The 185,798-nt window shown below is 63.8% G+C and carries 184 protein-coding genes, 1 tRNA gene and 1 riboswitch; of the genes, 84 read left to right on the forward strand and 101 right to left on the reverse strand.

What is annotated here, in order from left to right; translation table 11 throughout:
• Positions 1-7 precede the first annotated feature (7 nt).
• The 13 genes from QX071_RS22015 to QX071_RS22075 form a co-directional block, all read right to left on the reverse strand.
• On the reverse strand, positions 8-3,175 hold the full coding sequence (locus tag QX071_RS22015) for an efflux RND transporter permease subunit (RefSeq protein WP_315704770.1): 3,168 nt from the start codon (positions 3,173-3,175) through the stop codon (positions 8-10).
• Positions 3,172-4,617 carry an efflux RND transporter periplasmic adaptor subunit gene (locus tag QX071_RS22020; protein WP_315704771.1) on the reverse strand — a complete coding sequence of 482 codons (1,446 nt, stop codon included), beginning with the start codon at positions 4,615-4,617 and terminating at the stop codon, positions 3,172-3,174. The genes QX071_RS22015 and QX071_RS22020 overlap by 4 nt, the downstream gene beginning before the upstream one ends.
• A 75-nt stretch (positions 4,618-4,692) precedes the next feature.
• On the reverse strand, positions 4,693-5,088 hold the full coding sequence (locus tag QX071_RS22025; protein ID WP_315704772.1) for a FixH family protein: 396 nt from the start codon (positions 5,086-5,088) through the stop codon (positions 4,693-4,695).
• Positions 5,089-5,196: 108 nt separating this feature from the next.
• Positions 5,197-5,547: a hypothetical protein gene (locus tag QX071_RS22030; RefSeq protein ID WP_315704773.1), complete on the reverse strand. Its 351-nt coding sequence runs from the start codon at positions 5,545-5,547 to the stop codon at positions 5,197-5,199.
• Positions 5,548-5,788: 241 nt separating this feature from the next.
• A complete protein-coding gene (locus QX071_RS22035; RefSeq protein ID WP_315704774.1) occupies positions 5,789-6,187 on the reverse strand; it encodes a CopD family protein in 399 nt (132 codons plus the stop codon).
• 524 nt (positions 6,188-6,711) lie between these two features.
• Entirely contained in the window at positions 6,712-7,623 is a 912-nt protein-coding gene (locus tag QX071_RS22040; RefSeq protein WP_315704775.1) for an NAD-dependent epimerase/dehydratase family protein, read from the reverse strand.
• A gap of 4 nt (positions 7,624-7,627) precedes the next feature.
• The gene (locus tag QX071_RS22045; RefSeq protein ID WP_315704776.1) at positions 7,628-8,626 is read right to left on the reverse strand and encodes a fumarylacetoacetate hydrolase family protein; all 999 of its coding nucleotides are present in this window, start codon (positions 8,624-8,626) and stop codon (positions 7,628-7,630) included.
• Positions 8,626-9,201: a cupin domain-containing protein gene (locus QX071_RS22050; protein WP_315704777.1), complete on the reverse strand. Its 576-nt coding sequence runs from the start codon at positions 9,199-9,201 to the stop codon at positions 8,626-8,628. The genes QX071_RS22045 and QX071_RS22050 overlap by 1 nt, the downstream gene beginning before the upstream one ends.
• A gap of 16 nt (positions 9,202-9,217) precedes the next feature.
• Entirely contained in the window at positions 9,218-10,375 is a 1,158-nt protein-coding gene (locus QX071_RS22055) for an MFS transporter (protein ID WP_315704970.1), read from the reverse strand.
• A gap of 38 nt (positions 10,376-10,413) precedes the next feature.
• Positions 10,414-11,544, reverse strand: a complete 1,131-nt coding sequence (locus QX071_RS22060; RefSeq protein ID WP_315704778.1) for an FAD-dependent oxidoreductase — start codon at positions 11,542-11,544, stop codon at positions 10,414-10,416.
• A gap of 40 nt (positions 11,545-11,584) precedes the next feature.
• Positions 11,585-11,950 carry a Rieske (2Fe-2S) protein gene (locus tag QX071_RS22065; protein WP_315704779.1) on the reverse strand — a complete coding sequence of 122 codons (366 nt, stop codon included), beginning with the start codon at positions 11,948-11,950 and terminating at the stop codon, positions 11,585-11,587.
• Positions 11,934-12,887, reverse strand: a complete 954-nt coding sequence (locus tag QX071_RS22070; RefSeq protein WP_315704780.1) for a VOC family protein — start codon at positions 12,885-12,887, stop codon at positions 11,934-11,936. The genes QX071_RS22065 and QX071_RS22070 overlap by 17 nt, the downstream gene beginning before the upstream one ends.
• A gap of 21 nt (positions 12,888-12,908) precedes the next feature.
• Positions 12,909-14,066, reverse strand: a complete 1,158-nt coding sequence (locus QX071_RS22075; RefSeq protein WP_315704781.1) for an alpha/beta hydrolase family protein — start codon at positions 14,064-14,066, stop codon at positions 12,909-12,911.
• Positions 14,067-14,207: 141 nt separating this feature from the next.
• On the opposite strand from QX071_RS22075, the gene QX071_RS22080 reads away from it, so the two are divergent.
• Positions 14,208-15,116: a LysR family transcriptional regulator gene (locus QX071_RS22080; RefSeq protein WP_315704782.1), complete on the forward strand. Its 909-nt coding sequence runs from the start codon at positions 14,208-14,210 to the stop codon at positions 15,114-15,116.
• Between the two features lie 87 nt (positions 15,117-15,203).
• Here QX071_RS22080 and QX071_RS22085 read toward each other — a convergent pair whose 3' ends face one another.
• From QX071_RS22085 to QX071_RS22115, 7 genes are all read right to left on the reverse strand, one after another.
• On the reverse strand, positions 15,204-16,184 hold the full coding sequence (locus tag QX071_RS22085) for a transporter (protein ID WP_409997625.1): 981 nt from the start codon (positions 16,182-16,184) through the stop codon (positions 15,204-15,206).
• A gap of 1,059 nt (positions 16,185-17,243) precedes the next feature.
• Positions 17,244-18,434 carry a M24 family metallopeptidase gene (locus tag QX071_RS22090; protein WP_315704783.1) on the reverse strand — a complete coding sequence of 397 codons (1,191 nt, stop codon included), beginning with the start codon at positions 18,432-18,434 and terminating at the stop codon, positions 17,244-17,246.
• Complete coding sequence (locus tag QX071_RS22095; RefSeq protein WP_315704784.1) at positions 18,431-19,402, reverse strand: D-2-hydroxyacid dehydrogenase; 972 nt, start codon at positions 19,400-19,402, stop codon at positions 18,431-18,433. The genes QX071_RS22090 and QX071_RS22095 overlap by 4 nt, the downstream gene beginning before the upstream one ends.
• Positions 19,395-20,699: a TRAP transporter large permease gene (locus QX071_RS22100; protein WP_315704785.1), complete on the reverse strand. Its 1,305-nt coding sequence runs from the start codon at positions 20,697-20,699 to the stop codon at positions 19,395-19,397. Before QX071_RS22100 ends, QX071_RS22095 begins: the two co-directional genes overlap by 8 nt.
• Positions 20,696-21,217 (reverse strand): TRAP transporter small permease, encoded by a 522-nt coding sequence (locus QX071_RS22105; RefSeq protein ID WP_315704786.1) that lies wholly within the window; start codon positions 21,215-21,217, stop codon positions 20,696-20,698. Before QX071_RS22105 ends, QX071_RS22100 begins: the two co-directional genes overlap by 4 nt.
• A 59-nt stretch (positions 21,218-21,276) precedes the next feature.
• Positions 21,277-22,290 (reverse strand): TRAP transporter substrate-binding protein, encoded by a 1,014-nt coding sequence (locus QX071_RS22110; protein ID WP_315704787.1) that lies wholly within the window; start codon positions 22,288-22,290, stop codon positions 21,277-21,279.
• Positions 22,291-22,439: 149 nt separating this feature from the next.
• The gene (locus QX071_RS22115; RefSeq protein WP_315704788.1) at positions 22,440-23,243 is read right to left on the reverse strand and encodes an IclR family transcriptional regulator; all 804 of its coding nucleotides are present in this window, start codon (positions 23,241-23,243) and stop codon (positions 22,440-22,442) included.
• Between the two features lie 262 nt (positions 23,244-23,505).
• On the opposite strand from QX071_RS22115, the gene QX071_RS22120 reads away from it, so the two are divergent.
• The 12 genes from QX071_RS22120 (at position 23,506) to QX071_RS22175 (ending at position 34,950) form a co-directional block, all read left to right on the forward strand.
• A complete protein-coding gene (locus QX071_RS22120) occupies positions 23,506-24,345 on the forward strand; it encodes a cyclase family protein (protein ID WP_315704789.1) in 840 nt (279 codons plus the stop codon).
• The gene (locus QX071_RS22125) at positions 24,345-24,695 is read left to right on the forward strand and encodes a cupin domain-containing protein (protein ID WP_315704790.1); all 351 of its coding nucleotides are present in this window, start codon (positions 24,345-24,347) and stop codon (positions 24,693-24,695) included. The genes QX071_RS22120 and QX071_RS22125 overlap by 1 nt, the downstream gene beginning before the upstream one ends.
• Positions 24,692-25,501, forward strand: a complete 810-nt coding sequence (locus tag QX071_RS22130) for an SDR family NAD(P)-dependent oxidoreductase (protein WP_315704791.1) — start codon at positions 24,692-24,694, stop codon at positions 25,499-25,501. Before QX071_RS22125 ends, QX071_RS22130 begins: the two co-directional genes overlap by 4 nt.
• A gap of 36 nt (positions 25,502-25,537) precedes the next feature.
• Positions 25,538-26,482: a 3-hydroxyacyl-CoA dehydrogenase family protein gene (locus QX071_RS22135; protein WP_315704792.1), complete on the forward strand. Its 945-nt coding sequence runs from the start codon at positions 25,538-25,540 to the stop codon at positions 26,480-26,482.
• Positions 26,483-26,542: 60 nt separating this feature from the next.
• Positions 26,543-27,382, forward strand: coding sequence for a 3-keto-5-aminohexanoate cleavage protein (locus QX071_RS22140; RefSeq protein WP_316172087.1), 840 nt, complete (start codon positions 26,543-26,545; stop codon positions 27,380-27,382).
• Between the two features lie 67 nt (positions 27,383-27,449).
• Positions 27,450-28,112 carry a DAPG hydrolase family protein gene (locus QX071_RS22145; RefSeq protein WP_315704794.1) on the forward strand — a complete coding sequence of 221 codons (663 nt, stop codon included), beginning with the start codon at positions 27,450-27,452 and terminating at the stop codon, positions 28,110-28,112.
• A gap of 83 nt (positions 28,113-28,195) precedes the next feature.
• Positions 28,196-29,425, forward strand: a complete 1,230-nt coding sequence (locus QX071_RS22150; RefSeq protein ID WP_315704795.1) for an amino acid ABC transporter substrate-binding protein — start codon at positions 28,196-28,198, stop codon at positions 29,423-29,425.
• A gap of 63 nt (positions 29,426-29,488) precedes the next feature.
• Complete coding sequence (locus tag QX071_RS22155; RefSeq protein ID WP_315704796.1) at positions 29,489-30,361, forward strand: branched-chain amino acid ABC transporter permease; 873 nt, start codon at positions 29,489-29,491, stop codon at positions 30,359-30,361.
• On the forward strand, positions 30,358-31,338 hold the full coding sequence (locus QX071_RS22160) for a branched-chain amino acid ABC transporter permease (RefSeq protein WP_315704797.1): 981 nt from the start codon (positions 30,358-30,360) through the stop codon (positions 31,336-31,338). Before QX071_RS22155 ends, QX071_RS22160 begins: the two co-directional genes overlap by 4 nt.
• Positions 31,335-32,858 (forward strand): ATP-binding cassette domain-containing protein, encoded by a 1,524-nt coding sequence (locus QX071_RS22165; protein WP_315704798.1) that lies wholly within the window; start codon positions 31,335-31,337, stop codon positions 32,856-32,858. The genes QX071_RS22160 and QX071_RS22165 overlap by 4 nt, the downstream gene beginning before the upstream one ends.
• Before the next feature lie 30 nt (positions 32,859-32,888).
• Entirely contained in the window at positions 32,889-33,893 is a 1,005-nt protein-coding gene (locus QX071_RS22170) for an amidohydrolase family protein (RefSeq protein ID WP_315704799.1), read from the forward strand.
• Positions 33,894-33,954: 61 nt separating this feature from the next.
• On the forward strand, positions 33,955-34,950 hold the full coding sequence (locus QX071_RS22175; protein ID WP_315704800.1) for a LysR family transcriptional regulator: 996 nt from the start codon (positions 33,955-33,957) through the stop codon (positions 34,948-34,950).
• A gap of 8 nt (positions 34,951-34,958) precedes the next feature.
• Here the strand turns inward: QX071_RS22175 and QX071_RS22180 are convergent, their stop codons facing one another.
• The 5 genes from QX071_RS22180 to QX071_RS22200 form a co-directional block, all read right to left on the reverse strand.
• The gene (locus tag QX071_RS22180) at positions 34,959-36,056 is read right to left on the reverse strand and encodes a hypothetical protein (protein WP_315704801.1); all 1,098 of its coding nucleotides are present in this window, start codon (positions 36,054-36,056) and stop codon (positions 34,959-34,961) included.
• 315 nt (positions 36,057-36,371) lie between these two features.
• Positions 36,372-36,797, reverse strand: coding sequence for a heme-binding protein (locus QX071_RS22185; protein WP_315704802.1), 426 nt, complete (start codon positions 36,795-36,797; stop codon positions 36,372-36,374).
• 61 nt (positions 36,798-36,858) lie between these two features.
• The gene (locus QX071_RS22190) at positions 36,859-38,043 is read right to left on the reverse strand and encodes an MFS transporter (protein ID WP_315704803.1); all 1,185 of its coding nucleotides are present in this window, start codon (positions 38,041-38,043) and stop codon (positions 36,859-36,861) included.
• A 185-nt stretch (positions 38,044-38,228) separates the two neighbouring features.
• A complete protein-coding gene (locus QX071_RS22195; RefSeq protein ID WP_315704804.1) occupies positions 38,229-38,891 on the reverse strand; it encodes a glutathione S-transferase family protein in 663 nt (220 codons plus the stop codon).
• A 36-nt stretch (positions 38,892-38,927) separates the two neighbouring features.
• Positions 38,928-40,409: a carotenoid oxygenase family protein gene (locus tag QX071_RS22200; RefSeq protein ID WP_315704805.1), complete on the reverse strand. Its 1,482-nt coding sequence runs from the start codon at positions 40,407-40,409 to the stop codon at positions 38,928-38,930.
• A gap of 542 nt (positions 40,410-40,951) precedes the next feature.
• Here QX071_RS22200 and QX071_RS22205 point away from each other — a divergent pair.
• The 5 genes from QX071_RS22205 to QX071_RS22225 are packed head-to-tail and all read left to right on the forward strand — an operon-like array spanning position 40,952 to position 46,065.
• Entirely contained in the window at positions 40,952-42,400 is a 1,449-nt protein-coding gene (locus QX071_RS22205; protein WP_315704972.1) for an aldehyde dehydrogenase family protein, read from the forward strand.
• Between the two features lie 29 nt (positions 42,401-42,429).
• The gene (locus QX071_RS22210) at positions 42,430-44,013 is read left to right on the forward strand and encodes an NAD(P)/FAD-dependent oxidoreductase (protein WP_315704806.1); all 1,584 of its coding nucleotides are present in this window, start codon (positions 42,430-42,432) and stop codon (positions 44,011-44,013) included.
• 4 nt (positions 44,014-44,017) lie between these two features.
• Entirely contained in the window at positions 44,018-44,224 is a 207-nt protein-coding gene (locus QX071_RS22215; RefSeq protein ID WP_315704807.1) for a hypothetical protein, read from the forward strand.
• Positions 44,225-44,238: 14 nt separating this feature from the next.
• Entirely contained in the window at positions 44,239-45,372 is a 1,134-nt protein-coding gene (locus QX071_RS22220; RefSeq protein WP_315704808.1) for an iron-containing alcohol dehydrogenase, read from the forward strand.
• A 30-nt stretch (positions 45,373-45,402) separates the two neighbouring features.
• Positions 45,403-46,065, forward strand: a complete 663-nt coding sequence (locus QX071_RS22225; RefSeq protein ID WP_315704809.1) for a helix-turn-helix domain-containing protein — start codon at positions 45,403-45,405, stop codon at positions 46,063-46,065.
• Positions 46,066-46,405: 340 nt separating this feature from the next.
• Here QX071_RS22225 and QX071_RS34115 read toward each other — a convergent pair whose 3' ends face one another.
• Positions 46,406-46,747, reverse strand: coding sequence for a hypothetical protein (locus tag QX071_RS34115; RefSeq protein ID WP_409997628.1), 342 nt, complete (start codon positions 46,745-46,747; stop codon positions 46,406-46,408).
• 989 nt (positions 46,748-47,736) lie between these two features.
• On the opposite strand from QX071_RS34115, the gene QX071_RS22230 reads away from it, so the two are divergent.
• From QX071_RS22230 to QX071_RS34120, 4 genes are all read left to right on the forward strand, one after another.
• Positions 47,737-47,955, forward strand: coding sequence for a type II toxin-antitoxin system RelE/ParE family toxin (locus tag QX071_RS22230; RefSeq protein WP_315704810.1), 219 nt, complete (start codon positions 47,737-47,739; stop codon positions 47,953-47,955).
• 11 nt (positions 47,956-47,966) lie between these two features.
• Positions 47,967-48,398: a helix-turn-helix transcriptional regulator gene (locus QX071_RS22235; protein ID WP_315704811.1), complete on the forward strand. Its 432-nt coding sequence runs from the start codon at positions 47,967-47,969 to the stop codon at positions 48,396-48,398.
• A 4-nt stretch (positions 48,399-48,402) separates the two neighbouring features.
• Positions 48,403-49,026, forward strand: coding sequence for a hypothetical protein (locus tag QX071_RS22240; protein ID WP_315704812.1), 624 nt, complete (start codon positions 48,403-48,405; stop codon positions 49,024-49,026).
• Between the two features lie 88 nt (positions 49,027-49,114).
• Positions 49,115-49,318 carry a helix-turn-helix domain-containing protein gene (locus QX071_RS34120; protein WP_409997629.1) on the forward strand — a complete coding sequence of 68 codons (204 nt, stop codon included), beginning with the start codon at positions 49,115-49,117 and terminating at the stop codon, positions 49,316-49,318.
• Here the strand turns inward: QX071_RS34120 and QX071_RS22245 are convergent.
• The 5 genes from QX071_RS22245 to mnmA form a co-directional block, all read right to left on the reverse strand.
• Positions 49,276-49,935, reverse strand: coding sequence for a hypothetical protein (locus QX071_RS22245; RefSeq protein WP_315704813.1), 660 nt, complete (start codon positions 49,933-49,935; stop codon positions 49,276-49,278). The genes QX071_RS34120 and QX071_RS22245 overlap by 43 nt on opposite strands.
• Before the next feature lie 763 nt (positions 49,936-50,698).
• Positions 50,699-50,775: transfer RNA gene (locus QX071_RS22250), tRNA-Met, on the reverse strand.
• A gap of 221 nt (positions 50,776-50,996) precedes the next feature.
• The gene (locus QX071_RS22255; protein ID WP_315704814.1) at positions 50,997-51,353 is read right to left on the reverse strand and encodes a hypothetical protein; all 357 of its coding nucleotides are present in this window, start codon (positions 51,351-51,353) and stop codon (positions 50,997-50,999) included.
• Between the two features lie 90 nt (positions 51,354-51,443).
• Positions 51,444-52,079 (reverse strand): class I SAM-dependent methyltransferase, encoded by a 636-nt coding sequence (locus QX071_RS22260; protein ID WP_315704815.1) that lies wholly within the window; start codon positions 52,077-52,079, stop codon positions 51,444-51,446.
• A gap of 24 nt (positions 52,080-52,103) precedes the next feature.
• Positions 52,104-53,309, reverse strand: a complete 1,206-nt coding sequence (gene mnmA / locus QX071_RS22265) for a tRNA 2-thiouridine(34) synthase MnmA (protein ID WP_315704973.1) — start codon at positions 53,307-53,309, stop codon at positions 52,104-52,106.
• Positions 53,310-53,663: 354 nt separating this feature from the next.
• On the opposite strand from mnmA, the gene QX071_RS22270 reads away from it, so the two are divergent.
• From QX071_RS22270 to QX071_RS22305, 8 genes are all read left to right on the forward strand, one after another.
• A complete protein-coding gene (locus tag QX071_RS22270; protein ID WP_409977590.1) occupies positions 53,664-55,253 on the forward strand; it encodes a flagellar hook-length control protein FliK in 1,590 nt (529 codons plus the stop codon).
• Between the two features lie 11 nt (positions 55,254-55,264).
• Entirely contained in the window at positions 55,265-55,963 is a 699-nt protein-coding gene (locus QX071_RS22275; protein ID WP_315704817.1) for a flagellar hook capping FlgD N-terminal domain-containing protein, read from the forward strand.
• A gap of 361 nt (positions 55,964-56,324) precedes the next feature.
• Positions 56,325-56,600 (forward strand): DUF1153 domain-containing protein, encoded by a 276-nt coding sequence (locus QX071_RS22280; RefSeq protein WP_002714638.1) that lies wholly within the window; start codon positions 56,325-56,327, stop codon positions 56,598-56,600.
• Positions 56,601-56,937: 337 nt separating this feature from the next.
• Positions 56,938-58,551 carry a flagellar basal-body MS-ring/collar protein FliF gene (fliF, locus tag QX071_RS22285; protein ID WP_315704974.1) on the forward strand — a complete coding sequence of 538 codons (1,614 nt, stop codon included), beginning with the start codon at positions 56,938-56,940 and terminating at the stop codon, positions 58,549-58,551.
• A gap of 46 nt (positions 58,552-58,597) precedes the next feature.
• Positions 58,598-59,686 (forward strand): flagellar motor switch protein FliG, encoded by a 1,089-nt coding sequence (gene fliG / locus QX071_RS22290; protein WP_315704818.1) that lies wholly within the window; start codon positions 58,598-58,600, stop codon positions 59,684-59,686.
• Positions 59,686-60,348 (forward strand): FliH/SctL family protein, encoded by a 663-nt coding sequence (locus QX071_RS22295; protein ID WP_315704819.1) that lies wholly within the window; start codon positions 59,686-59,688, stop codon positions 60,346-60,348. Before fliG ends, QX071_RS22295 begins: the two co-directional genes overlap by 1 nt.
• Positions 60,349-60,351: 3 nt before the next feature.
• Positions 60,352-60,702: a flagellar motor switch protein FliN gene (gene fliN, locus QX071_RS22300; RefSeq protein ID WP_315704820.1), complete on the forward strand. Its 351-nt coding sequence runs from the start codon at positions 60,352-60,354 to the stop codon at positions 60,700-60,702.
• A 60-nt stretch (positions 60,703-60,762) separates the two neighbouring features.
• Positions 60,763-62,142: a sigma-54 dependent transcriptional regulator gene (locus QX071_RS22305; RefSeq protein WP_315704821.1), complete on the forward strand. Its 1,380-nt coding sequence runs from the start codon at positions 60,763-60,765 to the stop codon at positions 62,140-62,142.
• A 222-nt stretch (positions 62,143-62,364) separates the two neighbouring features.
• Here the strand turns inward: QX071_RS22305 and QX071_RS22310 are convergent, their stop codons facing one another.
• From QX071_RS22310 to QX071_RS22335, 6 genes are all read right to left on the reverse strand, one after another.
• Complete coding sequence (locus QX071_RS22310; RefSeq protein WP_315704822.1) at positions 62,365-62,532, reverse strand: hypothetical protein; 168 nt, start codon at positions 62,530-62,532, stop codon at positions 62,365-62,367.
• A gap of 87 nt (positions 62,533-62,619) precedes the next feature.
• Positions 62,620-63,192: a flavin reductase family protein gene (locus QX071_RS22315; protein ID WP_315704823.1), complete on the reverse strand. Its 573-nt coding sequence runs from the start codon at positions 63,190-63,192 to the stop codon at positions 62,620-62,622.
• 9 nt (positions 63,193-63,201) lie between these two features.
• Positions 63,202-64,032: an ATP-binding cassette domain-containing protein gene (locus tag QX071_RS22320; protein ID WP_315704824.1), complete on the reverse strand. Its 831-nt coding sequence runs from the start codon at positions 64,030-64,032 to the stop codon at positions 63,202-63,204.
• Between the two features lie 7 nt (positions 64,033-64,039).
• The gene (ssuC, locus tag QX071_RS22325; RefSeq protein WP_315704825.1) at positions 64,040-64,846 is read right to left on the reverse strand and encodes an aliphatic sulfonate ABC transporter permease SsuC; all 807 of its coding nucleotides are present in this window, start codon (positions 64,844-64,846) and stop codon (positions 64,040-64,042) included.
• Positions 64,843-66,009, reverse strand: a complete 1,167-nt coding sequence (gene ssuD / locus QX071_RS22330) for an FMNH2-dependent alkanesulfonate monooxygenase (protein ID WP_315704826.1) — start codon at positions 66,007-66,009, stop codon at positions 64,843-64,845. The genes ssuC and ssuD overlap by 4 nt, the downstream gene beginning before the upstream one ends.
• Positions 66,010-66,064: 55 nt before the next feature.
• On the reverse strand, positions 66,065-67,021 hold the full coding sequence (locus QX071_RS22335) for an aliphatic sulfonate ABC transporter substrate-binding protein (protein WP_315704827.1): 957 nt from the start codon (positions 67,019-67,021) through the stop codon (positions 66,065-66,067).
• Positions 67,022-67,403: 382 nt separating this feature from the next.
• Here QX071_RS22335 and napE point away from each other — a divergent pair, with 382 nt between their 5' ends.
• From napE to QX071_RS22365, 6 genes are all read left to right on the forward strand, one after another.
• Positions 67,404-67,589 (forward strand): periplasmic nitrate reductase, NapE protein, encoded by a 186-nt coding sequence (gene napE / locus QX071_RS22340; RefSeq protein ID WP_315704828.1) that lies wholly within the window; start codon positions 67,404-67,406, stop codon positions 67,587-67,589.
• A gap of 30 nt (positions 67,590-67,619) precedes the next feature.
• On the forward strand, positions 67,620-67,940 hold the full coding sequence (locus QX071_RS22345) for a chaperone NapD (protein WP_315704829.1): 321 nt from the start codon (positions 67,620-67,622) through the stop codon (positions 67,938-67,940).
• Between the two features lie 15 nt (positions 67,941-67,955).
• Entirely contained in the window at positions 67,956-70,460 is a 2,505-nt protein-coding gene (napA, locus tag QX071_RS22350) for a nitrate reductase catalytic subunit NapA (protein ID WP_315727644.1), read from the forward strand.
• Between the two features lie 23 nt (positions 70,461-70,483).
• Complete coding sequence (locus QX071_RS22355) at positions 70,484-70,936, forward strand: nitrate reductase cytochrome c-type subunit (RefSeq protein WP_409977591.1); 453 nt, start codon at positions 70,484-70,486, stop codon at positions 70,934-70,936.
• Positions 70,933-71,583, forward strand: a complete 651-nt coding sequence (locus QX071_RS22360; protein ID WP_315727641.1) for a NapC/NirT family cytochrome c — start codon at positions 70,933-70,935, stop codon at positions 71,581-71,583. Before QX071_RS22355 ends, QX071_RS22360 begins: the two co-directional genes overlap by 4 nt.
• 299 nt (positions 71,584-71,882) lie before the next feature.
• Entirely contained in the window at positions 71,883-72,992 is a 1,110-nt protein-coding gene (locus QX071_RS22365) for an ATP-dependent RecD-like DNA helicase (RefSeq protein WP_315704833.1), read from the forward strand.
• Positions 72,993-73,018: 26 nt separating this feature from the next.
• On the opposite strand, the gene QX071_RS22370 is transcribed toward QX071_RS22365, so the two are convergent.
• The 4 genes from QX071_RS22370 to QX071_RS22385 all read right to left on the reverse strand — a co-directional run bounded on the left by QX071_RS22370 (position 73,019) and on the right by QX071_RS22385 (position 75,626).
• Positions 73,019-73,372, reverse strand: coding sequence for a hypothetical protein (locus QX071_RS22370; RefSeq protein ID WP_315704834.1), 354 nt, complete (start codon positions 73,370-73,372; stop codon positions 73,019-73,021).
• On the reverse strand, positions 73,341-73,613 hold the full coding sequence (locus tag QX071_RS22375) for a hypothetical protein (RefSeq protein WP_315704835.1): 273 nt from the start codon (positions 73,611-73,613) through the stop codon (positions 73,341-73,343). The genes QX071_RS22370 and QX071_RS22375 overlap by 32 nt, the downstream gene beginning before the upstream one ends.
• A 363-nt stretch (positions 73,614-73,976) precedes the next feature.
• Complete coding sequence (locus QX071_RS22380; RefSeq protein WP_315704975.1) at positions 73,977-74,621, reverse strand: glutathione S-transferase family protein; 645 nt, start codon at positions 74,619-74,621, stop codon at positions 73,977-73,979.
• Between the two features lie 114 nt (positions 74,622-74,735).
• Positions 74,736-75,626, reverse strand: a complete 891-nt coding sequence (locus QX071_RS22385; protein ID WP_315704836.1) for a LysR substrate-binding domain-containing protein — start codon at positions 75,624-75,626, stop codon at positions 74,736-74,738.
• Positions 75,627-76,385: 759 nt separating this feature from the next.
• Here QX071_RS22385 and msrA point away from each other — a divergent pair.
• From msrA to QX071_RS22400, 3 genes are all read left to right on the forward strand, one after another.
• Positions 76,386-77,120 (forward strand): peptide-methionine (S)-S-oxide reductase MsrA, encoded by a 735-nt coding sequence (gene msrA / locus QX071_RS22390; RefSeq protein WP_315704837.1) that lies wholly within the window; start codon positions 76,386-76,388, stop codon positions 77,118-77,120.
• A 59-nt stretch (positions 77,121-77,179) separates the two neighbouring features.
• Positions 77,180-77,590 carry a peptide-methionine (R)-S-oxide reductase MsrB gene (gene msrB, locus QX071_RS22395; protein ID WP_315704838.1) on the forward strand — a complete coding sequence of 137 codons (411 nt, stop codon included), beginning with the start codon at positions 77,180-77,182 and terminating at the stop codon, positions 77,588-77,590.
• 397 nt (positions 77,591-77,987) lie between these two features.
• The gene (locus QX071_RS22400) at positions 77,988-78,272 is read left to right on the forward strand and encodes a hypothetical protein (RefSeq protein WP_315704839.1); all 285 of its coding nucleotides are present in this window, start codon (positions 77,988-77,990) and stop codon (positions 78,270-78,272) included.
• A gap of 85 nt (positions 78,273-78,357) precedes the next feature.
• On the opposite strand, the gene QX071_RS22405 is transcribed toward QX071_RS22400, so the two are convergent.
• From QX071_RS22405 to QX071_RS22435, 7 genes are all read right to left on the reverse strand, one after another.
• The gene (locus QX071_RS22405; RefSeq protein ID WP_315704840.1) at positions 78,358-78,918 is read right to left on the reverse strand and encodes a DUF4112 domain-containing protein; all 561 of its coding nucleotides are present in this window, start codon (positions 78,916-78,918) and stop codon (positions 78,358-78,360) included.
• A 48-nt stretch (positions 78,919-78,966) separates the two neighbouring features.
• Positions 78,967-79,395, reverse strand: a complete 429-nt coding sequence (locus QX071_RS22410; protein ID WP_315704841.1) for a DUF5413 family protein — start codon at positions 79,393-79,395, stop codon at positions 78,967-78,969.
• A 46-nt stretch (positions 79,396-79,441) separates the two neighbouring features.
• Positions 79,442-81,106: a hypothetical protein gene (locus tag QX071_RS22415; protein ID WP_315704842.1), complete on the reverse strand. Its 1,665-nt coding sequence runs from the start codon at positions 81,104-81,106 to the stop codon at positions 79,442-79,444.
• Between the two features lie 36 nt (positions 81,107-81,142).
• A complete protein-coding gene (locus tag QX071_RS22420; protein WP_315704843.1) occupies positions 81,143-82,435 on the reverse strand; it encodes an adenylosuccinate synthase in 1,293 nt (430 codons plus the stop codon).
• A 396-nt stretch (positions 82,436-82,831) separates the two neighbouring features.
• Positions 82,832-83,515 (reverse strand): ABC transporter ATP-binding protein, encoded by a 684-nt coding sequence (locus QX071_RS22425; protein ID WP_315704844.1) that lies wholly within the window; start codon positions 83,513-83,515, stop codon positions 82,832-82,834.
• Entirely contained in the window at positions 83,508-84,734 is a 1,227-nt protein-coding gene (locus QX071_RS22430) for an ABC transporter permease (RefSeq protein WP_315704845.1), read from the reverse strand. The genes QX071_RS22425 and QX071_RS22430 overlap by 8 nt, the downstream gene beginning before the upstream one ends.
• Positions 84,731-85,996, reverse strand: a complete 1,266-nt coding sequence (locus tag QX071_RS22435) for an efflux RND transporter periplasmic adaptor subunit (RefSeq protein ID WP_315704846.1) — start codon at positions 85,994-85,996, stop codon at positions 84,731-84,733. Before QX071_RS22435 ends, QX071_RS22430 begins: the two co-directional genes overlap by 4 nt.
• 179 nt (positions 85,997-86,175) lie before the next feature.
• Here QX071_RS22435 and mgtA point away from each other — a divergent pair, with 179 nt between their 5' ends.
• The 4 genes from mgtA to QX071_RS22455 all read left to right on the forward strand — a co-directional run bounded on the left by mgtA (position 86,176) and on the right by QX071_RS22455 (position 91,943).
• On the forward strand, positions 86,176-88,746 hold the full coding sequence (gene mgtA, locus QX071_RS22440; protein ID WP_315704847.1) for a magnesium-translocating P-type ATPase: 2,571 nt from the start codon (positions 86,176-86,178) through the stop codon (positions 88,744-88,746).
• A gap of 230 nt (positions 88,747-88,976) precedes the next feature.
• On the forward strand, positions 88,977-89,906 hold the full coding sequence (locus QX071_RS22445; RefSeq protein WP_315704848.1) for a DMT family transporter: 930 nt from the start codon (positions 88,977-88,979) through the stop codon (positions 89,904-89,906).
• A 133-nt stretch (positions 89,907-90,039) separates the two neighbouring features.
• Positions 90,040-90,885, forward strand: coding sequence for a metal-dependent phosphohydrolase (locus QX071_RS22450; protein ID WP_315704849.1), 846 nt, complete (start codon positions 90,040-90,042; stop codon positions 90,883-90,885).
• Between the two features lie 137 nt (positions 90,886-91,022).
• A complete protein-coding gene (locus tag QX071_RS22455; RefSeq protein ID WP_315704850.1) occupies positions 91,023-91,943 on the forward strand; it encodes a DMT family transporter in 921 nt (306 codons plus the stop codon).
• Positions 91,944-91,987: 44 nt separating this feature from the next.
• Here the strand turns inward: QX071_RS22455 and QX071_RS22460 are convergent, their stop codons facing one another.
• The 3 genes from QX071_RS22460 to ftsH form a co-directional block, all read right to left on the reverse strand.
• Positions 91,988-93,673: a methyl-accepting chemotaxis protein gene (locus tag QX071_RS22460; RefSeq protein ID WP_315704851.1), complete on the reverse strand. Its 1,686-nt coding sequence runs from the start codon at positions 93,671-93,673 to the stop codon at positions 91,988-91,990.
• Between the two features lie 182 nt (positions 93,674-93,855).
• Positions 93,856-95,541 carry a methyl-accepting chemotaxis protein gene (locus QX071_RS22465; protein ID WP_315704852.1) on the reverse strand — a complete coding sequence of 562 codons (1,686 nt, stop codon included), beginning with the start codon at positions 95,539-95,541 and terminating at the stop codon, positions 93,856-93,858.
• Between the two features lie 328 nt (positions 95,542-95,869).
• Positions 95,870-97,708: an ATP-dependent zinc metalloprotease FtsH gene (ftsH, locus tag QX071_RS22470; RefSeq protein WP_315704853.1), complete on the reverse strand. Its 1,839-nt coding sequence runs from the start codon at positions 97,706-97,708 to the stop codon at positions 95,870-95,872.
• 97 nt (positions 97,709-97,805) lie between these two features.
• Here ftsH and QX071_RS22475 point away from each other — a divergent pair, with 97 nt between their 5' ends.
• On the forward strand, positions 97,806-98,096 hold the full coding sequence (locus tag QX071_RS22475; RefSeq protein WP_409977585.1) for a ChaB family protein: 291 nt from the start codon (positions 97,806-97,808) through the stop codon (positions 98,094-98,096).
• A gap of 107 nt (positions 98,097-98,203) precedes the next feature.
• Here QX071_RS22475 and serA read toward each other — a convergent pair whose 3' ends face one another.
• From serA to QX071_RS22490, 3 genes are all read right to left on the reverse strand, one after another.
• Entirely contained in the window at positions 98,204-99,793 is a 1,590-nt protein-coding gene (serA, locus tag QX071_RS22480; RefSeq protein WP_315704854.1) for a phosphoglycerate dehydrogenase, read from the reverse strand.
• A 228-nt stretch (positions 99,794-100,021) separates the two neighbouring features.
• Positions 100,022-101,194: a phosphoserine transaminase gene (locus QX071_RS22485; protein WP_315704855.1), complete on the reverse strand. Its 1,173-nt coding sequence runs from the start codon at positions 101,192-101,194 to the stop codon at positions 100,022-100,024.
• A gap of 134 nt (positions 101,195-101,328) precedes the next feature.
• Positions 101,329-101,619 (reverse strand): hypothetical protein, encoded by a 291-nt coding sequence (locus QX071_RS22490; protein WP_315704856.1) that lies wholly within the window; start codon positions 101,617-101,619, stop codon positions 101,329-101,331.
• A 125-nt stretch (positions 101,620-101,744) separates the two neighbouring features.
• Here QX071_RS22490 and QX071_RS22495 point away from each other — a divergent pair, with 125 nt between their 5' ends.
• Positions 101,745-102,728 (forward strand): aldo/keto reductase, encoded by a 984-nt coding sequence (locus tag QX071_RS22495; protein WP_315704857.1) that lies wholly within the window; start codon positions 101,745-101,747, stop codon positions 102,726-102,728.
• Positions 102,725-103,570 carry an amidohydrolase family protein gene (locus QX071_RS22500; protein ID WP_315704858.1) on the forward strand — a complete coding sequence of 282 codons (846 nt, stop codon included), beginning with the start codon at positions 102,725-102,727 and terminating at the stop codon, positions 103,568-103,570. The genes QX071_RS22495 and QX071_RS22500 overlap by 4 nt, the downstream gene beginning before the upstream one ends.
• Positions 103,571-103,578: 8 nt before the next feature.
• Here QX071_RS22500 and QX071_RS22505 read toward each other — a convergent pair whose 3' ends face one another.
• The 6 genes from QX071_RS22505 to QX071_RS22530 all read right to left on the reverse strand — a co-directional run bounded on the left by QX071_RS22505 (position 103,579) and on the right by QX071_RS22530 (position 108,727).
• The gene (locus tag QX071_RS22505; RefSeq protein WP_315704859.1) at positions 103,579-104,046 is read right to left on the reverse strand and encodes a GNAT family N-acetyltransferase; all 468 of its coding nucleotides are present in this window, start codon (positions 104,044-104,046) and stop codon (positions 103,579-103,581) included.
• Between the two features lie 13 nt (positions 104,047-104,059).
• On the reverse strand, positions 104,060-104,650 hold the full coding sequence (locus QX071_RS22510) for a glutathione S-transferase family protein (RefSeq protein WP_315704860.1): 591 nt from the start codon (positions 104,648-104,650) through the stop codon (positions 104,060-104,062).
• Between the two features lie 84 nt (positions 104,651-104,734).
• Positions 104,735-105,586, reverse strand: a complete 852-nt coding sequence (locus QX071_RS22515) for an outer membrane protein (protein ID WP_315704861.1) — start codon at positions 105,584-105,586, stop codon at positions 104,735-104,737.
• 187 nt (positions 105,587-105,773) lie between these two features.
• Entirely contained in the window at positions 105,774-106,613 is an 840-nt protein-coding gene (locus QX071_RS22520) for an outer membrane protein (RefSeq protein WP_315704862.1), read from the reverse strand.
• Positions 106,614-106,999: 386 nt separating this feature from the next.
• A complete protein-coding gene (gene glmM / locus QX071_RS22525) occupies positions 107,000-108,352 on the reverse strand; it encodes a phosphoglucosamine mutase (RefSeq protein ID WP_315704863.1) in 1,353 nt (450 codons plus the stop codon).
• 198 nt (positions 108,353-108,550) lie between these two features.
• Entirely contained in the window at positions 108,551-108,727 is a 177-nt protein-coding gene (locus QX071_RS22530) for a hypothetical protein (protein ID WP_315704864.1), read from the reverse strand.
• Between the two features lie 156 nt (positions 108,728-108,883).
• Between QX071_RS22530 and QX071_RS22535 the strand changes: the two genes are divergently transcribed.
• Positions 108,884-110,020, forward strand: coding sequence for an alpha-hydroxy acid oxidase (locus QX071_RS22535; RefSeq protein WP_315704865.1), 1,137 nt, complete (start codon positions 108,884-108,886; stop codon positions 110,018-110,020).
• A 297-nt stretch (positions 110,021-110,317) separates the two neighbouring features.
• Here QX071_RS22535 and QX071_RS22540 read toward each other — a convergent pair whose 3' ends face one another.
• From QX071_RS22540 to QX071_RS22600, 13 genes are all read right to left on the reverse strand, one after another.
• The gene (locus tag QX071_RS22540) at positions 110,318-111,952 is read right to left on the reverse strand and encodes a sensor histidine kinase (RefSeq protein WP_315704866.1); all 1,635 of its coding nucleotides are present in this window, start codon (positions 111,950-111,952) and stop codon (positions 110,318-110,320) included.
• Complete coding sequence (locus tag QX071_RS22545) at positions 111,953-112,567, reverse strand: response regulator transcription factor (RefSeq protein WP_315704867.1); 615 nt, start codon at positions 112,565-112,567, stop codon at positions 111,953-111,955.
• A gap of 595 nt (positions 112,568-113,162) precedes the next feature.
• Positions 113,163-113,762: a hypothetical protein gene (locus QX071_RS22550; protein ID WP_315704868.1), complete on the reverse strand. Its 600-nt coding sequence runs from the start codon at positions 113,760-113,762 to the stop codon at positions 113,163-113,165.
• A 131-nt stretch (positions 113,763-113,893) separates the two neighbouring features.
• Positions 113,894-114,472: a hypothetical protein gene (locus QX071_RS22555; RefSeq protein WP_315704977.1), complete on the reverse strand. Its 579-nt coding sequence runs from the start codon at positions 114,470-114,472 to the stop codon at positions 113,894-113,896.
• Positions 114,473-114,620: 148 nt separating this feature from the next.
• A complete protein-coding gene (locus QX071_RS22560) occupies positions 114,621-115,460 on the reverse strand; it encodes a shikimate dehydrogenase (protein WP_315704978.1) in 840 nt (279 codons plus the stop codon).
• Positions 115,461-115,515: 55 nt separating this feature from the next.
• Complete coding sequence (locus QX071_RS22565; protein ID WP_315704869.1) at positions 115,516-115,698, reverse strand: hypothetical protein; 183 nt, start codon at positions 115,696-115,698, stop codon at positions 115,516-115,518.
• Between the two features lie 2 nt (positions 115,699-115,700).
• Positions 115,701-116,156 (reverse strand): YoaK family protein, encoded by a 456-nt coding sequence (locus tag QX071_RS22570; protein WP_315704870.1) that lies wholly within the window; start codon positions 116,154-116,156, stop codon positions 115,701-115,703.
• Between the two features lie 201 nt (positions 116,157-116,357).
• On the reverse strand, positions 116,358-118,118 hold the full coding sequence (locus QX071_RS22575; protein WP_315704871.1) for a SulP family inorganic anion transporter: 1,761 nt from the start codon (positions 118,116-118,118) through the stop codon (positions 116,358-116,360).
• Between the two features lie 94 nt (positions 118,119-118,212).
• Positions 118,213-118,518, reverse strand: coding sequence for a helix-turn-helix domain-containing protein (locus tag QX071_RS22580; protein ID WP_315704872.1), 306 nt, complete (start codon positions 118,516-118,518; stop codon positions 118,213-118,215).
• Between the two features lie 142 nt (positions 118,519-118,660).
• Positions 118,661-120,709, reverse strand: coding sequence for an elongation factor G (locus QX071_RS22585; RefSeq protein ID WP_315704873.1), 2,049 nt, complete (start codon positions 120,707-120,709; stop codon positions 118,661-118,663).
• A gap of 179 nt (positions 120,710-120,888) precedes the next feature.
• On the reverse strand, positions 120,889-121,368 hold the full coding sequence (locus QX071_RS22590) for a DUF992 domain-containing protein (protein WP_315704874.1): 480 nt from the start codon (positions 121,366-121,368) through the stop codon (positions 120,889-120,891).
• Between the two features lie 299 nt (positions 121,369-121,667).
• Positions 121,668-122,195 (reverse strand): DUF992 domain-containing protein, encoded by a 528-nt coding sequence (locus tag QX071_RS22595; RefSeq protein WP_315704875.1) that lies wholly within the window; start codon positions 122,193-122,195, stop codon positions 121,668-121,670.
• Between the two features lie 121 nt (positions 122,196-122,316).
• Positions 122,317-123,519, reverse strand: a complete 1,203-nt coding sequence (locus QX071_RS22600; RefSeq protein WP_315704876.1) for a pyridoxal phosphate-dependent aminotransferase — start codon at positions 123,517-123,519, stop codon at positions 122,317-122,319.
• 190 nt (positions 123,520-123,709) lie between these two features.
• Here QX071_RS22600 and QX071_RS22605 point away from each other — a divergent pair, with 190 nt between their 5' ends.
• From QX071_RS22605 to QX071_RS22625, 5 genes are all read left to right on the forward strand, one after another.
• On the forward strand, positions 123,710-124,939 hold the full coding sequence (locus QX071_RS22605; protein ID WP_315704877.1) for a glycosyltransferase family 87 protein: 1,230 nt from the start codon (positions 123,710-123,712) through the stop codon (positions 124,937-124,939).
• Between the two features lie 207 nt (positions 124,940-125,146).
• Positions 125,147-125,800: a glutathione S-transferase family protein gene (locus QX071_RS22610; protein ID WP_315704878.1), complete on the forward strand. Its 654-nt coding sequence runs from the start codon at positions 125,147-125,149 to the stop codon at positions 125,798-125,800.
• Positions 125,801-125,983: 183 nt separating this feature from the next.
• A complete protein-coding gene (locus QX071_RS22615) occupies positions 125,984-126,238 on the forward strand; it encodes a hypothetical protein (RefSeq protein ID WP_315704879.1) in 255 nt (84 codons plus the stop codon).
• Between the two features lie 69 nt (positions 126,239-126,307).
• A complete protein-coding gene (locus tag QX071_RS22620; protein WP_315704880.1) occupies positions 126,308-126,493 on the forward strand; it encodes a hypothetical protein in 186 nt (61 codons plus the stop codon).
• 52 nt (positions 126,494-126,545) lie between these two features.
• Entirely contained in the window at positions 126,546-127,007 is a 462-nt protein-coding gene (locus QX071_RS22625) for a GNAT family N-acetyltransferase (RefSeq protein ID WP_315704881.1), read from the forward strand.
• A 198-nt stretch (positions 127,008-127,205) separates the two neighbouring features.
• On the opposite strand, the gene QX071_RS22630 is transcribed toward QX071_RS22625, so the two are convergent.
• The 3 genes from QX071_RS22630 to QX071_RS22640 all read right to left on the reverse strand — a co-directional run bounded on the left by QX071_RS22630 (position 127,206) and on the right by QX071_RS22640 (position 130,382).
• A complete protein-coding gene (locus QX071_RS22630) occupies positions 127,206-127,523 on the reverse strand; it encodes an antibiotic biosynthesis monooxygenase (RefSeq protein WP_315704882.1) in 318 nt (105 codons plus the stop codon).
• A gap of 61 nt (positions 127,524-127,584) precedes the next feature.
• Positions 127,585-128,808, reverse strand: coding sequence for a DUF1501 domain-containing protein (locus QX071_RS22635; RefSeq protein WP_315704883.1), 1,224 nt, complete (start codon positions 128,806-128,808; stop codon positions 127,585-127,587).
• Positions 128,805-130,382, reverse strand: a complete 1,578-nt coding sequence (locus QX071_RS22640) for a DUF1800 family protein (RefSeq protein WP_315704979.1) — start codon at positions 130,380-130,382, stop codon at positions 128,805-128,807. Before QX071_RS22640 ends, QX071_RS22635 begins: the two co-directional genes overlap by 4 nt.
• A 357-nt stretch (positions 130,383-130,739) precedes the next feature.
• Between QX071_RS22640 and QX071_RS22650 the strand changes: the two genes are divergently transcribed.
• From QX071_RS22650 to QX071_RS22665, 4 genes are all read left to right on the forward strand, one after another.
• A complete protein-coding gene (locus tag QX071_RS22650; RefSeq protein ID WP_315704885.1) occupies positions 130,740-131,450 on the forward strand; it encodes an HAD family phosphatase in 711 nt (236 codons plus the stop codon).
• A gap of 158 nt (positions 131,451-131,608) precedes the next feature.
• Positions 131,609-132,220 carry a hypothetical protein gene (locus tag QX071_RS22655; RefSeq protein WP_315704886.1) on the forward strand — a complete coding sequence of 204 codons (612 nt, stop codon included), beginning with the start codon at positions 131,609-131,611 and terminating at the stop codon, positions 132,218-132,220.
• Positions 132,217-132,702, forward strand: coding sequence for a hypothetical protein (locus QX071_RS22660; RefSeq protein WP_315704887.1), 486 nt, complete (start codon positions 132,217-132,219; stop codon positions 132,700-132,702). The genes QX071_RS22655 and QX071_RS22660 overlap by 4 nt, the downstream gene beginning before the upstream one ends.
• Before the next feature lie 219 nt (positions 132,703-132,921).
• A complete protein-coding gene (locus QX071_RS22665) occupies positions 132,922-133,557 on the forward strand; it encodes a SagB/ThcOx family dehydrogenase (protein ID WP_315704888.1) in 636 nt (211 codons plus the stop codon).
• 35 nt (positions 133,558-133,592) lie between these two features.
• Here the strand turns inward: QX071_RS22665 and QX071_RS22670 are convergent, their stop codons facing one another.
• On the reverse strand, positions 133,593-134,261 hold the full coding sequence (locus tag QX071_RS22670) for a TetR/AcrR family transcriptional regulator (protein ID WP_315704889.1): 669 nt from the start codon (positions 134,259-134,261) through the stop codon (positions 133,593-133,595).
• Between the two features lie 88 nt (positions 134,262-134,349).
• On the opposite strand from QX071_RS22670, the gene QX071_RS22675 reads away from it, so the two are divergent.
• Positions 134,350-135,132 carry a crotonase/enoyl-CoA hydratase family protein gene (locus QX071_RS22675; RefSeq protein WP_315704890.1) on the forward strand — a complete coding sequence of 261 codons (783 nt, stop codon included), beginning with the start codon at positions 134,350-134,352 and terminating at the stop codon, positions 135,130-135,132.
• Between the two features lie 3 nt (positions 135,133-135,135).
• Here the strand turns inward: QX071_RS22675 and QX071_RS22680 are convergent, their stop codons facing one another.
• From QX071_RS22680 to QX071_RS22695, 4 genes are all read right to left on the reverse strand, one after another.
• A complete protein-coding gene (locus QX071_RS22680; RefSeq protein WP_315704891.1) occupies positions 135,136-135,831 on the reverse strand; it encodes a glutathione S-transferase family protein in 696 nt (231 codons plus the stop codon).
• Between the two features lie 138 nt (positions 135,832-135,969).
• Positions 135,970-136,677 (reverse strand): glutathione S-transferase N-terminal domain-containing protein, encoded by a 708-nt coding sequence (locus QX071_RS22685; protein ID WP_315704892.1) that lies wholly within the window; start codon positions 136,675-136,677, stop codon positions 135,970-135,972.
• A 107-nt stretch (positions 136,678-136,784) separates the two neighbouring features.
• Entirely contained in the window at positions 136,785-137,021 is a 237-nt protein-coding gene (locus tag QX071_RS22690; protein ID WP_315704893.1) for a hypothetical protein, read from the reverse strand.
• Between the two features lie 12 nt (positions 137,022-137,033).
• Complete coding sequence (locus tag QX071_RS22695) at positions 137,034-137,798, reverse strand: sulfite exporter TauE/SafE family protein (protein WP_315704894.1); 765 nt, start codon at positions 137,796-137,798, stop codon at positions 137,034-137,036.
• A gap of 90 nt (positions 137,799-137,888) precedes the next feature.
• On the opposite strand from QX071_RS22695, the gene QX071_RS22700 reads away from it, so the two are divergent.
• From QX071_RS22700 to QX071_RS22710, 3 genes are all read left to right on the forward strand, one after another.
• Entirely contained in the window at positions 137,889-138,845 is a 957-nt protein-coding gene (locus tag QX071_RS22700) for a LysR substrate-binding domain-containing protein (protein ID WP_315704895.1), read from the forward strand.
• 15 nt (positions 138,846-138,860) lie between these two features.
• Positions 138,861-139,253 carry a hypothetical protein gene (locus QX071_RS22705; RefSeq protein ID WP_315704896.1) on the forward strand — a complete coding sequence of 131 codons (393 nt, stop codon included), beginning with the start codon at positions 138,861-138,863 and terminating at the stop codon, positions 139,251-139,253.
• 88 nt (positions 139,254-139,341) lie between these two features.
• The gene (locus QX071_RS22710) at positions 139,342-139,524 is read left to right on the forward strand and encodes a hypothetical protein (RefSeq protein WP_315704897.1); all 183 of its coding nucleotides are present in this window, start codon (positions 139,342-139,344) and stop codon (positions 139,522-139,524) included.
• Here QX071_RS22710 and QX071_RS22715 read toward each other — a convergent pair whose 3' ends face one another.
• The gene (locus QX071_RS22715; protein ID WP_315704898.1) at positions 139,525-141,510 is read right to left on the reverse strand and encodes an alkyl/aryl-sulfatase; all 1,986 of its coding nucleotides are present in this window, start codon (positions 141,508-141,510) and stop codon (positions 139,525-139,527) included. It abuts the gene before it with no gap.
• A gap of 86 nt (positions 141,511-141,596) precedes the next feature.
• On the opposite strand from QX071_RS22715, the gene uvrB reads away from it, so the two are divergent.
• From uvrB to QX071_RS22735, 4 genes are all read left to right on the forward strand, one after another.
• On the forward strand, positions 141,597-144,875 hold the full coding sequence (gene uvrB / locus QX071_RS22720; protein ID WP_315704899.1) for an excinuclease ABC subunit UvrB: 3,279 nt from the start codon (positions 141,597-141,599) through the stop codon (positions 144,873-144,875).
• A 250-nt stretch (positions 144,876-145,125) separates the two neighbouring features.
• A complete protein-coding gene (locus tag QX071_RS22725) occupies positions 145,126-145,689 on the forward strand; it encodes a DpnI domain-containing protein (protein ID WP_315704900.1) in 564 nt (187 codons plus the stop codon).
• A gap of 12 nt (positions 145,690-145,701) precedes the next feature.
• On the forward strand, positions 145,702-145,893 hold the full coding sequence (locus tag QX071_RS22730) for a hypothetical protein (protein ID WP_315704901.1): 192 nt from the start codon (positions 145,702-145,704) through the stop codon (positions 145,891-145,893).
• Positions 145,894-145,904: 11 nt separating this feature from the next.
• Positions 145,905-146,177: a hypothetical protein gene (locus tag QX071_RS22735; protein WP_315704902.1), complete on the forward strand. Its 273-nt coding sequence runs from the start codon at positions 145,905-145,907 to the stop codon at positions 146,175-146,177.
• Positions 146,178-147,009: 832 nt separating this feature from the next.
• Here QX071_RS22735 and QX071_RS22740 read toward each other — a convergent pair.
• Positions 147,010-148,110 (reverse strand): IS4 family transposase, encoded by a 1,101-nt coding sequence (locus QX071_RS22740; protein ID WP_315701243.1) that lies wholly within the window; start codon positions 148,108-148,110, stop codon positions 147,010-147,012.
• Between the two features lie 498 nt (positions 148,111-148,608).
• Positions 148,609-148,848, reverse strand: a complete 240-nt coding sequence (locus tag QX071_RS22745; RefSeq protein ID WP_315704903.1) for a hypothetical protein — start codon at positions 148,846-148,848, stop codon at positions 148,609-148,611.
• Between the two features lie 314 nt (positions 148,849-149,162).
• On the opposite strand from QX071_RS22745, the gene QX071_RS22750 reads away from it, so the two are divergent.
• From QX071_RS22750 to QX071_RS22770, 5 genes are all read left to right on the forward strand, one after another.
• Positions 149,163-149,612 carry a nuclear transport factor 2 family protein gene (locus tag QX071_RS22750; protein ID WP_315704904.1) on the forward strand — a complete coding sequence of 150 codons (450 nt, stop codon included), beginning with the start codon at positions 149,163-149,165 and terminating at the stop codon, positions 149,610-149,612.
• A 165-nt stretch (positions 149,613-149,777) separates the two neighbouring features.
• Complete coding sequence (locus tag QX071_RS22755) at positions 149,778-150,044, forward strand: hypothetical protein (protein ID WP_315704905.1); 267 nt, start codon at positions 149,778-149,780, stop codon at positions 150,042-150,044.
• 187 nt (positions 150,045-150,231) lie between these two features.
• Positions 150,232-150,675, forward strand: coding sequence for a nuclear transport factor 2 family protein (locus tag QX071_RS22760; RefSeq protein WP_315704906.1), 444 nt, complete (start codon positions 150,232-150,234; stop codon positions 150,673-150,675).
• A 147-nt stretch (positions 150,676-150,822) separates the two neighbouring features.
• Positions 150,823-151,764 carry a hypothetical protein gene (locus QX071_RS22765; RefSeq protein ID WP_315704907.1) on the forward strand — a complete coding sequence of 314 codons (942 nt, stop codon included), beginning with the start codon at positions 150,823-150,825 and terminating at the stop codon, positions 151,762-151,764.
• Positions 151,765-151,916: 152 nt separating this feature from the next.
• A complete protein-coding gene (locus QX071_RS22770; protein ID WP_315704908.1) occupies positions 151,917-152,339 on the forward strand; it encodes a hypothetical protein in 423 nt (140 codons plus the stop codon).
• A 266-nt stretch (positions 152,340-152,605) separates the two neighbouring features.
• Here the strand turns inward: QX071_RS22770 and QX071_RS22775 are convergent, their stop codons facing one another.
• The 3 genes from QX071_RS22775 to QX071_RS22785 all read right to left on the reverse strand — a co-directional run bounded on the left by QX071_RS22775 (position 152,606) and on the right by QX071_RS22785 (position 153,799).
• Complete coding sequence (locus tag QX071_RS22775; RefSeq protein WP_315704909.1) at positions 152,606-152,749, reverse strand: hypothetical protein; 144 nt, start codon at positions 152,747-152,749, stop codon at positions 152,606-152,608.
• A gap of 115 nt (positions 152,750-152,864) precedes the next feature.
• Positions 152,865-153,344 carry a MaoC family dehydratase gene (locus QX071_RS22780; protein ID WP_315704910.1) on the reverse strand — a complete coding sequence of 160 codons (480 nt, stop codon included), beginning with the start codon at positions 153,342-153,344 and terminating at the stop codon, positions 152,865-152,867.
• On the reverse strand, positions 153,344-153,799 hold the full coding sequence (locus QX071_RS22785; protein ID WP_315704911.1) for a MaoC family dehydratase: 456 nt from the start codon (positions 153,797-153,799) through the stop codon (positions 153,344-153,346). Before QX071_RS22785 ends, QX071_RS22780 begins: the two co-directional genes overlap by 1 nt.
• Before the next feature lie 297 nt (positions 153,800-154,096).
• Here QX071_RS22785 and QX071_RS22790 point away from each other — a divergent pair, with 297 nt between their 5' ends.
• Positions 154,097-154,390, forward strand: a complete 294-nt coding sequence (locus QX071_RS22790) for a DUF4282 domain-containing protein (RefSeq protein ID WP_315704912.1) — start codon at positions 154,097-154,099, stop codon at positions 154,388-154,390.
• Positions 154,391-154,396: 6 nt separating this feature from the next.
• Here QX071_RS22790 and ychF read toward each other — a convergent pair whose 3' ends face one another.
• The 4 genes from ychF to QX071_RS22810 form a co-directional block, all read right to left on the reverse strand.
• Positions 154,397-155,494: a redox-regulated ATPase YchF gene (gene ychF, locus QX071_RS22795; protein WP_315704913.1), complete on the reverse strand. Its 1,098-nt coding sequence runs from the start codon at positions 155,492-155,494 to the stop codon at positions 154,397-154,399.
• Positions 155,495-155,527: 33 nt separating this feature from the next.
• Entirely contained in the window at positions 155,528-156,133 is a 606-nt protein-coding gene (gene pth, locus QX071_RS22800; protein WP_315704914.1) for an aminoacyl-tRNA hydrolase, read from the reverse strand.
• Between the two features lie 73 nt (positions 156,134-156,206).
• Complete coding sequence (locus QX071_RS22805) at positions 156,207-156,902, reverse strand: 50S ribosomal protein L25/general stress protein Ctc (RefSeq protein ID WP_315704915.1); 696 nt, start codon at positions 156,900-156,902, stop codon at positions 156,207-156,209.
• 237 nt (positions 156,903-157,139) lie between these two features.
• The gene (locus tag QX071_RS22810; RefSeq protein ID WP_315704916.1) at positions 157,140-157,418 is read right to left on the reverse strand and encodes an accessory factor UbiK family protein; all 279 of its coding nucleotides are present in this window, start codon (positions 157,416-157,418) and stop codon (positions 157,140-157,142) included.
• 292 nt (positions 157,419-157,710) lie between these two features.
• On the opposite strand from QX071_RS22810, the gene lgt reads away from it, so the two are divergent.
• The 10 genes from lgt to QX071_RS22860 all read left to right on the forward strand — a co-directional run bounded on the left by lgt (position 157,711) and on the right by QX071_RS22860 (position 169,422).
• Positions 157,711-158,562, forward strand: coding sequence for a prolipoprotein diacylglyceryl transferase (lgt, locus tag QX071_RS22815; protein ID WP_315704917.1), 852 nt, complete (start codon positions 157,711-157,713; stop codon positions 158,560-158,562).
• Entirely contained in the window at positions 158,559-159,668 is a 1,110-nt protein-coding gene (locus QX071_RS22820) for a class I SAM-dependent methyltransferase (protein WP_315704918.1), read from the forward strand. Before lgt ends, QX071_RS22820 begins: the two co-directional genes overlap by 4 nt.
• A 15-nt stretch (positions 159,669-159,683) precedes the next feature.
• Positions 159,684-160,451, forward strand: a complete 768-nt coding sequence (gene pgeF, locus QX071_RS22825; protein WP_315704919.1) for a peptidoglycan editing factor PgeF — start codon at positions 159,684-159,686, stop codon at positions 160,449-160,451.
• Between the two features lie 126 nt (positions 160,452-160,577).
• Positions 160,578-161,228 carry a hypothetical protein gene (locus QX071_RS22830; protein WP_315704920.1) on the forward strand — a complete coding sequence of 217 codons (651 nt, stop codon included), beginning with the start codon at positions 160,578-160,580 and terminating at the stop codon, positions 161,226-161,228.
• Between the two features lie 165 nt (positions 161,229-161,393).
• Positions 161,394-162,347, forward strand: a complete 954-nt coding sequence (locus tag QX071_RS22835) for a ribose-phosphate pyrophosphokinase (RefSeq protein WP_315704921.1) — start codon at positions 161,394-161,396, stop codon at positions 162,345-162,347.
• A 1,249-nt stretch (positions 162,348-163,596) separates the two neighbouring features.
• Positions 163,597-164,829: a benzoate/H(+) symporter BenE family transporter gene (locus QX071_RS22840; RefSeq protein WP_315704922.1), complete on the forward strand. Its 1,233-nt coding sequence runs from the start codon at positions 163,597-163,599 to the stop codon at positions 164,827-164,829.
• A 142-nt stretch (positions 164,830-164,971) separates the two neighbouring features.
• On the forward strand, positions 164,972-166,291 hold the full coding sequence (locus tag QX071_RS22845) for a sugar ABC transporter substrate-binding protein (protein ID WP_315704923.1): 1,320 nt from the start codon (positions 164,972-164,974) through the stop codon (positions 166,289-166,291).
• The gene (locus tag QX071_RS22850; RefSeq protein WP_315704924.1) at positions 166,288-167,226 is read left to right on the forward strand and encodes a sugar ABC transporter permease; all 939 of its coding nucleotides are present in this window, start codon (positions 166,288-166,290) and stop codon (positions 167,224-167,226) included. The genes QX071_RS22845 and QX071_RS22850 overlap by 4 nt, the downstream gene beginning before the upstream one ends.
• Positions 167,223-168,047, forward strand: a complete 825-nt coding sequence (locus QX071_RS22855; protein WP_315704925.1) for a carbohydrate ABC transporter permease — start codon at positions 167,223-167,225, stop codon at positions 168,045-168,047. Before QX071_RS22850 ends, QX071_RS22855 begins: the two co-directional genes overlap by 4 nt.
• A 280-nt stretch (positions 168,048-168,327) precedes the next feature.
• Positions 168,328-169,422, forward strand: coding sequence for an HWE histidine kinase domain-containing protein (locus QX071_RS22860; protein ID WP_315704926.1), 1,095 nt, complete (start codon positions 168,328-168,330; stop codon positions 169,420-169,422).
• 113 nt (positions 169,423-169,535) lie between these two features.
• On the opposite strand, the gene QX071_RS22865 is transcribed toward QX071_RS22860, so the two are convergent.
• Positions 169,536-170,879 carry an MFS transporter gene (locus QX071_RS22865; RefSeq protein WP_315704927.1) on the reverse strand — a complete coding sequence of 448 codons (1,344 nt, stop codon included), beginning with the start codon at positions 170,877-170,879 and terminating at the stop codon, positions 169,536-169,538.
• A 146-nt stretch (positions 170,880-171,025) separates the two neighbouring features.
• Between QX071_RS22865 and QX071_RS22870 the strand changes: the two genes are divergently transcribed.
• Entirely contained in the window at positions 171,026-171,811 is a 786-nt protein-coding gene (locus QX071_RS22870; RefSeq protein ID WP_315704928.1) for an IclR family transcriptional regulator, read from the forward strand.
• 94 nt (positions 171,812-171,905) lie between these two features.
• On the forward strand, positions 171,906-173,507 hold the full coding sequence (locus QX071_RS22875; protein WP_315704929.1) for an FAD-dependent monooxygenase: 1,602 nt from the start codon (positions 171,906-171,908) through the stop codon (positions 173,505-173,507).
• A 54-nt stretch (positions 173,508-173,561) separates the two neighbouring features.
• On the opposite strand, the gene QX071_RS22880 is transcribed toward QX071_RS22875, so the two are convergent.
• The 8 genes from QX071_RS22880 to QX071_RS22915 all read right to left on the reverse strand — a co-directional run bounded on the left by QX071_RS22880 (position 173,562) and on the right by QX071_RS22915 (position 182,966).
• On the reverse strand, positions 173,562-174,398 hold the full coding sequence (locus tag QX071_RS22880; RefSeq protein WP_315704930.1) for an XdhC family protein: 837 nt from the start codon (positions 174,396-174,398) through the stop codon (positions 173,562-173,564).
• Between the two features lie 214 nt (positions 174,399-174,612).
• Positions 174,613-175,821: a VWA domain-containing protein gene (locus QX071_RS22885; RefSeq protein ID WP_315704931.1), complete on the reverse strand. Its 1,209-nt coding sequence runs from the start codon at positions 175,819-175,821 to the stop codon at positions 174,613-174,615.
• Complete coding sequence (locus QX071_RS22890) at positions 175,818-176,687, reverse strand: MoxR family ATPase (protein WP_315704932.1); 870 nt, start codon at positions 176,685-176,687, stop codon at positions 175,818-175,820. Before QX071_RS22890 ends, QX071_RS22885 begins: the two co-directional genes overlap by 4 nt.
• Before the next feature lie 104 nt (positions 176,688-176,791).
• Positions 176,792-179,212 (reverse strand): aerobic carbon-monoxide dehydrogenase large subunit, encoded by a 2,421-nt coding sequence (locus QX071_RS22895; RefSeq protein WP_315704933.1) that lies wholly within the window; start codon positions 179,210-179,212, stop codon positions 176,792-176,794.
• Complete coding sequence (locus tag QX071_RS22900; RefSeq protein ID WP_315704934.1) at positions 179,209-179,709, reverse strand: (2Fe-2S)-binding protein; 501 nt, start codon at positions 179,707-179,709, stop codon at positions 179,209-179,211. Before QX071_RS22900 ends, QX071_RS22895 begins: the two co-directional genes overlap by 4 nt.
• 218 nt (positions 179,710-179,927) lie before the next feature.
• Complete coding sequence (locus QX071_RS22905; RefSeq protein ID WP_315704935.1) at positions 179,928-180,791, reverse strand: xanthine dehydrogenase family protein subunit M; 864 nt, start codon at positions 180,789-180,791, stop codon at positions 179,928-179,930.
• Positions 180,792-181,010: 219 nt separating this feature from the next.
• Positions 181,011-182,234 (reverse strand): MHYT domain-containing protein, encoded by a 1,224-nt coding sequence (locus QX071_RS22910; RefSeq protein WP_315704936.1) that lies wholly within the window; start codon positions 182,232-182,234, stop codon positions 181,011-181,013.
• Positions 182,235-182,372: 138 nt separating this feature from the next.
• Positions 182,373-182,966: a 6,7-dimethyl-8-ribityllumazine synthase gene (locus QX071_RS22915; RefSeq protein WP_315704937.1), complete on the reverse strand. Its 594-nt coding sequence runs from the start codon at positions 182,964-182,966 to the stop codon at positions 182,373-182,375.
• A 75-nt stretch (positions 182,967-183,041) separates the two neighbouring features.
• Positions 183,042-183,204, reverse strand: a riboswitch (FMN riboswitch).
• Positions 183,205-183,608: 404 nt separating this feature from the next.
• Between QX071_RS22915 and QX071_RS22920 the strand changes: the two genes are divergently transcribed.
• Both QX071_RS22920 and proC read left to right on the forward strand, forming a co-directional pair.
• On the forward strand, positions 183,609-184,109 hold the full coding sequence (locus QX071_RS22920) for a YbjN domain-containing protein (protein ID WP_315704938.1): 501 nt from the start codon (positions 183,609-183,611) through the stop codon (positions 184,107-184,109).
• A gap of 176 nt (positions 184,110-184,285) precedes the next feature.
• The gene (gene proC / locus QX071_RS22925) at positions 184,286-185,113 is read left to right on the forward strand and encodes a pyrroline-5-carboxylate reductase (protein ID WP_315704939.1); all 828 of its coding nucleotides are present in this window, start codon (positions 184,286-184,288) and stop codon (positions 185,111-185,113) included.
• A 144-nt stretch (positions 185,114-185,257) separates the two neighbouring features.
• Here the strand turns inward: proC and QX071_RS22930 are convergent, their stop codons facing one another.
• Positions 185,258-185,653 carry a thioesterase family protein gene (locus QX071_RS22930; protein WP_315704940.1) on the reverse strand — a complete coding sequence of 132 codons (396 nt, stop codon included), beginning with the start codon at positions 185,651-185,653 and terminating at the stop codon, positions 185,258-185,260.
• Between the last annotated feature and the right edge of the window lie 145 nt (positions 185,654-185,798).

The following is a 185,798-nucleotide window of genomic DNA, read 5'->3' on the forward strand; positions in this document are numbered from 1 at the left end:
GCGCACCTTACTCGGCAGCCTCGGCAATGGGCTTTGCCATCGCTTGCTCGTTGACGTTGGTCGGATGCAACCGGAATCCTTTGACCAGCCCGAAGATCGCCGGGATCACGATCAGCGTCAGCAAGGTCGACGAGATCATGCCGCCGATCATCGGCACGGCGATGCGCTGCATGATCTCCGATCCCGTTCCTGTGCTCCACATGATCGGCAGAAGGCCGGCCATGATCGCGACGACTGTCATCATCTTCGGACGGACCCGCTCGACGGCGCCCTCCATGATGGCGTCGTAAAGGTCCTCACGCGTCAGGCGGCGGCCTTCTTCCGCACGCCGCTTCACCCTCATCTCGGCGAGGGCGTGATTGAGGTAAATCAGCATGATCACGCCAGTCTCGGCGGCGACGCCGGCGAGCGCGATGAACCCAACCGCCACCGCGACCGAGAGATTGAAGCCGAGCCACCACATCATCCAGATGCCGCCGACCAGCGCAAACGGCAGCGACAGCATCACGATCAAAGTCTCGGTCAGCGACCTGAAGTTCAGGTACAGCAGCAGGAAGATAATGGTCAGCGTCACCGGGACCACGATCTTCAGGCGGGCAGCGGCACGTTGCAGATATTCGTACTGGCCGCTCCAGATCACGTAATAGCCCGCTGGAAACTGGATGCTCTCGGTCACGGCGCGTTGCGCGTCGGCCACGTAGCTTCCGACGTCGCGATCGCGAATATCGACATAAACGTAGGTCGCGAGCTGTCCGTTCTCGGTGCGGATCGAGGTGGGGCCGCGGGCCGGCTCGACTTTTGCGACCTCGCCGAGCGGCACGGCGCCGCCGGTGGGCATCGGCACCAGGATGTCGCCGGCGATGGCCTTCGGATTGTCGCGGAGATCCCGCGGATAGCGCATGTTCACCGTGAACCGCTGCCGCCCCTCGACCGTCGTGGTGACCGTCTGGCCGCCGAGCGCCGCAGCGATCGTGTCCTGCACGTCCTGGATCAGGATGCCGTAGCGGGCGAGCGCCTCGCGATCCGGGGTGATCTCCAGGTAGTATCCGCCGATGCCGCGTTCGGCATAGGCCGAAGAGGTCCCAGGAACCGTCTTGATGACGCGCTCGATCTGCTTGGCCAGCCGATCGATTTCGACGAGGTCGGTGCCCATGACCTTGATGCCGACGGGCGTGCGGATACCGGTGGAGAGCATGTCGATGCGCGCCCTGATCGGCATGGTCCAGGCGTTCGACACGCCGGGAAACTGCAGCGCCTTGTCCATCTCGGCAATGAGGCCGTCGACGGTGACGCCAGGCCGCCACTGCTCTTTCGGCTTCAGGTTGACCACGGTCTCGAACATCTCGGTCGGCGCCGGATCGGTCGCGGTCGCCGCCCGGCCGGCCTTGCCGTAGACCGAGGCGACCTCCGGGACCGACTTGATGATGCGGTCCTGCATCTGCATCAGGTCGGCCGCCTTCGTGACGGAGATGCCGGGCAGCGTGGTCGGCATGTAGAGCAGCGTGCCTTCATTCAACGTCGGCATGAACTCGGTGCCGAGCTGGCGGGCCGGCCAGATCGTGACCGCGAGGAGCGCTACGGCAGCGAGAATGACCAAGGTCTTGGCCCGCAGCACGCCCTTGATCACGGGGCGGTAGATCCAGATCAGGAAGCGATTGATGAAGTTCTTGTGCTCGGGGACGATCCTTCCACGAACGAAGATCACCATCAGCGCCGGCACCAGCGTCACGGACAAGAGAGCCGCCGCGGCCATCGAGAAGGTCTTGGTGAAGGCGAGCGGGCTGAACAGCCGGCCCTCCTGCGCTTCCAAGGTGAAGATCGGCATGAAGGAGACGGTGATGATGAGCAGACTGAAGAACAGCGCCGGCCCGACCTCCGAGGCCGCATCGATCAGGATCTGGACTCGCGATTGCTCGGGCTTGGCCCGCTCGAGATGCTTGTGGGCGTTCTCGATCATGACGATCGCGGCGTCCACCATGGCGCCGATTGCGATCGCGATGCCGCCGAGACTCATGATGTTGGAGCCGAGCCCCAGCAGCTTCATGGCGCCGAACGCCATCAGCACGCCGACGGGAAGCATCAGGATCGCCACCAGCGCGCTGCGGACGTGCAGCAGGAACACCACGCAGACCAGCGCGACGACGAAGCTCTCCTCCACGAGCGTGTGCTTGAGCGTGTCGATGGCAGCATAGATCAGGTTGGAGCGATCGTAGACCGGGACGATCTCGACCGATTTCGGCAGGCTGCTCGCGATCTCCTTGAAGCGCTTCTTGACGTTCTCGATCACATCGAGCGCGTTCACGCCGAAGCGCTGCAGCACGATGCCGCTCGCGACCTCACCCTCGCCGTTCAGCTCGGCGATGCCGCGCCGCTCGTCGGGACCGAGCTCGACGCGCGCGACGTCGCGCAACAGCACCGGCGTGCCACCGGAGGTCTTCAGCACGATGTTGCCGAGATCGTTGATGCTCCTGAGGTAGCCCTTGCCGCGAATGACATATTCGAATTCCGAGAGCTCGACGGTGCGCCCGCCGACATCGGCGTTGCTGGCGCGAATGGCCTCCCGGATCTTCTGCATGCTGATGCCGCGATCGCGCATCCGCTGCGGATCGAGGACCACGTTGTATTGCTTGACGAAGCCACCGATGCTGGCGACCTCGGCGACGCCTTCGGCCTTGGCCAGCGCGAATTTCAAGTTCCAGTCCTGGATCGTGCGCGTGTCGGCCAGGTTCAACTCTTTCGAGATCACGGCATACTGGTAGACCCAGCCGACGCCGGTGGCATCGGGGCCGATCGTGGGCGTGACGCCAGCCGGCAATCTGGACGCCGCGCTGTTGAGAAATTCCATCACACGCGAACGCGCCCAATAGATGTCGGTGCCATCCTCAAAGATGACGTAGACGAAGGACACGCCGAAAAAGGAGAAGCCGCGCACGACCTTGGACTTCGGCACGGTCAACATCGCCGTCGTCAGCGGATACGTGACCTGATCTTCAATGACCTGCGGTGCCTGGCCCGGGTATTCGGTGTAGACAATGACCTGGGTGTCGGAGAGGTCCGGAATTGCATCCAATGGGAGGTGCACGAGCGCATAGAGGCCGGCAGCGGCCGCAAAGCCGGTGCCGAACAGCACCAGCAGCAGGTTGCGCGCGGACCAGGCGATGATGCGGGCGATCATTGCTGGTCTCCCTTGTTCTTCATGCCGTTCATGTCGCTCGACGGAACTGTTGCCCGCGGCGCGTCCGCTTCGGAAAAGCTCTTCAACGCCGCCTTCAAGTTGCTTTCGGCGTCGATCAGGAAGTTCGCCGAGGTGACCACCGCTTCACCTGCGGAAAGGCCGTCCCGCACCTCGATGTAGCCGCCGCCGCGGCGACCGAGCTTCACCTGCCGCGGCTCATACCGGCCTTCGCTCTTGTCGACGAGGACGACCTGGCGCGTACCGGTGTCGAGCACCGAACTGTCGGCTACGGCCAGGACGGGCGCGGCATCGGCGGTGTCGATATCGGCATCGACGTACATGTCCGGCAGCAGTGCGAAGTCCGGATTGGCCAGTTCGACCCGGACGCGAGCGGTCCGCGTATCGCGGTTCACTTGGGGATAGATGACCGAAATTTTTCCTGAGAAGGTCCGGCCGGGAAAACTGCGCGCCCGAATCGCAACCGGCTGTCCCACCGCGATGCTGCCCAAGTCCCGTTCGGCCACATCGATCAAAGCCCAGACGACTGATATGTCCGCGATCCGAAACAGCACATCGCCCGGATTGGCCCGCATGCCTTCGACCGCGTTGCGTTCGAGCACGATCCCGTCGCGGGGCGCCGACCACTGCACCGTGACGGGCGCAACGTGGGACTTCTCCATCGTTGCGATGACCGGTTCCGGAACATCCAGATTGGTCAAGCGCTGGCGGGAGCCGCGGCCGTAGGACTCGATGCCGCCCACGATCTTCGAGTTGATGGTGGAAAGATACTCCGCTGCCGCGGCGGCAATGGCCGAACTGTAGATTTCCATCAGCGGCTGGCCCGCCTTGACGCGGGTGCCGGTGGTCACGTCGGCCACCTTCTGGACGAAGCTTTCGGAGCGCATCGCGATCACCGACACACGCCGCTCATCCAGCTGGACGGTGCCCGGCGCCCTGATCGAGACGCTGATCGCGCGTCGCTCGACGGGCTCGGACTTCACACCGGTGCGCTGGATCTTGCCCGGCGAAAGCTTGACGGCACTGTCATCGGTGTCGTCACCTTCATAGACCGGGACGTAGTTCATCCCCATTGGGTCCTTCTTGGGGATGGGGGACGTGTCCGGCAGGCCCATAGGGTTGCGGTAGTAGAGAATTTTGCGCGACGAATCCGCCTGCTGCTTCGGCTTGGCGGGCTCGGAAGAGCCCTCGTCCTCATCATAGACCGGCAGATAGTCACGGCCATCGCTGTCCTTCTTCGGACCGGCTGACCAGAACGGCGCCCCGCTTGGATCACGGTAGTAGAGCGCGGGCCTCTCGGCGGCGACGGCCGGCGGTGCGAGATGCGAGCCTAACGGCCAAAGGGATTTTTGTGACGTCCAATATCCGCCTGCGGCCAGGCCGATGCCGAGCGCAAATGCCGTCAGGAGTCGAATCGTGGTCATGGCGTTTACCTGCTGATCGTGAATGAGGGCCGCAATCGAAGCGGGAGCTCTGTTGAAAAGCAGAGCTCCCGGACCTCACTTGTTTGCCTTGATCACGACCTTGCCGCTCACGGTCTCCACCTCGCCCTGCACTTTCGCAGAGAGGCTCAGCTGATAGCGTCCGGCCATCGGCAGATCCGTCTTGAACGCGTAGACACCAGGCTCATTCGCCGGCAGGGGCACGACGGGCGATTCCATTTCCGCCATTCCGTCCGGCGCCATGTCGACGCGCGTACGGATGATCACCGCATCCGATACCGGCTTTCCTGTCACCTTGTTGGTCAGGCGCACGGCAACCGTGACGTCATCGCCCTTTTTCGTTTCAGCATTGACCGGCTCGAAGGTGTAGTCGCTTGCCGCTGCGAAGGCTGCGGTGCCGGCAAGCGTCATCGTCGCAGCGAGCGCCGCGATTCGCGTGAACTTCGAAATCATAACTTTCTCCTCATGGATCTGATCTCCGTCGCGCCGCAAAGCGGTACGCACGGCAAGCGTCGTTACGCGCGAGCCCAAGGATCACGCGCAGCTTGTTTTGGGAGAGGATCAGACTCGAGGAGGTCGGAAGGGCGGACTGCTGCTGTGCAGAGCGAGAACCTGGTCCTCCGGAATCGGAAGCGGATGACCCGCACCCATTGGAGAATCAAAGTGGAAAGCAGCAGCAACGGCGAGGCTCACGGCTTGGATCGCGCAAAATGCCATCGGGCATTGACCGTTCGACTGGTCGCAGGGCTTGGCCTTGGCGTGATGCGGACAGCATTCATCCATTGCGCCGGACATGTCGGAGGCCATGACGGTATCCTTTGCCGTCGCCTCCGTGGTAGCTTGCGGCGTCGATTGGACGACCGGCGTAGCCCTCACCGCTGCCGGCAGCATTGCCACCGACAGGGCGATCATCAAGGCCATCATCGTTCGAACCAGACGCATTGCGGTCCACCTGCCCACTCATATCGTATGCGCGGAGCATAATCTCAAGCTTTTAGACTATGCATGCCTATGCGTAAAGCATCACTTGGGTCGTTGATCTGGCTCAACTTCCCAATGCACGCGCAAAGGCGGCGCCCTGCAAAAAACACCATTCGCTGAACGACAGATCGGACTGGCACTCGGTGAGTGCCGACAAGGTCAAGAGTCGCCGTTACTTGGAAAGACCCGGCGCCATTGTGCCGAGGAGACTCTCGATCGCGATGATCATTGCTCCCAACACCTGTTCGCCTAGCACGTGTTTGCACAACTTCCGGAGTGGCGCGTCGCCCCGCTCTGCCGAGGCGGCAGGCCCCAAGCCCCTGACAGCTGGAACCAGCGAAAACCGGTTCGCCATCGCAAGTGTGAGCATTCCGCCGAACAACAGAAGCTTCGCAAGCAGGACCTGGCCATAGGCGGTTGTCAGCAGGTTGGGGACCGAGCCAACCAAATACCAGCTATTGACGAGCCCAGTTCCGACAAGCGTCGTGACTGCGAGGTACCCCTTGTTCGAAAATCTGAGGAGCACACTGATCGTCGGCCATTCCTCGTCGGGCGTTTTGCTTCGGCGCATTTCTCGATGCCGTCCGCAAACCAATGCGCCAGATTCGCGACGCAATCGGGACGACCACAATTCATCCCAACCTGTTCACCGTGGCCGAGCGCCTGTATTGTGAAGATATACTAACCGCGAGGACACCAACGCGACCATCATGACCCATCGAAGAGCGGGATGACGATCGAGCAAATCCCGCGCGATACCGGCCATAGCAGTAGGATGGTTCGCGGACAGACCGAGGAGATCACCCGGCTCAAACTCCTAGAGCCAAAAAATATACAATCGTTGGAAAATCTAGCTGCTCCAAGCCAGACTAACTAATCGGCGCTGCACCAAGATTGCTCAAGAGCCAATATTGCAGGCGGAATGACAACCTGGTGTCCGTCGTCAGAATTCTGCTCAGCTCAGCTTCCAGGTCCAAATCGAGGAGGCGCAACCTCGATCAGCGTGCCCTGTTGGCCCGGCGGCCGGTTGTCCGTTCGAAAGCCCGCGAGGGGACCGGAGCGGTGAGGATGGCACTTGTGTTACCCGCTTCCGGCTCAAAGCGCATTCGGAATCATTTCCGCGACCGATCCATCGTGAACAAAGCCCAGGGCCGATTCGGCGCGCGTATCCAGCGCGGGATAGCGACCGAAAACCGCCTCGATGCGTGGGTCGGGATCGAACGTTACGCGTGCGGTACGCTCGGGGCCATACAGCTCAGCCAATCCGTTCACGACTTCGGCGATCGAGAGGCGAAGCGCCGGGAGTTGCAGAGTGCCGCAAGTGTCGATAGCGCCGGCGGTGATGAGATTGTCAACTGCGGTCTTGGTGGAGAGCCACCAGGCAGTGGCTGCCGGCGATACCGGACAGACATACTTTTCTGCCGCGGAGACCGCATGCAGCAGCTCGCTCATGAAGGCCGATCCAAAGCCGCTCACCGGTCTCGGGCGCGCGACGATGCCGGGCAGCCGCAGCGAAATCCCAGACATATCTCCGCGCCGGGTGTGATCGGCGAGTGCAATCTCTACCATCCGCTTGTGCGCGCCGTAAGTAATGGCCGGCCGCGCCTCCGTGTGCGAGGTCACCGGCTCCCCGGAGAGCGCGCCGTACACAGCGATGCTGCTCGCGTAGACGACGCGCGGGCGGTTTCGTACCTTCGCAAGCGATTGCAGGAGATCGAGCGACGCATCGAGATTGACGCAGCGACCGAGCGCCGGCTCCACCTCGGCGCGACCGCCGGGAATGCTGGCGAGATGAAACACCAGATCGAACGAGGTACGGCCAAGTTGATCCAGCACGGCGCGATCGTCAAGGCCACCCCTGATCCAGCGCAGGCGAGGGCCGGAGGCCCAGGACGGCTGCGCCGTGAGATCGAGCGCGGTGACCTCGGCTTCGTCCGAGTCCCTCAGCAAACGACCCAGCAAGGCGCCGCCCACAAAGCCCGCAGCGCCCGTGATGAGAATGCGCATCGGTTCAACCCGGCATCTCGCCAGATGCGCAAACAACCTGCTGATCGATGCGTCCAAATGGACCGGGCCTGCCGTCGCCGAGACAGGCCTCCATCGTCACGCGCTCACCGAAGCGCAGAAATGGCGTCCGTGCCTCGCCAAGATCGATCATTTCGATCGCCCTGCGTTCGGCAAGACAGCTCGACCCGGCAGCGCGGTCGGCATTCGAGACCGTTCCCGATCCGATGATCGTCCCCGCCGTCAGCCGACGGGTCCGCGCAGCATGGGCGATCAGTTGCGGAAAGGAGAACGCCATCTCGAGGCCCGACGCCGCACCGATCCGCTCGCCATTGCGCCAGACATGCAGAGCCATGTCGAGACGGCCGTCACGCCAGGCGTGGCCAACGTCGTCCGGCGTGACGGCGATCGGCGCAAAGCTGGTGGACGGCTTGGCCTGCAGGAAGCCGAAGCCGGTGCGAACCTCGCGCGCGCCGACCGCACGCAGGCTCCAATCGTTGATCTGAACCAGCAGCCGGATCCGTCGCGCGGCCTCTTCGGCGGAAACGGCCATGGGCACCTCGTCCACGACCACGCCGAACTCGCCTTCGAAATCGATGCCGTCGGCCTCAGCGACGAACGGGACGTCGGCCTGCGGCCCGAGGAAATCGTCGCTCGCCCCCTGGTACATCACCGGGATCGTCTCGAAGTCGGGGATCGGCGGCTTGTTGAAGGCTACGTCCATCAGCCGTCCATGATTCAGGAAGGCCGAGCCGTCGCACCATTGCGGCGCGCGCGGCAGCGGTGCCAGACATCGCGCAGGATCGAACGGGAAGACATTTCCAGCCGATCCATCCTCGAGCCGATCGGCGAGACGGCGGAGCGGTGCCTCTGCTTCCTGCCAATGGCGGAGCGCAGTCAAGAGGTCCGGCGCGATCCCACTCGCGTCGATCGCACGCGCTTGATCGTTGGAGATAATGACCAGGCCACCATCGATGCTGCCGTTCTGATATGTCGCGAGCTTCATCAGCCGGCCTTGGTCGGGTTGGCTTCGGGACCGAACTTGCCGTCGACCAGAATGAACAGCATGCGGCAGGGCTTGTCGCTGCGATTGGCCCAGGCGTGGTTGGTGCCGCGCTGAATCACGACGTCGCCCGCCTTCAGATCAGCGGTACCCTTGTCGAGCACCAGCGTGATCTCGCCGGAGATGACGATGCCGTAGTCGATGGTCTCGGTCCGATGCATCAGCGGGTGCGGCGACTCCGTCGTCACCGTCGAGGCATGCGGATCACCGATCTGACTGAAGGCGGCTTTCATCCGGGTCGCACCGTTGTGGAGAAAATCCTCAGTATCCGGCGGAATGTCGACAAAACGGATACGGCTGCCATGGGCCGGCGGCGGCAGCCGGAGCTGCCCGACGGTCGGATCCGGACCATTGTCGATGAGTGCCGGCGTCGCCTGTGTGCTCCAGACCTCGTGGAAGAACGTGCCGGGGATCGCGGCCAGCTCGGTGACGGTCGGCAATCCGCCGTCCGATGAGATCACGGCGGCGCCCTGCTCATCATGGCCGGTGACAACGCGGCGAATCTGCGGAAGGGTCATGCGGGGAGTCTCCTGATCAGGCGATTTCGAGGGAAGCGGCAGCAGCCGGGCCGCGCGCGGCAAACACACGTGAGAACATCACGACCGCGACTGATGAGATGATGACGGTGCCGAGGCCGAGCGCCGGATAGCCGAACAGTTGCACCAGTGTCCCGCCGAGAATGGGACCGATAGCGGCACCGGTCATCAGCATGGCGGGCGTACCGGCGAGTGCCCGCGCAGTGGGATCGAGGCGCGACAGCAGCCCGAACGCAAAGGTGTGGGTGAAGATCATCACCGCGGCGAAGATCGCCGTCGGAATGGCATACGCCAGGAAGCCGGAGCCGAAGGTGATCGTCACCGCGATCAGCGCCTGGAACACCGGCCCTGCCGGCAGAACGTATCGGGCCGGCAATCGCTTCTCCAGAACCGCGGCCAGCGGCGCCGGCAGCAGATTGACGAAACCGAGCGCAATGAGAACGCCGGTGACCGCCTCCGGGCCGAAGCCACGATCGCTGCCTATGCGCTCGATGAAGCTGAACAGCATCGCCTGCGTCAGGGCCATGCAGCTGATGCCGGCAATCCCGAACCACACCGCGCGAGGGAGATGGCTGACATCGGCCATGAGATCCTCGTCACTGCGCACCATGCCCTTTGGAAAGGACAGCGCTGCCGCCAGCGCGGCAACCGCCATGACGCCGGCGAACACAAGGAACAGCGCGGATCCCCCGAACGTCGCCACGAGATTGGGTGTCACGCCGAGGAAGAGAATTGCGAAGACCCCGAGCGCCATGCCGACGATGGCGAACACACGGTGAGGGTTGGCGCTGCGTGCGATCGTGCCGTGGGTGAAGCTCAGGCCGCAAGCCGCCGTCGCACCGGCGAGGGCATGCAGGATCGCGAGCAGCGAAAATTCCGACGTACGGCTCGCTGCGAGGAACACGAGCGCGGCAACGGCAAAGCCCCCGACCGTGGCCAGACGAGCGTTCAACCGGTTGAAACGAGGTGCAAAGAACAGGCTGCTGAGGACGGCGCCCAGCAGGAACAACGTTGCCAGCATGCCGGCCTGCTGCGGGCTGAACCTGTAGCGCTCGATCAGCGCGCCGACCCAGACCGGCAGCGCTACGAGGTCGACCATCCCGGCGCAATGCGCGATCATCAGGGCTGTTCGCCCCCGCCATGTTTCCGTCGTCACCGTCACTTGTTCCTCCCCTTTTCTGCTGTTCTTGTCGTTCAGATCGGCTGCACCAGAGCCATCACCGACTCCCGCATGATCCGCGTGTGTTCGGTCTTGTCGCCATTCTCCATCTCGATCCGGCAAAGCTGTGCGGAGTTCTCGATCACCATGCGGCAGCGATCCCAGCGGCGCAGATGGAAGCGGTCGAACGCCTCCTGCAAGGCCGCCGCACGCGCGAGCTCTTCGGCCAGGACGATTCCGCTCTCGATGCCGATGCCCGCCCCGGAGGCGAGATGCGGCGTAGTCGCAGCGACGGTGTCGCCGATCAGAATGACCCGTCCGCGATTCCACGGCGCGGGCACGAGCAGATTCGCCAGCGGCCGGTAGTCGATCGCAGCCTCCGCGGCGAGCAGATTGGCGCGTTGTGCTGCGAGCACGGGATCGCTGAAGGGGGCCAGCAGATCCGCGAGCATCTGTGGCCATACCGCACGATCGACCTGAAGCTTTTCGGGCCGCGCTTCGGTCACGAACAAATACATATGGCTTGGTGAGACCGGATTGACGCCGGCCTTGACTGCGCCACCCAGCCACATGCGCGGCCGCACGATATCGAACGGCCGCGGCAGCACCGCGCGCCAAACGCCCTGCCCGATATATTGCGGCGGCCTAACCTCCGGAAACAGTAGCGCCCTGGTCTTCGAGTGAACGCCGTCGGCGGCCACGACGAGATCGTAGCGTCCGGTCGTGCCATCGCTGAAGGTGACCTCGACATTACTCTCGTGCTGGGCGATGTGGGTATAGGTGCATCCGACCCTGACGTTGACGCCGCTGAGTAGCGTCGCATCGGCGAGGATGCGCCCGAGCTCCGGCCGCATGATCCCGCCGCCGCCGGGCACGTCGGATCCTGCCACCTTGGGCGTAGGAATCTCGCCGATCCGATGACCTGACGGCGTAAACAGATCGACGCCATCAGACGTGTAGCCGCGCTTGGTGAACTCCGCGAACACGCCGATCGCCTCCAACGCGCGCAAGGTCGGCCCGCTGACGGTGATGCCCGCCCCTTCCGGACGCCAGTTGCGATCGATCTCGACGAGATCGACATCGATGCCAGCCTTGCGCATCTGGATCGACGCGGCCATGCCGGAAAAGCCGCCGCCGATCGTCAGCACCCTGCTCACCACTGCCATGGCGCCTTCTTCCCCTCTGCAGTCCGCCCTTGCAGGCGTGTTATGACTTCGCCAACAGCTCGCCGTCGGCATCGACGATGAGCCCAACCCGGGTCAGCCGCTCACCGCGACAGGGCCCCTGCACGCACAGCCCGGTGTCGGGCATGAATTCGGCACCGTGCGCATGACAGACGATGCGCGTGCCGTCGGCATTGAGATACGCATCCCTGCGCCAAGCCATCGGTGCGCCGTCGACATGCGGACAGGCATTGCGCCAGCCGTGAAGCTGTCCGCGGCATCGCACGACGAACAGGCTGTCCTGTCCCTCATCGTCCGGATCGAAGCCGCGCGACTGAGCTTCGCCGATCTCGTCCGAACGGCACAACCGCACCCACTCTGCCGATCCGGCTTCACGCGTAATCGCCATTCTCGGAAATTCCAGGGCCGGGGTACCATTTCTTGCGCATCTTCATCAGGAAGGTCTGCGAATTGTCGGCAGACGCCGTCGCCTCGCGCGGCTGCCAGCTCGCATCATGCTGGTCCATGTCGGCATCCATCTCGACGTGGCAGCCGAACGGACTGTTGAAGTACCAGAACCAGTTCGACCCCAGGATATGCCGGCCAGGGCCCCAGAACGCCTGATAGCCCTTCTCGACGAAGCGATAACCGTTGGTGATCATTTCCGAGGGGCCGCCGAAATGGAAGGTGAAGTGCTCGACCCCGTGCATCTGCGGAGGCGCCCCGATGAGGAAATGGGTGTGGTGGTCGAGCGAGCCGCCGGGCTGCAGGAACGGCCCGGTGCCGGTGAATCGGTCGGTGCAGCGGAAGCCGAGCCGGTTGACGTAGAAGGCCTCGGCCTTCACCACATCTGGCACGAAGTAGACGACATGGGACAGCGTGCGCGGGCGGACCACGCTACCCGGCGGCGGGACGCCGAGGCTGTTGACTGGCCGGAAGACCACGCCGCCGGGAGCATTCGAGATCTCACCCGGGAGGATGAAGGGCCGGCGCACCGTCCGCTGAAAGCCGATCACGAATCCCGCATCGTCGATCGATTCGATCGATCCATCCGCAAAACGACGGACCTCGCGATCACGCCGCAACTCGGCGGCAATCGCACCGAGCGTCGCATCGTCGGCGACGCCCATCACGGTCTTGCGCAGACGGCAGCCGGGAACGGGGCCCGGCGGCAGAGCCGGATCATCATGCCGCGCGATCACCACCGCCGTCCCGTCGATCGCCTCGAAGCGCCCGCCGCGGTCAGACACATCGACGGGCGTCAGCCCGTAATCGACCAGGAAGCGTGCTGCGCCGGCCACGTCATCGACACCGAATATCAGGCTGTCCAGTCCGACAATTCTCATCACTCTCCTCCCGCCTGCAGCTCAGGCGACATGCCCGTTCAACGTCTCCGCGACCCAGTCCGCGATGTAGTGGCCGGCATTGATGCTGTTGTCGAAGCTCGCATGCTGGGAGCCACCTTCGCGGTCGGTGAAGATCTTCAGCTCACGCTTGGGCGAATTGATCAGCTGCTCATAGGTCCGTTCGGCCCAATGTAGCGGGATCTGCGAGTCCTTCTCGCCATGGGTCACCAGGAAAGGCACCCTGATGCGGTCGAGTATGCCATTGAGATGGACCTGTTCGGCGATCCGCAGGAAGTCGTCCTGATCCTTTGCGCCCCACACCCAGCGCACATGCGCCCAATAATGCGGGACCGGGAAATTACCTTCCTTCTGCAGGCGCATTTTCTGCACCTCGCGCCAATCATGATTGGCGCCCCACGCCACCCCGCAGGCGAAGCGCGGCTCGAAGGCCACGGCGCGGGGGCAGTAGTAGCCGCCGAGCGAGACTCCCTCGAGGCCGATCCGCTTCGGGTCGACATCGCTGCGGGTTTCCAGCCAGTCGACCACACGCGATGCCCAATGCTCGGTGTCGTAGCGTGCGGGAAGCCCCTGCAGCCGCAGCGCCTCACCCGATCCCGGCTGATCGATCACGAGAGACGACACGCCTCGGCGGGCAAGCCAGGCGGGGAGGCCGACGCGGTATTTCATCTCCTTGGTCGAATCCAGGCCGTTGACCTGCACCAGCAGCGGCACCGGTCCGTCGCGGCCTTCCGCGCGGACGAGAAGACCTGCAATGTGAGTACCCTCGTAGGGGATTTCGACGCGCTCGCAGTTCTCCCGCGCCAGCGCGATTCCCTTGGCAAAGACATCGAGGCACTTCTGGTAGAGCGCCAGCCGTCCCGGCGCATCGTGCGCCTGCAGACGCTCGCAGGTAATCAGATAGCTCGCCGCCCGCCCGTACTTCTCGCCAGCCGACAGTAGCCGGCCCCTCCCTTCGTCCTCGGCCGCCAGCTCGCAGAGCTTGTCCGCCATCCGCGCCCAGGTTTCGCGAAAAGCCTGCGTGCCGCTCGCGTCGGGCTGTCGTGCCGCCTCCTGCAGCGGCGCGCACATCTCCTCGATCTCGCCGATCCGGGCGCCCATCTCGATCGCGAGATCGACCGAGAGATTCCAGACATAATTGGTCGGAAAATATTTGAACATGGCTCCACTCGCGGCGCTGAGGCGTCACGCGCCTTTGGACGTTCTTCCCAAAATCTGGATTAGCCTCGTTTGACCATTTCGAAAAATTGATTATCAAGATCGTTCGCATTGATTGTCTGAATACATCCAGCGAGGCCGGCGATGCGCTTCAACAACAAGTTCGACCTCAATCTTCTGGTGGCGCTCGATCATCTCTTGCACCTACGCAGCGTCAGTGGCGCTGCCGCGCGGATGAACATGACGCAATCGGCAATGAGCAACGCCCTGCTGCGCCTGCGCACCTATTTCGACGACGAACTCCTGGTAAAGATCGGCCGCAAGATGGAGCTCACCCCCCGAGCCGAGGTGCTTAAGGACTCGATCAGAGACCTTCTGGTGCGGGTCGACTGGGCTATCGCCTCGTCCGCACAGTTCGATCCGGCTCAATCGGATCGCTGCTTCAAGATCCTGGCGTCGGACTACACGCTGGTTACGATGATCCCGCGCTTGATGGCACGCACCGAAGCGCTTGCGCCCGGAATCCGCTTCGATTTCATCCAGCAGGTCCAGCGTCCCGAGCGTGCGCTCGAGCGCGGCGATGTCGACCTTCTCATCATCCCGGAGGAATTCAGCTCGAAGCTGCATCCGTCGGAACTGATTTTCGAAGACGACTTCTGCGTCATCGCGTGGAGCAAGGGAAGGTATGGCAAGGGAAAGCTGTCACGCCAGGAGTTCGCCAGGGCGTCACACGTCGTGATGCGGCCGGCGGCTACGGCCCAATCGCTGGAGAGCTACTATCTGGAGCAGCGCAACATGAGCCGCAGCGAGGATGTTTCAGTCTATGCTTTCACCGCGATCCCGCATCTCGTCGCCGGCACAAACCGGATTGCGACCGTGCACCGGCGGCTTGCGGTCGCCGCGCAGCGGAGCCTCCCCATCCGCATCATCGAGCTGCCGGTCTCATTGCCTGCCCTGCGGCAGCGCGTGCAATGGCACCGCTACCGCTCCAACGACGCAGGTCTCTTATGGCTGCGCGATCTGATGCGCGAAGTCGTCGCCGAGTTACCCTGATGGCAGTCGATCAGCCGCGGTCAAGAAGGAACGGCCGTGCGTCGCGCGACCGTTTCCGCCCAGAGGCGATGGATCAAGGCTGGCGACTCAGTGTTTGACCGGCCCGGCTCCGGGCGGCGGCGCCGGCACCCAGATGGGGAAAGCCAGATTGGCCCAGACCGTATCGCCGCGGCTGCCGTTCTCGACGTAGAACGTATGCTGGTAGTTGATGTTGATCTGATAGGGCCCCGCATTGTAGGTCAGCGACGGGCCTGCATTGATGGACCGGAGGCGGTTTCCGTCCTGCACGCCGGCGAAGTTGAACGCCTTCATGCCGTTGACCTTGTCGTCCTGGTACTGATGCGTATAGCCGCCGACCACTCCGAATTTCCAGGCGCCGATATTGTAGCCCGCGGCGAAGTCGACGACGAGCGCATCGCCGCTCCGGTACTGCTGGGTCAGTTGCGTAAAGGCGTTGACTGAGTCTGTGTTGGTGTTGTTCAGCAGCAGACGCGGCGAAACGGCGACCTCTAATCCTTTCGGATCGGCATAGCGATAAGCCAGCACCGGCGAGATCGTGGTATAATTGGTACCGACATTCAGCGGCTGCCGCACCGAATAGGTGCCGATATTCGGCATGATGTCGAGGCCGAGGGTGAAGCTCTGCATAGGCGACACCCAGTTCAGGATGATCGGCGAAAAGGTCGGGTTGGCAAAGCCGTTGGCCTGGAACGATCCTCCCGGATTGGAGCTTTCGAGGTGAACATAGGGCACGACCAGCTGAGAATAGATGTGCGCGCCGAAGAAATCGCCGGGATAGCTGGCGAGAAACCGCATTGTCTCCGATACGGCAGAGAGCTTGAAGTTGATCGGCAGCTTGTTGCCCTGTCCGTCATACAAGCCGTTCGAACTGGTGTAGTTGGTCTGACTGATCGCAAACAGACCCGGAATCGGCGGAAATGCGGAGATGAACACCCCGGGCGAGCCCGCCGGGTAGTTCGTAGTCCCGTTCTCGGCGGCCCACGCGCCCCGGATCAGTCCGACCATTATCAATGCTACGGACACGGGCCGCATCAGTCCTGTTCTCATGGATCCCCCCTTTTTAGCGGCGCGTTCTTCTTCGAAACGAGCTTGCGCCCGTCGACCTTCGTCCTGGCGACGCGCCCGCGCCGTCCGATCGCGTCATTGATGAGCGATCGCGGAACATTCGTAAAATTGATCGTTTTGATCTTAGATATTGACCGCCTCGATGCCTCACTGAAGCGTACCGATCGGCGAAGGCACTGGAGCTAAGGCGAGACGTCAGCGATGAACGGCGAGGAGATCCGGCGCATCAGCACGATTGTGCTGTGGCCGCATGGGCCCATGAAGCCGGATGCTCTGCTGGACGCGTCGATCTTCAAAGCAAAGACACTCCCGCAGCATCGGCTTGGGGCAGTATCTATGTCTTGGTTGCGGGGACCTGCAACCATCTCAAATCGCTGCTCGAAGCAGCGGGTCGAACGGCTTTGCCGAGTGCCGTTCCGAGCGGAGCAGTCTCAGGGACGTCCCCTATTGATTGGAAGCCGGCTAGAAGGTTGGACCTCCCAACATAACGGAGATAACTCTTCCACATCAGTGAGGCCGCCAGCCTACTCCCCGGCAAACGCACCATCGATGCCAAATGGACAATCCTGCATTTGGCAATCTCTCATCGGCGGATGGCAGCAAGGGTCCTCTACGCGCTAAACTCAGCACTTTGAAAACGCTGTTTTCCTATTGAAGGGTAGCCTAGCCCAGGAGCGGGCGTCTGGATCCCATTGCGGTTTGTGGGGCATCGGGGATCGTCTGGAAATGGCTGAATGCGAGGGCCGATGGCGTTAGTCTCTCCCGAAGACCGCAGGCTGAACTTACAGGGTCCTCCCAAGGATTTGTACCAGCTTGCAGGGTCCGTAAGGAGGTAGGGCCCTGTGCCACAACAGATCAGGAGCCGGATTGGCGGACCCAACCCCGATCACAGACTATTTCGTGCCGAGATTACCAGTTGTCGATGCTTGGACAGCACGACAGGCCGGCGTGCGTACACGAATCCGTCTCTGGACGGCAACTTCCGCCTTCATCTCACCACTGCCTGGCCGGGGTACTGCCGCAGCAGCGAGCATGCGACCGCTATAGCTCGAATAACTTCTTCTCGGTGCGATGGAGGCACGCACCCGGCCCTCCCGGGCCAATGAGATAATTGTCGCAGATCACGGCGAAAATCGCGTCGGTCTCATATCCTGGATGCACGGCCAAATTCATGCCGGCGGCGATCGCCATGGTCTCGTCGCGACGGATCAGCGGCCGTTCCACCATATCGTAGCCCTGGCTGTGGGCATAGAGCCTCACCTCGGGCGGAAGGCCGCGGGTGGTCATGTAGTCGTCGTGGGCCGCGGCAATAGACCGGGCCGATGTTCCCGGCTTGAGCAGCGACAACGTATGGTCTTGAGCCGCCTTAACCGCCGCGAAGCCATCGCGCAGCTCCGCGCTGGCCTTGCCCAGCACCAAGGTGCGCGCAATCTCGCAAAAGAAGCCGCCGGGCCCGTTGACCTCGATCAGCAGCGACAGATGATCGCCCTCGGCCAAGGTGCGGCCCTGGAAGTGCCGGCCCATGAAGGGCGAGCGAATGCCGATCTTGGCGGAGGCGCCCAGAAAGATGCCCTGCTCGCTGCCGAGCTGCTGGGCCTTCATCTGCGCGGCCGAGGTGATGTCGATATCACGCAGTCCGGGACGAATGACGCGGCAGACATGCGCGAACACCTCATCCTGCTGCGCCGCGGTGCGTCGGATCAAGCCCTGCTCCTCCTCGCTCTTGATCGCCTTGATCGCATCGATCTCCTCCGTGACGTCGACGATCTCGATATTGGCAAGCCCAGCGCGCAGCGCCTCGCTGAACCCGGCGAGAACCCCCCCGGCATTGGCGAGCCCGACCCGCCGCACATTCCGCGCCTGCAGATCCGCCACGGCCAAATCGGCGTCATAGCGCACCGTATAATCGATCGACGGAAATGACGGTGTCGTCAGGATGGTACCGACACCGCGGTGGATCGGGTCTTCACCCTTGAGCGAACGCCGACCGTTGAAGACGCCCATTTCGATCACGGTCATGAGGTCGTCGGCATAGAACAAGACCGTCCGCGGATAGCCGTTGTTGGCCGGAATGTCGGTCAGCCACTTGACGTTTCCGCCGAGCCAATCATTGGTGGCCTGCACGATGACGACGTCGATGCCGTGCTGCTTCAACGCGGCCCGCATCGCGGCCCAGCGCCGAGAGAGTTCCGCATCGCTGATGCGGACCGGAATTCGTTCGTGCACGCTCATGCGGCAGCTCCAGCTCGACCTGATATGATCCGATTGCGCATCCGCGCATGATCGCCCGCCGCAAACGCCCTCACGTTCTCCATCACAAGCGGTAGCAGCTGCTCTTCATAGCAGTCGCTCATGCCGCCGAGATGCGGCGTGATCAGCACATTGTCCAGCTGCCAGAGGGCGCTGGTGGCAGGCAACGGCTCGACATCGAATACGTCAAGACCTGCCCCGGCGAATGTCCGCCGCTGCAGCCGGTCGATCAGCGCGGCCTCATCCACGACCGGCCCGCGCGCCAGATTGATCAGGAAGCCGTGGGATGGCAGCGCGTCCAGCACCGTCCCGTCGATCAGGTGCCGCGTCTCGGGCGTATAAGCTGCAAGCACGATCAGGAAATCGGCCTCCCGCGCGGTGCGCACCAGTTCGCCGCGGGGACGAACAGCGTCAAATCCACGTCCCTCGCCGCGCGCGTCGCTGATGCCGATCACGCGCACGCCGAATGCCTGGCAGCGCACCGCCAGATCCTCGCTGATCGCCCCGACCCCGACCAGCACGGCGGTCTTTCCGAGCAGGAGACGCTGCGGCCAACGCTCCCATGCTGCGCGATGCTGGTTGTCGACCATCCGCGGCAGTCCCCGCCCCAACGCGAGCATGTGCATGAACGCCATCTCCGACATCTGAGGCCCGTGGATGCCGCGCGCCGAGGTGACGAGGATGTGGTTCGGCAGGCCAAGCGCCAGCAATGGATCGACCCCGGTGGTGAAGGCTTGGATCCATTGCAGCCGCGGGGTGGCCGCAACGAGCCCAGGCGTGATCGACTGCGCGAGTCCCATCAGCACCCGGGCCGAGGCTGCGTGCGCGAGCACCGCCGATGCCGACCCTCCGGCATGGATGATGACCTCCGGACAAGTTTCGGCGAGGCGCGCCGCAAGCCGTGGCACGTCCTGCGTGATTACGACGATCTCGAGAGGACGATCAGCCATACAGGACCCTCGGCAGCCAGAGTGCGAGTTCGGGAAAGATCAGGAGCAGAGCAAGCAGCAGGAAAGGCGCAATCAGGAACGGCAGAATGCCGCGATAGATTGCGCCGAGGCCGATATCCGGCACCTGCGCCTGGATCACGAACAGGTTCATCCCAACCGGCGGATGGATCAGGCCGAGCTCGACCACGATCACCACGATGATCGAGAACCACACCGGGTCGTAGCCATATTGCGTGACCAGCGGCAGAAACACCGGCACCGTGATCAGAACCATGCCGATGCCTTCGAGGAAGCAGCCGATCACGACATAAGCGACTATGATGATGCCCATCACCGCAAGGCCGGGCAGATGCAGCGATTGGGCGGTCGTGGCGAGCAGCTGTGGCAATTGCGTCTGAACGACGAAGCTCGCGAAATAGGTCGCGCCGATGATGATGGCGAACAGCAAGGCCGAGGTCGATACCGCGCCCTCGACCGCCTGAAACAGCTGGGCTGCCGACAGCCTGCGGCCGATCACGCCGAGCACGATCGCGCCGAACGCACCGAGCGCAGCGGCTTCGGTCGGACTGAAAATGCCGCCATAAATGCCGCCAATGGTCAGCGTGAACAGCAGCAGGAATTGCCAGGGCTGGCGTAGCGCGCCGAGACGCTCGCGCCAGCCGACGGGCTTGCCGAGCGGGGCGAGCTTTGGGTTCAGCTTCGCCGCAAGCAGCGCCAGCGCGACATAGGACACGGTGAGGATAATCGCCGGAAACAGCGCAGCCGCGAACAGCTTTGGCACCGACTGCTCGGCGATGGCGCCGTAGATCACCAGGATGATCGATGGCGGCACCAGAATGCCGATCGATCCCCCCGCCGCGATCGCACCGGCGGCAAGACCGTCATCGTAGCTCGCCTCGCGCATTTCCGGCAACGCAATGCGCGACATGGTGGCCGCGGTCGCAATCGATGAGCCGCAGACCGCACCGAAGCAGGCGGAGGCCCCGATCGCCGCGACCGCGAGACCGCCGCGCACGCCCGACAGCAGCAGGCGCGCGGCATTGAATAGATCCGCCGATAGCCGCGTGCTCGAAGCGACATCGCCCATCAGGATGAACAGCGGAATCACCGACAGTGCATAGGAATTGGCGACGTCGAACGGCGTCGTGCCGAGCGTCGTGAAAGCTGCGGCCCAGCCATTGATGACGGTGTTGCCGGTGAGGCCGACGATGAGCAGTGCCGCCCAGACCGGAACGCGCAGGAACAAAAGCGCAAACAGCGCGAGAACGCCGATCGCACCGATCCACTGGACACTCATGCCCCCTCCCCGCCTTCGGCATGAGAGATCCTGCGCGAGGCCGGTACTGGCCGCACCAAGGGTCCGAGCGCGCACAGCAGCGTGCCGATCAGGCCGACGATCGCAAAGATCCAGAGCACCCAGAGCTGCAGACCCAGCTCCAGCTTGCGATCACCGTAATCATAGGCCTGCAGGGCGGGCGCGATCATCGCCGCGGTGACAACGATGAGAAGCGCGAGCGAGATCACGTCGGAGAGGCGGACCAGCACGCGCTCGACGCGTGAGCTGACCAGGGAATCGACGATATCGATCACGATGTTCTTGCGCGCAAAGAAACTCGCCGACATCCCATGAAAGACGAAAACGACGAGGCACGCCTCGACGATGTCGTAGGCCCCGCGGATCGAGCGGTTGAAGAGAAAGCGCAAAGTCACGTCGACGCATGTGCTGAGCATCATGATGACGAGCGCGATCATTGCGAGCCGGACTTGAGCTGTTTTCAGACGGGCGGTGAAGGTTTCAAGTGGCGCGGCGGCCATGTTGATATCCTATCGCAGCACACCGCCGGGTTTTCGGCAGGCGTCAGGTGGCTTCCGCTTTAGGCGGTGTAGGCGTCGAGAAACGCTTTGCCCGGCTTGCCTGCCTTCTCGAGCTCGCCGAGGGCCTTGTTGCGCAGCGGCGCAAGAATCTCCTTCACGCGGGAGAGCTCAGCATCGGCGAATTGCGAGATCTGCACGCCCTTGCCGGCCATGTACGCACGACCGGCCTTTTCGCTGGCGTCGAAGGCAGCTCCGAAGCGCTCGGCCATCGCGGGCCCCGTGGTCTTGTCGATCAGCTGTTGCAGTTCGGCCGGCAGTGATTTGAACTTGTTTGGATTCATGGCCACCGCGAAGGTCGCGGTGCTGACACCCGGCTCCAGTGAATATTTGATCACGGTACCCAGATCAAAGCTTTGGCACGCTTCGTAGGGAAATGTCGCGGCATCAATGATGCCCTTGGAGAGGCTGTCTGCGGTTTCGGCCGGAGGCACGGCGAGCGGCGTTGCACCGAGCAGCGGAATGATCTGCGCGAACTGCTCGCCGGCATAGCGGACCCGCAAGCCCTTGAAATCTTCGAGCTTGGCAACGGGACGCTTGCTGGTGTGGACCATGAGCGGATTGGTCACCGCCATCCACAACACCTTCATGCCCTGATGTTCCGGATAGAGGTAGGTCGGCGCCAATTCTGTGAGCCTACGCGAGGTGACGGCGCTGTTGTTGCCTGCCTTCGGCGCCGAGTAAGGCAACGCCACCAGATCTGCCGTTGGGAAACGGCCGGGCGTTGCGCCATGGAGACCGACCGCGATGTCCACGACGCCGTTGCGCACGAGATCGAATTGGCGGTTCACCGGACCGAGCTGGGAGGCCGGGAAGATGTTGAGCGTCAGCTGCCCTTGCGACTGCTCGGTGAGGCTCTCGCCCCATTTTGTCAGCTCGCGGTGAAACGTGTGATTGGGCGGCAGATAATGCGAGACTTTCAGACCGATCGGCTCGGCCCTGGCGGACCGTGAGCCGACCATCCCGACCGCAGCTCCCGAGATGGCCCCAAGCAGAGCCGACCGACGTGTGATCATGGCGTTTCCTCCTGCCCTCATGCGCCCGGAGCTTGTTCGCCCCCGGTCCTACAGCGTGGATGTCTCGAACGGACATCTTCTATCGCTGTACTGTTATTCGGTTCAGATGTACCGCATCATGGTTGCGCTCGCAAGAGCCCATTCGCCCCTCAGCGCGACAGAATGCCTTCAACCCTCCGCCGGAAGCCGAGCAGCTTTTCGGCAAAGGCGTCGCGGTTTTCCAGAAAGCGCTGCGTCGGCACTGGAATCGACACCGCGACCGGACGGCCGAAATGATCGATCACGGCCGTGCCGATCGCGCTGATGCCCGCACCATGCTCTTCGAGATCGTAGGCGAGATGAGTGCGGCGAATATCATTGAGCTCGTCGATCAGGCGCTTGCGGTTGGCGAGCGGGAAGTCGGGGTGCTCGGCCAGGCTCTTCTCGATTAGTTCCTCGCTTTCTTCCGGCGAGAAACAGGACAGCACGGCCTTGCCGTTCGCGGTGCAATGGAGCGGGAAACGCTCGCCGACTGCGGACAGCGCTGTTAGCCGGCGACGGCCAGGCACCTGATCGACGAACACCACCGACCCGCCCGACAGGACGGACAGATCGACGGTTTCGCCAACCTCTTCGCCCAAGGCGAGAAGGTGCGGACGAATAATTTCGCTGGAATTTGCACCGATTGAAGCCGCGATCCGCAACAGGCCCATGCCGATCCGAACCTGTCCGGGCCCGCTCGACGTGACGAAGTCCTCGGCCATCAGCGCCGCCACGATCCGCTGCACCGTCGAGCGGGCGAGCCCGACCGACTTCGCAATCTGGCCGAGGCTCAAGCCGTTCGGATGGCTCTCCAGCGTGCGCAGAATGCTGCCGGCGCGCGCCAGCACCTGGATGCCATTGCCGCCACGTTCATCAGACGGTGGCGGCGCGGAGGCTCTGGTTTTTAATGCCCGCGCTGCGGCTTTCGACATCAGTCTCTTATCCTCCGATTGGACCGATCATGCGATCGGAATCTGCTCGCTGACACTTTAGCGCAACGGCCAAAAACACGACGACGCCGCGCGCTCGGATCACACCGATGTCCCTGACTGGCCGACGCGCCGGTTGGCATGAGCCGTTGCGCGTCCGAATTTCGGTTGACCTTTTCCGTTATATGGTACATGTGTATCGCAATGTGGGGCAAGCAGGATTACTTGCTTCGAGGAAAAAGCAGTTCAAAGGGGAAGGATGCGCATGTCCATCAAGATTCGGGGCATCGATTTTCAGAGCAACACCGACAACGCCATGGGTCTGAGGTTCACCAACCTCTCCCATCGCTGGGGATTCCAGTGCCCGAACTGGCCCTATTTCGAAGACGTGAAGATCGAGCGCATCCACTACATGGCGAAGTCTGGCGTGCTGTCTCAGCGCATCACGACCTCGATGCATTCGACCACGCATATCGATGCACCGGCCCATGTGGTGCAGGGCACGCCCTTCATCGACGAAGTGCCGCTGCCGCATTTCTTCGGCTCGGGCCTCGTGGTGTCGCTGCCGAAGAAGAAGTGGGAATCCATCACCGCCGATGATCTGGAAAAGGCCTGCGGCCATGCGATCCGTCCGCACGACGTGCTGATCATCAACACCGGTTGGCATAAGGCTTACGAAGATGGCGATTACTTCGCCTACTGCCCGGGCTTGGTCCCGTCAGCGGCAGACTGGATGGTCGACAAGCAAGTGAAGGTGGTGGGCCACGACACCCAGGCCAACGACCATCCGCTCGCCACGGCCATCGGCCAGCATCGCAACGGCCCGCTGCTGCCGCATCTGCGGGAAGAATATCGCGCCTGGTCCGGCGGTCGCGACTGGACCGAGGACTTCCCGGAATGGGAGCCGGTCCATAACAAGCTCTTCAAGCACGGCATTCTCGGCATCGAGAATGTCGGCGGTGATCTCGACGAGGTCACCGGCAAGCGCTGCACCTTCGCGTTCTTCCCTTGGAATTGGGATCGCGGTGACGGCTGCATCATCCGCTTGGTTGCCATCACCGATCCAAACCAAGCTTACCGCATCGAGAAGGGCGAGGCGTTCTGATGCATGTGAAGCGCTTCCATGATGCCAAGCCCTATGACGCGCCCAACCACCGCGGCGTGGTTGGCCTGCGGCTGCAGGGGTTTGAGCCGGGCGGCCCGACCAACCAATGGGTCGGCCTCTCGCAATTCCTGCCAGGTGGCGGCGCCGGTCCGGATTCGACGCCGTTCGAGAAGGTCTATGTCGTCCTCGCCGGCGAGATGACGGTGATCGTAGACGGGAAGGAGACCGTGCTCAGTCCCTATGACAGCTGCACCATCGCGCCGAACGAGGTCCGCGAGATCGTCAATCGCCGCAATGATGTCTGCACCATGCTGGTCATCATCCCCTATCCGCCGGGTGTCACGCCATGAGCAAGAGCGCGAACTTCCTGAAAAATCCCCTGTCTCTGTTCGATATCGGCGGCAAGGTCGCGGTCGTGACCGGCGCCTCGGGTGCGTTTGGCGCGCTGGCTGTCCAGGTGCTGGCCGGAGCCGGTGCCAAGGTCGCTGCGGTCGCCGGCAATGCTGAAGCGCTGGACAAGACGGTCGCCGATGCGAGAGCGCTCGGCGCCGAGGCGCTGAGCATCCAAGCGCGCCCGCGCGATGAGAAGACCTGCGACGACATTGTTGCCAAGACGGTCGCTGCCTTCGGCGGCGTCGATATCCTCGTCGTCGCCTCCGGCAAGAACGACGTATCCAAAATCGTCGACATGGCGCCAGCGCGCTTCCTCGACGTGATGGATGCCAATGTGACGCAGTCCTGGCTGATGGCCAAGGCAGCCGGCAAGCAGATGCTGGCGCAGGGCCGCGGCGGCAAGATCGTGCTGATGTCCTCGGCGCGCGGCAAGCTCGGCCATCCCGCCGGCTATTCGGCCTATTGCGCCTCGAAATCCGCGATCGACGGCATCACTCGCGCACTCGGCTGCGAATGGGGCGATAGCGGCATCACCGTCAATGCGATCGCGCCAACGGTGTTCCGCTCGCCGCTGACGGCCTGGATGTTCGAGGACACCGAGCGGGCGCGCGACGTACGCAAAGGCTTTCTGGCCCGCGTTCCCAAGGGACGGCTCGGCGAGCCGCAGGATCTCGCAGGTCCCCTGCTGTTCCTGGTCTCGCGAGCCTCGGATTTCTACACCGGCCATACCCTCGACGCCGACGGCGGCTACACGGCGGGATAATCCCCGCCGCCGAACTCCTGACAGCTGGAGACAGGCATGTTGCAGCGGATTGCAGTGATCGGTGGCGGCACGATGGGGCGCGGCATCGCGGCCGCGTTCGCGCTGCGCGGCTTTCCGGTGAACTTGGCCGAACCCTCGGCCGCGCAGCGCGCCACCATCAGGTCTGAGGTCGAGGCCGGCTATGACCTCCTGGTGGACGAGGCATCTGTCGCAGCGGACGCGGCCACAGCCGCCATCGAGCGCATCACTCTATTCGAATCCTTGGCGCCAGCAGTCCAAGACCGCGACTTCATCGTCGAGGCCGCGCCCGAGAAGCTGGAGCTGAAGCAGGCGCTGTTGGCAGAGCTCGACAGTCTGGCGCCGGCTCACGCGATCTTCGCCACCAACACCTCGAGCCTGCCGCTCGCGCCAATGATTGCAGCTCTGCCGGGGGCGCGTCAGGCCCGCACGCTGGTGACGCATTGGTACAACCCGCCGCTGCTGATGCCGCTGGTCGAAATCTCCGCCTTCGGCAACATGCCGCCTGACCTGCTCGAAGAGGTCATAGCCCTGCATCGGCAGATCGACAAGCGCATCGCCAAGGTGGCGAAGGATGTGCCAGGCCTGATTGCCAATCGGATTCAGCAGGCGATCGCGCGCGAGGTGTTCTCCCTGATCGAGCAGGGCGTCGCCGACGCCGCCGACGTCGACACCGCGCTGAAATTCGGCCCGGCCTTCCGCTATGCCACCACCGGCCAGCTCGAGGTCGCCGATTTTGGCGGCCTCGATATCTGGCTCACCGTCGGCGACAATCTGCTCGCGGCGATGGACGCCTCGCGCCAGGCCAGCCCGTTGCTGCGGCAGAAGGTCGCCGAGGGCAAGCTCGGGATCAAGACGGGTGAAGGATTCTACGTCTACGACAAGGAGAACATCCCTGCGATCCGCCGCGCCTTTCTCGGGCGCCTGGTGAAACAGCTCAAGGCGTCAAGCGATTATTCGTGAGATTCTAGTCAACGATCAAGCCGTAACGCCGCTGGTGCACAAAGGAGAGGAAAAAGATTTATGGCCGACACCATCATCACCGTCGCTCCCACCGGCGCGTTTCCAACCAAGGAGCACAATCCAGCAATTCCACTCACGCCACGCGAAATTGCCGAGGACGTCTACGAATGCTGGCAGGCCGGCGCAGCAGTCGCGCATTTGCATATGCGCGACGATGCCGGCAAGGGTACCATGGACAAAGGTCGATTTATCGAGACCGTCGGACGCATCCGCCAACGCTGCGACGTCGTGCTGAACCTCACCACGTCAGGCGACCTGAACGCGACAGATGAGACCCGCATGGCGCATCTGATCGAGCTGAAACCCGAGCTCGCTTCCTTCGACGCTGGCTCGATGAATTGGATGCATTCGACGCTGTTCATCAATCATCCGGCCTTCCTTGAGAGGCTTGCCGGAGTCATGAACGAGAACGACGTTATGCCGGAGATCGAGGTATTCGATCCGGGCATGCTCTACAACGCCATCCACTACATGAAGAAAAGCGTGTTGCGAGGACCCGGCTATTTCCAGTTCGTACTGGGCGCAGCCGGAGGTATCGCCGCTACGGTCGAAAACCTCGTGTTCCTCAAGAGCCTCTTGCCACGTCATGCGGAGTGGTCGGCTTTCGGCATCGGCGCTGGCCATCTGCCAATCTTGTTCGCCACCCTTTCGCTAGGGGGGCATATCAGGGTCGGTATGGAGGACAACGTACTCTATGCCAAGGGCCGCCTTGCCAAGAACAATGCTGAGTTTGTTGCCCGCGCTGCACGTCTCGTTCGCGAAGCAAACGGGAGCGTTGCAACCGCACCCAGCGCGCGGGAGATACTCAACCTTTCGGGACGACCATCTCACGCCGCGTAGCATGGTGTCTCGCGCTTGAGACGAAGACAATAAGCAAGATCAACGATAACTACATCGGGAGGAAACGGTGGAATTCGAGGACTGCAATCATCTGCTTGATCCCGGCTATCTTCCGTTCGAGTCGGGCTACAAGGATCTCGCCGCCGGCAAGAAGCTGGTCGCCGCCTTGACGCGGATGCCGGGCTGCCGCGCCAAGATGGTGCACTGGTGGTTCGGCTGGCTCGGCGGCATCGAGCAATACAAGCTCTGGCATCCGCGGGATCATGTCGCCAGTGCCTGGCTCAACCGAGTCGACGGCAACTATATCGGCGCCTCTCACGTCGTCAGCGAATATATGGTAGGTCCTACAGGGCCGCTTTATGATCTCGTCATCGACTTCCACCATCCGCACGAGATCTTCGACGCCGCACGCTATGACGCCTCCGGCGCAGTCGCAGTCTGCGCGCGCATCGGCGATCAGGACGCGCCGGTCCATGTCGGCCGGATGTGTCATTTCGTGCGGGATACCGATTATGGCTGCGAGATGCGCTCCCGCTTCTGGCTCGGCATTCTCGCCGACAAGAAGACGCGCGAGCCGGTGCCCGAACATATCGCCGTCGAAGGGCGCAAGCGCCAGCTCAACGACGATTTCACCCGACGCCTGCACCAGCACGCCACCGAGGAAATGGGTTACCTCGCCGAGATCTTGCCCGTCCTGTACCGGCGCTATACCGGCGACAACACGTTCTAAGGCGGCGCGGGGCGCTCCGGCTCAAGGAGCGCCCCCAAATAAGAGATGGGCCAAAACGGCCTCGCGCAGCAATTGGAGGAAACATGGCCACCCGCACGTCGCAGGCGCCGTTATCAAGACGGCTTCCCGTCCTCAAACGAATTCTGCCCATCACGCTGCTTTCGCTGGCCGCAGCTTGGTCCGCAACGCCAGCCAACGCAGCCGACGACATCGTCATCGGCGCGTCGATTCCGCTGAGCGGACCGCTGGCCGGGTTCGGCAGCTTCCAGAAATGGGGCTACAGCCGTGCGGTCGACGAGGTCAACAAGGCTGGCGGCATCACCATCGATGGCAAGAAGATGCCGGTCCGGCTCGTGCTGCGTGACGACAAGACCGATCCCAACGTCACCGCCGCCAATACCGAGAGCCTGCTGTCGCGCGATCAGGCGCGCGCCCTGCTCGGCTCCTGCACCCCGGCACTGGTCAATGCCGGCGCGCTGGTCGCCGAACGCAAGAAGATCCCGCTGGTCACCGGCTGCAATCCGATCGAGGCATTCAAGTCGGTCCGTAAGTGGAATTACGTCTGGGACCTGTTCTTCCACGAGCCCGAACTCGCCGCGATCCCGTTCAAGGTGCTGGACGATCTCAAGCTCGAGACCAACAAGAAGGTCGCGATCTTCCATGACAACGGCCCGGACGGCCAGGTCGTTGGCGGCACGCTGTGGCCGCAGATCGCCAAGGACGCCGGCTATGACGTCGTGCAGAACGCGTCGTTCCCAGTCGATAACACCCAGTTCACTTCGGTTGTCGCCGAGGCGAAGGCGAAAGGCGCCGAGATCGTGCTGGTCGATGCCATCACCCCGCAAGCGGTCTCGATCCGCAAGCAGATTGCGTCCGCAGGCTTTGCACCCAAGCTGCTCGTCATCGAGAAGGGGGCCGAGCCGGTGCAGTTCGCCGAAGCGCTCGGCAAGCTTGCTGACGGTGTGCTGGTCGGCGGCTACTGGGATCCGAGCTTTCCCTATCCGGGCGCCAAGGATCTCGCGGCCGCGTTCGAAAGCGAGACCAAGCTGACCTTCAGCCAGCACATCGCCGACAGCTATGCTGCGGCGCAGATCCTGCTCGACGCGATCGCGGCGGCCGGCTCGCTCGATCCCGAGAAGATCAACGCTGCGGCCGCCAAGACCGACAAGACCTATGTGGTCGGGCCCATCAAGTTCGACGAGAACCACACCGCCAAGCTGCCGCTGGCGATGCTGCAATGGCAGGGCGGCAAGACGAGCATCGTCTGGCCGGCGGACCGCGCCACCGGCAAGATCCTGTTCCCGGTGCCTTGACCGCTGAGACAAGGCCGGCGCCGATCGCGCCGGCCGTCACCGATGTCATGCGGGCGAATGCGAATGCCTGGTCTCGATGTGATCGTCAATGCACTGATCTCGGGCCTGCTGCTCGGCGGCATGCTGGCGCTGACGGCGCTTGGCCTGTCGATCATCCTTGGCGTCATGCGTCTGGTGAACCTCGCGCATGGCGAATTTCTCGTGGCGGGCGCCTATGCCGGCCTCTTCCTGCTGCAGCGAACCGGCATCGATCCGCTGGCCGGATTAGCGCTGATCGGCCTCATTCTCGCGCTGATCGGCTATCCGATCTATCGCTTCCTGCTGGAGCCGCTGGCCGGCAAGGGATCGGAAGCGGCCATGATGACCATGTTCGGCCTCTCCATCATCCTGCAGAACCTGTTCGTGCTGCTGTTCAGCGCCGACACCCGCGCCATCGAGCGCGATTACGCCACGGTTCCGCTGACGCTCGGCCCGATCAGCGCGCCGCAGATCTACGTGATCGGCTTCGCCATCTCGGCCGCGCTGATCCTGGCGGTGCATCTGTTGATCGCACGCAGCCGGTTCGGCAGCGAGCTGCGCGCCAGCGCCGACCAGCCGCTTGCGGCTGCCATCATCGGCATCAATGTCAGCCGGGTCTATGCCTTGACCTTCTGCCTCGGCACCGCCTGCGCCGGAATCGGCGGCACGCTGATCGGGGTGGCGCTGTCTTTCACGCCGACCAGCGGCGCCACCTATCTGTTGACGGATTTCGCGGTGATCGTGCTCGGCGGACTCGGCAATGTGCTGGGAACGCTGGTCGGAGGCATCGTGCTCGGCGTGCTGCAGAGCGTCGGCGGGCTCACGCTCGGGGACGGCTATCGCGACCTGGTCGGCCTGGTGCTGTTCCTGGCGATGCTGCAGCTCAGGCCGCAGGGCTTCCTCGGGAGCCGCGCATGACCGTGCTGACCACACGCGCTCCCGAGCACAGCCTGCTGCTGCATCATCCGCTTGTCCGCCTCGCCCTCGCCGGCATCTTCTTCGCGGCGCTGATGGTCGCGCCTTCGATTCTGCCAACCTATTTTGTCGAGATCGGCTTCAAGCTGCTGCTCTATATCGTGCTGGCGGAAGCGTGGAATCTGCTTGCCGGCTATGGCGGGCTGGTGTCCTTGGGAAGCTCCTCCTTCTTCGGCCTTGGCGCCTATGTCACGGTCGGGCTGCTCAATTACGCCGATAGCGGCATCGCCTTGGCGCTGGCTGCCTCGGCGGTTGCGGCCATGGCACTCGCGCTTGTGATGTCGCGCGGTCTGTTTCGGCTGCGTGGACTCTATTTCACCGTCGGCACCTTGGCGCTTGCCGAAGCGCTGCGGCTGCTCGTCGTCAATGTGCCCTGGTTCGGCGGCGCTACCGGCCTGTTCGTCAGCGCCGATTTGCCCGATATCACAGCGTTGTTTCGCGACACCGCGCTGCTGCTTGTCCTCGCCTCGCTGGTTATGACCTTGGCAACCGGCTCTCGCTTCTCGGTACTGCTGCGGGCGGTGCGCGACGACGAGGACGCCGCAAGCCAGGTCGGCGTGCGTGCGTTCCGCGTCAAGCTCGCGGCGTTCACTGCGGCCAGCGCGCTCGTCGCAATTGCCGGGGGTCTTCAGGCGATCAAGCTCGGCGCCATCGAACCCTACGGCAGCTTCGGCCTGCAATGGTCGGTCGATCCGCTCGCGATCGTGATCATCGGCGGACTCGGCATGCGCTTCGGCGCCATCATCGGCGCAGTCTTCTTCGTCGCCATCGGCGAGCTGCTCGCCGACTACCCAGAGCTCCATGTCGCGATCACCGGAGTCATTCTCATCATTCTGATCCGCTTCGCGTCGCGCGGACTCTGCGGCCTCGTCGAAGCCGCGCTGCGGCGCGCCGGCCCCACCAGGGCTGCGAGCTCATGACCGTCGCCACCAATACGACTCCGCTGCTCGACGCCGTCGGTCTCGGCAAGCGCTATGGCGGCCTCGTCGCGATCGAAAGCCTGGATATCAGGCTCGAAAAGGGTCGCGTGCTCGGTGTGATCGGCCCGAATGGCGCCGGTAAGTCGACCCTGATCGGGCTGCTCGGCGGCGCCATTTCCGCGAGTGCAGGACGCATCGATTTCGAGGGCCGCGACATCACCGGTCTGCCCGCCTCCGAGCGAGCGCGGAGCGGCATCGGCCGCACCTACCAGATCCCCCGCCCCTTCCTCGACATGACCGTGGAGGAGAATCTCGCCGTCGGCCAATTCTCGCTGACCCCGTTCATCGCCACCTCGACGGCCGCGGCCGAACGGCGCGACATCCTCGACCGCTGTGGGCTCGGCGGTGCCGCCCACGTCAAGGCCCGCGATCTGCCGCTGCTCCGGCGCAAGCGCCTCGAAGTCGCCCGCGCGCTAGCGCTCAAACCAAAGCTGTTGCTGCTCGATGAGGTCGGTGCCGGCCTGATCGACAGCGAAGTCAGCGAGCTGATCGCCCTGATCCAGTCGCTGAACGACGGCGAGCGCTCGATCATCGTCATCGAACACGTGATCCGGATCGTGAAGGAGTGCTGCGACGATCTTATGGTCATCAACTTCGGCAAGCTCCTGGCGAGGGGGCCGACCACCGACGTGCTGGCGAGCGACGATGTCGCCGCGATCTATCTCGGCACCAGCCATGGCGCCGCCCCCAAGACCTCCTCTTCAGAGACGCCGCGCGCCAACGTCATTGCGTCGACGGCAGGCGCTGAGCCGCTGCTTGCACTCGATGGCGTGTACGCGGGCTATGGCCAGGCTCGGGTGATTCATGACCTCAGCCTGTCGGTGATGCCGGGTCAGGTCGTGGGCATTCTCGGCAGCAACGGCGCCGGCAAGACCACCCTCGCTCATGTGATCAGCCGCGCCTTGCCAATCACTGCCGGCCGGATCCGATTCGATGGCGAGGACATCACACGCTTGCCGCCGCATGCGGTGGCGGCGCGCGGCATCGCCCATTGCATGGAGGGGCGGCGCATCTTCGGCTCGTTGTCGGTCGAGGAAAATCTGCTGGTGGCTGCACGCCGCGCCGACACAGCAGAACGCAAGGCGCGTCTGGCGCGCGTCTACGCCCTGTTTCCGGTGCTCGCGGAGCGGCGTAACGCGCCGGGCACCTCGATGTCGGGCGGCCAGCAGCAGGCCTTGGCGATCGGTCGCGCGTTGATGGCCAAGCCGCGGCTCGTTATTCTCGACGAGATCAGCCTTGGTCTCGCGCCGGTCATGATGGACCGCCTGTATGCGGCGCTTGCCGAGCTCAAGCGCGAGGGGCTGTCCATGCTGGTCGTGGAGCAGGATATCGAGCGCGCGCTCGACCTTGCCGATGTCGCCCACATCATCAACAAGGGACGGATTACTCTGTCCGGCCCGCCGGCCGTCCTGCGTGCGGACGAGCGGCTGCGTCATCTTTATTTCGGGACCGAAGAATGAGCGGCCGGACAGCGTCGCAAGGAGCGTGACATGAAAAAGATTGCCGTCGAAGAAGCCTTCGTCACCGCCGAGATCGCCGCAGAATGGACGAAGGTGCTGGCGCGCTCAGACGTCGAACCAGGCTTTGCCAAGATGGGCGAAAGCATCCTGGCCGACACGCCCGGCAACGCGCTGCTGCATGGACGCCTGGTTGACATCGGCAAGGGCCGGATCGCGCATATGGACGAGGTCGGCGTCGACATGCAGGTGCTCTCCTTGACGTCCCCCGGCGTCCAGGTGTTCGCGCCCGATCTCGCCGTACGGCTCGCAGCCGACGCCAACGACGCGCTCGCCGAAGCAGTGCGCGCTGCACCGACGCGGCTGGCCGGACTGGGCGCCATCGCGCCGCAGGATCCCCCCGCGGCCGCGCGCGAGATCGAACGGATCAAGTCGCTCGGCCTGCGCGGCCTGATCGTCAACTCCCACACGTTCGGCGAATATCTTGACGCGCCCCGCTATGTCCCGATCTTCGAGGCGATGGAGGCGACCGGCCTGCCGATGTACTTGCATCCGCGCGAACCTGCACCCGGAATGGTTCAGCCGTTCCTCGATTACGGCCTTTATTTCGCCGGCTGGGGCTTTGCGGCGGAGACCGGCCTGCACGCCATGCGGCTGATCATGTCCGGCAGCTTCGCTCGCCATCCGAAGCTCAAGATCATTCTCGGCCATATGGGCGAAGGCATCCCGTTCTGGCTGCAGCGCATCGACAATCGCTATCTCCTGCAGGTGAAGATCGGCGCCGTCGAAAAGCTGCCCCGGCTGCCGAGCGAGTACTTCCTGGACAACTTCGTGATCACAACGGCCGGGGTCACCTCCATGCCCGCGCTTCGGCTGTCGATCGACGTGCTCGGAGCTGAACGCATCCTGTTCGCTGCCGACTTTCCTTACGAGGATGATGCTGAGGCGCTCCGCTTCCTCGAAGGAGCTGCGCTCACGCAGCGCGAGCGCGAGCTGATCGCATACCAGAACGCCGAGCGCCTGTTCGCGCTCTCCTGAGCGGACCGGCCGCACATCTCGGCGGGCGGCCGACCTACGAATCCTCGTCAGCGGAGGGCCCATGCGGTGCCATAGACTGGACCTGAACCTGCTGCTGGTCCTCGACCTGCTGCTCAAGCTGAGGAACGTCAGCCGGGTCGCCGAGACACTCAACCTGACTCAGTCCACGATCAGCAGCGCACTGGCGCGGTTACGCAGTCACTTCGATGACGACCTCCTGATTCAATCCGGCCGCGAGATGCTGGCGACCCCGTTCGCCGCGCAGATCGCGGACTCGGTCGATCAGTTCGTGGCGCGCGCCCGTACGATAGCGCTGGCGCGCGCCGAGTTTACGCCGGAAACCGCAGAGCACGACTTCGCGGTCGTCGCGTTGGATTACGTAGCCGGTATTCTCTTGTCCAATCTCATCAAGCGGGTCGCCCAGGCTGCGCCGGGTATTTCGATTTCCCAACTGCCGCTTCCGGACACGCGTGAGCGTGCGTCCGCCGCTGAATTCGATGTTTTCATCGGCTCCAACGTTCCCTTCCATGCCGCCGTCAACACCAGCGTGCTATGGGAGGAGCGGTTCGTTCCTGTTGTCTGGGCCGGCAATACGGCGGTGGTGGACCCCGTCTCGCTGAACGCGATTGCGGCCTTCACCCACGTTTCTGTTGCACTCGACGAGCGCTTGAGCGTCCGCATCGTCGATCAGTTCTTCCAGTCCGTGGGGATCCGGCGGACGAAAACGATCCGCCTGCAGAGTCTCCTGCTGGTGCCCGAGTTCATCGTCGGCACGCCGTATATGGCGATCCTGCCGTTGCGCCTGGTCCTGTCTCGCGCGCAAGGGCTGCCGCTTCGTATTCTGCAGACCGACTTCGAGCTCCCAACCATCACCGAAAGGCTGCAGTGGCCCGTGCATCTCGACAAGGATCCTGCCAATATGTGGCTGCGCGAGATGATCCAAACCTCGGCGGCCGACGTGGAGGCACGATGGCCCGTTTGCGCACCAGTCTGCCCACCCTTGTCCGGAGCGGCGCTGCGTGAATATCGCAGCGCCGCTTCGAAGCCAGCCACGTGAGCAATGAACTAGAACTTCACGGTGATACCGCTATAGACCGTCTTTTCCGTGCAGGAGTTCGTGCTTTGGCCGGTCGCGGCGACAGTGCACACGCCGGGCATGGCGTTGTGGTCGAGACCGAACTTGTTCTGCCAATACCGGTAGGCAACCCAGACATCCACCAGATGCGAATATTTGGGACCCATCATTGCCTTGCTGGCATCGAACGTCAGCCTGACAGGCTCGCTGTTGAACTCGACGGCGCTGGCCGTGCTGAACCGTCCAGCGCCTGAGAGTGCCGGCAGGCCATTCGAATCCCCTTTGGTCCCATACCAGCCGGCGCGTCCGCTGATCGAGAAGAATTGCAGGGACGGCGGCAGGAAACCCAGGTCCATGTAATAATTGGCTTCCACAGCCCATGTCGGGTGGTAGCTGACATTGCCGGTGGCGTTACAGCTGACGCCGGCAACCTGCCCGCCTGCAAAGGCGGTTCCGCACTGAGTAAACGCGTTGTGGTTGGAGAATTCCCAGGACACCAAGGGCGCGACGTTGAAATAGCCCTTATACGGCAAGTCAAACGCAAATTGGAGCCCGGCAACGGCCTCGCGCTTGGCCGGCGCGAGGAAGATGTTGTCAGTCTCGACGTCCGCGCCGATCTCGAAGGACACGTCGTGCAACGGTCCAACACTGAAGGCATTGGTGTTGAATATCTGATTCCAACCGAAGGTGCTTCGGAACAAGCCGTAGAACTCGGTCCCCCCCGCGCAATCTCCCGGCGTGAAATTGACCGTGACGCCAGCATTGATGCAGGGCGACGCCGGGTCATTGTGACCCGACTTGAGCATCATGATGTTCACGAAGTTGGTGCCGTAGGCCCATGCGTCGAAGTGCGTGAACGCGTAGACCTGCTTCGCGGTCGTGCCGTTGACCGTTCCGTTCGGGTTGACGCTGAACTGGCCGGGGGTTGTTCCGCTCGGCATCCATGAAAAGGTCGCTCGATTGTCGACGACGAAGAAGAACGGTTGATCCGGCGGCGGGTTTGCCATGACAGCCAAGTCCGCAGCATTGGCAACCACACCCAGCTGAACGATGATGACAGACGCAAGCAAGTGGCAACGAAATGCCATATATCCTCCCCCATTTTTTGTTTTCGGCGGCTGTGATCCTCTTCGGGATACTGGCCAACCGCGCTCTCTGAAGAGCTTGCATAAACATCGCGATCCTGGAGAGTTGGCGCTCTCCGAACAAACGAAATCGATCGATACGAGCTATTGTCGTTCTTGATAGCATCCCATCGATTGGCTCCCGCACGCGTTCCTTCAGCAGGTCACGCCGCGCAGAGACCACCGCTGCAACATCCCGTACGACCGATGGTCGCGACTGATAATTAGTCGGCGGAACGACGAATTATCGAGGATTTCTTTGATGATATATGGACCAGCCTAAGTCAGGCTTGCCACGGCACTGAGCGCAACGATCTCGTCCTGCTTACCGGTCCCGCCGCTGGTGCCGATCGCCTCGATGATCTTGCCGTCTTCTACGATCGGGACGCCGCCCGGCACTGCGACGAGTCCCGGCGTGAGCGTCGTGATATAGACACGCCCTGCTTCCACCAGATCGAAGAACGCCTTTGTCGGGCGTCGAAATCGAGCCGCCGTACGCGCTTTCTCGATCGCGATCATCCATGACGCAAGGTGCGTGTCGTCCATTCGCTCGAGATAGACGAGGTCGCCATTTGGGTCGGTGATTGCGATCGAGAATGTCCAGCCGCGTCTCGTCGCCTCGCTGACGGCTGTTCCTGCCAGCTCCTTGGCGCGCGAAAGTGTGATCGGGACGCCGTAAGCCAGCGGGCGCGTCTGTTCGGACATGAAAATCGACCTGCTTTGTTTTGAACTCTCGAGTGCGCGTCACATCTTCCTTGTGCGGACTTCAGGCGGAAAGACGTGCAGACAGATCCGCTGACCGCGTCTCGACGCCGCTGGTCCGCAAGTGCACGCCGACGAAGCATGCAGCCGCTCCCCATGCCAGCATCGCCGCGGTGATACCGAGCGCCGGATAGCCGAAGCCGGTCACAACGCTGCCTCCGAGAAACGGCCCGATCGCGGTGCCGATCATCATCATCGCCGGCGTCAGCGCCGCCATGTGACCGCTGCGATCGAGCTTGGCGATCAGGCCGAACATGAAGACATGGGAAAATACGACAAGGAAGACCGGTGTCGAGGCTGCTATCGCATAGACGGCGAACAACGTGGCGTGGGTGATGATCAGTGATGCGCAGCCGTGCAGGAACATGCCACAAGCGGCCACGTGGGTTGGCGACAGACGTCCTTGAAGGAGCCCGGCGAGAGCGGGAGCGGAAAGATTGATAAAGGCTGCTATTGCAAGCATCGTCGCGACCGACGCGGCAGGAAACCCATCATAGGAGCCGACACGCTCGATAAAGCTGAAAATGGCCGACTGCGCGGAGGTCAGCAGCACAACGCCCAGGAAGGCCATCACGCGAGTATCGAGCGGGCTCCGCTCGGCTTCCCCAACCACAGCCAATGTCACACTCTCCAGCTTGTGCGGAAAGGCGATCGCGCTGAGAACCGAAGCCGCCAGCATCAAGGAGCCCAAGACGATAAAGACAGCGGCAACGCCGCTCTGGGTCATCAAATGAGGAACGACAGCGAAGAACGGGATGCCGAATGCACCCACGCCGACGTTGACCAGCGCAAAGAGCCGATGCGGATTGCGGCTGCGGCCGATCGTGCCGTGCACGCAAGAGAGCCCTGCCCCAGCGCCAAGCCCGGCAAGGAGGTGCAGAGGCGTAAACACCAGGAGCCCATCGAGTTGCGCCATTGCCAGGAAGCACCCGGCCGCGACAGCAAAGCCGAGACCCGCCACCAGCCTGCCGTCGACCCGATCGAAGCGCGGTCCCAAGATCAGATTACTGGCGAGAATGCCCGCGATATAGAGGGTGACAAGTAACCCCGCTTGTTGTGACGTAAAGCCATGCGACTGGACTAGACCGCCGACCCATAGCGGCAAAGCGACAAGATCCGCGAGCCCCGCCACATGTGATACCAGGAGGACGGCGCGACCTGGCCATGTCTCGCTTGTGGTTTTAATCATTTTCCTTCCCCGATCGTTTTTGTTCGCTTGTATCGAGCTTTTTGTTTTTACCGGACAGATCTCCGAAGAGGCAGATCGTCCATCGTACCCAGTTGCACAGCCCCCCTGCGCAAAACCACCGCGACCCGTGACGACTGGAATTCCCTATCCGCGTCGCACGACCAAGTCTTGCTGGCTGCTCCGCGTCAAACAAACATCCGCAGCATCTCAAGCGCCGTTTCGGGACGTGGGATCTTGAAGCTGACGTCCTTCCAGTCCGCGACCGCGGGACGATCGAGACATTCGCGCAGCCAACGCTGCATGGACGGCCAGGCTTCGATATCAATGCCGGCGAGCGGGAGAAGCGTCATGACCGATGCGACGTTCAGGTCGGCAACGGTGAAGTGCTCATTCACAAGATAAGCCTGCCTCTGCAGATGCCTGTTGAGAACGCCCCAGGGTCGTGCAAGCTTGCCGAGAGCGATTTCGACCTCGGCCTCACGTCGCGCACTCGCAGGCTCGAACAAAACTCGGTTGGCCGCAGCCAGCAGCAGCGGCTTCTCGATTTCGGTGATGACCCAGAAGCTCCACTGCGTCGCGAGTGCCTCCTCCTCCATCGTGCGAGGTGCGAGCGGTCCGCCATACTTGCGTGCGAGATAGAGATTGATCGCAAGCGACTCGCACAGTCGAAGGCCGTCGTCGTCCAGCGCGGGGACACGGCCATTGGGATTGATGGCGAGAAACTCCGGGGTGCGCGTGCTGCCATCCTGAAAATTGGTCGGCACATTCTCCCATTCCAACCCGAGTTCCCTGAGCATCCACGCGTTCCGGAGGGCCCGCGAATGCAACGATCCATAGAGCGTGATCACCTTAAAACCTCGATGCTGCAGATATCGATGAGCGCGTCACAGGGACCGCTCAAGCGCCGTTTGGCTGACCCAGGTGCCGTGGAAACCTTCGTGCACGCGGCAGGGAAATTTCACGATGGCAACAGGTCCGCGGCTCAGATGCAGGGCGTCGAGGATCACAAGATCAGTCCGGTTCTCCGCTCTTCGGCCGACCATTGACAGCAACCAGCCGTCGCCCTCTTTGGCATCCGCGCTCCTGGGCACGAAGTAAGGCTCCTCGGGAGAGGCGTCGGGTCCTGCATAATAAAAATCCAGTTTCCCGCTCGCCTCGTCGAAGTGACCCAAACACGTGAAGGGCGGCCCCTTCGGGCCAAACGGCAGCATGGGTCCGAGCTTCGGATTGTTGGTTCCGAACCAGTAATGCCGGGCGCGGCTCATCGCGAAGCGGGGATCGATCACCGGCATCTCGCCAATGTGCTCGATGAACCGTGTAATCTCGACGCGGTCGGCTTCGCTCGCGAGATCGACGACCCAGCGCTCGCCAAATGGCGGCAACTCGTGAGCATTAGGGTTGTGCAGGTCCGGAAACTGGCTCAGCCAGCCGGACTCGGTCACGAAATGATCGAGAACCAGCCTGCTGCCATCTTCCCAGGCGTTGAAGCTGTGCGTCTGCATCGCCGGCTTCGGCGCGGTGAACCAGCGGATCGCGCTGACGCCCTGCTCACGCGGGATCACGCCGATATAGGTCTTTCGATGACTGTCCCAATGCCAATACGACTCGCCGCGCTGGACGCGCTCCCAATCGCACACCATCGGACAGATGACGAAAGCGATGTAGTTTCGCGAGACCAGGAAGTCATGCACCATCGAGCAGTATGGCGCCTTGAAGCGCTCGGTGCGAGTGAAGCAGCCTTCGCGATCAACCCTGTAGAGCTCGATTTCGTCGCTCGCCACACCTTCGCAATTGTAGGCGAACGCAATACATTCGCCAGTCAAGGGATCGAACTTCGGATGAGCCGTGAAAGTGCGGCTCTTCAGCTGGCCGGCGAAATCGCTCTCCCCGCGGGTTTCCAGGGTGAGCGGATCCAGCTCATACGGCCTGCCCGATTCCTTCAGGGCGTACAGCTTGCCGTGGTGCCACATCACGGATGTGTTCGCGGTGTTGGCGTTCTCGCCCGCAACTTCGGGGGAATCCGTGAACGGATTGCGGTAAGCCCCGAACAGCGCTCGCCTGGCCGCCCGCTCCAGCTCGAACTTGCGCGTGCGCACGTAGCGCGTGGTGAGATCGGCGTGCCCGCGCTCGAACCGCACCATGTGCACCATGCCATCGCCGTTGAGGAAAATGTCGCGGCCGTGCAGCGGCGGATAGGCATGATCCGCGCTATTGCGGTAATAGACGCCTTCGAGTTCGGGAGGAATGGCGCCGACGACTTCCAGATCGTGAACGCTGCCTTCGATCCGAACGGGCGCAGCATAACCCTGAAAGACAATATCATCCGGAAACTGCAGGCCCTCCGCCAGCCGCACATGTTCGTTCATTTCGAGTTCCTTTCACAACGAGATCGGGACAACGCGGGAGGGATCATCGAAGCCGGCGTCCGATCATTCCATGATCGGGCCGGTCATCGACGTCGCGCACAGCTGGGCCGCCGCCCTGCAAACACGCCAGGAACGCTCTGCTTGGTTTCCTGAAGTTTCATCCGCCTCACATGCGGGAGATAACCGCTGAAGACGGCAGCCGAGAGCCCATCCGAATTGTCAGTCGCGCGGGCCACGACGGCATCGACACCACCCAGGCGAAGCATCCCTCCATCGACCACTCTTATGTTTCTATTTTTCGAATACGTACTCTATGGATGGTCCCTCAAACCACAAAACGGATTGTATCGATGAGATGTATCGACATTCTCGATACTAACCCGTTCCGCAGAGTGGCGCCGGATCACAGATCCAGACCGTGTTCTTCGCTTTTCACGATCTTCAGTTTGACAGCCCGTCATTTTCGAGAGTACTCTCAAAAACAACAAGCGCGGACTTGGTTGACGGGACCAGATCCGACGCGGCGGTTTTGGGAGGAAAGCATGCTCAAGGCATCATTGATTATCGACGGCGCAGAGCGGCCCGGCGCGGCCGGGCAGTTCGAGAGGCGCAGCGCGATCAGCGGCGATCTGGTCACGGAAGCAGCCGCAGCGACGCCCGAGCAGGCCATTGAGGCCGTCGCGTCCTGCGCGGCGGCCTTCCCCGCCTGGGCTGCCACGGCACCAGCAGCAAAACGCGATATTCTCCTGAAGGCTGCAGCCCTGCTCGAAGCGCGCACTGACGAATTCAGGGACGTCATGATCGGCGAGACCGGAGCATCGAAGTCCTGGTACGTGTTCAACGCGAAACTTGCCGCCGGCATGTTGCGGGAAGCCGCCGGTCTCACCACCCATGTGAAGGGAGAGATCATTCCGAGCAACAAGCCGGGAATGTTCTCGATGGCAGTACGACGTCCGGCCGGTGTGGCGTTGGCGATTGCGCCGTGGAATGCGCCGGTGATCCTGGCGGTCCGTGCGTTTTGCACGGCCATTGCTTGCGGCAACACGGTCGTTCTCAAGGCCTCCGAGCTCAGTCCCGGGACCCAGTTCAAGCTCGCACAGGTGATGCACGATGCGGGACTGCCTCCAGGCGTGCTCAATTTCATCACGCACAAGCCGCAGGATGCGGGAGCCGTCGCGGAGGCGATGATCGCGCATCCGGCCGTGCGCCGCGTCAACTTCACCGGTTCGACGCGAACCGGCAGGATTGTCGCCGAAACCTGCGCCCGCTATCTGAAACCGGCACTGCTCGAACTCGGCGGCAAAGCTCCGATTCTTGTGCTGAAAGATGCGGATATCGACGCCGCGGTCGCAGCGACTGCGTTCGGCGCCTACATGCACCAGGGCCAGATCTGCATGTCGACGGAGCGCGTGGTTGTCGATCACACCGTCGCCGACGAATTCGGCGACAGACTGGCGGCCAAGGCCAAAACTCTGGTCGCGGGCAATCCGTTAACCAGCGATGTCCCGCTCGGCGGATTGATTTCCGTCCAGTCCGTCCATCGCGTGCAGGCGCTGATCGCGGACGCAGTCGGAAAGGGGGCGAAGCTGCTCGCCGGTGGCGACGCGGACGGCCCGCTGATGAATGCGGCGCTGCTCGATCACGTCAGGCCCGGCATGGACATTTACTACGAGGAGTCCTTCGGACCGGTAACGACGATCGTGCGCGTCAATGACGTCGAGGACGCCATCCGCGTCGCCAACGACACCGAATATGGCCTTTCCTCTGCGATCTTCACCCGAGATGTCGGCCTCGCAATGGCGATCGCGCAGCGGCTCGATTTCGGCTGCTGCCATATCAACGGACCGACCGTCAATGACGAAGCGCAGATGCCGCTCGGCGGCATGAAGGCCAGCGGCTATGGCCGGTTCGGCGGCGCGCCGGGCATCCACGAGTTCACCGACGTGCAGTGGATCTCGGTCGAGGATCCCAACCAGCACTATCCGATCTGACCCTTGGCCGCGATCGCGAGGAACATCAAATGTCGAAGAGCTATGACATCGTGGTAGTCGGATCCGGCCACAACGGCCTGACGACCGCAGCCTATCTGGCCAAGGCAGACCTCAGCGTGCTCGTGCTGGAAAAGAACGACTGGCTCGGTGGCGGCGTGGTGACCAAGGAAATCCTGGCTCCCGGCTTCAAGTTCGATCTGCATTCGTCGTTGCACGTCAACATCCAGGCCAATCCTCTGATCAGGAATGACGAGCTGAAGCTGCAGTCCAAATATGGCTTGAAATATCTCTACCCTGATGCCGTCTATTCGACGATGTTCGAAGACGGCTCTTCGCTGATCACCTACAAGGATGTCGAGCGGACCTGCGAGAGCATTGCCAGGATCTCGCCCAGGGACGCCGATGCCTACCGCCGCTTCGCGGCGATGAGCATGAAGATCGTGCCGATGGTGACGCAGAGCCTGTTCACGCCCGCGCCGCAGCAAGGGCCCTTCTACGCCCTGCTCGACCAGAGTCTCGAAGGACAGGAGATCTTCCGCGCCCTGCAGATGAGCAAGCTCGACATCTGCCGCGAATGGTTCGAGAGCGACAAGCTGATCATTCATCTGCTCAAATTCGCCGCGGAGACGCTGACGGCGCCGGAGGAGATGGGCACCGGGTCCATCCTCTACACCATGCCCGGCATGGTCCATACCTATCCGATCGGCGTGCCGGTAGGCGGCAGCGGCGCGCTGGTCGATGCATTGGTCGCCTGCCTCGCGGATCACGGCGCAGAGTTTCGCACGGAAGCGCCAGTTGAAAAGGTGCTGGTGCAAAACGGACGCGCCACCTGCGTCCGTTTGGCATCCGGCGAGGAGATCACAGCGCGCGTCGCCGTGATCGGTCAGATTCATCCCTGGCTGATCGGCGATATTATCGAGAAGGTGGCGCCGGACGTCGCCGCCCGCGCCAGGCGGGTCAAGACCGGCGCCTTCTCCATCATGCCCCAGCATCTCGCGCTCAACGAGCCGCCGAAATACAAGGCCGGCGCGGACGCAGGGCGCGTGATCTTGGCCAATTATGCGCCGCCCACGCTCGAGCGATTCCTGCGCGTCTTCGACAATTATCGTTACGGCGACATGTGGAACGAAGGATCGACCGACACCATCCTCGCCTCGCATATGCAGTGCCAGTTCGACGAAACCCAATGTCCCCCGGGCAAGGCCGCGATCACCGTCTATGGCTTCGGTCCGTTCGAGCTGCGGACCGGCGCGGCATCCTGGGATGAGCGCCAATGGGAAATCGGCGACTGGCTGCTTGAGCGTTACCGCGAATATGCGCCCAACGTCACCCGTGAGAACATCATCGGCCGCCGTTTCGATACACCATTGGAGGTGTCACGGCATTCGTCGATGTTCCAGAAAGGCGACGTGAGCGGGGCCGGCGAATATCTGCACCAGATCGGCGGCCACCGCCCCAATCCCGAGCTCGCGAAACTGAAGATACCGGGGATCGAGAACCTCTATCTCACGGGGACCGCGATCAATGTCTCGAGTGTCAGCGGTGCAGGCCGCGCGACCGCGATCAGGGCATGCCAGGATCTGAAGATCAACTTCGAGCGTCTGATCGGGTGAACTGATGCGGATCTTCACACCCGAAGGGACCGAGCTGATGACGATCACCAGCGTCGAAGCGACGAAGGATGGGATTGTCGTCGGCGGCACCATCATGGGTGCCATGCCGATGAAGGGCGTGCTTCGCGGCGACGAGCTGCGGGCCGGCTACAGGTTTCTGAGCTGGGCTCTTGTCATGAGAGGATTGCGTATGGTCTTCAGCGGAAAATGATCACCAGCCCGCACATGATCGCATCATTGCAGCTTCCGCGCACCGTGTTCGGTGCCGGCGCTCTATCCTGCCTTGACGAGGAGCTCGGTCGTTTCGGCATGCAGCGGCCGATGCTGGTGACCGACCAAGGGATCGTGACAGTCGGCGTGGTCGAACGCGTCAACGCCGTGCTCAAGCAGCGCACCGTCGCGGCAATCCTGAACGACGTCACCGAAAATCCGCTGTTCTCGGACGCCGACCGGGGTGCGGCGCTCTACCGGACAAGCAACTGCGACGGTGTGATTGCGCTCGGCGGCGGCTCGGTGATCGACACTGCAAAATATATCGCGCTGCTCGCCACCAACCCTGGCACCGTCAGCGCCTATGCCGGCAATCCCGCGGCGAAGCCTCGACGATGCGCCCCGCTTGCGGTCATTCCAACCACAGCCGGCACCGGAAGCGAGGCGTCGCCGGATGCTGGCATCCACCCGGATGCCGCGACCGCCTCGACGGGAATGAGCTCACCCGCCATCGTGCCGCATCTTGCAGTGCTCGATCCGGAGCTGACATTGACGTTGCCATCCCGGCTCACCGCGGCCACCGGTATCGACGCGATCTCGCACTGTGTGGAAGGCTATCTTTCCAGCCGAATGTCGCCCTTTGCCGACGCGCTCGCATTGGACGGCATCCAACGAGCAATGGCGGCCATCCGAGATGCGACCCAGCGCGGAGACGATGTTCGCGCGCGATCGGAGATGATGGCTGCTGCCTATGCGGGCGGCGTGGCCATCGGCATGGGCCTGGGGCCGGCCCATGCCATCGCGATCACCTGCGGCGACCAGGGCTTCCATCATGGCCTGTTGAGCGGCATCGGCCTGGTCTGCTCGTTGGATTTGGTCAGCCGTCACGCCCCCAATCGGGCCGCGGCCATTGCGCAGGCGCTGGGACTGTCCCCCGGCGCGTCGCTTTCCGCGGCAATCGCGGACTTGATGCGGGCGCTGAACCTGCCGGCGACCTTGGTCGAGCTTGGCTACAGGGCGGTCGACGTCTCAGCTCTGGGCTCGCGCGCACATGCGAGCCCGTTCAACCTGACCGCACGCTACCACCCGTCTGCGGCGGAATATACGGAGATGATTCAGCGCTCATTCGATGGGGTGATCGGTGTGTGACGTCCGCCTGATTATGCTATCGTACGCCGAATGAGCACGCATCCGACCCGCACGAAAAAAACCCGTCACTTCCAGGACGCAAGTCAGGACGACACCAAGCGCCTGCGGACGCGGGCGTTGATATTGGATACGGCGATTGCTGTCCTGGCCAAGAAGGGACTCGAGCGAACTTCGATTCTGGAAGTGGCAGAACAGGCTGGGCTTTCCAACGGAAGCTTCTATTACCATTTTCGCAACAAGGCGGAGCTGATCGAGGCAGTCGCCGGTGCTGTCGCCGCCGCACTGGTGCGCGAGGTCGACGAGGCCATTGCCGGGGTCGAACAGGGCACGGAACGTGTGGCGCTCGCAACGATGCTGTTCATCGAACGTGGCCTTCAGGATCCCACATGGGGGCGCCTGATCGTCAACGCGCTTGCGGAGCTCGGAGAGTTTCGCGAGCAGATCTTTTCCGGCATTCGCAAGGATGTCCGGATTGGAATCAAGCAGGGCTATTTCAAGACCGCCGACTCCCCTGCCCTCTACGCGATGTTGTTGGCGATCGTGGGCGCAGCCATGCGCGAAGGCCTGGGCCGGCCGGATAAATCGATTCCCGCTATGGCAGCCGAAGCAATCCTGCGTGTTCTGGGCGTCGAGGCAGCCAAGGCGGGGTTGATCGTCGCGCGCCTCCGGACCGGAAATGCAGGACGAGCGTAGTTTTGTAAGTGCAGATTGCTAGGCCGCCTCCAGCGACCTGCGCGCAGAGATCTGTCCCTCATCATTCATTCGCGCGAACCCGCGGGTCGCGCAGCGACTGCAGCAGCAGACTCATCCCTCACGACGCTCAATGGAGAGCGCGGTGTCTTCCCACCGCTGCGTACTGGGGGTGCCGGCAATACGCCTTAACAGTGAAACCGGACGCTTCGACTGCGCCGGAGAAATCGTCTGCTTATCCTCCGTTCTAGACTGAAGTGAGGGTCGGCCTCCCCGCAATTCAGTCCGTGGCCGAGTGTGTGATTTCGGGATTTCTGTCGCGAGGTCGATGAGGGCACCTACTCTACGCGCCATATGTTTGCTTGATGGAAACAAGCACCGATCCCCAGTAATGTGGACGACTATCTAAGCGAGCACGTTGGCGCCCCTTTCCGGACCGCTTTCTGGCCTGCTCCACTATCTCGGCTGGCCAGCGCCCATTCTTCACGTCCTGAAGCACAGCCGTCCTCACTATTTGTCTCACTTCAATAAGGGCCCTGGTCTGGGGCTGCTCGGACAGCGAAATCAGGCTGAGTTCCCGTATCAAGCTTGGCTCGACGATGCGCCGCGCATGAATGCCGCTTTTCAAGAGATCGCTGCCCACGGTTGACCTTGCTAGAATGGCGCATCCCAGGCCGGCCTCCAGTGCTGTGCATGATGTTCAGCGAATCGATCTCTAGCTTTGGGCTCGCCTTGATCTGGTTGCGAAGGATCTGTGTTTGAATGATTGCACGCGATGTCGGCGGCGTCAGCCCGAGCACCGCGCCTTGAGGTATGTCCGCGAAGGCGACAGGCGAACCGGATGACGCCGCTTCGTGTTCACGTGGGCGCTCATCTACACCGCAGCAACGATAGTGATGGCCTTTCAGACGAGCTCTGAGGGCCTGCTCTTTTGGCGTCTCATTGCGGGGATCGGATTGGGCGTCGAGGCGGTGCCCCTAAGCGCAAGCCGTCAGATGTCTAGGCGACGGCGTCGAAAGGATCTCTGCGGGGCCGGCGGGGTGCCGAAGCCGAAAGTGTGAAATGGTTCACGGCGGTGGGAAATCGCTCACGGCGAGCGCGTCGGATGTAAGATCGTTCATGGTGCGAAACAGATTGCGCCGTCTCCGACTACACAGCGCTACCCGAAACTTCCTCGATCAGAGGAGTTGTTTGCGACTACCAGGAATCGTGGATGTTTTGTACGGGTCGATTTTCTTGGGTCGATTTTCCTGGGCTTGAAATCGTGAAAATCTCAACGAATTCAAATGGTAGCGGGAGGCGCTACCTGCATCCCCCCGACCGCCCCCACTGATTTCCTACCCGAATTTATGGTTTCGGTGGCGTGACAGGCACCTTCATCCCGGCCGCAAACCCCAGCAAAAACAGACACGCGCCGGCGGCCGCCAAGGCCGCAAACGGGCCTGCGGAAAGTCCCGTGCCGAGGATAAACGCGCCCGCCCCCATTATGAGACAAAGCGCAAGGCCGGTCGCCGGCCTTTCAGCTTTCGTTTCCATGGTGCGACCTTACCATGCTCGCAGCCCCTATGAACTTTCCTGCGCACCTCGGCGCATATATCGCTATTAGCAATTGACAAAAATATTGCTATAAGCAATATTCACACCATAAAAACGATCGCTTACACCCTCACGGCAATGACCGCCCTTAAGCGCCATGCCAACAGAGCTAAGCTGATCCGGTCTAAGATCGAGCAGTATGCCGCAAACCCGGCAGCCCAAGCCCGCAACGTCAAGGCGCTGGTCGGAAGCGATCGTTTGCGGTTGCGCGTTCAAGACTTTCGCATCTTGTTTACTGAGACTGCCGACACCATCACCATTCACGATATCGGCCCGCGTGGCGGGATTTATGACTAAGGACAACCGACATGCCCGTGATGACCAAAACCCCGCAAGGCGATGACATCGTGATCTTGTCCCGCAAGGAATACGATCAACTGGTTGCCGCAGCCAATGAAGACGCCGCCGACGCGGAAACCCTGCGCCGCTCGATCGCCCGCGTTGAGAGCGGCGAGGAAGAAACCTTTAGCAGCGACGAGGTTGACGCGTTCCTTGCGGCGAAAACGCCGCTCGCATTCTTCCGCAAAAAGCGCGGCTTGAGCCAAGATGAACTGGCTAAATGCGCGGGCATCACGCAAGGCTATCTGTCCGAGATCGAGGTCGGGCGCAAGAGCGGCGACGTTCAAACGCTGCGCAAGCTGGCGAACGCGCTGAAAGTGACGCTCGATAGTTTGGTGCCCGACGAGCCGAGCGAGGAAGACGCACCGCGCCCGCGCGCGAAAAAGCGCAAGGCCTCCTGAGGCAATGAACTTTGACAGACTGGCAGGCCTCGCAAGCGCGGTCGGGATATTGTTAATCCTGACGATAGTCATTGCTGGGGCAGAGCCGGGTTTTAAGCTCAAGGACTGGCAACCGCTGATGGCGGCGATCATCGCGCTTGGCGCGGGAACGCTCGCCTACCGTGGTGCGATGGCAAAGGTCAATTTCGGCAGGGAAAAGGAACAGCGTGACACGGAACGAAAGAAGCTCGGCCTCTATTTGAGGCTTCGCCATGCCGCCGAAAAGCTCCGGGAGGAAGCCGATAATGTCGTCCAACGGCTCGGCTTCAATATGTGGTCCGCCCATCGCAAAGTGAGCACACCACAGATCCAAATGACCGATCGAGCCGACTTCGACGAGGCCTGGAACCATCTTGAGATGTTTCCAGCCACGTTGAGTTTTGACCTTGATTTGATTCGCTCTGAACTTCCGCGCGCTTTGAAATTGCTGAAGTCGATTCCAGAAACCGACACCGCGGAAGTCCCTATCACTGGTTTCGGGGATTTTCACCCCCTCGGCGAGTATCGCACAATTGCGGAAAAGATCGTTAAAGCCGCCGACCGAATCGTCCAAAAGCTGGACAGTGAAATTGTGACGTTCAGGACTTAGGTTTTGATCGACCTCTGAATCTCATGGTCCAACCACTTGCAGTTAATGTCTAAGCAAGCGGGGGACGGCCGATTTCGCAAAAGCACTGCTGCGAAAACGCCGCTCGCATTCTTCCGTAAAAAAACGCGGCTTGAGTCAAGATGATCTCGCCAAACGCGCGGGCATCACGCAAGGCAATCTGTCCGAGATCGAGGTCGGGCGCAAAAGCGGCGACGACGGCGACCTTTGCGCGATCGGGCTCGCAGTGTCTCAGTTCACCCAATTCGTAAGAGCAGTTTTGACGATGTCGTAGAGGAGCGCGGCCGCCAGCGAACCCATTATTGCCAACCACCAGCCCCGTTGACGGATTCGAGGTGTGCCCCGGACACTTTCAATCTCAACTTTCGGGAAAACCCATCTGGCGTAGGAAAACAACACCCGAAAGATCTGCAATGAGAGAAAGAAAGCGTACACATAGACCGCCGCGCTCACCATGGACGGCATAGTCATAGGGAGTGACTTGCTCAAGCGATAGTCCAACCAAATCGCGATTGGCAGACCCAAACAAAACAGAAGCAAGTCATAAACTCCCGCGCGGTGTAACCAATCATGTCCAGCCTTTCGCTCTTTGAAAAACGACTCTAGCTTCGCGTTCGATGCGACAAACCAAGAGTAATTGTCCGCTGAAACTTCATAGTTGCTTTCGTTCGGCGTCGGCAACGTTGGAAGCCTCTGAAAGTCGAGCAGCGGCGATGCTGTAAAATCCAAGAACAGAATAATCTTGCAGATCGGATCTAGGCCTAAAACAGCCAGCGGAACCGTAGCGGTCGAAAAAAATATTGACCGGATATCGTGCGGAAGATTTCCCTCTTCGAGGAACGCCTCATTATTTTCGTAAAGAGATTCGTCCTCGACTCTCGCAATTGTCATCGACGTAACAAAGGACCCGAACACCTTTTCTTTCGAGCCTCAAACTCAGTCTGCCCCTCGTTTGGCAGCAATGCGAGATGGCCGATAACTTTGTCTCGGTATTCGATCTGCTGATCGTTTATCAGTCGGTAGAGGCGCCTTAAATCACCTCGCTGCAAACGAGTAGCTGCGATCGAACGCTTTGCTCCGTGATTGCGCCAAGCCTCCGGTACCTTAAAGGCGTTATCTGTCGCCCGAAGCTCCTCCCCCAAATGCAAAGTTGCTGGGAATGCAGAACGCAAGCCAGTCACTTGTCAATGGTTCCCGCTAACAATAGGAAGGGCCAAAGCGCCCGAAATCTGCCCAGACACATCAAGGGACTCCCAAAACAACAATGAAAACAAACCACTAGTACAGGGTCTCACCTACCTTCACACGGGACAGGTCCAAGGTTCGATCCCTTGTGCGCCCACCATTTAAGTCCGCTGATTTCAAACGGATTTCTCTTACTTGCACCCAAGAGCGCTCACCCGCTACAAAGCCGCAATCGCCACCTTGGCCGAGGAGTTGGCCCAGGGCGACGCCGAGCTCACCGCCGGCGCATTCGCTGTGATCCGCGAGCTCGTGACTGCGATCGTTGTGCATGCTGCGCCGAGCGACGCCGGCGGGGACGGCAAGGAAAAGGCCGAGGGACGGCGGGTCAGACTCGACATCAAGGGGCGCTTGGCCGCGATCTGCGGCAATCCAGAGATGTTCCCTAATATATCGGTGTCGGGGGGATTGTTGGTAGCGGGGGAGGGACTCGAACCCCCGACCCCAGGATTATGATTCCCGTGCTCTAACCAGCTGAGCTACCCCGCCACGGCGTTCGGCAGAGGTCCGTAAAGGGGTCAGAAGACCGCGGACCGCATTGCGAACGCGCGGCATATAAGGAGCCGGTCCGGCCCCTGTCAAGCAAACGTCGCAGGTGCAGCAAGAAGCTTCCGTTCGGCGCGTCGCGTCATAACCTGAGACGGGTTGGGTCGACTGCGGCGACACCCGCCGCCTGCTGCGCTCGCCGGCGCACGCGACAGCCATCCAGTTCACTTCGGCTGCACGTTGGGATTGCCGCCGGGGCTGCCGGGCGGCGGGATCACCGGCGTCGTGCCGCCTTCCGGGGTGGGCGCATGCATCTGCGGATCGACGCCCGATGGCGGACACAGCACGCCATTGGTCTTGGCAAGCTTCTCACCCAGAGGTTCCCCGGATTGACCGGTGGTGATGCCGTCTGGCGTCGGCATCGCCCGCGCGTTCGGCGCGCAAGCGGCGTTCTGATCCGGGGCCGGCGCAGGCGCTGTGGCCTGCGGCGGCGTAGCCGGGGTTGGCGGCGCTTGGGCGTGAGCCGCGGCGGCGGCCGTCGCAAGCACGAAGGAAACCACGAATGACTGCCTGATGCTCATGGCTCGGCAACGCCGGCCCTGCCATGTCGTTCCGCCGATGGCGTCATCTTGGCAGACGGAACCGCCCGTCCCTGCGCTACGTGGGGCCCGTCAGCCCTTGCGGTAACGGATCAGCGAGAAATGTCCGAGCGGCGGCATCGGCCGGCGCTCGGATAACGCTACGCCGCCATGCTTCGCGGCCCAATTGGCGAGCCGCGCCCAGGGGAATTCTGGCCGCCAGCCGAGCCGCCGCGCGATCGGCGCAAACGCCAGTTCGAACAGACGCCGCGGCCCCTTCTCGGCCCCGATGTGATTGACCAGGATCAGTTCGCCACCGGGCTTGAGCACACGGATGAAATCGTCGAGCGTGGCTTCGGGATCCGGCACCGCGGTGATGACATACTGCGCCACCACCGCATCGAAGAAATTGTCGGGGAAGGCGAGGTGCTTCGCATCCATCACCGCAAGCACTTCGACATTGCCGAGCTTCAGCTCGCGCACGCGCTGCTGCGCCCGCCGCAGCATCGGCTCGGAAATATCGACGCCGCAGATCCTGGTCGTGCGCGCGTAATCCGACAGCGACAGCCCGGTGCCAACGCCGACGTCGAGAATGCGGCCACCGATCCGATCGGCCTCCGCAATGGTCGACTGCCGTCCCTGCGCAAACACCTTGCCGAACACCAGATCATAGATCGGCGCCCAGCGCTCATAGGCCTTTTCGACCCCGGCGCGGTCGATGTCCCCCATGCCCCTCTTACCCTGACTTGATGATCAGCCGCGAACCGCCTCGGCGATGCGCTGCGGCCCCGTATGGCGGCCTGCCGCCTGTGACGATACCTTTGACTTGGCGTCGGCACTCTGGATGAAGCCGCCGCCGAGCACGCGCGCACGGCCGGACGGCGCATCGTAGAACACGCACGCCTGGCCCGGCGAGACGCCTTCTTCACCCGCGACCAGTTCGACCTCGTAGTGGCCGTCGGCGCCGCGCAGCCAGGCCGGCTGCGGCGGACGGGTCGAGCGCACCCGCACGAACAGTTCGAGCCCGTCGCGCACGGCGGCATCGAGCGCACCGTCGCCGATCCAGTTGACCTCGCGCAGCACGATGCGGTGGGTACGCAGCGCCTCGCGCGGACCGACCACCACGCGCCGGGTCTGCGCATCGAGGCGCACGACGTAAAGCGGCGCTCCCTTGGCGATGCCGAGTCCCTTGCGCTGGCCGACGGTGAAATTGGCAATCCCAAGATGAGTGCCGAGCACGCGCCCTTCGAGATCGACGATCTCGCCCGGCTCCATCGCGTTCGGCCGCAGCCGCCCGATGATGTCGGTGTAGCGGCCGGTCGGGACGAAGCAGATGTCCTGGCTGTCGTGCTTGTCGGCGACCTCGAGCCCGAACCGCCGCGCCAATTCGCGCACCTCCGGCTTCGTCATGTCGCCGAGCGGAAAGCGCAGGTAATCGAGCTGCTCCTGGGTGGTCGCGAACAGGAAGTAGCTCTGGTCGCGATCGGCATCGGCGGCGCAAATCAGCGCACGCGATCCATCGGCCAATCGACGCGAGGCGACGTAATGGCCGGTTGCCAGCACGGAGGCGCCGAGTTCGCGAGCAGTGGTCAGGAGATCGCCGAACTTGATGGCGCGGTTGCATTCGATGCACGGCACCGGCGTTTCGCCCGAGGCGTAGCTGGCGGCAAAATTGTCGATCACCTGCTCGCGGAAGCGATCCTCATAATCCAGCACGTAATGCGGAATGCCGAGCCTTGCCGCGACATTGCGCGCGTCGTGAATGTCCTGGCCGGCGCAGCAGGCGCCCTTGCGGTGGGTCGCCGCGCCATGGTCATAAAGCTGCAGGGTGATGCCGACCACGTCGTAGCCTTCGGACTTCAACAGCGCGGCCGTCACCGACGAGTCGACGCCGCCGGACATGGCGACGACCACCCTGGTGTCCTGCGGACGGCCTTCGAGATCGAGACTGTTGAGCATGGTCAGGTCACTGCGATGGACCACGTCGGAATTCCCGACGATCGGGAACTCTCTGCTGGCCCGTTATGCGGTCAAGCCCTTTGCGCGATGTCCGGGCGGAACGAGACCGCATCGGAACCCGCTGAAAAAGCACCCCTTTAATATAGGTGCCTATCCTGTGAAGCAATCATCCTGGGCGCAGGACCGCGCGGCAAATCTTGCCGGCCGGGCAGAAAAAGCGCGGGCGCTGCCGCATAGGGGACAGGTCCCCCCTCTGGCAATCCATTGATATCACGATAAAATTCTCCCTGCCCCGCTCTGGCCCGCTCCTTGCTGAAACGCCCTTTGATCGAGTCGCTCGTGAGAGGTTCTAAGGTGGTCAGCGTCACGTCAGAGATTCCGGCCAGCACGGCCTTCCAGGCAACGGCAGCGCGATCGACGCGGCCCGACCCTGCGCAGCTCAGAGACGGCTTTGCGGCGCTGGTCGATGCGGCGACCCCACCCACCGATTCGTCATCCTCCGCGCCGGCCTTGCCTACGCCCCCGAGCCCGCCACAGCGCAGCAGCGCCAATTCATCCAGCGCGAGCCGCGACTCCTCGCGCAGCAGCACCGACCCCTCCGGACCGCAATCCGCCAGCGATACGAACACGAATTCGGCGCGTACCGACCGGGCCGACGACAGCGGCCAGAGCGACAAGGCCACCAAGACCGGCAGCAAATCCGGCGCGACCGGGAAGAGCGGGACGGATAGCAGCAAGTCGGCCGACACCTCCGACACCAACAAGAGCGCCAAGGACGATGGCGCAGCCGCCGCCCCCGTGGACCCGACGGCGGCATCAGCCGCTCCAGTTGCCGTCGCGGTGCAGCCGAATGTCTCCGCGGCCGATGCGCCGGCAGCCCCTGCGGCCACTGACGGCACCGGTGCCACGGCCGGAGTGGCGGCTGCGGCCGCCGCCCAGGCGGCCGGCTCCGCAGCCGGCGCAGCGGATGCGAAGACGGGCCTGATCGCCGCGGCAGCGAAGGCTGGCACTGGCGCAGCCGCCAATTCCGCTGGCGAAACCGCAGCCGGCGGCACATCCGGGACACCGTCGACCACCGATCCGACTACGCCGAGCGAAACGGGTACATTCACGGCCGCGCTGGACGCTGCCGTGCCGTCGACCGGGAAGGCGCCGGGCAAGGCTGCGCCCGCGCAGGGCAAGGTCGCCACCGGACTCACCGGTGACGGCGCGAAGACATCCGATCCGACCGCTCCGACAACTCAGGCCGTTCAGCCCAATCACGCCGAGCCCGGGCAACAGCAGACCGTCGTCGACAAGGCCGCCGTGCCGGTCGCCGATGCAGCCAAAGCCGAAGGCAATGCGGCTTCGCCGGCGGCGCATGATCGGGCTGGCGCGCAGGCCAATGCCCAAACCGCAGTGACCTCCGACCCCGGCGCCCAAGTTGCCAACACGCTGCAGCAGCAGCTCTCTCCGCCCACCGCGACAGCCGCGCCGATCACATCGGCAAATCTGACCGCGACCGCAGCGACGTCGGCCACCGTCCCCCTGCACGGGCTCGCGGTGGAGATCGCAGCCTCCGCACTGAACGGCAAGAGCCGCTTCGAGATTCGACTGGATCCAGCCGAACTTGGCCGTATCGACGTCCGCATCGATGTCGACAAGAACGGCCAGGTCACGTCGCATCTGCGGGTCGAGAAGCCGGAAACCCTGTCGATGCTGCAGCAGACCGCGCCGCAGTTGCAGCAGGCGCTCGCCGATGCCGGCCTCAAGACCAGCAATAGCGGGCTGCAATTTTCGCTCCGCGACCAGAATTCGTCCGGCCAGAACGGCAATGACAACCAATCCAACGGCAATGCGCAGCGCCTGATCGTGACCGAGGACGAAACCATTCCGGCCCAGGTGGCCGGACGCTCCTATGGTCGCATGTTCGGGCCGCAGGGCGGCGTCGATATCAGAGTCTAAGGGAGAGCATCATGGCCATTGGCGACGCAATCACGGGAAGCCCGGTGGTTTCAGGAACCACGCCCACCTCCTCCAATTCGGGCTCCAATTCGGGCGTCTCCTCGACGGCGAACAGCTCGATCGCGGGCAACTTCCAGACCTTCCTGACGCTGTTGACGACGCAGCTGAAGAACCAGAACCCGCTCGACCCGCTGGACACCAACCAGTTCACGCAGCAGCTGGTGCAATTTGCCGGCGTCGAGCAGCAGCTCAAGACCAACGATCAGCTCTCCTCATTGGTCTCGCTGCAGCAGACGACCCAGGCCACCCAGGCGCTCAACTTTGTCGGCAAGACCGCCGTGGTCAACGGCTCGACGACCAGCTTGGCCAATTCGAAGGCGGCTTGGAATCTCAACATCCCGTCGAACTGCAATCTGACCGTGAACATCACCAACAGCGTCGGCCAGACCGTCTTTACCGGGAAATATTCCGCCCCTGCCGGCAACAACCAGCCATTCCAATGGAATGGCCAGGGCAATGACGGCACGCAATGGCCGGACGGACAATACAAGCTGACGACAACGGCGACCGACAGCTCCGGCAAGCCGGTGGCGGTCAACACCCAGATCGCGGGCCTGGTGTCCTCCGTCGACCTGACCCAGCAGCCACCGATGCTGTCGATCGGCGGACAGACCTATGCGGTCAACCAGATCCAGCAAATCATCAACTGACTTCGGATCGAATCGCGGCTTCGTTGCCCATGTCGGAACCGAGGCTTCTCGTGCGGCTTTGAATTTGTAGTTCCGACGAGGGAGTGCGCGGGGGATCTGACCGGAGCTTCAAATTCGCCGCACGAACCGATTCAGACTCGTGCAGGGCAGCAAGACGCCCAACACACCCGAGACACCGGACCGACATCCGGGCCAGCTTAACCAAATATTTACCATGACTCGCGGTCTGGCGCTTTTCGGCGCCGGACCCTCCGTCATTTCCAATGAGCCCTTTATTGCAGCTCTCTGCTTAGGCAATTTTTAAGCCGGGCGGCGTAGGTTGGTACCGTGAGTTCAGTGGTTAAGAGTTTGTGAGTAAGCCATGACAGAACCCCATCGCCCGAGGGTGAAATACGTCATCGGGCCCGACGGCAGTCCGCTCACTATCGCCGATCTGCCTGCCCCCGGCACCAAACGGTGGGTGATCCGCCGCAAGGCCGAAGTTGTCGCTGCCGTCCGCGGTGGATTGCTGTCCCTCGAAGAGGCCTGCAGCCGCTACACCCTGACTGTCGACGAATTCCTGTCTTGGCAGTTTTCGATCGACCAGCACGGCCTCGCCGGTCTGCGTACGACCCGAATTCAGCAATATCGGCAATAAATCCCTCACCGATAGCGTTTCGCCCTACAAAAAATCGGCTTGACCCCGTCAAGCCGATTTTTGTCATGTCCGCAGTTTGTTAGCAGCCCTTAACTATCGTTAACCATATCGAAACCTTCCCATAGGCAATAATTGCCCAGTGGTCCGATTCAGATTTTCGTCCACCGCCCGCGAGGCGCGGCGCACGGAGTCGGGATCGAGAGACCACCTGGAATGCAGGTGTCGGGTGAAGGTTGGGATCAAATCTCGCGTTCGTTGCAATCGGCCGTAAAGGCCCGCGAAGTTCAAATCCCGCCCCAGCAGCCATCTGTTGAATACCGAACTGTGGGGCAGTTGCTTGCAAGGCCTGGTGGATTTCCTGAAGGGTTTGGGTGCGGCGCGGTTGATGGCGATGATCGCGGTCACCGCAGCGCTGATCGGCTTCTTCGCCTTCGTCATCATGCGCGTCACCACGCCGCAGATGACCACACTCTTTACCGATCTCAGCATGGAGGACTCCTCCAGCATCATCAAGGACCTGGAACGCCAAGGCATTCAGTTCGAGCTGCGCAACGAGGGCAGCGTGATCCTGGTGCCGAAGGACAAGGTCACCCGCCTGCGCATGAAGCTCGCCGAGGGCGGCCTGCCCAAGGGCGGCGGCGTCGGCTATGAGATCTTCGACAAGTCCGATGCGCTCGGCACCACGAGCTTCGTCCAGAACATCAACCATCTGCGCGCGCTGGAAGGCGAACTCGCCCGCACCATCCGCTCCATCGACCGCGTGCAGGCGGCGCGGGTTCACCTGGTGCTGCCGGAGCGGCCCCTGTTCTCGCGCGAGACGCCGGAACCGTCGGCCTCGATCGTCGTGCGCGTGCGCGGCGCACTCGAACCGGCGCAGATCCGCGCCATCCGCCATCTGGTGGCCTCCGCGGTCAACGGATTGAAGCCGCAACGGGTCTCGATCGTCGATGAAGCCGGCCAACTGCTCGCCGACGGCTCAGTCTCCGATGTCGAGCAGGCGGTCGGCGACGAGCGGCGCACCGCCTTCGAAAAGCGGCTGCGCAAGCAGGTCGAGGACATCGTCTCCTCCGTGGTCGGCCAGGGCCGCGCCCGGGTCCAGCTCTCGGCCGATTTCGACTTCAACCGCGTCACCCAGACTTCCGACAAGTTCGATCCCGAAGGCCGGGTGCTGCGCTCGAGCCAGACCCGGGAAGAATCCTCGGCGACCACCGAGAGCAATGGCCAGGTCACGGTCGCCAACGAGCTGCCGGCCGCGCCGGGCAACAACAACGGCAGTCCGCCTCCTCCCCGCGACCAGAGCAAGAAGACCGAGGAGACCAACAATTACGAGATCTCGCGGACGACCACGACCGAGGTGACCGAGGCCGGCCGCGTCAACCGCATCTCGGTCGCGGTGCTCGTCGACGGCGCGTACGCCAAAAACGAGAAGGGCGAGTTGGTCTACCAGGAGCGCAACAAGGAAGAACTCGACCGCATCGCAGCCTTGGTGCGCTCGGCGATCGGCTTCGACCAGAAGCGCGGTGACCAGGTGGAAGTGGTCAATCTGAAATTCGCCGACGCCCCCGCAGTGCCGCAGATCAACGAGCCGAGCGGCATCCTCGGAATGCTGCAGTTCACCAAGGACGACGTCATGTACGTCATCGAGCTCGCCGTGATGATGCTGCTCGGTCTGGTCGTGATGTTCATGGTGATCCGACCGCTGGTGAAGAAGATTCTTGCATCCGACGAGGCCGCCGCGCTGACCGGGCTACCGGCGCTGACCGACGAGACGGTGCAAGCCGTCGCCCAGGCCGCGAACTCCCAGCAGACCGCGCATCTGATCGACGTCGCCCAGGTTCAGGGCCAGGTTCACGCCCAATCCGTTCATCGCGTCGGCGAGCTCGCCGAACGCAACCCGGGCGAAGCCGCCTCCATCATCCGGCAGTGGCTCGCCGAGCCGCAGCAGGGCTGATCCGCCAACGCCAAGCGCAGAACTGAAACGCAGACCATAGATTGCCATGTCGCTCCCGCAGACGCAGAACGCAAACACGAACGACATCTCAACCGTCATCGCGACGCTCGCGAGCCGCCAGGCCCAGCGTCCGAAGAGCCAGCCTCTGAGCGGACCGAAGCGTGCGGCCGTCATGATGCTGGCGCTCGGCGAACAATATGGCGGCAAGATCTGGCAGCAGCTCGATGACGACGAGGTGCGCGAGCTGTCGCTCGCCATGTCGACGCTCGGCACGGTCGAGGCCGACGTGGTCGAAGACCTGATGCTGGAATTCGTCTCCCGGATGTCGGCTTCCGGCGCGCTGATGGGCAATTTCGACGCCACCGAGCGGCTGCTGCAGCAATATCTGCCGGCGGAGCGCGTCAACGGCATCATGGACGAAATCCGCGGTCCCGCCGGCCGCAACATGTGGGAGAAGCTCTCCAACGTCCAGGAAGAGGTGCTCGCCAACTACCTGAAGAACGAATATCCGCAGACGATTGCGGTGGTGCTGTCGAAGCTGAAGCCGGAGCATGCCGCGCGCGTGCTCGCCATTCTGCCCGAGGACATGGCGCTGGACGTGATCGGCCGCATGCTGCGGATGGAAGCGGTGCAGAAGGAAGTGATCGAGCGCGTCGAACAGACCCTGCGCACCGAATTCATGTCGAACCTGTCGCAGACCCGCCGGCGCGATGCCCACGAGGTGATGGCGGAGATCTTCAACAATTTCGACCGCCAGACCGAGACCCGCTTCATCACCTCGCTGGAAGAAGAAAACCGGGAATCCGCCGAGCGCATCAAGGCGCTGATGTTCACCTTCGACGACCTGATCAAGCTCGATTCCGCCTCGGCGCAGACCTTGATGCGCAACGTCGACAAGGAGAAGCTCGGGATTGCGCTGAAGAGCGCCAACGAGGAGGTTCGCAACTTCTTCTTCAGCAACATGTCCTCGCGCGCCGCCAAGATGCTGCAGGACGACATGGCCGCGATGGGACCGGTGCGCCTGCGCGACGTCGACGAGGCGCAAGCGCTGCTGGTCAATCTCGCCAAGGACCTCGCCGCCAAGGGTGAGATCATGCTCACCAAGAATCGCGCCGACGACGAACTGGTGTACTGATGGCCCAGCCCGCGAAATTCCTGTTCGATACGGATTTCTCCGCCCCCGACAAGAGCCGGGAACGGGCGGCGACCGCGGCGGAGATCGCCCAGAAGGTCGCGGCGGCCGAGGCCATCGCCTATCGCAACGGCTACGAGGCCGCGCAGCGCGAAGCGAAGGTGGAGGCCGACCGGCGCATGGCCGCGGCTTTGGAACAGATCAATATCCATCTGCAGGGCATCGCCGCGCGTTTCTCCAGCGTCGAGGGACGGATGGAGACCGAGGCAGTCGATGTTGCCATCGCGGTCGCCCGCAAACTGTGCAGCGCGCTGGTTGCCGCCGAACCGCTCGGCGAGATCACCGCACTGATCACCGACTGCTTCGCGCATCTGGTCGCGACGCCGCATCTCGTCGTTCGCATCAATGAGCAGCTCTACGAAGCCGCGCGCGAACGGATCGAGAAGCTCGCCAAACAGAGCGGCTTCGAGGGCCGCCTCGTGATCCTGGCCGAGCCGGAGATCGTGACCGGCGACTGCCGCATCGAATGGGCCGATGGCGGCGTGGTGCTGGAGCGCGCGGCGATCGACGCCAAGATCAACGAACTCGTCGGACGTTATATCGCGTCCAGGAATCAGGATATCGCGTCCAGGAATCAGGCCACCGCTGCGGCCAAGGGAGTTTAAGTCATGAGCGACACCGATTCTCAGGTCCCGCTTCCCGATCTGAATGGCGCCGACGCGCCGCCGCTCGGCGACGTCACCTATACCGAGGATGAACAGGCGGCCCGCGTTGCCGCAGACCTCGAAGCCGTGTTCGACGTGCCGGTGCAGGTCTCGGCCGTGCTCGGCCGCTCCAAGATGGACGTCGGCGAGCTATTGAAGCTCGGGCCGGGCACCGTGCTCGAACTCGACCGCAAGGTCGGCGAGGCTATCGACATCTACGTCAACAACCGTCTCGTGGCACGCGGCGAGGTGGTGCTGGTGGAAGACAAGCTCGGCGTGACGATGACAGAAATCATCAAATCCGATCGCAACTGAGATGGATGATCCCTGCGCGCCTGCTGCAGTGCTGCGCGGAATGACAAATAGGAGATCGACATGCGGCTTCTCATCGTCGGAACGCTGAAGGGCCAGCTGACCGCCGCCACCAAGATCGCCATGGACAATGGCGCGACCGTCACCCACGCCGAGGACAACGAGCAGGCGATGCGCGTCCTGCGCGGCGGCAAGGGCGCGGACCTGTTGCTGGTCGACGTCGGCCTCGATATCCGCGACCTCGTGATGCGGCTCGATGCCGAGCACATCCATGTGCCGATCGTCGCCTGCGGCATCACCAGCGACGCCCGCGCCGCGGTCGCCGCGATCCATGCCGGCGCCAAGGAATATATCCCGCTGCCGCCGGACCCGGAGCTGATCGCAGCGGTGCTGGCTGCGGTCGCCAACGATTCCCGCGACCTCGTCTATCGCGACGACGCGATGGCCAGGGTGATCAGGCTGGCCCAGCAGATCGCGGGCTCGGATGCCTCGGTGATGATCACCGGCGAGTCGGGGACCGGCAAGGAAGTGCTGGCACGCTATGTCCACAGCCGCTCCGCCCGCGCCAAACGTCCCTTCATCTCCATCAACTGCGCGGCGATCCCCGAGCATCTCCTGGAGTCCGAACTGTTCGGCCATGAGAAGGGCGCCTTCACCGGCGCGATCGCGCGCCGGATCGGCAAGTTCGAGGAAGCCTCCGGCGGCACGCTGCTGCTCGACGAAATCTCCGAGATGGACGTGCGGCTGCAGTCGAAGCTGCTCCGCGCCATCCAGGAACGCGTGATCGACCGCGTCGGCGGCACGCGGCCGGTCCCGGTCGACATCCGGATCATCGCGACCTCGAACCGCAACCTTGCCGACGCCGTGCGCGAGGGCACCTTCCGCGAGGACCTGCTGTTCCGACTCAATGTCGTGAACCTGAAAATCCCGCCGCTGCGCGAGCGGCCGGCCGACATCCTCGAACTCGCCCATCACTTCGCCCGCAAATATTCCGACGCCAATGGCGTGCCGCTTCGCCCCATTTCGGCCGAGGCCAAGCGCGTGCTGAGCAGCAATCGTTGGCCGGGCAACGTGCGCGAGCTCGAAAACACCATGCATCGCGCGGTGCTGATGGCGGTTGGCGACGAGATCGGGCCCGAGGCGATCCTGACCCCCGATGGCAGCCGTCTCGATATCGTCAAGACCCAGCCCGCGGTGGCGCACGCCACCATGGCCGCCGAACAGGTGACGCGGGCGCTGGTCGGCCGCACCGTAGCCGATGTCGAGCGCGACCTGATCCTGGAGACCTTGAAGCACTGCCTCGGCAACCGCACCCACGCCGCGAACATCCTCGGCATCTCGATCCGGACGCTGCGCAACAAGCTCAACGAATATGCCGATGGCGGCATCCCGATCCCGCCGCCGGGCGCGGGCGAGGCGCGGATGCCGACCACGATCGGCTAAATTCGACGACGCCATTCCAGACATCGCGAAACGATGCCCCCAATCGGGGCATCTTTCCGCGATCAGACTGCTTCAGCCCTGCCGTTCATTGCGAGCCTCCCGGTCCGCGCAAAGCGCGGCCGGATGACAGGCGCCGCGACGCGATCCGCAAGCACGGAAAAGTCTGGATTGCTTCGGAACTGACGCTCCGCGCCATGACGATAATCATGACGGCGCAGCCATTCACGAATAGCTCGGCGCGTCCGGACTGCGGAAGATGTGGATGGGGTCGCCGGGCGTGAACTCGCGTCTGGTGAAGACGGCATAGGCGTACAGCGCGAGATAAAGGATCGCGGCCGTGCCGACGACATACAGGACCCAAGTGCCGATACGCTTGCCGATACGCTTCATTGGCTCCGCCGATAGGAGAATGAAGCGGTTCTAAGTCGTCTTCGCGGCGAATGCCACCCCGATGCGATGGGGGAGTTCCCGTGCAGCTTAGCCCTTCAGCCGCGACGGCGGATTGGGCACGCTGAGCGCGGCAAGGCGCGCCATGTCCTCGTCGCGATCGATCGCGACATAGCCGCCCTGCCAATAGGCCAGCGCGGCGGCCGGCGGGGCGACATCGAGATGCACGACCCGGCCGATCACGATCGCATGCGAGTGCCGCTCGATCAGGTCCTCGACTTCGCAGTCGATCGCCGCCAGAGCGCCAACCAGCAGCGGCACGCCCGTCACCCGCCGGCGCCAGTCGGCACCGGCGAAACGCTCGGCTCCCTTGAAGCCGCCCTTGCCGGCGAAGCGCTCGGCGATCTCGAGCTGATCGGCCGCCAGGATGTTGACTCCGAAGGCGCGCTCGCTCTGCAACAGCGGCCAGGACGAAGCGCCACGGTTGACGCTGACGATCAGGGACGGCGGATCGACCGCAAGCGAGGACACCGACGTCACCGTCATGCCGGTGATTTCGCTGCCGCGCCCGACCGTGATGACGCTGACGCCGCCGACGAGGTGGCGCATCGCGGCACGGAAATCCGCATCCGCCTCGGGCTTGATGCGTACGATCGAGTTCATGAGGTACCCCTATTCCGTCAAGCCCGGCCCGAGCAGCTCGCGCAGGATAGCGCCTTCGAGTGCCGCGAGCTCCGCGGAGCCGCGTTCGCGCGGCCGCGCAAATCCGACCTTAATGTCCTCCGCAATGCGGCCATCTTCGATCACCAGCACCCGATCCGCCAGGGCGACCGCCTCGGAGACATCGTGGGTCACGAGAATAGCCGTGAACGCCTGATCCGCCCAGACCCGCTCGAGCAGCCGCTGCATCGCGATCCGGGTCAAGGCATCGAGCGCACCGAGCGGCTCGTCGAAGGCCAGCAGCCGCGGTCCGCTGACCAGCGCGCGCGCCAAGGCCACGCGCTGCTTCTGGCCGCCGGACAGGATGGACGGCCATTGATCGCGCTTGTCGGCCAGTCCGACCTCGGCCAGCGCATGCTCGGCGCGCTGGCGTGCGCCTTGCGCCTTGCGGTCGCGCCCCAGGCCGACCTCGACATTGGACAGCACCCGCGCCCACGGCAGCAGACGCGGCTCCTGGAACATCACCCGGACGTCCTCCGGCCGCGCGGCCGCACCGAAGCTGATCGCGCCGGCCGTCGGCTTGTCGAGCCCTGCGATCAAACGCAACAGCGTGCTCTTGCCGCAGCCCGAACGGCCGACGATGGCGACGAACTGGCCTGCGGGAATGTGCAGGTCGATGCCGCGCAGCACCTCATGGTCGCCGAAGGATTTGCGCAGGTCGCGGATGGTGAGCGGCAGGCCGCGCACATCCGCCGTGTCCCGCAAGGCTTCCGCCTGCGGCAGGAAGTCCGACTGATCGATCGCCTCGGTGCCGGAGAGCGGAACGCGAAGAAGTTGCTGCATGGAAACCTCAAGCTTTGCTGAATGCCGGATGCCAGGCCAGCGTCAGCCGCTCCAGCACGCGCGCGGCGCTGTCGGCGAGCTTGCCCAGCAGGGCGTAGATCAGGATCGACAACACGACGACGTCGATCTGCATGAACTCGCGTGCCTGCATCGCCATGTAGCCGAGCCCGGACGATGCGGCGATGGTCTCGGCGACGATCAAGGTCAGCCACATGATGCCGAGCGCGAAGCGCAGACCGACGAAGATCGACGGCAGCGCGCCCGGGAAGATCACCCGGCGGAACAATTCGCCGTCGCTCATGCCATAGACGCGGCCCATCTCGATCAGCTGCGGATCGACGGTGCGGATGCCGTGCAGCGTGTTCAGATAGACCGGAAAGAACACGCCGAGCGCGACCAGGAACAGCTTGGCGCTCTCGTCGATGCCGAACCACAAGATCACCAGCGGAATCAGCGCCAGATGCGGCACGTTGCGCACCATCTGCAAGGTGGTGTCGGTGAGCTTGGCCGAGAGCTGCGACAATCCGTTGGCGAGGCCGAAGGCGAAGCCGATGCCGCCGCCGATCACGAAGCCGATGCTGGCACGCCAGAAACTGACCCAGATGTTCTGCGCCAGCTCGCCGGAAAGGAGCAGCTTCCAGCCGGCGCGGGCCACATCGCTCGGGGCCGGCAACACCCGCACCGGCACCAGGCCGGCGACGCAGGCGGCTTGCCAGATCAGGATGATGGCGAGCGGCACGAGCCAGGGGATCAACCCGTCGGCGCGCGGCAGAGTAAGCTTGCGCGCCCGGGGAAGACTGTCGATCAGGCTCATGATTGCGAGGCCCTCCGCAGCGGCAACTGCTCGTTGGCGATGGTCTCGCCGAACGGGCCGGTGTTCGCCCGCAGCCTGGAGATATTGCTTGGCCGATCCAAGGCAAGCCGCGGAAACACCAGTTCGGCGAAACGATAGGCTTCTTCCAGATGAGGGTAGCCGGACAGGATGAAAGTGTCGATGCCGAGATCTTGATACTCGCGGATGCGCGCAGCGACCGTGTCGGGATCGCCGACCAGCGCGGTGCCGGCGCCGCCGCGCACGAGGCCGACGCCGGCCCACAGATTCGGGCTGATCTCGAGCTTGTCGCGGCGGCCGCCATGCAGCTGCAGCATCCGCTGCTGTCCGACCGAATCCATCCGCGCGAAGATCTTCTGCGCGGACGCGATCGTATCATCGGTGACGTATCTGATCAGGTCGTCGGCCGCGGCCCAGGCTTCGGCATTGGTCTCGCGCACGATCACGTGCAAGCGAATGCCGAACGACAATTTGCGGCCGCGCGCATCGGCAACGGCCCGCACCTTCGCGATCTTCTCGGCGACCTGGGCCGGCGGCTCGCCCCAAGTGAGATATTTGTCGACGGTATCGACCGCGACGTCGATCCCGGCATCCGACGAACCGCCGAAGAACAAGGGCGGCCGCGGCGCCTGCACCGGCGCAAACAGCAGCCGGCCATCCTCGATCCGGATGTGCTTGCCGGAGAAATTCACCGCCTTGCCTTCGAGCAGATCGTTGTAGACGGTGAGGAATTCGCGCGTCACCTCATAGCGCTCGGCATGGCTGAGATAGATGCCGTCGCCCTTGTTCTCGATCGGGTCGCCGCCGGTGACGACGTTGACGAGCAGCCGCCCGTTGGTGACGCGGTCCAGCGTCGCGGTCATGCGCGCCGCCACGCTCGGCGATTGCAGGCCGGGGCGCACCGCGACCAAGTAGCGCAGCCGCTCGGTGAACGGCGCCACCGCCGAGGCCACGATCCAAGAATCCTCGCAGCTGCGCCCTGTCGGGATCAGCACGCCATAATAGCCGAGCTGATCGGCGGCTTGTGCGATCTGGCGCAAATAGTTGAAATTGACCTCACGCCCGCCTTCCGACGTGCCGAGATAGCGGCCATCGCCGTGGGTGGGCAGGAACCAGAGAATATTGGCGTTGGAAACGTTACTCATACGTTGCTCTCATCGTTGATGTGGCTGCGGCATGGCTGCCGCTGATGTCGCGGGTTCAGGTGGACGGCGTCCACTTCCAGACGATGTCGGCGACGTTGACGGGCTTTGGAATGAGACCGACCCGCGCGAAGCGATCGGCGACCGCCTGCTGGCTCTTGATGATGTCGTCATCGAGCGGAACGACGCTGTAGATCGAGCGATCGACGAAGCGCCTCACCGCGGCGAGATCGACGCCGGTCGCCTCGGCCTGCGCTTTTGCGACCTCCTCGTGATGGCTGTTTGCCCATACGCCTTCGGCGGCGAAGGCCGCGTTCAGCTTGGCGACCAGGCCCGGATACTTCTCCACGAAGTCGCTGCCGACGATGTAGAACGAATTCGGCTTGTGCACGTCCTTGTCGAAGACGATGGCCCGCGCATTCTCCTTCAGTTCGGCCAGCGCGAGATAGGGATCCCAGATCGACCAGGCATCGACCGAGCCTTTGACGAAAGCTGCCGTCGCATCGGCCGGCGCAAGCGGCGCCGGAATGATGTCGCTCCAGGACAGGCCGGCTTTCTCCAACGCGGCAACCAGAAGATTATGCGCGCTGGAGCCCCTGCCGAAAGCGACGCGCTTGCCCTTCAGGTCCGCGAGCGTCCTGATCGGCGAATCCTTCGGGACGATGATGGCCTGGCTGCTGCCATTCTGCTTGACAGCCGCGGCATAACGGACCTTGGCGCCCGCGGCCTGCGCGAAGATCGGCGGCGCGTCGCCGACATAGCCGAAATCCACGCTGCCGACGTTGATGGCCTCCAGCAACGGCGGACCGAATTGGAAATCCACCCAGACGATGTCGATGCCATCGGCCTTGAATGCGTCCTCCAGCGTATGGCGCGCCTTCACGGCCGGGAAGAAGCCGCCCTTCTGCGTGCCGATGCGGATCTCCTTCGGCCTGTCCTCGGCGAAGGCCGGCGCAGCCAAGGCTGCGATCGCCGCCGCGCCGAGCGATAGTTTCAAGAAGTCCCGCCGTTTCATTGCCATCTCCAGATCCCCACACCCGCATCCGCGTTGATGCGATGCGAAAGATGATGGGGATTGCCGAAATGGCTGTCGAGCACCCGGAAAAAATAGCGATATCAGTCCTGTCGGCAGGCTCCCGGCGCGATGTTTGTTTCAACAAGCAAAGCCGATGCAGGGAGAATTTCTAGCGGCCGAACGCGCACTCACGGTCCTTCACGGTTCATCAACCGTATTGGCGATCGGCTGCATCGCCTCCGTCCTCATCTCTGCGCAACCTTCGATGCGGTCCTGTGTCGATTGATCCAGGTCAACGTCGGCAACACGGCCGTTGATTAGCGTACAAACAGGCCGCGGCCCGGATGCCGCCAATCCCCCCTCCTCAGAAGAGAATTCTCTCATGTCGCCCGTGGGCAGCGATGCGAACGCGCATGCGCGTCGCAGACGCATGGAAATTTTCGCCTTCCTGTTTCTAACGGCTGTGCTGATGCCCGCGCTCGCAGTGGCGAGCGTCGGCTCCTATGGGCTTGCGGTGTGGTGCTACCAGATGCTCGCCGGGCCGCCGGGACCGCCTGCCTCGCACTGAACCGCTCTCCTCGACCATCAGGATTCCCCCGTGTCCCGCCTCCAATCTTCCATTAATCGCCGCGCGCTCATCACCGGCCGCGCACTGACCACCGAGCGCGTGATCGCGCCGCCCTCAGGCGAGATCGCCTCGATCATCGTGCAGGCCCGTCCCGATCAGCTCACCACGGTCGAAGCCGGCATCCTCGCGCTCCCTGGCTGCGAAATCCACGGCCGCGACATCAGGGGCAAGCTGATCGTCGTCGTCGATGCCCCCAACGCCGGCGCGCTCGGTTCGACCATGAACACGATCGCCTCGCTCCCCCATGTCCATTCCGCCTGCCTCGTCTTCCACGCCATCGACGCCGGCTAATCACAAGAGACCACAATGACCGACATGAAGATCGATCGCCGCCAGATGCTGAAGCTCGAGGCCGCCGCGATTGCCGCGGCCGCAGCCGGCATGCCGAGGTCGAGCCTGGCGGCAAACCTCATCACCGAGCGCGAAGCCAGCGCGCTGAAATGGGACAAGGCGGCCTGCCGCTTCTGCGGCACCGGCTGCAGCGTGATGGTCGCGACCAAGGACAATCGCGTGGTCGCCACCCACGGCGACATCAAGGCCGAGGTCAACCGCGGGCTGAACTGCGTCAAGGGCTATTTCCTGTCCAAGATCATGTATGGCCACGACCGGCTGACGCAGCCGATGCTGCGTAAGACCAACGGCAGATACGACAAGAACGGCGAGTTCACGCCGGTGTCGTGGGACGAAGCGTTCGACATCATGGCCGTGAAGTTCAAGGATGCGCTGAAAAAGCGCGGCCCTTCCGGCGTCGGCATGTTCGGCTCGGGCCAGTGGACGATCTGGGAGGGCTATGCCGCTTCGAAACTGTTCAAGGCCGGCTTCCGCTCCAACAATATCGATCCCAATGCGCGCCACTGCATGGCCTCCGCGGTCGCTGGCATGATGCGCACCTTCGGCATCGACGAGCCGGCCGGCTGCTATGACGATATCGAGGCCACCGACGCCTTCGTGCTGTGGGGCTCCAACATGGCGGAGATGCATCCGATCCTGTGGACACGGGTGACCGACCGCAGGCTGTCGGCGCCGCATGTCCGGGTCGCCGTGCTCTCGACCTTCGAGCACCGCTCCTTCGATCTCGCCGACATCGGCATGGTGTTCAAGCCGCAGACCGATCTCTACATCCTCAACGCCATCGCCAACCACATCATCAAGACCGGCCGCGTCAACAAGGAGTTCGTCTCCGCACATACCGTGTTTAGGCGCGGCCAGACCGACATCGGCTACGGGCTGCGGCCGGAGCATCCGCTGGAGCAGAAGGCGACCGGGCGCACCAAGGCCAATGACGCGACCGACATCAGCTTCGATGAGTACGTGAAATTCGTCTCGGACTACACGCTGGAGAAGGCCGCCGAGATGTCCGGCGTGCCGCTCAACCGGCTCGAGGCGTTGGCAGAGCTCTATGCCGATCCGAAGACCAAGGTGGTCTCGTTCTGGACCATGGGCTTCAACCAGCACACCCGCGGCGTCTGGTGCAACAACCTCGTCTACAACATCCACCTGTTGACCGGAAAGATCGCAGAAGCCGGCAACAGCCCGTTCTCGCTCACCGGCCAGCCCTCGGCCTGCGGCACCGCGCGCGAGGTCGGCACCTTCTCGCATCGCCTGCCGGCCGACATGGTGGTGACCAACAAGGAGCATCGCGCCAAGGCCGAGCACATCTGGAAGCTGCCGGAAGGCACCATTCCCGACAAGCCCGGCTATCACGCCGTTCAGCAGAGCCGCATGCTGAAGGACGGCCTGCTCAATGCCTATTGGGTTCAGGTCAACAACAATTTGCAGGCCGGCCCCAACGCCAACCAGGAGACCTATCCCGGCTTCCGGAACGCCGACAACTTCATCGTGGTCTCGGATGCCTATCCGTCGGTGACCGCGCTCGCCGCCGATCTCGTTCTGCCGACCGCCATGTGGGTGGAGAAGGAAGGCGCTTACGGCAATGCCGAGCGGCGCACCCAATTCTGGCATCAGCTCGTGACAGCGCCCGGCGAGGCGCGCTCCGACCTCTGGCAGCTGATGGAGTTCTCCAAGCGCTTCAAGGTCGAGGAGGTCTGGCCGGAGGAGCTGATCGTCAAGATGCCGGAGGTTCGCGGCAAGACGCTGTTCGACGTGCTCTATCGCAACGGCCAAGTCGACCAGTTTCCGGTCAGTGAGATCGAGGCCGGCTACGCCAACGACGAATCCAGGGCGTTCGGCTTCTACGTCCAGAAGGGGCTGTTCGAAGAATATGCCTCGTTCGGCCGCGGCCACGGCCATGACCTCGCGCCGTTCGAATCCTATCACCGCGAGCGCGGCCTGCGCTGGCCGGTGGTCAACGGCCAGGAGACGCGCTGGCGCTTCCGCGAGGGCAGCGATCCTTACGTGAAGCAAGGCGCGGGCATTCAGTTCTATGGCTTTCCCGACGGCAAGGCCCGCATCTTCGCCCTTCCCTACGAGCCGCCGGCGGAATCGCCCGACAAGGATTATCCGTTCTGGCTCTCGACCGGCCGCGTCATCGAGCACTGGCATTCCGGCACCATGACGCGCCGGGTGCCCGAGCTCTACAAGGCTTTCCCCGAAGCGGTCTGCTTCATGCACCCTGACGATGCGCAGGACGCGAACCTGCGGCGCGGCGACGAGGTGAAGGTGGCGTCCCGCCGCGGCTTCATCCGCGCCCGGATCGAGACGCGCGGCCGCGACAAGCCACCGCGCGGGCTCGTCTTCGTGCCCTGGTTCGACGAATCCAAGCTGATCAACAAGGTGACGCTCGACGCCACCGATCCGATCTCGCTGCAGGCCGATTTCAAGAAATGCGCCGTGCGCATCGAGCGGGTGTAAGCGCCATGTTCAAGAAACTCACGATGATGCTGCTCGCCGCGACCCTCGCGGCCGGATCAAGCGCGCTGCTGGCGCAAAGCGTGTCGTCCTCTCTGCGCGGGCCGGCGCCGCTCAACGAGGAAGGCCCGGCGCCGCCGATGACGGCGATGAAGAACACCGCCGAGAAGGAGGTGCGCAACTATCCGGAGCAGCCACCGGTGATCCCGCATTCGATCGAAGGCTATCAGGTCGACATGCAGGGCAACAAATGCCTGTCCTGTCATGCCCGCGCCCGTACCGCGGAGTCGCAGGCGCCGATGATTTCGGTGACGCATTTCATGGACCGCGACGGCCAGTTCCTGGCCTCGGTGTCGCCGCGCCGCTTCTTCTGCACCGAATGCCACGTGCCGCAGAGCGTTGCGACGCCGCCGGTCAGCAACGACTTCGTTGATATCGACACGATGCTGAGCCGCGAACGTCCCGGTGGCCGCCGATGAGTACCCGCGAAACCGAAGGCGGCGCGCCGGCCAAGCGCCGCGGATTGCTCGAGCGCGCCTGGACCTTCGTCCTCGACCTGATCGATGTGCTGCTCAAGCCGAGCTCGGTGTTCGCGCTCGGCGCGCTGGTGCTCGCCGGCTTCGTCGCCGGCGTCGTTTTCTGGGGCGGCTTCAACACCGCGTTGGAGCTGACCAACACCGAGAAATTCTGCACCGGCTGCCACGAGATGCGCGACAACGTGTTCGCCGAGCTGAAATCGACGATCCACTTCTCGAACCGCTCCGGCGTGCGCGCGAGCTGCCCGGATTGCCACGTGCCGCACAATTGGACCGACAAGATCGCACGCAAGATGCAGGCATCGAAGGAAGTCTGGGGCCATCTGTTCGGCTCGATCGACACCCGCGAGAAGTTCACCGATCGCAGGATCGAACTCGCCGCCCATGAATGGGCGCGCTTCAAGGCCAATGATTCGCTCGAATGCCGCAACTGCCACAGCGCGCAATCGATGGACATCACCAAGCAATCGCCGCGCGCGGCGGTGGCACATCAGCGTTTCCTGTTCACCGGCGAAAAGACCTGCATCGACTGCCACAAGGGCATCGCGCACCACCTGCCCGACATGCGCGGCGTGCCGGGGTGGCAGTAGAAGACCGTGTAGTCCTTACGCGTCGATATGTCGTAAGCCCTAGCCAAGAGCTCGGTGGTCTCCCCTCCCCCTTGCGGGGAGGGGTTGGGGGTTGGGGTCCACACGGGCAGTCTTTGCTGAGCCCCCCTCCCCGACCCTCCTCCGCAAGGGGGGAGGGAGCGCACCGCCCGCGTTGCGAGAGCGCAGCTCCCGACCTCGACACGTCAGGATCGTCTCTGCCCGAACCCGCTTGATCTCCCAGAAACAGCCCTTAGGTTCACCGGGTCCCGAGTCGCCCCCGCGGCTTCACCCGTTGAGCAATGCCCACCTTCACCCCGCACCAGGATTCCGCACTGAAAGCCGTCGGCGACTGGCTGAAGGCCAAGCCCGGCCGCAACGGCACGCCGCCGGTATTTCGCCTGTTCGGCTATGCCGGAACCGGCAAGACCACGCTGGCCCGTCACATCGCCGAAGGCGTCGACGGCGAGGTCAAGTTCGCCGCCTTCACCGGCAAGGCCGCGCTCGTCATGCGCAACAAGGGCTGCGACAACGCCTCCACCATCCATTCGCTGATCTACCGGGCGCAGGAGAGCGGCGAGGAGCAGCCGAATTTCGAGTTGTGGGACGATGCGCCGGCCTCCAAGGCCAAGCTGATCATCATCGACGAATGCTCGATGGTGGATGCCGATCTCGGCCGCGACTTGCTCTCCTTCGATTGCCCCCTGCTCGTGCTCGGCGATCCCGCGCAGTTGCCGCCGATCAAGGGCGGCGGCTTCTTCACGGAGTCGGAGCCGGATGCGATGCTGACCGAGGTGCATCGCCAGGCGCAGGACGATCCGATCGTGCGGATGTCGATGGATGTCCGCGAAGGCAACACGCTCGATGTCGGCCGCTACGGCGAGAGCGAAGTGGTGGAGCGCCACGAGCTCGACCCCACCCGCGTGATGGGCGCCGATCAGGTCCTGGTCGGGCGCAACAACACCCGCCGCGCCTACAACATGCGGGTGCGGCAGCGCCTCGACATCGAGGACACATTGCCGGTCGCCGGCGACAAGCTGGTCTGCCTGCGTAACAATCGCAAGAAGGGCCTATTCAATGGCGGGCTGTGGCGGGTGAAATCGCGCACCGCTTCGAAATCGAAGATCATCGGCATGCGGCTCGCGCCGGACGAGGATCTCGGTCGCAAGGTGACCAAGGTCTCGGTCCGCGGCGAGTGCTTCGCCGGCGGCATCGAGGACATTCCCTGGGAACAGCGCAAGCCCTATGATGAGTTCGACTACGGCTATGTGCTGACCGTGCACAAGTCGCAGGGCTCGCAATGGGACGACGTCGTGCTGTTCGACGAGAGCTTTGCTTTCGGCGAGAGCCGCGCCCGTTGGCTCTATACCGGCATCACCCGCGCCGCGAAGCGGCTCTCGATCGTGGTGTGATCGACGTCATCGCCACATCGCGCGCGTCAATGCCGGCGACGATACGGCCTGCGAGGAACCACCGGCGTCGGCCCGGCCGTGGCATCCAAGGGCGCCATCTGGTGCGCCCGCCGCATCAGGGCCTCGGGCGTCAGCGCGCCGCCATTGAGCACGTCGCGATCGGGGTGCATCGCCTGAAAGGCGGCAGGCTCCGAGAACGACTGTGCCGATCCGGCGGACATGGCCGCCATGGACAGCACCAGCGATGCGGCAAGTGTCTTCGCAACGGTCCTCGTCATGAATTCAACCTCCAGCTGCTGGAAAAGATCATAGCACGCCAACGGTTCCTGCAACATCAGGCCGCCATCATCAGCGGCGATACGGCCGCTGATGATGCACATAGACCCGGCCCGGCACCGGAGTAGCATACGGATAAACCGGCGCCGCGCCGCCGGCGCGCTCCAGGCCCATGCGGCCCGCGGGCGTCAGCGCCCCGCCATTGAGCACGTCGCGATTGGGGTACATGGCCTGAAATGCAGACGGCTCCTGCTCGCCCCAGAACCAGCCCTGGGCCGATGCCGGCGCAGCGCCAGCAACTGCCGACAGCGCAAGCGTCACTGCAAATACCTTCCAAATAGTCATGGTTGTCCTCCGTCTCTCTTACGTGCGGAGAAACGCGTTCGTCTGCTGCTCTGATCGGAGACGTTTCCAGCGGAAATTCTTGTCGGTGATGCCGATGTAGGAAGCACGCCGGCAGACGCCCAATCACCGTGCATCACGACCATGCGAATGATACGAACTATCGTTCTCGATGCGCGCTCCTCCGCTCCCGAAAGCGCGTTGTTTGTTGCTCTCGCTTCCGAGACGGTGCGCAAGACGGTTTTATTCCCCGGCAGACGCGTGCTGACAAAGAACTAATGGCTGGCGATCACGGCTCCGCGACCGCTGACTGACGATGGTCTCACAGCGTTTCGCGATGCTTCCACGATGATTCTCGCGGGAGCGTCAGAAGTACCGCGCCAGCCGCTTCCCTGGCAGCAGGTCATATGGCGCCTTCCAGCCGGGCAGCGCGGCGATGCGCCGCAGCCAAGCGTGAACATCAGGAAAGTTTGCGGCGAGATCGTAGCCGCTCTCCTCCACCGGAAACATGAGGTAGCCGCACATCGAGATGTCGGCCACCGTCGGCCGCTCGCCGATGATGAACGGCCGCTGCGCCACTTCGCTCGCGACAATCGAGAGGAAATCATCGATGCGCTTGCGGAAGAATTTCTGCACGCCCTCGTTCGGCGACGGTGTGAAGGCACGGCGATAGCGGTAGCTCGCCATGTAGCCCGATAGCTTGTGATTGTCCCAGAACAGCCAGCGCAGGATCTCGAACCGCTCGCGCTCGTCGGTCGCGCCGAACTGTCCATAGCGCTCGGCGAGCCGTAGCAGAATCGGCGCGGTCTGGGTCAGGCGGACACCATCCTCCTCCAGCACCGGAATCTCGCCCATGGGATTGACGCTCCCGCGCCACTCCGGCGTGAGGGTGACGCCGCCACCGAAATCGGTCCACACCGGTTCGAAGCTTTGGCCGCAAAGCGTGAGCATGAGCGCCAGCTTGTAGCTGTTGCCGGATTCCGGGAAATAGTGCAGCCGATAGGTCGCCATCTCAGCGGTCGCCTCCATGTGCGGACGGAAGCCTAAACGAGCGCGGCGGACCTGACCATTCAGTTTTCGGCTGCAAGCCTTCAGCGGCATGCAAGGCGTCGTCACGCCTCCCATCTATGCCGCGAAGGCCGCGGCCTCCGCAAACAGCCAGTCGCGGAATTGCGCGAAGCCGCGCGCCTGCTCCGCACGACCGCCGCGATGCACCAGATGAAACTGGCGCGGCAGCCGCACAGGCTCGGTGAACAACGGCGTCAGCCGGCCGCTCGCAACGAATGGCCGAACCACCGGATCGAGCCCGAGCGCGATGCCCATGCCCGCAGAGGCGGCCTCGTAGACGACCTGCAGATTGTCGAAGGCAAGACAGTGTTGCGGGATAGCGTTGACCCCGACGCCGGCGAACCACTCCTGCCAGAACGCGATCTGATGGCTGGTGCCGATCAGCCTCTGCTCCAACAGCGCGCGCGGCTCGTGGCATTCGGTCTTGCCGAGAAACTGCGGGCTGGCCACCGGCACTGCGTCGACGGCCAGCAGCGGTTCGCAGACGAGACCCGGCCACGGTCCCCGCCCGAGCCGGATCGCGCAGTCGATCTCCCGACGGGACTCCAGGTCTTCGATCTCCGGCGAGGTGTGCAGCTGGAGTTCGATCCCATCGTGCTGCGTCTGAAAACGCTGCAAACGTGGAATCAGCCAATTTGCGGCGAATGTCGGCATCACGCTGACGGTCAGGCCCTTGCGCTGCCCACGCCTCCTCACCGCCTCCGTCGCCCGCGCCATCCGCTCCCAGGCCGGATCGAGTGCCGCGAAGTAGTCACGACCGGCATCTGTCAGCGAGAGTCCGCGCGGCTGCCGTTCGAACAGCCGTGCGTCAAGCTCGGCCTCCAACAGCTGGATGCGCCGGCTCAATGCAGGCACCGTGAGGTTCAACCGAAGCGCGGCTTGCGCCAGGCTGCCGACGCGCGCCACCGCCACAAAGGCTTCGATGTTTTTCAGAGGAATTCGCCGCATGAGGGAAGTTTAGAGCAGCATCTCGACCGGTGCGAGGATGCTGCATGCAAGATCGAGACATAGCCTCATGCAGAAATTGCCCGTCGTGCCAATCTGCCGCATGTGTGTCGCCTTGCCGTGTCGGGCAAATCACCGGCACACTCTCCCGCGTCTCAGCCCACAAGAGGGGCGCTTCGCGATCGTCACGAGTGTCGGGCCTGGGATGCGACGGACGCAAGGGTATCGCAGCGTGGTTGCACGCCGACGAACGATATCAGCGCGTACGGTGAAATCGTGTGGTCCTGATACTCCGACGCTAGTATCAAGCTCGCGATGAGGTTTCGCCTCGCGCAGGTGACGGTGGCCAAAAAGCCCGGCGCACCGGGGAGACCACGTATAAGCCGTAAGACCGTCGTGCAGGGAAGGCCGGTTGTTCGGCTCGTACCTGTGGTGACTGCCGCCTGCATTTTCTTCTGCAGGCGGGCCATGGGTGCGGCCAGCATCCGGCCTTCCCTGTGCCCTCTTCGCGGAGAGGGACGCGAAACCATCATCACTCGGACGCAAAACGCGCCGCGAGGTCGGCAGTCATGTTCGCTTTCAGCTTCGGCTTTCATCGGCCCAGAGCGGTCCGGTCGCAACCCTTATCCTATCACGCAGTCGTGTCCCGGAGGCCGTAACGGGCACGGACGATGCGCGTATCTTGCGAGGATGCCGGCGGGACAGCCTCGCCCCGTCCGGACTTGACGACGAATAGCCAGAGACTGACTGAGAGGACACCCCATGCGCCGCAATCCGCTCCACCGCCTGCTCCCGAAAGCCACGATCCTCGGCGTCTTGACAGGCGTCTTGGCCGGAGCCGCCCTGCTCGCCGTCGCGCCTTTGCGTGCGGCCGAGGATGCCGTGGTGATCCCGCCGCCAGCCCAGGATGAGCCGGCCGCCAGCGGGCTGGAGACGGCCGTCCTGGCCGGCGGCTGCTTCTGGGGGGTACAGGGCGTCTATCAGCACACCGCGGGCGTCGTGAATGCGGTGTCGGGCTACGCCGGCGGCAGCAAGGCGACCGCCGACTACCACACCGTCTCGACCGGCAGTACCGGCCACGCGGAATCCGTCGAGATCAAATTCGACCCGAAGAAGATCAGCTACGGCAAGATCCTGCAGATCTTCTTCTCGGTCGTGCACGATCCGACCCAGCTCAACCGGCAGGGGCCGGATACCGGAACGCAATATCGCTCGGCGATCTTCGTAACCTCAGACGCGCAGAAGAAGGTGGCGGAGGCCTATATCGCCCAGCTCGACCAGGCCAAGGTGTTCAAGAAGCCGATCGTGACCAAGATCGGCAAGCTCGATGGCTTCTATCCGGCGGAAGGTTATCATCAGGACTATCTGACGCTGCACCCGAGCCAGCCCTATATTGCCTATAACGACCTGCCGAAGATCGAGAACCTGAAGAAGATCTTCGCCGAGAACTACCTGGAAAAGCCGACCTTGGTGAGCGACGCCAAAGCGACCAACTAAGGCGAACCAACTGACGGCATAACAAGAATGCGGCTGATCAAGCCGCTGGAGAGCGAGACATGACCGACACCAAGACGAGCGAGAAGATCGTCAAGAGCGAGACAGAGTGGCGCAAGGAGCTGACACCGATGCAATATGCGGTGCTGCGCGAGAAGGCGACCGAGCGCCCCTTCACCGGCGAGTACGAGCATGATCACCGCGCCGGCACTTACGTCTGCGCCGGATGCGGCCAGACCCTGTTCGAGTCCGATGCGAAGTTCGAGTCCGGCTGCGGCTGGCCGAGCTTCACCCGGCCGGCGGCCGAGAGCCATATCGACGAAGAGAGCGATACCAGCCACGGCATGGTCCGCACCGAGGTCCTGTGCTCGCGCTGCAGCGGCCATCTCGGTCACGTTTTTCCGGATGGCCCCGGCCCGACGGGGCTGCGTTATTGCATCAATTCGGCGGCGCTGAAGCTGAAGCCGCGGTGAACTGGTGAGGGCGGCGCTGGGGTCCGCCCTTGGCCCGTCATCCGGCGGAGGTAGGCGGGCGCCGTCCCGCTCCTGCCAAAGCAATCAAACCAGCACACGACATCGCCAGGAGGGTGATCAGGAAATGATTATTCACCCACTGGTTGAAAATAACATAAGTTACTGAAATACATTTATTTTCCGGGCTCGAGGGGAGCGCTCCTGGATTTACGATGTGCTCCTGGGGGATTCGCAATTTTGTCAAAAAGGCTTATATTAGCGCTGTAACTGACATGCAGGGCCGGGCCGCCTGGGCGGCTTTAACCGCCCTCGACACCCGCAATCGCTGGCGCCAGCCGCCACGCTGCAACAGAAAGCTCGCGTCAGCGCTCCATCCGACAAGAAGAGGTCTCAGACCATGCGTCCTATGCGTCCGTTCAACTTCAACACATCGGCCGAACTGTTCCCCGCCGCCATCCGCAAGAAGAAGCGGGCAGGCTTTGCCTATCGGCGGTTTGGCACCGCGGCGGAAGCCGTGCGTTTTGCCATGGAGGAACTGCCGGCGGATTCGCTGAACGGCGCCTATCTGCAGGTCGAGGAGGCCCGCTTCGACCAGAACGGCATTCGCTCGCTGTACGAGAGCGAGGCGTTCCCGCTGCCGCGCCGCGCGGCGCCGAAGACGCCGGATGCCAATGCGGCGTAAGCCTCCGATACATTCGACTTTAAACCCTGCCCCGCCTTGTGCGGGGCAGTTTTTTTCTGAAGCCTCTTTTGCTGCTTTTGCCGGTTTACCGCGGCTGGGTGTCCAGCCAGCGCCGCAAGATCCGGGCGTTGCGCATATTGGCGCGGAACAACACGTCGAATGCGTCACCCGCCACGGGCACCATGCCGACCACGCCTTCGACGGCGACATTGGCGAGCATGCGGGTGATGACATGCCAGGGCGCGCCGAGCGCGCGGGCCTCGCGCACCAGCCACAGCGACAATGCCGTCGCGATCAGGTCGCCAACGACCGGGATCAGGCCGATGATGCCATCGATGCCGTAACGGATATTGGTGCCGGGCAGCACGAAGGCGACGTCGAGCAGCTTCGCGATCGCTTCCAGGCGGATCATCCGCTGCTCGCGGGTCAGGTTGCCGAATGGATTGGCCGTCTGGAAATCGAAACGGTAACCGCCCGCATTCTGGAACGAACCCGTAAACGCCCCATGGGGCATTTCGTACGGGACTTCGCGCCCCTCCTGGTCGATCACCGGCCCGCGCGCCTCGGCGCCCGTGAAGCGCGCATGCGAGGTCCGTCCGGTGGGGCGGCGCGACCGGCTCGTGATGTTGTCTTGTGGCATGCCCATGAGATGGAAACGCGAGAGCGCAACACAAGTTGCGTCACGCCGTCGCGCTCAGGCGGCCGAAGGGGCAGCCGGCTGCGGTTCCTCAACGAATTTGTGCACCAGCCAGGACGAGACCGTCGCCGGGATGAAACCGACCAGGCCGTACAGGATGAACTGCGCCACGCCGGAATCCGCCCCGTGCGACGAATAGTTGAAAGCAGCCAGCAGGAACGCGATCGCGCCGACCAGCAGCATGCGCACGACCGGCCCGATGCGCCTGACATGGCAGAGGATGTCGTCGATGGCGCACATCATGAGCGCAGGCAGGAAGCCGAACAGGTAGCTGTATTGCAGCGAAACCGCGAAGACCTTGAACACCTTTGCGATCTCGGCCGCATTGGTGCCGGTCCAGTAGCCGGACTGATAGGTGGTGACGAGCAGGAGGCAGAATCCGCCGAGCGCAGGTCCTACGGCGACGAAGATCAGATAGCGTTTCATGCCTCACTCCCTCCGCCCTGCCGGTCGATCGCAGCCGGGCGCCCGCTTACTCACCCCATTGAGCGAACGCATCGTTGAAGGCGCGCTCGCCAGGCTCACCCTTCTCGATCGCGATGATCGCGCGGCGCTGGTTGGTGTAGACCAGCGGCACGTCGAACCAGGAGCGCTCCTTCAGGAGCTGGGTGTTGCGGGCGCGGTCGGAGTCCACATTGGACAATCCGACCAGGAAGAAGCCGTCGGTGACCTTGACCGCGAGGCCTGCGAGGGGCGTACCGCGCGCCTGCTCGTTGGACTTCATCAGCAGGCCCGGCACGTTCCCCACGCCGCCGCCGGAGAAGTCAGGCGGCAGGATGAAGGTCAGCTCGACCGTATGGCTGGCCGGCAGCGACGAATCCATGTTGCGCCGGAACGACATCGTCATCTTGAACTTGCGATCCGGGATCTCGATGTCGCCGCGTACCGCGATGTCCGGCTTCTGCTGGCCGGAGCCCTTGATCTGCTCGGTGCGCCAGACCACCGTCCCGATATACTGCTTGCCCTTGGGATCGGACGGATCCTCATCGTAGAGCACCACGCGCTGGGCGACCGGCGCGATCTGGTCGGACTGCGACTGACCGACCCGATCCGGAATCTTTGGTTTGGTCAACGGCGCCGTGGTGTCCTTCGGTGTCTCGACGGCGGGCGACGACCTGAGCATGTTGCCGACGGCCGAAACAATCGGCCTGCCCCACAACAGGCCCGCGCCGATCAGAATCAGGACGACGCCGACCGCGATCGCGCTCTTGAACGGGAATGTGGCGCGCCCGCCCAGCTTCTTGTTGGCCTCGCGGTCCCGCTCGGCGCCAGCGCGCGACCGGCCGGATTGCGCCGGCAACGCGTAGCGTTCGGCTTCCTCCACCGCTTCATCGTAGGAATAAGGTCCGTCGGACGCCGCCCCATGGTCATCGGGCCCCGGCTCCAGCCGGTCCAGGTCGGTCGGCGGCACGTTGGCGTAGGTCTTGCGCGCGGCCCGGTTGGCCTGGGCCGTCGCCTTGCCGAGGTCGTCGACGTCGGCCGTGATATCGCGGAAGCCGCGCATGGCCGGCGGCTGCCCGTCCCCATTATTGTTGTCGGGACCGCGCCGCGGTCCCGCGGCACGCTCGCGCAGGGGCGGCATCCGCGCCTCCGGGATCGCCCCTTGCGGCTGGCCCTGTGGCGGCTGCGGCCGAGGCGGCATCGCCGCTTGCCCGGCGTCGGGCCGTGGATTGCGCGGCAGCCGCGTCTGGTCGGGGGACGCAGGCTCACCGCCCGGCGGCCGCTCGCTGCGCCCTTGAGAAGGAGCGGCCGGCCGCGGCCGTGGTCCTGGCGCACTGGCACCCTGCTCGGACCCGGCCGGCGGTGGCGCTCCCGGCTGCCCCGCGGGGGCGGATGGAGCGTCTGCACTGCGCCCACCGGCACGGCGCAGGGCATCGCCCGGCCGGGGGCTGCCGCCCGCCGCCCGCGCTGCATCGCGCGCACGCTGCGCGGCTTCCGCTTCGACCTTGCGGACCGCCTCTTCCAGCGCCAGCCGCTCGCGGGTGATTTCCGATTCGGACAGCGGCGGCTGCACGCCGCGCAACTGCGCGATCAGCGCCGCTCGTGCCCGCTCATAGAGCGCACGACGACTTTCGCCGCTGGCATTGGGGTCCAGTCCGGCGATGGCACGGGCGATCAGCGGGTAGTAGTCGGCCATGTCAACTCAACTTGCGCGCTTGCCTGCCATATCCAGTCAAGCCTCGAACGGGTTCTGGACCAGAATAGTATCCTCGCGTTCGGGGCTCGTGGAAAGCAGAGCAATCGGACAACCCACCAGTTCCTCGACCCGCCGCACATATTTGATCGCCTGCGCCGGCAGATCCGCCCAGGACCGCGCATTCGCCGTGGGCTGCTTCCAGCCTTCGATGGTCTCGTAGATCGGCTCGACCCGCGCCTGCGCACCTTCGCCGGCGGGCAGATGATCGATTTCCTTGCCGTCCAGCCTGTAGCCGACACAGACATCGATCGAATCGAAGCCATCGAGAATGTCGAGCTTGGTCAGCGCCAGCCCGCTGATGCCGCAGGTCCGCACCGTCTGGCGCACCAGCACGGCGTCGAACCAGCCGCAACGGCGCTTGCGCCCGGTGTTGACGCCGAATTCCTTGCCCCTGCGACCGATCTCTTCCCCGATCTCATTGGTGAGTTCGGTCGGGAAGGGCCCCTGGCCAACGCGCGTGGTGTAGGCTTTGCAGATGCCGAGCACATAGCCGACACTGCCGGGCCCCATGCCGGTCCCGGTCGCCGCCTGCGCCGCCACCGTGTTCGACGAGGTGACATACGGATAGGTGCCGTGATCGACGTCGAGCAGCGCGCCCTGCGCGCCCTCGAACAGGATGCGCTTGCCCTCGCGCCGCTTGGCATCGAGCAGGCGCCAGACCGTCTCGGCGTAAGGCAGAAGCTGCGGCGCCATCTCCGCCAGCCCGCGCAGGATTTCGTTGCCGTCGATCTGTTCGAGGCCGAGGCCCCGGCGCAGCGCATTGTGATGGGCAAGCAGCCGATCGATCTTGTGCGGCAAGGTGCCGAGATCGGCGAGGTCCATCAGGCGGATCGCACGGCGGCCGACCTTGTCCTCATAGGCCGGGCCAATGCCGCGGCGCGTGGTGCCGATCGCAGTCGCCGTGTTCGACGACTCCCGGAGCGCATCGAGCTCACGGTGCAGCGGCAGGATCAGCGTGACGTTTTCGGCGATGCGCAGATTGTCCGGCCCGATCGCGACGCCCTGGCCCTGGAGCTTTGCGACCTCCTCAAGAAAGGCCTGCGGGTCGAACACGACGCCGTTGCCGATCACCGACAGCTTGCCCGGCCGCAGCACGCCCGAGGGCAGCAGCGCGAGCTTGTAGGTCGCGCCATTGATGACAAGGGTATGGCCGGCATTATGGCCGCCCTGGAAGCGCACGACGATGTCGGCTTGCTCCGACAGCCAGTCGACGATCTTGCCCTTCCCCTCGTCGCCCCATTGGGCGCCGACGACGACCACATTAGCCATTCCCAGCTCTTTCCTCTGCCATTATCCAAAACAGCACGATCTGCGCGGAAATTAACGGTTCCCATTTCCAAGGGCCGTCGTGCCCAATCATGCGCCCAGCCAGAATCGCGGCCGGGACCGCTCGCACGCGAGGCGCCCCACCGGATAAAGGAAGCGGCCCGGCTAGGCAAGCAAGAACGGGGCTTTTGGACCCGCCAGGGCGCGTCCAAGCCTTTGATAAGCCCCAAAATTTCATGCCGCCCCACCCGTCGGGTCGGATTGCGCCCGGTCATCCCGCTTCTTGGCGGCGGAGTCTCCCGGAGCTTGCCTCAATCACCACAGGACGACGGCAAATGTAGGTCATCGGTGCGTGTGGCCGTCGAGAGCGTGCTGCAGCCCACGGTCACATCGGCGGCGTCAGGATTGGATCCGGCCATCGACCACCTCGATGATGCGGTCGCAGCGGCGCGCCAGGTCGAGATTGTGCGTCACCAGAAGGAAGCTGGTGCCGCTCTCGCGATTGACCTGCCGCATCAACTCGAAGACGGCGTCGGCGGATTTGGTATCGAGATTGCCGGTGGGCTCGTCCGCAAGCACCAGGTCGGGATTCATGGCCAGCGCGCGGGCCACCGCGACCCGCTGCTGCTGACCGCCGGACATGTTGGTGGCGAGATTGTTGGCGAACTTCTCCAGGCCGACCTGCTGCAACAGCTTCAGCGCGCGCTGCTCGATGTCTGTGCTCGGGAAGCCGCGATCGACCAGCATCGGCATCATGACGTTCTCCTTGGCCGTGAATGCCGAAATCAGCAAATGATATTGGAACACGAATCCGATGGTGTGGCCGCGCAGGCGAGTAATCTCGGTGTCGCCGAGTGCCGCCGTATCCTCGCCCTTGATGGTGAGCTGGCCGGAGGTCGGCCTGTCGAGCAGACCGACGATGTTGAGCAGCGTGCTCTTGCCGGAGCCGGATGGGCCAATCAGCGCGACGAACTCGCCACGGTCAACCTCGAGGTCGATGTCGTGCAGCACCTCGGTCTCGGTCGGCTGGCCGATATTATAGGCTTTGCAAACGTTCTGAAGACGCAGGATTTCCTCAGCCACGGATCGCCACCACCGGATCGAGCTTGGCCGCGCGCAGCGCCGGCGCCATCGCCGCCAGCAGCCCGGTTATCGTGGCGAGCAGCGCAGTCATCACGAAGAGCTGGCGTTCGAGGATCAGCGGAAACAGCTCCGAGCCATCGGCCTGCCGCGCAACCGAGTGCCAATAGATCAGGGCGCCTGCCCCTAATGCCGCTCCGAACAACGAGCCGACAAAGCCGAGCAGCCCTCCCTGCAACAGGAACACGCGCAAAATCTGGCCGCGCGAGGTGCCCATCGCGCGCAGGATGCCGATCTCCTTGGAACGCTGAATTACCGAGACGATCAGCACGGCCGCGATGCCGAATGCGACCGAAAGCCCGACGAATAGCCGGATCAGCGTATTGGAGGTCTCTTGCGCGCGCACGGCCGTGAAGAACTGCGCGTTGGTCTTGATCCAGCTGTCGGCCTTGACGACGTTGGATGCCTGGATGCGCTGCGCGATTGTCTCGGCGGCGTAGATGTCCTGCACGGTGATGTCGATGGTGGTGACGCCGCCGATCATTCCGAGCAGCGACTGCGCCGTACGCAAGGCGGCATAGGCCGCGCGCTGGTTGACACCTTTGCTGCCGAGATCGACCAGTCCGGTCACCGTCAGCACGCGATTGGCGCCCGAAGCCGCCTGGATGTTGAGCTTGTCGCCGACGGAGGCGCCGAGATCCTTGGCGAGTTCGGTGCCGATGATGATGTCGTCGCTGGTCAAACGCGGCTCGCCGGCGGCGATATAGTCTGGGATCTTGACGATCTTGAAATAGGTCTCTGGCTCGATGCCCGACAGCGTGACCGCGCGGCTGGCATCGCCGCGAATCGCGAGCACGGAGCCCGCAATGGTCGGCGACACCGCCGTCACCTCGGGCATCGCCTGCATCTGGTCGCGGATCTTCGGCCACTGGTCGATCGAGATCACCCGCTGGCTCGGGCGCTGCACGACCGCGTCCTCGATCACGCCCTTGTCATTGCGCAACGGCCGCGCGACCTGATCGGGCGTCAGCAGCTGGATCTGCGGCTGCGAGGTCAGCACACGTTTGATGAAATTCGCTTCCAGCCCGGCCAGCATCGCCGACATGAACACGATGACGCCGACACCGATGGAGATGCCGCCGATGATGAACAGCGTTTGCAGGCGCCCTTCGCGCAGGAAGCGCACCGCGGCGATCCACTCGAACGGCAGCCAGCGGTTCACGACAACACCGGACGCAGCCGCTGGCCGGTCAGGATGCCTGAATTGGCGGGAATTGCGACATCACCGGCCGAGAGGCCGCCGACGATCTCGACGTGGCTGTTGCCGCGGATGCCGACCTGCACCGGACGTTTGACGGCCCGGCCATCCTTCACGCCGAGCACCCAGGGCTGCCCCGAGGTGAGATCATGAACGGAGCGAACCGGAAGGACCAGCGCATCGTTCTTCGAGGCCACGTTGATGTCGACCGACACCGTCATGTCCTGCCGCAGATAATCCGGCGGATCCTGCACCGTAAGTTTGACCTGGACCGATGCCCGGGAAATGTCGATGCCGGGATTGATGTAGCTGACGATGGCGGCGAAGCGCCGGTCCGGATAGGCATCCGCCGACGCCAGCGCCTTCTGTCCCAGCGCGAGCTTGCCGAGGTTGCGCTCATCGATCTGCAACACGAGCTGGACCTCACCGGCGGGCGCGAGCACCAGCAGCGCCTTACCCGGCTGGGCCACCGTGCCCCGCTCGACATTGCGCGTGATCAGAACGCCATCGCGCGGCGCCACAATCGTGGCATACCCCAGGCGCGACTGCGCAGTGTCGAGATTCGCGCGCGACTGGTTCAACAGCGTCTCCGCCATCACATAATCGCTGCCACCCGGACTTGCGGTAAAGACCTGGAATTCGGCCGCACGCTTCTGTGCGAGCGCGACGTCGAGCGTCTTCTGCACGTCGTCGAGCGCCTGGCGCGTGGCATAGCCGCCCTCCGCCAGGTGCGAGGTGCGATTATAGGTCTGCTGCGCATTCAGCAGCGTGGCCTGCGCCTGGGTCAGGGCCTCCTTCGCCGAAGGCAGCGTCAATTCGGCGAGCTGGCGCATCCGCGCCTCGGCCTGCGCCACCGAGCCCTGCGCCTGCACGACGGCTGCCTTCAGCTCACGCGATTCCAGCGAGATCAGAGGCTGTCCTTTGGTGACGCGCTCGCCCTCCCGCACCAGCACCTCCTCGACCGTACCGGTGACCTGGCTGCCGATCTCGACCCGATAGGGTGTCTCCACATGACCACTGGCGACGACCGTTTCGACCAAATTGCCGCGCCTGACCTGGTCCACCACCACAGCGGGGCCAAAGATGACACGAGCGCCTTGCCAGGCTCCAATGCCGGCCAGCAGCAGAACGGCGAGAATAAGCCAGCGATGAGCGGAAATCGCGGACCACACCGCATGCACTTCGATGGTGCGCTTGGGCGGAAGGACGGCAGAGTGTTGAACCATCACATTCATGACAGAACCGGCCAAAGCGCGGTCTTCTCTGTTGGACCATGTCGGTCGAGATTACAGCAACTAATACACCAAGCTGTTCCCGTGTTGCGCTGGGTCAATCGCCTGACAAATCTTCATGCAAATCAGAGAGGAACATGGACAGTCATCCATGAAGATGAATGGAGCCGCCGGTGGTCAACGACCTGAAGCAGACTGAGCACCAGTTCTGGCGGCTGTCGCCGGCACAGGCCGGCGACATGCTCGGTTGCGGCCTCGATGGCCTCAGCAGCGCCGAAGCCGGCGAGCGGCTGGAACGTTACGGTCCGAACAGCGACGCGCCGCCCCACGCCGTGGGCCCCTTGCGCGCCGTGCTGCGCCGCCTGCTCGAACCGCTCTCACTCATCCTGCTCGTCGCCGGGGTGATCTCGATGTTGACCGGCGACGGTATCGGCGGAACCATCATCGTGCTGATCCTGGTCCTTTCGATCGGACTCGACACGGTGCAGGAAGGGCACGCCGTCAGAGCCGCCGAGATGCTCCGCCGCTCCGTCGCATTGAAGGCGGAGGCCAAGCGCGATGGCGTGTTCCGCGAAATCGAGGTCGACGCCGTCGTGCCCGGCGACGTCTTGCGCATCCGCGCCGGAGATATCGTGCCGGCTGACGCGCTCATCCTCGAGAGCATCGCCTTCACGGCCGGTGAAGCAGCGCTGACCGGAGAACCCTATCCCGTCACCAAGCGTCCGGGTGTTCCAAGCGATCCGGACGAGAGATCGAATGTCGTATTCCGCGGATCGGTGGCACAGACCGGTGAAGCGATCGCGATTGCTGTCATGACCGGGCCGAACACGGTGTTCGGCGCCGCAGCCTCGGCGCTGGCCGAAGCCCATGGCCGGACTCCGTTCGAGCGCGACCTGCATGAATTCGGCCTGGTCACGGCGCGCCTCACGCTCGCGCTCGCCTTCATCGTGCTGTCGATCCGTGTCGTGGCCGGCCGGCCGGTGCTGGACTCTCTCTTGTTTGCTGTCGCACTCGCGGTGGGGCTGACGCCGGAACTGCTGCCGATGATCACGACCGTGACGCTGTCGCGCGGTGCGCTGCGCATGGCCGGTCGCAAGGTCATCGTGAAGCGGCTCGCGTCCATTCACGATCTCGGTGCAATGTCGATGCTGTGCACCGACAAGACGGGAACGCTGACCTCGGCGGAGATCACCCTGGCACGCAGCGTCGCGCCCGATGGCAGCGACAGCAAGCGCCCGGCCGAACTCGGCGCGATCGCTGCGGCGCTTGGCGGCGACCGTGGCTCGCTCGATGCTGCGCTGGTGGCCGGAGCCGGTCATGCCGCCGAGGGCTGGAGCCTCGGCGGTCGCCAGGCTTTCGACTTCTCCCGCAGGCTGGGATCGGCACTCGCGGTCAGCTCGCTGGAACGGGTGCTGATCGTCAAGGGGGCGCCCGAAGCCGTGCTCGAACTCTGCACGACGCAACGACATGGGACAAACACGGACAGCATGGACAAGGCCGGCCGCGCGGCTGCACTCGCGCAGGTTCATGCGCTGGCCCAGGAGGGATTGCGGACCGTTGCCATTGCCTCCCGCCCCTGGCCCGGCGCGCCCCGCGAGATAGAGACTGAGGACGAACTGGACCTCGTCTTCGAGGGTCTCTGTGCCTTCGCCGATCCACCCAAGCCGACCGCAGCGGCGGCGATCACGCGGCTTGCACATGCAGGCATCGGGCTGAAGATCCTGTCGGGCGACGATCCCGTGGTGGTCAAGCGGCTCGCCGGGCTGGTGGGGCTGAAAGCCGAGCGCGTGCTATCGGGCAGCGACATTGCCGAACTCAGCGACGAGGCACTCGCCGTTCAAGTCCACTCCGCCGATGCCTTCGGCCGGCTCGCGCCCGACCAGAAGTCGCGTATCGTCAAGGCGCTGCAGGCCTCCGGCGAGGTGGTCGGCTTTCTCGGCGACGGCATCAATGATGCTCCGGCTCTGAAGGCCGCCGATATCGGATTATCAGTTGATTCCGCGACGGGCGTCGCGCAGGCAGCGGCCGACATGATCCTGCTCGCCTCCGATCTCGAAGTGGTCGCCGACGGCGTGGAGGAAGGACGACGCACCTTCGCCAACATCCTGAAATACATCCGGATGGGCGCAAGCTCCAATTTCGGCAACATGCTGTCGATGGCCCTGGCTTCGGTCGTGTTGCCGTTCCTGCCGATGCTGCCCACTCAGATCCTGCTCAACAACCTGCTCTACGACTTATCTGAGCTTGGCATTCCCTTCGACTGCGTCAGCCCGCGGGCGACAGCGCGGCCGCAGCTCTGGAGCATGAGGCGTCTGGTCCGCTTTGCGGCGATCATGGGTCCCCTGTCGTCGGTGTTCGATATCCTGACCTTCGCGGCGCTGATCTACCTGTTCAAGGCTTCGCCGGACGAATTCCGCACTGCCTGGTTCATCGAATCCATGGCGACGCAGATTCTCGTCATCTTCATCATCCGGACCAACGGGCCGCCCTGGAGCGATCGTCCCGACCCCGCGCTGACGGCCTCCTCGCTGATCGCGCTTCTGGTCGCAATGATCATTCCGTTCACGCCGGTCGGGACATGGTTCGGCTTCGTCCCGTTGCCAGCAGCGCTGCTTGGCACCATCGCGCTGCTGGTTGTCCTCTATCTCGTCTGTGCCGAGCGCCTGAAGTCACTCGCGGTGCGCCCGATGGTGCGACACGTGAGCCGAAGATACAGGCGACACCGACACGAAGCGGGCGCGTGAGGAAGCGGGCATGTGGCAAGGCATCACGGTTACAGAGATTCGGTTTGCTGCGGGCTCGATCCGTCGCGCCCCGTCGAAGCAGGCGGGCGCCCGCTGCATAGTTGCGATGCATCTGCCCCCTTGATAGGCACTCGCAATTGATGTCTTTGGATTGAGCCGAGGCAAATGCCGGCTCGATCGCAGTCGGGCTCGAACGTCGCGGCGCATCGAACCGGGCCTTAGACCTGATCATGTCCGCCGCAGACCCCGCCGCGCCTGCTTCACCTGCGCGCGCCTGGATCGCCAACCAGCCCTATCTGCTGCTCAGCATCACCGCGCTGTGCTGGGCGGGCAATGCCATCGTCGGCCGGCTTGCGGCCGGTCACATTCCACCGGTGACCCTGTCGTTCCTGCGCTGGTCACTGGCCTTCCTGATCATTCTGCCGTTCACCTGGAAGCAGCTGCGGCAGGATTGGCCCGCGATCCGCTCCCGGCTCGGTCTCATGATCACGCTGTCGATCGCCGGTATCGGTGCCTTCAACACGCTGCAATACTGGTCGCTCGAATACACCCAGGCGCTCAACATCCTGCTTCTGCAGTCCGCAGGTCCGCTGATCGTGGCGGTGTGGTCGATCCTGCTGCTGCGCGTCCATCTCACCGTCGCGCAAGGCCTCGGCATCCTGCTCTCCATGGCGGGCGTGCTCACCATCCTGACACGTGGCGATCTCACGGCACTTACGCAGATCAGCTTCAATCGGGGCGACCTGATCTTCCTGGTCGCGATGGCGATCTTCGGCTTCTATTCCGTGCTCTCGCTGAAACGGCCGCCGATCCACGGCCTGTCGTTCGTCACCTTCACCTTTGGCTGCGGCGCCGCCAGCCTGATCCCGTTGTTGGCTTGGGAGCTCTATGCCCGCCCCGTGATGGCATTCGACGCCAAGAACCTGCTGTCACTGCTTTACGTGGCCATTTTCCCCTCGACGATCGCCTATCTCTGCTTCAACCGCGGCGTGCTCCTGATCGGCGCCAACAGGGCAGCGCCGTTCTTCCACGTCGTGCCGGTATTCGGCTCGATCATGGCCATCGCGTTCCTCGGCGAACGGCCGCAGGCGTTCCATTTTCTCGGCTTTGCTCTCGTACTCGCGGGCGTGTTCGTCGCCTCGCGCAAGCAGGCGAGCTGACCCCGACCTGAGGCAAATCGACCCGGGACGGGGTTTTCCGGTCCCCATAGATGCTGTCGCACAGCCGCGCTATGCTGAGCGTGGCGGTCTCGTCCACCCGACGGCGGGCTCGCGATCTTTCGGGGTAACCGAGATGACGACCGTTCCGGAACTGGTAGCCGACGCGCTGGGCAAATTCCTGGCCAACTATATGCGCCGCCGATTTGGGTCGCAGCAGGCTGAACTGGTCGAGATGGTGCCCTCGATCGCCCGGATCGCCATCGAATGCATCGGCAACAGCGATGCGCTGTATCACAATGTCGAGCACACGATGCTGGTGACCTTGGCCGGCCACGAGATCCTGCGCGGCCGGGCACTGCACAGCCACATGCCGGCGGAAGACTACGCCCACATCATCATCGCCTGTCTGACCCATGATATCGGCTATGTGCGCGGCCTGTTCATGGCCGACGACGAGGACGGCTACGTGGTCGACGACTCCGGCCGTAAGATCACCTTGCCGCGCGGCTCCTCCGATGCGGCGCTGATGGCCTATCACGTCGATCGCTCCAAGATGTTCGTGAGGGAGCGGATGGAAGGGATTGCGGCGCTCGACAAGGGGCGGATCGCCGCGGCCATCGAGGGCACGCGATTTCCCTGCAGCCTCCCGGACGGCACCGAATCCAGCGACGACGAAGCGGCGATCCTGCGCGCGGCCGACCTGATCGGCCAACTCGGCGATCCCAACTATATCCGCAAGGCCAATGCGCTCTATTACGAATTCGAGGAGACCGGCATGAACCGCCAGCTCGGCTATTCCTCGCCCGCCGACCTCGTCAATCTCTATCCTCAGTTCTATTGGAACAGCGTCGCGCCACACGTGCAGACCGCGATCCGCTATCTCAACGTCACTTCGGTCGGACGGCAATGGATCGCCAACCTCTACAGCAACGTCTTCCGCGCCGAGCGCGAGATCTCGCTGTCCGGTCCGCAGACTTGAGCCGATCGCGTCGCGAGCGCAAGCGCATCGCCGACCAAGCTTGCCGCCCGATGCATGGCACCAATACGCCAGCCCCGCTTGCCGCCGGAGACGATTAGGCCCAACTTGCCGTTGCCCTGCACATCTGCATTTTTTCCTTGCTGACAAAACCCGCATCTCCGTTGCGCTGGCTCAACAACCAGCCCTATCTGTTGCTCGCTCTCGCCTCGCTGTTCTGGGCCGGCAACATCGTGTTGGCGCGCTATGTCGCGGGCCATGTGCCACCTTTGACGCTATCCTGCATCCGCTGGATCGGCACGTTCCTGATGCTCTGGCCGTTTGCCCGCCCCCATGTGAAGCGGGACTGGCCTGTGATGCGGGCGCATTGGCCATTGCTGCTGCTGTTCGCGCTGACGGGATTCGCGCTCAACAACGCGTTGTCCTATTGGGCGATGCAGTATACGCAGGCGCTGAACGGGCTGCTGATCCAGTCGTCCACCCCGCTGTTCGTCGCCCTGTGGTCGCTCGCGCTGTTCGGCGTCCGCCTCACCGCGCCGCAATTGACGGGCATCGCGGTCTCGTTAGCCGGCGTCCTGGTGATCCTGTTGCGCGGCGACCTTGCTGCTCTGGCCAACATTCAGTTCAATCGCGGCGACCTGATGTTCGCTGGCGCGCTCTTCACGTTCGGGCTCTATTCGGCGCTGATGTCACGACGGCCGACCATGCATCAGCTGTCCCTGATCTCGTTCTGCACCGCAGCCGGAGCCTTGCTGCTGCTGCCGCTCGCGGCGTGGGAATATTCATCCGGTGCCGTGCTCAAGCCCGATCTGCTGTCGCTGTCAACATTGGCTTATGTGATCGTCTTTGCATCGACGCTCGCCTATCTGTTCTTCAATCGCGGCATCAGCCTGATCGGTCCGAACCGCGCCGCGCCGTTCCTGCATCTGGTCCCGGTGTTCGGTTCGGCGCTCGCGATCCTGTTGCTCGGCGAGCAGCCGCAGCTATTCCATCTGATCGGCTATGCGCTGGTGCTCGCCGGCGTGATCACCGCGTCCCGCTCGGGTAGCGCAAAAAAATAGGGCAGCCGCGGCCGCCCTACCTGTTCTTCCTGATAAGAGCGAATTCAGGCCGCCCGGACCTTGGCGAGGAAGCCGTCGACCGCCTGGCGCAGCAGGCCGGATTGGTTGTCGAGCTCGCGGGCATTGGTCAGCACATCCGAAGCCGCGGCCCCGGTGGCCGCAGCGGCCTGGGTCACGCCGCCGATATGGGCACTGATCTCGTTGGAGCCCGCGGCCACCGACTGGATGTTGCGCGCGATCTCGCGCGTCGCATCGCCCTGCTGCGCGATCGAGGTCGAGATCGAGCCGGTGATCTCGCTCATCTGCGCGATGGTCTGGGTGATGCCGTTGATCGCCGCGACCGCGTCGTTGGTAGAGGTCTGCATCGCCGCGACCTGCGCCGAGATCTCTTCGGTCGCCTTGGCGGTCTGATTGGCCAGCGCCTTGACCTCGGAGGCAACGACCGCGAAGCCCTTGCCCGCCTCGCCGGCGCGAGCGGCCTCGATGGTCGCATTGAGCGCCAATAGGTTGGTCTGCGCCGCGATGCTGTTGATCAGGCCGACCACCTCCCCGATCTTCTCGGCGCCGGTCGAGAGCACCTTCACGGTCGCATTGGTGCGCTCGGCGTCGCTGACCGCCTGGCTTGCGATCTCGCTGGAGCGCGTCACCTGGCGGGAGATCTCGGCGACCGAGCCCGACAGCTCTTCGGCGGCGGCGGCCACCGTGCCGACATTGCTGGTGGCGCTTTGCGACGCGGCACTCACCGTCGAGGCGCGCACGCTGGCATCGCTTGCGGTCGCCGTCATCGACTGCGCCGTGCTTTGCATGCCCTGGGCAGCCGCTGCGACCGAGCGCACGATGCCATTGACGCTGCGCTCGAACTCGGCCGCCAGATTCTCCATCGCGGCCCGACGCTCCCCGGCCGCACGCTCCTGGGTCGCCGCCTCCGCCTGCTCAAGCTCGCGCATGCGCAGCGCATTGTCCTTGAATATCTGCACGGTGGCGGCCATCACGCCGACCTCGTCGCCGCGGCCGACACCGGGGATCTCGCCGTCGAGCCTGCCGTCGGCGATCTCCTGCATCCGCCTGCCGAGCAGGTTCAGGGGAACGCTGATGCTCCGGCCGATCATCCAGGCGATGCCGCCTGCAATTGCGACGATGCCGAGGATCGCAAGGCCCATCATCCATTTCAGCGGCCCCATGCGCGCCTCGATGTCGTCGATATAGACGCCGGTCCCGACATACATGTTGAAGAAGGGAATCGCGGCCGCATACGCCACCTTGGGAATCGGCTGGGTGGTGCCCGGCTTCATATAGTCGAAATACATCAGATGCTCGCCCTTGGCCGCGACATTGTCGCGCCATTCGCGTGCGATGAAACGGCCATTGGTCGACGTGTTCAACCGGTTGACGCCGATCTGCTTCGGATCAGGCACCAGGATCTGCACGCCATCCATGTCAGCACCGAACAGGTAGCCGTCGCCATTGTCGTAGCGGATCGAGTTGCCCCGCCTGCCGAACTCGGCAAGCGCCGCCTCCTTGGTCATCCGGCCCGCCTCGACCTCCTTTTGCAGGCCCGCGGCCATGCTGCGGGCGACGTCGATCACGGCATGGATCTGCTCGATCTTGGCGTTCAGCATCTCCCGCTGCATCAGATAGCCGGCAAGGGTGCCCGCGATGCAAAGGCCAATCAGCGCCACGCCCACCACGATGGCGAGCTTGGGGGCGATCTTCATATTGTTCAGCTTCACGGGGCACTCCACGGCAGGGACGAACCGAATTGGCATGACAACCGGTCACGCCTGCCGTGAAGGTAAATGGAAACCCTTTAGCGCCCGGTTACGACCGGCGACTTTCCGCCATGCCCGCCACGAATGCGCCCCTGACGCCAATGACGGGCGCAGGATGCGCTCGCCATGGCCGCAGACCTCGATCAGGCCGCGCGCACCTTGGCCAGGAAGCCGTCGACGGCCTGGCGCAGCAGGCCGGACTGGTTCTCGAGTTCGCGGGCATTGGCCAGCACCTCGGAAGCCGCCGTGCCCGTCGCCACCGCGGCCTGGGTCACGCCGCCGATATGGGCGCTGATCTCGTTCGAGCCCGCCGCGACCGACTGGATGTTGCGGGCGATCTCGCGCGTCGCATCACCCTGCTGCGCGATGGAGATCGAGATCGAGCTGGTGATCTCGCTCATCTGCGCGATGGTCTGACCGATGCCGCTGATCGCGGCAACTGCATCGCCGGTGGAGGTCTGCATCGCCGCGACCTGCGCGGAGATCTCTTCGGTCGCCTTGGCGGTCTGGTTGGCCAGCGCCTTGACCTCGGAGGCGACGACCGCAAAGCCCTTGCCCGCCTCTCCGGCGCGGGCGGCCTCGATGGTCGCATTGAGCGCCAGCAGATTGGTTTGCGCAGCGATACTGTTGATGAGGCCGATCACCTCGCCGATCTTCTCGGCCCCGGTCGAAAGCACCTGCACGGTCGCGTTGGTGCGCTCCGCGTCGCTCACCGCCTTGCTTGCGATCTCGCTGGAGCGCGTCACCTGGCGGGAGATTTCGGCAACGGAGCTCGACAGCTCCTCGGCCGCCGCCGCCACGGTGCCCACGTTGTCGGTCGCGCCCTGCGTGGCGGTGCTGACGGTGGAAGCCCGTGCCGTGGCGTCGCTCGCGGTCGCCGTCATCGACTGCGCAGTGCTCTGCATGCCCTGGGCCGCCGCAGCGACCGAGCGCACGATGCCATTGACGCTGCGCTCGAACTCGGCCGCCAGGTTCTCCATCGCGGTGCGGCGCTCCGCGGCCGCACGCTCCTGGCTGGCGACCTCCCCGCGCTCGAGCTCGCGCATGCGCAGCGCATTGTCCTTGAAGATCTGGACCGTCGCAGCCATCGCCCCGACCTCGTCGCCGCGCCCGACGCCGGGGATCTCCGCATCGAGCCTGCCGTCGGCGAGCTCGCGCATGCGGCTGCTCAGCTGATTGAGCGGGCCAGAGATGCTGCGCCCGATCATCCAGGCAATGCCGCCGGCGATCACGGCAATGCCGAGGGTCGACAGGCCCAGCAGCCATTTCAGCGGCCGCAGCTTGGCATCGATGTCGTCGATGTAGCTGCCGGTGCCGAGATACATGTTGAAGCCGGGCACTGCGACCGCGTAGCTGATCTTGCGGTTCAGCGTCTCCTGACCGGGCCGGGCGAATTCGTAGGTCAGAAGGATTTCACCTTTGGCCTTCACGCCGTCCATCAGCTCTTGGGACAGCTTGCGGCCGCCGGTCAACACGTCCATCCGGTTGGTGCCGACCTGCTTGGGATCGGGCGCCAGCACCGTGATGCCCTCATAATTGGTGCCGAACAGATAGCCGTTGCCGTTGTCATACGTCATGGAATTGGCGCGGCGGCTGAATTCGGCCAGTGCGGCCTCCTTGCTCATCTTGCCGGCCTCGACATCCTTCCAGATGGCCGCCGCCAGGTTGCGCGCGGTCTCGACGATCGCCTTGGCTTGGTCGATCCGCGCGTTCAGCATCTCACGCTCCATCAGCTGGCTCGCGAGCGTACCGGCCGCACCGAGCCCCAACAGCGCAACGCCGACGACGATGGCAAGCTTGGGCCCGATCTTGATGTTGTTCAGCAGCACGGCAGCTCCTCCGAGGGATTTTACGAACGTTCGAGGCAATTCCTCTCAAGCTAGCTGCGGTTTCTTAGTACTTGCTGTACGCGGAAGTCGGTAGAATTGCGGAGGACGCGCGTGATCTACGCACGCTCTGATACGGCCAGCCTGCAGACACGATTCTAGATCGTTGAGGGCGCGGAACTGTCGATGCAGCGCTCCACGGCAGCCAAATTTACCGTCGCCTCGTGGCGCGCGCAGACCGGCCTGGTACAGATCATTCTGCCTCAAGAACTCATCGAGTCCTTCCGGACCGCGCATCGCGCGGAGCCGTTGGCTCGCCTCAGCGACGCCGTCACGCCGACAGCTTCTGCTCCGCCAGAGGCCGCAGCGGCGGAAACTCGTCCGCGGTCAGCGTCTCCTTGGTGATCAAAAGCGCGACGCCGCGCTCGAGGTCTTGGCGGTGGCCTTCGAGAAGGCTGCGCGCCCGCGCATCGCCCTCGGCGATGAGATCGCGAACCGCGAGATCGATCTCCCGACCCGTGGCCTCCGCGGCTGAGACCACCTGGTCCTGCGCCTGCAGGAAAGACATCTGAGGCCGTGGCGCGTAGGTTCGCTGGCCGACGGTCTTGTCCATCCCGTATTTCGTGACCATTTCGATCGCAATTTCGGTCGCGCGCTGCAGATCGTCGGCGGCGCCGGTGGAGACATCGCCGTCGAAGATCAGCTGCTCCGAAGCGCGGCCGCCCATCAGCACCGCAATGCGATTCTTCAATTCGCTGACCGATAGCAGGAAGCGATCCTCGGTGGGTCGCTGCATCGTGTAGCCGAGCGCGCCGACGCCGCGCGGAATGATCGAGACCTTCTGCACCGGATCGACACCGGCCAGATTGGCCGCGACCAGCGCATGTCCCATCTCATGATAGGCAACGCGGCGACGCTCAGCAGGGCTGAGGACTCGGCTCTTCTTTTCGATGCCGGCGACGATGCGCTCGATCGCGACCGTGAAATCGTCGAACGTGACTTCGTGACCCTTGCGGCGGGTCGCGGCGATCGCGGCCTCGTTGATCAGGTTGGCAAGGTCGGCTCCAGTGAAGCCAGCCGTGAGGCCCGCCACTTTGTCGAGATCCACGTTGGCGGCCATCTGGATCTTGCGGACGTGCACCTTGAGAATTGCGAGCCGTCCACTTTTGTCGGGACGATCGACCAGCACCTGGCGATCGAAGCGACCGGCGCGCAACAGCGCCGGATCGAGGATTTCCGGCCGGTTGGTCGCGGCAAGCAGGATGACCCCCGAGCTCGGATCGAAGCCGTCGAGTTCGGCGAGCAGCTGATTCAGCGTCTGCTCCTTCTCGTCATAGCCGCCGAACGAGCCAGCGGCGCTGCGGCTGCGGCCGAGCGCATCGAGCTCGTCGATGAAGATGATACAAGGTGCGGCCTTCCGCGCCTGCTCGAACAGGTCGCGCACGCGCGCCGCACCCACGCCAACAAACATCTCGACGAATTCGGAGCCGGAGATCGAGAAGAATGCAACGCCGGCTTCGCCCGCGACGGCGCGCGCGAGCAAGGTCTTGCCGGTGCCGGGCGGACCGACCAGCAGAATGCCCTTCGGCACATGCGCACCCAGGCGCCCGTAAGCCTTCGGATCCTTCAGGAACTGCACCACCTCCTGCAATTCGAACTTTGCCTCTTCGACCCCGGCGACATCGGCGAAGGTGACCTTGGTGTCGGTTTCGACATAGACCTTGGCCCGCGACTTGCCGATCGACATCAATCCGCCGAAGCCTTGGCGGTCCATCACCCGACGGCCGAGGAACACCCAGATCAGATAGAACATCAGCCCCGGGACCACCCAGGACAGCAGCGTCTGGATGAAACCGCCGGGCGGCACGCCGGTCACGGTGACGCCTTTGGCGGCGAGCTTGGCGGCAAGCTGCGGGTCCACCCGCGCCGTGATGAAGCCGGTCTTGCCGTCCGGCTGCTTGTCCTTGAACTTGCCCTGGATCGTGTCCTGGGCGACCGCGACCTCGGAGATCTTGCCCTGGTCGATCAGTTGTTCGAATTGACTGTAGGGGATGGTCTCGACCGTATTATAGGTGGTCAGCAGCCATTGCAGCAGCAGCATGCCGAAGCCGGCCAGCAGGATATAGCCGATGGCAATGGCCTGCTTGCGGGTGGACGGATCGGATTCCATGTGAGGCGCCTTTCGTCGGGTCGGGCATGCTGGTCATAACGCCGGAACGGCATCGCCTTTCCAAATCGACCACTTAACAAACGGCAGGTTCTCGGGCTTGTCCTGGATCAAGCCGCGCCGCACCCGCCATGGTTTGATGATCGACGAAGTCCAGCCGGTCGAGGACCCGGACGTGCCCTATGCCGAGATCGACGATCTTCCGCCATCGGTGCGAATGCACTTGCCCGTGCATGCGCAGGAGATCTATCGCGCAGCCTTCAACAATGCATGGACGCAATATGCCGCACGCGGGCCGCTTCAGCGCGAACGCATCGCCCACCGCGTCGCCTGGGCCGCGGTGAAGCACAAATACGAGAAGGTCGGCGACGCGTGGCTTTCGCGGGACTGAAGCAAAATTCTACAGCGCGGCATTTGACCACGAACCTCCCCTCCTGAGCCACAGGAGGGGAAAGTCTGCACGGCAACAACGTAAGACCGGCTGGGGCGCACCCCAGCTCAGAACGCCAGCGCCTTGGCCTGCTTGACCTGGGGCAGCGCCTGGATCTGCGCGAGCAGATTCGCAGGTACCGCGCCGTCCACCTCGACCAGCGCGATCGCATCGCCGCCGGCCGCGACGCGCCCCAGATGGAAGGTCGCGATGTTGATCTTGGCGTCGCCCAACAAGCTTGCGAAGCGGCCGATGAACCCCGGCTTGTCCTCGTTGGTGACGTAGATCATCGACTTGCCGAACTCGGCATCGACGCGGATGCCCTTGATGTCGACCAGCCGCGGCTTGCCGTCGGCATAGACCGTACCGGAGACCGCGCGCTCCTGATGCTCGGTGGTGACGGTCACCGTGATCAGGCTCTCATAGTCGCTCTCGCCGGCACGCAGGATCTCGTCGACGACCATGCCGCGTTCCTTGGCGATGACAGGCGCGGACACGACATTGACCTCGCCCAGCATCGGCCGCAGCAGGCCGGCCAGCACCGCCGAAGTCAGCGCCTTGGTCTTCATCTCCGCGACCTGCCCCTCATAGGTGATCTGGATCTTGGCGATGCTGCTCTCGGTGAGCTGGCCCGCGAACGAGCCGAGCTTTTCGGCGAGCGCGATGAACGGCTTCAGCTTCGGCGCTTCTTCGGCCGTGATGGAGGGGAAATTGATCGCGTTCGAGATCGCGCCGGTCAGCAGGTAGTCCGACATCTGCTCGGCGACCTGCAGTGCGACATTCTCCTGCGCCTCGGTCGTGGAGGCGCCGAGATGCGGCGTGCAGATCACATTGGCGTGGCCGAACAGCGGATTGCTGGTCGCCGGCTCCTCGGCGAACACGTCGAGCGCCGCACCGGCGACATGTTTGGAATTGAGCGCCTCGAGCAGCGCCGCCTCGTCGACCAGCCCGCCGCGGGCGCAATTGATGATGCGCACGCCCTTCTTCATCTTGGCGATCGCCGCGGCATCGATGATGTTCTTCGTCTTCTCGGTGAGAGGCGTGTGCAGGGTGATGAAGTCGGCGCGCTTCAACAGTTCGTCAAGCTCGACCTTCTCGACGCCGAGATCGCGCGCGCGCTCCTCGGTCAGGAACGGATCGAAGCCGATCACCTTCATATGCAAGCCCTGGGCGCGGTTGCAGACGATCGAGCCGATGTTGCCGCAACCGATCACGCCGAGCACCTTGCCGGTGATCTCGACGCCCATGAAGCGGTTCTTCTCCCACTTCCCGGCCTGGGTCGAGGCGTCGGCCTGCGGAATCTCGCGGGCCAGCGACAGCATCATGGTGATCGCATGTTCGGCGGTCGTGATCGAATTGCCGAATGGCGTGTTCATCACGATGATGCCCTTGGCGGTGGCCGCAGGAATCTCGACATTGTCGACGCCGATGCCGGCACGGCCGATCACCTTCAGCCGCTTCGCGCGCTCGATAATCTTGGCGGTGGCCTTGGTAGCCGAGCGGATCGCAAGGCCGTCATAGTCGCCGATGATGTCGGCGAGCTTGTCCTTGTCCTTGCCGAGATTGGGCTGGAAGTCGACCTCGATGCCGCGGTCCTTGAAGATCTGGACGGCAGCGGGAGAGAGTGCGTCGGAAATGAGAACCTTGGGTTTGGACATGGGGTCTATCCTGCAAAGCGGAATTGGCATGGCAGTCCAAGCCCTCTCTCCTTGTGAGAGAGGGACAACGTCGGCGAAAGTCTTGTAGGGTGGGCAAAGCGAAGCGTGCCCACCATCTTCGCTGTTTATGAATCCGTCATCGCGAGGAGCTCTTGCGACGAAGCAATCCAGACTTTTTGCTTGTCCCTGGATTGCTTCGCTGCGCTCGCAATGACGAGAAGAGCGAGCTTAAGCCGCCTTGGGCAGCGCCGCCTTGGTTTCGGCAAAGGCCCAGTCGATCCACCGCGTCAGGATCTCGACGTCCTTCGCTTCCACCGTGGCGCCGCACCAGATGCGCAGGCCGGCCGGCGCGTCGCGGTAATGCGCGAAGTCGAAGCCGGCATTCTCCTTCTCGACCAGCGCCACCAGCTTCTTCGCAAACTCGGCCTGGGCATCGGCCGAGAGCGAGGTGACGGCGGGATCGATCACCTTCAGGCACACCGAGGTGTTGGAGCGGATCGCCGGATCCTTGGCGAGGAAATCGATCCAGGGAGTTCGCGCTTTCCAGTCCGCCAACGCCTTGGTGTTGGCGTCAGCGCGCGCAATCAGCGCCTTCAGGCCGCCGATCGACTTGCCCCAGTTCAGCGCGTCCAGATAGTCCTCGACGCAGAGCATCGACGGCGTGTTGATGGTCTCGCCCTCGAAGATGCCGGCATTGAGTTTGCCACCCTTGGTCAGACGGAAGATCTTCGGCAGCGGCCAGGCCGGCTTGTAGGTCTCGAGCCGCTCCACCGCGCGAGGGGACAGGATCAGCATGCCGTGCGCGGCCTCGCCGCCGAGCGCCTTCTGCCAGGAGAAGGTCACGACGTCGAGCTTCGGCCAGTCGAGCGCCTGCGCGAAGGCGGCGGAGGTCGCGTCGCAAATGGTAAGGCCCGCGCGGTCAGCGCTGATCCAGTCGGCGTTCGGGACGCGCACACCGGAGGTGGTGCCGTTCCAGGTGAAGACGATGTCGCTCGCCGGATCGACCTTGGAGAGATCCGGGATCTCGCCGTAAGCGGCGTGCAGCTTGGTGACGTCCTTGAGCTTCAGCTCCTTGACGATGTCGCTGACCCAACCTTCGCCGAACGATTCCCAGGCGATCGTAGTCACCGGACGCGCTCCGAGCAGCGACCACAACGCCATCTCGACTGCACCGGTGTCGGACGCCGGCACGATGCCGATCTTGTAGTCGGCCGGAACTTCCAGCACTTCGCGCGTCAACTCGATGGCCTGCTTGAGCTTGGCCTTGCCGATCTTGGCGCGATGGGAGCGTCCGAGCGCTGCGTCTTTGAGGTTTTCGGGGGTCCAGCCGGGGCGCTTGGCACAGGGGCCGGACGAAAAATGCGGCACGACAGGCCGCTGAGCGGGCTTCGCTGCAGTCATGATCTACCCTTCCAGATAGTAAGCCTCCCGTTGGGGGGAGGTGTCCCGCCGTCGTGATTAAGGGAAACGCGACGCAGCGTCAAGGAAGTTCGCGCGGCGCGGAGACAGCATCACGCAGTCGTGGTCGCTCACCTCTATTCGGGCGCGGCGCCAATCGGCGCCTGCCCCGCTGGCGGACGATGTAGGAACGTCATCGATGCATAGGCGCCGATCCACGACCCGATCGCGGCGAAGCCGACATAGACCCAGTTCTCCGTGTAGCTGATCACTGCGAAGGACGAGAGCACGTACCAGACCGAGCTCCAGGTCGCGGCGGAGCCGCGCTTACGCGCCACCACTGCCGTCGTGAACATCACGTAGACCGCGTCGGTGGCCGCGGTCGCGAGCACGACACCGAGGGCCGTAAGCGGATTGATTGCAGACATCGCACCTGCTCCCATCATTCTGTTGCCGTGCCGCACAAACCGACTTCATTGTCTCGCTAATGACAATCATGCAGAATGCGACACGCGGCCAATGCGCAGCACGCGCCAACAACAAGGATACAGCGATGGAACGCGTCCGTCTCGGGAGGAGCGATCTCGAACTGACCAAGCTCGGTCTTGGCACCGCCCCGCTCGGCGGCCTCTTTGCGCCGGTGAGCGAGGAAGATGCCGAAGCGACCATCGCCCGCGCGTGGTCCCTCGGTGTGCGCTATTTCGACACCGCGCCACTCTACGGCTTCGGACTTGCCGAGCAGCGGCTCGGCCGATTTCTGCGCGCGCAGCCCCGCGACACTTACGTGATCTCGACCAAGGTCGGGCGTCTCCTCCGTGCCGGCGCCGCGGCGGCAGAGGACGATCACTACAAGGGCACACCGCGCCTGCGGCCGCAATTCGATTTCAGCTATGACGGCGTGATGCGCTCCGTCGAGGAGAGCCTCGCGCGTCTCGGCCTCGACCGCATCGACATTCTGCTGGTGCACGACCCGGACGATCACTTTGGCGATGCCGTTAACGGCGCGTTCCGCGCGCTGCAGCGGCTGCGCGAGGACGGCTCGGTGGGCGCGATCGGCGCGGGCATGAACCAATCTGAGATGCTGGCACGCTTTGCGGAGAGCGTGCCTGTCGACTGCTTCCTGCTGGCCGGCCGCTACACCTTGCTCGACCAAGGCGCGCTGACAGCCCTGCTTCCGATCTGCCTCGCCCAGAACATCGGCATTGTTCTCGGCGGCATCTACAATAGCGGCATCCTCGCCGATCCCCATGGCGCGGCGAAGTTCAACTACGAGGATGCCGATGCCGCGCTGGTGGCGCGGGCACAAGAACTCGATGCGCTCTGCAAGCAGCATGGCACCGAACTCAAGGCCGCTTCCATCCAATTCTGCGTCGCGCATCCGGCGGTGACGGTGGCACTGCAGGGCGCCCGCTCAGCCGATGAAGCCGCCGAGAACGTCGCGATGGCGAACGCTCCGGTGCCGGCGTCTTTCTGGCAGGAGCTCCGCGCTCGCAATCTTGTCGACCCGCGAGCCCCACTGCCGGGAGATATGCGATGACGATCGATGCCCATCAGCATTTCTGGGATCCTGGAAGGGCCGACTATCCCTGGATGCAGGGAGACGCGATGGCGCCGATCCGCCGCCCTTTTGGGCCGACCGATCTGGCGCCACTGCTCGATGCTGACGGCATCGATGCCAGCATTCTCGTGCAGACCCGATCATCGGTTGCCGAAACCGAGGAATTTCTTGGCATCGCAGACGTCACGCCGTTCGTCGCCGGAGTGGTCGGCTGGGTCGATCTGACCAATCCTGCCGTGGGTGCCACGATCGATCGGCTGCGGACACTTCGCGGCGGCCGCAAGCTGATCGGCATTCGTCACCAGGTGCACGACGAACCGGATGCGAACTGGCTCTGCCGTGCCGATGTCCAGCGTGGCATCGAAGCTGTGATCAGGCGCGATCTGGCTTATGATTTTCTGGTCCGTACCCGCGAGCTGCCGGCCGCGACCGCGACGGCGCGCGCCTTTCCGCAAGGCCGCTTCGTGCTCGACCACTGCGCCAAGCCGCCGATTGCGGCCGGCTTCGATCAGATTTGGGCGGGCCGGTTCGCCGAACTCGCCGCGTGCACGAACGTCTGGTGCAAGGTCTCGGGACTTGCGACGGAAGCCATGTGGGACGATTGGGACGCCGAACGGCTGTCCTCGTATGTCGCGCACGCCGCGCGCTGTTTCGGCGAGGATCGCCTGATCTTCGGCTCGGACTGGCCGGTGTGCCTGCTTGCCGGCGACTATGGCACGATCAAGCGTGCGCTGGAGCGCTGCCTGGCGAGGCTCGGCCCTTCGTTCCGAGACAAGGCGTTCGGCTCAAATGCAAAGGCTGCCTACCGCCTTTCCTTGTAGCTCTGTCGTCAGAACCGGATCGTCATGCCGACATGGCTGCGCTCGAAGCCGAGCCGCTCATAGAAGCGCTGCGCATCGACGCGGCTGTTGTGGGTCAACAACTCGATCAGCTTACAGCGCTTCTCGCGCGCCTGCGCGATCGCCCAGCGCAACAGCAGCTCACCGATGCCACGGCTGCGCCGGTCGGACGCCACCCGGACGTCTTCCACCAGCGCGCGCGAGGCGCCCTGCGAACTCAAGCCCGGCAGAATGCAGAGCTGCAGACAGCCGACCACCCTCCCCGCGTGCTCAGCCACCACGAGCGTGAGATTCGGATCAGCTACGATGGCCTCGAACGCCGCGAAATACGAGGCGGGCAGCGGATCCTCGATCCGCTCGCGCGCGCGGCCAAGATGATCGTCCGCGAGCATCGCGACGATCGCCGCGACATCCTCGCGCCGCGCGGCACGGATGGTGATTGCAGTCGTTTCGGTCATGATTGTCCTGCTCTCAGGCCGCAGGCTGCAGACCGAGTTCGGCTTCCGCGACGGCAATCCAGCGCCTCAGCGCCGGATAGCGCGACAGATCGAAGCCGCCCTCATGCGCCATGCGCGTATAGGCGAGCAGTGCGATATCGGCAAGCGAGAGCGTATCGTCCACCAGGAAGCTCGTGGCGTTCAGCTGACGCTCCATGTGGTCCAACGCCCGATAGCCGCGCGTGAACAGATTGCGGTCGAGCGCATCGACCGGCCTGCCGAGATAGGCGACCTGAAACCGCGCCACCGCGATATATGGCTCGTGACTGTACTGCTCCCAGAACAGCCAGGAATCCATCTGCGCAGCCGAGAAGGGATCGGCCGGAATGAGCACGCTGTCGCGCGCCAGATAGCGGATGATGGCGTTGGACTGAGTCAAGATCCGCGCGTCGGCGAGAACGACGGTCGGCACCTGCCCCCAGGGATTGAGCGCGAGAAAGCCGGAGGTGCGGGTCTCGCCCTTGACGACGTCGATGTCGATCCAGTCATAGGGCAATGCGAGCAGGTCGCACACCCATTTCACCTTGAGACAATTGCCGGATATGCGATCGCCGTAGATTTTCATGTCGCTGCCTCGTGATAGTCGCAGAGCAGCAGGTGTCTGTGGCGGTGTCAACCGCCACGAGCGATCGGCAGATCTTTGAAAGTCTCAGAACTTGTAGCCGAGACCGGCGCGAACGGTATTGATGTTCGTGTCGACTGTGGTCGTGAAGCGAACGTATTCGTACTCGAAGCGGGCAAAGAGTCCCGCGATCAGATTGACGTCGACACCGAGGCCGGCGGAATAGCCGTAGATCAGACGATTGTGCTGCCCTTCAGACGCGCTCAGCGTCGCGCAGAACGGGGGCGTTGCGCTGTTGCAGGGGGAGACCGCAACCGCGTAAGTCGTCGCATAATTGTCGTCGACGGATACGCCCCGGGTGATATCGGCCTTTCCCAGTGCCAACCCGAAGAATGCGTAAGGCAGGAAACTGCCCATCGCGTAGCCGGCCCGGCCGCGAATGGTGGCCATGTCGGAGATCGATATGGACGACGTAGCCGTCGACGTGACGGCGTGATAGAAGCCGTTGACCGGGGAATTGAATGCACGCGACATGCTGGCGGACGAGGTGCCTCCGAAGGAGCCGTGCATATAGCTCATCTCAACGCCCAGCACGACGTCGTCCCACTGCGAATTATATCCTGCGAAGGCGCCATAGGCGCTGGTTTGCGCGGTCGTCTTGCCGAAGGGAAGCGGCCACTGTGACACACCATAACTGCTCTCGATGGTAGTGTTGGCGAGCAACGCGGCCGTCATCGTCTGATTGCTGCCGCTGAACTTCTCATCCGACGAGCCGTAGCCGCCCTGTCCACCGATGTAGAAGCCCTCCCAGTTGACCTGAGAGGTGGTGAGGCCGTCGGTGAAGCTGCCCCGCAGAACGGGAAGATCCGGCAGGTCGGCGGCGTGAGCAGCAGCAGAAACGAAACCGCAGATCACACCCGCCAGCACAACGCGACGCATCGCAACGCTCCAAATCGGACAACTGAACTCTGACCGAGATCATCGCGCGTTAACCTTAATCATTCGTGTCTAAAATTGCCGAGCTGCAATTCTTTCATCCCCTGGTCGAGCGGACATGGAGCGCAAACAAAGCAAAACGGCGCGGGAAAGCCCGCGCCGTCGGCAAGTCGTCAGTTCAGGTGTCCGCTCAGCCCTTGCGGATCAGCGGCATCATCGGAGGCGGCGGCGGACTGTCGAAATTCCAGCGCACGCCGAGCTTCAGATCGTGCGAGGTGATGTCCTTGAACTTGAAGTAGTTGCCGGTGGTGGTGCCGTCATAGGCCGACAGCACGCCGGTCCGTCCTTCGCCCATGTTGACGTAACTGTAGGCGAGTTCGAGCACGAGGTTGGGATCGACCTGATAGGCGAGACCCGCATGGGCCGCCCAGGCGAAATTCCATCTCGAGGCGCTCGGCGCGCTGGCGAAGCTCGGAGCGCCCGTGAAGCTGTTGATGCCGGTGTCGGTGAAGTTCGAGATGGTCACGCGCGCGCCGCCGACGCCCGCACCGATGAACGGGGTGATGCACCACCAGGTGCCGAGATCGACATAGGCGTTGGCCAGAACCAGCCATTCGGACTTGCTGGCGCTGTAGTTGTCGATGCCGGAATACGGGATGCCGAAGGCAGTTGCGGTGAAGCGGTCCGTCCCCTTGAAGTTCGAATTGCCGCGATATTGCCCGGTGATGTCGCCGCGGAACCAGTTGTTGAAGCGGTACCCGACGCCGACCCCGTAGATGCCGGCGGTATCGAACGCCGAGGTCTGGTTGAATGACGTCATCGGCGTATAGGCCGACTCGCGGGTGTAATGAACGTCACTGGTCCTTTGGTTGCTGAAACCGATCTCACCGCGCAAATACCAACCGCCGAAATCCGCGGCCGGCGGCGGCGCGTACATGGGCGGAGGCGCGATCGGCATATCGGCCGCAAAGGCCAGTGTAGAAAACAGCGAGGCCGCTCCGGCGGCGATCAAAGACATAACGCTACGCATTGCTTCGTCCCTTTAGCGCGGTGGGGGCGAAATTCGAGGCCCACATCAAAACTGACGGCTACACGATGACGTCAAATGCTTAAGCGCCACTTAACCCTAATAATTAAGGTTGATAATTGCTTGATCGCGCGCAGCCGCATGGACACAGCACAAATACACGCATTGCGTGCCCATCAAATAACTAACAACTTACAGCAATCGATCTATGAAAGAACGGACGCAGATCTCGCCGGGCGCCGAAACCGGACTACGGCCGAACTAACAACTCGCTCGCATCGCCCCCTCATCGCAGGCCGATCAGGTACGAGCGGCAAAGACGACGACGCCGACCGTCAATTCAATGACGGCCGGCGCAGTTCGTCGCAAAGCTCGAATGGGCTAACAGCTCACGCCGCGGCAGCAGCGGCCTGACCGAGCGCATCGACGATGTTGTCGACGACCTCCTCGACCAGGATGCGGTCATCGCCCTCGCCCATCACGCGGATCACGGGCTCGGTGCCGGAGGAACGCACCAGCAGCCGGCCATGGCCGTTCAGGCGCTTCTGGCCGGTGTCGATCGCTGCCTTGACATCGGCATCGTCGAGCGGCTTGCCGCTGCGATAGCGTACGTTCTTGAGGATCTGCGGCAGTGGATCGAAGCGATGGCAGACTTCGGAGACCGGACGCCGCAGCTTCTGCACCGTCGCCAGCACTTGCAGCGCGGCGACGAAGCCGTCGCCGGTGGTCGCGTAATCGGACAGGATGATATGGCCGGACTGCTCGCCGCCGAGGTTGTAGCCGTCGGCCAGCATGCGTTCGAGCACATAGCGGTCGCCGACCGGCGTACGCACCAGCTCCAGGCCCTGCCCCTGCAGGAAGCGCTCCAGACCGAGATTGGACATCACGGTCGCAACGATGCCGGGCCGCGCCAATCGTCCGTCTTCCTTCCAGCTCTGCGCGATCACCGCGAGCAATTGATCGCCATCGACGATGTGGCCGCGCTCGTCGACCAGGATGACGCGGTCGGCATCGCCGTCCAGCGCGATGCCGATATCGGCGCGCATCTCCCGCACCTTGCGGCACAGCGCCTCCGGCGAGGTCGAGCCGCACTCCTTGTTGATGTTGAAACCGTCCGGCTCGACGCCGATCGCGATCACGTCGGCGCCCAATTCCCACAGCGCTTCCGGCACCACCTTGTAGGCGGCACCGTTGGCGCAATCGACCACGACGCGCAGGCCGTCCAGCGAGAGATCGCGCGGCAGCGTCCGCTTGGCGAATTCGATGTAGCGGTCATGCACGCCGTCGATGCGGCGCGCGCGACCGAGGCTAGCGCTCTGCGCGAGCTTCTTCTCGAGCGGCTCGTTGAGCAACTGCTCGATCTGCTTCTCGACCTCGTCGGAGAGCTTGAAACCCTGCGGGCCGAACAGCTTGATGCCGTTGTCCTCGAACAGGTTGTGCGAGGCCGAGATCATGACGCCGAGATCGGCGCGCATCGACTTGGTCAGCATCGCGACCGCCGGGGTCGGCATCGGGCCGACCAGCATCACATCCATGCCGACCGAGGTGAAGCCCGCCACCATGGCGTATTCGATCATGTAGCCCGAGAGGCGGGTATCCTTGCCGATCACGACGCGATGGCGATACTCGCCGCGTTGAAACAGTAGACCCGCGGCCTGCCCGACTTTGAGCGCGAGTTCCGGCGTGATCAGGCCATTGGCGCGGCCACGAATCCCGTCGGTCCCAAAATAGTTACGGCTCATAAAACCCCCAGCAACAGCCCCTGGATTCCGTGCCGGGCGACGAATCAACGGATCCGTTCCAATTCACCGGCCAGCTGCGGGGTTATAATCGCGTTACTGCGAAGATGGCTTCAAAAAAAATGATGAATCGTTACCGCGAGACTTCGAAGCCACACCTAACCCGTTGTTAACATTAATATTTGCCAGATCAAGCCCGTACTACTCGCGGCGTTCTCCGCTACCTTTGTCCCGGGATGGGGCCGGCTGCGTCGCACTCACGGGATCGGAGGCCGGGAAGGTCTCCTCCAGCCCCTCCTCCAGCTCCGCTTCGAGCCGCGCCTTTTCCGTGTCCTTTTTCTTGTCCGTGGCGTCCCGGTCTTTTGGTTTCGCGCTCATGGCTGGGAGCCCTTTCATCTCGCCCCGTCTTCTGTCTCGCCCTACCTTGACTCCCCGGCATTGCGTCCTGTTCCAAGTTCGATTTGGCAGCCGCCGCAAAGATGCTAGATGACACCCCGCGCATCAAAAGCAAGACGGGGCCGGGAGCCAACAGCGATGAAGCATATCACCTGCATCGAGGATCTGCGCGAGCTGCACAAGCGGCGCGTGCCGAAGGCCTTCTTCGACTATGCCGATCGCGGCTCCTATGCCGAGGAGACCCTGCGCGCCAATCGCGACGACCTGCAGAAGATCAAATTCCGGCAGCGCATCCTGGTCGACGTCTCCAAGCGCGATCTGTCGACCACGATCCTGGGCGAGCCGTCGGCGCTGCCGATCGTCCTCGCCCCTGTCGGCCTGCTGGGCATGCAGCATGGCGACGGCGAGATTCACGCCTGCCGCGCCGCGCAGGCGGCCGGCATCCCGTTTACGCAGAGCACGATGTCGATCTGCTCGATCGAGGACATCGCCGGCAGCGTGGAGAAGCCGTTCTGGTTCCAGCTCTACGTGATGAGAGACCGCGGCTTCATCAAGGCGCTGATCGAGCGCGCGATCGCCGCGAAGTGCAGCGCGCTGTGCCTGACCGTCGATCTGCAGGTGATCGGCCAGCGCCACCAGGACATCAAGAACGGCATGAGCGTGCCGCCGGAATGGTCGTTGTCCAAGTTGTTCGACTTTGCGACCAAGCCGGCCTGGGTCAAGGGCGTGCTGCAAGGCAAGCGCCGCACCTTCGGCAACATCGCCGGCCACGTCAAGAACACGGAAGATCTCACCAAGCTGTCGGCCTGGACGGCATCGCAATTCGACACCAGCCTGAACTGGAAGGACATCGACTGGATCCGCTCGATCTGGCCGGGCAAACTGATCTTGAAGGGCATTCACGACGTGGAGGACGCCAAGCTTGCGACAGAGACCGGTGCGCAGGCGCTGGTGGTCTCGAACCATGGCGGCCGTCAGCTCGATGGCGCGCCGTCGTCGATCCATGTGCTGCCCGGCATCGTCGACGCGGTCGGTGACAAGATCGAGATCATGTTCGATGGCGGCATCCGTTCCGGTCAGGACGTGATGCGCGCGCTCGCACTCGGCGCGAAATCCTGCATGATCGGCCGCGCCTATGCCTACGGCCTCGGCGCCGGCGGCCAGATGGGCGTGGCGAAGGCCATCGACATCATCAGGAACGAGCTCAACACCACCATGGGGCTCTGCGGCGTCAACACCATCGCCGAGATCGACCGAAAGGTGCTGGCGAATTAGGGCGCGGACGCAACTGACGCGAGGCCGCAGCCTGATTGTGGCTACAAAGTCGCTCCCGCCGACCATATGAGACGACAGCAAATTGAGGCCGCCGAACCGAAATTCGGCGGCCTCCTTTATGTCGACGCGGTAGCGGAGCACGAGGCTCAGATCCCGGTCTACAATCACTTCAAGTATGCAGGAGACTTAGCGGGTCGGGCACCGTTCCGTAGCTCGGTAGATTGCGAGGTGGTAGATCTACGGGTCCAGCGCCGCTCCGAGGCGCATTGAACCATGAGAGCGGCGCCGAGCCGGTCGTCAATTCGCAGCCGCGTTGGGGCACAGCTCGACGGGCAGATTGATTTCAAACTGCGCGCCGCCGCCTTCTGCAGACGACGCCAAGAGTTGCCCGCCGTGGCGCTCCACGATCAATCGACAGATGGCCAGTCCCAACCCCATTCCCTGAGATTTCGTGGTCACGAAAGCATCGAAGATGGTGTCGAGCTTCTCCGGATCGATGCCGGGTCCGGTGTCCGTGACCTTGATGCCGATCCCATCGTTCAGCCGCCGCTCGGTCGTCAATCTCAGGACCCGGAGTTTACCTTCGCTTGCATCCATGGCCTCGATGGCGTTGCGAATCAGGTTGAGGAGGACGTCCTGCAATTGACCCCGATGCCCCCAAACGAGCGGCAGCCCCGGCTGAAGTTCCGTTTGCACTTCAATGTCGTGTTCTGCGAACTCGAAATGCAAACTCTCCACAATGCTTGAGATCATTGCGTTCACATCGATCGCCATCCGCCGGCGATTGGACTTCCGGAACAGGTCGCGAATGTTATCGAATATCTCGCTCGCTCGGCGTCCTTCGGTGACGATCTTGTTGAGGGCCGACCGCGCCTTCCCGACATCAGGCGGGGTATGGCCCAAGAATCGCAAAGCGGTGCTTCCCCTCATCACGATGGCGGCAAGGGGCTGCTTGACCTCGTGCGAGATCGACGCAACCGCCGCCTCCAAGTTCATCAACTTGTTGTCGCGCTCGCGTCGCAACATCGCATTCGCACCAGCAAGGCGCGTGTACAGTCCGGTCGTCTCTGCAAGCAGGATGACGAGCACAATCGTCGAGGTGGCGATTGAAAGCATGCGGCTGACGTAAAATCCAAGACTAAAGCGAACCACAGTAAGAGCCAGTTCGCCGATCATCGCGCAAACCACCACCATCAACCCGAGATCGAGAATAGATCGACGATATACCCACAACAATCCGAGCGAGAGCGCACAAAACAGCAAGTCGACCAACGGGGCGAACGTACCCAGCATCGTGAGATCCGTTGCGCTTGTGAAAAGGCGCGGCAAATACGGATCTGCCGCAATTGCGATTCCTGTCAATGCCAATACGATTGCAACCGTGATCGCCACGCATCGGCCGATAGCAGACCGGATCGGGCCCCGAATTCCGGACGGGTCGCGTTTCAGCAAGACATAGGCAGAGAGAGCCGCCGGGAAGCCAAAATGCCAGAAAATATAGAGCCACGCGGTAGTCTGGATACCAGCGCCGAGGAAGCCTGCCGGAGCAAAGGCGCCCGGAAAAGTCAGCGCATGGGGAATGACAATGAGCGCCGTGAAAAGATAGCCGCCCGCAAGTACCAGCAATGCGCGTGACCGGGAGATCGAGAACTGGGCGAACAACAGAATGGCCGTGATCAGATCGGTGACGAGAATCGTGGCGTTCAGGAACGGTATGAACGCGGCGAAGATCGGCAGCGTGATCGACGCGAAGGGAGCAACAATCGCAACGGTGAAAAATAGAAGCACGACGGCTCTGCGCGCGATACGATTTTGCGTGGCTGTCGGCTGAAGATTGATGAGTCCGATCTCGCTGTCGAGCCCCTCGTAGGCTGACAGCTGGTCAACTGTGTCCCCGTCGCGCGCACCTTGAGAGGCTGCCTGGTCGCTCATTTACGATGGCGAGAGTTGGCTTGAGAGCCACAGACGGACGAGATCCGGCAGCCCTTTCGCCGCCAGCTTTTCAACGATATGCGCCCGATGGAATTCCACGGTACGCGGGCTGATGCCGAGTTCGACGGCGATCTCCTTGTTGGCTTTTCCGGTCACCAGACGCTTGAAAACCTCGTCTTCCCGCGGCGTCAACTTTTGGAGGCAGCGGCGCGCCGTTTCGGCGTCGATTGTCCCGATATAGCTCTGCTGGGGACGCAGGGCCAGATCGATAGCGGCCAGCAGCGCATCGGCTTCAAACGGCTTTTCCAGAAAATCCACTGCGCCCAATTTCATTGCCGCCACGGCCATGGAAACGTCGCCATGGCCCGTGATCAGCATGAACGGCAACATCGCGCCGGCAGCCCGAAGCCGGCGCAGGAGTGTGAGACCATCCACGCCCGGCATGCGGACGTCGCTCACGATGCAACCGGGCTCCAGCCCCGCGCCTCGCGCCAGCAATTCCTCAGCCCGTTTGTAGGTGCGGACCGTGTAGCCGGCGTCTTCGAGCAGATCGAGCAGAGACTCGCGCATCGCTCGATCATCTTCGACGACATGGATCACGGATTTACCAGGCACAGCGCTTTCCCCAGCGACAGCCAGCAAACCTGATAGCAGGCCCGCTATCCGTCGAGTTGATCAGGATCAACTCTCGGTTTCCAAGCGGCGCCGTGAACGTACCCAGGCTGACCGGATCTTGGCGCTGGAGGCGCTTTCCCCGTAAGTCTACTACCTCGCGTAATCCCGAGTTACCCGCTCATGTGTCCTCCGATAGACCGTTTGCCAATGGTTGAGTGACCAGATCGCAGGGAATGAAAATGGACCCGGCCTAGATCTTGATCGCTGCATTCGGTCGGTGTGATGACCCGAACCATCCCCAAGGTTGTCCCCTCATCACATGCGCACCGAAAAGGCCGTCGAACGATAAGTTCGACGGCCTTTTTTTTGTTTGGTGAGTGAGCCGGCGCGCCAACTATTTCCGAGAATGGCGGCTTTGCGGAGCAGCGCCCATGTCGCCTGCCACCCGCAATCAGTCTCGGGCCGATCGAGTCCCGGCGAGACGTGCCGGCGTGGTCGAACGTTCGGGTTTGTGCCGCCAAAAAGCTGGTTGGAAACAGACGCCGCAGCCGGCTTCGCAAGCACTCGCTCCCATAAGGAGAGAGGGCAGGAGCAGTCACATGGGCGGCGTGATGCCGTCGCGGCCGACGTTGACGCGGTTGGCTTCCAGCATGTCGTCCTTCTTGGTCGCTCCGAAAATGATGATCTGCGCCCCCACCTTCACTTCGGACTTATCGCTGGCGACGAAGGTCACGATCGGCGTGCCCGGCGGCACCACGACCTTCTTCTCCCCATCCTTGTACTTGACCAGGATGTTCTGGCCGTCGGTACCCTTCACCGTCTGTGCCACGGTCGCGTTGGTCATGGTCGAGTTCGGCTGGCGGTCCCAGGGACGGAAGCCTTCTGCCGCGCCGCGCTGATTCTCCGGGAAGATGTGAACAGCGATCGCCTTCTGGGTGCCATCGGGCTGAGGCATGCCGGTGACGCCGATATAGGAGCCATCATTGATCTCGGCCAAGGAGGTCTTGACAACCGCGAACACCGCAACGTCATCGGTCATGCGGACCTTCACCTCGTTGCCATCTCGCGTCTTGATGGCGAGCACGGGACCGTCGATCGCCTCGATCTGCCCCCGAATGCGGACTGTGGACGGCTGCTGAGCGAGAGCAAGCGTGGAGACCAGACCGAGCGCAAGCGCCGCAAGGCCCGACTTCAAAAGAGAACATTTTCGACATAACCTCTCCGGATGCTGGAACAATCCACAACCTGCGACCCGACCACAACGGAGCTATTCAGGTGACAGCGCGCAGCTGGATATGAGGGTATTACGCAACGAAGCGGCGGCTGTTACATCGGCGGCGTTATTCCATCGCGGCCGACGCTGACACGGCTGGTCTCGAACGAGCCGTCGGGCAGCTGTTTCATGAAGGCGATCACCTTGGCGCCCGGCTTGAGCTCGGACTTGTCGCCGGGCAAGAAGGTGACGACGGGCGTCTCCGGTGTCACGTCGACCTTCTTCTCGCCGCCCTTGTATTTGACCAGCAGCGTGTGACCGTCATTGGAGACGACGCTCTCCGAGACCGTGGCGTTGGTCATGCTGGAGTTCGGCTTCAGGTCCCACGGCCGCGAGCCCTCGCCCGTGCCGCGCATATTCTCCGGAAAGATGTGCACCTCGACCGCCTTCGGCGCGCCGTCCGGACCCGGCAGCGTGGTGACGCCGATGAAGGAGCCGACCTTCACATCCGCGAGCTGCGCCTTGACGACGCCGACCACGCGGAGATCGCCGGTCATGTGCAGCCGGACGTCCTCGCCTGTGCGCGACTTCACCGTGATCACATCGCCATCGGTGGTCTCGACCGTGCCACGCACGCGCGTCGGCACCGGCGCCTGCTGGGCGAGCGCGAAAAGGGATGTCGATGCAAGCATGACGACTGTAACAAACGGGCGGACCAGAACGACACGAACAGGCATGATGAGCTCCGAGGCTTGCCGCGGATGAATTCCCATCCGCGGCCCACACGACGCGTGCGGGGGACGAAGATAGATACGCTCCACCTTCGCGCTTATTCCGCGCTCAAGCCCTTGTGAGATCGGCTTCGACCAGCGCGCGGAGTTCCGCCGTCACTTGCGGCCGCTCCCCGAACCACAGCTCGAAACCGCGGACAGCCTGGTGCAGCAGCATGCCGAGCCCATCGGCGGTCCGCAGTCCCCTCGCCCGCGCGGCTGCCAGCAATTGCGTTTCGAGCGGCACATAGACGAGATCAGCGACCACGCAGCTTTCCGGCAATGCGCCGATGTCGAGCTCGAGCGGCGGCTGGCCGTGCATGCCGAGGGAGGTGGTGTTGACGAACAGGCCGGCGCGCGGCAGCAGCGCACCGATGCCGTCCCAGCGCGTTGGCAGCACGCACGCGCCGAACTGATCGGCGAGGCCTTGGGCCCGCGCCAGCGTGCGGTTGACGACATGAACGCGGCCGATGCCGCGCTCGAGCAGCCCGAACACGACGGCGCGCGCCGCGCCGCCGGAACCCAGCACGAGCGCCTCGTCGGTACGGTCCCAGCCAGGCGCCGAAGCATCGAGATTTTCGATGAAGCCCTCGACGTCGGTGTTGGTCGATCGCAGTACCCCGTCATCGTACCACAGCGTGTTCGCGGCGCCGACCGCGTGGGCGCGGGCATCTGGCTGCGTCAATGTGAGCACGCGCTCCTTGTGCGGAATCGTGACATTGGCGCCGATGAAGCCGTGCTTGGAGAGATGGGTGACGAAGTCGGCCAGTTCCTCCGGCGGCACGGCTTCGATCGAATAGCCGCCGGCGATCCCAAGCTTGTGGAGCCAGTGATGATGGATCAGGGGCGAGCGCGAATGCGCGGCGGGCCAGCCGATCAAACAGGCAGCGCGGGCTTTGGGAGCGGTCATGGCGGTGACATTGGCCAAGCGCGCGGTGCTGTCAATGCTTGCGGTCAAGGCCTGGTCAATGCTTGGGCTCGACGGCTGCGGCGGCGTACAGGGCTAGCAGCAGCGCAAAGGCCGCCGCGATCCAGACCGCCATCAGATTGAGCTGCGGATAAGCCCAGGCATCAGCGGCCGAGCCCGCCACCAGCGCGGCCCAGAGCAGGACGTTCGGCACCCAGCCAAACCGGGGTCCGCCGGTCAAGGCTACCGCGAGTTGCTGGCCACTTTGACCAGCGCGCCGCTCACATAGGTCAGGCCGAGCCCGCCGGCCCCGCCGATCTGACAGGCTGCATTCTCCAGGCCCATGGCCACCACGATGCCGGCCACCGCGCTCTGGGGCAGGCCCTTCAGATGACAAAGCGTCGCCGCGACCAGCAGGCCACCCTCGACCACCAACAGCAGAGACTGCGCATAGGCGCTGCGCAAGCGCATGATCAGGCTTCCCAGCGCCGCGCCCGCCACGAACAGGCCGATCAGGCCGGCCGCATAGGCCGCCTCCCACCACTGCGCTTCAGCGAGGCTGACGCTCATGCGGGTCGCGTTGCCGCTCATGAAGGAGACGAACAGGCCGCCCAGATGCAAAAAACCGATGCCGTCGACGAAGCCGGCGAGCGCGCTCAAGGCGAGGGCAAGGATCAGGTTCCGGAGATCGTCGAGCATGAAAAGCAGCCGATGCCAGCGCTGTTTTCAAAGCGAACGTATTGGTGAGCTGGCGCCCATCGCAGATGCGTTCCCCCTCGCCCACCGGGGAGAGGGTGAACGGAGCCGGGCCAGCATTGACCGGCCGGACATCGGGCTTCTAAAGCCGCTCCGCCGGCTCGGTTCCTATCGATCAGGAGAAAGCCGTCGGCGGAATGAGCATCAGCTCGCGGCCAGCGCCTCGGCCGCGATATCCGGCGGTGCTTCGCCGCCTTTGATGTCGCTCACCGCCCGCTCGATGGTCTCGCGATAGCGCACCAACGGCGGGCGCACGCCATGGGTCAGGAGAGCACGGCGGACAGTGGGAGAGGCGCCGGTGATGAAGAGCCTGATGCCCTGGCGCTTGGCTTTCGCGGCCACCCGGCTCATGGCGTTGGCGGCGGTCGAATCCAGGAACGGCACGGCGGAAAAATCGACCACGAAAGCCTTGCGGCGATCGGCGATCGAATCGAGCACGGTGCCCACGGTCGAGGCGGCGCCGAAGAAGAAGGCGCCGGTGATGCGGTAGATCAGCACGTCCTTGTCGGAACCGAGCTTCGGATCATAGGGCACCCGCGCGTCGTCGAAGTCCGGCCGGTCTTCCGTCGCCAGCGGCGTACCAGCCTCCACACCCGTCATCTGCGCCATGCGGTGGATGAAGAGGACGGCGCCGAGCGCGAAGCCGACCAGGATGCCTTCGGTGAGATCGCGGAAAATCGTGAGCAGGAAAGTCGAAAGCAGCACGGTGGCATCGCCCCAGGAGGAGCGGATCAGGGTCATGAATTCGTGCTTCTCGGCCATGTTCCAAGCCACCACCACGAGCACGGCGGCGAGCGCGGACAGCGGGATGTAGCTCGCCAGCGGTGCCGCGATCAGCATGAACAGCATCAGAAATACCGAGTGCAACATGCCGGAGACAGGGCCGCGCGCGCCGGCCCGCACATTGGTCGCAGTACGGGCGATAGTCCCGGTGACGCAGATGCCGCCGAACAACGCCGAACCGACATTCGCAAAGCCCTGCGCCACCAGTTCGCAATTGGAGCGGTGCCGGCGGCCGGTCATGCCGTCGGCAACGACGGCCGACAGCAGCGACTCGATCGCACCCAGCAGCGCAAAAGCGATGGCATCCGGGAACACAGCCACCGCCTTGGCGAGCGAGAAGGCCGGCAGGGCCGGCAGCGGCAGCTCGCGCGGGATGCCGCCGAAGCGGGTACCGATGGTTTCGACCGGAAGGTTGAAGGCCCAGGTGAAGACAGCGGCAACGGCGACAGCAATCAGAATCCCGGGCCAGGTCGGGCGCAGCCGCTTCAACCCGACGATGATCAAAATCGCGGCCGCGGCGAGCAGGAGTGCAGGGATGTTGGTCGTCGGCGCGCCATGGGCCAGCGCAACCAGCTTCGGAAGCAATTCGCCGGGCTCCTTTTCCGTCAGCGTGATGCCGAACAGATCCTTGAGCTGGCTTGCGAAGATGATCACGGCGATGCCTGCCGTGAAGCCGACCGTCACCGGATAGGGGATGAACTTGATGTAGGTGCCAAGCCGCAAGTAGCCCGCGATCACCAGGATCACACCGGACATCATGGTCGCCAGGATCACGCCGTCGAGGCCCTGGACATCGACGGTATGGGCGACCAGCACGATGAAAGCGCCGGCCGGGCCACCGATCTGGAAACGGCTGCCACCGAGCAGCGACACCAGGAAGCCGCCGATCACGGCGGTATAGAGCCCTCGTCCCGGCGAGACGCCGGAGGCGATCGCGATCGCCATGGAGAGCGGAAGCGCCACGATCGCAACGGTAAGACCGGAGAGTGCATCCGCCCGGAGGTCGGAGAGGCCATAGCCTTCGCGCAGCACAGTCAGCAGCTTGGGCGAAAACAGCTCGGCGAAAGTCGGCTGATGCTCCGCGCCCCGGCTCCGCGTCACGCGCTCACTGGCAATGCTCATTTACAATGCTCCCGTCGTATCATCGGCCGGCTCCCGCCACGCAACGATGTCTCAAGCACGACGAAACGCGCCGGCTCCGCCGTGCGGCGCAAGCCTATGACGCGTCATCGCGTTCAGCCTCAATATTTGACGGCCCACGCGGCGGAGGCGGTCCCGGCTCCTTCAGACGAACACCGCGCCCGCCATTCTCGCTGCGCGTATGTTCGCCGATCAGATCCACGCCCGCACGATTGAGCGCATCGACGACCTTGGTCAGCGTATCCACGACGCCCCGGACGTTGCCTGTAGAGGCTTCCATCCGCTGGATCGTCGGTAAGGACACACCGGCCAGCTCGGCCAAGGTTTTCTGATCTATCCCGAGCAGCGCTCGCGCTGCCCGCATCTGGAACGACGTGATCACACTGGCCTCACGTGACAAGCATCATAACTGATGCTTAGAACCAAGACAATGATGTAAAATACATCACACAAGGACGTGAAGCAAGAGCAAACCTCCCCCCGTTCAGGAGGGGAGGCCCGCAGCCGAACGAGGGGCTTAGTCCTTAGGCCGCATCCCGATGCGAAGCGATGATGTGCTCGGCGGCGCGCCCCGCCACCTCGGCCATGTGGTCGAACTGGCGAGTGAAGCTGCCGGCCCCGGCGGTGGCGGAGCGCAATTCGACGATCAGTTCGCCGATCTCGGCCTCCGGCATCATCGCCCGCACGCAATCCCAGCCCGGCCAGCCGTCGCGCGTGTCGAAGGAGAGGATCTGGCCGCGTCGCGCCGACAGAATGGCATTGATCTTGGCGGTCGCATCGGTGGGACAGACGATCTCGACCGTGTAGATCGGCTCGAGCAGCACCGGCTGGCACTGCGGCAGCGCCTCGCTGAGACCGATCCGGGCCGCGGTCCGGAACGCGAGATCGGAGGAGTCGACGCTGTGATAGGAGCCGTCGGTCAACGTCACCGCGACGTCGATCACGGGGAAACCGAGCGGGCCGCGCGCAAGCCCATCGACGACGCCCTCTTCCACCGCCGGGATGTAGTTGCGCGGCACCGCGCCGCCGACCACGGTCTCGGCAAACTTGAAACCCTCGCCGCGCGACAACGGCTTGATCTCGAGTACGACATCCCCGAATTGGCCGTGGCCGCCGGACTGCTTCTTGTGGCGCCCGCGCTGGGTGATGGGCTTTCGGATGGTTTCCTGATAGCCGATTCCCGGCGCATGCGATTTGACATTGACGCCGAAGCGGTCACGCAAGCGCTCCAGCGCGACTCGCAGGTGCATCTCGCCCTGCCCCCATAGCACCGTGTCATGGGTGCGTTGGTTCTGCACCATCGAAAGCGACGGATCCTCTTCGCTCAGCCTGAGCAGTGCCTGACCCAGCTTGACGTCGTCCTTACGGTCGATAGCGGCGATCGAGATCGCGAGCACCGGAGAGCACGGCTCGACCTTGGTCAGTGCCGCAGGCGCGCTCTTGCCGGTCGCGATCGTGTCGCCCGTCTTGACCGGGTCGAGCTTGCCAAGTGCAACGGTGTCTCCGGCTTCCGCGGCCGCGCGCTTGCTATCGTAGCTGCCGTTGGCGGCAAGAATACCGGAGACCCGCGCGGTCTCGCCCGAAGCCGCATGCAACGTGGCGCCGTCGTCGAGATGACCGGCCAGGAGCCGCGTCAACGACAGCTTGCCGCCATGCTGCAGATGGAGCGTCTTGAAAACGTAGCCGAGCGCTTCCTTCTGGTCCTTCACGCCGAGCCGCTTCGCGGTCTCGGCCACACCTGGCGCTTCATGGCGCAACGCCTTCAGGAGGCGCAGCACGCCGTTCTCGCGCAGCGCCGAGCCGAGCAGCACCGGACAAATCACCCCTTCGCGCAGTTCGCGGGCGAGATCATCGAACACGGCATCGCGCGGCGGCTGGATGTCTTCGAGCAACTGCTCCATCAGCGCGTCGTCATGGTCGGCGAGCTTCTCCAGCATCGAGAAGCGCGCCTCCTTCTCACGGTCGAGATCGCCGCCTTCGAGCGCGATCACCTCGGAAGCCTTATGCTCGCGATAGACGAAGGCCCGTTCCAGCGCGAGATCGACGAAACCTTCGATCAGCTCGCCGTTCCAGATCGGGATTTGTCGCAACACCAGCGGCATCCGTGAGGCCGGCTGCAAGATCGCCAGCGTGTCCCTGATCCGCGCATTGGCGCGGTCGATCTTGTTCAGGAACAGAAAACGCGGAATGCCGAGCTCTTCCAGTTCGCGCAGGATGATCTGCAACTGCGGCAGCTTCTTCTCGTCCGCCTCGCAGACTACGATCGCGGCGTCCACCGCAGGCAGCGCCCCGCGCATGTCGTGCGCGAATTCGATCGAGCCTGGGCAGTCGAGGAACGTGTAGCTGTCACCCATGAATTGCGTGGTCGCGACCGTCAGGGCGATGCTCATCTTATGATGGCGCGCCTCAGGGCTGGCGTCGCCGACGGAGGTGCCGGCGTCGACGCTGCCGGCGCGCGCAATCGCGCCCGTCCGCGCCAGGATCGCTTCCAACAGAGTGGTTTTACCGCTTTGGAAAGGGCCCACCAGTGCGATGCACCGTGGACCGCGGGGACTTCTGACGTCTTGTCCCATTCGCCGCCTCCTTGATCTGGAGCTCGGCCCTTGATTGGGTCGGCGAAGGCTAATGCTCTGCCTGGCGAGCTACTTTGGCAAGCGGGAAAACGTCGCTGCGTTGCAGAGACGCTTCCTCTCCCCGGGGCTTTACGGAGAGAGGCCGTGTTCACGACAAAGGGAAGATTACAAAAGGAAGATCAACGACCCGGACGCAGTTCCAGGCTTTCGAGTCCTGCCGACACGGCGAGGCCGACCTGCCCTTGCACGCTGAGCGGCTGCAGCGCGATCGAATTGGCGGAGCCGCCGATCAGCACGTTGCCGCCGAGGCCGACGCCGACCGCCGCCGAGCCCTGGGCGCCGGCGTAGTCGCCCGACAGATCGCCGATCCCGAGCCGCGCGACAGGCGCATAGACCACCCAGGCCAGCGTCGATTCCTGTGTGATGCCGAGGTCGACGCCCACCTTCCGGATCGTCGCGATATAGCGGTCCTCGGGCAAGCCATCGGCGCGCAGCACGCAGCCGAGATGAGTGACCGAGCCGACAATAAATCCGATGCTCGTGCCGCCGCGGCATTCGAGCACGCCGACGCGGACGCGGTCCATCTGTTGCGCATGAGCGCCGGCGCCGGTGGCCGCCACGACGATGGCCGCGAGCCCCGCAAGGAGAGACGAGCGCATGAACAAAAACTCCGGATGAAATGAAAGATGATGCAGGCCCGGCGATCAGGAGCGCGATCAACCGCGCACCGCATCTATGGCACAATGAAGGAGTTCGTACCAGGAGGCGAAAGCATCTTCGCTGCGAAAGACAATCAAGACGAACGGCGACGAAGCGATTTCGACTCGCGGAAACCCCATGGAGACGCGGCGGATGCTCGCGTTCCTGAACCTCCATTCATCCACTCCGCTTCGTCCGCGAAGTTCTTCACACCGATCAGGTCGACAAATCGTCGCAGCGCTGCGCGCCTCTCGCGGGCTCAACGATAGAATAGTTCGAGGTGGGACGACGGATGGCTCGGACTGCGATGCAGTGGCAGAATCGGCTGCAGCTCGACCTCGACGACGCCGGCGGCGATGTTGAGGCCGATCTGGCCCTGCAGGCTGATCGGCTGCAGCGCCGCTGCACGATCAGGTCCGCCCCACAGGAAATTGCCGCCGAAGCCGACGCCGGCCGAACCGTTGGCCGTGAAGCCGCCATAGCGCCCGCGCAACTCGCTGCGGCCGAACTCGTTGACCGGTGCAGTCACGGCCCAGGCCAGCCTGGTCCGCGCGGTGACGCCGAGATCAATCCCGAAGCGGCGCAGCCGCGCGGCATAGCGCTCGGGGCGATAGCCCTGGCTGCGAAACAAGCAGCGCAGGCGTGCAGAGGAGGTCACGAAATAGCCGGGATGCCGATGGCCTTCGCATTCGAGGATGCCGACACGCATCGGCCGGAGATAATGGGCCTGCGCGACCGGTGCGAACCAAGCCAACAACACGATCGACGGCAGGACCCGGCGCGTCAAAACTCGAACTCCGCAACGCTACAAACTTGCGTTGCAGACACAAGAAAAGCGCCATGTTGAAAACATGGCGCTTTCCCGGGCGGAAATTGACAGTTCCGGATTCGAGGGCGCTGTTGCCCGATTACCTCAAATTGCCGCAGAAGCGTTGGATGCGCTTGCAGGCGTCCTCGAGGTCGGAGGTCTTGGTTGCGTAGGAGATGCGGAATGCCGGGCCGAGGCCGAACGCCGAACCGTGCACCACCGCGACGCCTTCGGCTTCCAGCAATTCGGTGACGAACGCCTCGTCGTTCTCGATCACTTTGCCCGACGGCGCGGTCTTGCCGATCGTGCCGGCGCAGGACGGGTAGACATAGAACGCACCTTCAGGGCGCGGACATTCGATGCCGCTCGCCTGGTTGAGCATCGAGACCACGAGGTCGCGCCGCTCCTTGAAGATCTTGTTGTTCTTCGGGATGAAATCCTGCGGACCGTTCAAGGCCTCGACTGCGGCCCATTGCGCGATCGAGCACGGGTTCGAGGTCGATTGCGACTGGATCGTCGCCATCGCCTTGATCAGTTGCGCAGGCCCGCCAGCGTAGCCGATGCGCCAGCCGGTCATGCAATAAGCCTTGGAGACGCCGTTCACGGTCAGCGTGCGGTCGAGCAGGCTCGGCTCGATCTGCGCCGGCGTGGTGAACACGAAGTCGTCATAGACCAGGTGCTCATACATGTCGTCGGTCATGATCCAGACATGCGGATGCTTGACCAGGACGTCGGTGAGCGCCTTCAGCTCGGCCTTGCTGTAGGCCGCGCCGGTCGGGTTCGACGGCGAGTTGAGAATCAGCCACTTGGTCTTCGGCGTGATCGCCTTTTCCAGGGCCTGCGGCTGCAGCTTGAAACCGTGCTCGGCGGTGCAGACCACCGGTACCGGCTCGCCGCCGGCGAGCGCGACCATCTCGGGATAGCTGACCCAATAGGGCGCCGGCACGATCACCTCGTCACCCGGATTGATGGTCGCCATCAGCGCGTTGTACAGCACCTGCTTGCCGCCGACGCCGACGATGACCTGGTTCGGCTTGTAGCTGAGCCCGTTCTCGCGCTGGAACTTGGCGATGATGGCTTCCTTCAGCTCAGGGATGCCGTCGACCGCGGTGTACTTGGTCTTGCCGTCCTGGATCGCCTTGATCGCCGCCTGCTTGATGTTCTCCGGCGTGTCGAAATCCGGCTCGCCGGCGCCGAGGCCGATGACGTTGCGGCCCGCCGCTTTGAGGACGCGCGCTTTGTCCGTGACCGCGATGGTCGCGGACGGCTTCACACGGTCGAGCGCAGCGGCAAGGAAAGGCATCATCAGCTCCTATGCAGGCGTCGTGAACCGCTCTTCGGCCACGACTTGTCATGTTTGGGAAACGCCGCATCGTAAGGCGTGCGGCGCGGCATCGCAAGAAGCTTGGACACATGGCTCCCAAGACTTTAGGGAACATTAAAGCCGCCCGGCTAGGCTGCCACGTAACATTGTTCGAATTTGCCGGCCGAAAATGAACGATTTCCTTGCCGCCTTGCGATCCGGCGACTGGCTGACGGCCGCGCGGATCAGAACCTACAGCCTGATGCTGCTGGGGCTCGCGGTGGTGGCCATCGCGGGCTGGATCGCGCTCTCGGATCATCTGGTCGACCGCAACGGCAAGCCGATCGGCACCGATTTCTCCAATGTCTATGCGGCAGGGGTGCTGACCCTGAAGGGCAAGGCGGCCGATGCCTACGACCCGCCGCTGCAGCACGCCGCCGAGATGGCCGTGTTCGACGGCCGCGACGTGCCGTTCTTCGGCTGGCATTATCCGCCGTTCTTCTTCGCCATCGCCGCCGCGACGGCGCTCCTTCCTTATGCCGGCGGACTGGCGCTGTGGGTGTTTGCGAGCCTTGCGATGTATCTCGCGGTGATGCGTGCAATGCTACCGCGCCCGGAAACCCTGCTCGTGGCGGCAGCCTTCCCGGCAGTGTTCGTCAATATCGGCCACGGCCAGAACGCGTTCTTCACCGCGGCCCTTCTGGGTGGGGCCATGCTCGCGCTGGAGCGCAAGCCCTGGCTCGCCGGCGTGCTGATCGGCCTGCTCGCCTACAAGCCGCAATTCGGGGTGCTGATCCCGCTCGCGCTGCTGGCAGGCTCGCGCTGGTCGGCCATTGCGGCGGCCGCCGCCACGGTGGCGGCGCTGGTCGCCATCAGCTTTGCCACGCTCGGCAGCGAGGTGTGGCATGCCTTCTTTCAATCGATGAATTTCACGCAGACCGTGGTGCTCGAACAGGGTGGCACCGGCTGGGAGAAGATCCAGTCGATCTTCTCCGCAGTGCGGCATTGGGGCGCCGACATCCACACTGCCTACGCCATGCAGATGCTGCTTGCGCTGACGCTCGCAGCGAGCGTTGCCTGGCTTTGGCACAGCGATGCCGCATTCGATTTGAAGGCTTCGGCGCTGGCCACCGCGAGCCTGCTGGCGACGCCCTACGTGCTCGATTACGATCTCGTCGTGCTCGCCGTTTCGATCATCTTCTTCGTCCGCCACGGTCTTGCGCACGGTTTTCGCGACTATGAGATCAGCCTGCTTGGCGCGGCCTGGATCGTGCCGCTGCTATCACGCAGTGTCGCCGGCCTCACCACCGTTCCGCTCGGCCTGATCGTCATGCTGATGCTATTCACCCTCACCATGCGACGCGCGTGGAATGATCGCGCTGCCGAGATCGCCGTGCAGGCGCATATCGCGCAAGCGTGATCTCATTTGTTTGAACGGGCGGGCAAGTTGTTGCTGGCCGCTGCACTGCGGCAGTGCTTTTCGACTTTTTCCAGCCGCCGGCCCTTGCAGCGCGCCGCCTTCGGCATCATTGTCTGGCCGCATTGCGGGATGATTTGCTATCCTGCTCTGGTAGACTGCGCGTGGCGCTTCCTTCCATCGCAAGCTTCGTCAAACCGAAACGGCCGAATGTACAAGCTCTATTCGATGCAGCGCTCGGGCAACAGCTACAAGGTCCGCCTTGCGCTCGCGCTTTTGAACGCGCCCTATCAGGCGGTCGAGATCGACATCCTGCGCGGCGAAAGCCGCACGCCTGAATTCCTCGCCAAGAACCCGAGCGGCCAGGTGCCGCTGCTCGAGGTCGGCGATGAGCGCTTCATCGCGGAGTCCAATGCGATCCTTTGGTATGTCGCTGGCGGCACGCCCCTGGTGCCGGAATCCCGCATCGAGCGCGCCGAAGCGCTGCAATGGATGTTCTTCGAGCAGCACGCGCTGGAGCCGAACATCGGCGCGGCCTATTTCTGGCTCTTGCTGGTGAAGGGTGGGCGCGACCTGCAGACGCACGCCTTGGAGGACTGGATGGAGCGCGGCTATGCGGCGCTGCAGGTGATGGAGAATCATCTCAAGGGCAACGACTACTTTGCCGCCGGCCAGCTCACGGTGGCCGACATCGCGCTGTATGGCTATACCCATGTCGCCGACCGCTGCGACTACGATCTTTCGACGTTTCCGAAAGTGCGGTCCTGGCTGCGGCGGGTCGAGCAGACCCCCGGCTTCGTGACGATGGACTGGCAACCGGCCGACGTGGCCGACAGCGCCGGAATCGCCGCCGACTACGACTGATGGGCAGTCGGCCCCAAAAGCAAAATATCGGGTAAAAAACCCGGATTAGCGGGAACAAACCCCTGCACTGCCTCGATTCTGCCTTTTTCCATGGCGCACCGCCGCAATCCTGCCTGCCATTCCCTTAGAATTTACTTCTGCGGGTGATTCGCCCGTGCATGTACGGGTAAGGGATTCCGGTTCATGGTTCGGTCGCCTCGCGCCCCGCTCGTGAAGTCTACAAGGCTTCCCCGCAGCCATCCGTTGCGAACGTCGCAACGACGTGGCTCGGGCCCGAACCTGTCGGAGGCCGGCTTTCACGGCGAGACGACACTCACGCTCTCCTCGCATTTCACCAACATGGTGGCCGCGATCATCGCCGTCGGCACGCTGTCACTTTGCGTCAGTGTCACCATCGCGGTGCTGACGATCAAAGCCAGCCTGTCCATCCCCACGTAGCTTCAGGCCATTATGACAACCCATCGCGGTTTTCGCGACAACAGGCGATGATCGTCTCGCGCGCACCACATGGCGATGAAATCAACTGTCGTAATCGTTGCCGTCAGCTTGGCTCTCGCGATCCTGCTGGCCGCCTCCCTTGTCATCGCCATCGAGCGCCGCGGCGAACTCTCGCTGTGGCCGCTCAGCGACGGTCCGGTGGTCCAAGTCCGCGCCGCCGAGCCGCCCACACAACAAACATCCGAGCCGGATTGATCCTGTAAGACATGCCGCGTATCGAAGGTTCGTTCACATGGTGAGACCTTCGATGTCCGACGCACTGACCATTCGCGCCATCACGCGCCAGGATTACGACCGCTGGCTGCCGCTCTGGGACGGCTATAACGCCTTCTATGGACGCAGCGGCGCGACTGCACTGCCGGCGGAAGTGACCGCAACGACGTGGTCGCGCTTCTTCGACGCCTATGAGCCGGTGCATGCGGTGGTCGCTGAAAGCGGCGGGACATTGCTGGGGCTTGCGCATTATCTTTTTCACCGCACGACAACGGCGATCGTACCGCTCTGCTACTTGAACGATCTGTTCACGGCGGACGCCGCGCGCGGCAAGGGCGTTGGGCGCGCTTTGATCGAGGCGGTCTATGACGAAGCCCGGCGTGCCGGATCGCCGCGTGTCTATTGGCAGACCCACGAGACCAATACTGTCGCGCAGGCGCTCTATGACAAGGTCGCGGAGCGTTCGGGGTTCATCGTGTATCGCAAGACGATGTAACACCACGAGAGTTGCAGCGAAAGCTTGCTGCGGTTCGATCATGCGACTGTCACGACTACGTAACACGGCAAGGCTAGCCTCATCCGGCGTTTGATCAGGCCCCCCGTCAAGGATCATGCGCAGCGGTCCCGTCAGTTGCCGCATCTGACCGGGGCCGCATTTTTTTTGTAACCTATTGTTGCGCCTGTTTGTCGGCGCTTACTTTCCGCCGACCGTCTGCCGCACTTCAAAGCCTTCGAATTGCGGCGGACCGAGATACATCACCTTGTGGTCGCCGGCGCCCTTGTGCGCGGCACGGAAGGCCTCCGAGCGTGTCCAATCCTCGAAGGCGGCACGGCTCGCCCAGATCGTGTGCGAGGCGTAAAGCGTGTGATCCTCGGCCTCGGGCCCTTTCAACAGATGAAACTCGACGAAGCCCGGCACCTTATCGAGGTGGCTGTCGCGCGACGCCCAGACCTGCTCGAAAGCGGCCTCCGAGCCCTTGGCGACGCGAAAGCGATTCATGGCGATGAACATGCTGATCTCCTGCTACGGTATGTGCCGCGACACCTCAGTAGCAGACTTTGCGGCCGCCCGCCTACGCCACCAATCCCTTCATCGGCTTCACTGCGGCGCTGTCCGGGAATACGGTTGCAGCCAGCGCGCGATCGCCGATGCCGAGATGATCGGCGAGCACACCCTTCAGCACAGCGCGCAGATCGGTCGTCGGCGCGAGGTCCCGGGCCTGATAGAGGCTCGCGGGCTTCAGGCCTGGCCAGTCCGCGATCACGCGGCCACCGTTCACGGCACCACCCGCGAGCAGCGCGATGGTGCCGGTGCCGTGATCGGTGCCCTCGGTGCCGTTGATCTTCGCCGTGCGGCCGAACTCGGTTGCGACCACGACGACGGTGTCGCGCCAATGTGAGCCGAGCCCGCTCTCGAATTCGGCCAGCGCGCCGTCGAGACCCGAGAGCAGGCCGGCGAGGCGCCCGACCGCGCCGCCTTCATTGGCATGGGTATCCCAGCCGTCGAACGCGAGCGCTGCGATCCGCGGACCGTCATCGGCAGCCATCAGCTTGGCGGCACCCCGCGCGACTTGGCGCATGGCTGCGGCGGCGTTGCCGCCGAGCTTGACCTTCATATCATTGCCGAGCGCGACTTTCTCCAGTTGCAGGCCTTGCGAGAGCACGGTCGCCAGCGCCGGATCGCGATGGGTGTAGAGATCGATGAGGCGCATCGCGGTGTCGTCATCGGCTTGCGGCAGGCTCACCGGCGCCCAACCGACCGTCGGAGCCGTGCCCCGCAACACCAGCGGCGTGGTCGGCCCGACCGCGAGCGCACCGGCCACGTGCTCGCCACGCGGCAGCGCCTCGACGGCGCGGTTGAGCCAGCCGGACTGCACCCGGCCGGGACCGGGAAATCCGCTCTCCAGCACGTCCTGACCGTCGAAATGCGAGCGATCACGATAGGACGTCGCGACCGCATGCACCACCGCCGCATGCTTGTCCCGATACATGCGGGCGAATTCCGGCATCGACGGATGCAGCGCGAAGAACGCGTCGAGCACGAGGGCAGGATGCGGACCGTCGGCGCTCAACGCGATCGCGCCGTGCAGGCCGGCATAATCGGGATCGCCGATCGGAGCGACCGTGGCGAGGCCATCCAGCGCGCCGCGCAGGATGATGACGACAAGACGCGGATCGCGCGCATCCGCGGCACATGCTGACCTCGGCAGGTAAGCCCAGGCAGCGAACGATGCGCCGGCGAGCAAAAACTGGCGGCGTGACGTCAGCAGCGGCGGCTTGATCAGCTCCATCGTCATCTCCTCTGGAATTCCGGCGACATCAACAACAGCGCGAGCGCCTGCTGGCGCGACTCCGCCCGTTCGATGGTGCGCCGCGTCTCGCTCGAGGCCGCTTCGCCCGCGACGAGATCCAGCAGCTCGCGCGCATCGATCGCATTGCCGAGCTTCGAGGCCAGCTGCGCAGAGATGTCGAGCCGCAACTTCATGCCCTCCGGCGCGGCCCAGGCCGCGTTGGTATCGGGAAAGCCATTGGGGCCCGCCGGGGTCCACAACGGCTGCCCCAGGCTATTGAGGCCGCCGAGATAAGGGCCGGGATCTTCCGGCACCCGGGCCAGCAAGCGTCCGCTCGCCACCAGGAATTCATAAGGGTTGCGGATCTTGGTCAGCGGCGCCGACCACGCCTCGTCGGCGTCGACGAGCGCGAGCGTGAGCGCGTTCAGGTCGCCATCGGTGCTCCTGAACACGCTCTCGAGCCGCGCCACCAGTGCGGGCGGAGGATCATCGGCAACGAAATGGCGCACGAATTTGGTCGCGATAAATCTTGCGGTCGAGGGATGGCGCGCGATGTCGGCGAGCGCGGCTTCGCCCTGCGCCAGGCCGTTGTCCTGATAGACCTTGCCGAGCAAGGTCTGCGGCCCCGGCTCGTGCGCGTTGGCGTTGAACGCGAAGCTGCCTGGCGTCCCTAATTGGCCCCGCCGCCCGGCGAAGGTCCAGCCCGTGATGATGCGCGCGAGCGTGGTGACGTCTTCCTGGGTATAGCCGCCGCCGACGCCGAGTGTATGCAGTTCCATAATCTCGCGCGCCAGATTCTCGTTCAGGCCACGCTGGCGATTCCGCCCGGCCCGCGAGTCCGGTCCCAGCGATTGCTGGTTATCGAGAAAGAACAACATGGCCGGATGCTGCTCGACCGCCTTCAGCATGTCCGCGAAGCGGCCGAACACATGCGGGCGGATTGCCTCGCGTTCAAATGCGCCGGCCCAGATCCGAGCCAGTTCGCCCTTGCTGGCGGAAATGCAGAAATGGTTCGACCAGAATGCCACCAGCCGCTCGGTGAATCCGCAGTCGGCCAGCACCGCGCGCTGCAGCCGAGCCAAGGCTTCAACGCGGTAGGTCTTCTGGATCACGTTGAGCGGTTGTTGTGGCTGCGGCGCCGGCCTGGCCATATTGGGCTGCATTGCCGCGTTGGACTGGGCGACGCCAGGCGCGGCCATGCTCGCATCGCCGTCCGCAGGCTTCGTTTCCCGCGCGCCGCCTCCGACGTTGCTGGCGAGCGCGTTGAGCGAGAGGCTACGTTGCAGCGGCTTGCCACCCGTTGGAGCCGAGGGCGGAGACTCGGTTGTTGGCGCACCGGATCTCGCCATTTCTCGCGCGCGCTTCACCTCGTCCTGATAGGCGAAGACGGCTTCCGCCAAGGCTTGCGTCGATTGCAGCCCAGGCACCTCGAGCAGCTCACCGCTCGCGCGAGCGATCTCTGATTTGACGAAGCCGCGCGGGTCCGTCGCCGCATTGGTGAAATCGCCTGACGCGCCGCCGCGCGCACCGAAGCCGAAACGATTGAGCGCAACGAGGGCTGCTTGCGGATCACGGGCCATCGTCATCACCTACACGATCTCATGCACCGGCCGATGCAGCGCCCAGCTTGCACTGTGGCATATTGGCCGACGCGCCACTATACTTGGCGGCCACATGAACCTGACATGAAAGGGCGCGGTTCCGATCGTGACAAATCGTTTAGAAAGCGCCCCGCTTTTGGAAGGCGTTGCGCGCCGCCTTACCTGCGCGGCCTGCGGGACCGAATTCACCTGCGATCCCGGCGGGGCCTGCTGGTGCTTCGAAGAAGCCGTTTGCTTGCCGCTGCCCGCCGCCGGCGCGAGCGGCTCGGATCAGGACTGCTTGTGCCGCGACTGCCTGCGCAGGCTTGCGAATGAGCGGAATGCGGCTGCGCAGTGATGGAACGCTGGCACATCGAGGCCGTCCTGCTCGACATGGACGGCACGCTGCTCGACACCGAGAAGGTCTATCTCGAAGCTTCGATTGCAGCGCTGGGGACGCTCGGCTACACCGATGGCGTCGAGGCGCTGTGCCACCGGATGATCGGCATCCCCGGCCCGGAATGTCAGCTGCTTTTGCGCGAGCATTTCGGCGCTGACTTTCCGATCGAGCAGGTGAACGGGCTGTTCGCGGCGAACTGCGCCGAGATTCTCAAACAGGGCTTGCCGTTGAAGCGTGGCGCGATCGCGCTGCTCGATGCGCTCGAAGCCGCCCGCCTCCCAAAGGCGATCGTCACGTCCTCGTCCCGGCGGACGGCCGCGCAGCATCTCGGCGCGGCCGGCATCGGCGCGCGCTTCGACGCAATCCTGACGCGCGATGATGTCAGCCGCGGCAAGCCGCATCCCGACCTCTATCTGCTCGCCGCCGAGCGCCTCGGCACCGTTGCGCAAGCTTGCCTCGCCGTGGAGGACTCCAATCCCGGGGTCGCGGCAGCCCATGCCGCCGGCGCGATCACGCTGATGGTCCCGGACATCGTCGCACCGACCGAGGAGACGCGGGCGCGATGTGCCGCCGTGCTCCCGAGTCTCTATGCGGCGATCAAGCTCCTCGCGAGAAACGGGGTTCTGGGTCTCGCGCGTGGCGACGGCAGTCAGCCCGCAGATCTATGAGCCGACCAGCACGCGGCCTGTCTGGCAGCGATCCGATCTCATCAAAAGCAGGCTTAGGCTGCTAAACTCTATTTACGATCTTCCCTGCGGAATGCAGGCCATATTTTCCGGTTAACCCCTAAATGCTACATCGCGCTCGAATTCCAAATGAGCGTTTCATGACCCGCTTCGTTGTCGTTGTCTGCATTGCCTTCGTCACGACCTTTGTGGGTGTCAGTTGGGCCATTCGCGGCTTTCCGATGCGAGCCCCGGCCCCCCAGTTAGCCGCGCAAGTCCCTGCGCTTGTTGATACGACCTTCGGCGACGATCATGCCAAGGAATTCGAGCGAAAGGCCTGGATCGCCGAGCACACTTCGCAGAGCGACAAGAATCCCAAGCTCGATGCGCTGCGACTCGACGCGCTCCAGGCTGCCACCGCCTACAAAATGTCGCCATGCGACAAGACGATGAAGAAGAACCTGGTCGATGCCGTGACGGCCTATACGCGGGCCTACATCGCCAAACTGGATTGCCCCCGCCCCGGAGGCCTGATGATGTTCTGCAGCGACAAGACGATCAGGGATGCCGCAGACACGTTCTCGACTCCGCTGGACAAGCGCGTGCAGGATGCCTTCAACGAGGCCTTCGAGCAAAAGGGCGTGGTCAAGGTCGATTTTCCGGAAGATGTTCGGTTCGAGATGCTTCAGTTCACCGGACCGTCCTTCTGGGGTGACGACGAATCACCAATCTGCCTGCCGAGACAGCTGCATACGGGGCGAGACGCGCGATGAGTCGCCTCTGGTTCATCGTCTGGGCCATCGTGATCTGGCAAGTTGCCGTGCGCACCTGGACGCCGGCAGCGACTCCAACACCCGAATCTTTCACGCCGATAAGTGGAATAGAATTCGACGAACACGAGAAATACATCGAGGATGCTCGCCGATCGAATCGCAAAGACGCCTTGGCTGCGCTCGATAGGCCATGGAGCGAGCGCTGCGGCCCGAACCGACCGAAATTCATTGGCGGATTGAATGCGTACTACCGTGATCGCCAGAACCAGCATGATCGCTACCCAGAGATCTACGGTCCAGCCGGCGCTGACTATATTGCCAAGCAATGGGACACGCCCGACGACCGGCGCATTGTGCGCTTGACGCAGGAGGCGTTTGCCAACGGCTATTTGCGCCTGTCGGATTTCGATGGCCTCGCGACCGAAATGGTCAGTGCCGTTGTCCTCGGCGAGCGAGTGACCGGACGCGGCTGCGCTGCGTAGCGCGGCGGAAAATGCAGCGGTCACGAGCGCGTACGCGGCGCTGCCAGGGGGTTCCATGTAGCTAGAATTCCGGGAGCAGCTTCACAACGGCAAAGACGCGGGCCAGAGTGGCAGTTCTCGAATGACTTACGGTGCGACGCGTTCCTTGATCTGACGCAATACGCGATCTCCGAATGCGGTGCGTGATGCACTGATCGCAACGCCGCCTGGGAGTTCATCGTGAGCACGCTGACCAAGTTTGCGCTCGGCGCCATGGGACGTCTCCGCCCGAAACCCGTCCGTGGCGACGCCTCGCCGACCCTCCCCCTGCCGCCCCCCGACAAGCGCGCGCCCCTGATGCTGGCGCTTGCGGAGCGACATTCCTCGCGCGAGTTCGCCGCCACCGAACTGCCGCTGCCGCTTCTCGCCAACCTGTTGTGGGCCGCCAACGGAATCAATCGCGATGACGGCGGACGCACCGCCCCATCGGCGATGAACACTCAGGAAATCGACATCTACGTTGCCCTGCCCACCGGGGCATATCTTTACGATGCAGCCGCAAACGCACTCCGCCTTGTCGCCGGCAGCGACGTCAGGCGCGTGACCGGCTATCAGGATTTCGTCGACAATGCGCCGCTCGACCTCGTCTATGTCGCCGACCACGGTCGGATGAAGCTGATCCCGGTGAACATGCGCGCGAGCTATGCGAACGTTGCGGCCGGCGCGATCACCCAGAATGTCTACCTGTTTGCCGCCGCGAACGGGCTGGCGACCGTTATCCGCGCCTGGATCGACCGCGAGGCGATCGCCAATGCGCTCGGCCTCAGTCACGATCAGGAGGTCCTGCTGTCGCAGACGGTCGGATTTCCGAAGTAGCGGACGCGGGCGTTATGTCATAGCCGCGGCGCGGCTCATTGGCCTAGCGGACGCCGGTGCGCGCGTTTCGATGCCGTCGCGGGCCTGCGGATGCCGTCCGTGCCGGAGGCGCCGATAGGACGGGGACCGCCCGCGAGCGCAGCAGCGACCAGCGCGTGCGCGGCGCTGCCGGCCGTCTCCATATAGCCGGCATCCCGATGCAGCAGCACGACGGCGAAGGCGCCGTCCAATAGCAACAGCATCTGCCGCGCCAGTTCGCCCGCGTCGCGAATCCCTGCGGCTTCGAAAGCGGCAAGCAGCCAGCCTTCGAACTTCTTCTTGTGCGCGGCGCCGATCTTGATCGCGGGATGCCCGGGCAGATTGGCGAGTTCGGCCGTGGTGCGCAGGAAGCCGCAGCCGCGCCATTTCGGATGGCGCACCGAGCGCGCGAGGTTCGTGAAGATGGCGGCGACCTTGTCCGGCAGAGCCCCTTCGGCCTCCTCGAACCAGCGTTTGAACAGCGCCAGATTGGGCTGGTCGCGCGCGGCGAGATAGGCGGCGATCAGGTCGTCCTTGCTCCGGAAATGATAATACAGCGTCTTCTTGGTGAGCCCCGCCTTCTCCGCCACCGCATCGACGCTGACCGCGCGGATCCCCTCGCTATAGAACAGCGCGCTTGCCGCCTGGATGATGCGCGTGCGGGTCGGATCGGAGGAACGGGCCATGGCGTCAATGTATACTGACCAGTGAATATACACAATGTGGACCCTCCTCTACTTTAATGACTGCTTTGCCCAGCCGGAGACCACTTGCATGCCCGCCCCTGTCCTGATCGAGATCGAGGACCACATCGCGCTCCTGACGCTGAGCCGGCCTGAGCGCCTCAACGCGCTGAGCTACGGTCTGATCGATGCGCTGATGGCCGCGCTCGACCGCATCGAAACCGACTCTGCGGTGCGCGCGGCCATCCTGACCGGCGCCGGCGAGCGCGCTTTCTCGGCCGGCGCCGACATCCACGAATTCTCCGTGAGCGTTCGTCAGGGCCGTGGAGCAGCGATCCGCGATTTCGTCCGGCGCGGGCAAGCCCTGACCGCGCGGCTGGAGTCCTTCGGCAAGCCGGTGATCGCCGCCGTCAATGGCCTGGCCTTCGGCGGGGGCTGCGAGATCACGGAAGCCGTGCACCTCGCCATCGCCAGCGAGCGCGCCTCGTTTGCCAAGCCCGAAATCAAGCTCGGCATGCCGCCGACATTCGGCGGCACACAGCGGCTGCCGCGGCTGGTCGGCCGCAAGCGCGGCCTCGAATTGCTACTGACCGGCGATCCGTTCTCGCCTGAGCGCGCAATAGAGATCGGCCTCGTCAATGCGGTGGTGCCGCATGACGAGCTGCTGCCCGCCGCACGCGAGCTTGCGCGCCGTATCACCCGTCATTCGCCCGATGCGGTCACGAGCATCATCACGGCTGCGACGCGTGGGCTCAACATGGCGGTTGCGGAGGGCTTGCTGGTCGAGAGCGAGCAATTCGCCCGCCTCGTCGGCGGTCGCGATCTTGCGGAGGGGTTGGCGGCCTGGCACGAACGCCGGCCGCCGAAGTTCTGATCGTTAGACGGGAAAGCCCGGCGACTTGCGCGCCATGCCATCGAAGGCGTCGAGCAGCCGCTCGCGCCAGGCATAGACGGGATCGTCCTGGTCCAGCAGCTTGAAGGGGCTCACGACGCGCGCCCATTGAAAGCCGCCGAACACGATGTAGTCGGCGTAATTTGGCTGCTGACCGCCAATGAAGGGCTGCGACTTCATCGTCAGCCGCAACGGGTCGAGCGACTTGCGAAAACCGGGCACGGCCTGATCGCGATTGGCCATCACCTCTTCGAGGCTCTTGCCGAACCGTGCCTCGCGGGATGCGCGGAAGTAATCGGCATCGACGGCGGCAAGATTTTTCGGGATGTCGGCGATGATGAACGGAAAGATGCCGCCGACGATGGCGATGTCGCCCCACCAGTTCATGAAGCGCGCCACGGCGCGACCGCCGTCGCCGCCGAACAGCGACGGTCGTTCCGGATAGGTGTCTTCCAGGTAGTTCGCGATCACCCAGGAATCGACCACCGCTTTGTCGCGGTCGAGCATCACCGGGACCTTGTCCGCACCGTGCGGAGCGATCGCTGCCTTCTCGGTGAAGCGCCACGGAATCGATTCCGCTGTGAGGCCCTTATGCGCCAGCGCCATTCGAATGCGCCAGCAATAGGGGCTGAACGGACGGGTTTCGTCGGTGCCGACGAGTTCAAACAGTTTGAGTGACATGCGTTCCTCCCGTTCCCGATAGTCATGCCCCGCGCAGGCGGGGCATCCAGTACGCCGAGCCGGTCATTGTTGATCGAAACAGCTGCGTCTACTGGATCATCTGCTTTCGCTGATGATGACAGCCGGAACGTGGCCCGTCTAGCGCACCACCGACGCGGTCTGGCCGAACAGGATCTTGCGCTCCTCTTCGGTGCGGATCGCCGGCTGGCCGTAATTGGGATTGACCTCCTTGGCCTTGGCATAAGCGCGCTGCGTCGCCGGTCGCGCCTTGATGTCGGCGAGCCAGCGCTTCACGTTCGGGAAGTCCTCGATGTTCTGGCCCTGCGCCTCGTGCGGCACCACCCAGGGATAGCAGGCCATGTCGGCGATCGAATAATCGTCGGCGATGAATTCGCGGCCGGCCAGGCGCTTGTTGAGCACGCCATAGAGCCGATTGGTCTCGTTGACGTAGCGGTCGATCGCGTACGGGATCTTTTCCGGCGCGTAGTTGCGGAAGTGATGGTTCTGCCCGGCCATCGGCCCGAGGCCTCCCATCTGCCAGAACGTCCACTGGATCACGTCGTAGCGGCCATAGATGTTGGAGGGCAGAAACTGCCCGGTCTTCTCGGCGAGATAGAGCAGCATCGCGCCGGATTCGAAGATCGAGATCGGCTTGCCGCCGCCCTTCGGCTCATGGTCGGTCAGCGCGGGAATCCGGTTGTTCGGCGCCACGGCCAGAAACTCGGGCGCGAACTGCTCGCCTTTGCCGATATTGATCGGGATGATCCTGTAGGGCAGCCCGGTCTCCTCCAGGAACATCGTGATCTTGTGGCCGTTCGGCGTGGTCCAGTAATAGAGGTCGATCATCGCGCGTTTCCCTGTGCCTCATGCAAGAAGATGCATCTGCATGAAACTCGCCGGAACGCATCCGCAAGTCAATGCCGGTCGCGGCACCCGCAGAAATGTGATCGCGCCTACGACGTCCGCCCATGCGTCCGCAACAGCTGCTCGCCCGCTTCGGTCACCGTGATCACGACGCCGAAGCCCTCGATGGTCTCGCGCGTGACGTAGCCGCACTCGGCAGCATCCTCGAAGATCGTCAGCCGCGGACACGACGTCTTCCAGGTCGCGATCACCTCGGCGTGGCTGCGCGGCGCCCGCGCGATCCATTCGACGAAGTCCAGCACCAGCGGATCGGCAATTTCGCTCATGCTCGCTCTCCCTTAATCGGCGGCGAGGGTGCTGCGGGCAAACAGCAGCAGCCACCCGCCGTAGAGTATGTAGTAGCCGGCAACGGTCGTGATCAGGCGGTTGGCCCAGATCCGGAACTGCTGCTCGCTCAGCGCCTCCAGGATGCGGCGGGCCAAGGTGGTGCCGAGCATCGAGGCGGCGATCGCAACGACCGCGAGCGTAGGATCGAGGCGCGCGGCCTGGTCGATGATGCCGCCGAAATAGATCAGCTTGGTCAGGTGGCTTGCGACCTGGCAGGTCGCCTTGGTGGCGACGATCGCGCGGCGGTCGAAGCGGGCTCCCAAAAAGAAGGTATCCAGTAGCGGCCCCGATACGCCGGTCATCAGCATCAGCCCCATGCAGACCGAGCCGTACAGCGTGCCTTGCCAGATGCTGTCCGGATCCGGCTTCAATCCGGCCGGCATCATCCGCGCCAGGAAGGGCGTGATGCCGAGCATCAGCAGCGCGGCCGGCTTGTCCGGCACGTAGCGGACCAGCGACCACGCCGCCAGCGCCAGCGCACAACCGATGAGATAGACGAGGACCGGCCGCCAGCGGACATGGCGGCGCCACAGCACCGCGCGCCAGCCGTTCGAGGCCATCTGGGTGATCGCATGCAGCACCATGGCCGCGGGCAGCGGCATCAGCGCCAGCAGCACGCCGATCAGGATCAGCCCGCCCACCATGCCGAAGATGCCGGACAGGAAGGCTGTCCCGACCATCAACAATCCAAGTGCTGTGATCAGCGCCGCCGTCATGTCCGTTCTCCTCTGCAGCTATGAATTGCTCCGCATTGCCTGTGACGCAAACCGAGTTATGTTGTCCTCCATCAGCTTTCCTGAGGGTTTATGCGGCGGGTCCTGTTTCTCAACGGCATCAAGGCATTCGAGGCGGCGGCGCGCAGTGGCAGCTTCGCCGCGGCCGGTGCGGAGCTCAACGTCTCGGCTGCCGCGATCAGCCGCATGGTCCACCTGCTCGAGCAGCGGCTGGGCGTCGTGCTGTTCGAGCGCAAGGCCAACCGCCTGGCACTCACCGCCGCGGGCCGCACCTATCAGAACGGCTTGACCCCGATCTTCGATGCGCTGGCCTCGCTCACCGCGCAGGTCATGGCGCCGGCGAATCGGCGCGTGCTGACGCTCGGGGTGGGACCGACCTTTGCGATGAAGTGGCTGATCCCACGGCTGGTGGATTTCAGCAAGGAAGAGCCCGACATCGAGGTGCGGATCACGACCGGTGGCGCCGCGGTCCCGTTCGGCGACGATTGGAGCTGCGGCATCCGTCTCGGCGACGGAGCCTGGCCGGGCCTGGTCGCCGAGCCGCTGTTCGCCGCCGATCTGCTGCCGGTCTGCACGCCGCGGCTGGCGGCCTCCTTGAAGCGGCCCGCGGATCTGAAAGGACCGAGCCTCTTGCGCGTCGCACACGCCGCCGAGGACTGGTCGCTCTGGCTGAAGGCCGCCGGCCTGACGCGGATCGCGGCGCGCGGCACCGTCTTCGAATACTACGGCCAGGCGCTGCAGGCCGCGGTCGACGGCCTCGGCGTCGCCATGGGCATCCGTCCTTATATCGATGACGACCTCGCTGCCGGCCGGCTGGTTGCGCCGTTTGCGCTCAGCGTCCCCAAAGGCGAGCGCTGGTATCTGGTGTATCGCAGCTTCCAGTCCGGACAGCGCGATTTTACCGCTTTCCGCCGCTGGATCATGCATGCTGCAGCGCAGCCCGATGGCACAGCGGCCCGACCCGACGTCGTTCGACAAAAAAGACGTGATCATGTGAACCGACTCACACACGCCGGCACAAATTCATGATGTGATGGAGGTTCGGTGTCTTCAGCCCTGCTGACCGGAATTCGCGTGCGTGGTCGCCGCAGCGGGTTGCGCGAATGCTCAAGTCAGCCTGCTGGGAGCCGCCGCTTGCGTACCGCTATTCGGTCTGAAGTCCCTCAGGTTCGAATCCGCGGCATCCGCGCAGGGGATTTCGGACTGCGGGTACCAGGACTGCTTATGACGTATCAGTACGAGGATTTTACCATCGAACCTTTCGAAGCGGGTCGAGGTCTCTGGCACGCGCGGATTCGCCGCTCGGACATGAGCCCTGTCATCATCAATGGGGTCTCGTTTCCCAGCCTGGAAGTCGGCTTCGCCTGGTCGGATGTCGAAATGGCGGTGGCCGATGCCAAGAGCCACATCGATCGGTTTCGGAAGCGCTGGGGATAACTCGCAAGCTTCCGTGCCAGCCAACTAACAGGCGAACTAAAAAGCCCTTCTCAACCAGTCCTTTCACTGCTCACCGCGGACCGCCATCATGGCCGAGCCTCAAATCCGGCACTGGAGTGCCACGATCCGCTCCCGTTGCCCCGACTGCGACGGGCAGCTGACGGTGCTGCGCGTGATCGACGGCCGCGGCGGCGCCGAATATTGGGCGCTGCAATGCGTGTCCTGCCAGGGCGTGCATCTCGACATCATCGAGCCGCCGACGCGGCACTAGCTACTCCACCGCTTGCTTGGGCGGCTCGACGATCGCGAAGCCGCCGGCAAACTCGTCGAACATCGCAAACAGCTCCTGCAGCTTGAGCGGATTGCCCGACAGCGCGACCTCGCCGGTCGCGACCGCCGCCAGCATGGTGCGCTGCTTGCTCGAGATCGCATCGAACGTGGCGCGGGTCAGCTTGACGCCGGCATCGGCCTTGTCGTCGAGCGGACCGGCGCGATGGGTCAGCGCCGAATTCTCCAGGTTCATCACCTGGGTCTCGCCGCTATCGGTGAAGGTCCAGTTGATCACGATGTGCTTGCCCTCGGCCTTGGCGGCGTTCAGCCGCACGCCGAGGAAATCGAAGGCGAGATCGATGCTGACGCCCTTCAGGAGCTCGGCATTCGCTGCCGCCGCCGCTTGCGGCTTCGGCGGTCCATTGCGCAGCTCGGCCGCGCCGGTGAGATAAGCATCGCGCCAGGTCGCGGCCTCGCTCTGGTAGCCGAGCTGCTCCAGCGCATCGGCCCCGAGCGCGCGCGCCGCCTTGTTCTCGGGGTCGGCGAAGACGAGCTGGCTCATGATGCTCGCCACCCAGCGGTATTGCCCCGCCTTGAAATCCTCCTGCGCCCGCGCCAGCACGGCATCCGCCCCACCCATGTAATCAATGGTCTTCTTGGCGGACTCGCTGCGCGGCAGCGGGTTGAGGTCGGCCGGATTGGCATCGTACCAGCCGAGATAGAACTGATAGACCGCCTTGGCGTTATGGCTCAGCGTGCCGTAATAGCCGCGCGCCGACCAGTCGCCGGCCAGACTCGCCGGCAGCTTCAATTTTTCCGCGATCTCCGTCGACGTCAGCCCGTGATTGAGCAGCCGCACCGTCTGGTCGTGGATGAACTTGTAGAGGTCGCGGTGCCGCTTCAGGAACGCGACGATCCGCTCATTACCCCACATCGGCCAGTGATGCTGCGCGATCACGACGTCAGTGCGGTCGCCATAGCGCGCGATGGCGTCGTCGATATAGCGCGACCACATCCGGCCGTCGCGGATCTCGGCGCCGCGCAGCGTGTAGAGATTATGCATGTTGTGCGTGGCGTCTTCCGCCATGTCCAGGAGCTTGAACTGCGGAAAATACAGCAGCATCTCGGCCGGCGCTTCCGAGCCCGGCACCAGGTAGAATTCGATCTCGACGCCGTCGATCGTGCGCGTCTCGTAGTCCTGCTTGATGAGGTCGTTCGGCGGGATCAGCGAGTTGGTGCCGCGCGACAGCGCCTTGCCGAGCCCGATGTCGATCTGACCGCGCTCGCTGATCGGCAGGTTGATGCCATACATATATTGCGCGCGGCGGGCCATCGCGGCGCCCGCGATCACGTTCTCCGCGACCGCATGCTCCATGAAGCCGTCGGGCGCGAGCACCTTGACCTTGCCGGAGGCGGCATCCTCGGCGGTGATGACGCCCTTGGCGCCGCCGAAATGATCGATGTGGCTGTGGGTGTAGACCACGGCGACGACCGGCTTGGCCGGACGGTGCTTCAGATAGAGGTCGAGCGCGGCCTTCGCGGTCTCGTTCGACAGCAAGGGATCGATCAGGATCAATCCGCTGTCGCCCTCGATGATGGTCATGTTCGAGATGTCGAGGCCCCGCACCTGGTAGACGCGGTCCGTGACCTGGAACAGGCCGTTGGCGGCATTGAGCTGCGCCTGCCGCCACAGGCTGGGATTGACGGTCGGCGGCACCTGATCGCTGTTGAGGAATGCGAACGGCCTGGTGTCGAAGGCCGGCCCGCGCGGACCGGCGATGACGCCATCCTGCACCGTGGCGATGAAGCCGCGCTTGGCGTCGTCGAAGTCGGCGCGATCGGCAAACGGCAGATCCTTTGCGAAAGTCGCGTTGGCCGCGCGGGTCGCCGGCTCGGCATCCGCCTGCTGTGCTGCCAGCTGCTGACAATTCCCTGACAATGCAGCGATGACCGCTCCCGCAATGAAGGCCTTGGGCGCTACGCTCATTCGGTTTCCCTCACGTTCCATGCCGACAGCATCGATGGCTGGCCTTCGCTCTTTTCTGACGGCCGTTTCAGTCCCATATTCCGGCCATGGCGAAGAATCCAGACGCGACCAAGAAACCTGCGAAATCCCCGAAATCCAAAGCACATCGGCCCGACGTGCAGCCGATCGGGCCGGCGCTCGCCGAGCTGTTGAATCCCGCCATCAACAGAGGCGAGAGCGGCATCGGCTCATCGACGGGATTGCAGCCGCCGCCGGATAACTCCTGGGACCGCCGCAGTGGCGGCGAGGCCGCCGCGCATCGCGCCCGCGCTTCGACCCGCGGCAAGAGCGAGGACGTGGCGAAGCGCGATGCCGCAGAGCCCCACCCGATGCCGCTGCGGCCGAACCCGCAGCCGGTGGGGGCAAGACGGTCCGATATCTCGCGTGCGGCGCCCCCACCCAACCCTCCCCCGCAAGCGGGGGAGGGCTCCAGACCGCACACGCCGAGCCCGTATGCGAATAACGATTCCGTGGCCGCGCCGCTTGCGTCCCCTCCCCCGCCTGCGGGAGAGGGTCAGGGTGGGGGCGAGCCGAGCACAGGTCAGCATGGCCTCGCCGAAGCCCCGCAAGCCAATTACGGCACCGCCGCCACCATCCCCACGCTCGATCCTGAGCTCGCGCGGCAGCTCGGCCTGCCGACCGCGGAGGACGACGAGGAAGCGCTGGCCCGTCCGCCCCGCAGCAAGATGGAGGCGCTCGGCGTCAAAGCCACGGCGGAAGCGCTGGAGGCGCTGATCCGCGAGGGGCGCCCGGAATTCCGCAAGGATGACGGCTCGCTGAAGGTGTGGACGCCGCACCGGCCGCCGCGCCCGGAGAAGAGCGAAGGCGGCGTTCGCTTCGAGATCAAATCGTCCTACGAGCCGAAGGGCGACCAACCGCAGGCGATCGCCGAACTGGTCGAGGGCATCGATCGCAACGACCGCACGCAAGTGCTGCTCGGCGTCACCGGCTCCGGCAAGACCTACACCATGGCCAAGGTGATCGAGGCGACGCAGCGCCCTGCCCTGATCCTGGCGCCGAACAAGACCCTCGCCGCCCAGCTCTATGGCGAGTTCAAGAGCTTCTTCCCCGACAACGCAGTCGAGTACTTCGTCTCCTATTACGACTACTACCAGCCCGAGGCCTACGTCCCCAGAACGGACACCTATATCGAGAAGGACTCCTCGATCAACGAGCAGATCGACCGCATGCGCCACGCCGCGACGCGCGCGCTGCTGGAGCGCGACGACGTCATCATCGTCGCCTCGGTGTCCTGCATCTACGGTATCGGTTCGGTCGAAACCTACACCGCGATGACCTTCGCGCTGAAGAAGGGCGAGCGCATCGACCAGCGCCAGCTGATCGCCGATCTCGTGGCGCTGCAGTACAAGCGTACCCAGCACGATTTCACCCGCGGCACCTTTCGCGTGCGGGGCGATGTCATCGACATCTTTCCGGCGCACTATGAGGACCGCGCCTGGCGCGTGAACCTGTTCGGCGACACCGTCGAGAACATCGAGGAGTTCGATCCGCTCACCGGCCACAAGCAGGACGAGCTGGAATTCATCAAGGTCTACGCCAATTCGCACTATGTGACGCCGCGCCCGACCCTGGTGCAGGCGATGAAGTCGATCAAGCAGGAGCTGAAGATCAGGCTCGATCAGCTGCACGCGCAGGGGCGCCTGCTCGAAGCGCAGCGGCTGGAGCAGCGCACCACCTTCGACATCGAGATGATGGAGGCGACGGGAAGCTGCGCCGGTATCGAGAACTATTCGCGCTATCTCACCGGACGCCGGCCTGGCGAGCCGCCGCCGACCCTGTTCGAATATGTCCCCGACAACGCGCTGGTGTTCGCGGACGAAAGCCACGTCACCATCCCGCAGATCGGCGCCATGTTCCGCGGCGACTTCCGCCGCAAGGCGACGCTGGCCGAATACGGCTTCCGCCTGCCCTCCTGCATGGACAACCGCCCGCTGCGCTTCGAGGAATGGGACATGATGCGGCCGCAGACGGTCGCGGTATCAGCGACGCCCAGCGGCTGGGAGCTGAACGAGGCCGGCGGCGTGTTCGTCGAGCAGGTCATTCGCCCGACCGGACTGATCGATCCGCCGGTCGACATCCGCCCCGCGCGCACCCAGGTCGACGATCTCCTCGGCGAAGTGCGCGCCACCGCGGCCGCGGGCTATCGCACGCTGATCACCGTGCTGACCAAGCGCATGGCGGAGGACCTGACGGAATATCTGCATGAGCAGGGCATCCGCGTCCGCTACATGCACAGCGACATCGACACCATCGAGCGCATCGAGATCATCCGCGATCTGCGGTTAGGGGCGTTCGACGCGCTGGTCGGCATCAACCTGTTGCGCGAGGGCCTCGACATTCCCGAATGCGCGCTGGTCGCCATCCTCGATGCCGACAAGGAAGGTTTTCTGCGCAGCGAGACCTCGTTGATCCAGACCATCGGCCGCGCCGCGCGCAACGTCGACGGCAAGGTGATCCTCTATGCCGACCAGATGACGGGCTCGATGGAGCGCGCGATCGCCGAGACCAATCGCCGCCGCGAGAAGCAGGTGGAGTACAACAACGCCCACGGCATCACGCCGGAAAGCGTGAAGAAGTCGATCGGCGACATCCTCAACTCGGTCTACGAGCGCGACCACGTCCTGGTCGAGACCGGCGGCGGCACCACGACCGACGACGCGATCTCGATCGGGCACAATTTCGAGACCGTGCTGGCCGATCTCGAAACCAGGATGCGCGAAGCCGCCGCCGACCTGAACTTCGAGGAAGCCGCGCGCCTCCGCGACGAAGTGAAACGCCTGCGCGCCACCGAACTCGCGGTGGTCGATGATCCCACCGCCAAGCAGAAGACGGTGCAGGGCAAGGCCGGGTCCTATGCCGGCGCCAAGAAATACGGCGACGCCGCCAATCTGCCGACTGCGGCCTTGAAGGGGCGCGGTGGTGCGCGCAGTGGCTCAAGCCGCCCGGGCGGTCTCTCCTCTCCCTCCCCCCTTGCGGGGGAGGGGCGGGGTGGGGGGTCCGCGAGTCGCGGCGGTCGTGGTGGCGGCAAATCCCGCAACACCGACCCGCTGCTGCCGTCCTACGAGGACATCACCGGGGGCTCTTCGCGCAGCGGCTCCAAAGTCCACAAGCCCCATCTCGACGAGATGCACGGCCCGGAATCCCTGCCCTACCGCCCCAACCCCAAGCTGCCGGAAAAACCGTTCGGCGCCACGAGCCGCATCATTCAGCCGACCAACTCCCGCGACTCCGGCCCCGAATTCGGCCCCGCCCCACGCTCCACCGGCGGCGCGCCGGGCAAGAGGGGTGGATGGAAGAAGCGGTGACGTCGTGTGGGTCCGCCCGTGCCGGACGACGCTCTCGCTCGCGGACCTTTGTCAGCGCTCTCTCACAACGTCATTCCGAGGCATCGCGAAGCGATGATGAGCCCGGAATCCATAGTCCCAGGCGCTCTTGCTTTGGCAAGATGCCAGATATCGAAGCACGAACTCCGGCCTTCTCTGCGCTCGCAACGACGTCCCATCGAGCTTCCAAGCCCGCACTGGAAATCGATATGGCATCCGCTACTCTCACCACATGAAACTCGGCTTCGAAGAATCCCAGACCGCCTACACCAGCGGCACGCAGAAGGCGCGGGCCTGGACCGAAGCCTGGGTGAAGGCTCAGGCCTACTGCCCGCACTGCGGCAACACCAACATGTCGCAATTTCCCAACAACAGTCCGCTAGCGGACTTTCTCTGCACCTCATGCAAAGAGGAGTTCGAGCTCAAGAGCCAGAAAGGCACGTTCGGCGCCACGGTCGCCGACGGTGCCTACAAGACTAAGTGCGAACGGATCGCGGCGAGCAACAATCCCAACCTGCTCCTGATGAACTACGACCTGAAGTCGCTCGCAGTAGTCAACCTGCTCATCGTCCCAAAGCACTTCTTCGTCCGCGATATCGTCGAAGCACGCAAGCCGCTGGCAGCCACAGCGCGTCGCGCTGGCTGGATCGGCTCGAAAATCCTACTCGATCGTGTTCCCGAATCCGGGAAAATCCACATCGTCCAGAACGGTATCGTCAGGCCGAAAGAGCATGTGCTGCAGGAGTGGCGGAAAACACTCTTTCTTCGTAGTGAGTCACCCGACCGACGCGGCTAGCTGCTCGACGTGATGCGCTGCGTCGAAACAATCGGAAAGCCGGAATTCGGCCTTGACGAGGTTTACGCGTTCGAGCGTCATCTCAGCGAGCTCTATCCGGGCAACCAGAATGTCCGGCCGAAGATACGCCAGCAGCTTCAGTTCCTGCGCGATCAAGGCTTCATCGAGTTTGTCTCGCGCGGCCAGTACCGTTTGCGAAGATAGGGATCGTTGCGATGGCTTGGTTCTTGAACGTCTATCGATGCGACCGTTGCCGAAAGCTATGGACCGATGAATGGTCCTGCATGTGTGATGACGAATGTCCTCATTGCGGTCGCCGCGACATGACGCCCTTCGACAGCCAGAACCTCACGAAGCTGATCCTGCAGGAGGACAATCAGTTCATCGCCCTTCGGTCGCCTGACACGGCCGAGGATGAGCCGGATTACGAAGAACTGGGACGCTTTCCGACACGAGCTGCAGCTGAGGAGTTTTTGAGTTCGTGCTGATCGGCTTGGCTTCGGAAGCGATAGTCCGTGAAAGCTTAGCCTCACAAACACCGTCATGCCCGCGAAGGCGGGCATCCAGTACGCCGTGACGTCTCGATCGAGAACGGAAGTCTCTGGAATACTAGATCACCCGCTTTCGCGCGTGATGACAGTGGAGCGATTCAAGCTGACCACAGATGGATAAGTGGTGCACGCGGCTGATTGTTTTCCGGCGATGGACGAGCGCCGTGAAATGTGACCTCCTCTGTGACTGCCCGTCGTGCCAATCTGTCGCGGCGGTCTTCTCTTGTCATGTCGGCCAAATCAGAACGATGATCTCGCTTATCCCGCCTCCACATGGAGGGGCGTACGCGTCGTCACGATACGTGGGAAGCGGGATGCGGTGGACGCGCGCGGGCTGTACGACGAACAGCCTCGGGCGCGGACGGCGAAGTCGCGTGGTCCTGATACTCCGACGCTAGTATTAAGTTGGCGAAGACGCTTGCGCGTCTCGCTGGCGACGGTGGCCAACAGCCCGGCGCACCGGGGAGATCGCGTATAAGCCGTAACCCATCGCGCAGGGAAGGCCGGGATGTCTTGGCCGAACCTGTGGTTCTGCCGCGTGCTTTTTTTGCTGCACGCGGACCATGGGTGCGGTCGGCACCCGGCCTTCCCCATAGGCGTTAAGGTAGCGCGAGCATCGATTGATACTTGCGTTTTCGAGGAGGCTCGCGAAGGTGGCGCCCCAACGCGCGTTTTCTGCGGCGCAAGCAACGGATGGTTGGTTGTGGAATGATTGCTTGCAGCAAGGATGCAACGAGCTGCTGCAGGACCCGCCAAGCGCCAGGCGTCGTTAAGCGGCCTGCGTCCAGTGGGGAGAGTCCTCGAAGTCGCTGGCAAGCGGCTCGAGCAACAGGATGATCAGGAGGTGGGCCAGCAGGTAGGGCTTGGCAGAGCGCGGATCGGTTCCTGGCGGCGTCTTGAGGCCAATCAGACTCTTCAGTCGCTTGAACCCAAGCTCGATCCGCCATCGCAATCGATAGAGCGCAAGCACATCTTTGGTGGAGAACTCGTCCCGCGCGAGCGACGTGATCAGAATGACCCAATCCGCAGCCTCCAAAGTTTCTTTGGAGATGATGCGGTTTTCATCTTTTGCGTCTTGCCGGGCTTTACGCCGAGAAGCAGCAGCCGCACCGGTGGGCTTCTTGATTGCGACCAGACGCATAGCCAGAGGCGCGCCGCCCTTGCGCTTGATCCAAATCTCCCGATCGACCAGTCCGCGCGCCTTCGCGGCACGCAATTGGGCCATCAGATCGAACGGAAGGCCTTTGGCGTCAAGCCAACGTGCGTTCTTCCAGCCCGCTCGGATCAAAACGTCGGCCCCGGCTTCGCGGACGGCCGCAATGCGGTCAGGTTGCAGATAAGCGCGGTCAGCAATGCGGATCTCGTTCTTGACCACTGGTATCCGGTCAAACGTTTCGCCCTCTTGCTGATCTGTCAGCTCGAAGTGACCAAAGCGCTCATAGGGCAGATCAAATGCGCTATGAACGCGCCAAAGCTCACTGTTCTTGCGCGCAGCCGGTCCCGCCTGAGGCACTGTCGTCGCATCGATGATGCGGATCAGGCGGCCTTGGCTCGCCTTCGGAGCTGCCGCAGCGAGCAAGCCCTCCACCAGCACCGCAAACCAATCACCACATTGACGCAGCCGATAGAACAACGCCACGCTGGTGAGGTCGGCAAGGCCAACAGAAGCCGCCCATGCGGCTGTCGATCTCAGCCCTCTTTCACCCAAACAATAGGCCAGCATCAGCCGAAGTAACGTCACCGCATCTGGAATCTGCCGCCGACGCGCGAAGGCCTTCGTCTGGCGCGCAGTTTTCTCGAGCTGCGCAGCCCCGCCCAGCTGCGCAACCACTCTCGTCCAGTCCTCGTTCAGGAGCGATTCGTCTGCCATCCCCTGTTCGAATCACGGCGGATTCCAACACTCAAGCATAAACTTAACGCCTATGCGGCCTTCCCTGCGCCCTCTGTCTCTTGGAGGGTGAGACGAGATGCAAAGCTCGGGCGCAGATCGCGCCGCGAGGACGCGGGCGTGTATCCGCCTGCGTCATTGCGAGGAGCGTAAGCGACGAAGCAATCCAGAATCATCGAACGGCGCTGGATCGCTTTGCGAAGCCTGCCCTCGGGCGAGCAAGGCGGGACCCGGGGGCGCGCGATGACCGCGTTGCATGCGTGAGATTGGCTGTTTGACAATTGAATCAGAATTGAAGAACGCGCGCTGACGTCTTCGTCCAGCACGATAGCCAGCCTCGCTATCCAGATCGCAGGGTGGGCAAAGCGACTTGTCCGCCGAAGCTCGCAGAACGAAGGCGTGCCCACCCTATCGAACGAGGTTGTCATTGGTGGGCACGCGCTGCGCGCTTTGCCCACCCTACCCTGTCAGTTCGGCCTCTCAGGTCCGGCCATCGTCCTGGCTCGGCTGCCGCTGCTGACGCTGCTGCTGCATTTGCTGCTCCTTGGCGTGGTGGCGGCCGTAGAGGCAGCCGGCGGCGGCGCCGAGCATGCCATGATGGCCGGCATAATGGCCGGCGACGCCGCCGACGATGGCGCCCTTGATGCAGCCCTTGGCCTCGGCGGCCTGGGCGGTGAGCAGCGCGCAGGCTGCGAGCGAAGCGGCGATCAGCATCTTCATGGTGAATGCTCCGGAAAGGAATCTTGCAAGCTTTAACCACCACGGTGGACCACGGTTCCCGCGAGACCGACGGCAAGCGGCCTGCGGCTTATCCCGGCACCACGCGGCGAACGCGAATGCACCGGCGCGAAGCGTCGAACCCAGCGCGCGCTGGCGCGACAAACAGCTGCAAGCCGTCGATCTGCGCCGGAATTGCTCAGCATTCGTTCACTCTTTCAGCGATTACACCGACACCTAATCGCGGAGGTAGTTGACGGTCGCGAGCCCTTGCGCAAGTTGGGAACAATGACCGGCTTCCCCATCATGGAGACCGCATGAACGAGCAAACCAACCGCGAACGCGTGCTGCAGCTGCTCGATGCGTACTCCGCCAGCGATTTCGATAAGGTGCTGTCGTTGTGCAGCGAGGACGTCGAGCATCTCGCCTCGGCGCCGATCGACATCCTCCCGCATCTCGGGCCGCGCCGCGGCAGAAGCGAGGTGCGGCGCATGTGGGAAACCGTGCGCAGCCGCTATGTCGAGCGTCGGCACGAGGTGCTGGCGCTGATCGCCGAGGGCGACCAGGTCGCCGCTGATCTCCGCATCTATTTGCGCAAACGCTCCAACGATCGCATCGTCCGGTACGACGTCGCCGTGTTCTACACCCTCAAGGATGGCCGCATCACGCGCATCCGGGAAATCATGGACACCTTCGACCTGGTGCAGCAGGTGCTGGAGCGCGATCTCGCCGCGCTGGCAATGGAGCATCTGCCGCGCGAGCCGTGAGCGGGTTCGAAGCTTCGGCCGACTCGTCCGCAGCCTTCTCATCGGAACGTCCAATTCAACGGCCCACGCGATTCGCCGATTTCCCGGTGCTCCGAACGCGCCGCTTGAACCTTGCACCGCCGCGCTGCGACCTATCGCAATCAATCGAGCGAGCGCACCAGCGGCATGAAAATCACCTTGCTAGCCTTCGCGGGGCTGATCATCGGCATGTTCGGGGGTGCCGTGCTCGGCGTCGGGCTCGGGCTGGCCTGGACCGAGATCGCCAACACCAGCGATTTCGAGGGCTATAGCGGCATGCTGGTGTTCTTCACCTTCATGCCGCTCGGCGCGGTGGTCGGCGGGCTCGGCGGTGCCGCGCTGTTTGCGCTGCTCGCGATTCGCGACCGTGACGTCGCGCTCGCCCGCACGCTCCAGCCGCGCGAGAACGGCTGACTGCAGCGGTAGCGTGCATTTGTGCAATGCAAAAATATCGATTGCACCCCGGGCGGAATGGCTTATGTGGGGGCCTCGCAATTTTCATGAAGCGCACTTGATGTAGCGCCCCTGGCCGTAACGTCGCGAATGACGTCACCCGAAGGCCGGCGCGCCCTTGCAAAGCCAGTTCAGGACCACATTCACCATGGCAGAGCATCGTCTCTGGCGTCTGTCGCGCGATTTGCAACGCGCGATCAACGAACGCCATTTCGAAGACCTCGCAGAATTGCTCGACGAAGACATCGATTGGGCGATCTACGGCCCGATCGACATGTTTCCCTTTCTCGGCGCACGCCAGGGCAAGGCCGCGGTAATCGAGGTCGTCAGGCAGATCTCGCAAACCTTGCGGATTCGCCGTCTCGACCGCGAGACCATCATGCTGGATCAGGATAGAGCGGCGTCCATGGTGCGGTGTTCGTTCGCGACGCGGGATTCGGAGAAGCCGATCACGACGCGCTTTGCCCATTTCGTGCAATTCCGTGCCGGCAAGCTGATCCGGCTGCGCGTGCTGGTGGATACGTTCGATCTGGTGGAGCAGACGCTCGGTCGCCCGATTCATCTGCCGCGGGTCGGCTCCTTCGCTGGCTAGCCTCGGACGCAGCGGCGGAGCGATGCCGTGAATGGTTCTTGCGATCACGTTCACTGAACCAAGACGTGACTTGTGCAGTCATAATTCTGCGCCCAGATTCCACCATAATGCGACGTGATTTTCCGCGAGGGGCGGGGGTTGGTTCTCATGATGATCGGCAGGTTGACGCTGGCTTTTTTGGCGGCGAGCGCGAGCTTTGCTGCATGCCCGGTTGTGGCGCAGAGCCTGACGCAACCGCTGAAGCAGCAGCCGCTGCAGCTCGTGCCCTGGCAGCAGATCGCCCCCGCAGATGATGCCGCCGAGGACGCGAGCGACGCGCCGAAGGCGGCCGCGGCCGATTCGATGCAGGAGGTCGACGTCAGCAAGGTCGACTGGAGCCAGCTCAACGTCGATGCTTCCACTTTTTTCGACCGTCCGGAAGCAAAGCCCCGTTCGGGCAAGCCCGCAACGGCCAACGCGGGCAACAACCTGAACTGGTCGAACAACAACAAGGACAACGGCACTTCGGCCGTCTCCGTCAAACAGAGTGTGTCGCCGTTCTGGGACGCGCGGGTCGGAGCCGACATGACGGTAACGAAGACGCCGACCACGATGTCCGAGCTCTTGGCCGAGAGGGCCGAGAACGGCGGCAACGTGCCGCAATCCGGCGGCACCGCATGGGCCGCGGTCACGGCGCCCGGCGCCGGCGCGATCTGGGACAAGACCGCGATCGAAGCGCGCGTCGATCCGAACGCGGACCAGAGCAAGATCGGCACCACCATCACCAAGGCGGTGCCGCTCGACGGCTATAATCTCTCCCTGCAGAACGGCTACAACGTGAATCAGCAGGGCATGGTGCCCCTGCCCGGCGCTGCCCCGCGCACCAACCGCAGCTTCGACACCGAGCAGTCCGCCAAACTCTCGATCGGCGAAACCGGCACCAGCCTGACGGCCGGCCAATCGCTGTCGTCGAACGACGACAAATGGCTGCGCAAGATCGGCGCCGAGCAAAAGCTCTACGACGGCGTCACCATCTCCGGCGCGATCGGCGAGACCGCGCAGGGCACCACGAGCAAGAGCATCTCGGCGGGATTCAAGCGCAGCTGGTGATCGCCTCACATGGGGCAATTCGCAGTCAATCGTCGAACCATTGCCGCATCTTGGCCGCGATGTGGCCCAATTTCGCCGCAACTGATAGATCCACGTCACTTTCGTCGTGCGGGGACACCGCGCTCGCGTAACGCGCAACAGGGATTTAGCCGATGAACGCTATTCGTCCGGACAAGGTCGAAGGAACTGAAACCGAGCTGAGCGCCGATCTCGCGGCGGTCTCCGAAGTCGAAGCCGGCATCCGCGATTTCGTGCGTAACGACATCGCTTATTTGCGCCGGCCGGGACCTGCGAACGGCGCCGATCCCGCGCTGGTGGACGTCAGCACAGACGCCGCCGTCAACAACGTCAACTCGCTGATCCAGCGCGTCGCCGGCACCTCGCTGTCGGAGATCGAGCACCTGATCTCGGAGCTGGAAAGCCTGCGCGACGTGCTGCACGCCGAAGGCCAGCGGGTCCAGCGCGAGATCGCCAGCTATGCCCAGCTGAGCCAGGCCGCGATGAAGTCGACCCGCATCATCGCCGAAAGCGTCACGCAGTGGAAGCGCGCCGCGGACGGCCTGCGCAACGGCTGACGCGGAACGGCAGAAACCAACGAACCGCCATCCCACCGGACCGCCGCGCGAGCGCCCTCGTGCGGCGGTCTTGGTTTATGTCCGGGGGGTCCGCAAGCTGGATCGCGCGGCTGCGACCAAGAACCAGCACGTTGTCGGACGTCGTCGATCGCGGTTGCGGTGTTCGCCGGAGCTGGAGCCGCTGATGCACGTCAACCGGGCTTCGGAGCGCTTGGACGCGGTGCCGGCGGGCGGTCATCGCCGCACGTGGTTAACGAAGTCTTAACTTATTGACCGTCGACCGCGGTGGTCTCGAGCGTGTAGGACCCGTCGGCATAGCCCTTCACGACCATGCCAGTTGCGAGCATCACTGCCAGCATCACACTCGCGAAGATGAAGCCGAGAAGTTTCAGGCCGCCGCGATCTGCCATGATCGTCCCTTACCACGCTTGTACCAAGTGGCTGTCTTATAGAGTCGCGGTTCAAAATGCGTTAGCGCGAAATTGGTTCCGGCCAGACAATCCTAATCGCCGTGACCTTTTCGCCTCAACCTCTGTTCCGTCGCGGGACGAAGCCCGACGCAAGGAACGCGAACACAAGTTCGCCGCGCTGATTTGTACCGACATTGCGCGCCTGCAAAATTCCCCATTCCGGGCGCGAGGTGGACAGGCGCAAGGATTCGATCTCGCTAGCAAAGCTTATAACATCGCCAGCCAGCACCGGCTTGATCCAGCGCAATTCGCGGAAGCCCGGTGACGGTCCGCCGACGGCGACCGGCTCTCCGCGAGCGCGCGCGAGCTCCGCAAGACGCTGATTGTCGACCACGAGGAGCTTCATGCAGACCGAGGCAACATGCCAGCCGGATGCAGCAAGCCCGCCGAACAGCGAGTTGCGTCCCTCCTCTTCATCAAGATGGAACCGCTGCGGATCGAATTGCGACGCAAACCGCTTGATGTCCTCGGCGGTGAAAGTGAACGAGCCGAATTCGCGCCGTTGGCCAACTTCGAGATCTTCGAAAAACCGCATCAGGCGACCTGCTCTTTGCGCCGCTCGACGATGATCGGCGAGACCATCTCGCCGAGCTTCTCTCGGACCGCGTTCCGCACCACGCATTTGAAAGTGACGATCCCGGTGGTCGGACGGCTGCGCGACACCCGTGCTTCCAAGACCTCGACATCGAGCATCAAATCGTCGCCGGGGCGCAGCGGCGACATCCAGCGCATTTCGTTGACCCCGGGCGAGCCGAGTGACGCAGTGCGGCCAATGAAGCCGTCGAACATCATTCGCATCGTCAGCGAGCAAAGATGCCAGCCGGATCCGGAAAGCCCCTGGAGCATGGAGGCGCGGGCCGCCTCCTCATCGAGATGCATCGGCTGCGGATCGAATTCGGTCGCGAAGGCGATGATCTCCTCGCGTGTCACGTGCCGCGGGCCAAAGCTGCCAAAATGGCCCAGCGGAAAATCTTCAAAGGTGAGTGTCATGGACTGATCAATGGCTGAAAGAAGCCCGATTGTGGCCGTACTTTGCAGCAATCACAACCCGCCCACCCGCATGGCTCATAATCCATCCGACCGAAACCCGTCACTGCCGCTCTCAGCGGCCTCCATTTCGGCGAGACTTGGACAAATGAGGCTTACAAGTGAGACTTGGACAAGTGAGAGTCGGACAAGTGAGAGTCGGCCAAAAGAGGCTTGGACCAAAGAGACTTGGACAAATGCATGGGGCGGGCATTAGGACCAGATCCTGCTCGCACATTCGACTTAGCTGGGGAGTTTAGGATGTTCGAATTTCGCGATTTGTTTCAGTGGGACCGGTTCATTACGCCGGCAATCATCAAGACGTTCTACTGGCTCGTGATTGCGCTCGTCTTCCTGTTCGGGGTATCCGGAATCTTCTCCGGGCTCGCGGCGATGGCGATCAGCCCGTTCGGCGGCTTCCTGATGCTGTTGTCCTCGATTGCCGGCGTCATCGTCGGCATCGTGTTCTCGCGCATCGTTGCCGAATTCGTCCTGATCGTGTTCCGCATCAACGAGCATCTCGGCGCGATCCGCGAACAGGGCCGGATGCACTGACGGTGTTTACGTGTTGAAACGGAAGTGCATCACGTCGCCGTCGGCGACGACATAATCCTTGCCTTCCAAACGCAGCTTGCCGGCGTCGCGTGCGCCGGCCTCGCCGCCGAGCGCCACGTAATCGGCATAAGCGATGGTTTCGGCGCGGATGAATCCCTTTTCAAAATCGGTGTGGATCACGCCTGCCGCCGCCGGCGCCTTGGTGCCGCGATGGATGGTCCAGGCGCGCGTTTCCTTCGGTCCGACGGTAAAATAGGTGATGAGATCGAGCAGCTGATAGCCGGCCCGGATCAGCCGATCGAGGCCGGCCTCCTCGAGACCAAGCGTCTCCAGGAATTCCGTCCGCTCCTCGCGCGATAATGTCGCAATCTCGGATTCGATCTTGGCCGAGATCACGACAGCGACGGCCCCTTCCTTCTGAGCCTGCTCGAACACCTGGCGCGAGAAATTGTTGCCGTCCTTGGCCGACCCTTCTTCAACGTTGCAGACATAGAGGACTGGTTTGGAGGTCAGCAGACCCAGCATGCCGAAGGCACGCTCCTCCTCGGGCTTACGTTCCAAAAGCCGCGCCGGTTTGCCGGCACGCAGCAGTTCGAGCGCACGGATCACGAGCTCGTACTGCTCCTTGGCGTCCTTGTCGTTGCCCTTGGCCTTCTTGGAGAGATTGTCGACCCGCTTCTCGAGGCTGTCGAGATCTGACAGCATCAGCTCGGTCTCGATGGTCTCGATATCGGCGAGCGGCGCGATCTTGCCCTCGACATGAGTGATATCGGAATCCTCGAAGCAGCGCACGACATGCGCGATCGCATCGACCTCGCGGATGTTGGCGAGAAACTGATTGCCGAGACCTTCCCCCTTCGAGGCGCCGCGCACGAGGCCCGCAATGTCGACAAAGGTCAGCCGGGTCGGAATGATCTGCGCCGACTTGGCAGCCGCCGCAAGCTTCTCCAGCCTGGGATCGGGAACGGCGACCTCGCCGACATTGGGCTCGATCGTGCAAAATGGGTAGTTGGCCGCCTGAGCCGCAGCAGTCTCAGTCAGCGCGTTGAACAGCGTGGATTTGCCGACGTTCGGCAGCCCGACGATTCCGCATTTGAATCCCATGATCCGTCCCGAATTCCGCTGGCCCGCCGCGCATCAAGCTGCGCCGGCATCGCCCTTGTCCAAAAATCCCTTGGCCTGCAGCACCAGGTGCACCTTGTTCGCGAAGGTGGAATCGCGCTTGCCGGTCAACAGCCCCGCATTGTCGGCCACCGCGTCGCAGAGGGCTTCGACCCAGGGCATCTCGGCCTTGGCGAAATCCGACAGCACATGCCCGTGCACCAATTCCTTGACGCCGGGATGACCGATCCCGAGTCGCACCCGACGATAATCGTTGCCGATATGCGCCGAGATCGAGCGCAATCCATTATGGCCGGCAATTCCGCCGCCGACCTTGACGCGCAGCTTGCCGGGCGGCAGCTCAAGCTCGTCCTGGAACACGGTGACCTCGCCGGCGCCGAGCTTGAAGAAGTTCAGCGCTTCCTGCACGGAGCGGCCGGACTCGTTCATGTAGGTCGTCGGCTTCAAAAGGATCACCCGCTCGCTATCGAGCGAGCCTTCCGACGTCTCGCCTTGAAAACGCCGGCGCCACGGCGAGAAACCATGGCGGCGTGCGATCGCATCGACCGCCATGAAGCCGATATTGTGCCGGTTGCGCGCATACTTCGCGCCGGGATTGCCGAGGCCGACAAACAGCAACATGACGCGGCATCCGCGCTCCGAGCCGGTGTTCTGAAGCTCGCGGGCCTACCCGCGAGCTTCAGAAGCACGCAGCTTACTTCTTCTTGTCGCCGCCGGCGGGCGCCTTGGCGGCAGCAGCCGGAGCCTTAGCCGCGGCAGCCGGGGCGGCAGCGGCCGGAGCTGCGGCACCTGCAGCCGGAGCGGCACCCGCCTTCTGCTCTTCGCCATAACCGGACGGCGGCACGATGGTCACGAGCGTCGCGTCCTCGCGCAGCGGCTTGACACCGGTCGGCAGCTTGACGTCCGACATATGCAGCGAATTGTTGATCTCGAGCGCGCCGACATCGGCTTCGATGAACTGCGGGATGTTCTCCGCAAGACATTCCAGCTCGAGCGTATGGGTGACGATGTTCACCGTGCCACCGCGCTTCACGCCCGGGGCGGTTTCCGCGTTGACGACGTGCAGCGGCACGCTGACGCGAATGGTTGCGCCCTGCCCGAGCCGCATGAAGTCGACGTGGATCGGGAAATCCCTGACCGGATCGAGGTGGAAGTCGCGCGGGATCACGCGGTGCTTCTTGCCGTCCAGGCTGACGTCGAAAATGGTGGTCAAGAACCGACCGGCGGCGATGCGCTGGCGCAGTTCACGGTCGTCGACCGAGATCGGCAGCGGGGGCTGGTTGTCTCCATAAATCACTCCGGGCACTCTCCCGGCGCGACGCTCTGCCCGTGCGGCCCCCTTGCCGACTGACGGACGGGCGGTCGCCTTCAGTTCTCTGACGGTCGCCATTGTGGTAAGTCCTTGTTTTAAAAAAGTTAAAGGCCGCAACGCGGCCCGTTCTCGGATCCAGCGGCAAGCCTCCAGGGGTGCGGGGGCCGCGGACACGGCGGCGTTCTAGCCGCAAAGCGGCAAAATGACAAGGAAATGAAAGGATTTTCTTGCGGCCTCCTTCCCTTTCCAGCCCGGCGGTTCGCGCCTATCCCTGCCGGGCGGCCGACGAATCCCGCCCGCCCACCGGCCGCGTCTTCAGGCCCCCGACGCCGGCCCCGGCTGGCCGCCCCCGAGCTTGCCTTCCAGCGCGGCGATGCGCGCCTTCAGCACCTCGTTCTCCTCGCGGGCCAGACGTGCCATCTCCTTGACGGCCTCGAACTCCTCGCGCTTGACGATGTCGAGGTCGTTCAGGATCTTTTCCGCCTGGTTGCGGACCAGGGAATCGACTTCGCGCTTCATGCCTTGCGCTGCGCCCGCGGCATCGTTCATCAGGCGACCGAGTTCGTCGAAAAACCGATTGGTGGTCTGGGTCATGCAAAACTCCGCTTCGCGCTCAGGTTCGGCCTTAAAATTTGGCCTTTAGGTTCGCCTTGGGCTCAATCACACAATGGCGATCCGGACGGCTCCGTTCAAGCCGAACCTCGCCTTGTCATGCACCAGTTTCCTTGTCATCGTAGTTGAAGTCATGACATGTCCCGGGTATCGCACGGTGCAATCGTCCCATTAAGCGGGTGCGCTTTAAGAAGTACATCTGGCGGGCCTCGCGAGGGCCGGTGGCGTCCCGCAGATCCCAGATGAGGGATGCCGTGTCCACGAAAGCCTCTGCATGACCCCTCTCCTCATCGACTTTCCGGTGTTCGATCCGGTGGCCATTGCGATCGGGCCGTTCGCGATCCGCTGGTACGCGCTCGCCTATATCAGCGGCATCGTCATCGGCTGGCTCTACGCGCGCTCGCTGCTGAAGAATGAGCGGCTGTGGGGTGGTCCCGCGCCGATCTCGCTTCTGCAGCTCGACGACTTCATCCTCTGGGTCACGCTCGGCATCATCCTCGGCGGCCGCACCGGATACGTGCTGTTCTACAACCTGCCCTTCTTCGTGCAGCACCCGCTGGAGATCTTCGAACTGTGGAAGGGCGGCATGTCGTTCCACGGCGGCTTCATGGGCTGCGTCATTGCCGTCATCTGGTTCTGCCGCCGCAACGGACTGCCGATCCTCTCGCTCGGCGATATCACCACCGCAGTCGGGCCGATCGGCTTGTTCCTGGGCCGTATCGCCAATTTCATCAACGGCGAATTGTGGGGCCGTTCCGCCGACCCCAGCCTGCCCTGGGCGATGATCTTCCCGAGCGGCGGCCCGGTGCCGCGACATCCCAGCCAGCTTTATGAGGCCGGCCTCGAGGGAATCGTGCTGTTCATCGTGCTGGCGATCCTGGTTCGCTTTGGTGCTTTGAAACGACCCGGCCTGATCCTCGGCAGCTTCATCCTGCTCTATGGGATCGCCCGCATCACCGGCGAGCATTTTCGCGAACCTGATCCGCAGCTCGGCTTTCTCTGGGGCGGCCTCACGATGGGCATGCTGCTGTCGGTCCCGATGTTGATCATCGGCGCGATCCTCATCCTGAGAGCGCTGCGCAAGCCCCAACATCAGCCAGCCCCATCCGTGCAGGCCCAGCCGTGATCGAACTGTCCCCGCTCCACACCGAGATCAAGCGGCTGATCAAGGCATCCGGCCCGATGCCGGTCTGGCGCTACATGGAGCTGTGTCTGCTGCATCCGCAGCATGGCTATTATATCTCGCGCGATCCGTTGGGTCGCGAGGGCGACTTCACCACCGCGCCGGAAGTCAGCCAGATGTTCGGCGAGCTGTTGGGCTTGTGGGCCGCCTCGGTCTGGAAAGCGGTCGGCTCGCCGCAGCAATTCCATCTGATCGAACTCGGGCCCGGACGCGGCACCATGATGTCGGACGCGCTCCGCGCGCTGCGCGTGCTGCCGCCATTGTATCAGACGCTCTCCGTGCACATGATCGAAGTCAATCCGGTGCTGCGGGAAAAGCAGCAGGCGATGCTGACGGGCATGCGCGACGTCACTTGGCATGAGCGCTTCGACGAGGTGCCGGAAGGCCCTTGCGTCATCTTCGCCAACGAATATTTCGACGTGCTGCCGATCCATCAGATGGTGCGACGCGAGACCGGCTGGCACGAACGCGTCATCGAGCTCGATGACGACGAGAACTTCACCTATGGCGTCGCCGCCGAGCCGACGCCCGGCTTCGAGGCGCTGCTGCCGCCCTTGGTCCGCGCCGCGCCCCTCGGCGCCATCTTCGAGTGGCGGCCCGACACGGACATCATGGCGCTCGCCAAGCACGTGCGCGATCAGCGCGGCGCCGCGCTGATCATCGACTACGGCCATACCCGCAGCGAGGTCGGCGACACCTTCCAGGCGATCGCCCGTCACAGCTTCGCCGATCCGTTGAAAGCACCTGGCCTCGCCGATATTACCGCCCATGTCGATTTCGACGCCCTGGGCCGCGCCGCCGACGCGGTCGGCGCGCGCGTCCATGGACCCGTGACCCAGGGTGAATTCCTGCAGCGGCTCGGCATCGAGACACGTGCACTCACCTTGATGCAGAAGGCCTCGCTTGAAGTGGCCGAGGACATCGCCAGCGGGCTGAAACGCCTGATCGGCGGCGGCCGCGGCGGCATGGGGGCCCTGTTCAAGGTCTTGGCCGTCTCCGACCCCGGTATCCCCGTGTTGCCGGCGCTCAGCGACGACAACGGGAACTGACAAAGCGGGAGCGTGATGATGCTGGCATCGGACCTGATCTCCGCCGTTCCCGGATTGCGGCACGCCTTCTTCACCCGCGAGGGCGGCGTTTCCGCCGGGATCTATGCCGGATTGAACGGCGGCCTCGGCTCGAACGACCTGCCGGACAATGTCCGCGAGAACCGCCGTCGCATGGCGGCGCATCTCGGCGCAACGCCGGAGAACTTCTTGAGCGTGCACCAGATCCACTCGCCCGACGTCGTGGTCGCCACCGGACCATGGGACGGACCGGCGCGGCCGAAGGCCGATGCCATCGTGACTCAGATTGAGAAGTTGGCGATCGGCGTCACCACGGCCGATTGCGGTCCCGTGCTGTTCGTCGACCCGCACAAGCGCGTGATCGGCGCGGCTCATGCCGGCTGGAAGGGAGCCCTCACCGGCGTTCTCGAAGCCACCATCGGTGCCATGGAGATGCTCGGCGCCGAACGCGGGCAGATCATTGCCGCGATCGGCCCGATGATCCGTCAGCCGAGTTATGAAGTGGGCGCCGAATTCGTCGAACGTTTCCTCGACGCCGATGCGGAGCACGCGATGTTCTTCCTGCCCTCTACACGCGAGGGACATGCGATGTTCGATCTCGCCGGCTTCATCCGCGCGCGACTGGACAAGGCCGGCGTGCTCATGATCGACGATCTCGGTCACGACACTTACGCCGACGACCGCTTCTTCAGTTACCGCCGTTCGGTGCACCGCAAGGAGCCGGATTATGGCCGCCATGTGCACGCGATCATGCTGGAAGGCTGAAGCTGGCCCAAACTGTGACATCACTTTGTTTGCTTAACTATTTCTGAACAATCAGCTGCATTCTGTCCCGCTCTGTGTCACCGGCGACCTAGACGTTAATCGATTTTAACGATATCGCTCCAATCGATGAGGGGAGCGTCAATACTACTTCACCGACTCGGCCGGACTCCGCGGCACGCTTGCGTTGCAGCGATGCTGATGGTGTGCGCCTGTGCGCTCGCTGGCTGCGCGAGCAACAACAGCGCGAGCAATTCCTACGCGATGGCGACATCGACGGTTCCGAGCGATGGCGCGACCATCGCGTTCGATCAGATCGACGGTCCGCCGCCGCAAGTCTTCGACCGGATGGTGAATGTGCTCGACAGCGAGTCGAAACTCCGGAGCCTCGCCATCGTGTCGCGCGAGGCACCCGCCGCCTACCGCGTGCGCAGCTATCTCTCCGCGCAGGTGGTCAGCGGCAAGAGCGTGGTCGCCTGGGTATGGGACGTCTACGATCGCAATCAGCAACGTACGCTGCGGCTGTCGGGCGAAGAGCCGACAGGCCGTGCGGGACGAGATGCGACGCGTGATCCGTGGGGTGCGGCGGACGATCTCGTCCTGCGCAAGATCGCGCAAGCCGGCTTCAGCGGGCTCACCAGCATGCTCAATGGAACGGCGCCGGCCGACAATCCACCGCAGCCTGCTCCCGCATCGCAGGGCCCTGCAGTCGCGACGGCGGCTCCGGCCGACTCGGCCGAGAGCACCAATGTCGCGGCCCTCGGCTACACCGATCATTAGCCGGGGCGATCGAATTCGTGGCCATTTTTGGTCGGAAAAACGCCTCCCGCGGGTTGCCAGCCGCGCTATGTCCTTGATATCACCTCGCGCGTCCAACATTGCCGGTTCCACGGGTAGCCCGATATGCTGAATATTGTCTCCAGCAAAACGCGAGGAGAAATCTCGATGTCGGCCAAGAACGGCTCCATCAAACTGGTCGCCGGCAATTCCAATCCAGCATTGGCGAGCGCAATCGCGGCCGAACTCGACTTGCCGCTCACAAAGGCTGTGGTCCGGCGCTTCGCCGACATGGAGATCTTCGTCGAGATCCAGGAAAACGTCCGCGGTTCCGACGTCTTCATCCTGCAGTCGACGTCCTATCCGGCGAACGATCATCTGATGGAACTCCTGATCATCACCGACGCGCTGCGCCGTGCCTCGGCGCGCCGCATTACCGCGGTGGTGCCCTATTTCGGCTATGCGCGGCAGGATCGTAAATCCAGTTCGCGCACGCCGATCTCAGCCAAACTCGTCGCCAATTTGATTACGCATGCCGGTGCCGACCGCGTCATGACGCTCGACCTGCATGCCCTCCAGATCCAGGGCTTCTTCGACATTCCGGCTGACAATCTCTATGCCTCGCCGGTGATGGTGCGCGACATCAAGGAGCGCTTCGATCTCGCCAAGGTGATGGTGGTGTCGCCCGACGTCGGCGGCGTGGTGCGCGCGCGCGGCCTTGCCAAGCGCATCAACACCCCGCTTGCAATCATCGACAAGCGGCGCGAGCGCGCGGGCGAGTCCGAGGTCATGAACGTGATCGGCGACGTCGCCGGCTTCACCTGCATCCTGGTCGACGACATCGTGGATTCCGGCGGTACCCTGGTGAACGCGGCTGACGCGTTGCTCGCCAACGGCGCCAAGGAGGTCTACGCCTATATCACCCATGGCGTGCTCTCGGGCGGCGCGGTCAGCCGCATCACCTCGTCGCGGCTGAAGGAGCTCGTCATCACCGACTCCATCATGCCGACCGAAGCGGTCCGCAATGCACCGAACATCCGCGCCCTGCCGATCGCGCCGCTGATTGCCGAAGCCATCGGCCGCACCGCGGCGGAAGAGTCGGTCTCGAGCCTGTTCGACTGACGCTGTTTTCCTAACAGGGTCACGCGTCCTCCTCGGACCATTCTCCTCGCGCGCAAGCCTCTCGATTTGGCCGCCCCTCCCCTGGAGGGTGAGGGTCGCCTCACGAGGAGCGCAGCGAAACGTAAGGCAGGGTGGGGTGATGTCTCCACGTCCAGCCCGACAACCACGATCAGCATTTCAGACGAACTTCCACGATCTCGCGGCGCGTTTCGCGTCCGAGCTTTGCTCACAGCGTCACCCTCATAAGGTGGAGGGTGCAGGGAAGGCCGGGCGCTGGCCGCGCCCGTGGCCCGCCTGCGGCAAAAAAATGCAGGCGGCAGGTACCACAGGTCTGGCCGAAAACACCCGGCCTTCCCTGCGCGATGGTTTTGACGGCTGCTTCGCGTTCTCCCCGGTGCGCCGGGCTTGTTGGCCACCGTTGCCTGCGCGACGCGCGAGCGTCGTCGCAAACGTGACACCAGCATCGGGGTGCCAGGACCGCGCGACTTGACCGTGCGTGCCGGGTTGTTCGTCGGCGCAAATGACTCACGCTGCAACCCGAACCCGCCCACCGCATCCCGCTGCCGACGTCCGTGACGACCGCGATACGTCCCCTTCCGACGCAACGGAACGGTCGCGACCATAATGCTGATTTGCCGAAATCGCCAAGCGATTTCTTTCTTCCAGAAGGGCTGGACAGGATTTCGCGAAGCGACCTGATTTGCCCGCCGGGCAGAGATCGTCTGCTAAGTTCGACCGTGTCGCGCGAGAGCCTCTTCACGCAGGCATGCACCAACGAAGGCGCGGAGACGTATCCTCATAAACCAACTCATGGGGTTCGAACCCATGGCGACGCGCCATCCGTCCGCTCGGCTTTGCACCCTGCAGGCAGGTCCGAAATGTCATGCAAACTCGGATCGAACTGGAGCAACCCGCCGACATGAACAAAATGACCGTCTGCAGCGCAGTAATGATCATTCTCGCCGCACATGAATTTCCAGCCGTCGGATTCATGCAAAGCATATCGAATACGACCCTCGCGACGAAACACGTGGCCGCAGCAAATGACGCCAAGCCGCGGATTGGAAAAACCCGAGGACATCTTCATCGGTTCGCAGTGAAGCTCACTCTTGCTCCCCGTCACTCCTCGAAATGACGATCGCCAAGCGCGGGCGTCTGCACCGCGCCTTGCACACCCACTTAGGTTGGTTCACAACATCCCACGATCTGCCCCGGACAACAATAAGAACACCGCGAGAGCCCTGCCCTCATGTTCAGCGCTATCGAACGCCCCGCGGGACCACTGCCCGGCCTCGGCCGGATCGCCGATGATTTCGGCCCGCTCTACGCCTCGCATGGCTTCATCGGCTGGTTGTTCGCCATCACCGGGCCGGTCGCCATCATCCTGTCCGTCGGCGCCAATGGCGGTCTGTCGCAAGCGGAGATCGCATCCTGGATCTTCGGCGTGTTCTTCATCAACGGGCTGATCACCCTTGTCCTGTCGTGGCTGCATCGGGAGCCGCTGGTGCTGTTCTGGACCATTCCCGGCACGGTGCTGGTCGGTCAGTCGCTGACGCATCTCACCTTCCCGCAGGTCGTGGGCGCATTCTACGGAACCGCGCTGTTGATGCTGGTCCTGGGGCTGACCGGCTGGGTCAAGCGCGCGATGCAGCTGGTGCCGATGCCGATCGTGATGGGCATGGTCGCCGGCGTGTTCCTGCGCTTCGGCCTCGATCTCGTCCGTGCCGTCTTCACTGATGTCGCCATCGCCGGCCCGATGATCGTGGTCTGGCTCGTCCTGAGCGCGCTGCCCGCGCTCGGCCGCCGCTGCCCGCCGATCATCGGCGCGCTCGTCGTCGGCACGCTGGCCGCCCTGCTGCTCGGGACATACGATCACGGCGCAGCGCTGCGGATCGAGCTGATCACGCCGGTGATCCAGGTACCGTCCTGGTCACTTGCCGCCATGATCGAGCTGATCGTGCCGCTCGCGGTCACCGTGCTCGTGGTGCAGAACGGCCAGGGCTTTGCGGTGTTGACGGCCGCGGGTCACACGCCACCGGTCAATCTCGTCACCGTCGCCTGCGGCCTCGGCTCGGCGCTCGCTGCCGTGGTCGGAGGTGTCTCCACCTGCCTGACTGGGCCGACCAATGCGATCGTCGTCTCTGGCGGCGAGCGCAAGCGTCACTACACAGCGGCGATGTTCGTCGGCCTGCTCGCACTCGGCTTCGGCCTGCTGGCGCCGACCTTCACCCGCCTGCTGCTGATCGCGCCGAAATCCCTGGTCACCGCGCTCGCGGGGCTCGCCATGCTGCGCGTGCTGCAGACGGCGTTCGTGACCGCGTTCAAGGCCCGCTTCTCGCTGGGTGCGCTGATCGCCTTCCTGGTCACGGTCGCGGACGTGCCGCTGCTGAATATTGGTGCCGCATTCTGGGGTCTCGTCGCCGGGTTCGCGCTCTCGTGGTTGCTGGAACGGGCCGACTTCGCGGCTGAATCGCAGAGCTGAGCCATCCGTTTTCCTCACGGCCGGCTTCGCCGCATCACGCTCAACCGTTGCATCCCCAAACTCGCAGGCAAGGCGCAGTTGCAGCGCCGCTGGATCGCGCTACACTTCCCAGCCAAACAAGAAACATCCTGGGGAGGACACCATGACAGCGATCACGCGCCGCAACATGCTTGCGGGCACGGCAACGGCGGGCGCATTGGCGCTGACCGGCCGGTCGGCCTGGGCCGAGCCGCAGTGGAAGAAATACGCCGGCACCCGACTCGAGGCGATGCTGATCAAGGGGCCGCGTGGCGACAATGTGCAGAAGTACCTCAAGGAATTCACCGCACTGACCGGCATCGAGGTCGAGTCCGAGCAGATTCCCGAGCAGCAGCAGCGCCAGAAGGTCGTCATCGAGCTCTCCTCCGGCAAGCCGAGCTTCGACGTCGTTCACTTGAGCTATCACGTGCAGAAGCGGCAGTTCGAGAAGGCCGGATGGCTGGCCGACATCACCGACTACATGAAGGACCCGAACCTCACCGCGCCGGATCTCGTCGAGAGCGATTTCTCAACAGCTGGATTGGCTTACGCCAAGAACGACAAGGGGCGGATGCTGTCGCTGCCGTGGTCGGTCGACTACTTCATCCTCTACTACAACAAGGAGCTGTTCGCGAAGAAGGGCGTCGCGGTGCCGAAGACACTCGACGAGATGGCCGAGACTGCCGAGAAGCTGACGGATGCCAAGAACGGCACCTTCGGCTTCGTCGGCCGCGGCCTTCGCAACGCCAACATGACCTTGTGGACGAATTTCTATCTCAACTATGGCGGCGAATTCCTCGACGACAAAGGCAACATCCTGAGCGACGGGCCGGAAGCCGTTGCAGCAACCAAGCTCTATCAGAGGCTGCTCACGACGAGCGCACCGCCTGGCGTCGCCGGCTTCAACTGGATGGAGTCGATGGCCTCCTTCACGCAAGGCCGCTCTGCGATGTGGATCGACGGCGTCGGCTGGGCGCCGCCGCTGGAAGACCCGAACGCCTCGCGCGTGGTCGGCAAGGTCGGCTACACCGTGGTGCCGGCAGGACCGAAGGGACAGTACTCCGCCACCTATGGCGATGGCATCGGCATCGCGGCAGCCAGCAAGAACAAGGAGGCGGCCTATCTGCTCTGCCAATGGATCGTCTCCAAGACGCAAGGCGCGCGGCTGCTGCAGGCTGGCGGCGGCGTGCCGTTCCGCAACTCCATCCTGAACGATGCCGAGGTGCAGAACGGCGTGAAGCTGCCGAAGGAATGGCTGCAGTCGGTGATCGACTCCGCCAAGATCTCGAAGCTCGGCCTGCCCGTCGTGATCCCGGTCGCCGAATATCGCGACATCGTCGGAGCCGCATTGACCGCAACCCTCTCCGGCGCCGATCCTGCGAGCGAATTGAAGAAGGCGCATGAGCAGTATCGCCCGATCCTGGAGCGCAGCGAGAAGGCGTGAGCACGGTCCTTGAACAGGCCTCCGGCATAGCAGAGCACGTCACCGTGCCGGAGCAGCAGTGGCGGCCGCCGTCCTATTGGCCGTTCGTGCTCCCGGCGCTCGTCGTCGTGCTGTCGGTGATCATCTTCCCCTGGCTGTTCACGATCTGGATGAGCTTCCAGGAATGGAAGGTCGGCTCGCCGACAATCTTCGTCGGCGCCGCCAATTACCTGCGGCTGCCGGCCGACCCGCGCTTCGTCGAGGCGGTCGGGCACACGCTGTCCTACACCGCGCTTTCGGTGTTGCTGCCGCTCGTCTTCGGCACCTTCGCGGCCGTGGTTTTCCACGCCAGGTTTCCGGGCCGGGGGCTGTTGCGGGCGCTGTTCATCATGCCGATGATGGCGACGCCGGTCGCGATCGCGCTGGTCTGGACCATGATGTTCCACCCCCAGCTCGGCGTGCTGAACTACCTGCTGTCGCTGGTCGGCCTGCCGCCGCAGCTTTGGGTGTTTCACCCGGCCACCGTGATCCCCTCGCTGGTGCTGGTGGAGACCTGGCAATGGACTCCGCTGGTGATGCTGATCGTGCTCGGCGGCATCGCCTCGCTGCCGACCGAGCCTTACGAAAGCGCGCAGATCGACGGCGCCAGCCCGTGGCAGATGTTCCGCTACATCACCCTGCCCCTGATCATGCCGTTCCTGTTCATCGCCGCGATGATCCGCTGCATCGACGCGGTGAAGAGCTTCGACATCATCTTCGCGATCACCCAAGGCGGCCCCGGCACCGCCTCGGAGACCATCAACCTCTATCTCTACAATGTCGCCTTCGCCTATTACGATCTCGGCTATGCCTCCGCCATCGCGGTCGTCTTCTTCGCGCTGATCGTCGCATTGACCGCGCTGCTCCTGCTGCTTCGGCGACGCGCGCAGTGGAACGCGCTCGGGAGTGAGGCATGAACGGGCGCGCGATCCTCGCTCGGATCGGATTGGCGCTGGCGGTCTTCGTGATCGTCTCGCCCGCGATCCTGTTCTTCCTCTGGATGCTGTCGCTGTCGGTGAAGTTCGAGATCGACAACGCGGCCTATCCGCCGGTCTTCATCCCTGAGCGGTTCGCCTGGAGCAACTATGCCGACGTGCTCGCCTCCAACCGCTTCCTGACCTATTTCGAGAACAGCGTGCTGGTCACCGGCGGCGCCACCTTGCTGGCGATGCTGGTCGGCGTGCCCGCGGGCTACGGCATCGCGCGGATGGCGGCGCACAAGTCCGCCATCGTGATCCTGATCGCACGCATCACGCCCGGCCTGTCCTACCTGATCCCGCTGTTTCTCCTGTTCCAATGGCTCGGCCTGCTCGGCACGCTGGTGCCGCAGATCATCATCCATCTCGTGGTCACCGTCCCGATCGTGATCTGGATCATGATCGGCTATTTCGAAACCACGCCGATCGAGCTGGAAGAGGCGGCAAGGATCGACGGCGCCACGCGGTGGCAGGTATTCCGTCATGTAGCGCTCCCGGTCGCCAAGCCCGGCTTGGCGGTCGCCTTCATCCTGTCCGTGATCTTCTCCTGGAACAACTTCGTGTTCGGCATCGTGCTGGCGGGGCGCGAGACGCGCACCTTGCCGGTCGCGGTCTACAACATGATCTCGTTCGACCAATTGAGCTGGGGCCCGCTCGCCGCCGCCGCGCTGATCGTGACCGCGCCCGTGCTGCTGCTCACCGTGTTCGCGCAGCGACAGATCGTGGCGGGGCTCACGGCGGGTGCCGTCAAGGGTGGCTGAGAACCACGTATACAGCATGCCAGCGTGAGCGCGCGAAAGAAGGTCGGAGCTGCCTTGGTCAGGCCATACTCTGCCTTTTGGTTGTTCCTCATGGAATCGAGTTTCGGCCCGCGCGCCTGACGTGCGGACACTCGCCTCGAAGGTTTCATCCTGTTTCCGTGCCGGCTTCGTTCGAGCCGAAGTAAACCGCGCCGCACGACCGTCCAATGCCGGATGGGGTATCCGGCTCGGTCCTCGTGCGGCATGTCCGCATCGGCTCAACCGCCCGACGAAGTCCAGCATGCCCCCCGATCGTGACTCTCCCGCGCCGGACCGACTGACCAGCCTGTCGCAGACGGACCTGCTCGACACTCCGCCCGAGCCGGGCTTCGATCGTGTCACGCGCCTCGCGACGCGGCTCTTGCAGGCGCCGGCCGCGATCATCGCGCTCGTCGATCGCGACAGGCAATTCTTCAAGAGCTCGATCGGCCTGTGCGAGCCGTGGAATTCGTTGCGGGAGACGCCACTGAATCACTCCTTCTGCCAGCACGTCGTGAGCACAGCAGCGCCGCTGGTCGTCACCGATGCGGGCCAGCATCCTCTGGTGAAGAACCATCTTGCCGTGCCTGTCCCCGGGGTGATCGCCTATCTGGGTGTTCCCTTGAAGCTGTCGGGAGGCGAGGTGATCGGCGCGCTCTACGTCATCGACCACGTCCCGCGTGCCTGGAGCGAGGATGACATCGCCCAGCTCACCGAACTCAGCGAGATCGTGATGGACGAGATCGCGTTGCGCGCCGAGAATGCGCGACGACGGACCGTCGAGCAACACCATCGCCTGCTGGTCCACGAGCTCAACCACCGCGTCAAGAACACGCTGGCCCTGGTCGACAGCATCATCGCTCTCAGCGTCCGCGCCGACGCGACGTTCGTGAATTTCGGCGAGGCGCTGCGCGGCCGCATCGCGGCGCTGACGCGCAGCCACGCGCTGGCGCTCGATCGCGGCCGTGAGGCGATCACGCTCGACGAGCTTGTGGAGGCCGAGCTGGCGCCGCTGCAATGCGAGCGCATCGCGGTCGACGGCCCTTTGGTGCAGCTTGCTCCGGGTATTGCGCTTTATCTCTCGATGGGACTGCATGAGCTCGTCACCAACGCGGTGAAGTATGGCGCACTCTCCAACGATGCCGGCGGCGTGACGCTGGGCTGGAGGCTCGACGGCGGCCGCCTCGAGCTGTCGTGGCAAGAGAGCGGCGGACCTCAGGTCACGCAGCCGGCCCGCAACGGTTTCGGCTCGCTGCTGTTCGAGCGCATTCTCGGCCCCGCGCTCGGCGGGGCGGTCACGCGCGACTTCGCCGCCGACGGGCTGAAGGTGAGGTTCGACCTGCCGCTCACGAGCTGACAGGCGAAACGGCCGCAACACCGTGCCGCCTGTCAGCGCAATACGAGCCAATGCCGAGGCGCCTTCGCCGCTCATCCATTCAGCATCGACGACGTCAACTGCGCTGTCTGCGCTCACCCTTCGCCAGGCAGCGTGGCACGCATCAGCGCGAATGCCGCCACGGCTGCGATCAGCGCCGGGATCGCCGCCGCCGTGAACAACATGTCGACGCCGACCTTGGCGGCCAGCATCGCGCCGCCGACCAGCGGTCCGACGATCGAGCCGATGCGGCCGATGCCGAGCGCCCAGCCCATGCCGGTGGAGCGGATCGCGGTCGGATAATAGGTCGCCGTCAGCGCGTTGGCGGCGATCTGACCACCGACGATGCAGAAGCCGGCGGCGAAGATCGCGACCGTGACGAAGCCGGTCGAATGGCTGGTGAAGCCGATCGCCGCGACCGCTAGCGCCGCACAGAAATAGACGATCGCCAGCGCCTGGAAGGAAAAGCGGTCGATGACGCGGCCGAGCGTGAAGGTGCCAACCACGCCGCCGACCTGCAGCATGGCGCCGATCACCGCAGCAACTGAGACCGAGGTGCCGAGATCGTTGAGCACGGTCGGCAGCCAGTTCGACAACAGATAGAGATCGAGCAGGCTCATGAAGAAGACGACCCAGAGCAGCAGCGTCACCCGGCCGCGATGCTCAGCGAACAGATGCGCGAGCGGCAGACCCGGCAGTTTCGGCTCGCGCACGACGAAGTGGGCGTCGGGTGCGACCTCGACCGTCGGCGCGACCCGCCGCAACAGCGCAGCGACCTCGCGGTCGCGCCCGCCGACCAGCGTGAGATAGCGGATCGATTCCGGCAGCACGACGCCGAGGATCGGCGCCAACGCCAGCGGCACCAGCCCGCCGACCAGGAAGACCGAACGCCAGCCGAAGGCGGGAATCAGCGCGGCTGCGAGCAGGCCGCCGAGCGCAGCGCCGATCGAGAAGCCTGCGAACATCGTCATCACCATGGTGGCGCGGCGCCGGTGCGGGCTGAGCTCGGAGGTCAGCGCCACCGCGTTCGGCATCGCGCCGCCAAGGCCAAGCCCGGTGAGAAAACGAAACGCGATCAGCCAGGTCGCATCCTGCGCCAGCATCGTCAGCAAGGTGCCGACACCGAATGCGGCGGTGCTCAGCACGATGATCCGCTTGCGCCCGATCCGGTCGGCGATCGTACCGAACAGCATGGCCCCGATCATGAGGCCGAACAGGCCGGCGCTGAACACCGGCCCGAGCGCGCCGCGCGTCAGCTTCCATTCCTGCGCCAGAGCCGGCGCGACGTAGCCAATGGCCTGGGTGTCGAACCCATCGACGAACAGGACCGCCGCACAAATCAGGAGCACGCGGATCTGGAAGGGAGCGACCGGCAAACGGTCGATGGTCTCCGGCACGTCGATAACAGCTGCCGCCCTCGCCCTAACGTCGAGATCCATCCGCGTCGTCCTTCCCCGTGGCCTGCCGGCCTGTTATCGATTTTTGTCTCAAATCTCTTATTATGAGATTTTATTCAACACAAGCCGTCAGCCGCGAGCATTTTCGCGAACCCGCAAATCCGGGTATCAGGACGGCGGCGTGAGACATGGTGAGGCAGGCGTTGAAGAAGACCAACAGTCAGGATCGAGTGCTGGCGCTGCTCGACCTCTTCAGTGAGAGCCGCCCGCTCTGGACGCCCGAGGAGTTGATGCGCGAGCTCGGCTACACCAGGCCGACGCTCTATCGCTATCTGAAGAGCCTGAAGGACATCGGGCTTTTGATGTCGACACGGGGAGGCCGCCTGACGCTCGGTCCGCGCGTTGTCGAAATGGATTACCTGAGCCGCCGCGCCGACCCTCTGGTCGCAGCGGCCACGCCGCATCTGGCGCGCCTCACCACTGCCCATCCCTGCACCGCGCTGGTCGTGCGCTGGTATGGCGACAAAATGCTGTGCGTCGCCTCACAGTCCTCCGCCCCCAATCCCATCAGCAGCTATCCGCGCGGACGGCCGATGCCGATGGGACGCGGCGCGATCGCCCGCTCGATCATGGCGTTCCTGCCGAAGCCGCAACTGATGGCGTTGATCGGCCGCTATGCGGACGATCTCCGCCAGGTCGGCGTCGGCAGGACGCCGGATGACATCCTGGCCGCGCTCAAGCGCATCCGGCGCGCCGGCGTCGCGGTGGCATTCGGCGAAGTGACGCCTGGCGCAGTCGGTGTCGCCGCACCGATCCTCGATGCCGGTTATCCGGTGGCCAGCCTCTGCGTCACCATCGGCGGACAACAGGCGAATGGCGAGCTGATCGACCGGATCAGCACGGAGGTGTGCGAGGCGGCTCGGCTGATCGGGACAGAAGCCTTCGACGAATCCATTCAAAATCTCAATATATGAGATTCTTATTGACGCATCGGGCGACAGACGGCATGTGAAGCACCGGAGCGCCCGGCAGACCGGAATGACCGCGGCGCGCGAAGAGAGGAGACGCATGCGGATGATGGCGCACCCAAAAACGCCTGTCGTGATCGTCGGCGGCGGCCCGGTGGGCATCGGGCTCGCGATCGATCTTGGCCTGCGCGGCATCAAGTCGGTCGTCGTCGAGCGCTACACCGAGCCGCAGCAGATCCCGAAGGGCCAGAACCTGACCCAGCGCACCATGGAGCATTTCCATGTCTGGGGTGCGGAAGATGCGCTGCGCGCCGCGCGCACCATCCCGCGCGAGTACGGCATCGGCGGGCTCACCGCCTATGGTTCGCTGCTCAGCGGCTACAACTATGACTGGCTGCAGCGCGAGCTGGTACGGCCGTTCTACTTCACCGACAACGAACGGCTGCCGCAATACGCCACCGAAGCCGTGCTGCGCCTGCGCGCGGCGGAGATCGAGGCGATCGAGCTGCTCTATGGCTGGACCTGCACCGCCGTCCACCAGAACGCTGACGATGCCGAGGTCGAGATTGCCGATCGCGACGGCGGCAAGCGGATCCTGCACGCAGATTACGTGGTCGGCTGCGACGGCAGCCGCTCGCTGGTGCGCGAGCAGGCCGGCATCACCCAGACGAAATCCGACCACGATCGGCTGATGGTGCTGCTGGTGTTCCGCTCCAACGGCCTGCACGAACTGCTGGCGCGCTACCCCGGCAAGTCATTCTACAACGTGCTGCATCCGGCGCTTGACGGCTACTGGAAGTTCTTCGGCCGCGTCGATCTCGGCTCGACCTGGTTCTTCCATGCGCCGGTGCCGGCCGACACGACACGCGACAATTTCGACTTCAAGCGCTTCCTGCACGAGGCCGCGGGCGCCGAGTTCGATGTCACGCTCGAGCATGTCGGCTTCTGGGATCTGCGCTTCGCGATCGCCGACAGCTATCGCGCGGGGCGCATCTTCATCGCCGGCGACGCCGCCCACAGCCATCCCCCCTATGGCGGCTATGGCGTCAACAGCGGGCTCGAGGATGCCGTCAACCTGTCCTGGAAGCTGGCCGCCCGGCTGCAGGGCTGGGCAGAGGCCGGCCTGCTCGACAGCTACAGCGCCGAGCGGCAGCCGGTGTTCGCTTCCACCGCACGCGACTTCATCGAAAAATCGATCCTCACCGACCGCGACTTCCTCCGCAGCCACGATCCGGCCCGCGACCGCGCCGATTTCGAGACGGCCTGGCGCGAGCGGCAGTCCGGCGCGCGCGCCGAGGTGAACGCGTTCGAGCCGAACTACGAGGGCTCGCCGATCGTGTGGGGAGCGCCGGGCGCCGTGAGTAGCGCGATCGGCAACCATGCTTATGCCGCTCGTGCCGGCCATCACCTGACGCCGCAGAAGCTGTCATCGGGCAGGAACGTGTTCGAGGAGCTGGGCCAAGGCTTCACGCTGATCGCACTCGGCGCCGGCGACGCGGCCTCCCACTTCGCGAAGGCGGCCGCGGACCTGCGCGTGCCGCTGAAGGTCATCAACGACACCGCAACAAATGGCCGCGAGCGATATGAGGCCCGCCTGATCCTGGTGCGGCCCGATCAGTTCGTGGCCTGGGCCGGCGACGATGTGTCCAGCGAAGAGCCAAGGCGCCTGCTGCAGCGCGCGATCGGCGGAAAGATGATGTAAGCTGCGCGAAGACCGCGCGACATCGCCCTGCCGCGAAGCGCATGGTGGCTCTTTCTAACCGGTCGGGGAGGCATGAGCGCTGCGCTGCCCCCGCCTCCGCTCGATCGTCATCTCCGCCAGGATCGACATCGCGATCTCCTCCGGCGTGATGGCGCCGAGATCGAGCCCGGCGGGCGCCTTGACGCGGTCGAGATCAGCAGGATTTGCGCCCTCGGCGATCAGCTTGGTGCGCAAGACGGCCATCTTGCGGCGGCTGCCGACGAAGGCGTGATAAGTCGCATCGGTGGCGATGGCCGCCCGCAGCGCCGCCTCGTCGCCCTTCCCTTGCGTCGAGACGACGACGAAGCGCTTGGCATCGCCGAGCCGATCGAGCGCAAAGCCGTCGATCACCATATCGGCTTCCGGCGCGGTGACGAGGTCGGATGCGGGCGCGGCCAGCGTGACGTGATAGCCGAGCGGCTTGGCTTGCGCCGCCAACGACAGCGCCACCGGGCTGGCGCCGAAGATCACCAGCGAGGGATGCGGCAACACCGGCTCGACGAAGATGTCCATCGTGCCCCGGCTCGGGCACATGTTGCTGGCGAACTTCACGCCCTGGCGCGTCTCGCCAGCCTTGACGCCGAGCTCGACCAGGAGGTTTTCCGGCTGCACCGAGACCATGCGCGGGATGCCGTCGGCCAGCGCCTCGCGCGCAGCCTTCAGCACCGCGCCGCGTGCGCAGCCGCCGCCGATCCACCCCGCCACGATGGTGCCGTCGGGACGGATGATCGCCTTCGCCCCTGCCTTCGCCGCCGTCACCGACACCGTGCGCACGACGGTGGCGAGCACGAAGCTTTCCTCCGACGCCTTCAGCTGCGCGGCGAGATCGAGCACTTCGGGGATGGCGGTCATTGGCGCCTGCTCCGCAGGGCGTTCGAGGCATACTGTCGAGGCATCAGAAATGCGTTCCCTCCCCCCTTGTGGGGGAGGGTTAGGGAGGGGGGTAAGCCACGGGCGATCTGCCTGGAGGCCCCCCTCCCCAGCCCTCCCCCACAAGGGGGGAGGGAGCATACTGCCTTCGGGCTACCAGTTCGGCTCAGTCTCGCTTCAACCCGGCTCACCATCATCACAACCTCGCCAGATATGGCTCCAGCGACGCGAGCGACGCGAGCGTGTGCGCCGGCGCATAGAGATCGACATGAGGCAGAGCGGCCTGGATGCCCTTCGCTTCCGGAGCGTAGCCCTGCCAGCCCGCCATCGGATTGAGCCAGACGATACGGCGGCAGCGGCGCGCCAGCTGCGCCATTTCCCGTCCGAGCAGAGCAGCATCGCCGGTCTCATAGCCGTCGGACACGATCATCACGCAGCTGCGCGAATGGATCACGCGCGCCGCGTGCCAGCGGTTGAAGGTCTGGAGGCTCTCGCCGATCCTGGTGCCGCCACCCGCCCCCTGCGCCATCATCGAGAGACGATCGAGCGCGCGCGCCGCATCCTTCTCCTTCATCGCATCTGAGACGTGGACCAGCCGCGTGTGGAACAGGAACGCCTCGGCCTCGCGAAATTCGTCGAGCACGCCATGGATGAAGCGCAGGAACACCGCCGTGTACATGCTCATCGAGCCGGAGGCGTCAAGCAGCACGACGAGCCGCAGCGGCTTGTGCTTGCGGCGGCGATGCACGAGCGTGATCGGCACGCCGCCATGACTGATATTGCGATGGATGGTGCGGCGCAGATCGAGCCGCTGGCCCTTCTTCGTCAGCTGATCACGGCGGGTCAGCCGCGTGCGCATGGCCTTCGCGAGCCGCGCGGCCGCCTCGTGCGCCCGCGCCATCTGATCCGGATCGGACAGCTTGCGGAAATCGACCTCGGCAAGATTGTCGACGCGCGAGGCGCCCTCGCTGCGCCCTTCACCACCTGCCTCCTGCGGCGCGTCGTCCGACGACGGCACCTGATCGGTCGCCGATTGCGGTGTGCCGCGCCTGTCATCTGCATCCAGCAAGCTCTTCAGGGATGGGCTGTTCGCCGCCTTCGACGATCCGGATATCAACGAGCGCGACCGCACGCGCATGTTCAGCCAGAATGCATCGAACAGGCCGTCGAACCGGTCCCATTCGCTCTTGCGCGCCGAGAGCAGGTGTTTCAGGGCCGAACGAAGCAAGCCCGGCTTCTGCGCGTAACCGGACGTCAAGACGGTCGCGGCATCCCGGCCTTCGGCGAGGCCCACGGCAAAGCCGTTGTCGCGCAGGGTCTTCAAGAACGCCGAAAGACGGATCGCGATCAGCCGCGTGGCCGCGCTCATGTCGTCGGCATCTGGCGTGGGACCGCAGCAGCTCATGCGACCTTCCCCAGTAGGCGCGCCGAGACCTCACGCGTGATCCGGGCGCGATCTTCATGGGTCTTGAGCAGGCACATCAGCGTCTCCTGCACGATCTCGGGCTGGTCCTTGAGATCATGCACGTCGAGACCGACCAGCGCGGCCGCCCAGTCGAGCGTCTCGGCGACGCCCGGCACCTTGCGCAGCTCTTCCTTTCGGATCGATTCCACCATGCGCGCGATCTGCAGCGACAGCTGCGCCGATGCGCCGTCGATCCGCGCCAGGATAATACGGGCCTCGCGATCGACGTCGGGATAATCGACATAATGGTAGAGGCAGCGCCGGCGCAACGCATCGGAGAGCTCACGGGTGCCGTTCGAGGTCAGCACCACGTGCGGGATCGACGTCGCCTTGATGGTGCCGAGCTCAGGGATCGAGACCTGGAAGTCGGAGAGCAGCTCCAGCAGGAACGCCTCGAACTCGTCGTCGGCGCGGTCGATCTCGTCGATCAAAAGCACCGGCGGCGTGGCGCGCCGGATCGCGGCAAGCAGCGGCCGTTCCAGCAGATATTTTTCCGAGAAGATCTGGTCCTCGATCTCGTCGGCATGGCCGCGATGCGCCTCGATCGCAAGCAGCTGGCGCTGGTAGTTCCACTCGTACAGCGCCTGGGACTGGTCGAGCCCTTCGTAGCATTGCAGTCGGATCAGCTCGGTCGCGCGCACGCAGGCCAATGCCTTGGCCACTTCCGTCTTGCCGACGCCCGCCTCACCCTCGAGCAGCAGCGGCCGCTTGAGCATCTGCATCAGCGCGATTGCGGTCGCAAGCTCACCATCGGCGATGTAGCCGCAGGCGGCGAGGGATCTGGCGATGTCGTCGCGGGTTTTCATTTCTTATGCTTCCTCGTCATTGCGAGGAGCGAAGCGACGAAGCAATCCAGAATCTTTTTGTAGCTCTGGATTGCTTCGCTTCGCTCGCAATGACGCCGGTGTAACTATCCCACCACGCCCAGCTTCTTCGCCGCCTTCCAGTTGCGCCAGAAATCGTGCGGCATCTGGATATGCGTCGACCCTAAGAACGAGAAGGCATCGTTGACCGCATTGGAGAACGCCGGCACGCCGCCGACATTCGGGCTTTCGCCGACCCCCTTGGCGCCGATCGGGTGATGCGGCGACGGCGTGACCGTGAAGTCGGTTTCCCAATGCGGGGTTTCCACCGCGGTCGGCATGAAGAAGTCCATGAACGAGCCGGTGACGACATTGCCGCCCTCGTCGTAGCGGATCTCCTGGCCCATCGCGATCGCGAAAGCTTCGGTGAGGCCCCCATGCACCTGCCCTTCGATGATCATCGGATTGATGCGGGTGCCGCAATCGTCCAGCGCATAGAAGCGTCTGATCTTGTAGACGCCGGTGTCGACGTCGATATCCATCACACAGAGATAGGCGCCGAAAGGATAGGTCATGTTGGGCGGATCATAATACGAGACAGCCTCCAGTCCGGGCTCCATGCCCGGCGGCACGGAATTATACGCCGCCCAGCAGATGTCCTTCATCGACATCACCTTCTCCGGCAGTCCCTTGACGCGGAAGCCGTCGATGTCCCATTCGAGATCGTCCTCGTGAACCTCGAGCTTGTAGGCCGCGATCATCTGCGCCTTCGCCTTGATCTTGCGCGCGGCCATCGCGATCGCAGCACCGGCGACCGGCGTCGAGCGCGAACCGTAAGTGCCGAGGCCGTAAGGCGCGGTATCGGTGTTGCCCTCCTCGACCATGATGTTGTCGGCGGGAATGCCGATTTCGGTGGCGATGATCTGCGCCCAGGTGGTCTCGTGGCCCTGGCCCTGGCTCTTGGTGCCCATCCGTGCGATCCCCGCACCGGTTGGATGCAGGCGGATCTCGCAGGAATCGAACATCGCGATGCCCAGGATGTCGCAGTTCTTCGATGGGCCGGCGCCGACGATCTCGGTGAAGAAGGAGATGCCGAGCCCCATGATCTCGCGGGTCTCGCCGCGCTTGAAGGCAGCGCGCTTCTCAGCCTGCTCCTTGCGGAGGCCGGCGTAATCCACACTCTCCATCATCTTGCGCATGGCGGTGTGGTAGTCGCCGGAATCGTACTCCCAGCCCAGCGCCGAATGATACGGAAATTGCTCCGGCTTGACGAAGTTCTTCAGGCGCAATTCGGCCGGATCCATGCCGAGCTTCTGCGCCAGGATATCCATCGCGCGCTCGATGCAATAGGCAGCCTCCGTGACGCGGAACGAGCAACGGTAGGCCACGCCGCCCGGCGCCTTGTTGGTATAGACGCCGTCGACCGCAAGATGCGCGACCGGGAAGTCATACGATCCCGTCACGATGTTGAAGAAGCCGGCCGGCCATTTCGACGGATCGGCGCAGGCGTCGAAGCCGCCGTGATCGGCAAGCACGTGAACACGCAGGCCGGTGACCCTGCCCTCCTTCGTCGCGGCGATTTCGGCCGTCATGTGATAGTCGCGTGCGAACGCGGTCGCGGTCAGGTTTTCGATGCGGTCCTCGACCCATTTCACCGGCTTGCCGGTGACGATCGAGGCCACCGCCGCGCAGATATAGCCCGGATAGGCGCCGACCTTGTTGCCGAAGCCGCCGCCGATGTCGGGCGCGATCACGTGGATCTTCTGCTCCGGCAGCTTGGCGATCAGCGACACCACCGTGCGGATGACATGCGGCGCCTGGAAGGTGCCCCAGATCGTCAGTTCGCCCTTGATCTTGTCGAACGAGCAGACGCACTGGCAGGTCTCCAGCGGCGACGGATGGGTGCGGTGATAGGAGATCATCTCCTTGATCGTGACCTCGGCCTTGTTGAAGGCTGCGTCCGTCAGCTCCTTGTCGCCGACGCTCCATTCGAAGATGTGGTTGTGATGCTTGCGCGGGCCGTGGGCGCCGGACGTCTTGCCGGCGAGATCCTCGCGCAGCACCGGCGCGTCGGGGTCCATCGCCTTGAACGGATCGATCAGCACCGGCAGCGGCTCGTATTCCACCACGACCTTGCAGACCCCATCGTCCGCCGCATAGCGGTCGGTCGCGACGACGAAGGCAACCTCCTGGTTCTGGAACAGCACCTTGCCGTCGGCGAGCACCATCTGCACGTCGCCAGCCAAGGTCGGCATCCAGGCGAGATTGACCGTCTTGAGCGTCTCGGCGGTGATGACCGCGAGCACGCCGGGCACCTTCAGCGCCTCCTCGGTGTCGATCGACTTCACCCGCGCATGCGCATGCGGGGAGCGGACGAAGTCGCCGTGCAGCATGCCCGGCAGCTTGACGTCGTCGACATAGTTGCCCTTGCCTTGCGTGAAGCGGATGTCCTCGACGCGCTTGCGCTTGCAGCCCATGCCTTCGAGCGCCGCTTCGCGTTGTTCCCGCGTGGGAGTCATGTCGTTCATTCGGCGGCCTCCTTGAATTCCACGCCATTGATCTTGGCGGCGGCGTATTGAATCGCCCTGACGATGTTCTGGTAACCGGTGCAGCGGCAGATGTTGCCGGAGATGCCGGCGCGGATTTCCTCTTCGGTGGGCGACGGATTTTCCTGCAGAAGCCGGTGGGCGCGCACGATCATGCCGGGCGTGCAGAAGCCGCATTGCAGGCCGTGCATCATGCGAAAGCCTTCCTGCAGTGGCGACAATGTCCCGTCGGCATTCGCCATGCCTTCGATCGTGGTGATCTCGGTCCCCTGCGCCTGGACCGCGAACATCGTGCAGCTCTTCACGCTCATGCCGTCGATGTCGACGGTGCAGGCGCCGCAATGGGTGGTTTCGCAACCAATATGCGTGCCGGTCAGCAGCGCCTGCTCGCGCAGGAAATGCACCAGCAGCGTGCGCGGCTCGACGAGGCCTTCGACCTCGCTGCCGTTCACTGTCATCGTGACGTGGGTTTTGGGCATTGGTTCGCTTCCTCAAGAAATTGTGGATCGGTCTCACTGAGGCCACGGCATCGGTTTGCTCCCCCCACGCCGCAATCGCGAAGCGATTGTCGGCAGCGGGGAGGGGTTGGGGGTCCACGGCGACAGAGCCGCTTGGGGCTCCCCCCACCCCGCCCCTTCCCCGCAAGAGGGAGGGAGACGACCGCGCTCGCGGCGGCTTCACTCCGAAAAGCAGATCGTCACTTCGCGCGTTGCGCTGCCCGCTGCAGCGCGCGGATCACCATGATGCCGCCGACATGTTTGCGGTATTCGACTGGGCCGCGCGCATCGGCCGCCGGCGCCATGATGGCGCGCGCCGCGTCGGCCGCCGCATTCAACGCGGCCGGATCGAGCGCCGTGCCGATCACTGCGTTGGCGGCATCGGTCGCGAGCAGCGGCGTCTCGTGCAGATTGGTCAGGCCAATCGCGCAGGCTGCGACTTTGCCGTTTGCCATTGTCAGCACCACGGCGGCGGCGGCGGTCGCGTAATCGCCCACTTTCCGTTTCAGCTTCTCATAGGCATAGCCATGGCCGGCCGGCGGAAGAGGAACGGAGATTTCCGTCAACAGCTCGCCGGGCTCGAGCGAAGTGAAATAGGCGCCCTGATAGAACTCGGTGGCGGCGATCTCGCGTGCCCCGCCGGGCCCTTCGAGCCTGTAGCTTGCGCCCAGCGCCATCATCAGGGCCGGCATGTCATTGCCGGGATCGCCATTGGCGACATTGCCGCCCAGCGTGCCGCGATAACGCACCTGGGGATCTGCGATCAGGGCGGCGGCCTCCTGCAGGATCGGCAAGTTCGCACGGATCTCGTCGGACGTGAGCAGGTCGTGTTGCGTCGTCATCGCGCCGATGCGGATGCGATTGCCGTCGCGGCGGATGAATTTCAATTCGGACAGGCCATGCAGATCGATCAGGTGCGCCGGCGTGGCGAGCCTGAGCTTCATCATCGGGACGAGACTATGGCCGCCGGCGAGCGGCCGGGCTTCGTCGCCCAGACATGCGAGCAGCTTGACCGCATCGGCCACGCTCTCGGGCCGGTGATAGCTGAACGGACCAGGAATCATCCGCTGTCCTCCCTGTTCTGATTTTTCGCCGCGTCTCTTGCCGCAATCGCGAAGTTGCAGCCGCGAAGAGAAGTTGCAGCCGCGAAGAGAAGAGGCGCGTCGTGTTGGGAGAAGGCTTGTCCGAGAATGAGCCGGGCGCAACGCGCCCGGCACGAATGCGGCTCAATTCACACGAATTGCGGGCCGCAGCGCACGAACTGCGTCAGCGCGTGCGACCTATCATGCCTGCCGCCGCACGAGCCCGAGGCGCGATTTGACCTCGGCGATCTTGGCGCGGCTGACGGGGACGCGATGCGGCGCGGGTCCGTCGAGTTCGATGATGGCGCCGTCGCCGTCCTTGCCCACGAAGCAGACATGCGAGATCGCGACGATGTGACTGCGGTGCACACGAACGAACAGGCTGGGATCGAGTTGCGCTTCGGCCTCCGAGATCGACCATGGGCACATGCGCTCGCGCATGCCGTCGTGCACCCTCGTATAATGAGCATCGGCACGGACACTGCGGACCTCGGCGGCGTCGATGAAATGGGTGCCGTTGGCACCCTCGATCGGAAGCCGGGACGCCGCAACGCGCGGCGGCTGGCCGAGGCCGCCCAGCGGCGCCGCCGGCATCATGCGCGCACTGGTCGGAAGGATCGGCTCGGCTTCTTCGGGCGGGGCCGAAGCCAACTCCTCTGCCCTCGCGGGCGCCAGATGGTCCGGCTGGAACGCCGCGGCTTCGACCTGCCGCCGCGCGTCCGGCACCAGGGAGAGCAGAAACCCGGCCGCGATGACGAAGCACAGCACCGACACCACGATCGACAGCACCTGCTGCGACGCAGCGAGGCCCGCGACACCATGGTGATGAACGTCCGCCGTGAGCGGCACGAAATGCATGCCGAGCATCGCGGTATAGTGCATGCCGGAGACGGCGATGCCGAAGGCGATCGCGCTTGCCGCGAGCCGCAGGCCGTCCTGCCGCGCCAGAAAGATCCGCAAGCCGCCATAGGCAGCGAGCATCGCGATCGCGACCGACAGGAGCACCATCGGCGGATCATGCGTGATGGCGAAGTTTCCCGACAGGCCGTGGATGCCGACATAATGCATGCTGGCGATGCCGGTGCCGAGCAGCACGGCGGAAGGAATGATCCGCTCCGGTCCCCGCTCGCCGATGCTGACGAAGAAGAGCGAGATGCCGACGACCAGCGCGCAGATCAGGAACGAGGTGACGGTCGGCAGCATGAGGTAGGTGGCATCAGCCGGGAGCGGTGCGGCCATGACGCCGACGAAATGCATGGTCCAGATGCCAACGGCGAGAAAGGCCGCGGCGCCGGACAGCAGCACGCGGCGGTTCACGCCCGCGGCCTCGCGGATGCGCGCGGTCAGGCTGAAGCCGGTGTAGCCGCCCAGAATCGCGATTGCCACCGACAGCGCGACCAGAAAGGGATCGTGTCCGTCGAACATGATGCTTGCCGACCCGTCGCCACGGGCCGACGTCCTCCCACCGCCGATGTTATAGAGGTGGCGAGCACGATGGCAAACAATGCGTGGATAGCCGACGCGGACGGGCCTGATCACAGATCACACCCGTCCGCGATTGCGTTACACGATCCCCGCCGCGACCTGGCTGCGCAGCCGCTCCAAACTCAGCAGCGTGTTGGCGCAGGCTTCGGCGACTTCCACGCCCTTGACCGCAAAATGCTTGCGGAAGAACTCGAAATGCGCCTGCGTCTCGTGGAATTGCTGCGGCGTCAGCACCGCCGAAAACACCGGCACTTCCGTTCGCAACTGCACATCCATCAGCGCCTTGATCACGGTATCGGCGACGAATTCGTGGCGGTAGATGCCGCCATCGACGACCAGCCCGGCCGCAACGATCGCGGTGTAGCGGCGCGTCTTGGCCAGCAGCTGCGCATGCAGCGGGATCTCGAAGGAGCCCGGCACCTCGAAGATGTCGACGCGCTCGCGTGCGATATGCCGCGCCTCGATCTCGTCGAGAAAGGCGATGCGGCATTCGGCGACGACGTCGCGGTGCCAAGCCGACTGCACGAAGGCGACGCGCTGCGGCTTGGCAAACCGCGGATGCGAGGGCGTAGGCGGCGCCTCGTCAGGCGGGCTTGGCTCCACCGGCACGGCGGCCTGCGGAGAGGCTTCGGTTTCGATATCAGCTTGGGGGTCTTGCAACATCTGATTCATGGTTGTCCTCGTTTGAGACCAGAATCAGGGCATACGGAACGACGACGCCCCCACGCGCATGCGCGGGGTGCCGGGACCCGTTCTCTTTCATCCGGACTGTGACCGTCGGCTTCGGAGTCGCACCGAATCTGCTGACCCCTGCCCGATCGCGAGAACGGACAGGGCGCTCGCGGGCTTGGACGCTTCCAGGAAGGCCCTTACCGCCGGTGGGGAATTCCACCCCGCCCTGAGAACATGGACCGCCCGGCTGGACGGCCCGCTCGAACTATGCCGGGCGGCGAGCAGCCCGACAAGTTCCCTGACCGGCAAAATTCGACCACCGGCCATGCAGTCCCGGCTCGGCCTCCGCCGAATCCCGAATGCCAGAATCAAGTCGCTGAGGCCGAGCGCGCCCCCCGAATCCGATTCCGTTTTGTTCACGGCCATGAAGTCCACCGCTTGATGAGCTGTGGACGAAATAGGGTTTGGCTGTGGACGGATTCAGCGTGCAGTTGCGCGGATTCAGCAAATCACATCAGTTTGTTCGCGCAACGCCCGGGGTTCCTCCGGGACTGCAAGCCGGTTGCGACTGCGCCTCCAACGGCGCGGGCCGGGTCGCCGCGTGAGTACCACCCAGATCAAGAAGACAGAGGTCGAGACGGCATGTCCCTGCTCGAAGGCATCATCGATTCCGGAAACGATCCGCTGACCGTGGTCGAGACCATCGCCGCGGATAACAACTGGGCGTTCGAACGCTCCGGCATCGATGAAGTAACCATCGCCTCCAGGGGGCAGTGGACGGACTATCAGATCTCGTTCACCTGGATGGCCGAGATCGAGGCGCTGCATCTCGCTTGCGCCTTCGACATGAAGATTCCGGAAAACCGGCGCGCGGAAGTGCAGCGGCTGATCGGTGCGATCAACGAGCAGCTCTGGCTTGGCCATTTCGATATCTGGACCCACACCGGCATGGTGATGCACCGCCAGGCGCTGGTGCTGCCCGGCGGCATCACCGCTTCGGAACAGCAATGCGCCAGCATGCTCGAGGGCGCGATCCATGCCTGCGAGCGCTATTACCCGGCGTTCCAATTCGTGGTCTGGGCGGGCAAGTCGACGCAGGAAGCCATGGCTGCGGCGCTGTTCGACACCGAGGGCGAGGCGTAAGGCAAACAACGGCGGATCGCTGCCGCCTCAAATTCGGTGTCGTCCCGGCGCACGTCGGGACCCATAACGCGTGACCTCTCCGTTCAGGCAAGCTGCTTGTCGCTCTGCCATCGCTCCACTAAAACCGCGGTGGGTTATGGATCCCGGCTCAAGGCCGGGACGACAGCTTTTGTGCGGTGACAACAGTGAACAACAATAAGCTCCAAAACATCACCGGCACCATCGCACTCGCCGGGGCCGGCAAGATGGGCGGCGCGATGCTGACCGGCTGGCTTTCGCAAGGCCTCGATCCGTCGCGCGTGGTGGTGATCGATCCGATGCCGTCAGCCGAGATCGGCGCGCTCGCGGCCAGGGGCGTGCGGCTCAATCCGGCTGAAGCGCCGGAGGCGGAGACGCTGGTGATCGCGGTGAAGCCGCAGATGTTCCGCGAGGCCGGCCCGACGCTGAAACGTTGCGTGGGCGCGTCGACGCTGGTGGTCTCGATCATGGCCGGCACCACCATCGCCGCGCTCCAGGAGGTCGTGGGCGGCGCCGTGGTCCGGGCGATGCCGAACACGCCGGCCGCAATCGGTCGCGGCATCACGGTCGCGGTGCCGGCCCCCGACGTCAGCACCGCACAGCGCGCCATCGCCGACGCCTTGCTGCGCGCCACCGGCGCGGTCGAATGGGTCGATGACGAAGCCCTGATGGACGCTGTGACGGCCGTATCGGGCTCGGGACCGGCCTACGTCTTCCTGCTCGCCGAGGAGCTCGCGCGGGCCGGTGTCGCGGCTGGCCTGCCGGAAGCGCTGGCAACGAAACTCGCGCGCGACACGGTGTCGGGCGCGGGCGAATTGCTGCATCGCTCGGAGCTGTCAGCGGCGACCTTGCGCCAGAACGTGACCTCGCCCGGCGGCACCACGGCCGCGGCGCTGGCGGTGCTGATGGGCGCGGACGGATTTGGCCCGCTGCTGACGCGCGCGGTGGCCGCCGCCGCGGCGCGGTCCAAGGAATTGGCGAAGTAGGAGTTTCCGTCGTTGCGAGCCGCCCGGTCCGCGCGAAGCGCGACCGGATGACGAGCTCCGCGAAGCAATCCAGGCATGAGGCGCGGACAGAGCCTGGATTGCTTCGGCGCTTACGCGCCTCGAATGACGGCTTCGTCGTAGCCGCTACGGCACACCAAACCGCTTCTTGAACTGCGCGACATTGACGAGCCCGCGGCCGTGCCGGCCCTCGCCGATCTTGAGATCGCCGTGGAATGCGGCGACCGCAAACCGGATCACGCGCCGCTCGACCTCGATCACTTCGGCCGTGGTGCGGATGGTGGCACCGACCGGCGCGGCCGCCAGATGCTTGATGTCGACCTCGGTGCCGACCGTGACCCAGCCCTCCGGCAGGCTGGCCTTGATCGCGTCACCCGAGGTCATCTCCATTTCCAGGATCATCATCGGCGTCGCATAAACCATGGGCATGTGCGGCACAAAATGCCCGACCGTGCGCTCCGGCGGCACGATCAGGATGCGCTCGGCGCTCAGGCCGACTTTGATGATGTCGCGTGCGTCCATGTCGGGCCCCAGCTTTCGTCATTCCGGGCGCTCGCCAATAGCGAGCGAACCCGGAATCCAGAGATGATAGCTCGAGATTCCTGTATCTGACCGGGTGTCACTGTCATAGTGGCGGCGGGTAGAGACAGCTCGTTGGATTCCCGGT

The sequence above is a fragment of the Bradyrhizobium sp. SZCCHNS1022 genome (assembly GCF_032484835.1).
Classification (GTDB): domain Bacteria; phylum Pseudomonadota; class Alphaproteobacteria; order Rhizobiales; family Xanthobacteraceae; genus Bradyrhizobium.

Excerpts from the sequence above, each read along its gene's own strand:
- QX071_RS22100 (WP_315704785.1), bottom strand. The coding sequence starts at position 20,699 with ATGAGTGTCCAGTGGATCGGTGCGATCGGCGTTCTCGCGCTGTTTGCG.
- QX071_RS22205 (WP_315704972.1), top strand. The coding sequence starts at position 40,952 with ATGCTCAAGGCATCATTGATTATCGACGGCGCAGAGCGGCCCGGCGCG.
- QX071_RS22570 (WP_315704870.1), bottom strand. The coding sequence starts at position 116,156 with ATGCTCGACGATCTCCGGAACCTGATCCTTGCCCTCGCCTTGAGCGCG.
- QX071_RS22625 (WP_315704881.1), top strand. The coding sequence starts at position 126,546 with ATGTCCGACGCACTGACCATTCGCGCCATCACGCGCCAGGATTACGAC.
- pth (WP_315704914.1), bottom strand. The coding sequence starts at position 156,133 with ATGTTGCTGTTTGTCGGCCTCGGCAATCCCGGCGCGAAGTATGCGCGC.
- QX071_RS22410 (WP_315704841.1), bottom strand. The coding sequence starts at position 79,395 with ATGAAACGCTATCTGATCTTCGTCGCCGTAGGACCTGCGCTCGGCGGA.
- QX071_RS22380 (WP_315704975.1), bottom strand. The coding sequence starts at position 74,621 with ATGGCGACCTATCGGCTGCACTATTTCCCGGAATCCGGCAACAGCTAC.
- QX071_RS22295 (WP_315704819.1), top strand. The coding sequence starts at position 59,686 with ATGGCCCAGCCCGCGAAATTCCTGTTCGATACGGATTTCTCCGCCCCC.
- QX071_RS22690 (WP_315704893.1), bottom strand. The coding sequence starts at position 137,021 with ATGAGCGAAATTGCCGATCCGCTGGTGCTGGACTTCGTCGAATGGATC.
- napE (WP_315704828.1), top strand. The coding sequence starts at position 67,404 with ATGTCGCCCGTGGGCAGCGATGCGAACGCGCATGCGCGTCGCAGACGC.
- QX071_RS22315 (WP_315704823.1), bottom strand. The coding sequence starts at position 63,192 with ATGAACTCGATCGTACGCATCAAGCCCGAGGCGGATGCGGATTTCCGT.
- QX071_RS22040 (WP_315704775.1), bottom strand. The coding sequence starts at position 7,623 with ATGCGCATTCTCATCACGGGCGCTGCGGGCTTTGTGGGCGGCGCCTTG.
- QX071_RS22450 (WP_315704849.1), top strand. The coding sequence starts at position 90,040 with ATGACGACCGTTCCGGAACTGGTAGCCGACGCGCTGGGCAAATTCCTG.
- QX071_RS22635 (WP_315704883.1), bottom strand. The coding sequence starts at position 128,808 with ATGACGATGGAGCTGATCAAGCCGCCGCTGCTGACGTCACGCCGCCAG.
- QX071_RS22445 (WP_315704848.1), top strand. The coding sequence starts at position 88,977 with ATGTCCGCCGCAGACCCCGCCGCGCCTGCTTCACCTGCGCGCGCCTGG.
- ychF (WP_315704913.1), bottom strand. The coding sequence starts at position 155,494 with ATGGGATTCAAATGCGGAATCGTCGGGCTGCCGAACGTCGGCAAATCC.
- glmM (WP_315704863.1), bottom strand. The coding sequence starts at position 108,352 with ATGAGCCGTAACTATTTTGGGACCGACGGGATTCGTGGCCGCGCCAAT.
- QX071_RS22700 (WP_315704895.1), top strand. The coding sequence starts at position 137,889 with ATGCGGCGGGTCCTGTTTCTCAACGGCATCAAGGCATTCGAGGCGGCG.
- QX071_RS22165 (WP_315704798.1), top strand. The coding sequence starts at position 31,335 with ATGACCGTCGCCACCAATACGACTCCGCTGCTCGACGCCGTCGGTCTC.
- QX071_RS22845 (WP_315704923.1), top strand. The coding sequence starts at position 164,972 with ATGACAGCGATCACGCGCCGCAACATGCTTGCGGGCACGGCAACGGCG.
- QX071_RS22485 (WP_315704855.1), bottom strand. The coding sequence starts at position 101,194 with ATGACTGCAGCGAAGCCCGCTCAGCGGCCTGTCGTGCCGCATTTTTCG.
- serA (WP_315704854.1), bottom strand. The coding sequence starts at position 99,793 with ATGTCCAAACCCAAGGTTCTCATTTCCGACGCACTCTCTCCCGCTGCC.
- QX071_RS22405 (WP_315704840.1), bottom strand. The coding sequence starts at position 78,918 with ATGGGCATGCCACAAGACAACATCACGAGCCGGTCGCGCCGCCCCACC.
- QX071_RS22515 (WP_315704861.1), bottom strand. The coding sequence starts at position 105,586 with ATGCGTCGCGTTGTGCTGGCGGGTGTGATCTGCGGTTTCGTTTCTGCT.
- fliG (WP_315704818.1), top strand. The coding sequence starts at position 58,598 with ATGTCGCTCCCGCAGACGCAGAACGCAAACACGAACGACATCTCAACC.
- QX071_RS22305 (WP_315704821.1), top strand. The coding sequence starts at position 60,763 with ATGCGGCTTCTCATCGTCGGAACGCTGAAGGGCCAGCTGACCGCCGCC.
- QX071_RS22805 (WP_315704915.1), bottom strand. The coding sequence starts at position 156,902 with ATGGCGACCGTCAGAGAACTGAAGGCGACCGCCCGTCCGTCAGTCGGC.
- QX071_RS22310 (WP_315704822.1), bottom strand. The coding sequence starts at position 62,532 with ATGAAGCGTATCGGCAAGCGTATCGGCACTTGGGTCCTGTATGTCGTC.
- QX071_RS22670 (WP_315704889.1), bottom strand. The coding sequence starts at position 134,261 with ATGGCCCGTTCCTCCGATCCGACCCGCACGCGCATCATCCAGGCGGCA.
- QX071_RS22710 (WP_315704897.1), top strand. The coding sequence starts at position 139,342 with ATGGCCGAGCCTCAAATCCGGCACTGGAGTGCCACGATCCGCTCCCGT.
- QX071_RS22210 (WP_315704806.1), top strand. The coding sequence starts at position 42,430 with ATGTCGAAGAGCTATGACATCGTGGTAGTCGGATCCGGCCACAACGGC.
- QX071_RS22610 (WP_315704878.1), top strand. The coding sequence starts at position 125,147 with ATGTACAAGCTCTATTCGATGCAGCGCTCGGGCAACAGCTACAAGGTC.
- QX071_RS22105 (WP_315704786.1), bottom strand. The coding sequence starts at position 21,217 with ATGGCCGCCGCGCCACTTGAAACCTTCACCGCCCGTCTGAAAACAGCT.
- QX071_RS22110 (WP_315704787.1), bottom strand. The coding sequence starts at position 22,290 with ATGATCACACGTCGGTCGGCTCTGCTTGGGGCCATCTCGGGAGCTGCG.
- QX071_RS22675 (WP_315704890.1), top strand. The coding sequence starts at position 134,350 with ATGCCCGCCCCTGTCCTGATCGAGATCGAGGACCACATCGCGCTCCTG.
- QX071_RS22495 (WP_315704857.1), top strand. The coding sequence starts at position 101,745 with ATGGAACGCGTCCGTCTCGGGAGGAGCGATCTCGAACTGACCAAGCTC.
- QX071_RS22695 (WP_315704894.1), bottom strand. The coding sequence starts at position 137,798 with ATGACGGCGGCGCTGATCACAGCACTTGGATTGTTGATGGTCGGGACA.
- QX071_RS22505 (WP_315704859.1), bottom strand. The coding sequence starts at position 104,046 with ATGACCGAAACGACTGCAATCACCATCCGTGCCGCGCGGCGCGAGGAT.
- QX071_RS22520 (WP_315704862.1), bottom strand. The coding sequence starts at position 106,613 with ATGCGTAGCGTTATGTCTTTGATCGCCGCCGGAGCGGCCTCGCTGTTT.
- QX071_RS22770 (WP_315704908.1), top strand. The coding sequence starts at position 151,917 with ATGAACGCTATTCGTCCGGACAAGGTCGAAGGAACTGAAACCGAGCTG.
- QX071_RS22245 (WP_315704813.1), bottom strand. The coding sequence starts at position 49,935 with ATGACAATTGCGAGAGTCGAGGACGAATCTCTTTACGAAAATAATGAG.
- ssuD (WP_315704826.1), bottom strand. The coding sequence starts at position 66,009 with ATGAGTAACGTTTCCAACGCCAATATTCTCTGGTTCCTGCCCACCCAC.
- QX071_RS22875 (WP_315704929.1), top strand. The coding sequence starts at position 171,906 with ATGCGGATGATGGCGCACCCAAAAACGCCTGTCGTGATCGTCGGCGGC.
- QX071_RS22660 (WP_315704887.1), top strand. The coding sequence starts at position 132,217 with ATGAGTCGCCTCTGGTTCATCGTCTGGGCCATCGTGATCTGGCAAGTT.
- QX071_RS22855 (WP_315704925.1), top strand. The coding sequence starts at position 167,223 with ATGAACGGGCGCGCGATCCTCGCTCGGATCGGATTGGCGCTGGCGGTC.
- QX071_RS22915 (WP_315704937.1), bottom strand. The coding sequence starts at position 182,966 with ATGAATCAGATGTTGCAAGACCCCCAAGCTGATATCGAAACCGAAGCC.
- QX071_RS22750 (WP_315704904.1), top strand. The coding sequence starts at position 149,163 with ATGAACGAGCAAACCAACCGCGAACGCGTGCTGCAGCTGCTCGATGCG.
- QX071_RS22650 (WP_315704885.1), top strand. The coding sequence starts at position 130,740 with ATGGAACGCTGGCACATCGAGGCCGTCCTGCTCGACATGGACGGCACG.
- QX071_RS22655 (WP_315704886.1), top strand. The coding sequence starts at position 131,609 with ATGACCCGCTTCGTTGTCGTTGTCTGCATTGCCTTCGTCACGACCTTT.
- QX071_RS22585 (WP_315704873.1), bottom strand. The coding sequence starts at position 120,709 with ATGGGACAAGACGTCAGAAGTCCCCGCGGTCCACGGTGCATCGCACTG.
- QX071_RS22745 (WP_315704903.1), bottom strand. The coding sequence starts at position 148,848 with ATGAAGATGCTGATCGCCGCTTCGCTCGCAGCCTGCGCGCTGCTCACC.
- QX071_RS22080 (WP_315704782.1), top strand. The coding sequence starts at position 14,208 with ATGCGCTTCAACAACAAGTTCGACCTCAATCTTCTGGTGGCGCTCGAT.
- QX071_RS22135 (WP_315704792.1), top strand. The coding sequence starts at position 25,538 with ATGTTGCAGCGGATTGCAGTGATCGGTGGCGGCACGATGGGGCGCGGC.
- QX071_RS22085 (WP_409997625.1), bottom strand. The coding sequence starts at position 16,184 with ATGAGAACAGGACTGATGCGGCCCGTGTCCGTAGCATTGATAATGGTC.
- napA (WP_315727644.1), top strand. The coding sequence starts at position 67,956 with ATGACCGACATGAAGATCGATCGCCGCCAGATGCTGAAGCTCGAGGCC.
- QX071_RS22200 (WP_315704805.1), bottom strand. The coding sequence starts at position 40,409 with ATGAACGAACATGTGCGGCTGGCGGAGGGCCTGCAGTTTCCGGATGAT.
- QX071_RS22070 (WP_315704780.1), bottom strand. The coding sequence starts at position 12,887 with ATGAGAATTGTCGGACTGGACAGCCTGATATTCGGTGTCGATGACGTG.
- QX071_RS22785 (WP_315704911.1), bottom strand. The coding sequence starts at position 153,799 with ATGACACTCACCTTTGAAGATTTTCCGCTGGGCCATTTTGGCAGCTTT.
- QX071_RS22755 (WP_315704905.1), top strand. The coding sequence starts at position 149,778 with ATGAAAATCACCTTGCTAGCCTTCGCGGGGCTGATCATCGGCATGTTC.
- QX071_RS22830 (WP_315704920.1), top strand. The coding sequence starts at position 160,578 with ATGAGGGGAGCGTCAATACTACTTCACCGACTCGGCCGGACTCCGCGG.
- QX071_RS22880 (WP_315704930.1), bottom strand. The coding sequence starts at position 174,398 with ATGACCGCCATCCCCGAAGTGCTCGATCTCGCCGCGCAGCTGAAGGCG.
- ftsH (WP_315704853.1), bottom strand. The coding sequence starts at position 97,708 with ATGGAATCCGATCCGTCCACCCGCAAGCAGGCCATTGCCATCGGCTAT.
- QX071_RS22740 (WP_315701243.1), bottom strand. The coding sequence starts at position 148,110 with ATGGCAGACGAATCGCTCCTGAACGAGGACTGGACGAGAGTGGTTGCG.
- ssuC (WP_315704825.1), bottom strand. The coding sequence starts at position 64,846 with ATGAGCCTGATCGACAGTCTTCCCCGGGCGCGCAAGCTTACTCTGCCG.
- QX071_RS22540 (WP_315704866.1), bottom strand. The coding sequence starts at position 111,952 with ATGAGCGACCAGGCAGCCTCTCAAGGTGCGCGCGACGGGGACACAGTT.
- QX071_RS22260 (WP_315704815.1), bottom strand. The coding sequence starts at position 52,079 with ATGGGGGACATCGACCGCGCCGGGGTCGAAAAGGCCTATGAGCGCTGG.
- QX071_RS22605 (WP_315704877.1), top strand. The coding sequence starts at position 123,710 with ATGAACGATTTCCTTGCCGCCTTGCGATCCGGCGACTGGCTGACGGCC.
- QX071_RS22920 (WP_315704938.1), top strand. The coding sequence starts at position 183,609 with ATGTCCCTGCTCGAAGGCATCATCGATTCCGGAAACGATCCGCTGACC.
- QX071_RS22230 (WP_315704810.1), top strand. The coding sequence starts at position 47,737 with ATGACCGCCCTTAAGCGCCATGCCAACAGAGCTAAGCTGATCCGGTCT.
- QX071_RS22500 (WP_315704858.1), top strand. The coding sequence starts at position 102,725 with ATGACGATCGATGCCCATCAGCATTTCTGGGATCCTGGAAGGGCCGAC.
- QX071_RS22185 (WP_315704802.1), bottom strand. The coding sequence starts at position 36,797 with ATGTCCGAACAGACGCGCCCGCTGGCTTACGGCGTCCCGATCACACTT.
- QX071_RS22685 (WP_315704892.1), bottom strand. The coding sequence starts at position 136,677 with ATGATCGACCTCTATTACTGGACCACGCCGAACGGCCACAAGATCACG.
- QX071_RS22910 (WP_315704936.1), bottom strand. The coding sequence starts at position 182,234 with ATGTTCGACGGACACGATCCCTTTCTGGTCGCGCTGTCGGTGGCAATC.
- QX071_RS22555 (WP_315704977.1), bottom strand. The coding sequence starts at position 114,472 with ATGCTTGCATCGACATCCCTTTTCGCGCTCGCCCAGCAGGCGCCGGTG.
- QX071_RS22060 (WP_315704778.1), bottom strand. The coding sequence starts at position 11,544 with ATGGCAGTGGTGAGCAGGGTGCTGACGATCGGCGGCGGCTTTTCCGGC.
- QX071_RS22275 (WP_315704817.1), top strand. The coding sequence starts at position 55,265 with ATGGCCATTGGCGACGCAATCACGGGAAGCCCGGTGGTTTCAGGAACC.
- QX071_RS22235 (WP_315704811.1), top strand. The coding sequence starts at position 47,967 with ATGCCCGTGATGACCAAAACCCCGCAAGGCGATGACATCGTGATCTTG.
- QX071_RS22790 (WP_315704912.1), top strand. The coding sequence starts at position 154,097 with ATGTTCGAATTTCGCGATTTGTTTCAGTGGGACCGGTTCATTACGCCG.
- QX071_RS22065 (WP_315704779.1), bottom strand. The coding sequence starts at position 11,950 with ATGGCGATTACGCGTGAAGCCGGATCGGCAGAGTGGGTGCGGTTGTGC.
- msrB (WP_315704838.1), top strand. The coding sequence starts at position 77,180 with ATGACCGACACCAAGACGAGCGAGAAGATCGTCAAGAGCGAGACAGAG.
- QX071_RS22125 (WP_315704790.1), top strand. The coding sequence starts at position 24,345 with ATGCATGTGAAGCGCTTCCATGATGCCAAGCCCTATGACGCGCCCAAC.
- QX071_RS22120 (WP_315704789.1), top strand. The coding sequence starts at position 23,506 with ATGTCCATCAAGATTCGGGGCATCGATTTTCAGAGCAACACCGACAAC.
- QX071_RS22810 (WP_315704916.1), bottom strand. The coding sequence starts at position 157,418 with ATGACCCAGACCACCAATCGGTTTTTCGACGAACTCGGTCGCCTGATG.
- QX071_RS22115 (WP_315704788.1), bottom strand. The coding sequence starts at position 23,243 with ATGTCGAAAGCCGCAGCGCGGGCATTAAAAACCAGAGCCTCCGCGCCG.
- QX071_RS22020 (WP_315704771.1), bottom strand. The coding sequence starts at position 4,617 with ATGACCACGATTCGACTCCTGACGGCATTTGCGCTCGGCATCGGCCTG.
- QX071_RS22860 (WP_315704926.1), top strand. The coding sequence starts at position 168,328 with ATGCCCCCCGATCGTGACTCTCCCGCGCCGGACCGACTGACCAGCCTG.
- QX071_RS22355 (WP_409977591.1), top strand. The coding sequence starts at position 70,484 with ATGATGCTGCTCGCCGCGACCCTCGCGGCCGGATCAAGCGCGCTGCTG.
- QX071_RS22835 (WP_315704921.1), top strand. The coding sequence starts at position 161,394 with ATGTCGGCCAAGAACGGCTCCATCAAACTGGTCGCCGGCAATTCCAAT.
- QX071_RS22735 (WP_315704902.1), top strand. The coding sequence starts at position 145,905 with ATGGCTTGGTTCTTGAACGTCTATCGATGCGACCGTTGCCGAAAGCTA.
- QX071_RS22765 (WP_315704907.1), top strand. The coding sequence starts at position 150,823 with ATGATGATCGGCAGGTTGACGCTGGCTTTTTTGGCGGCGAGCGCGAGC.
- QX071_RS22140 (WP_316172087.1), top strand. The coding sequence starts at position 26,543 with ATGGCCGACACCATCATCACCGTCGCTCCCACCGGCGCGTTTCCAACC.
- QX071_RS22535 (WP_315704865.1), top strand. The coding sequence starts at position 108,884 with ATGAAGCATATCACCTGCATCGAGGATCTGCGCGAGCTGCACAAGCGG.
- QX071_RS22435 (WP_315704846.1), bottom strand. The coding sequence starts at position 85,996 with ATGGTTCAACACTCTGCCGTCCTTCCGCCCAAGCGCACCATCGAAGTG.
- QX071_RS22890 (WP_315704932.1), bottom strand. The coding sequence starts at position 176,687 with ATGAAAACCCGCGACGACATCGCCAGATCCCTCGCCGCCTGCGGCTAC.
- QX071_RS22725 (WP_315704900.1), top strand. The coding sequence starts at position 145,126 with ATGAAACTCGGCTTCGAAGAATCCCAGACCGCCTACACCAGCGGCACG.
- QX071_RS22780 (WP_315704910.1), bottom strand. The coding sequence starts at position 153,344 with ATGCGGTTTTTCGAAGATCTCGAAGTTGGCCAACGGCGCGAATTCGGC.
- QX071_RS22025 (WP_315704772.1), bottom strand. The coding sequence starts at position 5,088 with ATGATTTCGAAGTTCACGCGAATCGCGGCGCTCGCTGCGACGATGACG.
- QX071_RS22600 (WP_315704876.1), bottom strand. The coding sequence starts at position 123,519 with ATGCCTTTCCTTGCCGCTGCGCTCGACCGTGTGAAGCCGTCCGCGACC.
- QX071_RS22560 (WP_315704978.1), bottom strand. The coding sequence starts at position 115,460 with ATGACCGCTCCCAAAGCCCGCGCTGCCTGTTTGATCGGCTGGCCCGCC.
- QX071_RS22130 (WP_315704791.1), top strand. The coding sequence starts at position 24,692 with ATGAGCAAGAGCGCGAACTTCCTGAAAAATCCCCTGTCTCTGTTCGAT.
- QX071_RS22680 (WP_315704891.1), bottom strand. The coding sequence starts at position 135,831 with ATGTCACTCAAACTGTTTGAACTCGTCGGCACCGACGAAACCCGTCCG.
- QX071_RS22220 (WP_315704808.1), top strand. The coding sequence starts at position 44,239 with ATGATCGCATCATTGCAGCTTCCGCGCACCGTGTTCGGTGCCGGCGCT.
- QX071_RS22150 (WP_315704795.1), top strand. The coding sequence starts at position 28,196 with ATGGCCACCCGCACGTCGCAGGCGCCGTTATCAAGACGGCTTCCCGTC.
- QX071_RS22280 (WP_002714638.1), top strand. The coding sequence starts at position 56,325 with ATGACAGAACCCCATCGCCCGAGGGTGAAATACGTCATCGGGCCCGAC.
- QX071_RS22030 (WP_315704773.1), bottom strand. The coding sequence starts at position 5,547 with ATGATCGCCCTGTCGGTGGCAATGCTGCCGGCAGCGGTGAGGGCTACG.
- QX071_RS22320 (WP_315704824.1), bottom strand. The coding sequence starts at position 64,032 with ATGCAGCAACTTCTTCGCGTTCCGCTCTCCGGCACCGAGGCGATCGAT.
- msrA (WP_315704837.1), top strand. The coding sequence starts at position 76,386 with ATGCGCCGCAATCCGCTCCACCGCCTGCTCCCGAAAGCCACGATCCTC.
- mnmA (WP_315704973.1), bottom strand. The coding sequence starts at position 53,309 with ATGCTCAACAGTCTCGATCTCGAAGGCCGTCCGCAGGACACCAGGGTG.
- QX071_RS22045 (WP_315704776.1), bottom strand. The coding sequence starts at position 8,626 with ATGAAGCTCGCGACATATCAGAACGGCAGCATCGATGGTGGCCTGGTC.
- QX071_RS22400 (WP_315704839.1), top strand. The coding sequence starts at position 77,988 with ATGCGTCCTATGCGTCCGTTCAACTTCAACACATCGGCCGAACTGTTC.
- QX071_RS22095 (WP_315704784.1), bottom strand. The coding sequence starts at position 19,402 with ATGGCTGATCGTCCTCTCGAGATCGTCGTAATCACGCAGGACGTGCCA.
- QX071_RS22170 (WP_315704799.1), top strand. The coding sequence starts at position 32,889 with ATGAAAAAGATTGCCGTCGAAGAAGCCTTCGTCACCGCCGAGATCGCC.
- QX071_RS22510 (WP_315704860.1), bottom strand. The coding sequence starts at position 104,650 with ATGAAAATCTACGGCGATCGCATATCCGGCAATTGTCTCAAGGTGAAA.
- QX071_RS22895 (WP_315704933.1), bottom strand. The coding sequence starts at position 179,212 with ATGAACGACATGACTCCCACGCGGGAACAACGCGAAGCGGCGCTCGAA.
- QX071_RS22075 (WP_315704781.1), bottom strand. The coding sequence starts at position 14,066 with ATGTTCAAATATTTTCCGACCAATTATGTCTGGAATCTCTCGGTCGAT.
- QX071_RS22175 (WP_315704800.1), top strand. The coding sequence starts at position 33,955 with ATGCGGTGCCATAGACTGGACCTGAACCTGCTGCTGGTCCTCGACCTG.
- QX071_RS22930 (WP_315704940.1), bottom strand. The coding sequence starts at position 185,653 with ATGGACGCACGCGACATCATCAAAGTCGGCCTGAGCGCCGAGCGCATC.
- QX071_RS22385 (WP_315704836.1), bottom strand. The coding sequence starts at position 75,626 with ATGCGGCGAATTCCTCTGAAAAACATCGAAGCCTTTGTGGCGGTGGCG.
- QX071_RS22240 (WP_315704812.1), top strand. The coding sequence starts at position 48,403 with ATGAACTTTGACAGACTGGCAGGCCTCGCAAGCGCGGTCGGGATATTG.
- QX071_RS22640 (WP_315704979.1), bottom strand. The coding sequence starts at position 130,382 with ATGGCCCGTGATCCGCAAGCAGCCCTCGTTGCGCTCAATCGTTTCGGC.
- QX071_RS22490 (WP_315704856.1), bottom strand. The coding sequence starts at position 101,619 with ATGTCTGCAATCAATCCGCTTACGGCCCTCGGTGTCGTGCTCGCGACC.
- uvrB (WP_315704899.1), top strand. The coding sequence starts at position 141,597 with ATGGCGAAGAATCCAGACGCGACCAAGAAACCTGCGAAATCCCCGAAA.
- QX071_RS22530 (WP_315704864.1), bottom strand. The coding sequence starts at position 108,727 with ATGAGCGCGAAACCAAAAGACCGGGACGCCACGGACAAGAAAAAGGAC.
- QX071_RS22015 (WP_315704770.1), bottom strand. The coding sequence starts at position 3,175 with ATGATCGCCCGCATCATCGCCTGGTCCGCGCGCAACCTGCTGCTGGTG.
- QX071_RS22190 (WP_315704803.1), bottom strand. The coding sequence starts at position 38,043 with ATGATTAAAACCACAAGCGAGACATGGCCAGGTCGCGCCGTCCTCCTG.
- QX071_RS22365 (WP_315704833.1), top strand. The coding sequence starts at position 71,883 with ATGCCCACCTTCACCCCGCACCAGGATTCCGCACTGAAAGCCGTCGGC.
- QX071_RS22870 (WP_315704928.1), top strand. The coding sequence starts at position 171,026 with ATGGTGAGGCAGGCGTTGAAGAAGACCAACAGTCAGGATCGAGTGCTG.
- QX071_RS22885 (WP_315704931.1), bottom strand. The coding sequence starts at position 175,821 with ATGAGCTGCTGCGGTCCCACGCCAGATGCCGACGACATGAGCGCGGCC.
- QX071_RS22375 (WP_315704835.1), bottom strand. The coding sequence starts at position 73,613 with ATGACTATTTGGAAGGTATTTGCAGTGACGCTTGCGCTGTCGGCAGTT.
- QX071_RS22900 (WP_315704934.1), bottom strand. The coding sequence starts at position 179,709 with ATGCCCAAAACCCACGTCACGATGACAGTGAACGGCAGCGAGGTCGAA.
- QX071_RS22155 (WP_315704796.1), top strand. The coding sequence starts at position 29,489 with ATGCCTGGTCTCGATGTGATCGTCAATGCACTGATCTCGGGCCTGCTG.
- pgeF (WP_315704919.1), top strand. The coding sequence starts at position 159,684 with ATGATGCTGGCATCGGACCTGATCTCCGCCGTTCCCGGATTGCGGCAC.
- QX071_RS22255 (WP_315704814.1), bottom strand. The coding sequence starts at position 51,353 with ATGAGCATCAGGCAGTCATTCGTGGTTTCCTTCGTGCTTGCGACGGCC.
- QX071_RS22035 (WP_315704774.1), bottom strand. The coding sequence starts at position 6,187 with ATGCGCCGAAGCAAAACGCCCGACGAGGAATGGCCGACGATCAGTGTG.
- QX071_RS22215 (WP_315704807.1), top strand. The coding sequence starts at position 44,018 with ATGCGGATCTTCACACCCGAAGGGACCGAGCTGATGACGATCACCAGC.
- QX071_RS22335 (WP_315704827.1), bottom strand. The coding sequence starts at position 67,021 with ATGAAACGGCGGGACTTCTTGAAACTATCGCTCGGCGCGGCGGCGATC.
- QX071_RS22715 (WP_315704898.1), bottom strand. The coding sequence starts at position 141,510 with ATGAGCGTAGCGCCCAAGGCCTTCATTGCGGGAGCGGTCATCGCTGCA.
- QX071_RS22160 (WP_315704797.1), top strand. The coding sequence starts at position 30,358 with ATGACCGTGCTGACCACACGCGCTCCCGAGCACAGCCTGCTGCTGCAT.
- QX071_RS22575 (WP_315704871.1), bottom strand. The coding sequence starts at position 118,118 with ATGAGCATTGCCAGTGAGCGCGTGACGCGGAGCCGGGGCGCGGAGCAT.
- QX071_RS22420 (WP_315704843.1), bottom strand. The coding sequence starts at position 82,435 with ATGGCTAATGTGGTCGTCGTCGGCGCCCAATGGGGCGACGAGGGGAAG.
- fliN (WP_315704820.1), top strand. The coding sequence starts at position 60,352 with ATGAGCGACACCGATTCTCAGGTCCCGCTTCCCGATCTGAATGGCGCC.
- QX071_RS22840 (WP_315704922.1), top strand. The coding sequence starts at position 163,597 with ATGTTCAGCGCTATCGAACGCCCCGCGGGACCACTGCCCGGCCTCGGC.
- QX071_RS22050 (WP_315704777.1), bottom strand. The coding sequence starts at position 9,201 with ATGACCCTTCCGCAGATTCGCCGCGTTGTCACCGGCCATGATGAGCAG.
- QX071_RS22225 (WP_315704809.1), top strand. The coding sequence starts at position 45,403 with ATGAGCACGCATCCGACCCGCACGAAAAAAACCCGTCACTTCCAGGAC.
- QX071_RS22775 (WP_315704909.1), bottom strand. The coding sequence starts at position 152,749 with ATGGCAGATCGCGGCGGCCTGAAACTTCTCGGCTTCATCTTCGCGAGT.
- QX071_RS22370 (WP_315704834.1), bottom strand. The coding sequence starts at position 73,372 with ATGTGCATCATCAGCGGCCGTATCGCCGCTGATGATGGCGGCCTGATG.
- QX071_RS22360 (WP_315727641.1), top strand. The coding sequence starts at position 70,933 with ATGAGTACCCGCGAAACCGAAGGCGGCGCGCCGGCCAAGCGCCGCGGA.
- QX071_RS22090 (WP_315704783.1), bottom strand. The coding sequence starts at position 18,434 with ATGAGCGTGCACGAACGAATTCCGGTCCGCATCAGCGATGCGGAACTC.
- QX071_RS22620 (WP_315704880.1), top strand. The coding sequence starts at position 126,308 with ATGGCGATGAAATCAACTGTCGTAATCGTTGCCGTCAGCTTGGCTCTC.
- QX071_RS22730 (WP_315704901.1), top strand. The coding sequence starts at position 145,702 with ATGCGCTGCGTCGAAACAATCGGAAAGCCGGAATTCGGCCTTGACGAG.
- QX071_RS22180 (WP_315704801.1), bottom strand. The coding sequence starts at position 36,056 with ATGGCATTTCGTTGCCACTTGCTTGCGTCTGTCATCATCGTTCAGCTG.
- QX071_RS22615 (WP_315704879.1), top strand. The coding sequence starts at position 125,984 with ATGGTTCGGTCGCCTCGCGCCCCGCTCGTGAAGTCTACAAGGCTTCCC.
- lgt (WP_315704917.1), top strand. The coding sequence starts at position 157,711 with ATGACCCCTCTCCTCATCGACTTTCCGGTGTTCGATCCGGTGGCCATT.
- QX071_RS22905 (WP_315704935.1), bottom strand. The coding sequence starts at position 180,791 with ATGATTCCTGGTCCGTTCAGCTATCACCGGCCCGAGAGCGTGGCCGAT.
- QX071_RS22590 (WP_315704874.1), bottom strand. The coding sequence starts at position 121,368 with ATGCGCTCGTCTCTCCTTGCGGGGCTCGCGGCCATCGTCGTGGCGGCC.
- QX071_RS22865 (WP_315704927.1), bottom strand. The coding sequence starts at position 170,879 with ATGGATCTCGACGTTAGGGCGAGGGCGGCAGCTGTTATCGACGTGCCG.
- QX071_RS22760 (WP_315704906.1), top strand. The coding sequence starts at position 150,232 with ATGGCAGAGCATCGTCTCTGGCGTCTGTCGCGCGATTTGCAACGCGCG.
- QX071_RS22630 (WP_315704882.1), bottom strand. The coding sequence starts at position 127,523 with ATGTTCATCGCCATGAATCGCTTTCGCGTCGCCAAGGGCTCGGAGGCC.
- QX071_RS22415 (WP_315704842.1), bottom strand. The coding sequence starts at position 81,106 with ATGGCCGACTACTACCCGCTGATCGCCCGTGCCATCGCCGGACTGGAC.